The sequence below is a fragment of the Flavobacterium denitrificans DSM 15936 genome (assembly GCF_000425445.1).
Taxonomy (GTDB): domain Bacteria; phylum Bacteroidota; class Bacteroidia; order Flavobacteriales; family Flavobacteriaceae; genus Flavobacterium; species Flavobacterium denitrificans.
Map to the genome: position 1 here is coordinate 173,014 of NZ_AUDL01000011.1, position 162,882 is coordinate 335,895.

Here is a 162,882-nt window from a genome sequence, read left to right on the forward strand (position 1 = left end):
TTTGGGGCAGAACTTTGCAAAGGCATTTGATGTGAAGTTTGCTAATGCAGAAGGGAAACAAGAACACGTTTGGGGAACTTCTTGGGGGGTTTCTACTCGTTTGATGGGAGCTTTGATTATGACGCATTCTGATGACCAAGGATTGGTGTTGCCTCCAAACTTAGCACCTATTCAAGTTGTAATCGTTCCAATTCATAAAACAGATGAGCAATTAGGTCAAATTACTATTGCTGTTAATGAATTGACTGCAAAATTGAGAAAATTGAAGATTTCAGTTAAGTATGATGACAGAACGACGCAAAAACCAGGATTCAAATTTGCTGAATGGGAATTAAAAGGAGTTCCTGTTCGAATTGCTGTTGGTCCAAAAGATTTAGAAAATGGAACTTTTGAGGTGGCAAGACGTGATAATTTATCAAAAGTGGTTGTTGCTAGCGAAAAAATCGTTGATTATGTAAATGATTTATTAGAGCAGATTCAAAACGACTTGTTCGCAAAAGCATTAGACTATCGTAATGCACATGTTACAGAAGTGAATAATTTTGAGGAATTTAAGGAGGTTTTAGAAGGAAAAGGTGGTTTCTTATCTGCTCACTGGGATGGAACTGCAGAGACAGAAGAAAAGATAAAAGAATTGACAAAAGCGACCATTCGTTGTATTCCTTTGGATGCTGTTGAAGAGGCGGGAACCTGTGTGTTTACTGGTAATCCATCTTCTAAAAGAGTGCTTTTTGCGAAGGCATATTAAAAAAAAATATATTTTTTTGCCTCAGGTGTTGCGCAAATAAAAAATAGATGTATCTTTGCATCCGCAATACAGAAGCACGGTCCGTTCGTCTATCGGTTAGGACGCCAGGTTTTCATCCTGGTAAGGGGGGTTCGATTCCCCCACGGACTACAAGTTATATTACATATTGAAAAGTTTCCAAACTTAGGAGAATTATGGTCCGTTCGTCTAGGGGTTAGGACGCCAGGTTTTCATCCTGGTAACAGGGGTTCGATTCCCCTACGGACTACAAAATTAGTTGTAAATAAGTTTTGTAAAACAAAAATTGGTGTCTCGGTTTTTGTTTTATTAGTTAAAACCAAAGTGATTGTTTTGCAATTGTGGGAGGTTTTTCTTTTTTAACTAGTATTTATAATAATTATTACATCTAAAATTAAAAAGAAATGGCAAATCATAAGTCAGCTTTAAAAAGAATCAGAAGCAACGAAAAAAGAAGAGTTCTTAACAGATACCAACATAAAACTACTCGTAATGCTATCAAAGCATTAAGATTAGCTACTGATAAATCTGATGCTGCTGCAAAATTATCAACTGTAATCTCTATGATTGATAAATTAGCTAAAAAGAATATCATTCACGATAATAAAGCTTCTAACTTGAAGTCTAAATTAACGAAACATGTTGCTAAATTGTAAATAAAACAATTTATTTAGATATTGAAAAGTCCTCTAAAAGAGGACTTTTTTTGTTTATAACAAATCTCAAATTCCAATTGTCCTTCTAAGCGAAGTCGAATAATCAAATTCGTTTTGAAAAAAAAAATCCAAATTCCATTTTTAAATTGGAATTTGGATTTTTAATATAGTACTTCTTAAAGGTCTATTTTCTTTTTGAGATATTCCAGCATCGGTAATGTAATTGGTTTTGAGAGAAAATCTATTATTATTGGATACTTTTTCGCTTTGGCTAAATCTTCGGGGTCAATTGTTGAGGATAGTACAATGACATTTGCTGTGTTGAATTCTGCATAATCCGAAGAGGTGAAATGGTCTAAAAACTCCCAGCCTCCCATAACAGGCATGTTTAAATCTAGAAAAATAAGTTCTGGTTTTTTGCTGTCCTTGTTTTTGTTGGTGTATTTTAAAGTATTGAATTGATGAAGGGCTTCTTCGCCATTTTGAGCTGTGATAATTTCATGACAAATTTGTGACTTTGAAATTACTTTTTTGCATAGCATCAACGTGATTGGGTCGTCGTCAATGCATAAAATTTGCTCGAGCATGATTTTAGTTTTTAAATGTTATCGTAAAGGTCGTCCCTTTATTGACTTCGCTTTCAATGCTAATTGTGCCACCCATTGTTTCTACTTGCGACTTTACAAGGTATAAGCCAAGTCCTTTGCTGTCTGGATAATTATGAAACCTTTGATAAAGACCAAAAACCTTGTCCCGGTTTCTTTCTAAATCAATCCCAATTCCGTTGTCCTTAAATGTCAATATCGCTTTATTGTCTATTTGTTCGGCAATAATGGATATTTTTAGTTTCCTGTTTTCTGATTTGTATTTTATAGAATTGGTGAGCAAATTAAGCAAAATGCTTTCAATGTATGCTTTGTTTGTGTTCAATAAGGGGACACGGTCAAATTTAAGCTTTATAATTGGTTTGTGCAGTTCTATTTGAAAAGATAATTGACTGAAAACATTTTCAAAGACTTCTTTTAAAGAAACCTCTTCTTTTTGCATCGAAGGATTGTCTTTGATGATTATGACTTTTACTAAATCATTAATTGTTTCATTTAATAAATGAGTCGATTTGGTAAATCCCGCTAATATTTCTTCGAGTTCTGGATTTTCGATTGGAATATCTTCTATAAGATTCAGCAGTCCAATTAAATTAGATAACGGAGCTCTTAAGTTGTGCGAGGTGATGTATGAAAATTGCTTTAAGTCTTTATTGTTTTGTGTTAGTTCACGGATAAGGTGTTCTTTTTCGGTTTCGAGCTTTTTCTCTTCGGTAATATCTCGTTGGATTGAAATCCAGTGAGAGATCGATCCTTCATTGTTGAAAATTGGAATCATTGAAAAGCGAACCCAATATTCTTCTTTTTGCTTGGTATAACTAATGGTTTCGATCAAGCATTCTTCTTCATTTTTGATTGCTCGCAACAGTTTTTTCAATTCTTCAGAATCTGATTTTGGCCCTTTAAAGATGTTTGGAGATTTGCCTACGATTTCATTCGATAGATAGCCGGACATTTGCGAAAAAGCAGGGTTAACGTAAACAATTTTTGGAATTTTTCGAGCTTGTGAATTTGCTTCAGTAATTAAGATTGAATCTTTAGATTGTGTGATTACGGTTTCCAGAAGTTTAAGTCGTTGTTCTTCTTCTTTTTGTTTTGTTATATCTTGAATAGCTCCAATCATTCTGGTGGCTCTTCCGTTTTCATCTTTCAATAAAAAACCTCGGTCCAAAACATATTTATAACTACCGTCGGCGCATCTAAAACGGTATTGATCTTGCCATTTTTCGGTTTTTTGTTCAATAAAAGAATATAATTTTATAGACATTCGGATGCTGTCTTCGGGATGAATTTTATCAAACCACCATTTCGAAGTTTTGCCAACTTCTTCTGGGTTGTAGCCAAAAATCCCTTCAATGCCTTTGTTCCAATTTATGCTGTCTTCTTGAATTTTCCAGTCCCAAATTGTGTCGCTTGTTGCTTTTGCTACAATGTCGTATTTTTCGTTTGACTCTTTTATTTCTTCGTTAGTTTTTTTTAATTTTTTAAAAACAGTTACATTTCTTTTTTCGTTTTTTGAAACTATGTATTTGAAAAACAATGCAGTAGTTAAAATGAAAAAAATGTCTTTTAAGAAAAAAAGATAAAAATATTTAACGTCCGAAAAATAAGTGGTAAGTATTTTATGACAGAGTATTGCCATAAATAATGATACTAGAATGTAAACTAGAGTAATTTGGAGAGTTTTACTTTTCATTACTTCAAATATAGTTAAATTAACTATAATTAAACAATAAGTAAAGTTCAATTTAAGGTCTATATTTAGATGTTTTGTATTAACTAATTGATTGTATATACGCAAACTATGATAGAAACGTTTTTTTTTAGAAAATAAAGTGTACCTTTGCAGCCATTAAAAATCACAGATGGAATCTATTAGAAACATTGCAATTATTGCCCACGTCGATCACGGTAAAACCACTTTGGTTGATAAAATTATGTATCACTGTCAATTATTTCGTGAAAACGAAAATACAGGTGATTTAATTCTTGATAATAACGATTTAGAGCGTGAGAGAGGTATTACTATTACTTCTAAAAACGTATCAGTTCAATATAAAGGAACAAAAATCAATATTATTGACACTCCAGGCCACGCGGATTTTGGAGGTGAAGTTGAACGTGTATTGAACATGGCCGATGGTGTATGTTTGTTAGTGGATGCTTTTGAAGGGCCAATGCCACAAACGCGTTTCGTACTACAAAAAGCTATTGATTTAGGTTTGAAACCGTGTGTAGTTATCAACAAAGTTGATAAAGAAAACTGTACTCCTGAAGAAGTTCACGAAAAAGTTTTTGACTTAATGTTTGAATTGGGTGCTACTGAAGAGCAATTGGATTTTCCAACTGTTTACGGTTCAGCTAAAAACAACTGGATGTCTGATGATTGGAAAGTTCAAACACAAAACATTGAGCCATTATTAGATATGGTTATCAAAAATGTTCCTGCTCCAAAAGTTGCTGAAGGAACTCCACAAATGTTGATTACTTCTTTAGATTTCTCTTCTTTCACAGGTCGTATCGCTATTGGTCGTCTTGAAAGAGGTACTTTGAAAGAAGGTTCTCCAATTTCTTTGGTTAAAAGAGATGGAAAAGTTATCAAATCAAGAATTAAAGAATTGCATACTTTCGAAGGTTTAGGCCGTAGAAAAGTAGAAGAAGTTGTTGCTGGTGATATCTGTGCTGTTGTAGGTATTGAAGGTTTTGAAATTGGTGATACTATCGCTGACTTTGAAAACCCAGAAGCTTTACAGACAATTGCTATTGACGAGCCAACAATGTCTATGTTGTTTACAATTAACGATTCACCTTTCTTTGGTAAAGAAGGTAAATTTGTTACTTCTCGTCATATCCGTGAAAGATTGACAAAAGAGTTGGAGAAAAACTTAGCGATGAAAGTTGGAGAAACTGATTCTGCTGATAAATTCATGGTTTTTGGTCGTGGTGTACTTCACTTGTCAGTTCTTATCGAAACTATGAGAAGAGAAGGGTATGAGTTGCAAATTGGTCAGCCACAAGTTATTATCAAAGAAGTTGATGGTGTTAAATGTGAGCCAATTGAGGAATTAACTATCGACTTGCCAGAAAACCTTTCAGGTAGAGCGGTTGAATTTGTAACGATCCGTAAAGGTGAAATGCTTTCTATGGAAGGTAAAGGAGAGCGTATGATTATTAAATTCAACATTCCATCTCGTGGAATTATCGGTTTAAGAAATCAATTGCTTACTGCTACTGCTGGTGAAGCTATTATGGCACACCGTTTCATCGGATACGAACCATACAAAGGAGAAATTCCTGGACGTAACAACGGTTCATTAATTTCTATGGAAAATGGAAAAGCAATTCCTTACTCTATCGATAAATTACAAGATCGTGGTAAATTCTTCGTTGATCCTAACGAGGATATCTACGAAGGACAAGTAATTGGAGAAAATACTCGTAGTGACGATATGACTGTTAACGTTACTAAAACGAAAAAACTTTCTAACGTACGTTCTTCTGGAGCTGATGATAAAGCTAGAATTATTCCGGCTATCAAATTCTCTTTAGAAGAAGCTTTAGAGTACATTCAAAAAGATGAGTACGTTGAAGTTACTCCAAAATCTCTTCGTTTAAGAAAGATTTACTTGAGTGAAACTGATAGAAAAAGATATAAAATCTAATTGATTTTAAGTCTCAATATAAAAAATCCCAAATTCCTCCCGAAGTCTCGGTACTGGAGTTTGGGATTCTTTTTTTAGGAATATTTGGTTTTGGGTTTTAAAATTTGGAATTTTAAAAGGTTATCTTTTCAAACTAAAATGGCCTTTTGTTTCTCGGCCATCTTCTAGTTTTAAAGTGTACCAATAATCGTCGGCAGGCATTGGATTGCCAGTAAAAGTTCCGTCCCAACCATCACCTGAAGCTATTATTTGTTTGATTAATTTTCCATAGCGATCAAAAATATAGACTTTCGTTTTTGAATTAAAGGTAGCATTAGCACCGAGAATGTTCCAATAATCATTATAGCCGTCATTATTTGGAGTAAAGAATTGTGGTATGCCAAGTACAGCAACGGTTTTGCTTACCAAGCCGCAGTTCTTTTTGTCATTTATGTAAACCTCATAAATTCCTGCTTTTAAATTGTCAAATACATTTGAATCCTGAAATGGATTATTTGGATAGTCTAGACTGTATTCGTAATCTCCTTTTCCGGAAACATTGATGGTAATTTTATTAGAATTATCCATTTTTAAATCAACAATATCAAACCTTTCTATTGTTGCTTTGTTGGAAGCTGTTACCTCGATGGTTCTTGTTTTGTTGCAATTATTTTTATTGGTCACGGTCACTGTGTACGTTCCTGTGCTATTGACCTCTAGTGTATGGTTTTTTTTATTAGGTATTTCGTTCCCATCTTTTTCCCAGTTAAAAGAATAATCAGCTAATGTGCTGAGATCGTCGATTCCTGCATTTAGTTTTACAAAATAAGATGCATTATCATCGCAGATATTAGTTGTAGTATTTTCGGCAAGTTGTGGTAATTTAATGACATCAAGTTTTATTTTGCTGATACCAAAACATTGATTTCCTTCTTCTATTCGTGCAAAAGCAAAATCAGTATAGGGTACTCTATTTTTATATTTCGAAGGATCACTAATAGCATTTTGTTCCAATAATGCATCATTTTCAGACGAATAGTATTTTAATTCTTGATTGTTAGTAACAGGGATTCCTACTTCGTTTAAATTAAACAAATGTATGCCGTCTTCAGTTCCATCATCATCACATACGGAATTCAGTGTATAGATTTTTTCTGGAATCATATTCGCTTTTAAAACAAGGTTTGATACAATGCTGCATTTTGTTCTTGAATTAGTTACTCTTACAAATAAAGTTTGTGGATTGCTTGTATTAGTGTAGGCAAAAGGTAACGGATTGATGTTGTTTACGGCATCACTATTATTTATAAAAAAAGAAGTTTCTAGGTCAGTATTGTTATTAGTGAGCAGGCTATTAGCTTCGTTTAAGTTGAATAATACGTGTCCGTTTGCGTTTTCACCAACATCACATTGTGCAAGAGTGCTATTATTGAAGACTGGAGGGGGAACTACAATAATTTTGATTTCTCCAATTGCTGCACTAAGTGTGGCGTGTGAAGCCTTTATGAATATAGATTGTTCAAATAATGTAGTATTGCTAAAAGGGGTTGCCAGTTCATTGGTATTGTTTTCAGCGTCAATTTGAGTTGGATAATAATGAATTTCGAGAGATGAAATGTCATCATTACTAAAAATTAATTTTGTTAGTTGATCCAGATAGATATTGGTTTTTCCGTCAAGGGGATTTGAATCATTTCCATCGCAAACTTCAACCTGATTTTTAGGAATAATTATCTTATCGCTTATTTTTAGAGTGAAAGAACTAGTTGTAAAACATTGAGTGGCTAAATTAGTCACTCTTGCAAAAATTGTTTCTGGACTTGTTGTGATTTTATATTCCGTTGGATTTTCTATCGGATATGCATTGATGATGGCGTCATTTGCCGAATTGTGATACGTAATTTTTACATTGGTCTGTGTTCCTGCAATTTTTGGAGAATTTGTGGTTAGGTCAAAATTTATAGTTGAATTGCCGCCAGAACTATAATCTGATTTTAAAATATCTAATTCTGTCGTTGCTGATGTGCTTATAGTTGGAGCTTCGTCGAATGTCGCAGTTCCAATCCATTCCAAGGAAAAATTACTGACACCAATAGGCCTGTCTATAACAACAAAATAAGATTCACCTGCATTAGCATCTATCCATCTGATATAGCCGTCACCTTTGAACGATGGGCCTTCGGAAAAGTCTTCATAATCGCCAGTCATTCCGGTATGATTAGTCGTCAATTTTGCTGCGTTCGGATTTGTAGTGGAACATCTAATAGGTGAAATTAATGATGCGCAATTTGCATTTGGGCCAAACACGAAAAAGTCAAAATCTTCATTTAGATCATTGCTTTCGGGTTTGATTATAAAACCAAATGTGCCAGAAGTCTTTATGGAGATTTTAAGCCACAAACTATTATGTTCGAATGAATCGCAGCTAGTTTTCAAATCGATTTCTTGGATATTTCCAAATCCTTGAAGACTTAAATCTTTAAATCCAGAGTTCCCACAAACAGCAAGTGCATCACTGCAATCGTTTTGTGAATAAATATTGAAAGAAAATAAAAATAGAATTAGTAGAGTTTTACATAAGCTCATCTTAAATGGATTTTATGTAAATATAAGGTAAATTCTACAGAATTTTAACAGAAAATCTTATCTTTTCAAACTAAAATGACCTTTAACGTTTTTGCCATCAACAAAAAGAAGTGTAAACCAATAATCATCAGACGGAAGTTGTTCGCCATTGAAAATGCCATTCCAGCCTGTGCTGTTTTGGTTCATTTGTTTTAAAAATTTCCCATAACGGTCAAAAATGCGAATCGTATAATTTGGCATTTGGCTAATGTTTGTAATTGCCCATAAGTCATTATATCCATCGTCGTTAGGAGTAAAAAAACGTGGATAATCTAGAACATAAACTAACAATCTGTTAGAAAATCCACAGCCGTTTTTGTTTCTTGCAACGGCATAATAAACACCCGGTTGTACTCCAATAAATTCTGGGCTATCTTGAAAAAAGTTTCCATCTAACGAGAATTCATAATTTCCGGAGCCGGTATATTTTATCAAAACCGAATTTTCATTTGCAGAAAAATCTTTTACAATAGCCTCAGTCAGTGTAGCCGTTTCAGTTAAAATTACAGTGAATTTTTTTGTTTTCTGACATCCGTTTGCATCTGTTACGGTAACCGAGTAATCGCCAGGTGTACTAACGGTTATTGAATTTGAAGTGCTGTTTCCAGGATTCCATAAATAGCTGCTAAAACCTGTTGCGACTGTTAGTGTAACATCATCATCTTTACAAATGTATTTTGATTCATCTTCAAAATTTGGCGGATTAAAAGTATTTACAACAAGCGCAACTGGTGAAATATTGTAGCAATCAGCGCCATTTATAATTCGGGCATAAATTGTTTGATTGAGCGCAACTGTATTTTTGAAAATATTAGGCAATACATTTGTCTCGGTTACTGCATCGCTGCCACTTAAAAAATAATGCACTTCCATGCCAGCTGGCAAACCTGCTATTAATTGAGGCGTAGCTTGTGCATTAAGATCAAATTGATAAAGACCATCTTGTACGCCATCTGCATCACATGTTTCAATTGGGTTTTGAGAAGTAATTGTATTGTTTGAAATCTGAAGTTTTATTTCAGCAATTTTAAAACAGCCGTACTTATTTTCAATTCTTCCAAAAACAGTTTGATTGACAGTTTTATTCGAGTATTTTTCGGGATTCGCAATAGGGTTTGTTTCGGATTCAGCATCGGCTAAAGCTTCATAATAGCCATTATTTGTAATATCAGACGCATTATTTTTAATGATATTATCAGCTTTTTTTAAGTTGAAAATGCTTATTCCATCAACATTATCATCACATTGCAGCAAAGTTGTATTTGTCGAAAGAATTTCAGGAGCATAATCAATTTTTATTTCACCCGAAGCAACACAAAGTGTACCATTTACAGAAGCTTCCACTCTATAAGTACCAGCATCGGTAGCTTCAAAAGTAGGGTTTGTACTAAGGATTGTTGCTGGATTATCTTTTTTGTACCATTTGAATGTATAATTGGCATTACTTAGTTTGGGATCTAAATATACTCTTTCTCCAAAACAGGCTGGATTGTTTCCTGCAATAGTTCGGTCTTCCCCTAGAGAAATGCTAGAGGTAAAACTACCTGCTTCAAGAAAAATTGCTGATTCAAGATTTCTATTCCTATCATCTGCAATTACAATTTTTACATGGTATGTTTTTCCTGCAGTTACATTAGTTTGGGCAGTCATAACTTTTGTTTGACCGGCATAGTTTATAGCACTAGTGTTGTTGTTCAAGCCATTAAAATAACCTTCATTCGCGGCATCGCAACCGGTGTAGGTAATTCCACCCGGCCTTGTTCCAGCATTGATTTTAGGACGAATGTTTATAGATGAAACAGGAGTGTTAGTTTTTGGTATAATGGCTAAATTTTCATATGGATTTATTGTTCCCACTTCTTTTATTAAAAAAGCAAAACCATCAGAATATTGACATGGATAATCATACTGATATTCATTTGAAGCAAAAATATAATTGAAACTCAATGAATTTGCTGAAGCAACAAAATCAAATTCCAATACTGTTGCATTTATGGAATGAATGCCTAATGTTTGATCCAAATCTGTGTCTCCAAGCCAATTCGGACTATCATTGCTGACAAGTTCGCTAACAAAAGGCCCAATTGCACTTTGCGCGGTTGATGATGCCAAAACGATTCCTTCTGCAAAAGGGAAATTGCTTCCATTGCTGTTAAAATATGCAAAACTCTGTTTCCCAGCTCTGAATGTGTCTCCCTTTCCAGTAGAATTGGAAGCGGCTGCGCAAGCACTATTTACCAAAACATTTTCAATAAGTTGTTGAGGCGTACGTTGATCATCTACACTAATATATTGAGCGTTCATCTTGTACGATAAACAACAAATAAAAAAAACAGATAATAATTTTTTTAGATGACCCATAACCTAACAAATATATTACAAATCTCGCTTTTTTAATAATTTGTACGAGAGGAAAATGAACAAAAACGTCCAGATTAAAACGATAATGATAGAATAATAGTGTACGCCGTAGTCTTTTGTGTTTTCAACCCCAATTTGTGTCCCAATGTTTTTTACAACGGATAACCTGGTGAAAGGCTCAATTATTAAATTTGACATGGCTTCTAAAGGAAAAAATTTCATAATAGTAAAACCAACAGTGCTATCAGGAAAGAGTTTGAAAATCAATAAACCTTTTGCAATTCCTTCAAAAATATTCCATACTAAAAGAAATCCTAAGGCAAAAGCAGAACGTTTTACCAAAATTCCCAAGAACAAACAGAATGAAAAGAATCCTGTAAGTTTTACAAAAAAAGCTAAAAGATATTCTAAATCAGAAAAGATGATTCCGAATTCATTATAAGACGAAAAAGATAATCCAAGAATCAAGCTCATGATAAAAACGAAAACCGTTGAGGCAAATGCAAAAAGGACCACAGTAAGGAATTTTGACCAGATAAATTCTTTTTTGCTCAATCCGTCAATTAGATTTTGTTTTAATGTTCCATAGCTATATTCATTAGCCATCATCGAAACAATTACAATAGCAAGAAACAATTTTAGAATAGCTGCAATATAAGTATTAAAGTGCCATATAAAAGGGAAATTGAAAATCCCCATTTCGGCTAAATGAAATTTAAATGGCCCAATATCAAATTTTATGGAAGCAATTAATGCTATAAAAGAAAGCAGAATGAAATAAGCTAAAGTTAGTATTTTGCTGGCTTTGTTTTTCCAGATTTTTTGAAGTTCTATAGAGATAAGTCGGTTCATGGTTTAGTTTTTTTGAATGGTAGCGTTTTTGGTTAATTCTAAAAATTGAGCTTCTAGACTGTTTCTGCGTTTTATTAAATGATTTAAAACAATGTTTTTTGAGAATAAAAACTGATTTAAATCTGAAGCATCTAATTCGGATTTTAGGTAAACCAAAATTTTTCCTTCTTCTTCCTTGATATGATCCACATTCGGGTGATTGCTTAAAATAGATTTTAAAGCAAGATTGTCATTAGAAGAAATTTCAAAAAAGCCTTCATTTGCAGACATTTCATCAACTGAACCAGAATATAAAATTTCGCCTTTTCGCAAAACGACGACATGGGAGCATACTTTTTCGACTTCATCCAATAAATGTGATGCCAATAAAATGGTTGTTCCCTGCGATGCAATTTCTTTAATAATATCACGAATCTGATGAATTCCCTGCGGATCCAAACCATTAGTTGGCTCATCTAAAATCAGGATTTCAGGATCATTCAAAAGTGCCGATGCGATTGCCAAACGCTGTTTCATCCCTAAAGAAAAAGTGCTGAATTTGCTGTCTTTTCTTTCCGTCAAACCTACAAGATTCAGTTTTTCTTCTATTTTAGAATAATTGATGCTTTTAATTTTACAGACTAATTTTAGGTTTTCTTCAGCTGTCATATAAGGATAAAAGTTTGGACGCTCGATAATGGCTCCTACTTTTTTTAAGGCTTCATGCGTTTGCAGTTGCCCGTCAAACCATTTGTAATTGCCTGATGTTTCGTTTACAACATTCAAAACAATTCCTAAAGTAGTTGATTTTCCGCTTCCGTTAGGGCCAAGAATGCCATAAACGTGTCCTTTTTGAATGCTGAATGATACATTTTTGAGCGCTTGAATGCGCCCGTATCTTTTGCTGAGATTTTCGATTGTAAGAATGGTTTCCAAGTTTTTCGGTTTTAGTTTTTAGTAAGACGAATCAACTTTAATATTGTTACGCTAAATTTTATTTAATGTAAATTTGTACTAAAGATATTCAAAATGAGCGAGCCTTTAATGGTTTTAAAAAAACCTTCATACCCTTTAACACAACCACTTTTAAGTTATTTAGACAGATTCGAGCGTATTTCGAAAGTTTCTGTCTTTTATGATGACTTATTGCGATTTACCGGCTCAATCAATGTTTATGATAAAAATGAAACCGATACATTGTGGATTCGCGTGTATTATAACGAATTCGAAAGAAATGAAATTGATTTGAATCTGAAGAAAATTTATTCGCTTTTGCACTCTGATGGAAACAGCGAGATTATTCAGTTTCTAAATATTGATGCCATTGATTATTGTACTTTCGGAAATTCAAAACCTTTCCGGATTAAAGTTCGAAATATCCTTAATGACAATTACGTTCATTTTTACATCAAAAAAGCCGATGCCTCCAGAATTTACGGATTGGAACTGGAAGATATTCTTTCGCCAGATAAAATCAACTTTTTGGTTTACAATGACACTTTGATCGAAGAACATATTATCGGAATTCCCGGCGATGTTTTTATGGATACTTTATTAGACAAATGCACCGAAACAGAAAAAGCACAAATCGCAAAAGAATTTGTAAAGTTTAATGAACGTTGTATGATTAGGCTTTTAGGCGATATGCGCGCGTACAATTATGTAATTGTGCCAATTCATGATTTTGATCAGGTGGTTTATAAAATTCGTCCGATTGATTTTGATCAGCAATGTTATGAGGGAAATTTCAAAGTTTATCGTCCGCAGTTTTTCAAGGAAAATTATCCAATGATTCAACTTATAAAAGAGAAATTAGAAGAACGTTCGATTATTCAATATAAGGATGAAGAAAGAGCTATTTTGGCAAAACGTATACATTCGGCCGAAACCAGAATTAAAAAATTACTGAATATAATGTGCCATGATACCATTTCGACACCAGAACATTTGAATCAGCTCAAAATGGAATTGTATCGATATACCAATGATATGAAATTCAAAAATGCAAAATCAATGGGACATATCATGCACGCCGCGTTTGAGTTTATAACGCGTAATTTTAAAAACACTAACTTAGTTTAAAAGAATTTTATCATATAAGTCATATAAGTTCATAAAACAAAACTTAAATTTTCTTATATTACTTATATGGTAAAAAAATAAATCGATCTTATGAAAAAATCTTTTTTAGTAGCCGTTTCCATTGTTTTATTGGCTTGTCAGCAACAGACAAATAGTAATTTCAAAACGCTTTATTCGCTTCCGAAAAAATTGAAAGAAGTTTCGGGAATTACTTATTTTCCAGAGACAAATACGATTTATACTTTAGAAGATAGCGGAAACAAAAACGCTATTTATGCGATTGATTCTAAAGGGAAATTAGCCCAAGCGATAACAATTTCAAATGCGAAAAATGTTGATTGGGAAGATATTACAAAAGATAAATTGGGAAATATTTATATTGGTGATTTCGGAAATAACGACAATACACGAAGAGATTTATGCATTTATAAAGTGGCAAAAAATCAGCTGAATAAAGATGTGGCTTCCGCCGATTATAAAATCTCATTTTCATATCCAGAACAAACCGAATTTCCTCCAAAGAAAAAAGAGCTGTTTTATGATGTTGAAGGTTTTTTTGAGCAAAACGGCTATTTCTATCTTTTTACAAAAAATAGAAGTAAAGGTTTTGACGGAACGGCTTTTATCTACAAGATCAAAAATGCAAAAGGAACTCAAAAAGCAGTAAAAATAGGAGAGTTCAAAACCTGCAGCAATTATAATCATTGCGTGTTGACAAGTGCGACAATCAGCCCAGACGGAAAAAAAGTAGCTTTGCTAAGCCATGATAAAATTGTTTTGTTTAAAGATTTCAAAGGCGATTTATTCCATAAAGGAAAACAGACAGAAATAAGCCTAAATCACTTTTCGCAAAAAGAAGCAATAGTTTTCAAAAACAACAACACCCTATTAATCGCCGACGAAAAAGCCGATAAAATAGGAGGGAATGTTTATGAGTTTAAACTCTAAGTTTCTGAGATACTAAGATGCTAAGCTACTAAGATTAAAAAGTTAGCCACGAATTCGTGGCTAAAAAACTTAGAATCTTAGCAACTTAGAACCTTAGCATCTTTTTTTAAAAGCTATATGCCGCTCCAAAAATAATTCTTCCTTTTTCGTCAGGAGATTGGAAATACGAAATTCTGGCAGTTAAAAGATTAATCGCATTCAGCCATAATCCGCCACCATAATCCTGGTGCCATTTTCTTGAATTTTCGCCGTCAAGCCAGATTCTTCCGTAGTCAAAACCGCCCAGAATTCCGTAAGTTAGAGGAGCAACAGTTTTGTGGATTTTTCCAAGCGTAAAACGAAGATCAGAGCTTTGAGAGAAATAAGAGCTTCCTAAAAAGCGTTCGTTTCTATAACCACGCAAATCAGTGTCGCCACCTAAAGATGCACCATGATAAAAATCGAAATTATTATTCAAGATCGTTTTTCCTTTGAAAAATGTAGCCAAGACTAATTTTCCATTGTGATCAATTTTATGTGTAAAACCTAGAATACTTTCCAGTGTTGGGAAATTTTGTTTGGTATCACTCAAGTTTGTAGTCCACATTCCCGATAGCATAAAGTATATTCCTAAAGTTGGTTTGGCAACAAAATCAGAATTTTTGAATAAATATTTCACTTTCAAACCTCCGTATGTCTGACTATCAAAAACATTTGGGTTTACAATTCCCGGAATGTCAATAAAGCGGTTTTCAGTTTCTTCAACCGTTAATTTCTGAAGGATTGGCTGTATGCTGAATTCGCTTCCAAAACGGCCCACATGTCGAATTGCGCCTGCAGCAGTAAATTTGCGAATACGAACTCGGTTATAATCCATTCCAAATTCATCGTCGTTGTTTACTGTCTCATTTCCATATCCAAAATAGTTCATTGCAAAATTTGGTGTAGTCAGTTGTGAATCAACATCAATAACCCATTTTCCTAACAGTCCAGGAAAATGCGCTGCGTATGTCAACTCGAACCCTCCCGTCGCAAAATAATAGAAACCGTTTAAAATATGTTTTTGTGTATAAGGATTTTGTTTGAAATTATTTACAGTATAATTCAAATTAAAACCAATTTTTACGCCATCATCAGGATTATAGCCTATGTTTGGCAGACCTGCAATTACGTTATATTTAGGTTTTTCGTAATTATATAAATTCACATCATAATCATCTGTAAGCTGTGTTTTGGCTTTAGTCCCGAGGCCTCGGGATAAGTTGTATGTGTTTTCTTTTGATTTAAAATCATAAACAATCACTTTTCTGCCGTTTTCAATATTATAAGTATCGTTGTTTTGGCCACCAATCAAACGAATTTTAATATTTGATTTATGATTCCCTCTTACCTCAAAAGTATCATTATCGTCCAAACCATAAATCCATAAGTTTACTGTTTTATCATCGGTTACAGTTTTAGTGTAAACTAAATCATCACCCTCTTTTTTAACTCTATAAACCTGAATTTCGATGCTTTTCTTTGCGTTGTGATTGATTACAAATTTGTCTTTTTTATCCGTTCCTGCAATCATCACAGTACGGCTCAATACATCAAAATATTCCGCTGCATATTTTTGGAGATCTTTTTTTCTGCTTTTTAATTTTTGCTTGATTTCATCGACAGTTTCGTCCTGCACTTCTTTTGGCATATTTTTAAAAGCAGTATCAATATCAGCATCAGATAAATTCTCTTGAATATATTTCGCTTGTTCTATCCAATCTTTCTCTTCGGCTGTTCTTAAAAAAGCCAAATCTAATGGATAAGGTTCTCTTCCAAGCCATTTTACATTGATTCGGTCGCCTCTAAAATTACGCATATGACGAAGTGGAGGCATATTCATTATAAGCGAAAGTAAAGCGCCATCGTATTTTACAAAAGCTTGATCACGATCGCGTGGAATTGGTTTGTAAATAACTTTATCGCCTTGTTTGTATTCGCCCCAACGCCATTGATCGCTGTGTCTGTCCCAATCGCCAATCAATATGTCAAACAAACGCGCTTTTATATATTCTTTTTCATCAACAGCGTATTTTTCATCTTTATTAAGATTCAGCATCATATCATCTGTACTAATAATATTTGATGGGTGTCCAAAATTTTTAGCATCCAAATGATTATCAGCAGGACGTTCCTCAACCATATAAAGTTGATCTCCAAAACCTGCATTAAATTCCTTCAATCCATTTTGTTTTGGGATGTAGTATAAAATTGGATTTGTGTGTGCAAGTCCAATTTGGTCCGACATGCTTCCTGTTACAAACGAAGCATAAGGATGAGAGGTTGTATAGAAATCATATAAAAAGCTTTCTGTGTATGTTTTTTCGAAATCATTTACAATATACTGATCTTTAAAAGCTACTGATTGCAAAAACGTCGTTGCACTTTTTTTCATGGCGCGCATGATATATTCGCGGCCTTTTGGATCAGACATTCTTAATGAAATAGATTGGTGGCCACCGCCTTCGCGAATGGGTTTCAAACCGCCCATCAAGGTGTCAACTGTTGCAACTCTTGCTTCAATAGGTATGCTGTAATATTTTCTGTAATGTTGTCCGAACAAGAATTTATGAAAAGCACTTTTATCGGTCATGTCTTTCGTATAAATTGATGTTGTAATTTTTGAAGGGAAATTATTCGGAATATCAGAACCCCAGTTGATTTCTTTGGCTTTTATGATTTCACGTTCAAAAAGAAGTTTTTCTTTATTGTTTTCATTTCCAAAATACGAAACTTTAGCATCACCGCTTTTATATAAAGTCAATGTTGCATAACCATTTCCGCCGTATGAAAAATCATTTTCACTGATTGCTCGTGCGGCTTCAGATTTTGAGCCCGCGCCACTAATGATCTGTTGGATGTTTTCTTTGCTGATGTATTGCAAATTATGATCGTGCCCCGAAACTACAATTACATTTTTTTGTTTCTGTAAAAGTGTTTTTATTCTTTTAGCATAAATAGTATATTGTTTGTTTTGAATATCCTGAGGATTTGCGCCTGATGTTTTTCGTAACAAATTAATAAAAGAACCAATAACAGGAAGCGGAATTTTGTTCTCTAATGGGAATAATTGTTTTTCCATCGAAAATTGTCCTCCATGCGTTCCGTTGCTTAATAAAGGATGGTGGATTGCAATAATTACTGTTTTTTCCTGATTTTTATTTAAGATGCCTTCTAGAGCGTCAAAAAAATCTTCTCTGGTTTTTATCTCGCAATTATCATTTATGGTAGGGTGATTATTCCAGTCTTCTAGGAACCATTCGCTATCAATTGTGACTAACGTTGCAGTACTGTCAATTTTCACATCTTCGATCGGGCAGGCTTTTCTTGGCAAAAATGCTTTTTTGTCATTTAAATATTTGGTTACAAAATCAGCTTGACGTTCTAGGCCTTTGATACCGCTGTACCAGTCGTGATTTCCAGGAATAAAAATAGTTTTCCCTTTAAAACCTTCGGTTAATTTTAGTTGATTGGTCAGTTTTGTTTTAGCTAAAGATTCATCACCAGCATTTTTGTCACTCGGAAAACCTTTTGGGTAAATATTGTCACCTAAAAACAAGAGCGTTGATTTTTTGTTTGATTTCTTTAGTTTTTGATGCAAAAGTTCCAGTGTTTGTTGAGCTTGCGCTTCATCAGCATTTCCAGCATCGCCAACTAAATAAAAAGTATGTGCAATTTTTATAGTATCGGTCGCGTTTTCCGTTTCATTGGCACTTACGTTTTTTCCGTATTGCGCCTTGCGCGTTGCACAAGAATAGAATAGGGCTATGGCGATTATTGCCAAAGAAAAGTTTTTAATCTTGGCAATAAAATGATTATCCAAAAACAATTTCATAATTTAGTGGTATAAAAATATTCTTTATGAATTTAATAGAACAATCCGAAGATTTTGTCGGTAATTTACTCAAAGATAAACTTTCTAATTTATATTCTTACCATAATTTTAATCATACTTTTACCGTAGTAACAGCGGTAAAAGAACTGTGCAAAAAAGAAGATGTAGAAGGCGAAGATAAAGAAGCTCTTTTGGTTGCAGCTTGGTTTCATGATACTGGATATATTGAAGGATATGAAAATCACGAACAAAAAAGCACCGAAATCGCAGCCAACTTTTTACGCGAAAAAGGAAAATCGGAAGAGTTTATAGCACTTGTTTCAAGTCTGATTCTTGCTACAGTTAAAGAATATGAACCTAAAACGCATCTTGAAAAAATTATTAGAGATGCAGATTACGCGCATTTAATGGGAGCAGAATATGCTACAACTTGCGAATTATTGCGTTTGGAATTGAAAAATGCTGGAATTGTAAGTTTTTCTAATGCCGAATGGACAAGAGAAAACCTAAACTTTTTATTGAATAAACACAGATTTTACACAGACTACGCTTTAAGAAAATGGCAACCTCTGAAAGAAAAAAATCTATTAATGATTCAGAAAAAAATCAATAAACAGGAATTGAAAGCAGCTGCGGCACTTGAAGAAGAAAATAAAAAGAGAGAGAAAGCTGAAAAAGCTGAAAAGCCAGATCGCGGAATTGATACTCTTTTTCGTGTCACTCTCGGAAATCATACCCGTTTAAGTGGTATTGCAGATAGTAAAGCTAATATTTTATTGTCTGTAAATGCGATTATTATTTCGATTGCATTATCATCTATTATTCCGAAACTGGATAGTCCGAAAAACGCACATTTAGTAGTGCCAACTTTTATTATGCTGATGTCGAGTGTAATTACGATTATTTTTGCGATTCTTTCTACCCGCCCAAAAGTAACATCAGGGTTTTTTACGCGAGATGATGTTGAAGCTAAAAAAGTGAATTTGATGTTTTTCGGAAATTTCTACAAAATGCCTCTCGAAGATTATGACTGGGCAATGAACGAAATGATGAAAGACCGTGATTATTTGTATTCAACAATGATCAAAGATTTGTATTATCTCGGATTGGTTTTACAGCGAAAATATAACTTACTCCGAATAGCCTATAACTTTTTCATGTTCGGAATTATTATTACGGTAATTGCTTTTGTTATTGCCTTTAAAGAAGTAACTGTTTAAAAAAAAGCTCAACTAATTTTAGTTGAGCTCATCTAATAAATCTTGATAAGTGATTTTTTTTGCTGCCGGATTTGCAGCATTGTTGATTACTTTTACACGTATCGCTCTCAATCCCGAAACTCCCTGAAGGTCTTCAACCTCAAATTGTTCTATTGCTGGTTCCAGAACTTTTTTGTGCTGAAGGTATTTAATGTATTTTAAATATTCTGCTTCTTCGCTGTTTTGAGAATATACAATCGTAATTTTTTCTTTCTCGGTAATTCTTTCTTTTGTCCCTTTGATATTCGATTTGTCAATTCGTTTTTTGACCACTTCATATCTTGCATTATAGGTTCCGTCGACATCAAAACGTTTTTCATCCATTCTAAAGCGGATGGAAAGCGGAGAACTGAAAACTAAAATTAAAGAAGTCACGTCCAACTCATAAGGAAGTGATTCCTTAAGTTCATGATGTTCCAGTTCCATTTCGCATAAAGTCTGCAATTGCCATAATCTCAAATTATGCAAATACATCATATCAAATGGCTTTGTTGGCGAAATTGATGCACCAATATATAAATTGTGTTCAACACCATCCGTTTTAAAACGTTCGTAATAATGCGGATAAATTTGTTGTGCTTCTAATTGTTTTTTGTCTAAAACGGAAGCTAACTTTTTATTAATGATGGACATTGCATTATCAAACTTCTTTCTTTCCTGATAAAATAAACCGGACTTTTCATCAAGACTTGCAAAATAAGCTTCTTCCAGTTTTTCGCTCTGAAAAGAATCTTTACTTTTTTTAAGTATTGGATGAATTTCTTCTTCAATATATCTTTGAATATGCTGTTCAGTATCCGCTTTAAGCGGAAAATCTAATTCATTTCGAAGCGATTCCAGTTCAAATTTTCTTTGTTCCAGAAGTACCAGATTTGAATTTGGTTTTTGATTATCAAAAATTTCCAAAAGCGTTGTAAGCTGATTTTTCAAATCGGTTTTTACGGTTTCATTTCGGTGTTCCGAAGAACCTTTGATATCGATTTGTCCATATAACGGATATACATTTTTGAATACAATTTCCTTAAAAATATAATCTTTTGTGTGATTGATATTTTGAAAATAGTTCTGAGATTCTTTTCTAAACTTCCAGTAAACACTTGGGTGAATCGTAGTATATTCACGTTGAATAATAGCTTCGACCTGATGCTGCATATCCGTATTATAGCGGTCAATAGTGTCCGTTAAATACGGTAAAATCAATTCGAGTTTTGTAGCGTTGACACTATTCAAATCGCGGGGATTTTCAGAAACTAATTCGACAACACCCAACAATTGTTCGTCTTTGATGACCGGCGCAAACACACAACTTTGAATGCCTTGTTTTAGTAAATGTTCACCAAGTCTTTTATTTGAAGATTCTTCAATGAATTTCTCAACATTCGAAATCACAAAAGGTTCTTTTTTGTCTAAAAGATTTTCGAAAGAACAGCCAAAGAAAGCGTTTTTGCAGTCTACTTCCTGATCTGTTTTCAATAGAAAACTCTGCAGTTGGTTATCGAACTTAATTGGTCTAATGAATTTTTCTTCCTCGGGATTGTAAATAATAAATCCAACTTTCAAACTTGGAATTTTGAAGATTGATCTAAAAATATCCTCAATAATTTCAGTCGATTCGACACGAGTAGAATCAGGTTTTAATAAATTACTTTTCAGATTAGAAATAGCACTTTCTGTAGTAGCATCAAACAAAGAAACAATTCCGAAACCTTTTAAAATCCAGCTTCTTTCAGGGAATTTTGATTTCCATAATTCAAGATCGTTGTAATTATCAATTAAGAGATCAATATCGTCCTGAGTCAGTTCGACCGCTTCTGCTGTTGGAGTAATCTCCATGAAGTCAGCATTGTATAAAATTCGGTAATGTTTTTTTATACCTTCTTCATCTGGAATATCATAGAAAAAGGGTTTGTTAAAATCAATATTCTGATTGTAATAATACGCCAGAATCAAACAACAATTATTGATATAAAATTGATGCTCATCAAAATCGCGAATTTCCATATAAAATTCGTCACCTGCGTTTCTTAAAATCTTTTTGAAACGCTCTGTATAATTGAAAGATATGTTCTGAAAAGGAATTGTGATTGCCTTTATTTCGTTATTGGTCAGTGCTGTAGGGAATAAATCGGCAACCAGATTTTTTATTAATGCTTCATTATTCTTTATAATGTTGTAGTCACGAATTCCGTTTCTGAATTCCGGATAAGCTTCAACTTCTTTTAAAATAGCTTTGGCATAGTTAGATCGGTAATCAACATCTGATAAAGCAATTTCTTCAAATGATTCAATTAATTTATGAAATGAGATTACGGTTTCGAAAGGACTTTCGTAAGGTAAAAGACGATCCATCTGTTTTGTGTTTTAGGAATACAAATTTAAGCATAAATTAAGAATCACCGACATTTTGCAATTTGTTTCATTTATGGTTGAATAGTTTATTTCTTTATAAATAAAGGGATTGAAATGTGTTTTTGATATTTTAACTAAAAATTAACGATTTAAATAACGGAACGATCGTTCCGTTATTATATCTTTGTATCATAATAATTTAATAATCAATAACTTAAATAAAAAATAAAATGAAAAATTTAGAAAACAAAGTTGCAATCGTAACAGGTGGAAACAGTGGAATTGGATATGCAGCTGCAGCGGATTTAGTAGCAAAAGGTGCAAAAGTAATTGTAACAGGAAGAAACAAAGAAGCTTTGGCAAAAGCCGAAACAGACTTGAACGTTACAGGAATTGCAGCTGATCAATCTGACTTAAAATCAATTGACAATTTAGTCGAAGAAGTAAAATCAAAATTCGGTAAAGTGGATATTCTATTTCTAAACGCTGGAATGGCAGCTTTTGCACCAGTAGAATCAGCTTCAGAAGATCATTACGACAGTATTATGAATGTCAATGTAAAAGGAGTTTATTTTACAGTTCAAAAAGTGCTTCCAATTTTAAATGATGGCGGTTCAATTATCTTTAATACTTCTGTAAACGCTCATGTTGGAATGCCCAATTCTAGTGTCTATGCTGCAAGTAAAGCAGCTGTATTGTCTTTAAATAAAGTTTTTGCTGTAGAATTGGCTTCAAGAAAAATTAGAGTAAACGCCGTTTCGCCTGGTCCAATTGAAACACCATTGTACGGAAAAGTTGGTTTAGAAAAAGAAGAAGTAGAAGGATTAGGATCTGCTTTAGGTGAAAAGATTTTATTAAAACGTTTTGGACAAGCTGCTGAAGTTGCAAAAACAGTTAGTTTCTTAGCTTCAGACGATGCTTCATTTATTACTGGATCTGAGATTGTGGTTGACGGCGGACTTATCGTAAATACAGTACTATAATTTTTTTGACCAATTCAGGAACGATTGTTCCGTATTTTTGTATCTTTGTAAATGAATTTAATTTGAATGTCATGGCTAGAACGAAAGAGTTTAATGAAGATCATGCTTTAGATAAAGCGATTGAAATTTTTTGGCACAAAGGTTATAACGGAACTTCTGCCCAGGATTTGGTGACGCATTTAGGTTTGAGCCGTTCTAGTTTGTATGATACTTTTGGAGATAAGCAGCAATTGTTTATGAAGTCTTTACAGCGTTATCAGTTGCAAGCGCAAGAATCGGTAAAAGAGCTTTTAGAGAAGTCAGAGAATGTGGAAGAAACATTGAAGGCTATTTTTAAGCAAGCTGTGATCGAAAGTCTTGAAGATCGAATTACAAAAGGGTGTTTTATGGTTAATTCGTCTGTAGAATTGGCTATGCATGACGAAGAAATTGCTAAAATTGTAAAAAGCAATAGCCAAACGATGGAAGAAGTTTTTACAAATGCCGTGAAAAAAGGGCAGGAGGCTGGACATATTTCCAAACAGTTGGATGCAAAAGTTTTGGCTCGATTTATCTTTAATAATTATTGCGGAATTCGTGTCTTGGCCCGTGCTGGAGAAAGAAACAAACAAGTTTATGATGATATTGTAAAAGCCGTATTTTCGGTTTTATAAAATTTAAATTTATGACAATAAAAAAACGGCAGTTACATTTGTAACTGCCGTTTTCTGTTTTAAGTAAGTAATAGAAAATGAAAACTTCTTAGTTTTTTTCTTCTTTGTTGAAGTAAACTAAGTAGTAATACATTTGTTTTTCTTCATCCCAGCCTTTTTCAACAAATTTTTCTGCACTTTCAGGATTAATGAAATCCATTTTAATCTGGATGTGAGTATCCAAATTAATTACGTTTTTAATCGATTTTCTAGCGTCAGAAACTGCTGCGTTGGCAATTGGGAATGAGGTAACATCTTCGATGCTGTATTTTTCTCCTTTATCAACTTTATAGTTCTTAAATTCAGGAATCAAATCAGGATTGTCTAGTACTTCATTCAAGAAATTCTGCTCTTCAAACTGATCATTTTTAGCGAAATAATTCACAGATCGGTTCATAAACATTACTTCCTCTTTCTTGTCTTCTGCTGGCAAAACCACGTCTTTTGCGAAGTTTTGACAGAACTTTAAATATTTTTTAGTGATGAAATTTTCATCTTCAAAAGCATCAACAGATAAAAAGTGCTCTAACCAGTAACGTGCGTCGTAACGGTTGCTATCAACAGTCAAGATTTTGTATCCTTCTTCTTTTTTATAGTTGAAAATCAAACATCCTTTGTCCAATTTACTCAAGTTGATTCCTTGTTGCAAAATCATTTCAAGGTTGCTTCCGTTTTCTTCAAACTGTAAAAAGTCGGCTTGTAATTCGCTTTTGAAAATTCCGATTGCATCAACAACATTGTTATCAATACTTAGATTCGTCAAATACGTTACATAAACTTCTCCGTTTTTAATATGCGGGTGATTTGACTGCTCGTATAAATGCTTTGTGATTTTTTTAGAAACCTCATGAACACTCGCTGGATTAGCAAAAATCTCAGTTGCATATTTGAACATGTCGTTGTAATCCAAGTCCACTTCGTGTGCAAACTGATAGTAGTTTTCTTCTTTTTCTCTAAAAGGCTTAAAAAAGAACTCTTTTATCAAAGGCACAATTTCATCATTAAGATTAAATGGCTGCTCTGATAAAAAAATAGCTTCGTTACGGCTTTTGTTTCCTACGCGGTGTATGGACAGCGTGTCGATGTGGGTATTGAAAAGGTTTATCATTTTTTTTGAGTTGCTGAGATTCTAAGTTTCTAAGATACTAAGTTTTTAATTATTGTCTTTTAATTTTCTGATTAATGACGCTAACATTCTTTCGATCTCTCGACTATCCTCATATATAAGGTTAAATTCTTCTTCGTTTATGTAAATTATATTTTTTGCAATTTCAAGTTGGGTCTGCATTTCAAATAAAGAGCCGAGAGAAATATATAAAAATCGTAAAAAATCTTTATTACTTTCTCTTCCAGATCCTTCTGCAATGTTACTTGGAATTGATACTGAACTTCGACGTATTTGCGAAGTTAATCCAAAAGTTTCTTCTTTTGGGAAAGTTCTTGTTACTTTATAAATTTTTGTAACTAAGGAAATTGATTTCTGCCAGACTAAAATCTTTTTAAAATGACTCATTAACTTATTTTTTAAATTAAATTTAAAAATAAGAAAAATCCTTCAAAATTTAAAAAATCAGAATCTTAGAGTCTCAGCATCTTAGCAACTTAACGTTAGTTCCAATTCTCCTCAAATCCATAATCTTCAAAGCTGTCATCGCCTTCGAACATGTCAAGATCGTCTTCGTCTAGGTCATCTTCAAATTCTCCATAGATATCGTCGTGCATGTCATCAGCTTCGAAGTTTTTTTCGATGGCGTCTGCTGGCATTTCACCGTGAGAGAATAAAGTTTCTGGGTATGTAACTCCAACTTGTTCATCTTCGACAGCAGCCAATTCAACTAAGAAAGTCCACATGCTGATGAAATCATAAACGTAGATAATCTTTGTGTTTTCTTTGTCTAAAATACTAGATAACGGATAATCGTTCATGGTTCTTATTTCGCCAGGAACATCTCCTGTGTCGAAAAGCGGAATTTCATCTTCTTGGTTCCAAGTATCATCACAAGTATAAAATGAAGCCACTTCAGATCCGTCAAAGCCAAAAGAGTTGAAGATTGCATTGTGTAAATCTTCAAGAGTATCGTCTTCAAGAATTGCGATGTCTCTGAAAATATCTTCTTCGGCGTCTAGAATAACTCTAAATTTATAAACCATAATCTTTGTTTTTATTGAGAGGTCAAAGGTAAAATATAAAAAACGAAATACGAATTCTGAATTACGATTTGTTGAAAAGATTTTAATCTTTTGTTTTTCTGTAATTTAATTGTTTTGCAGTCCTACGAGGTTTTCAAAACCTCGTAGGTCTTATTAATACTGAAGTTTACACCTACAAGATTTTGAAAACCTTGCAGAAGGAGAAATATAATTATTTTCTCGCCAATCTTTTTCGAATCTTATGATAGTGTTTGTGATAAGTGCTATGGCTCGGATAACTTCTGCTTGATGTCATATTATTAAAAATCAAAGCCGTCAAAAGTAAAATCAGAACTCCTGTAAAAACCGGAGAAAGAACATACATATAACCTAAAGCTTTTACTTTTTCTGTTCCAATCACTGCAATTAGAGCTGTCGCTCCTCCTGGCGGATGAAGTGTTTTGGTAATCTGCATTAAAATAATTGCAAATGAAACTGCCAACGGCGCTGCAATCCACATAATGTCTGGAACCAGTTTATTGACTGTAACTCCGACAAGAGCAGAAATTACGTGTCCACCGACTAAATTTCGAGGCTGTGAAAATGGACTCTGAATAATTCCATAAACCAAAACACTCGATGCCCCAAAAGAACCAATTAAATAAACGGCATCAGAGCCAGAAAAATGTATAGATTGTACATAAGCCAAAACTCCGATTCCGACAAAAGATCCTAAAAATGACCAAAAGTGTTCTTTGTAATCTATTAAAGTTTCCTTGTAAAGAATGTAGCGTGTTTTGCGGTAGCTTCTTTTTATTTTTTCAGTTGGCATTGTGATATTATTTTGCGCGTTATGCTTTTAAATATATTTTGCTATATATTTTAATCTTTAATCTGCAGATTAACAGCCTGTAAATTATTTAATTAGACTTGGAGAATAACTGTAAACTGTATAAGGATAAATGGTTTTTGCAGTGTATTTTGAAATCAGGCAAACTACAAGAATTGGGAAAAACAAAGTGTAGTCATTTGTTAGTCCGCATACCAAGAATATCGCGGTGAAAGGTGCATGAATACTGGCACTTAAAACTGCTGCCATTCCGATAATCATAAAGTTGATCGGAAGTACATTTACATGGAAAAAGCTGTTTAAAACCGAAGCTAATAATAATCCTAAAAAGGCTCCAATAAATAAACTTGGTGCAAAAACACCCCCGTCACCACCAGAAGCCAATGTTATTGAGGTTACAATTGGTTTCAGAATCAAGATTGCGATAAAAGTCAATCCTAAAGTTACGGTCAATTGCGTTTGAGTTCCAAAAATTCCTTTAATCGCATGATAACCTTCACCATATAATTGTGGAAAAATGAATAACGAGACACTCAAGACAACTGAACCAATTAAAATTTTATAGTAATGTGTATCAATTTTTCCAAATTGAGATTTGAAGAATAATACACAACGTGTTAAATAAACAGAATTAATTCCAGCTAAAATTCCTAAAAGAATGAAGTATGGAATCGCTTTTAAATTCCATGTTTCGATTGAAACTGCAAATAATGGTTCTTCTTTTAAAATGGTTAACAAACAAAAAGCAATCGAAACTGCAATTACATTTGAAATAATAAATGCTTTGGTCACTTTTCGAGAAATCACTTCAAAAGCAAATAGGATCCCTGCAATCGGACTGCTGAAAAGTGCTGTAACACCTGCCGCAACACCTGCGCAAATTAATTCAGTTTTGTATTGACGGAAAATATTTTCTTTTTCGTGTGCGACAGATCCAATTGTCGCCGTAGCAACAACTGTAGAAACTTCGATTCCTGTCGAGCCTCCAAAAATAACTGTTAATAATCCGTTGATGAAGTGCGATGGAATTTTGTATGAAGGAAGATTTTTTGATTTTGATTCAGTACTTTCAAAAACTTCTTTGATTCCCTTATTTTCTTTTTTCTTGAAAAGGTATTGTCTCAAGAAATAAATTACTGATAATCCGAAAACTGGGAAAATGAGGTAAAATATTGGGTGAACTGAGACTTCGTGAAAGAAGATTTCTTCGTAATACTCCGTTATTTTTTTTAGAGAAATTCCGAGAAAAGCGGAAAGAAAGCCAATTAAAATAGAAACAATAACTAATTTTCGAAGTTTGATTAATTGATGATTTTTTTTGATTTGCGCCGTTTTGTTCATCACTATAAATTTGAAGATTCGCATTTTTTTATCTGCGGGTTACAAAATTAAGCATCAAAATCGGTTTTTTCTAGGAAATATTTATTTTAGTGTGTTAAAATGGATATAAACAGGAAAATTCTGACGTGTGTTTTGCTTGGCAAAGTGAAGAGAAATTGCTCGCAAAGTCGCAGAGTCGCAAAGTTTTTTAAGTAAATTCTTTGCGACTCTGCGACTTTGCGAGATTAAAAAATAACTTAATTTATCTTTCGTAAAACTCAATCGGCAATAAATCTGGATCAGCAATAAAAGTAAAACGTTTTTGTGTCGTTTCATCAATTCTTATCGGTTCTGATTCTATATTTTTTGAACTCAAAAAAGCAATGGTTTCTTCTAAATTAATTACTTCAAAAGCCAAATGACGCAAACCAACCGCTTCTGGTCTAGAAGGGCGTTGTGGCGGATTTGGAAATGAAAATAATTCGACAACATAAGAGCCATTCAAAGCCAAATCCAATTTATAAGATTGGCGTTCTTCACGATAGATTTCTCTAATAATCGTTAAACCTAAAATTTGAGTATAAAAGTGTTTCGATTTTTCATAATCGGAACATAAAATAGCAATATGGTGAACTTTATTAAGGGTAAGCATTATTTTTTTGATTCAGGTTCTTGATTTAATTTTCGAATAACTTTCGCTGGATTTCCAACTGCGAGTGAATTGTCCGGAATATCTTTGGTCACAACAGATCCGGCGCCAATAACACAGCCTTTTCCGATGGTGACGCCAGGGCAAATAACGGAATTCCCGCCAATCCAGCAATCGTCTCCAATTGTAACAGGATAAGCATTTTCGAGTGTTTTTCGCAATTCAGCGTCAAGCGGATGAGATGCAGTATAAATTTGAACATTTGGCGCAATGAATACATTTGAGCCAATAGTTACAGGCGCGCAATCTAGAACAACACAATTCACGTTGAAATAAACGTTCTCTCCACAGAAAATATTATAACCGTAATCGCAGTGAAATGGAGGTTCAATATATAAACCTGCTCCTGCATTCGGAATTAATTCTTTTAGAATCTCTTTTGCTTTTTTGGTAACTCTGTATTCTTTAACATTTAAGCTGTGCAAAAGATTTTTTGCCGCTCTTCGGCCTTTTAGTAACTCAGGATCAAAGGCATTGTAATATTCGCCAGAGATCATTTTTTCTTTTTCTGTTTTCATTATTTACATTTTCGTCTTGGCAATCTTTTCATGTATTTTCACTGTTTCCTGCAAAGCGGCTGTGCAATACCAGGGCGTTAATTCGGCTTCGAGCAAATTGGCCTTTATTGCCGGGTCAGTGGCAACTAGAGCTTTTGCTTCTTCTATGGTTTCAACATTGAAAATATAGATGCCTCGATAATTTCGATCGTTTTTCATGAAAGGGCCGGCTACAGCCAATTTTCCTTCTTTGGCCAATTTATTGATGTTTGCCATATGGCCTTCAAACAGCTTTTTGGTTTCTTCTTTTGAAGCTGTTGTATTGGTTCCGGATTTTAGAAGACAAAAAACATATTTTTTCATTCCGTATTCATCTGCATGAAGTGATTTTGCTAATGCTTCATCGTATTTTGCTTCGGTTTCTTGAGAAAAACCGATTGTACTGAATAGCATTATTGCCAGAATAATTAGTGAATTTTTCATAAAGCTGTTTTTCTATGTGTTTGAATTAAACTAAAGCAATTTCTTTAGTATAACAATCTGTCCTAAATGATAAACATCATGCTGAATAATTCCGTGTAGATGCTCATAATACGAATGGCCATTGTTGACATATATTTTTGCCAAATGCTCATCGTCAAAATTTTCAAAAAAAGCGTTCCAAGCTTCCTGTGATTTTGCCAAAGTTTGAAGCGATTGTTCCCATGCTGCTTCAGAAGGATCTAAAACAGGTACGAAATAATTATGATCAGGCGTTATGATGACTTCTCCGTTCATTCGGTCTAGAATATTTCGTCTCCATTGAATAAGATGATTCACAATTTCCCAAATCGTATTCAAGTTTGGATTTATCTTTTTATAAGCTTGTGCCGCTGTTACATTTTTTAAAGTTCCTGCTAGAGTAACCTCCAACCAAGGATTTCCATCATAAATGGATTGGTATAGATTTGAAATTCGTTTGCTTTCTGACATGATTTTTGGTTTTTCTATTCCTAGCTAAGATACAAATAAGTATTTTACAACTCATCCTTGAAATTCTACAATTGGGTTATTATATATTTTTTAACGCTAATTGTTAAAATACATTTGCTTCATCAAAAACCAAAGATGACATGAAAACCAAATTATTTTTTACAATAAGCTTTTTAATTTTTACAGCTTTAATTTTTGCTCAAAATACGATTTCGGGAAAAGTAGTAGATCAAAAAGGAAAACCAGTGGCAGGTGCAAATATTTATATTGATGGAACTTACGATGGAGCAACAAGTTCTGAAACGGGAGACTTTTCTTTTCAAACCAGTGAAACCGGAAACAAATTTATAATAGTTAGTTTTTTACTTTTTGAAACTTTCAAACAAGAAATTGACGTTGCAAATTATAAAGATCAAGTAATCAAATTAAGAGAAAATGTTAACGCTCTTGATGCGGTTGTTATTACGGCCGGAACATTAGAGTCTGGAGATAAAGCAAGAGTTTCGGTTTTAAAACCTTTAGATATTGTAACAACAGCTGGTTCAGCAGGAAATATTGTTGCCGCTTTGCAGACTTTGCCAGGAACGCAGAATGTGGGTGAGGATGGACGTTTGTTTGTTCGTGGAGGAGAAGCCAGCGAAACGCAGACTTTTGTCGACGGAATTCGCGTTGCACAACCATACGGAGCAACGACAAATAATTTGCCTACAAGAAGTAGATTTTCTCCTTTTTTATTTAGCGGAATCGCTTTTTCTACTGGAGGTTATTCGGCAGAATATGGTGAAGCTTTATCGAGTGTTTTGTTATTAAATACAAATGATGAGGAGGATCATGAAAAAACAGATATCGGATTTATGACGGTTGGTTTGAGTTTAGGAAATACTCAAAAATTCAAAAAAAGCTCTTTGAGTGTAAACATGATGTATGTGAATCTAGCGCCTTATCAAGCTGTAATTCCGCAAAATGTGGATTGGAATAATCCGTATCAATCACTTGGTGGAGAAACAGTTTACAGATATAATTTCACAAACGGAATCTTCAAATTATATGCTTCTTTCGACTCAGAAAAATTTGATTTGAATCAGAAGAATGTCAATTTCGAAAATCCGATCAGAACGGATATGAACAACAATAACTTCTACTTAAATTCTTCTTACAAAGGAACTTTTGGAACAGGTTGGCAATTGACTTCTGGAATTAGTTATGGTTACAGTAAAAACAAAGTGACTTACAATATCACTGACGTTGACAACAATGAAAATGCGGCGCAATTAAAATTGAAATTGCAGAAAAAAGTTTCTAACTATTTCAAATTGTCTTTTGGTACGGATTATTTCATTACCAAATTCAATGAAAATGTAAATGACAATGTTTCTGTTAATGTTGATAATGGCTACGATTCGAACATTTTTGCAGCGTACGCCGAAGGAGATATTTTGTTCTCTAAAAAATTAGCAATGAAAGTTGGTTTAAGGTATTCAAATAATAGTTTGCTGGATGAAAACAATTTTGCACCGAGAGCTTCATTGGCTTATAAAGTTTCAAAAAGCAGCCAATTCTCTTTTGCTTATGGGGATTTTTCGCAAACGCCTGTTGTTGATTATATTAAATATTCAAAATACCATCAGTTTGAGAGCGAAAAAGCAAGACATTACATTTTGAATTACCAATTTACAAAACCAGGACAAACTTTTAGAGCTGAAGCTTATTTCAAAGATTATAGCAATTTGGTTCAATACGATACAAGAGATTTACAATATAATTCGGTTTTCAATAATAACGGTTCAGGATATGCAAAAGGAATCGATTTGTTTTGGAGAGACAGCAATTTGTATAAAAATTTAGAATATTGGATTTCATATTCTTACATCGATTCTGAAAGACAATATAAAAACTTTCCAACAATGGCAACACCAAGTTTTATTGCCAATCACAGTTTGTCTGTTGTAACGAAATATTTCATTACAGACTGGAAATCGCAAGTTGGTTTTACAAACAGTTTCAGTTCAGGTCGTCCGTACAATGATCCAAATCAAACGCAATTCATGAACGGAAAAACAAAATCATACAATAGTTTGAGTTTCAATTGGGCATATCTATTGACAACACAAAAAATCCTTTATTTCTCTGTATCGAATATTTTAGGAACACAAAATGTTTTCGGATATGATTACGCTAGAAATCCAGATGCAAGTGGCGTTTATCAAAGACAAGCCGTTGTACCAACTGCTGATAGATTTTTCTTCATAGGTTTCTTTTGGACGATCAGCCAGAATAAAAATGAGAATCAGCTAAAAAATTTATAAGCAACAAAGTGACAAAGCAACAAAGTCACAAATTAACTGATGTAAAAAAGACTTTGACTCTTTGTCACTTTGTTGCTTTGTCACTTTAAAAAACAATTCAGTCACCAAATTCGACAACTCAGTACCATTTAATTTTAAAAGACTTAAAACCAGCATACTTTTGAAGTGTAAATTAAAAGGAACAAAGAAACAAAGAAACAAAGAGACAAAGGTTCAAAGTTTATTAAATAGGAAAATTAAACCTGTCACTTTGCAACTCTATACCTTTGAATCTAAAAAAATTGAATCTTAAAAAAAAGAGTTTTAATCATCAAAAAAAACTTAGAATCTCAGAACCTTAGTAACTTAAAAAAAAGAAATCATGACCAAAATTATCACAGTTATTACATTATTTATTTGCAGTTTATTATCTGCACAAACACAATTTGAACAAGGAATGGGAAAAGCTTTCGGGCTTTGGAAAGAAGGAAAAAATGCAGAAGCTTCTGCAATGTTTGAAAGAATCGCAACAGCGGAAAAAACAAGTTATCTTCCAAATTATTATGTTGCCTTGATTAATGCTACAGCAGTTTTTTCTGAAAAAGACAAAACAAAAATTGACTTGCTATTGACAAAAGCGCAAGATGCTCTGGATCAGGAAATGATTAAAGATCAAAACAATGCCGAGCTATATGTGATGCAAGCTTTGATTTACACAGGATATGTGGTAGCTGATCCAATGACAAACGGAATGAAATATTCTGGAAAAGTGATGGAAGCTTACGCAAAAGCAAAAGCGATAGATCCAAATAATCCGAGAGCCGTTTTTGGCGAAGCAGATTATCAATTAGGCGGAGCAAAATGGACAGGAGTTGATACAAAACCGCTTTGTGCACAAGTTGATAAAGCTATTGAACTTTTTGCTACATTTAAACCGGCAACGCCTTTTTCTCCAAAATGGGGATTGGAAAGAGCGGTAGAAGCACAAAAAAATTGTAAAAAATAAATTTAATTTAAGCTGATTTAGAATGAAAGACTATAGAAGTAGCTTTGCAGATGTAAGAAGTGGAACGATAACCTGTTTCAAGATTTCGATGGTCTTTGCAATTATATTTTCAGCATTTTTAGGAGACGATTTAAGTGTTAAAAATGTTCTAGTAACCTTTTTTGTAAGCTGTCTTTATTCTTTCGGACTCGGTTTCGGGAACGGATATATCAGTGTCTTTCTTGATAAAAAATGGGACTGGCTGGAGCACACAAATCTGAGGGTTTATTACGGAATTCTTTGCACGGTTCTTTATACAGTTCCCGTAGTTTTAGGAATAAATTATTTCATTTTTGTTGTTTTGCAGCATGTGACTTTAGATGTGTTTTTTAGTGCTAGAATGCTTTGGGTGCATCTTTTTTATATTGTAGTTTCTCTAGCAGTTTCAACTTTCCTTCAAGCCAGAAGTTTTATGGTAAAGTGGAAACAAGCTTCGAAATTTGAAATAACGCAACAAAAGATTATCGCTGGAACAGCAAATGCAAAATTCGAGAGTTTAAAAAACCAGATTGACCCGCATTTTCTTTTTAACAGCTTGAATGTATTAAGCTCTTTGATTGAAGAAAACCCAGATAATGCACAACGATTTACGACTTCTTTATCTAAGGTATATCGTTATGTTTTAGAACAGAAAGACAAAGAATTGGTTTCGGTTGAAGACGAATTGTCATTTGCAAAAACCTATATGAACCTTCTGAAAATGCGTTTCGAAAACAGTTTGTTTTACGAATTACCATCAGAAAACATCAATCCAGATGCAAAAGTGGTTCCGTTGTCCTTACAACTTTTGCTTGAAAATACGGTAAAACACAATATCGTAAGCGAGCAAAAACCATTGCACATTAGGATTTTTATTGACGGAGATTATCTTGCAATTCAAAATGATTTTCAAAAGAAAGAAGTTTTGCAGGACAGACAAGGAGTTGGATTGCAAAACATTGTAAGTCGATACGGAATTGTGACCAACAGAAAAGTTTTAGTAGAACAAAATGAACAGACATTCACAGTTAAGATTCCGATTTTAACTAAACAAATAACAGTTATGGAAACAAGTGCAGACTATAGCGATGAAAACAAAGCTTATTTCAGAGCTAAAAAAAGAGTAGAGGAATTAAAAGGTTTTTACGGAAATGTAATTTCGTATTGTTGCGTGATTCCGTTTTTAATTTTTATAAATTTGAGATATTCTCCTGGATTTCAATGGTTTTGGTTTTCGGCTTTGGGCTGGGGATTTGGAGTTGTAATGCACGCTTTTAAAGTTTTTGGTTACAGCTCAGATTGGGAAGAACGCAAAATCAGAGAGATCTTAGAAAAAGAAAACAACAAGCAAAACTGGAAATAATTATGGAACCAGATTATACTGAAGCAGAACGTTACTACGAAGCCCAAAAAAGAGTAAAAGAGATTAAAGAATTTTATCAGCATTTGACCGTGTTTCTTCTTTGCAATCCAATTGTAATAGTAGTCAATCTTATGACTTCTCCAGGTTATTTATGGTTTATTTGGTCTGTGTTGGGCTGGGGATTTGCAATTGTCATGCATGGAATGAAAGCTTTTAGAATTTCGCCTGCCTTTAGTAAAGAATGGGAAGAACGAAAAATTAAAGAGCTTCTAGAGAAAGAAAATAACAAAAAAATCTGGGAATAATCATGGAACCTGATCATACTCAAGCAAAACGTTATCAGAAAGCTCAAAAAAGAGTAAAAGAGATTAGAGGATTTTACGAGCATTTAACGGTTTTTATTCTAGTAACTGTAATCCTGATTGTTATAAACTTGATGACTTCGCCAGAATATTTATGGTTTATATGGTGTGTGTTTGGCTGGGGAATAGGAGTAGTGATACATGGTCTAAAAACTTTTGAAATTTCACCTGCCTTTAGTAAAGAATGGGAGGAACGAAAAATAAAAGAAATTTTAGAAAAGGAAAAAAATAAACAAACTTGAAAATAGTCATGGGAACAAATTGTAATAATGACCAAGAAAAATTTGAGTTTCAACCAATCTTTAGCAAAAAAACAATTAAACTTAAATCTTTATTCATACATACATTTATTTATGCAATTGGGCTTGTAATCTATATTTTAAAAGAATATTACGGAGTTTCGCTCAATTTCTTTCCTATACAATATTTAAACAGTGTTGTAATGGTAATTTGGACTAGTGTATTTTTAGTATCTGTAATCGATTTGTTTGCTTCGTACAAGATTTTTGATGAAGAATGGGAAGAGCGAAAAATGAAAAGCCTTTTAGATAATAAAAAAGTTAAAAAACAAAAATGGGAATAATCATGGAAGTAAATTTTAATGACGAGGATAAATATTACTTGGCTAAAAAGAAAGTCGAGAGTATTAAAGGGTTTTACGGAAACTTAACAGCCTATATTTTAGTAAACATAGTTTTGATTGTTATAAATTTAATGACTTCACCAAATCACCTTTGGTTTTATTGGCCTTTATTGTGGTGGGGCGTTGGAGTTGTTTTTCACGGATTGAAAGTCTTTGAAGTATTTCCGGTTCTTGGAAAAGATTGGGAAGAAAAAAAGATCAAAGAACTGATGGAAAAGGAAAAAGAGAACAAAAAGAAATGGCAATAATCATTAAATAATAACAAAATGGGACGCTATAGAAGACGCATGTGCGAAGAATACGGACATGAATTTAAAAATGATGAACACTTTGAAATAGCATATAAAAAAGTAAAAAGGATAAAAGGTTTTTACTCGCATTTAAAAGTTTATTTGATAGTGAACATAATCCTTATTGTTTCTAATATGAATAGAGATTTTCTAAGGATTAGATTTAATGAAAATGATTTGTTTGACTGGGAAACGTATTCAACTGCTATATTTTGGGGAATTGCCTTGTTGATCCATGCTTTCACAGTTTTTGGACCGGAGTTGTTTTTTGGATCAAACTGGGAGCAGAGAAAAATTCAGGAATACATGAATCAAGAATCACATAAGAGCAATAAATGGCAATAACTTTAAAAGAAATTTAAAATGAGACGTTTTGGAAGAAACATTTTTGAAGAATATGGCGAGGAAGAATATAGTAAAGATGAAAACTTTAATATCGCTTACAGAAAAGTCAAAAGAATAAAAGGCTTTTACTCGCATTTAAGAATTTACATTATCGTAAATGCCATCATTATAGTAACAAATTTGAACCGTGATATATTTGGAAAAGATATCATTTACAATGGTTTATCGGATTGGCATACCTATTCAACAGCGTTTTGGTGGGGAATTGCATTATTAATCCATGCTTTTACTGTTTTTGGTCCAGATGTTTTTTTTGGCAGAGAATGGGAAAAGAAAAAAATTCAGAAGTATATGGATAAAGAAGCTCAAAATACCAATAAATGGGAGTAAATTTACCAAAACCAAAACCAAATTTTTAATTTTTTTCAATTTAATAAATGACCACATTAATTATAGAAGACGAAAAACCGGCTGCAAGATTATTACAACGAAAATTAGAAAAATTAAATATTGCTGTCGAAACCATGCTGCATTCTGTCGAAGAATCTGTTGATTGGTTTGCTAATAATCAGCATCCTGATTTAATATTTTTGGATATTCAGCTTTCTGATGGTTTGTCGTTTGAAATTTTTGAAAAAATAGACATCAAAAGCGCTATCATTTTTACAACGGCTTACGATGAATATGCATTAAAAGCCTTTAAATTGAATAGCATCGATTATCTTTTAAAACCAATTGATGAAGATGATCTGGAAGTTGCGGTAACGAAATTCAAAACCCGACTTCCAAAACCCGAATCAGAAAGCAGTAATTTGCAGCTTGATTTTGAACAGATCCGAAAAATGTTGTCAAATCCGTTTGAGAAAACGTTCAAAAAACGTTTTACAGTCAAAATCGGACAGCATTTAAAAGTTATCACTACAGATGAAATCGAATGTTTTTTCAGTGAAAACAAAGGAACTTATATTCATACTTTTGACAATCGAAATTATTTGATTGATTCAACTCTGGAAATTCTGGAACAAGAATTAGATATGAAGGATTTCTTTCGCGTAAGCAGAAAATTTATTGTTCCGCTTCAGGCAATAAAAGAAATTCAGGTCTATACTAATTCCCGACTTAAAGTTATTTTGCCATCTTATAAAGAAGATGAGGTAATTGTAAGTCGCGAAAAAGTACAGGATTTTAAATCCTGGCTAGGATAAAAATCTAAATAAAAAGGCTATCTAAAAAGGATAGTTTTCTTGAAAGCTTCGGAGAAGCGAAATATTTATAGGAAAAAATAAATGTTTACAACCTAAAGCTCCGGAGGAGCGACATATATTAGCATAAAAAACATGTCGCTCCTCCGGAGCTTTTTTTATTTGTCTTATCGTAATTCTATAAATATTTTACCCCGCTGGGGTTTTTCATATAGAATAAATTTTATAAATATTCTGATCAGCAAAAAAGCTGTCCTAGTGTGACAGCTTTTTTTATTGTTTAATATATATCAATTTTATTTACTCAATCGATGCAAAGTATACGTCATCGCGCTCAAAAGGAAAAACGCCATAATTTGGTGAATTAATCCTAAAGCCAACGGCACGCTGTACAATAAAGTGAAAACGCCAAGCAAAAACTGAATGAAAACAAAAACTACAAGTGTTTTGATTCCATTTGATTGCGTATTTGTAAGCGTATATTTTTTACTTTTGAAGAAAAGAAAAAGAATAATAGCTACTACTACATAAGCGAAAGTTCTATGTACAAACTGAACACCGCTTTTTCCTTCGATTAAATTTTTAATCAAAGAAGATTGCTCAATAAAAACCGATTCGTGAATAAATTCGCCATCGCTCATTAAAGGCCAGTGATTGTGAATTAATCCGGCATTTAGTCCAGCTACAAATCCGCCATAAATAATTTGAATTAATAGCGCAGCTAAAGCATAACGCGCAATATTTCGAAGTGGTAAAATCTTGTTGATATTTCTTTCAGGATAAATCAAATCAAGCGCCACCCAAAGCGTGTAGGCAAAAGTGATAAAGGCAAAAGTCAAGTGTAATGAAAGGCGGAAGTGGCTAACATCTGGATTATCTATTAATCCACTACGAACCATGAACCATCCAAGGAAACCTTGAAAACCTCCCATTGCCAAAAGAACAATGCATTTTTTGATAGTATCAGTATCTAATTTCTTTTTGAATAAAAAGTAAACAAAAGGCACAAAGAAAACCAAACCAATAATACGTCCGATAAAACGGTGAAACCATTCCCAGAAATAAATGAATTTATAATCAGCTAATTGAAAATCGTTGTGAATATTGATTTTTTGATACTCAGGAAATTTCTTGTATTCGTCAAAAGCCGCTTGCCATTTGGCTTCTGTTAAAGGCGGGAAAGTGTCGGTTACCAAATGCCAGTCGGTCATAGATAAACCTGAATTGGTCAAACGCGTGATACCGCCAACAACGACCATTAAAAATAATAAAACACAACCCGATAGTAACCAAATGATTACTGATTTATTCTCTTTTTTCATTTTATTAAATACTTATTTCTCTATTTTTTTCAAGCCTAATTTTTCAGCTCTTTTAATCACAAAATCATAAGCGGCTTGATATTCATTTGGAATATCACCTTCCAAAATAGCTTCTTTTACTGCTTCTTTCAAAATACCAATTTCACGTGAGGGTTTCAAATCGAACATTTCCATAATTTCTTCACCGGAAATTGGCGGTTGGAAATTACGAACATGATCGCGTTCTTCAACTTCGACAATTTTCTTACGGACAAGCTCGAAGTTTTTATGGTATTTTTTAAATTTCGCAGGATTTTTGGTCGTGATGTCAGCTTCGCATAAAATCATTAAATTTTCTACATCTTCACCAGCGTCAAAAACCAAACGGCGAACCGCACTGTCAGTCACAATATCTTGCGCCAAAACAATTGGGCGTGAACTCATGATAACCATTTTCTGAACGAACTTCATTTTGTGGTTCAAAGGCATGTGTAAACGTTCGAAGATTTTCTTGGCCATTTTTCCACCAAGAAACTCATGTCCGTGAAAAGTCCAGCCTTGTTTTTTGTTGAAACGTTTTGTTGGTGCTTTCCCAATATCATGCAATAAAGCGGCCCAGCGCAACCAAACATCATCTGTATTTGGGCAAATGTTATCTACAACTTCAAGCGTGTGATAGAAATTGTTTTTATGCGTATGTCCTTCAATTTCTTCCACCTGATTTAAAGCTGTCAATTCAGGTAAAATAATATCTAAAAGTCCGGTTTTGTACAAAAGTAAAAATCCAGTTGAAGGTTGAGGTGTCGAAAGAATTTTATTCAACTCGTCAACTATTCTTTCGCCAGAAATGATTTTGATGCGATCTGCATTTTTTGTGATGGCATTCAGTGAATTTTCTTCGATTTCAAAATTCAATTGCGTTGCAAAACGAATTGCGCGAAGCATTCGCAAAGGATCATCAGAGTACGTAATGTCTGGATCCAAAGGCGTTTTGATCGTTTTGCTTTCTAAATGTGCCAAACCATTAAAAGGATCAAGAAGATCTCCGAAGTTTTTTTCATTTAAAGATAAAGCCAAAGCATTGATCGTAAAATCACGACGATTTTGGTCATCTTGTAAAGTTCCGTTTTCTACAATTGGGTTTCGGCTGTCACGGTTATACGATTCTTTTCGGGCACCCACAAATTCTATATCAGTATCTTCAAAACGAAGCATGGCTGTTCCGTAAGTTTTAAAAACTTGAACTTTTGGCTTGTTTGGAAGCAAATCAGAAACCTTTAAAGCTAATTCGATGCCACTTCCAACAGCCACAACGTCAATGTCTTTTTTAGAACCTCGGTTTAAAAGCAAATCACGAACAAATCCGCCGATCACGTAAGAGTCAACATTTAATTCCTGAGAAGCTTTCGAAATAATATCGAAGATTTTGTTTTGTAAAGCAGTTTTATAATTTGTTTGTATAGCCACGAATTCACTAATTTTTGAATAAAAGTCAATTTCAAATTTCTAAGAAATGAAATGCATGCAAATTTACAACATAGAAAATGCCTATTATAATCTAGAGCCCACTTTTTTGAACTATTTCACATTTTGAAGCATCAATTTTTATGAATCGAGAAAGGTTTGCCACAAATTGCACGAATTTCCACGAATTTATTTTTTTTGGCAACAGATTAATAAGGATTAAATAGATTTAAAAAATCTGTGTTAATTTTATTCTATGGTAGATAAATATGATTTACCACAAATTACACAAATTTTCACAAATTGATTTTCAATTCTGCTGTAGATTACATAATTAAATTGGTTGAAAAATCTATGTAGATCTTTTAATTTGTGGCAAAGAACCTCAAAGAATAATTTGTGGAAATTTGTGTAATTTGTGGTTAAAAAACATTTATGCAACAATAAAACAAATCAATTAAGATAATCAATTTTTAAAATTTCAATTTGTATTTTTGAATCATACAAAAAAACACAAATGAAAATTGTTATATCTCCGGCGAAATCATTGAATTTCGAAAAAGAATTACCAACATCTCAATATACTGAACCTTCATTTTTGAAAGAAGCACGTTTGGTTCACAAAGTAGTAAAAACAAAAAAGCCAGCTGAATTATCAGAATTAATGTCAATTTCAGACAAACTTGCCGATTTAAACTGGAAAAGAAATCAGGATTGGAAAACGCCTTTTTCTCCAGAAAATGCACGTCCAGCAGTTTACACTTTTGATGGTGACGTGTATACAGGTTTAGATGCCTATACGATTCCGCTAGAGAAATTAGAGGTTCTTCAAGATAAATTAAGAATTTTATCTGGACTTTACGGACTTTTAAAACCATTAGATTTAATGCAGGCTTATCGTCTGGAAATGGGAACAAAAATGCCAGTGGGAGAATCTAAAAATCTGCACGAATTTTGGAAACCGGTTGTTACAAAAGCTTTAAACAAAGAATTGAAAAAAGGTGAATTGTTTGTGAACTTAGCTAGTAACGAATATTTTTCTGCTGTTGATGTAAAAGCTTTAAAAGTGCCTGTAATTTCACCAGATTTTAAAGATTACAAAGACGGAAAACTTAAAATGATCAGTTTCTTTGCGAAAAAGGCGAGAGGGATGATGGTTCGTTATATTATCGATACAAATGCTGAAACAATTGATGACTTAAAAGGTTTCAATTACGAAGGATATCAGTTTGATGCAAATCTTTCAAAAGGAAATCATTTGGTTTTTACAAGATAGATTTTTTTAAAGATACTAAGGTTCTAAGTTGCTAGGATTCTAAGTTTTAGAACGTAGCTTATAAACTGAAAACTGCCACAGAAAACTGTGACTAAAAAATAAACGCCGAATTCTAAATGTTGAATTCGGCGTTTCTGCGTATTATAAAATTATTATTATTAATGCATTGCGTCGGCTGCACTAATCTTGTTCTTCCCTTTCTTGATGAAAAGGATAATCGGTATGCAACATAAAAACATTATTCCTAAATACATGAAGATGTCCATATACGACATTACAGTACTTTGTTTTAAAATTGAATATTCTAAAGCTTGATAAGCCTTTTTTAAAGCAACATCTGCACTGTAGCCTTTCGCCATAAATGCATGCTGCATTCCTGTAATTCGTTGCTGCACTTCAAATTTTGCAGGATCTAGATTGTTTATTAAATCTACTCTGTGTGACTGCGTGAAACGAGTAATAAAAGTGGTGATAATGGCAATACCAAATGAACCACCTAATTGCCTCATCATTCCGGTAAAAGCGGCGCCTTCACCAATTTGTTTTCCTTTTAACGTTGAAAGCGAAAGTGTTGTAATAGGCACAAAAAGTAATCCTAACCCAATTCCTCTTAAAATTAAAGGCCAATACATATGTTCTACACCAGTATCAGGAGTCATTCGCGTATACATCATAAAAGTGAAGAGGAAGAAAATTAAAAATCCAACTCCCACCATATATGCCTGTGGAACTCCTTTTTGAATCATATTACCCACAAAAGGCATCATTATTGCCGTTGTGATCGATCCCGGAATCAATAATAAACCTGCGTCAGTTGCTGTCCATCCTAAAATGGATTGCGTGTAAATTGGGATAATCAATGTTGATCCGTACAAACCAAAACCAAGAATGAAACATAAAATCGTTCCGATTCTTAAATTTCCATCTTTTAAAACACTTAAATTTACAATTGGATGTTTATAAGTTAGCTCTCTCCAAATAAACAATACCAATCCAAGAACGGTTACAACACTTAATGTCACAATCAGTCCATCGTTAAACCAATCGTCTTGCTGGCCGTGTTCTAATACGAATTGCAATGAACCAATAAAGGCACTCAATAATATGATTCCCCACCAGTCAACCTGATTTGCTTTTAGTTTTTCACCATATTTTGGGCTTCTTACAAAAGTAAGTGCTAAAATTGTAGCAATAATTCCCAATGGAATATTGATGTAAAATATATAAGGCCAAGAGTAATTATCTACCAAATATCCTCCTAACGGCGGACCAAGAGTCGGACCAACAATTACACCCATTCCGTAGATAGCTTGTGCCATTCCACGTTTTGCAACTGGGTAACTTTCAGTAATAATGGTTTGTGCAGTTACAAGTAATGCACCTCCACCCATTCCTTGGAAAAACCTAAAAGCTACAAGTTCCCATATATTGCTGGCGTTTCCACATAAAAAGGAACAGACTGTAAATAATATGATCGATGCCACAAAATAATTACGTCTTCCAAATTGCTGTGACAGCCAGCTCGTCATCGGAATTACAATTACATTCGCAATTGCGTATGCTGTAATAACCCATGCCACATCAGTCAAGGTAGCACCAAGACTTCCGCGCATGTCTGTAAGCGCTACGTTTACAATCGTTGTATCTACAATTTCCAGCAGTGCACAAAGTACCGCTGTTATCGTAATGATAACACGTCTGAAGCCGTATTCTACTAAATCGTCATCTGCTTGTACTGCTGTTGCCATTTATCTTATTTCAAATGTACGTCTACGTCAACATTCATTCCTGGACGTAATAATTTTACTTTTTCTGGATCGTTTGAAGGATCTAAACTAATTTTTACTGGTAATCTTTGAATTGTTTTTACAAAATTTCCTGTTGCATTGTCAGGAGGAAGTAAAGAAAAACGAGATCCCGTTGCAGGAGAAAACGAAGTTACAATTCCTTTGAATTCATAGTTTGGATATGCATCTACTTTTAAGCTTACTTTTTGTCCCACAACCATTTTGTTTAATTGTGTTTCTTTAAAGTTTGCTACAACCCAAGCTTCATTGTTGTTGATGATATAAAACAAAGATTGTCCTGGTTGCACTAATTGTCCTGGCTGAATATCAACTTTAGAAACTTGTCCGTCAATAGCTGCTGTTACTACAGTATAAGTAAGATTCAATTTTGCAACATCAAGCATTGTTTGTGCTTTTTTGATGTTAGCCGCCGCAACCTCAGTTTGTTTGTCTGAAACTTTAGATTTAGATTGAATTACTGATTTTTGGTATGACGTTGCTTTTTGTTGTTGTTCTAAAACACGTACTTGATTTTCAGCCTCTTCTTTAGCAGTCAAAGCTTGTTCATATTGTTGTTTTGTAATTGTATGTGTTTTGTACAAATTATTGTAACGGTTGTAATCGTTTGTAAGCTGTCTTAATCTAATTTTAGCACTTTCAATAGAACCGCTTGCAGATCTCATTTGAGCATCAGAAACATTAATGCTTGCGTACGCACTTCCAATATCAGCTTTTGCAGCTTCATATTGACTTTCAGCTCCTAATAATGCAGCGTTTGCTTCATCAATTTTTAATTGATAATCTCTTTTGTCGATTGTAAATAAAGTATCTCCTTTTTTTACAAAATCATTATCTTTCACATAAACTTTGCTGATATATCCTGATACTCTAGGAATAATCGGATTCATTTTTTTCTCGATTTGAGCATCATCCGTTTCTTCGTGAGCTTGAGAGTGCAAGTATTTAGATATCCCGTAAGTTCCGCCTCCTAAAATAAGAACTGCAAGTATGATGATGAATTTTTTATTTGTTTTTTTCTTTTCCATGAGAGCTATCGATTATATTTTAGAAAGATTGAATGATTGAGAAATTTGTCCTGTTGCCGTAAGCAATTCATAATATTTCTGAATGATATTGGCTTTTGATAATGCTTTGTTAATTTGAGTGCTTAATTGATCTACATCTGCTTCAAGTAAGTCATTTGTGTCTGATAAACCGTTATCGTATTTGTCTTTTACAATACGGTAATTTTCAGATGCTTGCGCTACAGCTTGTTCAAAAACTGCATCTTGGCTAATTGCCAAATCATAATCTTCAGCCGCTTTTTGTACTTGTACTTTAATATGATCAGTCAAGATTTCCTCAGAATGTTTTACTTCTTCAGATTTGCTTTGTGCTGCTTTAACATTATTGCCGTTTTTTATCAAACCAGACAAATCATAAGAAAGTCCAACTCCCACATTAGTTAAGTTGGTAGCATTTACAAAGTTTTTAACATCTAATAAAGCATAACCGCCTAAGACAACAATTGAAGGATAGTAGCTGCTTTTAGCAATCTTTACATTGTTTTCGCTAGCTTTACTTTGTAAGCGAACAGACTCCAAATCTTTTCTGTTTTCTAATGCAATTTGTGTATCAGATTCTAGAACACGAGGTTCAAACTTAACTAAATCTGCTTCATTAACAGCAATTTTAGTATTTGGATCCATTTTAAGAAGGGTAACCAAATAGTAATTGGTAATACTCACATTGTTTTTCGCTTCATCAACCAATAATTGAACTCTAGAAAGATTCAATTGTGCTTTTAAAAGATCATTTTTAGGGATGATTCCATTTTTCTCCAATTGAGTAAAATCAGTTACACGTTGTTCTGAACTTTTTTTGTTTTCTTCTAATAATTCAAGACTTTTTTGTGCTTTGTATAAGTTGGTATAATACTGTACGGTACGTAAAGCAACATCTTCTTTAGTTTTTACTGCATTAGCACTTTCGGCTAAGTACATGTTATTACGGAGGTCAACATTATTCTGGATTTTAAATCCAGAAAAAAGTGGCATTGTAACTCCCGCTTGCGCAAAAACAACTTGATTCATTTTTGGAGCAGGTCCCGCAGCAGGATCAGAAGAATTATCACTAGATTGTGATTCCATATGAATGTTTGCTGTTGGAAAGTATTGATATTGTGACGACAATTTAAGATCAGGATACTGACTGTCTTTTGCCGTTTGCAATTCATATTTTTTTGAGTTTACCTTAGAATTGGCAAGTGACGATTCACTACTTTTTTCCCAAGCCAGTTTTACGGCTTCGTCCAAGGTTAAACTTGTTTTTTCTTGTGCTTCTATTGAAGATATTCCGATAAAGAAAACTCCAAAGAGCATTAATTGACTAATTTTCATAAACAAGTAGCGCTTTTATAGTTTGTTGAATGTGCTTTGTAAGATTGTTTTTAATGTAATTGTTAAACATTTCTTCCGTTTTTAAATCCAGTAATTCTTCGAAGAAAGAGCGATTCATATGAAAGTGAAAAAAGGTTCCAATAATTGTTGGCGTAATCAATGGGATGTTTAGGTCTTTTCTAAAAACGCCTTGATCTTGTCCTTGTTTGATAATGCTTTCTACAGATTTTAAATTTCCTTTTTTAAGTTCGGTAAATGCGTTTAGGCTTTTTTCTCTTTTTTTATTGTTTAATTCAAAATGTAAAACCCTGTAAATGCCTTTGTTAAGACAGATTCTGTTAATGTAAATTTCGATTAATTTATTGACTTTTTCAAGTGGCTCAATATTTTCCTGCAGTAAATTTTCGAGTTGTAATTTTAAATCAGTGGTTTTATGGAGAATCAAAGCTTCAAGAAGCCGCTCTTTTGATCCAAAATAATAAGACACCATAGCAATATTGATTTTTGCCTCTTTTGAGATGTCCCGAATGGATGTCCCCTCAAATCCTTTCTCGGAAAATAACCTTTCCGCAACTTCCAGAATCTGAATTTTTTTATCGTTTAATTCGATGTTTGACATAATAGTATTTGTAATCGAGTACAAAATTAAACAGTTGTTTAATTTAAACACTTGTTTAATTTTGTTTTAACATAATATTAACATAAAACGGTGTAGTGATTTTATGTTAATTTATGCTTATGAAAGTTTTTTTAAGAATAAAAAAAGCTTAAAAACTGAATGTTTTTAGGCTTTTTCGCAATCTTGTCATTTCGACGAAAGAGAAATCCTCGCTAGTAACTCCGCAATCTAAAGTTTCAAACTTTGTCGAGCTACTTGCGAGGATTTCTCCTGCGTCGAAATGACAAACTAGACTTTTAATATCTATTTTATGTACCTGTAGGCTTTTTTATCTTTGCTATTTAATAATTCCATTTCTGAATTATTAAGTCTTAAAATTTTAAGATTGTATAGAATTTGATTTTTAAAAATTACGGTAATAACGTTGTTTTTTAAAGTATAATTGGCAACTTCTTTTTCAATTGTTTTTCCATTCGATAATAATTCAAAAATCAATAAATTATCTTTTGTAAAAGTCGTTCGATCTTCAATATTTTTACCAGTTGTATCTACTAGATCCTTCATTTTCCAACTTCCAATTAGTTTGTCTGTTTGAATTTCTTGACATGAACTTATTGAGATAAGTAAAATAATGATAGTTAAATATTTTACCATTTTCACCTTGATTTAAACTATCGAATCCCTCCAACAAACTCAGCAATTTTCCCGCTTCCGCTTTCACTCAAATGTTTAATAAAAGCACTTCCAATAATAGCGCCTTTTGCATATTTAGTAGCTTGGCTGAAAGTTTCTTTATTTGAAATTCCGAAACCAACAATTTGAGGATTTTTCAAATTCATGCTTCCAATTCTTTCGAAATAATCTTCCTGAACATTTCCAAAACCACTTTGAGAACCCGTAACACTTGCCGAACTTACCATATAAATAAATCCGTTTGAAACGCTGTCGATAAAACGAATTCTTTCGTCTGAAGTTTGAGGCGTAATCAAAAACACATTAATTAATCCATATTTTTCGAATATCGCTTTGTATTCATCCGCATAAACATCAACCGGAAGATCTGGAATAATTAAACCATCGATTCCAATTTCAGCACATTTTTGGCAAAAAGCCTCAACGCCGTATTGCAACATCGGATTAAAATATCCCATAATAATCAACGGAATTTTTACGCTTGCGCGAATGTTTTTCAGCTGATCGAAAAGAATTTGAGTTGTCATTCCGTTATGAAGCGCCTGCGTCGAGCTCGCCTGAATTGTTGGCCCATCTGCCAAAGGATCACTAAACGGAAGTCCAATTTCGATTAAATCAACGCCGTTTTTTTCTAAATCCTGAATAATCTGCACCGTATCGTTTAAGTTAGGATATCCTGCAGAAAAATAGATCGAAAGGATCTTTTTATCTTCTTGTAATTTTTGAGTTATTCTGTTCATTTTGATATGTTTTTCTCCTGCAAGGTTTTCAAAACCTTGTAGGTATATTAAGTTTATTTGAAAATTATTTCACGCAGATTTAAATTGATTTACGCTGATTTACGCAGATTATTTAATTTAAATCTGCTTTAATCTGCATAATCTGCGTGAAACAAATTTTTTAAAATTGTTTATTCAGTTATTCTTTTAAAATTTAATAATCTGGCTCTTCCAATCATCACCTTGTTTTTCAACTAATAATAATCCCGAATCTGAATCATTCATCTGGGCAATTAATTCGCCTTTGTTATTCCAAAAGGCACTTTGTCCCGCTGAGGGCGAACCCCAAGATTCTCCACTGAAATTCGACATCAATACATTCATTTGATGTTTTTCGGCATAATTTTGCAAATCCCTGTACGCATTCGGAATTCCATTTGGAGAAAAGAAAATACTCGCAATATAAATATCAGTTTCTTTGTTTTTGGCATTTTCTGGATGCTTCGGATTGTCAATATCGGCACAAATCGCAAATGAGATTTTCTTATTATCAATCGTAATCATTGGATTATAATTGAAAGACGACTGGAAAAATTCATCTTCACCTTCATGCAAAAACTGCTTCGTATAAATTGAAACTGTATTATCAGGAGAAATTACAAATTCACCAATAAATATTTCATTTTCAACTTGAATAGGAGCGCCGGCAATAATGATAATATTGTTTTTGAAAGCCAATTCTTTTAAATGATCAATTCTATAATCGTCTTTTGTAAAAGCTAGCGGTACCGCATTTTCTCTTTCATAACCTGTGATAGACATTTCAGGAAAAACAATCAAATTAGCGCCATTTTGTGCTGCCAATTCAATAAGCTGATAATGATTCAATAGATTGGAAGATATATCTCCGCGTTTTGGTTTTGTTTGTGCAGCTGCTAAAATCATTTTTTTCTTCTGAGATTTAACTTTCCATATAAATCCAGGCAGTTTCTCCAGATTGCAGTTTTACTTGAACTCTTTTGTAAGCATTGGATTCAAATAAATCTACTTTAGCTAAATCTGCAATTGAAACTTCGAAAACCACGCCATGAATAATGTCTGCAGGATTTTCGCTCGGAACTACAACAACATAGTCAGCCATTCCAAATTCTTCTTCTATTTGTAAACTTTTAAGTTTGTAGCCCAAAAGCTGATCTGCAGTACCAGTCAAGACTCTGTTAAAAACTTGTCTTTGGATTTCTTTTGATCTTAATGTTCCGTAAGAGAATAACTTTTCCATAAATTATTATTTTTATCGTTATTTGGTTTTATTGGCGAACGCCCAAATTACGATTTTTATTACAATTTAAAATAGTCAATATAATTATCTAAATCTTTATCACCACGTCCTGAAAGGCTAATTACGACAACATCAGTTGGTTTAAATTTCTTTTGATCTAAAACCGCAAATGCATGTGCACTTTCGATTGCCGGAATAATTCCTTCTAATTTTGTCAATTGCAAACCAGCATTCATGGCATCATCGTCGGTAACAGAGAAAAATTCGCCTCTTCCTGTTTGTGCCAAATGTGCGTGCAAAGGTCCAACTCCTGGATAATCTAATCCCGCAGAAATAGAATATGGTTCTGTAATTTGCCCGTCAAGAGTTTGCATTAATAAGGTTTTGCAACCATGAATAACGCCTACTTTACCTAATTTGCTTGTTGCAGCACTATGACCGCTATCCACACCTTTTCCTGCAGCTTCAACTGCAATAATTCCAACTTCTGGTTCGTGCAAAAAGTGATAATACGTTCCTGCGGCGTTACTTCCGCCACCAATACAAGCTACCACATAATCTGGATTTTCGCGTCCTTCTTTTTCTTTTAACTGCCATTTTATTTCTTCGGAAATAATACTCTGAAAACGCGTAACCATATCTGGATAAGGATGTGGCCCAATTGCTGATCCAATAATATAATGTGTATCTACAGGATTATTGATCCAGTCACGAATAGCCTCGTTTGTAGCGTCTTTTAAAGTTCGAGAACCTGAAAGAGCGGGACGAACTTCTGCGCCCAACATTTTCATACGAGCCACGTTTGGTGCCTGACGCGCAATGTCGATTTCGCCCATATAAACGATGCATTCAATTCCCATTAAAGCGCAAACCGTTGCTGTTGCCACACCATGCTGGCCAGCACCAGTTTCGGCAATAATTCTTTTTTTGCCTAAACGTTTAGCCAACAAAATTTGGCCGATTGTGTTGTTTACTTTGTGCGCTCCAGTATGGTTTAAGTCTTCTCTTTTTAGATAAACTTTGGTATTGTATTTCTCAGATAAACGTTTTGCGAAATACAGCGGACTAGGGCGTCCCACATAATCTTTTAATAATTGATTGAACTCTGCTTTAAAATCAGGCTCGTCCATTATGCTTAAATACTTTTGGCGTAATTCTTCTACATTTGGATACAGCATTTCAGGGATGTAAGCTCCACCAAATTCTCCGTAATATCCTTTTTCGTTGACGTTAAAACTCATTTTTTTTAAAGTTTAAATGTTTACAATTTCAAATTTTCGCTTAAAATTGCTTAATAGATTTTTATTTTTTAGCCCCGGTTCGATTTCAAATTTACTGTTTACATCAACAGCATAAATAGGTAATTTGGTTTTTGAAATTTCTTCAATGGCGTTTAATTCTTCCATTCCGATGCCTCCGCTTAAAAAGAAAGGTTTTTTCGAATTGTATTTTTTTAAGATGTTCCAGTCGAAAATTGTCCCGTTTCCGCCTGGAAGTTTTCCTTTTGTGTCAAACAGAAAATAGTCGCAGACATTTTCAAAAGGTTTAATGATTTCAAAATCAAAATTTTCATCAGCCGAAAATACTTTAATAATTTCGATTTCCTTCGAAAGTTTTTCTTTTAATTCTGAGCAAAATTCAACCGATTCTTCTCCGTGCAATTGAACGGCTTGTAAATTGAATTTTGCAACTTTTTCCAAAATTTCATCCTGACTTTGATTGACAAAAACACCCACTTTTTTGATTGTTTTTATCAATTCAGGAACAGTATCGTTGCAATATCTAGCGGACTTTTTCCAGAAAATAAATCCCATATAATCGGGCAGGAGCGCACCTACCTCGAGGATATTTTCTGGATATTTCATACCGCATATTTTGAGTTTCATTTCGTTGTGTTTTTTTTTAACGCAAAGCGCGCTAAGATTTTTTCTTTTGTTCTGTGTTTACAATGCGAAAAAGTTCGCAAAGCTTTGTGTTTGTCTTTTTGCCACGAATTGCACGAATTAACACGAATTTAATTTGTGGAAATTTGTGTAATTTGTGGCAACTTTTTAAAGCTGATTAATAAAATCCGTTGCGGCTTTTCCAGCATTTTCGGTTTTCATAAAGTTTTCTCCAATCAGGAAACCTTTGTAACCGTAAGGCTTTAGTTCCTGAATAGCTTCGATTGATGAGATACCGCTTTCAGAAACTTTTACAAAATCATCCGGGATTTGCGAAGCTAATTCTTTACTGAAATCTAAGCTTACTTCGAAAGTTTTCAAGTTTCTGTTGTTTACGCCAATCATGTCTAAAGTCGGCATAATTGATTTTTCTAATTCTTCCTGATTGTGAACTTCTAATAGAACTTCTAAACCTAAACTTTTTGCAAATTCAGATAATGACTTTATTTCGTCGCGCGTTAAAACTGCTGCGATTAACAAAATCAAATCTGCGCCGTGCGCTTTTGCTTCTAAAATTTGGTATTCATCAACTATAAATTCTTTTCGCAAAAGCGGAATATTTACTGAAGCTCTCGCCAAAAGCAAATCGTCTAAAGATCCGCCGAAATATTTTCCATCGGTTAAAACTGAAATTCCGCATGCGCCTGCAGTTTCATAACCTTTTACTACTTCTTCAACTGTAAAATTATTGTTGATGATTGATTTTGAAGGCGAACGGCGTTTGTGTTCGGCAATAATTCCGGAATTGCTTTCTTTTAATTTCTGACTAAGAGAAATAGTCTGTTTTCCAAAAAATGCCGAAGCTTCTAACTGAGAAATCGGAATGATGGATTTTTTGAGAATAACTTCTCTTTGTTTATCAAGTATTATTTTATCTAAAATGTTCATTGTCTTGATTTGTTTCAAGTTTCAAGTTTTTTTAGTTTCACGTTCCAACAACTTGAAACATGAAACATGAAACCTGAAACTAAATTTTACTTAATTCTTGTAATTTATTTAAAGCTTTCAATCCTTTTCCAGAGAATAAACTTTCTTTTGCCAGTTCAAATCCTTCTTGCGGAGTGCATTTATTGACTGTTGCAATTGCCATTGCTGCATTGGCTAAAACAACATTATTTTGTGCTTCGTTTCCTTTTCCGGAAATAATGTTTGTGAAAATTTCTGCCGATTCTTCTATGGTTTTTCCGCCTTCGATTTCAGTTTGAGATAAAAGACGAACGCCAAAATCTTCTGGTTTAATCATACCTTCCATGTGGCTGGTGATGATTTTTGTTGGTCCGGTCAAAGAAATTTCGTCATAACCGTCAAGCGAATGCAGGATGGTAAAATTCACATCAGTATTTTGATATAAATAAGCGTACATTCTAGCTAATTCTAAGTTGAAAACCCCAACTAATTGATTTTGTGGAAATGCTGGATTTACCATTGGTCCTAACATGTTGAAGAAGGTTTTTACCGCCAATTCTTTTCTGATTGGTCCAACATTTTTCATCGCTGGGTGAAATAGGGGAGCGTGTAAAACGCATATTCCCGCTTGGTCAATACATTTTTCTAAGAAATCTGGGTCGTTGCTGAATTTTATTCCCATTTGTTCCATTACGTTGCTTGATCCTGAAATCGATGAAACTCCGTAATTTCCGTGTTTGGCAACTTTTATTCCCGCTCCGGCAGCAACAAATGAAGCCAAAGTCGAAATGTTGAAAGTATCTTTTCCGTCACCGCCCGTTCCACATAAATCGATTGTGTTGTAAGCTGATAAATCAACACGAATGCATAAATCGAGTAAAGCTTCGCGAAAGCCAGAAAGCTCATCAATGGTAATGCTTCGCATCATATAAACAGTCAAAAATGCCGAAATTTGGCTTGGATTGTATTGACCGCTTGAAATATTAATCAATACGTTTTTTGCTTCTTCTTTTGTAAGCACTTCGTGATTGATTAATTTGTTTAATATAGTTTTCATTTTTTTGAGTCTTAAAGTCGAAAGTCAAAAGTCTGAAAGTCTTCTGTTTTTCGTACTTGTTTTAGTGTTGTGTTATTTATATTTTTTTAGTTCGTATTTGACTTTATGACTTTCGACATTAGACTTTACGACTAAATTTTTTAATGTTCATTTCCTTGATAAATCCACATAGGTTCTGTTTTTCCGGCACGTTCAAAACCATTTTTTTTATAAAAATCAACCGATTTTCCGTCAGCAGTCAACATTTGCATATGAAAGTGACTGTATTTCTCTTGCATTTTATCCATAATCAATTTCCCGATTCCTTTTCCTTGATAGTCCGGAAGAACCAATAAATGCGGATAATAAACTGTCAAATGTCCATCAGAAATTGCATTTCCAAGTCCGACTAGTTTTTTTCCTTCCCAAGCCGTTATTAATGTTTCCGAATTTAATAATCCGTTATAAAGTTCGTTTGGTTTGCTCGCCGAACTCCATTCGTTTGCTTTGTATAAAACTAAAATATCGTCTATGTTGATTTCTCTGGTTTCTGAAATAGTTATTTCCATAAGTCTTAAAGTCCAAAGTCGAAAGTCATAAAGTTTTCCAACTTTGATGTTTTTAGAGTTGATTTATATTTTTTTTGTTTTAATCAATAGAAAGTTTAATCGTTTGCTATTTGACTTTATGACTTTCGACTTTAAAACTTTCGACTAACTTTTAATCCAATTCTCTAAAATCCTTTTTCCGTTTGGAGTTAGAACGCTTTCTGGGTGAAATTGAACGCCTCTTACATCATAATTTTTGTGACGCAGTGACATAATTTGTCCGTTTTCATCTACTGAAGTAGCTTCTAAATCTTCTGGTAAATTGGCATCTACTACCCACGAATGGTATCTTCCCACTTCAAATTCGTTTCCTAAACCTTCAAACAAAATTTCATCTGAAACTACTGTTTTTACGTTTGTAGCAACGCCGTGATAAACTTTATCAAGGTTTGAAAGTGTTCCGCCAAAAACTTCTCCGATTGCTTGTTGACCTAAGCAAACGCCTAAAATACTTTTTGTTGGACTGTATTTTTCGATTACAGCTTTTAACAAACCAGCTTCATCTGGAATTCCAGGGCCTGGCGAAAGCAATATTTTTTCGAAAGATGCGATTTCGTCAATTTCGAATTCGTCGTTTCGGTAAACGGTTACTTCGCAATTCAAATCTTCTAAATAGTGCACTAAATTGTAAGTAAAACTATCGTAATTGTCTATAACTAATATTTTTTTCATTGTGTTGTTTGTTTCAAGTTTCAGGTTTCAAGTTTTAGGTTCCAACAACTTGAAACCTGAAACAAAGAAAACCTGAAACAAAATTTTCTTATTTTTCTCGAACGTATTTTTCTGTAATGATGCGATCGATTCCTAATTTTTCTACTTTTTCTACTCCTTTTTGAGTCAAGGTGTCGTTTTTGATTTTTACTACAAATTCAAATTTGCCATTTTCCCATTGACGGTTGTTGAAGTATTCTAAGTTTTCGGTGTAAACACTATCTTTTAAAGTGTACGTTCCGCCTCCGCCATGGAAAACTGCATTTATTGAATCTTTTCCGTTGTTTAAATCATGATTGAAAAAAGCGAAATGTGTTTCATTTATAATTTTAATCATTTTTGTTTTTGGATTGAAAGTCGAAAAAGTGGAATCTTTTTCTGTCGTTTCAGCTGATATCAGACGCCAGGTTCCTTCAATTGGATTGTGTTTTTTTTCAGAATTACAAGATGTGATCGTAATGATTAAAATTAAAATTGATACTGCTTTTTTCATAGTTTATGGTTTTTTGTGGTTTGTTTTTATTGTTTCAAGTTTCAAGTTTCAGGTTTCAGGTTTTGCCAATCTTTGTCTTCAGCGGTTGAAACCGCTGGCTATGTTTTATAGCATTTTTTTTAGATTCTTTTTTCAAACATTGCCCGAGGTTTCAACCCCAGGGACGTATGACTGAACACTAAAAATCTGAATACTGAATACTATATTTTCTCTGCCATTTCAAGTGCTGTATTTAATGCTCTTAATTTGTTATAAACTTCCTGCATTTCGCTTTCTTCGTCTGAACTTGCCACGATTCCGGCGCCGGCTTGGCAATGTAATTGGTGATTTTTAGAAAGGAAAGTTCGGATCATAATCGCGTGATTAAAGTTTCCGTCAAAATCCATAACTCCAATTGCCCCTCCGTAGAAATTACGATTTGTTTTTTCGTAATCTTCAATCAACTGCATGGCTCTGTGTTTTGGAGCACCGCTCAAAGTTCCTGCAGGAAAAGTATCGGCAACCACTTGCATTGTCGTGGCTTTATCATGTAAATGTCCGGTAACTTTTGAAACCAAGTGAATTACGTGAGAAAAAAACTGAACTTCTCTGTATTTTTCGACATTCACATCATGTCCGTTTCGGCTTAAATCATTTCTAGCCAAATCGACAAGCATTACGTGTTCGCTGTTTTCTTTTTTATCTTCAGAAAGCTCTTTTGCTAAAAGCGCATCACGTTCGTCGTTTCCAGTTCTTTTGAAAGTTCCGGCGATTGGGTGAATTTCGGCTTTTCTGTTTTTTACGATAATTTGTGCTTCTGGCGAAGAACCAAATATTTTGAAATCTCCATAATCAAAAAAGAATAAATATGGTGATGGATTAATGCTTCGTAAAGCTCTGTAAACATTGAACTCGTCTCCTTTAAAACCTTGGGTAAAACGACGAGATAAAACCAATTGGAAAACATCGCCTCTAAAACAGTGTTTTTTTGCCAAAGCCACATTGTGCTTAAATTCTTCATCAGTCAAGTTTGAAAAACCTTCTCCTTCTTTTGTGAATTTATATAAAGCAATATTTCTTGATTGTAATAATTGTTCGATTTCAGAAATATTATTTCTTCCGTCAACGCTGTGGCAGAAAATATACGCCTCATTTTTGAAGTGATTTATCGCAATGATATTTTGATAAACTGCATAAAATACATCGGGAATTGAAGTTGCGTCGTCTTTTTTTGCAATCGAAACTTTTTCAAAATAACGAACTGCATCATAAGAAATGTATCCAAACAATCCGTTGTTAATGAATTTAAAATCGTTTTTCTCCGATTTGAACTGGCTTGAAAAATCCTGAATTACTTCTGGAATATTTGTCTTAGAATCAATTTTAATTTGCTCCGAAGTTCCATCAGGAAATGTTTTTGTGATTACTTCGTTTTCGATTTTAATTGTCGCAATCGGGTTACAGCAGATGTAAGAAAAACTGTTGTCATTTCCGTGGTAATCACTACTTTCTAATAGCAAACTATTCGGAAATTTATCTCTGATTTTAAAGTATATGCTTACCGGCGTAATCGTGTCTGCCAGAATTTGCTTGTAATGTGTATTAAGAATAAACGGTTTCAAAGTATGTTGTTTTTTAGTTTTTAATATGTTTTTAGCTAGATTTTTGATCAAAAAAAAGGGCTTGTCGTGATGACAAGCCCTTTAAATTTATAGTTTTGAAAATACCATAGGAAGCTTAGTTCACGACGTTTGACGTAAATTCTTCCACCACCAAGTATTGTTCATTAATGTTTTCATTTCTTTATTTTGATATCGCAAAGATATAAATGTAATTTGAATTAAAAGACTTAAAATTTCAAAAAAAACTTTTCTAAAATTGAAATTTTGTTAAATTTTAAAATTTATAAATGTAATAAAGTCTTAGTTTCCAATAGCTAAGGTGTTGTTTACGTTTGCTCTGAAATCTGGGCTTCCTTTGATGTTTGGTGATGTAAATAACTCCGTATTTTTCATTTTTGTGTATTCTATACCGGAATTTTGTGCTGCATAAAAATTTTCAATTGCCGAATTACTTGCCGCTGATTCACTCGTAATGCCACCTTTGCAATTGTTCGCAATTATATTTTTGAACGTGATTTTTGAAAGATTTTCATTTCCGTTTCCAACATTTCCTTCTAATAAAACAAAAGGGCTAAAACCAGAAACAATACTGTTTGATAAATTGAAGAAAGTATTTTCGCGAACATAAAGTGATTCACGAACTAATCCTTGATTGTTTTCTTCCAAATTAATTAAAGTAATGTTTGAAGCATTTATTTTGGTTAGTTTTTTAGACATGTCCGTGCTCCCGATTTTGTCATATGAATCAACTTCAAAACATCTAGATCCTGAAATATCTGATGAAAATGGGTGACGAATAGCGATACTGTTGCTGATGTTGATTTGTGCGCCTTGCGTAAAATCAAAATCATCATCTGTTGTTCGGTATGAAATTAAATTATTCAAATTCAAATCGCCTCCATAACATTCAAAAGAATCATCATTTGAAAAACTAATTTGAATATTGCTTAAAACCGTTTTTCTTCCAACACCAGCCAATGAAAGTCCGTTTAATTCTTTTAATGAGCTTAGTTTTCTGCCAGCGTATTCAATTCTAACATATTTAAGAATTCCAGAATTGTCTTCAGCATCTTGTCCGCCATAGTGATTTAACATTGGTTCTAAATCAAAAGGCAAAGTATGAAGTCCGCCTAGCGTATTTATTGGAGCTTTTCCTAAAACGATAATGCCACCCCAATCGCCTGGTTTTCTTTCTGTTTTTTCTTTATTTGAAGTAAAAACAATAGGGTCGGTTTCTAGACCTTCGGCCATAATTTTTGCTCCATTTGTAATTACAAGCGTACCGCAAGTTTTGTCATCTCCGCGAATAACAGTTCCAGGTTCAATAGTTAAAGTTGCATTATTTGTAACATACACAACACCAACTAATTGGTAAGTATTGCGTTTTAATAATTTCATGTCTTTGTCGATATTTCCTGCAATTATATTGGTTGCTTCGTTGTATTCGTTTGCAGCAGGTTTAAAATTGGTCCAATTGTTCATCCAATTTGTTGTTCCAATAATTCCTTTTGTTGCTTGTTGTGCTTGTAGAAAAAAATTGCTCAAAAGGGCCATTGCGGCAATTTGTAGTTTTGTTTTCATAACTATAATTTTAATTTCTAGTTTTTGATTTTTAATTTGCTCAAAATTAGAGTCCGAATGTTAATCAATTCGGCTATAGTTATTATGAAAGCGTTATTTAAATATTAAGAACGTTATGTTTTTGAAAAGAAAACTGTTTTGTAAATTCGTTAGATTCAATTTAAAAATTAATTTTCAGGATCTATATCTTTGATAATATGGATGTCTTGTTGTGCAAATGGTATGACAATCTTGTTTTCTTTTAATGTTTTGTCAATGCTCATGATCAATTGGCTTTTAACAGCATAATCAAAGTCGAAATGCTTGATCCAATACATCACCACTAAATCAATCGAGTTATCTCCAAATTGGGTAAACCAAATTGCAGGTTTCGGTTTCATTAGAATATTTTTATTCTTTGCTAAGATTTCCAAAAGTAATTTTTTTGTCAAGTCTAAGTCAGTTCCATAAGCAACTCCAAATCTAATTTGTGATCTTCTATGATTGCTTCCCAAAGTCCAATTGGTTAAATTTTGGTTTAGCAAATCTCCATTTGGAATTACGACATCAGCTCCGTCGTATGTTGTGACAACGCTGCTTCGAATACCGATTGATTTCATTTTTCCTGATTGTGTTCCTACTTCGATAATATCGTTTAGATTTACCGGTTTTTCGAAGGCAATAATTAGTCCGCTTATTAGGTTATTGACAAGACTTTGCATGCCAAAACCTATACCGACTCCAAGTGCACTTATGATTAGTGTTATTCTGTCTAACGGAATTCCAGTCGAAGCAAATGCAATCAGAACGCCTACAGTAACAATTGTAATTCTTGATAAAAACATCCAGCTTCCAATGTTTTTAGCTTTGTCTTTGTTTTTAACAATTTGATTGTCAGATGCTAAAAATGATACGGCCTTTGAAATGAAACCAGAAAATAAAATAATAAGAATGAAGATGATAATATTTTCAAATGTAAAGGAGATATTTCCAATATTTCTTGTCTCGGAAATAGAGTTTCTGAAAGGATCAACGATACTTTGAAAAATATAGGTGTTTCTAATCATTAGTATAAAACAAGAAACAAAAAGTAGTAGATAAAAGCCAAAGTTAAACTTATGCGGAATACCTTTTATAGTTTTTTTAGCACTATCTTCATCGATTGTTTTTAAAATTTTGGAGACCAAATTAATTTCTTTAAGAGCAATTAAAGTATGATAAAGAGAAAAAATTACCACTATGGAATAAACTGCCTTTGTCATTAAAAATTTCCCTAAATTATAGTGGCCGTTTACCAGATAATAGAATGAAAAAATTTGAAGAATAGCTCCTATAATAATATACCATAAATAGATTTTTCTTTGAAATTGGGCTCTGTTTATGAATGAATAAATGCCTATTCCGATGCCAAGAGTGTTTATTGCTAAAATTAAAAAAGATTCTCCGACAAAATGAATTAGTATTATAAGATCAAAAAAAGCTAATAAATTAAGAACAAAAATGGAAATCAGGACTTTCCATACAAATGTTTTTATCGTATGTTGCATCATTATGGTCAATGAAATAATTGATATGGTCCAGAGAATTATTGAGAAAATAAGTGGAGGCATTGGAAGTACAAATTGATATAAATTGAATACAACCAAAAATGCAGCCGAAATAGGACTGTTTAAGATATTGATGTCAAGTAACATTTCTTTTTTATAGCCCAGATCAATAAATTTTCCTTTTTGCAATCTGAAATAAATTGCAGTTCCAAGTATCAAAAGAAACATCGTAAGGATTGAATTTTTATTGTTTATCAAATAAAAATACATCACAAGATAATTTGTTCTGATAGAAGTTGTAAAGGGATCTATATTGATAATTGGCCGTTCAAAAACAGGTACTTTTTTGGTGAACAATTGATCGAGTTCTAATTTTCTGAGCCTGTTATTTTCAATTATATCTGATTCAATTTTATATTTCAAACGGTCTCCCATTATTTCCAATGTTTGAATGCTGTCTATGGCATTTTTTAACCTTTTGGAAATCAGTGCAATATTTTTACTCGTCCTTTCTGATTGAAGTCGGTAAATTTCTCGTGAAACAGAATCACTTGGAACATAATAAAGGTTTTTTTGAGCAACTAGAGAATCTATTTTTTCTTGGGTTCGGCTTAGTTGTTGGTTTTCAAGACTGATTTTTTTTAAACGATCAGTGGAGCGGTTTAATAATTCATCCAGAAGTATAGAAGTCGAACTAAGATTCCGATCCGTTAAAACTCTAAATTTTTTTCCGACAATTCCCTTAACTGCAAATTCTTCCCAATCTTTTAATTGATGAATTTCTTCAGCAACGTCTTTGTAATTGAATCCTTTAGTTAAAAGAAATTTCGCATTCTGAATTTCGAATTCAATTAAATTAAAAAGCTTATTTTGTTTTTGAATATTTTGATAGTTTATGTATTTTTCCTCCCTTATTTTTTTTTCTGTTTCGGCTTTGCCTTTGAGTATAATGAGGGAAGCTTTATCTTTAATTCCTAATTCCTTAACAATCGAATCCAATTTTGTTTTTGTATTTTGAGAAATACCAGACATAGAGGAGAACAAGGTGAATGCAATTAAAAAAAGTTTGAAGCCAATACTTTTGTATTTCTTTGCGATGTTTAGAAGTAGAAATGCAAAATTTGACATTTGGTTATATTTATTTCATTATTTATTTGAAAATAGTTAATTATTGCATTTACCAAATTTAACAAAAAATTTTGTTTTTCAGTAATATATGTATTTAAAAAAGAGGTGGTTATGTTTTGTGTCGTTTTTAGGCATAAAAAAAAACCTGAACTTTCATTCAGGTTTTTGATTTTTTGTATATGAATTAGTAAGTCTTAAAATTAGAATTTTAAAGCTACAGTTAATTCAAATTCGTCATTGATAGTTTTATCTCCTAAACCTTCGAAGAAACTTCCTGATCCGTATTTAATGTCATATTTAGTTCTGTCAACTTTGAAAGCAGTTGTAGCGGTGTTTCCTTTTACTGTGATATCAAAAGTTACTGGTTTAGTGATTCCTTTGATAGTTAAATCAGCAGTTACAGTATAAACGTCAGTTGCTTTAGCACCAATAGTTTTGAAAACTAATTTTGAAGTTGGGAATTTATCAGTTCCGAAGAAATCGTCAGCTTTTAAGTGACCGTTTAATTTTCCTTGGTATTCTCCAGTTAAATCAGTAGAAGTTAAAGAAGTCATATCAACAGTGAAGCTTCCACCAACTAATTTTTTTCCTTTGAAAACTACAGCTCCTTCTTTGAAGTTTACAGTTCCAGAGTGCTCTCCAGTTACTTTTTTACCTACCCATTTGATAGTAGATGCTTTTACGTCGATTTTTTTAGTTTGAGCGTTTACTGAAATTCCAGCTGCTGCTACGAATAATGCAATTGCGATTGTTTTTAAATTTTTCATGTTGTTAAAATTGAATTTGGATTAATAATAATTAAAGAGTGATAAATAATTCTTCTTGAGATTTTCTAACTTTTTTGTAATGCTGAGCGTCGTCCTCATCATGTCTGTAGCCTACAGTTGCAATAACTGAAGCGTTTAAGCCTAATTTGTCGAAACCTAGGATTTCATTAAATTGTGCTGCATTGAAACCTTCCATCGGTGTAGCATCAATTTTTAATTCAGCTGCAGCCGCTAATAAAGTTCCTAAAGCAATATATGTTTGTTTTGAAGTCCAAATATTTTTAGCTTCTTGCGATAAGTTTGAAATTACGCCATTCATCATGTCAGCAAATCCTCCTAATGCTTCAGTAGGAACACCTCTTGTTTCACTAATGTTTTTGATGTAAGCGGCTACAGAAGTTGCGTCAAGATTTAAATCATTTGCAAAAATGAATAGGTGAGAAGCATCGGTAACTTGAGTTTGTCCCCACGCTGCTGCTTTTAATTTTTCTCTGATTTCTGGATTTTCAACGATCACAACTTTAAAAGGTTGTAGTCCGTATGATGAAGCAGCTAATCTAACAGCTTCCTTTAATGTATTGAAATCAGCATCAGAGATTTTTTTTGTTGCATCGAATTTTTTTGTTGCATATCTCCAATTTAGACTATCTAATAATGTGCTCATAATATTTAATTTTGTTGGGTTCGGTATTTTTCTAGTAAATTGTTTAATAATTCTAATTCTTCTGGGCTTATATTCTGGGCAAATAAGCGCTCGTGCTCATCTACTTTCGGGTCTAATTCTTTTAAAACATCTAATCCTTTTTGTGTAATCAAAACCTCAATTTTTCGTCGGTTGTCTGGACAGACGTTCCTTGTAACGAATTCTTTCAGCAATAATTTGTCCACTAATCGGGTAGTGTTGCTGGTTTTGGCCAACATGCGTTCTTGTATCACACACATATTAGCGGGATTTCCTTTTTGTCCTCTTAATATACGTAGTACATTGTATTGTTCTCCAGATAAATCATACGGTTTAATTAACTCGTTGAAATGATCCTGAATCACATTTTGGGTGTACATGATATTCAGAATAACTTTTTTCGCATTATCCATCTTAACTGTACTCTTAATAACCTCTTCAATTGTCATAGTCGTAAGTGTATAATTTGTATATACAAATGTATAACTTTTAATAGTTGTATATACAAATGTTGTGTTAATTTTTTGTTAATGTAAAAAAGAGCAGATTGAATAGTATAAAATAGTGCATTTTAGCAAGGTCAAAATTAAAAATATTTTTAAGATTAACTAGCTGATATTTTGATATTTAACTTAAAGTTAATTTCGACAGTATTTATCTCTGAAGTTTTTATTTGAATTTCATTTTTGTAAGATAAATTTTGAACTCAAATAGGAGCAGAACTTCAAAAAGATGTTGTTTTTGAATGGATTAAGAAGGTTGTCGGAATTCAGAGAGGAAAAATCCTTTAGAAGTCGCTTTAAAATCTGCAATCTCCTTAGAAATCCAGTTTTCGTCATGGCCTAATTCTTTTGCAATTATTCTTGCTGTTTTTTCGGAAACTTCAATTGCGGCTCTGGCATCCAGAAATAATAAACGCACACGTCTTGCTAAAACATCATCAATAGTTCTGGCCATTTCATAACGAATAGCCCAAACAACCTCAGCCATTGTAAATTCATGATCAGGATGGAGTTTTTCTTTTAATTTAGGTTCGTTTTCTTGCAATTCAAGAATTTTCGGAATATCAGAACCATATATATAGAGGTGATTCTCTCTGTCAAATGAATTAGTTGGTTGGTTTCCATGAATGGAAAGATGTTTTGTAGCGCATTCTTTATAAGGTAATTTTCCAGTCTTAATTGCTTTATCAATGATATCTTCAGCAATTTTTCTGTACGTTGTCCATTTTCCTCCTGTGATGGTTATCAAACCTGTTTCAGAAACTATGATTTTATGACTTCTAGAGACTTCTTTGGTGCTTTTGCCTTCTTCTTTTGGCGCTGCCAAAGGGCGCAATCCTGCAAAAACAGAAAGGACATCGGCTCTTGTTGGCTTTTTTGCCAAGAATCGTTGTGCTGTTTCTAGAACGAATTGAATTTCGCTTTCTAATGCAATAGGTTCTAAACTTTGTTTTTTGATTAAAGTGTCGGTTGTTCCCACCACAACGCGATTGTGCCACGGAACGGCAAATAAAACTCTTCCGTCTCTTGTCTTCGGAATCATCAAAGCATGTTCTCCGGGAAGAAAAGATTTGTCAAAAACCAAATGAATTCCCTGACTCGGAACGATGTATTTTTTATACACTTTATCGTTTAGTTTCATGATAGCATTTGTAAAAACTCCCGTTGCATTTATTACGACAGCGCTTTTAATATCGTAAACCGAACCAGTTTCTTGATCAATCGCATGAACACCGATGATTTGATTTTTATCGTCTTTTAATAAATTGACAACTTTTACATAATTTAAAATACAAGCTCCATTTTCGACAGCAGTTTGAGCCAGATTTATGGCTAAACGCGAATCGTCAAATTGTCCGTCATGATAAATAACGCCATTAACCAAACCATTTTCTTCTACGTTCGGAAGCATTTCGATGGTTTTCTTTTTTGAAAGATATTTTGAACTTCCTAAACTTAGACAACCCGAAAGCAAGTCGTAAATTTTTAATCCAATGGTATAAATATAACCGCTTAAATAATGGTAATTCGGAATGACAAAAGATTGATTTTTGACTAAGTGCCCCGCATTTTGAGCCAGCAATCCCCTTTCTTTTAATGCTTCTCTTACCAAATGCACATTTCCTTGTTCCAAATAACGTACGCCGCCATGAACCAATTTGGTGCTTCTGCTTGAAGTTCCTTTTGCAAAATCTACAGCTTCAAGTAGGATGGTTTTGTAACCACGGCTTGCCGCGTCAATGGCAGTTCCGAGTCCGCTTGCGCCACCGCCAATAATTATTACGTCCCATTTTTCGGTATTCTGCAATCTAGATAATTGTTCGGAGCGATTCATGCTGGCTTTTAGTATTTATTTTGCGGAAGTGCTGTTAAAAGCAAACTTAACGAAATGAAATTAAAAATCGATGAAGAAAAGTTTTTTGGTTTTGGTTTTGTTTCAGGTTTCGAGTTGCTACACGAAACTTGAAATAAAAGTAAACCCGACAGGTTTTAAAAACCTGTCGGGTTTGTATGGTTTCAACTTGAAACTTGAAACTTGAAACTTGAAACTTGAAACAAATTCTTAATGAGGCAATTTATCTTTAATCAAACCATAAACCCAAGTTCCAGCAATAGCACTTAGTAAAGTAACAACAATTACAGTCGCTCCAGTACCAATTTGTGCAAAAAGCGGCCCCGGACAAGCTCCTGTAATAGCCCATCCAAAACCAAACATAAGTCCGCCGTAGATTTGTCCTTTGCTGAAAGTTTTTGGCTGAATTTCGATTTTTTCGCCATCAAGCGTTTTGATGTTGAATTTTTTAATCAATTGAACTGATAGTAATCCAACAGCAACAGCGCATCCAATTACGCCATACATATGGAATGATTCAAGATGAAACATTTCCTGAATTCGAAACCAGCTGATGATTTCGGCTTTTACGAATACAATTCCGAAAAAGATTCCGACGATTAAATATTTAAGGTTCGCTAATGCGTTTTCTTTTTTCTGGCTAGCGTTGATTCCTTCGCCGTCGATATTTTTATTTTCTAAACTCATTTTCGAAATTTTAAAGTGAAAGAATATAAGGTAAAATCAAAAGCGACATAACAAAACCGCCAATCATAAAGCAGATTGTTGCTACTAATGATGGCCACTGCAAGTTTGATAATCCCATAATCGCGTGTCCGCTTGTGCATCCGCCGGCATATCGAGTTCCAAAACCAACCAAGAATCCGCCTACAACAATCATAATAAAGCCGCGAAGCGTCAATAAGCTTTCCCAAGAAAATAATTGTGCCGGAACTAAACCGCTATGATCTGTGATTCCGTAAGTAGCTAATTTCTCTGATAATTCAGGAGCAACTTCCATAGAATTTGGATTTGATAAGAAATAAGAAGCGATAAAACCGCCTAAAAATATTCCGAGAACGAAGAATAAATTCCAGCTTTCTTTTTTCCAATCGTATTTGAAAAATGAAATATTTGCAGGAATACAAGCCGCGCAAATATGACGAAGCGACGAACTAATCCCGAAAGATTTATTCCCGATAATTAATAAAATTGGAACAGTAAGTCCAATTAGTGGGCCTGCAATGTACCAAGGCCATGGTTCTTTAATGATTTCTAGTAAACTCATAAATAATTTAAAGATTAAGTATTTTTTCAACCATATAAGTTATATAAGAAATTATAAGCTGAAGTTTCTTATATAACTTAGAAAAGTTGAGTAAATATAAGAAGTGGGTTTAAAAATGCCCCAAACTAAAATGAACTTATAGAACTTATATGGTTAAACTTTATGTTCAATTTTTATGCTTTCAAAACCTTGCTTTGGCAAACAAAATCTGATTTTGGAACATTGGTTTTTGAAATTGCTCCAAAACCGCCTTCTACTTCAGAGAAATTTCTGAAACCTCTCGCTTGAAGGATTGAAGCTGCAATCATACTTCTGTAACCGCCAGCGCAATGTAAATAAAAATGTTCATTTGGGTTAATGTCTTTTACCCAGTCATTTATATATGCAAGAGGTTTGCTGTAAGCTTCGTCAATATGTTCTGCTTCATATTCCGTTTCTTTACGGATGTCTACAACTTTATCTTCGCCGAATTTAAATTCGTTCGCAAATTGTTCAGCAGTAATTCTATTTACAGAATCTGTTTCAAAACCTGCTTTTTGCCAAGCTTCAAAACCGCCTTCTAGATGGCCGATAATTGTGTCAAAACCAACACGACTCAAGCGTGTTACAGTTTCTTCTTCCATTCCAACAGTGGTAACCAATATAATTGGCTGTTTTACATCGGCAATTAAAGTTCCAACCCACGGAGCAAAATCCCCATTGATTCCAATATTAATTGATTGCGGAATAAATCCTTTGCTGAAATCAGCAGCACTTCTAGTATCTAAAATCAAGGCGCCAGTTTCTTCTGCAACTGCTTCAAATTCTTCTGCTTTTATGGTTTTCATTCCGTTGTGTAAAACAGTTTCAAAGCTTTCATAACCTTGTTTGTTCATGGCTACGTTCATGCTGAAATAGGCTGGAGGAGGCAATAATCCGTCAGTAACTTCTTTGATGAATTCAGCTTCGGTCATATTAGCGCGCAAAGCATAATTGGTGGCTTTTTGATTTCCGATAGTTGAGACTGTTTCTTTGCTCATATTTTTTCCGCAAGCGCTTCCCGCACCATGCGCTGGATAAACAATTACATCATCAGCCAAAGTCATAATTTTGTCTCTCAAAGAATGAAATAAAATTCCAGCCAATTGATCTTGTGTCATTCCCGCCGCTTTTTGAGCTAAATCAGGACGGCCAACATCTCCAATAAATAAAGTATCTCCAGAGAAAATCGCGTGATCTTTTCCGTTTTCGTCAATTAATAAAAAAGTACTGCTTTCCATAGTATGTCCTGGAGTGTGCAAAACTTTGATTGTCACTTTACCGATTTTGAATTCCTGTCCGTCTTTGGCAGAAATGCAGTCAAATTCGCAAGCAGCATTTGGTCCGTAAACAATTGGCGCTCCGGTTTCTTTGCTTAAATCAACGTGACCAGAAACGAAATCGGCATGGAAATGCGTTTCAAAAATGTATTTCAATTTAACCTCATCGCGTTCTAAACGATCTAAATAAGGCTGAATCTCTCTCAGCGGATCAATAATTGCCGCTTCTCCGTTTGAAGTTATATAGTATGCACCTTGCGCAAGGCATCCGGTGTAAATTTGTTCAATTTTCATGATTTGGAAATCTAAAATATGGAACACAAAGGTAAGTTTGTTTTTTCGTAAAATAGGTGACTAATGTTACAGAAATTTGATTTCTGCATAAAAAATGGGGTATTTACCATATAAGTCATATAAGTTAATTTAAGCAGGATGCTTTAGCGCAAAACTAAAATGAACTTATATTGCTTATATGGTGAGAAATAAAAACTGCGTAATTTTGCAACTCTATGAAAAGTATGGTTATGAACACAAAAGATTTATTAGATCAAATTGCTTTTATAAAAGAAATTGATAAAGTAAAATACATTCAGCGCAAAACAAAATTATTCAACAGCGACAGATGTGAAAATGATGCTGAACACAGTTGGCATTTGGCATTAATGGCAATTGTTTTGGCAGAACATTCCAATGAACCGATCGATGTTTTGAAAGTCGTAAAAATGGTTCTGATTCATGATATTGTCGAAATTGATGCAGGTGATGTGTTTATTTATGATACCGTAAAAAGTCATGATAATACTGATGAGGAACGTTTAGCAGCAAACAGAATTTTTGGTTTACTTCCAAAAAAGCAAGCCGAAGATTTTATTACCATTTGGGAAGAATTTGAAGCCGGCGAAACCAACGAAGCTAAATTTGCAAGATCGATGGATAGATTAGAACCGTTATTGCAAAACACCTCAAACAATGGCGGAACTTGGAAGGAGTTTGGAGTGAAATATGATAAGGTTTACGAGAAAAAGAGTGTAATTAAAAATGGCTCAACATCTTTATGGAATTACGCCGAAGGTTTGATTAATGAAAGTGTTGAAAAAGGGATTCTAAAAAAATAATCAAACATAGCCTGCGGTTTTAACCGCAGGGACTCATGCATAATCACTACACGTTTCCCGTGGTTGAAACCACGGGCTATGTTTTATCTCATAAATCTATACACAATCTCGTCATTCGACTGAAAGGAGAAATCACACAAGTAACTCCGCAACGAAAATCCAATCTTTGTCGAATTTCTAGTGTGATTTCTCTTTTCAGTCGAAATGACAAACTTTGCGCAATCTTCACAAAACATAAGTGTAATCGATACTCTTTAAATTGTTGAAAAGTTTCACAAATATCTAGCGATAAACTTTTTTTTAAGAGTGGCAATTCGGGTTCTAATGGTTAAATTTGTTGAACTTCATAAAACAAATACCACTTATGGAAGAAATGCTCTTTTATGACCGAATGCAATTTGCCTTCACGATTACTTTTCATTATCTTTTTCCACAACTTACAATGGGGCTTTCGCTCATCATAGTTTACTTCAAGTGGAAATATCTAAAAACTAAAGACGAACAATACAATCACGCCACCCATTTTTGGATGAAAATCTTTGCTCTCAATTTTGCAATGGGCGTAGTAACCGGAATCCCGATGGAATTCCAGTTTGGAACCAATTGGGCGAAGTTTTCCGAATTAACGGGAGGAATTATCGGGCAAACACTCGCCATGGAAGGAATGTTTTCTTTCTTTCTTGAATCTTCGTTTTTGGGAATCTTTTTATTTGGAGAAAAACTACTTGGACATAAATGGCATTTTGTAACCGGATTATTAATTATGATCGGTTCTTGGGCCAGCGGATTTTTAATCATTGCAACACATTCTTGGATGCAGAATCCTGTAGGTTATGAAATTTTGGAAAACGGAAAATTTGTACTCAATAATTTTCAGGCTTTGTTTTTAAATCCGTGGCTTTGGCCTTCTTACTTGCACAATCAGGCTGCTTCTTTGGTGACAAGTTCTTTTATTGTTGCCGGAATTGGAGCTTTCTATATTTTAAGCAAAAAAAACGTTTCTTTTGGGAAATTGTTCTTGAAAACAGGAGTGATTTTTGGATTGATTTCGAGTATAATTGTCGCTGTTCCAACTGGAGATTTAGCTGCAAAAAATGTAGTAAAATACCAGCCAGTAACTTTTGCGGCAATGGAAGGAATTTTTCATACTGAAGAAAAAGGTTCTGAAATTGTTTTAATCGGTCAACCCGATGTAAAAGACAAAAAACTGGATAATAAAATTGCGGTTCCAAATATTCTAAGTTTTTTGACTTACGGAAACTGGGATCAAGAAATAAAAGGTTTAGACCAGTTTGAAGAAGATCTGCATCCGACCAATATTTCAGGTTTGTATTATGCCTATCATATTATGGTTGGTCTCGGAACTGTTTTTATTGGTTTAATGGTACTTGCCCTTTTTCAATTGATAAGAGGGAAATTGTTCGAAACCAAATGGATTTTATGGTCGTTGATGTTCATGATGCCGTTTCCCTATATAGCCAATACTACAGGCTGGTACACTGCAGAGTTAGGAAGACAGCCGTGGCTGGTTTATAATTTGATGCGAACAGCAGCGGGCGCTTCGCCAACAGTTTCTTCAGGAAATACTTTGTTTACATTGCTGGGTTTTATCGGATTGTATCTTTTGCTCGGAATGCTGTTTTTGCTTTTGGTTGGAAAAATTATCAATAAAGGACCGCATCATGTGGAACTTTCAACAGAAAAAATATAAGTATGGAATTTTTTTGGTATGTAGTTTTAATGGGAATTTTGGCTGTTTATCTGGTTTTAGACGGCTATGATTTTGGCGCAGGAATTATTCATTTATTTTTTGCCGATACTGAAAGAGATAAAAAAGTAATCACCAATTCGATTGGCCCGTTTTGGGATGCCAATGAAGTTTGGCTCATTGCAGCGGGAGGTGTTTTGTTTTTTGCTTTTCCAACTTTATATGCATCGTCTTTCAGCGGCTTTTATCTGCCTTTGATTATGATTCTATGGCTTTTGATTTTTCGTGCCATCGGATTAGAGATGCGCGGGCAAGTACATAATCACATGTGGGAAGCGATTTGGGATAAGGCGTTCGGAATTGCGAGTTTGCTTTTGGCACTTTTCTTCGGAATTGCTTTAGGAAATATTGTTCGTGGTGTCAATCTCGGAATGGTTCAAAATGGCGTTTCAACACAAGAGCCGCATTTTTTCTTTCTGCCTTTGTGGAATCCAACTTTTAGTCCGCAGGCAGATGAATTGGGAATTATAGATTGGTTTACGCTTTTCTTAGGAATTGTGAGTGTTGTTGCTTTGACTATTCACGGCGCTAACTGGATTATTTATAAAACGAATTCTTCTTTGAATCCAAAACTGAAAAATGTGGTTTTTAAACTGAACTTTATTTTACTTATTTTGGTTTTTATCTCACTTGGAATCTGGCATTTTATTGAGCCGAAACCGTTTCACAATTTTGTTGAAAATCCAATTCTTTGGTTTTTTCCTTTAATGACTTTTGTTGGAATTGCTGGATTATTCAAAGTGCGTTCGTTTAAAAAAGACGGCCACGGGTTTGTATTTTCAACCTTGTTTTTAGTTGGAGGATTTGCTTCAACCGCCGTTTCAATTTTTCCGAATGTTTTGCCTTCGACTAATAATGTAAATCCGTCTTTGACGATTTATAATACTGCCGCCGGAGAATATGGTTTGAATGCCGGACTGAGCTGGTTTTTTGTTGCTTTGTTTTTAGTGATTGTTTATTTTATTATTCAATACAGGGTTTTTAGTGGGAAGATGGATGATGTTGGGTGTGGGGAGCATTGATGATTTTTTGCCACTAATTGCACTAATTTTCGAATTAATTATATTAATAGCCGTTGGTTTTAACCAACGGTTTTTTAGTTTTAAAGAACATGGCTTTAGCCAAAATTCTAAGTATATTTGGAATAGAATTTAATATCTTCTTGCTAAAAAAAACATATTTATTAGATTCTTTTATGAAAGTTTAAAGAGATTACTTATGGAAATAATTTTATCAATTGTTGGCGGTTTCTTAGTTGGATATTTTACATCATATTTCAATGAAAAAGGCAAGAACAGAGCCACTATTGAAGATACATCGCAATTAACAGAAGAAAGAGAAAAAATAACTTCAAAATATAGTTTGGACAGCACGCGTCGGAAAATTCAATATGAAACTAAAAGCAGCTCTTATATGAAATATTTCAATCTTCTAGATGAACAATCACAAAACGCAAATATAGATGCGCAAGAAGAATTTCTGCCAATCTTAGCTAAATTTAATTCTGATTATATTCCAAATGCAGATAACATACAAAAAGCATCAAAAGCTGCGGCAGAATTTTCTAACTCCATTCAAAAATTAATGCATAAATCTCAAGAAAAATATTTGAAATTTAAAAATGAGACAAATGCTTTAAAATTAATTGCTGGTGATGAAGTTTTAAATTTAATGAATGAAATAGATAAGATTTCTCAACTATCGTTTGATGTATCTGCACAAATGATGAAAGATTTAGCAAAAAATATTATTGAAAAAGATTTGACAACACTAGGTTCACAAAAAAAGTATCTGGAAGATTTAGCTAATCAGACGAATATTTTGAGGGAAAAACTTGTAAAAGAAATTAGATTAGAACTTTCTGAGATATAAGCATTTCTCATTTACCCAAGTGCGCGTTAGGGATAGAAGCGACATCCTTTTGTGACAAATGTTAGGCCTTGAATAACAATGATATTTTCTGGAACAAAAGATATAGTGGATAGCCCAGCCGAAGGCAACGCCCATAAAATACAAATCTGTCTATTCTACGAAAATGAATCTTTAGTTTCACCTTTGTCAAAGTTTTAAACTTTGACAAAGATTACTCTACAAGTGAACTAAATTGAAAATATTTAAAAATCTACACAAATTTGCCGAATTTATGTGATGTTGAATGCTCTAGAATAAAACCTCTTTCGTAATAATATAAAATCCCATTACGAGCACAAACCATCCAAAGAGTGGTTTTAGTTTTGCTCCGTCGATTTTTTTAGAAAGCTGACTTCCAATTAACATTCCGATTAAGGCCATAGCAGAAACGCTTAATAAGAAAGTATAATTAATTGGTGTTCCAATGTATAAATCGCCTGCAAAACCTATTGAGGAATTTATGGTGATAATTAATAATGAAGTTCCAACGGCTTGTTTCATTGGCAATTTGGCAAAAAACAAAAGAGCAGGAATGATTAAAAATCCTCCGCCGGCACCTAGAAATCCAGTCACAATTCCGACCAAAAACCCAATGATGCTTAATTGAATATAATTTGTTTCGGCATTTTTTATTTCGGGCTGCGGTTTCTGAATCATCGAAATGGCTGCTGTAATCATTAAAACCGAAAAGACAATCATAATTAAAAAATCTTTCGAAACCGAATAGGAAGCGATTGAAAATAGGGTAGAAGCAATTTGAGGAAAAATAACTTCGCGAATAATTAAAATGGAAATCACAGACGGAATCGCAAAATACAATGCCGATTTCAGTTTTAGATTTCCCATTTTATAATGACTGTAACTTCCGGAAAGGGCAGTCAAACCAACAATAAATAAAGAATAAGAAGTGGCTTGCTCCGGATTTACCTTAAATAAATACACCAAAATAGGAATCGTCAAAATAGAACCGCCGCCACCAATAAGCCCTAGCGAAATTCCGATAATGATTGAAGCAAAATAGCCTAAATATTCCATTGCATTTATTTTGATGCAAAGGTGCTTCGTAAATTAGAAATCTACAGTAACATTTATCACAGAAGGATTTTTTTGTTTTGCCACGGATTATATTGATTAGAATGATTTTTTTTTTGTGTGCTGATTTTTATTGTCCACGGATTTTACAGATGGAACAGGTTGCCACAGATTAATTACTAAAAGTGTGTCAGGCTGAGCGAAGTCGAAGCCCACAAAGTATTTCGACTTCGCTCAATGTGACAAAAAAATCTGTGAAAATCTGTTTAATCAGTATAATCTGTGGCCAATATCACTTCAATAACTCAATCTGGTTTCGGTTGAGTTTTACCAAACCACGTTGCTCCATTTTTTTTAATAATCGGGAAACAACTTCTCTAGATGTATTTAATTCGGTTGCAATTTCTTGATGCGAAAGTTTGACTTCAGAACAACCGCAAGCATCAGAATGTCTTTTCAAATAAAACTCCAAACGCTCATCCATAGAACGGAAAGCGATATTATCAACCACTTCCAGAACTTCTTCAAAACGGCTTCTGTAAGTTTCTATAACAAATTCGTACCAGGAACGGTGTTCCATCATCCATTTATCCATTAGTTGCAACGGAATCATCATGACCGTTACATCTTCGACAACTTTTGCCATGATTTGACTTTTTTCGCTTTTGGCAGTACAAATCATCGAAATGGCGCAAGCTTGTCCCGGCTGTAAATAATACATTAAAAACTCACCACCATCTTCGCCTTCGCGGTAAATTTTGATTTTTCCCTTTAGGATCAAAACCGTGTTTTTGATGTATTGTCCGGTACGCATTAAAATGGTTCCGGCTTCAAAACTTTGTTGGCTTCCGTTGTCTTCAATCGTAGCAATGAGTTCGTTTGAAAAATTTGGAAAAATGGTTTTTAATGGATTTTGCATTTTTTATAAATATTTTGTCGCATCGAGCGGAGTCGAGAACCTCAACATCTCGACTCCACTCGAACTGGCAGATGCAATTTTGATATCTTTATTTTATCAAAATCGAATTGAAAATTATAATTTTTTACAAAGATAATAGATTCATGTAGTATAAATTATCAGGAATTGGTATTTAAGTTGTATTTTATGCAAATGAATAAATCCTAATTTTCTATCGATTTTGTAGAGTGAATTTTTAAAAATAGTAACTAAATTTGTAATTCACTGATTATAATCCTTTCTCTAAAACGTTTTCTGAGAATAATAATCGAAATCGCATTTGGTACGTTTTTTATAAATAGAAACGTCGTAATTTTACAAAAACACATAATACTATGAATTTATCACAAGAAGATTGGGTTGCTCAGTTAAACGCTGACGAAAATGCAGTTATACTTGATGTAAGAACTGAGGACGAATTTAATGATGGCTATATTGAAAATGCTTTAAACATTGATATCAATAAAGGCCAGGCTTTTATTTATGAAATTGAAGAATTAGATAAAAACAAAAATTATTATGTGTACTGCCGTTCTGGTGCCAGAAGTGCCAAAGCATGTCAGATAATGAACGAATTAGGAATTGAAAACGCCTATAATCTACTTGGTGGTATACTGGACTGGGAAGGTGATACCGTTCAACCATAAAATAGAAGAAGAGGCGCGAAAAGCCTCTTTTTTCGTTTAAAATGCTATTAATAACCAAACTATAAATTACCAGATCATGAGTTTAATACCAGAAGAATATCAGATCAAAAGTCTGATAAATCAAGATACCTATCTTGTAAATGGAGAACTGAAACAATGGACAGGACAAACTACACCTGTGTTTTCTACTATTTCCTCTACAGAAAAATATACGCCGACTTTATTAGGATCAATTCCGTTTATGGCAGAAAAGGAAGCAGCCGAAGTTGTTGAAGCTGCAAATGCGGCTTATGACAAAGGACAAGGTTTATGGCCAACAATGAAAGTGGCTGACCGTATTAAATGCATGGAGAATTTCGTTAAACAAATGAAAGAAACTCGTGAGGAAGTGGTCAAACTTTTAATGTGGGAAATTGGCAAAAACCTTGGCGACTCTCAAAAAGAGTTCGACAGAACGGTTGAATATATTTACGATACCATTGCCAGCTACAAAGAGTTAAACGGGCGCAGTGCACATTTTGAGAAAGTACAAGGCGTAAATGCCATGATTCGTCGCGGGCCTTTGGGAGTTGTTTTATGTCTTGGACCGTATAACTATCCGTTAAACGAAACTTTTTCATTATTGATTCCGGCTTTAATTATGGGTAATGCTGTAATCTTTAAACCAGCAAAACATGGTGTTTTATGTATTTCGCCATTGTTGGAAGCTTTTAGAAGCAGTTTTCCAAAAGGCGTAATCAATATCGTTTACGGACGCGGAAGAGAAGTTGCTTCCCCAATTATGAAATCAGGGAAAATTGATGTTTTGGCATTAATCGGGAACAGCAAATCGGCGATTGCTTTGCAGGATCAGCATCCAAATAAAAACAGACTTCGTTTGATTTTAGGTTTAGAGGCAAAAAATCCGGCAATTATTCTTCCTGATGCCGATTTAGATTTGGCTATTCAAGAATGTATTACAGGATCATTATCTTTCAATGGCCAACGTTGTACAGCTTTAAAAGTATTGTACGTTCACGAATCAATCAGAGAAGAATTCAACAAACGTTTCGCTGAAAAAGTAGATGCTTTAGGATTTGGAAATCCTTGGGAAAAAGGAGTTTCTTTAACGCCGCTTCCAGAAACTGACAAGCCAGCTTATATTCAGGGATTAATTGATGATGCAAAACACAAAGGTGCAAGCATTATCAACGAAAAAGGAGGAAAACATACTGAAAACTTTATTTTTCCAGCTGTGTTATATCCAGTAAATAAAGAAATGAGAGTGTATCATGAAGAACAATTTGGTCCAGTAGTTCCAATTATTTCTTTCAAAGATATCAATGAACCGCTTGAAGATATGGCTGAATCAAATTATGGCCAGCAAGTGAGTTTGTTTGGAAAAGATATTAAAACTTTGGCACCGCTTATTGATGCTTTAGTAAATTTAGTTTGCAGAGTTAATTTAAACAGTTCATGTCAAAGAGGACCAGACGCGTTCCCTTTTACAGGAAGAAAAGATTCTGCAGTTGGAACATTAAGTATTCCAGATGCTTTGCGTTCTTTTTCAATACGTACGTTTGTAGCTTCAAAAGATATCGATTACAACAATGAAATTTTGCAGGAATTGCTAAACAGCAAAGAATCGAATTTCATTAATACCGATTATATTTTGTAGCCATCAGAGTTATATATTAATTGTAGGTCACCGTCTTTTTCTTTTTGAAAGAGACGGTTTTTTTTTTTTTTGAAAGGGACAAAGAGACAAAGATGCAAGGGACAAAGGTTTTAATTTTTTGCCTTCGCTTACCATGGCAAACCTGAAACCTGAAACCTGAAACTTGAAACTTTAAATTTTTATAACCCTATTGTAACAATAAGTTAAAAAAATCCACTAATATTATAACGAAATAAAATCATCAAAATCTTAAAACATTTATGAGAACAAAATCAATGCAATTTTTGCTAATTGCTTTGGCATTTTTTGCACAAAATAGCTTTGCGCAGGAACTTTATATGCCTCGAAATATAAAAGATGCTTACGCAAAAGGAACACGTTCAATGGACGGAAAACCAGGAAAAAACTATTGGCAGAATCACGGGAAATATACAATGGAAATTACTGTTGATGCCAAAACAAAAATAGTAAGCGGAACAGAAACTATTGAATACACAAACAACAGCAATGATACATTGAAAAACTTGCCTATTCGATTTGTAAATAATCTTCATAAACCATCTTCACCTCGAAGCGGCACTGTAAGTCAAGATTTTTTAAGTGACGGATTAACTATTACTTCATTAAAAATTGGTGGCGAAGTCTATAAAGAAGACGGCAGAAAATGGGGAACTGTTGGAGTTGTAAGAATGAAAAAACCTATTCCGCCGCATTCTAAAGCAACAATTAATATTGACTGGAATTATCCTTTGTCTAAAGAAAGTGGGAGAGAAGGACAAATCGACGAAACTACTTTTTTTGTAGCCTACAGTTATCCTCGTGTTTCAGTTTTTGATGACTATAACAAATGGGACAGATTGCCACATACAGATCGTCAGGAGTTTTATAATGATTTTAATGATTATACTTATTCTGTAAAAGCACCAAAAAATTATGTGGTTTATGCAACTGGAGATTTATTAAATCCAGATGAGGTTTTGCAACCCGAATTTTCAGCACGTTTAAAAAAATCTTACGTTACAGATGAAGTGTTGCATATTGCGAATGAACAAGAAATGAAAAACGGATTAGTAACTAAACAGAACGACTGGAATGTTTGGAAATTTGAAGCAAAGCATATTTCTGATGTTTGTTTTGGTTTGAGTGATCATTACTTATGGGATGCAAGCAGTGTTATAGTTGATAAAAAAACAAATAGACGTGCAAGTGTTCAAGCGGCATACGATGTAAAAGGGACAGATTTTGAGGTTTCTGTAAAAAATAATCAATATGCATTGGATTGGTTTTCGAATAACTGGCCAGGAATTCCATATCCGTTTTCTAAAATGACCGCTTTTCAAGGATTTGCTGATATGGAATATCCAATGATGTGCAACGACTCACAAATGGGGGATCCGGTTTTTGCACAATTGGTTCAGGATCATGAAGTAGCGCATACCTATTTTCCTTTTTATATGGGAATCAATGAAACACGATATGCTTTTATGGATGAAGGATGGGCTACAACTTTTGAATATTTAATTGGAATTGCCGAACATGGCAAAGAAGCAGCAGATAAATTTTATAAAGACTTTAGAGTTAAAGGTTATATTAATGATCCATCAACTGAGGAAGATCAACCGATTATCTCAATGTCGTCCCAGGTTTCTGATGCGGGCTACGGAAACAATTCTTACGGAAAAGCTTCACTTTCTTATATAGCTTTGAAGGATTTGCTGGGTGATGATTTATTCAAAAAAGCATTACATTCTTATATGGAGAATTGGAACGGAAAACACCCAATTCCTTGGGATTATTTCAATTCGTTTAATGCGGCAACAGGTAAAAATCTGAATTGGTTCTTTAATAATTGGTTTTTCACGAATAATTACATTGATCTTACAGTTAAGAATGTAGAAAAGAATAAAATTGCAATTGAAAATACAGGAGGTTTCGCAATTCCTTTTGATATAAAAGTTGTTTATGCGGATAATTCAACTGAAATAGTACATCAAACACCAGCAATTTGGGAAACAAACCAAAAATTGGCAACAATTAATTTGAAAAGCAAGAAGGAAATTAAGCTAATTACGATTGATGGCGGTATTTTTATGGATGCTACTCCTGCGAATAATATGTGGGTTAGCAAATAATTCTTAATAATAATAAATCAAGAAGCCGTCTTTTTTAATGAAAATGACGGTTTTTTTTATTTTTTAAGTAAAATAATACAAATGTGGAAAACCGTATTAAATTGTTCACAGAAAAAGTTACGTTTGCAAAAATATAAACAATTGAATTATTAATGAAAAAGTACCACATTCTTTTAGGTTTATTGCTTTCTTTTAAAAGTTTTGCGCAAAACGATTCGAAAACCGCATTTCAAAAGAGCAGATACGAATTAGCTGTTTCGTATTATAAAAAAGCAGATTTTAGAAAAGCATTAGACTTATTTTCTATTGCTTCAAAACTTAAACCAGAAAACGAATTAGGAAAAGAATCGACAAAGCAGGTAGATGCTTTAAAAACTATTCTTAGAAATGATGTTCTAAGTCGTGTTGTTGGAAAATGGAAATTGACGGGAGATAAACCTACTTGGGCACAAACCACAATTACAAGTCAGAATGATATTGAAGAAATTATTGAAATAAATCAGGATAAGATTTTATTTTTTGTAACAGATAAAAAAACGCTGATCAAAAAAATGGTAAAATCAGAGGATTTGAAATATTATAATAAAGATGTGACCGACGGTGTTTTTTCAGATATAATTCTTTCTGATGGGACAATTTGGAGTTGCTTATTGGATGAAGAAGCAAATGTGCTTCACGTTATAAATATTGCCAAACAAACTGAAAAAGGCATCGAAAATATAACCAGCAATAATGAAGAAGCTTATTTTGTAAGAATAAAATAATAAAAGGGGAATCAAATGATTCCCCTTTTTATGTTTGTGTATCGATTACAAAAATTTAAAACCTACTGAAAAATTAGAAATACCTGTTTTAATGCTTCTTCCAGATGGATCAAGATCGGTTACGCCTGCTAGATATCTGTAATCGACTGTAAATCGCCATAAATCTACTCCGGCACCACCAAGAAAACTGCTATTGTTTCGTTCAAAAGCAATAAAATTGAGATTATTGCTTGCATTAATATCAGAGTAGTTTTTCCAGTTGTATCCAAGAAATATTCTGACGTTTCCTAATTTTCCTAAAGGGAGAACTTTTAAACCAGCAATCAAAGTTGCGTCAGTACCGCCTAACTCATATTCTGTTTCCCCAATTCCGGTTTGCGAAACGCTAAATTTTGATTTAGCATATCCAAATTCACCCTGGCCATAAAAAAGCGCCAGATTTACTCGAACAAATCCAGCAAAACCATACTCGGTTCCTGAACTTTTAGAACTGAAATCATCAGTAATTACGGAAGTTATATTAGTAGAAAATTGAGGTCCAACTTGTATTAGCTGCGCAAATCCATTGACACAAATACATAATAATGTAGCGAGAAAGAACTTTTTCATAACTGGTTTTTATTTATTTTGATACTATAAAATTAATTATTAATAATTAAAATAGAATGATTTTTCTGGTTTATTTTTAGTTATCTTTTTGATAATGAGAAGGATGTTGTTTTTTGATTTCGAAATGTTTTTCATTTTTAAATGGCGTAAATTTGGCTTAAGACTAAATACCTTATTTGAAATGAAAATTACAGCAATTGAGCCTTCGCAAACTTGGAAAATCCGACACGAAGTAATGTGGCCCGATCAGCCTTTTGAATATGTTCAATTAAAAGAAGATAATCTAGGATTGCATTTTGGTGCTTTTGAAAATGAAGAACTAGTTTCAATTGTTTCCTGTTTTTTTTCTGAAAATGAAATGCAGTTCAGAAAATTGGCAACTCTGGAAAAATATCAAGGAAAAGGAATCGCTTCAAAACTGCTGCAGCATGTATTTGCGTTGGCTAAACAAAGAGATATCACTAAAATTTGGTGCAATGCGCGCGCCAATAAAAAGTCATTTTACGAAAAATTCGGAATGATTGATACACAAAAAACTTTCTCTAAAGAAGGCCAGGAATTTACCATTATGGAAATTTTATTGTAAAAATTTAAGATCAAATTGAGGAATAAAATAAAGAGTGCCAATTTTTTATGTTTATTATTTTTTTGAAAGTTGATTTTGTTTTTTTCAACAAAACTTCAGTTGCAAATTTTGCTCGACTGCATTTTTGATATAAAATCATTTGTATAATTGTGGAATAAATAGCGAAAAAAAAAGAAAACGTTTTCGCTTATTATCGACATGTTAAGACTTTCTTATTTTATTTTTTTTATTGTAATCTTTTAGTACTTTCGCACCGAAATGAGAAAGTTAATAGTATTTTTAGTATTCATGAATTTGCTTCTGTCAGGTGGAGGCCAATATCTTAATGCTAATACTATTGGAGCTTCTCAGCATCATTTGCTTGAAAAAAAGCACCGTGTAAAATTCACAAACCAAGAACGTGGCACTTCACTTATTGAAGATGCAGATGTGGATGTTGAAGAAGATTTGCTTGGAAATGATGATGCTAATGATGGACTTACAACGAAATTTGTTGCAGTTAATTACAGTTTACTTGATAACTGGTATTTGACTTTTTCGGAGCAATCTGCTACAAATGAATCTAATCGTTTTAAAATCTACGCGCCTTTTCTTGCGCACTCAAATCCTATTTACATTACGCAACGCGTATTAAGAATTTGATTTACCAATATACATCGGTTACCTGTTGTGTAATCCCGCTATCTTGTTGATGTATATTTTTCTACTTCTTCTTAAATGAAAGTGAGGTTATAACTTACTGGTGTCTGATGCATTTTTCCATCTAAGGGAATCACTGTATTCCAAGCATTCAATCGCTTAATTTCCAAACTAAATCATGAAAAGAATTATTTTGTTCACAGGCTTAATTGCCTTTGTGTGCCTAACTAGTTGTACAACTAAAAAAGAAGAAAAAGAAGAAGTTGAAGTATTTACGGTAACAAATCCGGTAAAAATCGATACTTCATTTACAAAAGAATATGTTTCGCAGATTAAATCTGTCCGAAATATCGAAATCCGTGCCCAAGAAAAAGGGTTTTTGCAAAACATTTATGTTGATGAAGGACAATTTGTGAAAGCTGGCCAATTGTTGTTCAGAATTATGCCAAATATGTATCAGGCAGAATTGCTAAAAGCACAAGCGGAACAAAAATCAACTGAAATCGAATTGCAGAATGCTAAACTTTTAGCAGATAAAAACATCGTTTCTAAAAACGAATTGAGCGTTGCTCAGGCTAAATTGCAATCAGCAAAAGCTGAGGTTTCATTGGCAAAACTTCATTTATCATTCACAGAAATCAGAGCTCCGTTTGACGGAACAATTGACCGTATTCCATTAAAACTTGGAAGTCTTATCGATGAAGGCGAATTATTGACAAGCCTTTCAGACAACAGTCAAATGTTTGCTTATTTCAATGTTACTGAGCCAGAGTATCTTCAATATCAGACAGATGTTCAAGATCGTGCTGAGACCAAAGTAAATTTGGTTTTGGCGAACGGCGAAACGTTCAAACATAAAGGAAACGTAGAAGTAATTGAAAGTGAATTTAATAATGAAACTGGAAATATCGCTTTTAGAGCAAGATTCCCTAATACCGAAAAATTACTTAGAAATGGCGAAACTGGACAAGTACAAATGTATTTGCCTCTTAAAAACGCTATTGTAATTCCGCAAAAAGCGACTTACGAAATTCAGGATAAAAAGTATGTTTTTATTGTTGATAAAAACAATAAAGTTACTTCAAGAGAAATTACTATTACAGGTGAAATCCCTGATTTGTACGTAATAAAAAGCGGTCTTTCTGAAAATGACAAAATCTTGCTTGAAGGTGTTCAGAAAGTAAAAGAAAACGACAAAATTAAATATGAATACCAAGCTCCTCAAGAGGTAATGAAACATTTGCGTGTAAAAGCAGAATAAGGATTTTGTTTAAAAGTTTCAAGTTTCAGGTTTTCGTGAAACTTGGAACCTGAAACCTTAAACAATTTTAAACTTTCATTTGGTTTAATCATTAAAAAAATATAAAATGTTTAATAAATTTATACAAAGACCGGTTCTGTCGATAGTTATATCGCTGATAATTGTCTTTTTGGGAGTATTGTCGGTATTGAATTTGCCAATTACACAGTTCCCTACGATTTCACCTCCAATGGTAAATATTACCGCAGATTATCCAGGATCGAACGGTGAATTGATGATTAAGGCAGTTGTTATTCCGTTGGAAAGAGCCTTAAATGGAGTTCCGGGAATGAAATATATGGCTTCTGATGCCGGTAACGATGGTGAAGCTACGATAAAAGTAGTTTTTAATTTAGGTACAGATCCTAATCAGGCCGCGATTAACGTTCAAAACCGTGTGGCTTCGGTAACAAATAAGCTTCCTCCATTAGTAATTAGAGAAGGTATCAAAATTACAAGAGAGGTACCAAGTATGTTGATGTACGTGAACCTTTACAGTACAGACAAAAATACCGACATGAAATTCTTGTACAACTACGCTGATATCAATGTACTTTCAGAATTAAAAAGGGTAAACGGTATTGGTTCTGGAGATATCTTAGGAACACGTGAATATGCAATGCGTATTTGGTTGAAACCAGATCGTATGCTTGCTTATAAAATCTCTGCCGATGAGGTAATGGAAGCATTATCAAGTCAGAGTTTAGAGGCTTCTCCAGGTAAAACAGGAGAAAGTTCTGGTAAACGTTCTCAAGCATTTGAATATGTATTGAAGTATTCAGGACGTTTTACAACAAAAGAACAATACGAGAATATTGTAGTAAAAGCAAATCCAAACGGAGAGCTTTTGCGTTTGAAAGATATTGCGAAAGTCGAATTCGGAAGCTCGATGTATGATATCTATTCGAATTTGAATGGAAGACCTTCAGCGGCAATTGTATTGAAACAATCTTTTGGAAGTAACGCGAATCAGGTTATTGAAGAGGTAAAAGCGAAATTGGAAAAAATCAAACAAAAATTCCCTAAAGGAATGGATTATGAGATTTCTTATGACGTTTCTAAGTTCCTTGATGCTTCTATCGAAAAAGTAATTCACACGCTTGTTGAAGCGTTTATTCTGGTAGGTTTGGTAGTATTCCTTTTCTTGGGTGACTGGCGATCTACAGTTATTCCGGCAATTGCAGTTCCGGTATCATTGGTTGGAACTTTTGTGTTCATGACTTTCTTCGATATTTCGTTGAACTTAATTACATTATTTGCTTTGGTATTGGCAATTGGGGTCGTGGTTGACGATGCGATTGTGGTTATCGAGGCCGTTCACGCCAAGATGGAAGAAGAGCATCTGTCGCCATTTAAGGCAACGAAAAAAGCAATGCATGAAATTGCTGGAGCAATTGTGGCAATTACATTCCTTATGGCAGCCGTATTTATTCCTGTTGCTTTTATGTCTGGTCCGGTTGGAGTATTTTACCGACAGTTCTCAGTAACAATGGCAACTGCGATTATACTGTCAGGTATTGTGGCATTGACCTTGACACCAGCGCTTTGTGCAATGATGTTGAAAAACAATCATGGACAGCCTAAAAAGAAAACTCCTGCAAACCGATTTATTGATGCTTTCAACGAAAAATTCAATTTAGCACAAGGCAGATATCAAAATGTGTTGGCAAAAATTGTTGACAGACGTGTTGTTACTTTTGTAGCTTTAATTGGCTTCTGTATCGGAACATGGGGGATTAGTAGCACTGTACCTTCTGGATTTATTCCGAATGAGGATCAGGGAATGTTTTATGCTGTTATTCAGACACCTCCGGGTTCATCATTAGAAAGAACAAATAATATTGCAGAAAGAGTTCAAAAAATTGCTGAGGAAATAGACGGAGTAAAATCAGTTTCTTCATTAGCGGGTTATGAAATTTTATCTGAAGGTACGGGTGCCAACTCAGGAACTTGTTTGGTTAACCTTAAAGATTGGAGCGACCGTAAAGAATCTGTTGTTGAGATCATGCATCAAATGGAAGAAAAATGTAAAGATATTGCAGGTGCAAATATCGAATTCTTCCAACCGCCAGCTGTACCTGGATATGGTGCTGCAGGTGGATTTGAGCTTCGTTTGTTGGATAAAACAGGTTCGGGAGATTATAAGAGAATGGAGAAGGTAAACAATGATTTTGTTGCCGAATTGAACAAACAACCAGAATTATCAAATGTATTCAGTTTTTATAGTTCAAGCTTCCCTCAGTATATGATGAAAGTCGACAATGATTTGGCACAACAAAAAGGAGTTTCTATCGAGAATGCCATGAATACTTTGTCAACTCTTGTGGGGAGTAACTACGAAATCAGTTTTATCAAATTCGGAATCAACTATAAAGTTATCGTTCAGGCTTCGCCGGAATATCGTGCACAGCCAGATGATATATTGAAATTGTATGTGAAAAACGACCGCGATGAAATGGTGCCTTATTCTGCTTTTATGAGATTAGAAAAAGTGTACGGACTTTCAGAAATCACGCGTCATAACATGTACACCTCAACACAAATCAGTGGTTCTCCGGCAGCAGGTTATAGTTCAGGAACAGCGATTAAGGTGATTCAACAAATAGCAGAGAAAAAACTGCCAAGAGGATACGACATTGACTGGGCAGGTATTTCTGCCGATGAGGTGGCTCAAGGGAATCAGGCAATTTGGGTATTCTTGATCTGTTTAGGATTTGTTTACTTGGTATTAGCGGCACAATATGAAAGTTTCATTTTGCCATTATCAGTAATTCTTTCATTGCCAGCGGGTATTTTTGGAGCTTTCCTTTTATTGAAATTCACAGGATTGGAAAATAACATTTATGCGCAGGTTGCTATGGTAATGCTTATTGGTTTATTAGGTAAAAATGCCGTATTGATTGTAGAGTTTGCGATTCAGCGACACGCTGCAGGAAAATCAGTTCTTGACGCCGCTATGGAAGGAGCAAAAGCAAGGTTCCGTCCTATCTTGATGACATCTTTTGCATTTATTGCCGGTTTGCTTCCGCTTGCTTTTGCTACTGGGCCGGGTAAAATTGGTAACCGAACTATTGGTACTGCCGCGGCAGGCGGTATGCTTATAGGGACTATTTGTGGGGTGTTTTTGATTCCGGGACTGTATTACATTTTTGGACGAATTGCCGAGAGATACAAACTGGTTAAACATGAAGAAGAAAATCCATTAACTGAAGAAATTGACAACAATCATGTATAATAAAGTGAAAATATATAAATATAGCGCCGCATTGGGTTTGTGTCTTGCTGTAGTGGGCTGTAAAGCTCCTGCGCCTGATACTGCAACTGCCAGTGCACCAGTTCCAGAATCATTTAGTACTGCTGCCAGTCGGGATACAACCAATACAGCAACTGTAAAATGGAATGAATTCTTTAAGGATCAAAATCTTGTCGATTTGATTGATGTAGCCCTGAAAAACAATCAGGAGTTAAACATGACGCTGCAGGAAATCGAAATTGCTAAGAATGATGTAAGAGTTCGTAAAGGTCTTTTACTGCCATCTGCTGGAGTACGTGCCGGAGCTGGAGTAGAAAAAGTAGGAAGGTATACCAGCCAAGGTGCTGGTGATGCCACTACTGAAATTAAACCTGGTGTAGAAACTCCAGATCCACTTGGAGATTTTACTATTGCGGCTTATGCAAACTGGGAAGTCGATATTTGGAAAAAACTTCGCAATTCTAAAAAAGCAGCTTTAAACAGATATTTAGCAACTGTTGAAGGGAAAAACTTTGTAGTGACAAACCTTATTGCTGAAATAGCAGATTCTTATTATGAATTATTAGCTCTAGACAATCAGCTGGATATTGTGAAGCAGACAATTACTTTACAATCTAATGCTTTAGAAATTGTGAAAATCCAAAAGCAAGCGGCGAGAGCTACAGAACTTGGGGTTAAGAAATTTGAAGCTGAAGTACTAACTTCAAAAAGTATGGAGTTTGATATTTTACAACAAATTAAAGAGACTGAAAACAAAATTAATTTCTTGCTAGGTCGTTATCCGCAGGAAATTAAAAGAACAAACAGTAGCTTCTTGAAGCTTTTGCCAGCTTCAGTAACTGCAGGAGTTCCGTCTCAATTATTGATGAATCGTCCTGATGTTAAACAGGCAGAATTAGAATTGGTTGCAGCCAAATTAGATGTAAAAGTAGCTCGTGCAGAATTTTATCCTTCTCTTGATATTACAGCTGCGTTTGGAGTTCAGGCATTCAAGCCATCGTATTTGTTTACACTTCCTGAATCACTTTTGTATTCATTGGCAGGAGATCTTGCTGCACCATTGATTAACAGAAATGCAATTAAAGCTGAGTTTTCGAGTGCAAATGCTAGACAACTTCAGGCACTATATAATTATGATAAAACGATTTTAAATGCTTATTTAGAAGTATCTAATCAGCTTTCTAAAATAGATAATCTGCAAAAAAGCTATGATTTGAAATCGCAGCAAGTTGATGCATTAAACAAGTCAATTGATGTTTCGAATGATTTATTTAAATCGGCAAGAGTAGATTATTTTGAGGTTTTAATGACGCAACGCGACGCATTAGAAGCAAATTTAGAATTGATTGATACTAAAAAAGAACAACTCAATGCTGCAGTTCATGTTTACAGAGACTTAGGCGGGGGTTGGAAGTAGAATAGAATGCCCATTTTAATTAGTTATTAGTAGAGGCCTCTCAGAAGTTGAATTCTGAGAGGTTTTTTTGTAGATCATAAATAAGAGTTCCAAAGGAACAATTTATATTGTAGGGCTGTCCCGAGGCCTCGGGATCAGTCCAGTTTAAACATAATAATGCAAAAAGCCTTTCAGCAAAATATTCTGAAAGGCTTTTTAAAATTTTATTTATTTAGGAATAACAATTTTCGCTCTAAAACCTTTGTCTGGTTCTGTTTCAAAATCTACGCTTCCTTTAACGGCCTGAATGCGGCTTTCCATATTTAGAAGACCGTTTTTTGTTATCATATCTTTTTCACAACCAACGCCATTATCAGTATAGTTGATAAAGATTGAGTTTTGATCGCTTGCAAATTTTATGGCAACAAGATTGGCTTTGCTGTGTTTTTTCATATTGACCAATAGCTCTTGTAAAATTCTATTAATGGTGATCTTTTTTATATCATCAAGAATTTCCCAGTTGATGTTTTCTAGATTGTTAAATAAGACATTTCGTTCACTGGTGTTGTAAGTCGAAAGCAATTCTTTTATGTTGCGGGTAAAATTTGCACCGGTATCAATTTTATTGTTTTCTTTTGAAATTCCTCTCACACGGCTGTAAATATCATCCAGTTTTTGAAGAAGATTTTCTTTTGTGTTTTCTACCGACAAAGGCTGAGATTCAGTAAAAGCAATTACGTTAAAGACATCGTTTGCCAACTCATCATGGATTTTTTTTGCAATTCTAGTCTCAGTTTCATACGAAGCTTTAATCCCGATTACCTTATTTTTGTTTTTATAATAGCGTATTAGAATGGCAATTAAAATAACTAAAAAAACAAATATGATGATAAATACAATTCGCAGAAATTTCTCTTTTTGAAGTGACAACTGATTCTCTGCTTTTTCTAAACGCAGTTTTTCGTTTTCGTCTTTTTCTTTTGTGGCATCGTATTTAATTTTGGCAAATTTATTTTTAAAGTTGTTTCTAACCTTGATAATACTATCATTTAGTGTAAAATACTTTTGAACATAATTTTGCTTTTTAGAGCTGTGATCATTTGAAATTAAAATTTGCAAAGCTTCTAATCTTTCATCAACACTATTTAGCTTTGTGGAAATATCGTATGCTTTCAGCGCATTTTCATCTGATTTTTGAACGTCTTTTTTAGAATAATAATCCGCTAAGTTCAGATAGCTTTGAATGCTTCCGTAGGTATCGTTAATTTCATTTCTTTTTTTGAGTGCATTATGCATTAAAGAAAACCCTTTTTCCTCCATTCCATTTTTAAAATAAGCATAACCCAAATTGTCTTGAATTCTCGCTTTAGAGGATGCTTGAGCTTCATTATTTAATAAATTTTTGTTTAAAATAGATTCTAAAAGAACAATTGCCTTATCATATTTTTTTTGCTTGATATAGATTGGTCCAATATTAGATAGAGGATCTAGTTTTGCAATAGGGTCCTTATATTCTTTTGCAGCTTCTTTATAATAAAAAATAGCATCATTATATAGAGAAAGTTCTTTATCGGCTATGCCTAATAGAGTATTTATAAAAGCTGTGTATACGCTCTTTTTTTTGAAATATGTTGAAGCTTCAGTAACAGTTTCTTTGCTGCCGTAATAATCTCCATTGACTTGCTGTATTCCTGCTATTTGTATAAGGATATATCCAATATTGGCACTGTCTTTTAAAGTTTGATAAAGTATTTTAGATTTATTAAAATCGTGAAAGGCCTCACTAAAGTTTTGTTTATTAAAATTTTCAACACCTATATTCCGTATGCGTAAAGCTTCTTTCTGTATAGCTTCTGTATTAGGAGTTGCGGTCTTTTTTTCTTTACATGAAAAGAGAGTGAGAATAATTATTAAATAAAAAAACGGGGACCGTAACATATAAATTTACTTTCCCCGAAAATAGTAATTAATTAGATACTAAAAACATATTTTATTCATCAGTTGGCGGCGGCGGCGGCGGTACTTTATCATCAGGGCCTCCAACATTTGGACTACCGGTACCAGACCCATCATCAGCAAATGTATCCTTTGCTAGATTAACTGTTTTTTTTGTTTCTTGTTTTGGCTTCGTTTCAATTTCATCCGGAGTACAAGAAAATATGCTGAATAATAACGCAATAGCGCTAAAAAATAATAGTTTTTTCATTTTGATTTAATTTAGAAATTAGACATGAGTATTGCTGTCCGGATTTTATCCAGAATTCATGATTGGCAATACCAATTGTTTTTTTTGGGAAGTAAAGCGCGTCGAACTGTAAGAGGTTGTTTGTACTTCCCGAACAAACTCGGTCTTACGGTTTTTCACGCAGTTAATTAAAATTAGTTTTGTTTTTTAGTTTAAGTCTGCAGACAAAACATGAACTAATTTCTTGATGCAAAGTAAAGACGTTTCTACGCCTTGACTGACAAGGAATTCCCGGAATTCCTGCCTTTCCTTAAGATTCCTGAAAATTCCCAACAAAATAAATTTGCAGAACTAGTTTGCGCTATTAAAAGTTATTTAAGTTTATAGAAAGGACTATAATTATAGATGCAAAAAGTCTGGCAAAAGTTGGATTTGAAAGATTAAAAAGCAAAGAAATTTAGCTTTGAAGCAAAAGTTGGAAATAGAAATAAGCACTTAATTGCAAAAGTTGAAAATAATGGCATATAAAAAATATTTAGGTGGATAATAAACATGAAAATTCTAAAGAGGTTCCTGAAAAGGAAATCTTTGTTGCATTTAAAAGACATATTTTCTAAAAAAAAGTATAGAAGATATCTCCTAGAAAAGTAATTATGATTGCAATTGAAATGATCGCATTTTCTGCGTGCTTAAACTTTGCGCAGAAAAAAGATTAGGAAGAATGATTTCTAAATGAAGGTGAAAAACATTTTGATAAGTAAAATGCAAAATGTTGGAAAAAGAATGATTTTTTGAAGTGTAATCGTGGCATTTAAAAAGTTTGTTTTTCGGCATATATTTACTGTTATTTACACTATAAAGATAAGAAAAAAATCCCGTTAAACCTAATAAAATCAGTAAAATAACGACTTTTTTTACCTTTTTTTTGAAACTTTTTCCCATGTTTTTTAACCTTTTTGCTAAATAAATTATGACAGTAGAACTTATTTTTAAGCAGGATTGAAATAAAATTATTTATATTTATAAAAGAGTAAAAATGAACTCATTTCGCCATCAATCAATTTAAAAATAGCAATTATGAAAAAGCTTTTAATACTATTACTTGTTTTATGCACTTTTGGCTGTAAAAAGTATGTAGTATCGTTTGAACAGCCAACAAATATGAAACTGGATAGCTTAAAATTGGAAGTGTTTCTGGACAAAAAGAAAATTAAGGATATCAAGTTAAAAGCAACAAACGAAATGCCGACTTATGAAACTGAAGAATTTTCGATATCAGATGAAGGAAAACATCTGCTTGAGTTTAAAACAAAAGATACAGTCTTTACGTATGAGGTAAAGTATCCCGATGAAAAATTTATCAAGGTAACCGCTCACTTAAAAGACAATAAGAAGATTTATATTGGAATTCTTAAGCAGAATTATAAATTTAGATTTCAGTAATAGAGAAGATCGTAATGAGATACAAAAGCAAAAGCCTTTCTTAAATCAGAAAGGCTTTTATTATTTTAGAGGAAGCTTTAAGATAAAAAATCTTTAAACCATAATCCAGAATTTTTTATGGTTCTTTTTTGCGTTTCAAAATCAATATGAATTAACCCGAATCGGGCGTTATATCCTTCTGCCCATTCAAAATTATCAGTTAAAGTCCAAACAAAATAGCCATCAACATTTAAGCCTTCTTCTTTGGCTTTAAGAATTTGTTCCAAATGATCTTGAATGAAATGTGTACGTTTTATGTCATGTACTTTTCCATTTGTAACGGTGTCAGGAAATGCGGCGCCATTTTCAGTAATTATGATTTTTTTGATGCCTTCGTAGCTGTTGAATCTTTTTAAAATATGATACAAAGCGGGAGGATAGACTTCCCAGCCCATTACGGTTGAAATTACATTTCTTTTTTCGGCACTAATTAATTCGGCACCAATATACGGAGTCAATAAAGATGCTTTTACAACTTCTCTGGTATAACATTGAAGACCAATAAAATCAAAATCAAATGCAAGATTGTTTCGGTCGTCTTCAAGCATATAATTAATTAGCTTTTTTAAAACTGGCAGATCGTCTTGAGGATATCCAAGCCCTAAAAGTGGTTCAATAAAGGTTCTGTTAAGCAAAGTATCGACACGTTTTGCAGCGTCAACATCTTTTTGATTTTGAGAAAATGGTTCGATATGCGTGCAGGAAAAAGTAGTTCCAATATTAGCATTAGGAATATTGCTTCGAAGTTTTTTTGCGCCAGCAACTGTTGCTAAAGTCACATGATGCATGGCTTTTATATAATTGGTTATGCCTTTTTTTCCGGGAGCGTGAATGCCTAAAAAATAGCCAGCTCCGGTAAAAACAGAAGGTTCGTTGATGACCATCCAATTCTTGACACGATCTCCAAAATGTTTTGCACAGGTCTCAACATAATCTGAAAACCAAGCTACTGATTCGCGATTGGTCCAACCGCCTTTTTCTTCAAGTGCATGTGGCAAATCCCAATGATAAAGCGTTACCCAAGGTTCGATCCCTTGTGCCAGTAATAAATCTATGATTTTATTGTAATAATCAATTCCCGCTTGGTTTACAGGATGAATTCCTGTGGGCATAATTCGAGTCCAAGAAATTGAAAATCGAAAATTAGGAATATTTAGCTCGCGAATTAATTCAATATCATATTGGTAAGAATTGTAGAAATCGCAAGCAGTTGCGGCATGATGACCATTTTTGATTTTTCCTTTCTGCGACGTAAAAACATCCCAGATAGAAGAACCTTTTCCATCGGCATCATGAGCGCCTTCAATTTGGAATGCGGCGGTAGAAACACCCCATAAGAAATCTTCACCAAATTGAGTTTTGTTTAGAAATGAGTTTTCAACTTTATTCATTCAACTATGTTCCTTGATTTTAAAATTTTTTTTAGTGAAGGAAGGAAGATTGCATGGCTCTTAAAAAAAGCCATTCTTTGAATGAAACTAGAAAATTTAGATTAAAGAATTTCATAACTTTTTGTTTTATTCAAATTAAAAAAACTAATGTGAATAAATTGTAAAGTCATTATTATCAAATAATTAAATACGATGAAAATGATAAAAAAAACCGATAAAAAGTTTCGGAAAAGAGCTTTTGAATGATATTGTTTAAATCAACTAAATAATCCCCATATCCTTAGCCATAAACACTAGCTGAACCGTATTGTTTGCCTTAAAAAAATCTTTCAGTTTTGATAATCTTTTTTCAATGGCACTTTTGCTGTTTGGTTTTATAGAAGCACTTTTGAAAATTTCGATTATGTCATCCTGCGATTCGCCTTCGGCTAAATATTTTAAAATGGTAATATCGATGTCGTCAATTTCAAAATTGTTTTTTTCTTGAAGCAAAGAAGCTATTTCGGGAGAAACGAATTTTTCATCAGAAGCCGAAATAATATTGATTGCTTTTTTAAGCTCTTCGATACTGTTTCTGCCTTTTAAAACAAAAGCATTTATCGCGGCATTTTCAAAAAGTGATTTTATGCGGTACTTCTTATCCTCTACTGAATAGGTGATAATTTTAATGTCTGGCTGAAATTCACGCGTTTTTTGGACTAGTTCGTCGCCACTGGCAAGGTTTATCTCGCGATGATCTGCCTTAAAAGATAAATCGCTTATAAGCAAATCATAAGGCTCATTGTCCTGAGCAGCTTTGCGAATTTTTAAAAACGCATCATCACAATACTTAGCGTAATGATAATTTTCGATTCCTAAGTCACTTAGGACTTTCTCTATTCCAAAATTGATGCTATCAAGATCTTCAGCGATTATTACTTTTTTAAACATATTGAGAATTATTTAGGCATGGATATTTTTTGTTTTACAACCTTTTACAGATTCAGTGTCAAAAATAATAGTTCCTTTTGTAGGCAAAATACGGTTTTCCATAATTTAGGAAAACATTTTAATAATTTATTTTTTTTCAGAAACATTTCCGTAGTCATTTTAGGTTATTACTATTTTATTTATACAGTCGAAAAAACAATAAATTGTCTGCTATAAGTGGTCATTGTTGCCATCAATTTTTGTGATGTTGACTGAATGGAGATTTTTTTGATAGCACGAAATTTAATACTTAAAAGTGAGAAAGCTCGCAATAAATATTTTTTCGGATTTTTTTTCGGATTTTAAAATTTGGCATACGCATTGCTGTTCACAAGTGTTCTGAATCGTTTTTTGTAATTTGGAAATCGGCAATTTAGTTTGCTCCGCTTTCCTAAAAATCCAAGTAGTAATCCTAAAAATCCTAAAAATCCTGAATGTATATGGACAACATTACACGATGCAATTATGAGAAAGCTTATAAAGAAGCTATAAGAAGAAAATATCAAATTGAAAAAGAAGTTGGGGACTATTCTAATTATCTAGAAACACCGTCTCAAGCTCATTTGCGAGATTTATGCTGGAAAATATTAAGCGTAAATCCAACTCCAGATGACTTAAAAGTGTATTGGGATTTTAAAGGTGTTCCATTTGATAAAAATGCAGAAGATACCTCTACATGTTACACAGATAAATACAAAAAAGTAGGTGCCTTTTTAAGGGGAGAGAAAGAACCTCAAAAAATTGATACTGTAGATATGGCGGCAATCTTGATTGATTTTGAGCCAAGGCCTTTCAGAAAATTTAAGGCGAAAGCAGTTTGCGAAGATCTTGAAGTTTACGGATGCAAAGAGGATCTTTCTGAAATGGAAAATGAGCAAATTTTGGAAGTTTCTAAAACGACCGGAATGCCAACATATAAAAGTGCGATTAATTGGTTAGTTGAGAAAAAATCAATTGAGAAAAAATTTGCCCTATTGAGAAATGTGGCGATAACGGCAGTTGTGTGCTTGATTGGAGTGGTCATTTACTTAGCGCTTCCTAACAAGCAATGTATGCAATGGTCGGGAGATCACTATGAAATTGTGACCTGTACCTTAAAAACAAATGGATTTAATTCAAATCCTGTAGAATTACTGGATGAGAGTTTGGTGAATCTAAAAAAAATAGACATTTCTGATAACACAATATGTTTTGATAAAAATGGAACAGCAACCATTTGGTATGGTAAAACGGCCGATGGTATTGATTTCTTTAATGGTCACGGCAGGCATCCTGAAAGTAACGATGCGCTTAAACCTGTGACATCCTATATTTTGAAAAAGTATGCACATAGAACGAGTGCTGAAAAATAAAAAACCTCCCAAAATTAGACCTTTCTTTGGGAGGTTTGCTTATTTTATTTTATTTTATTCTATTCCTGATCAGACTTATAAGCAATATCATTTGGGAATAACATTCCGTTTAAACGAGTATCTCTCTCATAAACATCTGGATAAAAATTCATATTTCCGTCTCGAGTTACCCAAGCTGTAAAATAGCCAATATATATCGGTACTTTTTTAGGCAGCATAAAAGGCGTTTCTTTTTTTCCGCTCATCGCTTCATTTATTTTGTCAAGTGTCCAATCTGGATAATCTTTTAACATTGAAATAGCCAAATCTTTTGCTTTTTCAACATTGATGCAACCATGGCTGAAAATACGTTTTTCAAATCCAAATAAACTTTTTGAAGGAGAATCGTGCATATAAATGTCATTCGGATTTGGGAACATAAATTTCACAAGTCCCAGAGCATTATCTGGTCCCGGTTTCTGTCTCACTTTTCCGCCATTCCATTCCATATTATGATCGGCAAGATAGTTTTTGTCTTCGGCCATTTTTAATTTTAATTCGTTTTGGATAATGCTCGAAGGAACATTCCAATACGGACTAAAAACAATTCGATCAATTTGACCACTAAAAATCACAGTTTTGGTTAATGGCGTACCAATGAAGACTTTTGAAACAATGTCAAAATTTTTATTTCGCACAAAATAGAGCATAAACGAAGGAATATTAACCATCACATATTGGTCTTGATCTTCTAATGAAGGCGGAATCCATCTGCAACGTTCCATATTAAGCATTATCGTTTTAATACGGTCGCTTATAGGTTCGTTCATTTGGTCAATATGTTCTTTTGAAAGGATATAATTTGGCGTCAATGCATGTCGGAGTTTGTATTTCATTACACCATCCATCAATTCTTGATCATAAAAATTGCTCTTTGAATCTGTTGCCAAGTCGCCAATTACAAACAAACGATGTCTTACATCAGCAATGGTTTGCGAAGTAGCATCGGGACGCAAATCTTTATACGGATTATCCATGTAAATTGGAGTCCATTGACCGCTTTTTTCTATTTCTCGATATTTTTTTAAAACCTCTTGAAGTTTGTAATATTGGCTAAAAAGTAAATGATTGTTTTGCTCCAATAAATTTGGATTGCTCACAATTGAATCCAATAACGTTTCATATGAAACCTTTTTCTTTGGCAAATACCATTCGATCTTATTTTGTGCCGCAGCATCAATTCCCTGATAAACATGTTTAGCATACAAAATGTACATGGAACTCAATAAAAGTTCGGTATCAGACTCTGAAAGTTTTGATTTTGACGTTGAATCCTCGTCAAAAACTTCGTCAAGTTTGCTTTTGTAAGGAATTTTAATTTGAACACCTTCTTCGTAAGTTGAATTTAATTTATGATACAAAAGATATCCAAACTCATTTATATCGTTGTTCTCATACCAAATTGGCTTATATGATCTGTCTTTGTACAACGTAGCAACATCGTTTTGATAGTCCTTTAAGTCGCTGTATTTTTTAAAAAAAGCGGTTATTGAAGCTGTTGTGATTGTTGGAGCAGGAGCAATAAAATGATTTTTTGATGAAAAATCAAATTCATTTTTTGAGTAAGCAAAGGAGGTAGAGAAGTACCCAAATAAAAGAATTACGACAAAAGTAAAGTTTTTCATTTTTTTTAATTTACGTTATCAATCCATTAAATAAACATTGGAAACAAAATTGTAAGTCGTGTAAAAAAATGATTTGGGGAAATCGTATTTGTATTCAAATTTATAAAAAATATCTTAATATTTTTTGACTTTATATTTTAATAATTGATTAAAAAATTCACCTTTTTTAAAGGCAAAAATCTAATGTCTTAATAGTGTGATTCGAGATGTTTTTTGGACAAAGAAAGTGCAGGATAGTTTTTTAAATTATCCTGCCTTTATTTGTTAAATAAAATTATTTTTTGAAAAAAGTGGAGTCAAAATTTTTTTCTTCACTAGTAATCCTATATTTTTACGCAACCGATTGCAATTGTTGTTTTATTTAGGATAATGTATTTTTTGGATTAAAATTTTATCAAATATATTTATACTGACAAAAAACATTGATTCTTTCAGAATTGATTTTTTAAAGAATAAATTAAAACCAAATGACCGCATTAAGATTTGTTTTGTTGTTTTTTCTGATTTCCTTTTCGGCTTCGGCACAAAAGGATTATAAATTGTGGCTTCAATATAATGAGGTAAACAACGCTGTATTGGTTTCAGAATATAGAAACAATCTTAAAGGAATTACTGTTTTAGGAAATTCAGAAACCATTAAAATTGCTGAGAAAGAACTTAAAGCAGGTTTTCAAGATATGCTGGGAATTGCTTCCGAAATCAAATCAGATATAAAAGAAGAAAATACTCTAATCATTGGTTCGCAATCCAATTTAAATGCTGAAATCAAAAAAGAACTACAATCTGATTTTGGTAAAATAAATGAAGAAGGTTTTATCATCAAATCGATTTCCTTTAAAAACAAAAAACAAATCATAATTTCAGGGAAAAATGATGTTGCCGTTTTATACGGAGTTTTTAATTTTCTAAGAATATTGCAAACAAATAAATCGGTTAAAAATTTAAATATTGCTGATTCTCCGAAAACAAATATCAGAATTCTGAATCATTGGGATAATTTAGATCGAACTGTCGAAAGAGGTTATGCCGGATTTTCGCTTTGGAACTGGCAAAAACTTCCTGATTTTATAGACCAGCGTTATATTGATTACGCTAGAGCAAATGCCTCAATTGGAATAAACGGAACGGTTTTGACTAATGTAAATGCCAATGCTTTGATTCTGACGCCACAATATTTGGAAAAAGTCGAAGCTTTGGCAAATGTTTTTAGACCTTATGGAATAAAGGTTTATTTAACGGCAAGATTTTCGGCACCAATGGAAATTGGAAATTTAAATACCGCTGATCCAAAAGATGCCCAAGTGATCAATTGGTGGAAAAATAAAGCTGCAGAAATCTACAAACGAATTCCAGATTTCGGTGGATTTTTGGTAAAAGCCAATTCTGAAGGTCAACCTGGCCCACAAAATTACGGACGAGATCATGTGGACGGAGCCAATATGCTTGCTGATGCTGTTGCGCCTTTTGGCGGTGTAATTATGTGGCGAGCGTTTGTATATTCAGAACATGATGCCAACGACCGCGCTAAACAAGCTTATGCTGAATTTCAGCCTTATGATGGAAAATTCAAAGAAAATGTAATTGTTCAGGTAAAAAACGGAGCAATCGATTTTCAGCCGAGAGAACCTTTTCATCCTTTATTTGGAGCAATGCCGAAAACACCTTTAATGATGGAATTTCAAATCACGCAGGAATATTTAGGTTTCAGCACGCATTTGGTTTTTCTTCCAAAATTATTTCAAGAAGTTTTAGAATCTGATACCTATCAAAAAGGAAAAGGTTCAACCGTTGCAAAAGTGGTTGATGGCACTTTATATCAAAATAAACTAACAGGAATTGCTGGAGTAGCTAATATTGGAAATGACTTAAACTGGACTGGACATCCTTTTGCGCAGGCGAATTGGTACGGTTTCGGAAGATTGGCGTGGAACCCTTATTTAGATTCCGAAACTATTGCTGATGAATGGTTGAGGTGTACTTTTTCAAATCATGAAAACGTCATTAAACCAGTTAAAAAAATGATGATAGATTCCCGTGAAGCAGTTGTGAATTATATGACGCCACTTGGATTGCATCATATTATGGATACGGGGCATCATTACGGACCAGGGCCGTGGGTTTCTAATTTGTCAAGACCAGAATGGAATCCGACGTATTATCACAAAGCAGATAAAAACGGGATTGGTTTTGATCGATCAAAAAAGGGAACTAATGCTACAGCTCAATATTCAGCTGAGGTTGAAAAACTTTTTGATAATGTAGAAACTTGTCCAGAGAAAGATCTTTTATGGTTTCATCATGTTTCATGGGATTATAAACTGAAAAACGGTCAGACGCTTTGGAATGGTTTGGCATTGAAATATCAGGAAGGTGTAAATCAGGTTGCAGAAATGCAAAATGTTTGGAAGAAAACCGAAAAATATATCGACAGTGAACGTTTTAACGAAGTCGAAATGTTATTGGAAATTCAGTACAAAGAAGCCAAATGGTGGCGTGATGCGTGTTTGTTGTATTTTCAGCAATTTTCAGGAAAAGAACTTCCAAAAGGAGTAGAAAAACCGACACAAACATTAGAGTATTTTAAATCATTAAAATTTCCTTTTGCACCGGGAAATGGATAAATAATAAAATTAACACATAGAAACATAGATTTATATTTGACTAAAAAAAATTAAAGAAAGAAACTAGTTTCTCACACATAGTCCCGATAGCTATCGGGATGCATTAATGCAAGTGAAACGCCTCTTTAGACAAAGAGAGACTATGTTTCTATGTGTTTAAAAAAATAGCAGTAAAAATATTTTTAAAATTATGAGCATAAAATCAGCAATTGTAACCGGAGGAAATTCGGGATTAGGTTTTGCAACGGCAAAAAAACTTTGTGACAACGGAATCACAACGCATATAATTGGAAGATCAAAAGATAAAACAGAAGAAGCTTGCAAAGAAATTGGAGAAAATGCGGTTCCAGTTATTTTTGATTTAAACGATTTGGCTGGAATTCCCGCTATGATTGAAAGCATTGCTAAAAATAATCCGATTGATATTTTGGTAAACAACGCCGGAATCAATCTGAAAAAAGAATTTTTAGATGTAACGGATGAAGATTTCTTTTCTATAATTCACACTAATCTTTTGAGTGTTTTTGCTGTGAGCAAAGCGGTTGTAAAAAACATGAAAGAAAACGGAGCGGGAAGCATTGTAAACATCAGTTCTATGGCTTCACAATACGGGATTCCGAAAGTAATCGCGTATTCCGCAAGTAAAGGTGCAATCGAATCGATGACGCGTGCCATGGCGGTAGAATTGGCGCCATTCGGAATTCGTGTAAACTGTGTCGCTCCTGGATTTATCAAAACAAAAATGTCGGCCAAAGCTCTAGACAGTGACCCAGAAAGAAAAAATAAAGTATTAGGAAGAACGCCAATGGGCTTTTTAGGCGAACCTTCAGACATTGCAGATGCCGTTTATTATTTCGCTTTAAACGAATCAAAATATACAACTGGAACTATTTTGCCTGTTGATGGCGGAAATAGCATTGGGTTTTAATAAGCGTTGAAAATTTCTCGCAAAGACGCAAAGGCGCAAAGTTTATTTAAAAAGCTTAAAAAACAACTTTGCGACTCTGCGACTTTGCGAGATTAAAAAACAAAGAATAGATAAAAAACTTTGCGCCTTTGCGCCTTAGCGGCATAAAAAAAGAAGTATGATAAAAATGCAACAAACCATGCGTTGGTTTGGACCTCAAGACAACGTAAAATTAATTGATATCAAACAAGCTGGAGCGACTGGAATTGTTACGGCTTTACATCATATTCCCGTTGGTGAAATTTGGACAATCGACGAGATTAAAGAAAGACAACAAATAGTAAAAAATGCAGGTTTAGAATGGACAGTTGTAGAAAGTCTTCCGGTTCATGAAGAAATCAAACGTGCATCTGGAAATTATCTGCAATACATTGAAAATTATAAAATAAGTTTAAAGAATCTGGCAGATTGCGGCATAAAAATCATTACCTATAATTTTATGCCAATTCTGGATTGGGTAAGAACGAATCACAATTTCATAAACGAAGATGGAAGCAAAGCTTTGTTATACAATCAAGATGCATTTACTTATTTTGATGTTTTTCTTTTAAAAAGACCAAATTCAGAAAATGATTATTCCGATGCTGAAAAAGAAAAAGCCTTGCAGTTTGGAAATCAATTGACTGAAGATGAAAAAGCCTTGTTGTTTAAAAATGTTTTATTGGGATTGCCAGGAAGCAAAATCAATTTTACCGCAGAGCAGATTTTGTCGCTTTTGGATAATTATGCTGCTATCAATAATGAAAAATTAAGAGAAAATCTGATTTACTTTTTGTCAGAAGTAACGCCAATTGCAGAGCAAAACGGACAAAAATTAGCGATCCATCCAGACGATCCACCGTTTTCGGTTTTGGGTCTTCCAAGAATTGTTTCAACAGAAGCTGATTTGAAAGCGATTTTCACCGCCGTTCCTTCAACAGCAAACGGATTATGTTATTGTACAGGCTCGCTAAGTGCCGATCCAAAGAATAATTTGGAAAAAATAATTGACGATCACGAAAACCGAATTCATTTTTTGCATCTTCGAAATACCATCCGCGAAAGCGAAACCATTTTCAGGGAGTCAGAACATTTGAATGGTGATGCAAATATGGGTGCAATTGTAGAAAAATTGTTGTTGATAATGAATAAAACAAAAGTAAGTCTCCCAATGCGTCCCGATCATGGATATTTGCATGCAGTTGATGAAAAAACAGAAACATATCCTGGTTATTCATTGACAGGAAGATTGAAAGGTCTTGCGGAGTTAAGAGGTTTGGAAATGGGAATTGCTTATAAATTGAATTTATAATTAAAGTTTTCTAAATCTAATACACTGAGAATTTCTCGCAATCCCGATAGCTATCGGGATTGCGAGATTAAATAAAAAAGTTTGTGACTTTATGTGTTCAAAAATTAAAACTTGTTGTATCATTTTATCGCTTTTCCTAATTGGATTAAGCACAGAATCATATGCCATAAATTCAGATAAATATATAGTTAATCAAGCTTCTGCAGAAAGTTTTCCTTTGGTTTCAAAAGGAAAAACGGCTTCGATTTTGGTGAGTAATAAAGATTATGCAGGAGTTTTAAAAGTGGCAGGACATTTAGAAAATGACATTTTTAAAGTTTCAGATTTACATCCAAGAAGAATCAAAAAGATTTCAGAAGTTGAAGATTTCGTTATTATAATCGGAACTTTAGGGAAAAGTGAAATCATAGATCAATTAGCCCAAAAAGGAAAAATTGATAAAAATGAGCTTCAAGGAAAATGGGAAAAATTTACCACGCAGATTGTCGAAAATCCGTTTAAAGGAATCAAAAAAGCTTTGGTGATTGCAGGTTCAGATAAACGAGGAACGATTTACGGAATATATGATTTGTCAAGCCAGATTGGAATTTCACCTTGGTATTTCTGGGCTGATGTTCCTGTGAAAAAGCAATCCGAATTGCATGTTTTACCTGGAGTTCATACACAAGGAGAACCGAAAGTAAAATATCGAGGTATTTTTATTAATGATGAAGCACCAGCTTTGACAGGTTGGGCTTTTGAGAAATACGGCGGATTCAATTCGAAATTTTATGATACGGTTTTTGAATTGATTCTGCGAATGAAAGGCAATTACTTATGGCCAGCAATGTGGGGCAGAATGTTTTATGTTGAAGATCCGCAGAATGCAGTCTTGGCCGATGAATATGGAATCGTGATGGGAACTTCGCATCATGAACCGTTAACGCGAGCGCATGCTGAATGGGGAAAAGCTAACGGGAAATGGGATTTTAGTGCCAATTCGGAAGCGTTGATTAAGTTCTGGAAAGACGGAATTAGAAGAATGGGGAATAAGGAAACCCTTGTCACAATTGGAATGCGTGGCGACGGTGACGAACCAATGACAGAAGGAACTGCAATTGATTTATTAGAAAATATTGTCAAAACCCAGCGAAATATTATTCAGGAAGTAACGAAGAAACCAATTGAAGAAACACCACAAATGTGGGCGCTCTACAAAGAAGTTCAAGATTATTACGATAAAGGAATGAGAGTTCCAGACGATGTAACGCTTTTATTGTGCGATGATAACTGGGGAAATATCCGCAAATTGCCAGAACTGAATGCCAAACCAAGAAAAGGCGGTTACGGAATTTATTATCATTATGATTACGTTGGCGGTCCGCGAAATTACAAATGGATCAATACGAACCAAATTGAGCGAACTTGGGAGCAAATGGATTTGGCGTATCAATACGGAGTTGATAAAATCTGGATTGTAAATGTAGGAGATATAAAACCAATGGAATTTCCGATTGAGTTCTTTTTGGATATGGCTTGGAATCCTGAAAAGTTTAATGCTGGAAATTTGCAGGATTATTATGTGAATTGGGCAAAAGAGAATTTCGGAAATCAGTTTGCTGAAGAAATAGCCGAGATTTTAAAATTATATACCAAATACAACGCGCGAAGAAAACCAGAATTATTAGATGCTAAAACGTACAGCATAATCAATTACAATGAAGCTGATCGAGTTGTTGCTGATTATCAGAAACTAGTTGAAAAAGCCAATTCGATAAACGAAAAATTACAACCAGAATATAAAGACGCTTTTTATCAGCTGGTATTGTTTCCCGTTTTGGCAAGTTCGAATTTAAATGAACTGTATGTCGCAACCGCTAAAAATCATTTGTATGCAGAAAAGGAGAATGTTATTGCAAATGAGTATGCTGAAAAAGTAAAAGCGTTATTTGAAAAAGACAGCCAGATTACGAATTATTATCATACGAAATTAGCAAATGGTAAGTGGAATCATATGATGTTGCAAACGCATATTGGTTATGATAATTGGCAACAGCCGGATAAAAATGTGATTCCGAAAACGAAAATAGTTGAAGTTTCAAATAAAACTCCAACGAAAATTTCTATTGAGAATTCTCCAGAGAATGAAAAATCGATTGGTAAATATTCAGATGACGTTCGAGGTTTTGTTCAAAGTGAAGGTTACATTTCTATAGAAAGTAAAAATTATTCTAAAGCCATAAATTCAGGTTCTGTAAAATGGACTATAATTCCGAATCTCGGTAAAACAGATTCTGGAATAACCATAAAACCTTCGAATATTCAGCCGTTTGAAATTTCAGAACAATCGCCAAGATTAGAATACGATGTTCATTTTTTCAATAAAGGGAAGGTAAAGGTAAAAGCGTATTTTTCGCCAACAATCAATTTTAAAATGGGTGATGGATTAAAATATGGAATTGCTTTTGATAACAAGAAACCGCAAATCATGAATCTCAATGCAGATTCTTCGGAAAAAGCTTGGGCAGAATCGGTTGCAAACAATATTAAAATTATTACTTCAACGCATCAAATAGAAAATTCAGGAAATCATGTTTTAAAAATTTATGCGGTTGATTCGGCCGTAGTGCTTCAGAAAATTGTAATCGAAACGGAAGAAGGAAAAGTTTTGGAGTCGTATTTAGGACCTCCAGAGAGTTTTAGGAAGGAATAATTATTATACATTCAGAAAAAACTATTAACTATTAAAACCACAAAATATGAAATTTATTAAACCTTACTTGTTTGCCGTCACAACGCTGTTAGTTGTGAGTTGTACAGGACAGAAAAAAAACGTCTCATTAAAAGATGCTTATAAAGATGATTTCTATATCGGAACGGCTTTAAGCGCCGGCCAAATCGAAGTCAAAAGCGCTAAAGAAGATTCGTTGATTCGTAAAGAATTCAATGCTATTACGGCTGAGAACATTATGAAATCGATGTACATTCATCCGCAAAAAGACAAATATGATTTTGCTTTAGCAGATAAATTTGTGGCGTATGGCGAAAAGAATAAAATGTTTGTTCACGGACATACTTTGATTTGGCACAGTCAATTAGCGCCTTGGATGGAGAAAATTGCTGATAGTACAGAAATGAAAGCTTTTATGGCAGATCATATCAATACAATCGTCTCGAAATACAAAGGAAAAATTGGTTCTTGGGATGTTGTAAACGAAGCCTTAAATGAGGATGGAACTTTGCGACAATCGGTTTTTTTGAAAACACTTGGAGAAAAATATCTTATTGATGCATTCAAATTAGCTGCAAAAGCAGATCCAAAAGCAGAGTTGTATTACAACGATTATAATATCGAAGAGCCAGCAAAAAGAGCCGGAGCAATTGCATTAATCAAAAAAATAAAAGCGGCAGGCGGAAAAGTAGATGGGGTTGGAATTCAAGGACATTGGAGATTAAATAGTCCATCTTTAGAAGAAATTGAACAAAGTATTCTGGAGTATTCGGCTTTAGGAATTAAAGTAGCGTTTACTGAATTGGATATTACTGTGTTGCCAAACCCGTGGGACCTAAAAGGAGCTGACATCAATCAGAAATTTGAAGGAAACGAAAAAATGAATCCGTACCCAAAAGCGTTGCCAGATTCTATTCAAAACAAGCTTGCAGAACGTTATGAAGGTATCTTTAAATTATTTTTGAAACACAAAGACAAAATCAGCAGAGTGACTTTTTGGGGTGTTCATGACGGACAATCGTGGTTAAATGATTGGCCAATAAAAGGAAGAACAAATTATCCGCTGCCATTTGATGCCGATTTAAAACACAAAAGAGCGTACAATAGCATTCTGCGACTTAAAGCGAAAAAAGAATAAAAATACTGCGAATTCTATTTATTGAGAATGCTAACCATCTGTTTTTGTGAAAATAATGCAATAACGCGTAGTAAATTTGCATGGTATATTTTTTTTGCTAATTTTACACAACCGATTGCTTAAGTGAAAAGCTTTTGAAATCAGTATAAGAGCTAACTGAAATAATCAATTTTTGGATAAGAATTGATTATAAAATTAACCAAAATAACCACGACCAATAATGAATTTTAATTCCCAAAAACTATCCATAAAAGAAAAAATTGGATACAGCTTAGGCGATTTGGCCGCTAATTTAGTCTTTCAAACTTTGATGACGTATCTGGCCTATTTTTACACCGATATTTACGGATTATCGCCTGCGCATTCTTCTATTATAATGTTGGTTGTCGGTTTGATTGCCGCATTCGTTTTTAACCCAATTATTGGTGTATTGGCAGATCGAACAAGTACCAAATGGGGGAAATTCAGGCCTTGGATTTTGTGGACAGCCGTTCCATTGGGGGTAATTGCATTATTAGCATTTACGACTCCTAATTTTTCTTACCAAGGTAAAGTAATTTATGCTGTGGTAACCTATACTTTGTTGCTTCTTTTTTATGCGAGCAATAATTTGCCTTATTCAGCTTTAAGTGGGGTAATTACTGGTGATATGGGCGAACGCAACAGTTTGTCGTCGTACCGATTTGTGGCTGTAATGTTTGCGCAGTTTTTTGTTCAAGTTTTTATGTTGGCTATTATCAAAAGTGCAGGAAATGGAGATAAAGCTGTTGGCATCGAAAAAGTAATGACTGTTTTGGCGATTATCGGAACTATAATGTTGCTGATTACTTTTTTTACTACAAAAGAGCGCATCGTTCCAAAACCTGAACAAAAATCAAGTGTCAAGGAAGATCTCTCCGATTTGATGAAAAACAGGCCTTGGTTGATTATGTTGGCCTTGACCACTTTGGTTTTCATTACTTTGGCGATGAAAGGTGGCGCTTATGTTTATTATTTTGAAAATTATGTAGATAAAGACCAGTTGGCAATTACTGTTCAGCCTATTTTGGATACACTGTCAACTATTGGTTTGAACCAATTTGGAAATGATCCTGTAGCTGCAGGATTCGGATTGTTTAATGCCGGGGGGATTATTTTCATGATCGTTGGCATTACCTTATCGAAAAGATTAGCAGATAAATATGGGAAACGTAACATATTTGGTTCCTTTTTATTCCTATCGACTTTATTCATTTTGGTCTTTTATTTCTTTTCATCTAAATCGGTTAGTTTGATTTTCATTTCTCAAATCTTGCACGGATTTTTCTACGGAATCACAATCCCGATTCTTTGGGCAATGATTGCCGATGTGGCTGATTATTCAGAATGGATGAATAACCGTCGTGCAACCGCAATTATTTTTTCTGCTATGATGGTCGGGTTAAAAGCGGGTTTGAGTATCGGTGGTGCTTTAACAACTTCGTTACTAGCACATTTTAATTATGTGCCAAATGCGGAAGCTCAAACAGATATCGCTATTAATGGAATAAAATTATTAGTCAGTGTTTTTCCTGCTATACCTTTTCTAATTGGTGTTGGATTATTGTTTTTCTACAAAATTGATAAGAAAATGGAAGTACAGATTGAATCTGACTTAAAAGAGAGAAGAGTTTAATGTATTTTAAAAATTATAAAAAAAGAGAACATGCCTGAAGATAGTATTGAAAACATAGACTTTGTGGAGTTGAATAAACGCGCAATTTCAAACCCTTTAGTAAATCATATTTATACTGCCGATCCATCGGCGCACGTTTTTAACGGCAAAATATATATTTATCCTTCGCATGATGTTGATGCAGGGATTCCATTTAATGATAATGGCGATCATTTCGGAATGGAAGATTACCATGTGATTTCAATGGAAAATGTTAATGCAGAAGCTGTAGATCATGGAGTTGCATTGCATGTTGATGAGGTGCCTTGGGCTGTAAGGCAAATGTGGGCGCCCGATGCGGCTTGCAAAAACGGAAAATATTTTTTGTATTTTCCAGCAAAGCGCGAAGATGGAATTTTCCAAATTGGTGTAGCCACAAGCGATTCGCCAACCGGACCTTTTCATCCAGAAGAAAACGCAATAAAAGGAAGCTACAGTATTGATCCGGCCGTTTTTGAAGACAATGATGGCAAGTATTATATTTATTTTGGTGGAATCTGGGGTGGTCAGCTTCAAAAATACCGAAACAATATTTACGATAAATCGAATGAAGAGCCTTTAGCGAATGAAGAAGCTTTAGGGCCAATTGTAGCTTTGCTTTCTGATGATATGAAAGAATTTGCTGAAGATCCAAAAGAGATTAAAATTTTGGATGAAAACGGAAAATCTTTATTAGCAGGAGACAATGATCGCCGCTTTTTTGAAGCTTCGTGGATTCACAAATACAACGGGAAATATTATTTCTCGTATTCAACTGGTGACACGCATTTTATATGTTATGCAATAGGCGATAATCCATATGGGCCGTTTGTTTATAAAGGACGTATTTTGAATCCTGTTGTAGGTTGGACTTCACATCATTCGATTTGTGAAATTGAAAATGAATGGTATTTGTTTTACCACGACTCGAGTTTGTCAAAAGGAGTGACGCATTTGAGATCTATAAAAGTGACTAAAATCGAATACAACGAAGATGGTTCGATTGTTACGATTGATCCTTACGAGAAAGAAGATTAAAATAATTTTGCGCAATGATTGATTTAAAAACAGCAGGTTTAAAAATAACAGTACTAACCTTTTCTATGGTTAGTGTAATGGCATGTAAAAAAAATTTCCAGAAGCCACAACCGGTTGCTTTTTCAAATGTTGCAGTTTTTGATTGGTTTGATTACCGAGGAAATGACGATGCGTATCAAAATTTATCCAAATCGGACGCTGATTATTTAAATCCAATTTTGGCTGGTTTTAATCCTGATCCCACGATTTGCAGGGTTGAAGATAAATTTTACCTAGTCAATTCTTCTTTTTGTTATTTTCCTGGATTACCAATTTTTGAAAGTTCCGATTTAGTCCATTGGAAACAAATCGGAAATATTATCAATCGTGCAGAACAAGCAGATTTTGGCAATTCGCGTTTGTCAGGCGGAATTTATGCGCCGACGATTCGTTATTATAAAGGAACATTTTATGTGATTTGTACCAATGTAAGCGGTGTCGGTAATTTTATTGTGACGGCAAAAAATCCTGCTGGACCTTGGTCAAATCCGATTGCGCTTCCTGAGGTTAACGGAATCGATCCTGACATCTTTTTTGATGAGGACGGAAAAGTTTATATTACGCATAACGGTCCTCCGCCCAATAATGTTTCGGTTCATGATGGCCATCGCGCTATTTATATGCTGGAATACGATTTGGAAAAACAAAAAACCACAACAGCTCCCAAATTGGTTATTAACGGCGGAACCGATATGTCTATACAACCCGTTTGGATTGAAGGTCCGCATGTTGTTAAACGAAACGGATTTTATTATTTAATCTGCGCTCAAGGGGGAACAGGTTTCAACCATTCAGAAGTTGTTTTTAGAAGTAAAAATATTTACGGGCCTTATGAAAGTTATGCTCAGAATCCGATTTTGACGCAGAAACATTTAGATCCGAATCGTAAAAATCAAGTTTCTACAGCCGGTCATGCTGATTTTGTAGAATTACCAAACGGCGATTGGTGGTCAGTATTTTTAGGATGCAGACCTTACGGACCAGATTTATACAATTTAGGCAGAGAAACATTTATGATGCCCGTGGAATGGAAAAACGATTGGCCTGAAATTGTTGGTGGAAACGAACCGATTCCGTTGATCCATAAACGTCCGAATTTGCCACTTTCGAAAGAAAAAACAGAACCATTAAATGGAAATTTTGTTTCAAAAGATAATTTCGATTCGAATGTATTGGATTTTAAATGGAGTTTTATCAGAACGCCAAAAGAAAAATGGTATGAACTGATTAACGGAAAATTATTAGTCAAACCGAGAAAAGAATCGATTCATACCGAAACTAATTTTTCTTTTATAGGAAGAAGACAACAGCATTTAAAATTTGAAGCTTCGGTAAAGTTTGAGTTTAATCCTGAAAATAATTTGACTGTTGCTGGTTTGACTGCTTTTCAAAATGAAAAACATTATTTGCTGATTGGGAAGCGCTTGAATGCTGATAACAAACTAGAAGTTTTTGTTGAAAGAACAGCCAGTAAAATCAATAATGGGAAATCTGAGATTCTTTCAAAAAAAGAACTTTTAGATGCTGATAAAGAATTGTTTGTAAAGATTGAAGGAAATGGAAGAAATTATAGTTTTTATTTTAAAACGGCTCAGAATTCAGATTGGGTTTTATTAATAAAAGATGTAGATGGATCAATTTTGAGTACAAAAGAAGCGGGCGGTTTTGTTGGGACGTATTTGGCGATGTACACGTCGAGTAAGCATTTTGAGAGATAGATTTTTAAATTTTTTGCGTAAAGTCCCGTAGAGACGAAATATTTATAGAATTTTTAGAATGTTCGATTGAAGAAGCCCCATCGGGGCGATATATAATTGGTGAGAACTGTGTCGCTCCGCTGGAGCTTTTAATCTGTGGTTATTCGATTTACTATAAATAGTACGCTCTTCCAGAGCTAAAAAAAAATAACATAATTAATGTAAAAAATAATTTTTTATAAAAGATTTTTATCTACTTTAGCATAACAGAACGGAACAGAACGGTATGCCAAAAGAAGAAGAAAAATTTGAGTTTATAATGAATCACGAAAGTGATATTCCGAAATACCAACAATTAGTTGACGGGATTACAAATGCTATTGCGGAGAATATTTTGCAAAAGGGAGATTTGCTTCCGTCTGTGAATGTGATTTGCAAAACGCATCAGCTTTCGAGAGACACGGTTTTTAAGGCGTATTCGATTTTGAAGGATCAAAAAGTAATAGATTCTGTGCCAAATAAAGGGTATTATGTAGCTGGTGAAACGAGAAAAGTGCTTTTGGTTTTAGATACATTTAAAGCTTATAAAGAGGTTTTGTACCATTCAGTTGTGAATAATTTGCCTGATAATGTGATTATTGATGTGCAGTTTCACCATTATAATATTGATGTTTTTAAAACGATCATTAATAACGGAATTGGAAAGTATTACAAATATGTGGTGATGAATTTTGACCACAAAGAGATTCCGCCAGCATTATCAGCAATTTCAAAAGAAAAATTGCTTTTGATTGACTGGAATATCAGAGCCGATAAAGCGAGTAATTATGTTTTTCAGGATTTCGGGAAAGCGTTTTATGATGCTTTAAAAGAAGCGGTTGATTTGTTTAAAAAGTATAAAAAAATAGATTTTGTATATCCGGATTTTACGAATCATCCGTGGGAAACGGTAGAATTTTTCAAGAAATTTTGTGCTGATTTCGGTTTTCAATACGACATTATCACAGATCCGAAAAAGTTTAATATCGAGAAAGGAATTGCTTATATCAGTGTAAGCGACAGGATTTTGGGATACTTTTTAGAGCAATGCAAAGAGAAGGATTTTGAACCCGGAAAAGACGTTGGTTTGCTTTCGTACAACGAAACGCCAATGAAGAAATTTATTTACAAAGGAATTTCAGTTGTTTCGACTGATTTTAATGAATTAGGAACCAAAGCAGCGGCATTTATTACGCATGACGAAGAAACGAAATGTTATGTGCCGACTAAATTAATAATAAGAGAATCATTGTAAGTTATGTATTATATCGGTTATGATATTGGAAGTTCTTCTGTCAAGGCAGCCTTAGTAGAAGCAGAAACAGGCAAAAAAATCATTGTGCTGAATGAGCCTCAAAATGAAATGGAAATCCTTTCGGTTCACCCAGATTGGGCAGAACAGGATCCAGAAATTTGGTGGCAATACATTTGTACAGCAACAAAAAGAGCAATAAAAGAAGCTAATATTGATGCTTCTAAAATTCAGGGAATTGGTATTTCGTACCAAATGCATGGATTGGTGATTGTAGATGAGGCAGGAAAAGCGCTTCGAAATTCAATTATTTGGTGTGACAGTCGTGCGGTTGAAATTGGGAACAAGGCTTTCGCCGAAATTGGAGAAGAAAAATGCATGTCGCATTTATTGAATTCGCCTGGAAATTTCACAGCTTCTAAACTGAAATGGGTTAAAGAAAACGAACCAGAAGTTTACAATAAAATCTCTAAATATATGCTTCCGGGAGATTATATCGCTTTGAAATTAACAGGCGAAGTAACGACAACCAAAAATGGTTTGTCTGAAGGAATGCTTTGGGATTATAAAGAAAATAAAGTAGCCGACTGGCTTTTGGATTATTACGGAATCGATCAATCGTTGACACCAAAAATTGTAGAGAATTTTACAAATCAGGGCGTTGTGACTAAAAATGCTGCTGCAGAATCTGGTCTTCCTGCGGGAATTCCGATTGTGTATAGAGCAGGAGATCAGCCGAATAATGCTTTGTCATTAAATGTGCTTCGTCCTGGAGAAGTAGCGGCAACAGGCGGTACATCGGGCGTTTTTTATGCAGTTACAGAAACTAATTCAGGAAAAAGTACTCGTGTAAACAACTTCGTTCATGTAAATTATACAGAAACAAACCCCAGAGTTGGGAAATTACTGAATATAAACGGAGCGGGAATTCAATACCGATGGATGCGAAACAATATCGGAAATGAATCCTATGAAGATATGAATGAAAAAGCATCTCAGATAAATGTAGGCTCACAAGGATTGGTTGTCATTCCGTTTGGAAATGGCGCTGAAAGAATGTTCAACAATAAAAACATTGGATCGCATATTTTAAATCTGAATTTTAATATTCATACCAACGCACATTTATTTAGAGCATCTTTGGAAGCAATTGCATTTTCTTTTGTTTATGGAATGGAATGCCTGAAAGATGATAATGCAACAATTAATGTAATCAGAGCTGGAAATGATAATTTATTCCGTTCTGAAATTTTCTCTAATACCGTTGCAACATTAATTGGTCACGAAATAGAAATCTATAATACAACCGGAGCAGTAGGAGCGGCAAGAGCAGTAGGCTTGACAGATGGTGATTTTGAAAAATTTGGTTCAGGAATTACTACCAACGATCACGTAATGACCTTTTTGCCTCTAAAAAATAAAGAGGAATATGAAACGGCTTATAAAAAATGGAAACAAGAATTAGAATTAATATTAACAACTAAATAAAAGGTAAAATGATAGTTTTAGGAGATAAAGAATACTATAAAGGTATTGGCCAAATTAAGTTTGAAGGAAAAGAATCTGACAATCCTTTGGCGTTTAAATATTACAATCCAGACCAAGTTGTAGCTGGAAAAACAATGCGTGAGCACTTTAAATTTGCTATCGCTTACTGGCATACTTTCTGCGGACAAGGTAGCGATCCATTCGGGCCTGGAACACAGCAATTTGCTTGGGATGCATCATCAGATCCGTATCAAGCGGCTAAAGATAAAGCAGATGCTGCTTTTGAATTCATCAGTAAAATGGGATTCGATTATTTCTGTTTCCACGATTACGATTTGATTAACGAAGGGCCAACTTTTGCAGAATCAGAAAAACGTTTGGCTTTCATCACTGAATATTTAAAACAGAAAAAAGCAGAATCTGGAATTAAATTGCTTTGGGGAACTTCAAACTGTTTCTCAAACCCAAGATTCATGAACGGAGCGGCTACAAATCCTGATTTTAATGTAGTAGCTAGAGCTGGGGGACAAGTAAAATTGGCTTTGGACGCAACAATCGCTTTAGGCGGAGAAAACTACGTATTCTGGGGTGGTAGAGAAGGTTATATGTCTTTGCTAAACACAGATATGGGAAGAGAATTAGATCACATGGCGCAATTCTTGACAATGTCTAGAGATTATGCAAGAGCGCAAGGTTTTAAAGGAACTTTCTTCATTGAGCCAAAACCAATGGAGCCATCAAAACACCAATACGATTTTGACTCTGCAACTGCAATTGGATTCTTGAAAGAATACGGTTTAGATAAAGATTTCAAAATCAATATTGAGGTAAACCATGCGACATTGGCACAGCATACTTTCCAACACGAATTAGAAGTTGCTGCAAAAGCAGGAATGTTAGGAAGTATCGACGCAAACAGAGGTGATTACCAAAACGGATGGGATACAGATCAGTTTCCAAATAACATTCAGGAAACAACAGAAGCGATGTTGGTTTTCTTAAAAGCTGGTGGATTGCAAGGTGGTGGAGTTAACTTTGATGCTAAAATCAGAAGAAATTCTACAGACTTAGAAGATGTTTTCTTAGCGCACATCGGTGGAGCTGATACTTTTGCAAGAGCTTTACTGACAGCTGATAAAATCATTTCTTCTTCTCCATACGAGAAATTAAGAAAAGAAAGATACAGTTCATTCGATTCTGGAAAAGGTAAAGATTTTGCTGATGGAAAATTAGGCTTAAAAGATCTTTACACTATCGCTCACGAAAATGGAGAATTGAATCTTCAAAGTGGTAAACAAGAATTGTTTGAAAACATTATCAATCAATATATTTAATTGATTAAAGTGCTGTAAAAGAGCATTGAATAAGAAAAATAATTTCCGGTTTTGAAGGAGTTTTTAAAACCGGAATCAAGATTGTTTTTTGTAGTTTTTCTTCTCTGGTGCATATTTGAAGGTTAGTTGATGCGCCAGAGAAAACTTTATTAATTAGTGATTATGGCCGTTGGAGGGTTGAGACGCTGACGGCCATATATTAATCTTAGATTCAAAATGATAGCTTTCTGCTGTCTTTCAAAAGCAATATTCTTTTTGCTTTTTTTTCAAATTAAAATATAAAACCATTTTTCTATATTGAAGATTCCTGGCGTGAATTGAAAATATGGAATTTCTTAATGAACTCTATTAACTTAAAACCAAAACAAATGAAATTTTTTATTGACACAGCAAATTTAAATGACATAAAAGAAGCGCAAGCTTTAGGTGTTTTAGATGGCGTAACTACAAATCCATCTTTAATGGCAAAAGAAGGAATTACAGGCAAAGCCAATATTTTAAAGCACTATTTGGACATTTGCAATATTGTAGATGGCGATGTTTCTGCTGAAGTAATTTCAACAGATTTTGACGGAATGATCAGAGAAGGCGAAGAACTTGCTGCTTTGCATCCGCAAATTGTGGTCAAATTACCAATGATTGCTGACGGAATTAAAGCCTGTAAATATTTTTCGGATAAAGGAATCAGAACAAATGTGACTCTTGTTTTTTCAGCAGGTCAAGCGCTTCTTGCCGCAAAAGCTGGTGCGACTTATGTTTCTCCATTTTTAGGAAGATTAGATGATATTTCAACTGATGGAATGCATCTTATTGCTGAAATCAGAGAGATTTATGATAATTATGCTTTCAATACACAAATCCTTTCGGCTTCTGTACGTCATACCATGCATGTAATCAATTGTGCCAAAGTAGGTTCTGATGTAATGACTGGGCCATTGTCAGCAATTAAAGGTTTGTTGAAACATCCGCTTACTGATATTGGTTTAAACCAATTTGTTGAAGATGCTAAAAAGATGAACTTATAAGGTCTTAGAAATCTATCAATTGCAAAATGGAAAAGCTAGAGGTAATTACAATTAAAAATAATGAAGCACTGGAAATGACAATTTCTAATTTTGGCGCTACCGTTATTGGGTTGAAAGTTAAAAATTCAATAGGCGAAATTTTTGATGTTGCGGCAGGTTTGAAAGAAGCTTCAAATTATCTTGAATCTCCATATTCTAATGTAAAACTGTTTTTAGGAAACAGTATTGGAAGATATGCAGGAAGAATTTCGAAAGGTGAATTTATGATTGATGATTCGGTTTACAAAATTGAGCATCAAGATGGAGTTCATTTGCACGGAGGTGAAAATGGTTTTTTTAACAGATTTTGGTCGGTTAAAGAGGTGAAAGAGAATAGTGCAGTTTTGACTTACCATAGCAAAAATCTTGAAGAGGGTTATCCGGGGAATTTAAATGTTGAAGCCATTTTTGAATTGACACCTAAAAATGAAGTGAAAATATCATATAAAGCCACAACAGATCAAGCTACTCCTGTAAATTTGACCAGTCATATTTATTTGAATTTGAATGGAAAAGGCTCAATTTTAGATCATGAACTGCAAATCAATAGCGATTTTTATTTAGATGTTGATTCACAATTGCTTCCAACGGGAAAATTGAATAAATCAGAAGGAACTTCTTTTGATCGAAATAAAAAAGCTAAAATAAAAAGAGAAGATTTTAAAGGTTTCGATGATACTTTTGTTTTTAATGATAAACAGTTAAAAGCTTCTTTGTCTTCTGCTGAAAGTGGTATTAATATGGATATTTATTCTAATCAGCCAGCAATGGTGGTTTATACTCCAGAAAAATTTCCAAATTTGCCTTTTTCAAATGATAATCAATTTGGAACTTTCCCTGCAATTTGTTTTGAACCTCAAAATTTTCCCGATGCTCCAAATAAAAAATATTTTCCCAATTCAATTTTGAAGCCTGGCGAAACTTATCTAAATGAAATGATTTTTGCTTTTACTTTTGGATAAATTCATTTTTTATCAATTTTAAACTTCTTTTGTGAAAAAAGGAGTTTTTTTTTATTCTTTATGCAAACGATTGTGTTGAAAATGTTTTCTTTTTAAAGCAAAAGATAAATTGGAAGCGGTTTTGTTTTGAATTTTTTCCAAATGAATATTTTCTTAATGTTTTGTGTTTTTTATTGGCTGAAACATAATTTGTTTTACGTAATAAAAAAATCCTATAATATGCTTTATTGTTGGGTTTTAGGGAATTGTTAGTCATTTTTTAAAAACTATAAATTTCATCTACTCGGGTTTGTTTAAAAAGCCAATTTGTTACGAATTACTTATTTTTTTGGCTGAAAAATTATTCAGCTACTATTTTTTATAACCTATTTTTTTCGACTAAATAAAAAAATATTAAACAACCGGTTGTGTGATTTGAAATTTTATATATATTTGTTAAACAAATGCAAAAATATTTGTTTTGGTCTTGCAAAAGCAGATGATTTTGCTTCATGAATTTCAACTAACTAAACTATTATATTAACTATCTAACTTAATTTTTATGACTGACTTTTTTACAATGAAAAGCAAATCAAAGCTCCTGAAATGTTTGGGGTTTTTATCCCTGATGTTTCTGTTTTCTGTGGGTGCAGTAGCACAGAATACAGTAACAGGAGTTGTTTCTGATGCAACTGGGCCAATTCCAGGAGCAAATGTGACTGTTAAAGGCACTAAAACTAGTGTTGCGACAGGTTTTGACGGAAATTATACTATTAATGTTCCAGCTAATGGAGTTTTAGTATTTAGTTTTTTAGGATTAAAAGACAAAGAAATTCCTGTTGCAGGAAAAACTAAGATAAATGCAGTTTTAGAAGAAAACTTAAATAATCTGCAAGAAGTAATTGTTGTTGGATATGGTACACAGCGTAAAGAAGCGGTAACAGGTTCTGTAGCATCAATTACAGGTGAAGATTTAAGGGAAATTCCAGCAGCAAATATTACACAAGCGCTTCAAGGAAGAATCGCTGGTGTCGACATGACACAGACATCTTCCAAACCTGGATCGACTATGCAAATCAGGATTCGTGGTACGCGTTCCTTAAATGCGAGTAACGATCCTCTTGTAGTTCTTGATGGAATTCCGTTTGCAGGTTCTTTAGCAGATATTAATCCAGCTGATATTAAAAGTGTCGATATTTTGAAAGACGCTTCGTCAACTGCGATTTATGGTTCTCGCGGTGCAAATGGAGTTATTTTAGTCACAACGAATAAAGGAAAAAAAGGACAAAAAGCAAGATTTACCTTTGATAATTATTATGGCTTAAAAAGCGTTTTTGCTAAATACCCAATGATGGACGGACCTGAATATGTAAAACTTCGCCAGACTGCGGGAATCTATACAAATGGTATTGACGAAGCAAATGATGTCAACACCGATTGGCAGGATTTGTTTTATGGAACGGGAATGGTAACTACAAATGATTTTGGTATTTCAGGCGGAACAGAAAATGGGTCTTATAATTTTGGATTAGGACATTATAAAGATGAAGCCGTTCTTCCAGGTCAGGACTATGAGCGTATTTCTTTGAGAGCGTCTGTGGATCAAGAAGTTGGGAAATCTTTCCGTTTCGGAATCACATCAAATAATAATTATTCGATTACAAACGGAAGTAATTTATCATTGTATGGCGTTTTAAATAGTACACCAATCGCAAATCCGTATAATCCTGATGGATCACTTAAAAGAATTATTCAAATGCCTTTAGACCAGCAATGGGTTTACACAAGAGAAAGTGTAGAGGATTTAGGTGATAAATGGATCAATCAAACAAGAGCTTTTGGATCTTACAACAACATATTTGGAGAAGTTAAGATTCCGGGTGTAGAAGGTTTGAAATATCGCCTAAACGTAGGTCTTAATTTCCGTATGACAGATATTGGAAGTTATACTGGAGAGGGTGTTTTCAGCACGACCCCAACGACACCTTCAACAGCTAATATTAGCCATTCGCTTACTACAAACTGGGTGCTCGAAAACTTGTTGACGTACGATCGTACTTTTGCACAAAAGCATAAAATTAATGTTGTTGGATTATATTCGTCAGAACAAACTTCTTTCAATAGTTCTTCAGTTTCAGCAAAAGGAATCCCTTCAGATGCTTTTCAATTTTACAATTTAGGAAATGCGACAGGCGAAATCACAATTAATCCAAATGATCAAAACTATTATAAAAGCGGTTTGATTTCTTGGATGGGACGTGCAATGTATTCTTACGATAATCGTTATATGTTGACAGCAACAGTACGTTCTGATGCTTCTTCAAGATTGGCAGAAGGACATAAGTGGCATACTTATCCTGCGATTTCTGTTGGTTGGAACATCAAAGGCGAGTCGTTCATGAAAAATGTAGATTTCATTGATGCATTAAAACTTCGTGTTGGATATGGAGAAACTTCTAATCAGTCTATCAATCCATACGCAACGCTTGGGCGTTTGAGCACAAGACCTTACAATTTCGGAACAGATTATGCAGTAGGATATTATGTGTCTGAGTTGCCAAACTCAAATTTAGGTTGGGAATATTCGACAACTTGGAATTACGGACTAGATTTTACAATTCTTAAAAACCGCTTATCTGCAACAGCAGAATATTATGTGACAGATACAAAAGATATTCTTTTAGGAGTAAATCTTCCAAGCACTTCTGGTGTAAGCAGCTATACAGGAAATATCGGGCAGTCTCAAAATAAAGGTATTGAGTTTTCATTAAATGGAGTAATTCTTGACAATGTAGGAGGTTGGACTTGGGAAGCAGGAGCCAACTTCTATTCAAATAAAAATGAATTGGTTGCATTGGCTTCAGGCCAACAAAGAGATGAAGCGAACTGGTGGTTTGTTGGTAAACCAATCAATGTAATTTATGATTATGAAAAAATCGGACTTTGGCAACAAGGCGATGCCAACTTAACGAAATATGAGCCAGGAGGAAATCCGGGAATGATCAAAGTAAAATACACAGGAACTTTTAATGCAGATGGAACTCCGACAAGACAAATTGGTCCAGACGATAGACAAATTTTAAAAGTAGATCCAAAGTTTCAAGGTGGATTCAATACGCGCGTTGCCTACAAAAATTTTGATTTGACTGCAGTAGGAGCTTTCCAAAGTGGTGGAATTTTAATCAGTACGCTATATTCTTCTTCAGGATATCTTAATATGTTAAGCGGCCGTCGTGGAAACGTGGATGTAGATTATTGGACACCAGAAAATACAGGTGCTAAATACCCAAAACCAGGTGGGCTTTCAGATGGAGATAATCCAAAATATGGTTCAACTTTAGGATATTTTGATGCTTCGTATTTAAAAATTCGTACTATTTCATTAGGTTATAATTTCAAAAACAAATTTTTGGAAGAAACAGGTTTAGATAAATTTAGAATTTATTGTACTGTACAAAATCCATTCGTTATGTTCTCGCCATATCATAAAGAGTCGGGTATGGATCCAGAAACAAATTCTTATGGTGATGAAAACGCAGCAGTAACAACTGCTTACAAAAGACGTTTGCTTACCCTTGGAACTAATACTCCAGCTACACGAAACTTCTTGATTGGATTTAACTTAACATTTTAAAAAAAAAAGAAAACGATGAAACGTATACAAATAAGAACTTTTATAACAGCACTATTTTTGATGCTGTTTCTAGGGTCATGCAGTGAAATTTTGGATGAAAAGCCACGAAGTATTTATGAGCCTGGTTTTTTTAAGACAGAAAAAGGTGTTTTTGGAGGATTGACTTCAATGTATGCACACTTGCGTTATATTTATGGTCCGGCTTATTATTACAACACATTAGTAACCGGAACTGATGAAGCGACTTATGCACAAAGTGCTGACAACAATTTTAAGGACATGGATCTTTCAGGTGTTGGTTCAATAACAGCTACAAGCAGCCGTTCTGACGGATTGTGGGGTACTGCATTTCCAAATATAAATACAGCGAGCGGTATCATTGAAAATGCAGCGGAAGTTGGAACTATTTCAAATGCATTAATTGCCGAAGCTAGATTTTTCCGCGCTTTTGATTATTTTCTTTTGGTTCAGACTTTTGGAGGCGTGCCATTAGATTTAGGTGCAGGAGAGTTGAAATTTAATACAAATCCAGTGAGAACTTCTAAACGCAACACGGTGACTGAAGTTTATACCAAAGCGATTTTCCCTGATTTATTGATTGCAGTAAATGATTTGCCAGTTGCAGGAAGAGTAAAAGGTGGAGTAACTAAAACGGTTGCTAGATTGTATTTAGCAAAAGCATATATAACCTATGCTTGGTGGCTTCAAAATCCAAATAATGTTCCAACTTATCCTGAAACAAATAGAACAGATCCTGACGGACACGACGCAAGCTGGTATTTTCAACAAGCTTATAATATAGCTGCGGACGGAATTGAAAATCCAGGATCGTTTAGTTTGCAAAACACATATTATGATGTGAATTTAGGAACGAATGACAGAAACAGTGAAATATTATTATATGCAGACCATACAGAGTCAAGCGAATTTTATAATGCAAGTAGTTTGACTTATTCAAATGGTGCAGCACCAGAAAACTTTGCAGGCTGGATGATGACATGGAATTATACGAACATCAGAAGTTCTGGAGTAAGTTCTGTACAACGTGAAGCTGTTCAATCTTTAGGACGTCCTTGGACACGTATGTGCCCTACAATCAATGTAATTAAAAACACTTTTGCTGATAAAACAAATGATTCTCGTTACGACGGAACTTTTACAACAGTATATAGAGGAAATTGGAACAAGGCAGGAAATACTTCTGCAACTTTAAATAATGCAAACGGATTGCCTGTAAGTCCAGGTGGGGCTATTTTATCATTTTTAACTCAAGATAATCCAGCTGTGGTTTATGCTGCATCAACAGGAAATATTGGTGCTGGCTTATTGCCAGGAAGAGCAGATTATGTTATTAATCCGAGCGGTATCAGCAGAATTGTTTATCCAGGACTTTGGAAATTGGGTGTTTATCGTACAGATAACGGAACAGGTTTAGGACAGCCAAACGCAGCTAGCACACGTCCTTTTAATATTGCAAAATTCTCTGAACTTTACTTTATTGCCGCTGAAGCTGCTGTAAAAGGCGCATCTCCAAGAGCTGGAAAAAGTGCTCGCGAATTAATAAACGTTATTCGCGCACGAGCAGGAAAATGGAGATGGGATAATGCTGGAAATACGGCAAAAGTGGCTGATAATAGTGCCGCTTTGACTGCAGCTACTCCAGCTGTGATCGATATCAATTATATTTTGGCAGAACGTTCTCGTGAATATTATGCAGAAGGATATCGCTGGTTTGATTTAGTTCGTACTCAAAAATGGGAAGAACTTGCTGGTTCATACCAAATTTGTGGTAATACATATGGCGATCATACACCTGTAACCGTTACAAGAACTATTGACAAGCATCATTATTTACGTCCAATTCCACAAGGGCAATTAGACGCTATGGTAATGACAGCAGCAGAAAAAGCAACATATCAAAATCCAGGTTACTAAGAAATAAAATCCTAATAACCGAAATCAAATTGATAAAACAATTAAAGCTGCCAATTAGGTTGGATAAAGTTGTAAGTAAGTGTTTATTTAAGAATTGGTTAGAACTGCATATAAAGTTGTTTTATAGAAAAGCCGAGAGTTGAGCCCTCTCGGCTTTTTGGCTTCAAATGTTCGAAGAGAATAATTATAGATTGCTGTTATTAATTTTAAAACATAGAAACATTCCTGATAGCTTCGGGATAGCATCCTTAAAAAAGGCGTTTCACTTACATTAACAAACATAGACTATGTGTTAGAAACTTGTTTCTTTCAGCTACCTTTTCCTAAAAAAAAAATCTATGTTTCTATGTGCTAGAATATTTTTTCGAATTACAGCAACGGGTTAACTATCTTTAAAAAAGATTTCAGTCCCGAAGTTTCGGGATTAGCAAAAAAATAAAATTTTGAAAATGAAAAAAACACTAATTTTTATCAGTGCGCTTATTTGCTCCACTCTTTATTCTCAAATAAAACTTCCGAGATTGATTAGTGACGGAATGGTTTTACAGCGCGATATCCCGGTGAAAATTTGGGGTTGGGCAACGCCAAATGAAAAGATTGAGGTTGATTTCAACAAAAAAAAGTTTCAAACGACAACTTCACAAAACGGAAACTGGGAAATTACATTGCCTTCACAAAAAGCAGGCGGGCCTTTTGAAATGACTTTGTCAGCGAGCAATACAATTGTTTTGAAAAATATTTTGTTTGGCGATGTTTGGCTTTGTTCTGGTCAATCTAATATGGAATTGCCTATGGAGCGTGTAAAAGATAAATACAGCGACATTATAGCAAAGGCAAATAATTCGGAAATCAGACAATTTCTAGTGCCTGATCAATATGATTTTGCAAAAGAAAATACAGATTTGTCGTCTGGCGAATGGAAAGAGGTAAATCCGTCCAATATTTTGAGTTTCTCTGCCGTAGCATATTTTTTTGCAAGCGAAATTTATGCAAAATATAAAGTTCCAATTGGATTGATCAATAGTGCTTTGGGCGGTTCTCCGGCAGAATCATGGCTTAGCGCTGATGCTGTGAAGCAATTTCCTGAATATGACACTGAGTATCAAAAATTCAAAGATGGAACTTTAGGCGCGCAGATTGAAGCTAATGACAAAAAAGTCAGCACCGATTGGTATTCCGAAGTAAATCGTCAAGATGAAGGTCTGAAAAAGCATTGGTCAAAAGCAGATTTAGATGATGTTGATTGGCCAGAAATGAATATTCCGGGATATTGGGGAGATTATGCTTTAGAGAAAACTAATGGCGCTGTTTGGTTTAGAAAAGAAGTTGATTTGCCGAATCTAAAAGCAACTTCGGCAAAATTGATTTTAGGCCGAATTGTAGATGCTGATTCGGTTTATGTAAACGGGAATTTTGTTGGGACAACTTCTTATTTATACCCGCCAAGAAAATATGCTTTTGATCCAAAGTTTTTAAAAGAAGGAAAAAATGAAATTGCCATTCGTGTAATTAATAATTCGGGAAAAGGTGGTTTTGTTGAAGACAAACCCTATCAGCTTATTTTAGATAAAGATTCTATCGATTTAAAAGGAGCTTGGAAATACAGGTTAGGTGTGAAAATGAATCCTCTTCCATCGCCAACTTTTATTAGATGGAAGCCTGTTGGATTATACAATTCGATGATTGCTCCTTTAAAGAATTACGCAATAAAAGGCGTGCTTTGGTACCAAGGCGAATCGAGCACCAAAAAACCTCAGGAATATGGAGCGTTGATGCAAACTTTAATTACAAGCTGGAGATCAGAGTGGAAGCAAGGGGATTTTCCGTTTTTGTTTGTACAGCTGACGAATTTTATGGTGCCAAAAACGGAACCTGCTGAAAGCAATTGGGCCGCTTTAAGGCAACAACAAAAAAATACTTTAGCAGTTCCAAATACAGGAATGGCGGTCACAATTGATTTGGGAGAATGGAATGATATTCATCCTCTCAATAAGTATGATGTTGGAAAAAGATTAGCATTGCAAGCTGAAAAGATTGCGTATGGAGAAAAAAATATTGTTTCATCTGGACCGCTTTTCAAATCGATGGAACGAAAAGGAAATCAGCTACTGTTGTCTTTTACAGATACGGGAAGCGGTTTGATGACTAAAAATAATATTGGCTTAAAGGGATTTGAAATTGCAGGAGATGATGGGAAATTTGTTTGGGCAAGCGCTATTTTTGAAGGAAATAAAATCAAGGTTTGGAATGAAAACATTTTAAAACCTCAAAAAGTTCGTTATGCTTGGGCAGATAATCCTGTAGAGGCAAATCTATATAATAAGGAAAATTTGCCTGCTTCGCCTTTTGAAGCAAAATTGAGTAAATAAAAATTTAAGATTTAAAGAAAAAAAACAGGATTTCAAATCAAGAAATCCTGTTTTTAATTTATGCTGGAATATAAATGTCAAAAGTGGCGCCTTTGTTTAATTCGCCAGTTGCCGTAATTATTCCGTTATGATTATCAACGATTTTTTTCACGATAGCGAGTCCAATTCCGGTTCCGGTATATTCCAGTTTTCCGTGAAGACGTTGAAAAACTTCGAAGATTTTGGAACTGTATTGTTGCTCGAAACCAATTCCGTTATCTTCAATTCTTATATGACAATACATGGCTTCTGGAGTTAATTTTTCACTTTTCAAATCAGAACCTTTTGCAATTTCACTGTTTATTTTTATAACAATTGGGGTTTCTGGATTAGAAAATTTAAGAGAATTGCTGACTAAATTATATAAAAGTTGCCTGAATTGAAACGGAATTATATTGGCTTTACAATTTTCTAGACTTTCGATCTTGGCATTTTTCTGTTCAATTTCTTCTTTCAAATCATCTCTTACTTCAGCTACAATTTTCCCTAAATCCATTTTTTCAAAAACTCTTTCTTGAACATTTGTTCTAGAATACGAAAGCAAATCGTTGATTAGTGTTTGCATTCGCTGAGCCGCATTTTGCATTCTTTTGAATTTATCTTTTCCATAATCAGATAAATTTTCAGATTCTTTTTCCATAATCTGCGTGGCAAAAGTTTGGATTTTTCGCAATGGTTCCTGCAAGTCATGACTTGAAATATAGGCAAAAGACTGAAGTTCTTGATTCATTTTTTCAAGTTCTGCATTTTTGTGTTCAAGCTCTAGGGCGTTCATTTTCAATTTGTCATCGGCACTTTTTTTCTCTGTAAGATCGTGCGTCATTTTTGAGAAACCAATAATCTGATTGTTTTTGTTATGAATTGCAGTCAACGTTACATTTGCCCAAAATAGCGTTTTGTCTTTGCGAACGCGCCATCCTTCGTGGCTTGATTTTCCTTTTTCAATGGCCAGATTCAATAACTTTTGAGGAAGATTGTTTTTTCGGTCAGATTCGGTGTAAAATTGAGAGAAACTTTTGCCAATAATTTCTTCGGCTTTATATCCTTTGATTTTTTGTGCGCCTAAATTCCAGTTTTCAACAATACCTTCGTGATTGAGGTACAAAATAGCATAATCTTGAACTTCTTCAACCATTAAATGATAACGTTCTTCACTTTTTTGAAGCGATTCATTCATCAGGCTAAGTTCTTTAGTTCTTGCGGTTACTTGTTGCTCAAGCTCATTTGTAAATGCCTTTTCAGTATGAATATCGGTAAAAGCACCAACCCATTTGATGATTTTATTTTGTTCATTAAAAACGGGTTCGCCTATTACGGTATGCCATCTGTAATTTCCATCATATCTTCGGATTCGAACATCACATCGGTATATTTCTCCGGTTGCCATGCTGTGCTTCCAAATTCGCGTGTTTTCTTCGTAGTCGTCAGGATGAATCATGTTTTCCCAAACGGATTCTCCTTCTGGATGAATTCCAGTATACTCAAACCATTTTCCAGAAGCAAAGAGGTAATTTCCTTTTTCATCTGTTTCCCAAATTAATTGCGGAATACTTTCAGTTAAGGAACGAAAACGCTTTTCGCTTTCTTCTAGTTCTTGTTGATGATTTTTTTCTTCAGTAATATCTCTTATTGTGCCCAGTAGTTTTTTGGGCTTATTTTCGGAATCAAAAAATACTTTTCCTTTTGCTTCAAGCCAGTGAATGGATTTGTCATGCCAAATTACTCTTAATTCATATGAAAGATGGCCTGAAACAAGCGCCTCAGTATAGGCTTGATTTCTCATCTGTAAATCATCCGGATGAATGTAGCTGAGGATATCGGTATGCTTTAATTCAATATTTTTTTTGTGTCCAGTAACAATTTCAACATATCTTGAAGAATAATGAATTTTATTTTCTTCTAAATTAAGTTCCCAAGTGCCAAGTTCACTGGCTTCAACTATAATTTTAAGTCTTTCTTCGTTGAGTTCGATTTTTTTTCTTGCTTCCACTTTTTCACTTACTTCCGTAACGGTAACAATAATTCCTGAGATTTCGCCATTTTCTTCTCGCAACGGATTGTAAAGAAAATCAAAATAAGAAATATCAAGTTTTCCATAACGATTTAAAGGAATTGGGACTTCGTATCCATGAAATGGAATCCCTGTCGTCAATACATCTGATAAAAGCTTGTCAACACTTTCTTTTACTTCTGGAAGCGACTCAAATAGTGGCTTCCCTACAAAAGCACTTTCTTCTCGATCAACAATTTTCAAATAAGCGTCATTGGCCATTTCAACCATAAAATCCCATCCGCGTAAAATAGTAATTCCTACTGGAGCCTGTTTTACAGTATCGCGAAAACGCTTGTCAGCTTCTTCAATTTTTTTTGTGGCAAGATGCAAATCGGTAATCTCTGCAGCGGTGTTCATTACGCCATAAATATTTCCGTTTGTATCATAAAGTGGCGTAAAACTGTAATTGAAATAAAAGGTCTCCAGTTTACCATTTATGGTTATGTCAATACGTGCATTTTTATTGTGAAATGCCTCGCCTGTTTCAAAAACACGGTTTACTTGTTCAAAAACCGATTGATTGTTGAGTTCTGGCAAGATCTCAGTATATAATTTTCCAACAACATCATTTCCTTTTCCCCAAACGTCCATAATGGATTGATTTGCAAGTTCAATGCGTTGTTCTTTTCCTACATAAACACCAATTGGGAACGGAGCATTTTCTACAATTTGTCTTATTTTTTGCTCACTTTCTTGAACTTTGGCTTTGCTTAAAAGTTGCTCCGTTTTTTCGGTAGTTTCAACAACGGTTACCAATATGCCACCAACATTCCCATCTTCAGTTTTAATCGGAGTATAAGAAAAGTTGAAATAACATTCTTCATCAAATCCATTTCGATTCAAAACAAGCTTTAGGTCAGAATAGCTAACAGCATTGCCCTTCATGACGTCTTCAAACATTATTCCAATAGTATCCCAAATTTCGGAAAATGTTTCTTTAGAACCAATTCCTAAAGCGTCAGGATGTTTTGTGGCACCTAGAATAGGGCGGAAGGCGTCATTGTAAAGCTGTGTGAAATTATCTCCCCAGGCAATGTACATTCCTATAGGATTATTTAGCATTACCGACACCATTGTCTTAAGGCTTTGTGGCCAAAATTCAGGATCGCCCAAAGAGGTTTTGCTCCAGTCTCTAGATCTGATTAGTTTGCCCATTTCACCGCCATCGGCTAGAAAATAATGTTCCTTATTAATATGGCTCATTCTTTACAAGATTTACGGCAGAAGAACAAATTGTTCTCTTACAGGCTGTTGCAGATTGTTTTGGACAGTGGCAGACAAAGCATTGCTGATTACGGTTTTTAATTTAGCAAATTCGCCAGGTTTGCGTATGTAATGTGTTGCTCCTTTTTGATACATCAAATCAACAATTTCAATATCTAAAGAAGTCGAAAAAATAATAACTGGAAGTGTTACATATTCTGAGATTTCCTTAATTTCTTTTAGGCATTCGTGACCATTTTTGCGAGGCATATTAAGATCAAGAAAAAGAATATCTGGCAAATTTGCAGTATTGGCTTTTAAGTAATCCATTAATTGCACGCCGTCATGTACAGTTACAAGAGTTACTGGAAGGTCTAATTCCTCAAGTGCTTCTTCAAAAAAAGAGCAGTCGTCTTCATCGTCATCTGCAAGTAAAATATTGTAATGTTCTTTATTCATTTTATTGATAGGGGTGTAATTAATTTCAAAACAAATTTTTTAAAAGAAAGCATCGAAATGTCGTAATAGTTTGACTAATTTGATATCCTTTTCTCTGCTAATATAGGGCTATTTTTTTTGACAAGAAATAAATAAGCTTGTTATAAGTTATAATTTGCCCGAACTAAAAAATCTAATTCATTTAAATGTAATAAAATGTTTTTTAAAATTTCAATTTGCTCCAATAATTTTTTATCCGAAATAACTTGATTTTATAATTTTTATAATTACTTTTAAGGTATAGTTTTAAATCCTTAAATATATGAAAAACAATCTCTTGAAAGGAATTTTATTGTTGGGTATTTTAACTTCTGTATTTGCCTGCAATACAAAAAAAGACGAACCTGTAGTGGTCGATAAAGAAGCGATAAAAAAGGAAATTCAGGCTAAGGAAAATGACTTTGCCAGAGTTTATAATTCGGGTGAGCTTACAAGTGTTGGCTATTATGCAGATGATGCAATTAGTTACTACCAAAACCATATTCCTTTGGTCGGAAAAGCTAATATTATAGAGTTCTTGAAAGATAATGTTGGCTCAAACTCTAATCAGATTGCGTTTAAAACTGGAGAAATTTTTGTGTCAGATGATGGAAATCAAGTTGTAGAAACAGGTGCTTTTGAAGTTACAGATTCTACAAAAACCATTATTAATACTGGAAACTATATGAGTTTGTTTGTAAAAAGAGACGGAAAATATGTATGTGTTAGAGATATGAGTGTTTCAGATCAATAGTATAACGATGAAATAAAAAAAGATCGGATGTGAAAATTTTCATATCCGATCTTTTTTTATGTTTGTTTTTTATTAACGTCTGCGTCCGCCTCCGCCTCCGCCAAAACCTCCGCCACCGCCACTACGAAAACCGCCGCCACCGCTGCTGAAATTTCCGCTACTGCTTGATCTAGTGCGTCCGCCTCCCGAATTGAAATTAGACGAACTGCGATTTGATGTCGATGGAGATGAGAAGCTTCTGTCTGAAGTTCCCGCTGAAGGACGATTTGCTGACGAACCTCTGTTTGAACTCCTATCTGAAGTTCCTGCAGACGGGCGATTAGCCGTTGCTCCATTGGATGCTCTATTTGATACACCAGAGTTTGCTCGGTTAGAAACTCCTGTATTTGTCGCACGGTTTGAAACGCTGTTTCCATAACGACCGCCAGAATTGTTTCTTGCCACAGTATTCGATCGCGATCTGTTGTTGTTGTAATGATTAATGCTGTTTCTGTTATTATTGTTGATCACGATATTATTGTGTCCGCCATAATGCCCTCCGTGATAACCATAGTGCCCTCCATGATACCAGTGATTGTGGCGATAAATTCCCACTGCCAATACCGTGAAAGCGGCAAAATAAGGAGGATAATAGCCATAATAATACGGTGGATAATAAGGAACATACGCCGGCGAATAAACATATTGAACAATTGGCGCCTGTTCTACGATCACAGTTGTGGCTGGAGTACTTGTAGTTACAGGATTATCCCCTTTATAAGCTGGATTAGCCGTTACGGCAGGTACATCTTTTTTGGGTTCAATTATATAATTCTTGCCATAAAGATCTTCATCTCCAACCATTTGAAGTGAGACTTTTCCGTTTTTATCTTTAGATACTAAGATGATCGCAACATCTTGAGTTTCATTTTTACTCACATTGACTTGAAGTATAAAAGTAAACGAATTGCCATCCTTTTTTGTTACTACTTTTATAAAATCTACTTTTTTGTCGAGATTAAGATCCAGATTGTTGATGCCTGTTTCTTTTAGATTTAATTTTTTCTCAAATTCTTCAATTGTTTTTGATTTTTGAAAAAGGCTTAAAACGGCATAAAGATCTAAATTGTCACCAGGTAGACCTAAGGCAGGTTCAGTATCTTCAGTTTGTGAAAAAATCGGCTGATACATTGTACTCATCACAACTACTAAAATCAATAATAGAACTTTTTTCATAATATGTAGATTTTTATTTGCTTCATGCAAGTTATATAATATTGTGCATATAAAAAAGCATAAATGTTAAAATTCTTACTTTAATTATCTTTAATTCAGTGTTTTAAATTCATAATGGATGCTGGATTTGAAAATGAAGACAAATTAAAATACATTTAAACCAAAGTAAATTTATTAAGCAATTGTTAATCAGTTGTTTGGGTTTGTTTGTTTTAAAGTGTTTAATAAAAATAAAATCTTATAGTGTTGTTTTTAAAGCGTTTATGGTATTATTCGGTTTTAAGAAGTATGATAAGTTTGTATCATAAAAAAAAATGTTTTGCAAGACGTTTTTTATGCAAATTTTAATACCACTTTTATGAGAATTTTCAATTTACTATTAATTTTTTCCTTGTCATTTTTTGCTTATCCCAAACCGATAATCGGTACAGAAAATTGGACTGAAACAGATATCGAACGATTCAATAGTAAGTTAGCGGATGTAAAAGAGAAAATCAAAACCAGCGATTCCTATAATGCTAAAATTGCCTTTTTTGTGGATATGAAAATCAAATCGGGAAAAAACCGATTCTTTGTTTATGACTTGGAAAATAATAAGATTTTAGACGAAGGTCTTGTTGCGCACGGTTGCGGATCAGAAACTGGAATTCCAGGAAATTTGAAATTCAGCAACGAGCCCAACTCAAATGCAACTTCTTTAGGGCGTTATACAATTGGGAAATCGTATAATGGAATGTTTGGAAAATCCTATAAATTATATGGTTTAGATGCAACAAATAATAATGCTTTAAAAAGAGCCGTGGTTTTACATTCTTATTCAGCAATTCCTGAAGAGGAACAAGATCATTATATTTCCCGAAGCCACGGATGCCCAATGGTCAACGAGATGTTTTTTAAAAGACTAGAAAAAATCATCGACAGTTCTAAATCTGCCATAATCTTAAATATCTATTACTAAACAGGATAGTACATGACGCAAACTTTATAGTGATTCAATAATTTTATTACGAACTAACTAACCGTAATAATTATGAAAATTCAAAAATGGTATTCTTTGAGTATTGCTCTTGCATTATTTTCTTTTGGAATATCAGCACAAATTATAGCCCAGAATCGTACCATTAAAAATGATGTTTTCTGGAATACCAAAGAAGGTCTTCCATTAAATAGCCAAGGAGGCGGTATATTTAAATTTCCAGATCCTAAAACAGGGAAGCAAAAATACTTTTGGTACGGCGTTCATTATGCCGAAGCCGATCTTTATCGTGCTGATCCTTCTGTAACGCATGAAAAAAATAATTTTGAAGCGGTGACCTGTTATAGTTCTACTGATTTAGTGAATTGGACTTTTGAGAAGAATGTTTTATCAAAAGAAGAAGCTAACAAAACCGGAAAAACCTGGGTTGGGCGTTTAGGCGTTTGCTTTATTAAGGAAATACATAAATATGCCATGTTTGTACAGCATGGAAGCGAAGTTTTAATCACGCTTTCTGATTCGCCAACAGGTGAATTTTTGTGGGATAAAAAGATAAACATGGAAAAAATGATTGGAACTAGCAATACTGGTGACCAAACTGTTTTTACCGATGAAGACACTGGAAAATCGTATTTGATTTATTCATACGGAAAAGGAAGAAATAAAATTTACGTTTCTGAAATTGGAATAAAAGACGGAAAAGTTAATCTTTTAGATTGCACCGAAATTTTTAAAGGAGAAAGCCGAGAAGGAAATTGCATGTTCAAATACAAAAACAAGTATTATATGTATGCTTCAAACATATACGGCTGGGATTCGTCATTTGCCTACTATTTAGTTGCCGATGATATTCGCGGACCTTATCGTCCAACAAATGACATGCTGATTACAAAAGGTGCAGAAGATGATTTTGCCCATGTTTCGCAAACTGGATTTTTCTTTTCTGTAAAAGGAACGCAACAAGAAACCATTGTATATTGTGGCGATCGTTGGGCTGATTTTGCAGGAAATGGATTAGGATATAATCAATGGTGTCCAATGTCGTTTGATGGTAGTGAACCGTATTTTAATTCGCTAAGCGCTTGGAATTTGGATGCTAAAACAGGGAAATGGAAAGTCGATGATGAAAACAATTATGTAAAAAATGGAAGTTTTGAAGCCGATCGTCGACATATTCCGAGTCCTGTAAAACCACTACAGATTCAGATGACGGGTTGGGCGACAGAAGTTATCGAGGGTAATAAAATAAGTTTAGACACAGTTACTTCGCCAGTTTTGAATCATTTTAATACACAATTGGAAAGAAAAACAGTTATTGGAGAAAAGAGTTTGAATATTAGCGACAAAATTGATTTCAAACGAAAAGTATTTCAGAAAATCGAATCATCTCCTTATGTGAAATTGGTAGATGGGCTTTATACATTGACTGCAAAAGTGAAAAACAGCAAAGGTTTTAATAATCTTGAAATTTATGCAGAAACGGGTGGACAGAAATTTCAATTTATTGTAAAAGAAGAAAATATTGATTGGAAAACAATTGTCATAAAAGATATTAAAGTGAAAGGAGGAAAGGCTGAGATTGGTTTTCTGGCAGATGGGAAAGCAAAATCTTTTTGCTTTATAGATGATGTTTCTTTAGTGAAAAGTGGGAAATAAAATTTAGATAAAAGAAGCAAGAAGCAAGATTATAGAGAAGATAATTTAATTTTATTTTATTTGTTTAGTGTTTTTAAGTCTGTAAGCGTTTGTTTGCAGACTTTTTTTATACGTTTTTATTTCGAACAAATTAGAGTTTTGCATTTTCCAAATCCTGCTTCTTGCTTCTTTTTTCTAAAAAAATAAAAAAACAATTAATAAAAAAGCGTTCATTCATTTATTATTTTATCTTTGTAAAAAAAAAGCTATGAGAGTTAGAGATATTGACAAAGAAAAACTGGTTATTGAAATGGCGATTGACCAGATTGTACAGGAAGGATTTCAAGGTTTCAGTATGAATAAATTGGCGAAAGCCTGTTCGATTTCTGTTGGTACGCTCTATATTTATTATGCTGACAAAGATGATTTGATTCAGAAAATAGGAGCAAAAATGGCATTGAAGTTTTTTAAAAGCACCATAAAAGACTTTTCGCCAGAGATGCCATTTGAAGAAGGTTTGTGGAAACAATGGGAAAACCGCGCCAACTTTGCAATGAAATATCCTAAAGAAGTTGCCTTTTTTGAAATCATCAAACATTCGCCACATGGAGAAATCATTTTGGATTCGATAAAAGAATTTTCCGATTTCAGAGCCATCATGACGCAGTTCATCAATAATTCGCTGCAAAATAAAGAACTTCTCCCAATGAATTTTGAAGCGTTTTGGAGTGTGGCGTACGGACCTCTTTATACGCTGCTGAACATGCACGCTGAGCGCAAAAGTATGGGAGGAAAACCTTTTGTACTTACTAAAGAAATTATGAAAGAAGCTTTTCAAGTTACCGTGAAAGGCCTTAAACCATGAAAAATTATGGAAACAGATTTAAATACAATACATGTTTTTAAAACTAACATTGGAACAATTGAACCTAATTCTATTGCATACCAGATACTTAACGGACATCCAGAGATTGTACAGTGGAGTATTGATTGCGAAGATGTTGACTGCGTTCTTCGTGTGGTTTCGGAAACATTGAAACCGGAAGAAATTATAAAATTAATTCGCGATTTTGGCCACGCGTGCCAAGAATTATCGTAAAAATACAAATTATTAAAGTGGAAAAAACTACTATAGAAAGCACGGCTTTCACCTTACATCAAAAAATTATTATCGCAATATTGGCGCTTTTGCAATTCACCGTAATATTAGACTTTGTTGTAATTTCTCCTCTTGGAGACATATTGATGAAAAAGTTAAGTATGACAACTTCCGATTTTGGTTTTGCGGTTTCTGCTTATGCTTTCAGCGCGGGAATTTCGGGACTTTTAGCGGCAGGTTTTGCAGATAAATTCGACCGAAAAAAGCTGTTGATTTTCTTCTACATCGGATTTATTATCGGAACTATTTTTTGTGCCTTTTCATCAAGTTATCATATGTTGCTGATGGCGCGAATTTTTACAGGACTTTTTGGTGGCGTAATAGGTTCTATTTCTTTAGCAATCGTAACCGATTTATTTGTCATTCAACAAAGAGGACGCGTAATGGGGTTTATTCAAATGGCATACGCATCGAGTCAAATTCTTGGTGTACCAGCTGGATTGTTTTTTGCTAACCATTGGGGCTGGCACTCCACTTTTATTATGATTGCAGTTTTGGCTTTGCTAATTCTTGTGGCAGTCTTAACACAATTGCCTGCAATTACAAAACATTTGGAACTTCAGTCAGAAAAAAGCCCATTTTTGCACTTGTGGCATACGTTAAGCAACAGACAATATCAAATTGGATTTATGGCAATTGCTTTTCTTTCAATTGGAGGTTTTATGTTACAGCCTTTTGGGAGCGCATTTTTAGTAAATAATATCCATATTAGCCAAGAAGAATTACCAATGGTATTTTTCTTTACAGGTCTTTCAGTACTCTTTATAATGCCGCTTATTGGAAAATTAAGTGACAAAATTAGCAAGTTCAAATTATTTGCGGCGGGCTCATTTTTGTCTATAATTATGATTTTGATTTATACCAATTTGAGTCCGATTCCGCTTTGGCAAATTGTAGTACTGAATATGATTTTATTTATGGGAATCATGAGCCGAATGATTCCTGCAACAACATTAAATACTGCAATCCCTGAGATGCAGGATCGTGGTGCCTATATGTCTATAACGTCATCATTACAGCAAATTGCAGGAGGAATTGGGGCAGTTTCTGCCGGATTTATAGTACATCAACAAACTAAAACTTCACCTTTAGAGAATTATCCTATTCTGGGTTATGTGGTTGCAGTTGTTACTTTGTTTAGTATATTTTTGATTTACAGAGTGAGCCAATTGGCAAAAGCAAAAGTTAAAGACGCTAATCTTTAATTTCAATTTTAATGTAAAGCAAAGAGGCCGTCCGAAGAATAGGACAGCCTCTTTGCTTTTTATATTTCTGTTTATTTTAAGCCCAGCGGGGCAGAATATTTATAGAAATCTAAAAACGCGAATGCAAAGGAGTTCCGGAGGAGCGAAATACGCCACAATTTATGAAAAAAAGATTTCGCTCCTCCGAAGCTTTTCTTCGATAATAAATGCAATTTCTATAAATATTTCGCTTCTCCGAAGCTGATCTTTGTTCATCCAATACTTTTTGGATTTGGTTTTTTTAATGCTTAGTGATTTACTTTTTTCTTCCAATAAAAATAAACTGAAAGCGCATTTATAAAAGCCAAAAGCCATAAAACTGGATTAATGAAAAAGCTGTAAAAACTTCTTCCGTTTGGTATTTCTACAAAAGGAACAGTGATGAAAATATCCAAAATTAAAGCCGTTGCCGACATTGCAATTCCGAGTAGCAATCCATTTGTTTGAGGAGTTTTTCTGAAATAAATTTTGGCACCCAAAATTCCAAAAAAGACTATACAAAACATCACAATCACTGATTGAAGCCAAAAATAATGCTGTACGAATGGAATTTTATCCAAAATATAAAATGAAATACTGACCAAAATCCAAACTACAAAACCGGAAAAAAAGCTCTGAAATAATTCATTTCTAAAGTTTTAAGAGTTCCAAATTCCGGTTTGGGCAGTTTCTTTCGCGTAAGCGATGAAATCTTTTGCTTTTCGGCCTAAGACTTTTTCAATGTCAGAAGTTACATTCGAATTTCTTCCGTCCAAAACTTGTTCAAAAAGATAATTCGCAAGCCAGATGTGATCTTCAGGAACTTGAAATTCGTGCAACATTTTTGAATATTCGTCTAATGATAAACCTTGAAAAGTGATATTTCGTCCACTTGCTTCGGCGATTGTATTTACGGCTTCTTTGAAAGTCAATAATCGAGGTCCGGTCAATTCGTAAGTTTCTCCGTTGTGTTTGTCGTTTAAAAGTGATTCTAAAACAACATCAGCAATATCGTCGGCGTCTGTGAAAGGCTCTAAAGCTTCGGCTCTTGGCAAAGCGACGATTCCGGCTAAAATGGGTTCCAAGAATATGCTTTCGCTAAAGTTTTGATTGAACCAGCTTGCGCGCACAATTGTCCAGTTTTTAGCATTTTCTTTTACGATTTCTTCGCAAAGTTGCGCTTCTTTTTCGCCTCTTCCAGATAATAAAACCATTTTTTGAACACCTAATTCTGTTGCCAAAACGGTAAATTTCTCAATTGTGTCAACTGCCGAAGGAATCGCTAAATCAGGCTGGAATGTAATGTAAACGGTTTCAATGTCTTTCAGTACATTTTTCCAAGTTTGTGGGTCTTCCCAATCAAAAGGAACTTTTTCAGTTCGAGAACCCAAACGGATTTCAATATCTGAGTAGTTTTTTAATCTTTCAATTACTCTGCGCCCTGTTTTTCCATTGGAACCCAAGACTAAAATTTTCTTTTTGCTCATATCAATATTCTTTAAGTGATTACTGATACAAAGTTGATTAGATTAAAAAACAATCATTTGTCGCAAAAGAATTATGATTTGTTTGAAAGGAATTGAAGCCTAACGTCATTTGGGCGCATTCCGAATTTTTTATGAAAAGCATTCGAAAACGAACTCAAACTTTCATAACCCACTTCCCAAGCCGCTTCCTGAACCGTTTTTTCGCTTTCGCGGAGTAATTCGTACGCTTTATGAAGGCGTTCTTCCTGAACATATTTGAAAACAGGAATGCCAAAAAGTTCTTTAAAATTCTTTTTGAGTTTATTGCTGTTCAAACCAACCATTTGTGATAATTGCGTAATGGATGGTGGTTTAGAATAATGTGTGGCAACAATTTCTTTCGCTTTATATAATTTGTTTTTATCGATTTCCGAAAAATCAATTTTGGAATCGGTAGTTAAAAGAGCAAAAAAATGTGCCAAAAGTTCGTTGACTTGGCTTCTTAAAAATAATAATCTCGTATTTCCGGTATAAGTTGTATTGAAGATTTTTTGAACTGCCAATTGCATTTCAAGCGTCATGTAATACGAAGGGCCTTCTACAAAATGCTCTTTAGGATGTAATAGTTCTGGAAGGTGTTTTTCAAAAATCTCTTTTTCGGCTTCAGGAAGTGCATTCAGATGTTTCGGTTTGGTGAAAATACTAATCGATTGCAACGGTTTATCGGGTTCGATTTTATGTGAGAATTCGACTTTCTGATTTCCGAAAAAACAAATCGCCAAACCGGTCGTATTTGTCAAATATTTGGTCTGATTATTATGTTTGATTTCCAATTCGACATTGCCAGAACCATAAAATGCAAAGCCAACCGCATCGCCGTCGATTTCGCATTTTTGAACTATGGTTTTTGCGGTGTTTGATTGTTCGATCAAAACAATAAAATCATTTAGTTCTATAATATCTGTTGTCATTTAGTGTCAGTGTATTTTGAGAATTGTTTAAGAGAAAAACTCATTTTTATTTCTTTGCCCAGATTCAGAAATTTGACTTTAAATAATTCTTAAATTTCGTAAAATGTTTAAAATTAAATAATTAGTTTTTGTTTTTTTAATTCTATTTTTTCAATTTCGAACTTTTTTAATCTTAAAATGAGACTTCAAATGCCTTTTTTTGTAACATTTTTTTGAGGAAATTTTGTTCTTTTTTGAGTTCGCTGTTGATAACTGTTTTTTTAAATCACCAAATAAAAGCATTTTTTTCTGTTGACAACTTTATTTAGATTCTTTTTAAATAACTGGTTTATTGAGCATTATGAGTTTAAAAAGCACTGTTGATAAATACTTTTTTAACAAATATAAAAGCACAATTTTCCCTGTTGATAATTGCTTTTATTTTTAACATCAAAACGAAAGTAAAACAAAAATTCGTGGCTTAAATTTGTAAGTAACGAGATGTAAAAATACCTCCCAAATCTGCATTTCGGTTACTCAAATATTCACCATTAATTACAATTTTATTATGTCTATTTTCGATAAAAGAATCAACTATAAGCCTTTTGAATACCCGGAGGTACTACAATTTACTGAAGCTATAAACAAAGCGTACTGGGTTCATACAGAGGTCGATTTTACTGCAGATACGCAGGATTTTCATTCGCATTTGTCACCAGCTGAAAAAACCGCAATCAAAAACAGTTTATTGGCAATTGCACAAATTGAAGTTGCCGTAAAAAGTTTTTGGGGAAATATTTATGAGCATTTCCCAAAACCAGAATTCAATGGACTAGGAACTACTTTTGCTGAGTGCGAATTCAGACATTCTGAAGCCTATTCGCGTTTGCTTGAAGTATTAGGCTATAATGACGAGTTCGAGAAATTATTAGACGTTCCTGTTATCAGAAAACGTGTTGATTATCTTTCAGATGTTTTAAAAGATACGCGTTCGCAGGACAATAAAAAATATATGGTGTCGCTGATTTTGTTCAGCATTCTTATCGAAAACGTGTCGCTTTTCAGTCAGTTTGCGATCTTGCTTTCGTTTACTAGATTCAAAGGTTACATGAAAAATGTAAGCAACATTATTGCCTGGACTTCAATCGATGAACAAATTCATGCCAATGGTGGTATTTTCATTATTAATAAAATCCGTGAAGAATTCCCAGATTATTTTGATGATGCAACTTTGCTGGCCATCAGGGATACAGTTAAATATTCTATAGATGTAGAATCTGATATTTTAGATTGGATTTTTGAAGATGGTGAAATTGAATCGATCAACAAAACCGATCTTGTGAATTTTATGAAATTCCGTTTGGATGAAAGTTTAAAACAAATTGGAATTCCAACTGTATTTGATGTTTCGGCAGAAGATTATAAAGCAATGCTTTGGTTTGAAGAAGAAGTTTTTGCGAACAGTCTTGATGATTTCTTTGCAAAAAGACCTGTAGAATATACAAAACATGATAAGAGTATAACGGCAAATGATTTGTTCTAAAAGTTTAAAATGATGAATATTATAGATATAAATGAAGCCAGTGCACCAATGAGTGATGCTGGAAATAAAATGTGGTGGAAAAACTCTGAAAGTGAACAAATCCTAAACCGAGGTTATCTTTTAAAAGGCGAAACGGTTGAGGGTGCAATTGACCGAATTTGTACAGCAGCAGCTCGCCGACTTTATAAACCAGAATTAAAAGAATCTTTTGTCGAAATGATCGAACGTGGCTGGATGAGCATCAGTTCGCCAGTTTGGGCGAATATGGGTACAGAGCGTGGTTTGCCAATTTCATGTTTCAATGTTCATATTCCGGATAAAATTGAAGGAATTACGCACAAGCTTGGAGAAGTTATTATGCAAACTAAAATTGGTGGTGGAACTTCGGGTTATTTTGGTGAAATGCGTGGAAGAGGAAGTGCCGTAACCGATAACGGAAAAAGCAGTGGCGCCGTAAGTTTTATGAAACTTTTCGACACTGCCATGGATACGATTTCTCAAGGTGGCGTTCGTCGTGGGGCTTTTGCAGCATACCTAGATGTCGATCATCCGGATATTGAAGAATTTTTGAAAATAAAAAGTATTGGAAATCCTATCCAGAATTTATTTACCGGAATTTGCGTTCCCGATTATTGGATGCAGGAAATGATTGATGGAGATGTTGAAAAACGCCAGGTTTGGGCAAAAGTTTTAGAAAGTCGTCAACAAAAAGGATTGCCATATATCTTTTTCAGTGACAACGTAAACAAAAATAAACCACAAGTTTATAAAGATAAAAATCTGCGCATTAACGCGAGTAATTTATGCAGTGAAATCATGCTTCCATCAGATTTTGACGAATCGTTTATTTGCTGTCTTTCGTCAATGAATTTAGAACTTTATGACGAATGGAAAGGTACTGAAGCAGTTAAATTGGCGATATTTTTCTTGGATGCCGTTCTACAGGAATTTATCGAAAAAACGGAAGGTAATTATTATCTTTCTGCTGCGAATAAATTTGCAAAAAGACATCGTGCTTTAGGCTTAGGCGTTTTAGGATGGCATTCCTATCTGCAAAAAAATATGATTCCGTTTGAAGGTTTAGAAGCCAAAATGAAAACGACGGAAATCTTCAAACACATCAGCGACAAAGCCGATAAAGCCACTCAGGATTTAGCCCGAATTTACGGCGAGCCTGAATTGCTGAAAGGTTACGGAAGAAGAAATACGACAACAATGGCAATTGCGCCAACAACATCTTCATCGGCAATTTTAGGACAAACTTCACCTGGAATTGAGCCTTTCAGCAGTAATTATTACAAAGCGGGTTTGAGCAAAGGGAATTTCATGCGTAAGAATAAATATCTGAAAAAACTGCTTGAAGACAAAGGCCTTGATAACGAAGAGGTTTGGCGTGGAATCATGCTGAATGGCGGAAGCGTACAACACATGAATGAATTGACGCAGACAGAAAAAGATGTTTTTAAAACGTTCAAAGAAATCAGTCAGTTAGAAATTGTACAGCAAGCAGCAATTCGTCAAAAGTTTGTAGATCAAGGACAAAGCTTAAACCTTAATATTCCGGCAGAATTGCCAATTAAAGAAGTAAATCGTTTAATGATAGAATCTTGGCAACTCGGAATAAAAAGTTTGTATTATCAACGAAGCCAAAGCGTTTCGAAAGAATTGGTAACAAGTTTGGTTACGTGTAGCAGTTGCGAATCATAAATTTAAAATCGGAAGTTATCTTCCGATTTTTTTTTGTCAAGATAAAATTTTAATTGATTGTCTTCGCAATATAGAATGAAACTTCTGCATATAATCCTGATATTGAGGATTATTTAGGTTGGTTGCAAAGCGGCATTTCTAATTTTAAAAATAGTTTTAATTAATTTTGATTTATTGTTATCCAAGGTTAAATTGAAAAAAGGGAATAGCAAAACTGCTGTTCCCTTTTTTGCAAATTTTAGTGCTTGTACAGGCTACAATAAGGTGTTACTTTTGCAAAAAAAATCAGTAAACCAAAAATGAAGAAAATCTATATTGCTGTCCTAGCAGTAATTTGCACCAATTTTTACGCACAGACCAAGAAGGATTCCATTAATCAAATGGATGAAGTTATAATTAATGAGAATCGTTTCAATACTCCAATTTCGAAACAAAATAGAAACGTTTACATTATTTCTAGTGAAACGATTAAAAAACTTCCGGGAAGAACACTTCAGGAAGTATTGCAATATGCTAATGGAGTTGATATTCGTCAAAGAGGTCCATTTGGGACTCAGGCCGATATTAGTGTCGATGGAGGAAGTTTTGAGCAAACTGTAGTTCTTTTAAACGGTGCAAAAGTGATTGATTCGCAAACGGCTCACAATATGCTTAATTTACCACTTCCAGTAGAAGTTATTGAAAGAATTGAAGTCGTTCGCGGGCCGGCAGCAAGAATTTATGGAATTAATAGTTTGACCGGAGCCATAAATATTATAACTAAAAAGCCAACAGATTCTGGATTTTTAGTGAGTACTTATGCAGGTTCAAATTTTGAGAAAGACACTCAAGATTCTGGAGATACTTTTTACGGAACTGGAATTCAGGCTGGAGCCGTTTTAGGAAAAGAAAAACAACAACATTTGATTTTTGCTTCTCACGATAAAAGCAACGGCTACCGATATAATACGGCATTCGAAAACAATAAAATTTTCTATCAAGGAAATATTCAGATTAATGATAAGAATCAAATTTTAGGTTCGGCAGGTTACATCAATAATGGATTTGGCGCAAACGGATTTTATGCCGCTCCTGGCGATAAAAATTCAACTGAAATTGTTCAGACAACATTTGCAAATATTCAGTCAACTCATCAAATTAAGGAGAGCTGGAAAATTATGCCGAGAGTTACGTATCGATACAATTATGATGATTACCGTTATTTAGGAAACGCTAATTTGGCAGTTGGAAGAAGTCAGCATTATACCAATTCAATTGCTGGGGAATTGAACTCGACGGTTAAATTGGCAAAAGGAGAAATTGGTTTTGGAGCTGAATTCAGAAATGAAAACATTCATTCTTCAAATATCGGAGATCATGATCGCGAAAATGTTGGGCTTTACGCCGAGTACAGAACGAGTTTTACAAATAAATTGGATATAAATATTGGAACATATTTAAATTACAATTCCGATTATAAATGGCAGATTTATCCAGGAATTGATGCCAGTTACGCCATTACAGATGCATTCAAAATAATTGGAAATGTTGGAACAAGCCAAAGAATTCCATCGTTTACCGATTTGTATTTGAAGCAAACGGGAAATATTGGAAATCCAGATTTAGATTCAGAAAATGCTTTTCAAAGTGAAATTGGTTTCAAATACAATAAAAAGGCCTTGAGTTTCAATGCTAATTATTTTTACAGAAAAATCGACAATTACATTGACTGGATGCGTAATGCGACAACAGTGCCTTGGCAAAGCCAAAACACAGGAGATTTGAATACAAACGGAATCAATTTGCGCGGTACTTACAGATTCGATTTTTCTAAAGATGCTAGATTGAATATTCTTTTAGCATACACTTATTTGGATTCAGAATTTAAAAGCTCGCGTACAGAAATTTATTCAAAATACTTGATTTCGTCACTAAAACATCAAATTACAAATACGATTGATTATCAGTTTAAAGATTTCTCTGTTTTGTTTGCAACAAGATTTAACGAAAGAATTACTGGGCCATCGTATTGGATTAACGATTTTAGAGTAAGTCAGTCGATACATAAATTCACTATTTTTTTAGACGCTCAAAATATATTTAATGCTAAGTATTATGAAGTAGGAGCGGTGCCTTTGCCATCAAGATGGTTTACATTGGGCGTGAAGCTTGTAACTTTTTAAAATTTGATTGAAAAAAATAATATAAAAAGGAATGGTGAATTTGCTATTCCTTTTTTTGTGCTTTTGATTCTGCAAAAAAGTTTTTCGATAAAAATTCAATAGTTTAAAAAATAGTGTGTTAATTTGACACTAATTCTTTTTTGTATGAAGCAAATTTTAATAGTTGATGATCATTTAGTAGTACGAAATGGCGTTTCGATGGTTTTGGAAAAACAAATCGAAAATGTTGAAATTTCGCATGCTGAAAATTTTTTTGAAGCGATTGCTCTTTTAAAAGAAAAACCAATCTGTTTAGTCCTTCTAGATATCAATATTCCGGGCGGGAAAAATACCGGAATGATCACTGATATCAAAGCCATTCAGCCAGGGGTTAAAATTTTGGTTTTTTCAGCGCATGAAGAAGATCAATATGCTTTGCAATATATTTCTGCTGGAGCAAACGGCTATTTGAATAAGCTTTGCAGCGAAGAAAAAATGATATTTGCAATCAATTCTGTTTTTGAAACTTCCACTTATGTTTCTCCAGAGCTTCTAAGTAAATTGCTTGCAACTAGAGTAAGCAAAAAAACTAAAAACCCATTAGAAAGCCTCTCTAAAAGAGAGCTTCAAATTGCCGAAATGCTGATAAACGGTAATGGAAATCTTGAAATTTCAAATATGCTCAACATTCATATGTCAACGGTGAGCACGTATAAAGCCCGACTTTTCGAAAAATTAAAAATCACAAATTTGGTTGAACTGATCAATCTTTTTAAAACCTATGACTATTAGTCGTATTCGACCATTATTTCAATAGCAGTTCCTTTGCCTTCTGTACTGGTAATATTGATATTTCCTTCAATAATTAAAAGAAGCTCAATAATCATGTGGAGTCCAAGGTGATAGTTTTTGACAATTGGATTTTTATAGAAATCAAGATAATAGTCAATAAGTTCCTTACTCATGCCTTTTCCATTATCAATTATGGTAAGCAAAAGTATATTGTCTTTTGTTCCTGAAAACAATTCTACGTGTCCGTTTTGCGTATTTTTTATGGCATTATCAACCAGATTATGGATAATAATAGACAATGCTTTTTTATTTGTTCTAATACGAAGCTTTTTATCGACACTATTGATCACCTCTATATTTTCGGCTTCAGCAATTTTTTCAAAAATGTCAATTTTTTCTTCAATCAAATCGTATAAAGAATAGCATTCATCTTCAAGTTTTTTTCCTTCAATAAAAATGGATGAATATTTAATAAGATTCTCAACATACTCATATAGTTGCGTGGTCGACATTCGTATTGTACCTACGTGTTTTTTTAATTTAGCATCATCCTGAATGATTTCATTTTCAAATAAATGACTTATTGAATTCGTCAAGAATTTTAAAGGACTTTTAATATCGTGGCTTATACTTTTTACTAATGTTTCTTGTTGTTTGATTTCTTGTTTCAGATTGTTTTTCGTTTTTTGCAGTTTTTTGACAGTCGCCGCTAGTTTTTTCGTTTTTTCGTCAATAACTTGTTCAAGTTTTATGTTTTTTCGTTTGATATAATACAAGCGTACATACCATATAAAAATCACGAAAGCAATAGATAAAACATACATCAAAATGGTAAACCACATTGTCTGATAAAATTTTGCAGGAACTATAAGCAAGATTCTTTTATATACATATTCAGAACCAAAACCAGACAAGCTTCTGATGTTCAGTTTATATTCGCCGGGAGGCAAAGTGGTAAACGAAATCGACCTTTCATTTTTTATTCTTTCCCAACGGCTATTTGCAGTTTTGTCAAGTTTTGCCTCGATATGCAAGTTGTCTGGATTGCCATAATAAGGATAGGCAATTAAAATGCTGACTCTTTGAAAATTGTTAGGTAGTACAATAGTGTCATTAGGATGAAGTGTTTTTTGATCAACAATTACGTTGTCTATAAAAATTTCTTTTCCAGGAAGGAGTGGCCTTACCTTATAGGGGTTAAAAAACACAAAGCCATTTATAGAAGGCAAAACAATATTGCCGTTTTTGAGGAAATTGCTGCTAGGTTGACAGCCTCCGTTGAATTCATTGGTCAAAAAACCATCGGTTTTGTTGTATTGATGATAATATATGGCTTCAGATTTATTTTTTAGATTTGCAAGTAAAGCTTTTCTTGATATTTGAAAAAGACCTTTATTTGTTGGAACCCAAAAGAAACCATTTTTATCTTCAGTAATTGAATGTGAAGAATTCAAATAATTGTCTTCGTCTTTTGGAAAAGAATGAAGATGATTACGCTCACTTGAATACAGGAAAAAGCCTTTTTCATAAGTAGTTAGCCATATTTTTTTTTCGTGGTCAATAAAAATGCTTCTGATGTTTATATTTTCAGTTCCCTTTACAAAATTAAGTTTTCGGGTATTTTTGTCGTATTTGAAAAGACCATTTTCGGTTCCAAAATAAAACGTTTGATTATCGTATTGGATTATATAATTGAGGTTGCTTTTAAAAATTGCAATTAGTGTAATTTTTCCGTTTTTAATGCAGTACAATTTTGAGTTATGAAATGCATTTTTCCCTAAGCTTAACCAGATCGTGTTATCGCGATCACTATATATTGTTTTTGGATTCTGATTGAATTTGTATGTGGAATAATTTTTATAACCTGATTTTTTGTAGTAACAAAGCACATTATAACGTCTTGCAAGCCATATATTTTGATCGTCATCTTTTGCTATAGTAATTTTTTCATCCAGCAAAGCAGACTTTTGGAAAGGAATACTGTCAACAAACTTTTTGTTGCTGAAAATTCGCCCATTTGGTGTTATGATGGTGCTGTCGTTAAATGATTGTGCCGCATAATAAACTTCAGATTTTTGAAGTTCTTTCTTAACAGTTGTAAAAGCAGGAAAGCTAATGATGCATAAGCCTTTTGTATCGCTTCCTAAATACAATTTTTTATTAGGAAGGTCATAGTATATAGAAACGATATTGCTTTTCTCAAATTCAGTAAATTCTTCAATATAAGTGGTAGAAAGCTTATTGTTATGATTGGAAAGCTGATAAATACCATTTTTAGCATAAATAAATACTTGCTTATTTGTAATGTTCCAAAAAAGTTTTTTGTTTGAATTGAAAATGGCTCCATCTAATATTCCAGAAGATTTTCCAGATTTTGAAAAACAGTCGTAGCTTCCGTCTTTTTTAAGATAAAAAAGCGAATTTCCTAGCATAAAAAAATTAAAAACAGAAGAGGTTTTATACGCAATTTTATAAATGCTTTTTAATTTAGAATTGCATAATTCAACATTTTCAGCATCAAAAAAGAAAATATTTCCGTTTGCTAATTTGAAGCAAAATCGTTGTGATGCATCTGCTGTTAGGTATGAAGGCAGTCCGTCATGAAGAAAATAATGCTTGCCGTCTTTTGTAATATTTGTAGTCGGATTGTTTCCTTTGAAGACTTTTATTTTTCTGCCATTAATTAGTGCCAACTCTTTTTTTCCTTCATTATAACACAGCAGACTATCTTTTTCAATACTTCCAAAAATATCTGTAAAACGGCTTTCTTGAAGATTTGTATTTGCAGAATTAAAGGCCAAAAATGCATTACCATCATAACGCACAATGCCATTTTCAGTTGTCATCCAAATAAAATTATATTTATCGGCAACAATTGCTTTTACACTGCTTTGTGGCAATTCATTATTATCTGCGGTATACCATCTGAAAGTCGAGTTTTTTTGGCAATGACCTTTGGCCACGGTCAGCAGCAGAAAAAAACAGCAATAACGAAAAGTAGATAATAACGTCATTTATTGATATTAGGTTAGTATTCACAAACTTAGCAAACATAATTTAGAATTTACGATTTGTAGTTTTAAATCTACAAAATGTAGGTTTATTGGTACGGGATTAAAAATCATACAATTAGCTATAATTCTATATTTGTAATACGAACCATTTTACTTGAAATTTTTTATAAAATCAGAGTAGATTTAAAAATATAAAAGTATGAAAATTGGATTTATAGGAGTTTGCAGAACCACGATGGAATTAGCTACAAGAGCGGCTAAATCAGGACATCAAGTATTAATTAGTCATACACGCAGCAACAGCCACATGCGGGATCTTGTTCAAATGATGGATGGAAAGGTAAAGTTGGTAAGCCGACGAGAAGCTGCAAAAGCTAAAATGGTAGTATTGTTTATTCCTCGGGAAGATATTCAGCTTTTTTTATCTGATTTGCCTGATATGACCGAAAAAATATTATTGCACGCTAATAATCCAATTTATAGTTTAGAATGCCTGACACCAAGCTTAAATATGAAATCGTCTGGCGAAATAATCGCTTCTCTTTTACCAGAAGCTCATGTAGTTAAAATTCATAATATTGTCGATTCTGAAATTCCAACAACGGTAAGCAAAAAACATAACGACAACGAATTATTTTATACTGGCGCTAATAAGCTAGCCAAAAATAAAGTGAAAAGCTTTTTAAAAACTTTAAATTTTTCTGGAATTGATTTTGAAGAAATGTATCTTGAAACTAAGTTTGCGTATTCGCCAAACTGAAAATAGATAAGTAAAAAAAAAAGGGAGAATTTTTTTATTATATTGTAAAACAAAGGTTAATTAGGATCGTTTTTTAAATCTAAAGTTTTTAAAACTGCTTTTTTTAAAGCAGTTTTTTTTATTTTTAAAACAGAATTTCTTTCACTCAAATTTCAAATTTGTGAAGAGAGAATTTTGATTCCTTTAAATTTATAATGTATGAAAGCAATTGTAATTGGGGCAACAGGCGCAACAGGAAAAGAACTTGTCGAATTGCTTCTAGAAGATAGTAGTTATACTTCTGTTTCAGTTTTTGTTCGACGTCCAATAGGAAAATCTCATAACAAACTCACTGAGCATATTGTCGATTTTTCAGAAATTAATCAGTTCGCCAATTTAATTACAGGGGATGTCTTTTTTTCTTGCCTCGGAACAACATTAAAAGTGGCTGGTTCCAAGGAAAATCAATGGAAAATTGATTTTGATATTCCCGCTTCATTTGCCGATGTCGCCCGAAAAAATGAGATAAAATCTTTGGTATTGGTCTCTTCTTATGGTGCTTCGGCCAAAAGCAGTGTTTTTTATTCTAAAATGAAAGGAGAGCTTGAAGATTATATAGCAAATCTTAATTTTGAGCAATATCTAGTTTTTAGACCAGGACCGCTTATTCGTGAAAATACAGATCGTTTGGGCGAAAAAATTTCAGTAAAAGTGATTTCGTTCTTTAATGCAATCGGACTTTTTAAAAACCTAAAACCAATTTCGACAGCATTTTTAGCTGAAAAATTGGCAATTGCGCCAAAAAAACTTCCAATAGGAATGGCTATTCTTGAGTTGGACGCAATTTTGTACTTGAATTAAAAGTATATTTTACAAATAATTTAAAAAGCCTTGAAGAACTTTCTTTAAGGCTTTTTAAATTTTGGAGAAAATATGATTTTGGATAATTGATTTAAGGTGCAGGAACATCAAAACCATTTAAGACTGTTGCAAGCAGTGTGTAAGCCCCTATTAAAAATATAAGTTCGGCAACACCATCTTTCCCTAATATTTCTGTTGCGAAATGGTACAATGAATCGGGCACGATTTTTCCTTTTGCTAAAACTGAAGCCATTTCATAAGCGATTTTTTCTTCTTGATTTAATTCAGAAGGAGAAATTCCCGAAGCTAATGATGCAACGGCTTCCGCAGAAAAACCAAAATGTTTGGCCATAATTTCATGTGCATAAAGCTTAAATCTTGCTCCAAACGGCGCACCGACAGTTAAAATGGCTACTTCTCTCACTTTTTTAGGAAGCGCTGCATGTTTTCGCAATTCATTCATAAAAGCAGATTTAATGAAACTTTTGCTTGGATTCCATTTTTTTTCTACTAAAACACATAAAAAAAACCGCAGTCATCAATTTTTAGATGATTGCGATTTTTATAAGTTATTTTGAATCAAAAATTAATTTGTTCCCGCTGCAGCTTTATCTACCAAAAACAATACTTCACCAGAAACGGGTTTGATTAATTGCATTGGATACAGCGTTGGATTGTATTCGCCTTTTGTAACTTCTTTTAAGGCGTGTGTTTTCTTTTCTCCAAAAGCTACTACAACAATTTTTTCTGCTTTGTTGATTAGTGGAGCAGTAAGAGTGATGCGATACATTTTCTGTGGAGCCAAATAATAAGCGTCAACCCATTTGATTTGCTCTTCCAAAACGGCTTCACCTGGGAAAAGAGAAGCTGTGTGCCCGTCGTCTCCCATGCCTAATAAGATAAGGTCGAATTTTCCTTCTTCGCCTAAAATTGTTCTTACTGATTGCTCGTATGTTGCAGCGTATTCTTCAGGAGTTACGCCATCTTTGTACATTTCAAAAATGTTTTCCTGCGGAATCGGAACGTGACTTAATAAGGTTGCATAGGACATTTTCGCATTACTCAAATCGTCATTTAATGGAACCCATCTTTCATCGCCCCAAAAAATATAAACTTTGCTCCAGTCAATTTTGTTTTTATAAGCATCAGAAGCTAATAATTTGTAAATCCCAGCAGGAGATGAACCCCCTGTAAGAACAGCTGTAAATTTGCCTTTTGCAGTAATTGCTTTTTCTGCAGAAGCTACAAAAAGGTCTGCCGCTGTAATATTAATTTCTTCTGTGTTATTGTAAATCTGTATCATTTAAAACTTCTTCTTTTGTTTGTGTATTCGGGATCCATTTGTGGCCTTGGCGTGCCAATAATTCATCGGCTTCTTCTGGTCCCCAGCTTCCAGCTTTGTAATTTGGAAAATTGGTTGGTGCGGTAGTTTTCCAAACTTGCTGAATCGTATCAATTGCGTCCCAAGCTTCTTCTACTTGATCCCAACGCATAAATAGGGTAGGATCTCCTGCCAAAGCATCTGCGATCAATGTTTCATAAGCTTCTGGCGACATTGTTGAGCAAGCGAAATAATCAAATACCATTTCTGCTGGTCGTAATGCAAGCGAAAGTCCAGGTTTTTTAGTCATAAACTGCAATTTAATATCCATTGCAGGCTGTATATTGATAATCAATCGGTTTGGTGTCATCCCTTCTTTTCCATAAGAAAATGAAGAATGCGGTACTGGTTTAAACTGAATAATGATTGAAGATTGTTTTTCTTCCATTCTTTTTCCTGAACGCAAATAGAACGGAATTCCTTGCCATCTCCAGTTGTCCAAATAAATCTTCATTGCTACATAGGTTTCTGTGAGAGAATCGGGAGCAATGCCTTTGTCTTGACGATAACCTGGAACGGGAACTCCTTTTATTTCGCCAGGACCATATTGGCCACGTACAATATAATGATCAACTTCTTCTGGTTTGATGCGACGAATTGATTTCAAAACGTCTGCTTTACGATTACGGATATCATCTGCATTTAATGATGCAGGCGCTTCCATAGCCGTCATACATAAAATCTGCAAAAGGTGATTCTGAATCATATCTTTTAAAGCTCCAACACCCTCGTAGAATCCGCCTCGTTCTTCAACGCCAACTTCTTCTGCAACGGTAATCTGCACAAAATCAATAAAATTACGGCTCCACAATGGCTCAAACATCGAGTTTCCAAAACGGAAAGCTAAAATATTCTGAACCGTTTCTTTTCCTAAATAGTGATCAATTCTATAAATCTGCTCTTCTTTGAAAGTCTGCGAAAGCATTTCATTAAGTGCAATTGCAGAAGTTTTATCGTAACCAAAAGGTTTCTCGATAATAATACGATCTTGTTTCGGATTTGCCGCAAGTCCGATTTTCTTGATATTGCTTGAAATCGTTGAAATGAAAGAAGGCGTAATCGAAAGATAAAAAAGACGATTAGCGCGTTCGCCAAAAGCCAGATCAAAATTGTTGATTTTCTCGTTCAATCCGATGTACGATTCTTCTTTGCCAATATCAAGACTGTGGTAAGTTATGTGCGAAAGAAATTTTTCTGTTTCTGCATCAGAAAGTCCTTTTTTTCTTGAGAAAAGATTCAGGTTTTCTAAAACATAAGTGCGAAAATCTTCATTGGTTTTTTCTGCTCTTCCAAGAGCGATAATCTGAAACTTTTCAGACATACGTCCGTCAAGGTACAGATTTTGAAATGCGGGAAAGAGCTTTCTCTTTGCCAAATCTCCGGTTCCTCCAAAAATGACAATGATTGTTGGATTCTTTAGTTTATTTTTAGTCATTGTGTAGTTGTGTTGCTTTAAGTTGCTTATTCAGCCCATTGTGTGTGGAAAACGCCTTCTTTGTCGATACGCTCGTAAGTATGCGCTCCAAAATAATCACGTTGTGCCTGAATTAAATTGGTTGGAAGATTTGCTGAACGGTAAGCATCAAAATACGCTAACGAGTTCATTAATCCTGAAACTGGTAATCCTTTTTGAACTGCAAACTGAATAACCGCTCTCATTCCTGATTGGTTTTCTACTAATTTTGAAGCAATTCCACCATCTAAAAGCAAGTTTGGCAAATCTGCTTTTGTAACGTACGCTTTTCTAAAATCTTCTAAAATGGTAGCACGAATGATACAACCGCCACGCCAGATTTTAGCAACAGTTTCTAGATTTAATCCGTAGTTATATTCTTTTGAAGCGGTGTGAAGTTGCGCTAAACCTTGAGCATAAGTCACAACGATAGAAAAATACATAGCCGATTTTAAAGCTGCAATGGCTTCGCTTTGATCAACATTTGTTTCGTTTGTGTTCCAAACTAATTTTTTAGCAGCTTCAATTCTTTCTGGTTTTGTTTTCGACATATCTCGCATGTTAACCGCGGCATCAATAGTCGGAACTGGAACTTGTAAATCCATTGCGTTTTGCGAAGTCCATTTTCCTGTACCTTTAGATCTTGCCCAATCCGAGATTTTGTTGATTAATTGTGTTCCGTCTTCATCTTTTTGTTTTAAGATGTTTCCAGTAATTTCAATTAAATAAGATCTTAAATCATCGGTTTGATTCCACTCAGCAAAAGTTTTCTGAATCGTTTCGTCATCCAAGTTATAACCTCTTTTCATTAAGTCATAAACCTCAGAAATCAACTGCATGATTCCGTATTCAATTCCGTTGTGAACCATTTTTACATAGTTGCCAGCAGAACCATTTCCTAAATATTCTACACAAGGCTCTCCGTCAACTTTTGCAGCAATTGCTTCAAAAATAGGACGAAGTCTTTCGTATGCTTTTTGATCACCTCCCGGCATCATAGCAGGACCTAAACGTGCTCCCTTTTCACCGCCAGAAATTCCCATTCCGAAAAAGTGAATTCCTTTTTCAGATAATTCTAAAAATCTTCTATCGGTATCTGTAAAGTAAGTGTTTCCACCATCGATGATGATATCTCCTTTATCTAAATGAGGAAGTAAGCTTGCAATTGCACTGTCAACTGGTTTTCCCGCAGGAACCAATAACATAATTGCTCTTGGTTGTTGAATAAGCTCCACAAAGTGTTTTACATCTGTAGTTGCTTCAATAGTTTGGTTTGCATCGGCTTCTTGCTGAAGAGAGTTGACTTTTTCTGTGTCTAAATCTAAACCTGCAGCCGCAAAATTATGACTGGCAATATTTAAAAGTAAGTTTCGGCCCATTACACCTAATCCTACAATTCCAAAATCAAATTTGTTCATAGTTTTCAATTAACTAAATTATTAGAAGAATGTTTGCTGCGAAAAATAAGAGAGAAATATTTAATACTCTTTTATTCAATGTTTTGCAGAAAAACAAAGTTTATTTTACATCACCTATTTTAAAATGATGAACGCAAAGTTAGAGAAAAATGCTGAAAAAGGAGGAGTAAAATCGTTCACATTTGGTCTTTATTGTGATACTTTTTATGTGTTAAAAACACGGTTATTATAACAAGGAATAACTATTTCGATTTCGGAACTTTTTTCTTTTAAAAGTGAAATAGGAAATTTAATCAAGCGTATTGTTTGATGCTTTCGTTTTAAGAAAATTCCGATATGAAGGGATTTTTTTTCATTTTATTAACTAGCTTGTTTTTAGTTAATTATGTGAAGGGGATTTTTTTAGTTAACATTTTTTTTGCAAAAAGAAGTCTTAAAATTTTTATGTTCAATATTTTAATTTACTTTTGTTCTATCAAATTAGTAGGGTTTAAAAATAAAACTACAAATTATTTGTCAGAGCGAGAGATTTCTAGCTATTTGAGTTTTTAAAATAGTCTTTGTGAAAATCTTCAACCTTAATTTATATAAAAATGGGATCAAAAAAATCTTTATGAGAGAGGATTTAATTTGATAGAAACCAAATAAATACTAACCCAAAATTTAAAAGAAATGAAAAAACGAATGTGTTGCAGATAAAAAGAAAAAACCATTTCTGTTGCAGCAGAAATGGTGAAGCTTAAAAGAAATTGTCATCTCTAGAAGGAAAGCGAAAATGGATTAAATCTGTTTTCGGCTCACCTTTTTATTAAACTAAAACAAAGTAATGAAAAAAAAATTAAACAGCTATATACTGTTGTGTATTTTATTGATTTCCATAGGAGTTAAAGCACAAGAAACAAAGCCATTAATCCAGTCAAAACTCGAAGGGACAGTAGTTGATGCTGTTACAAAAGAGCCAGTAATTGGCGCTTCGGTAAATATAAAAGGAACAACTCACGGAGTGGTAACCGATTTAGATGGTAAGTTTTTCTTCCAAACCGGACAGAAATTTCCATATACATTAATCATAAGTTATTTAGGCTATAAAAAAGCAGAAGTGGTTGTCCAAAAAAATGCTGTTGTTATAGATTTGGAACAAGAACAAAATGCTTTGTCAGAAGTTGTTGTGACAGCGCTAGGAATCACCAAAGAGAAAAAATCTTTAGGATATACTACTCAGTCACTAAAAGGCAAAGAATTAGCGAGTACAAAAGAAACCAACTTTTTAAATAGTCTTACGGGGAAATTAGCAGGAGTTCGTATTACGAATTCGCAAGGAGATATGGGATCTTCAAGGATTATTATTCGTGGAGAAACTTCGATCGCAGGAAACAACCAGCCATTATTTGTGGTAGATGGGGTTCCGGTAGATAATTCGCAATTGAATTTTGGTGGTGCGACTCGTGATTTCAGAAATGCAATTGCCGATTTAAATCCTCAAGATATTGAAACTTTAACGGTATTAAAAGGACCAAATGCAGCAGCACTTTACGGATCGCGCGCCGCTCACGGTGTTGTTTTGATTACCACAAAATCGGGTAAAAATCAAAAAGGATTAGGAATTAGCGTAAGTTCTGGAATTACAATTTCTCAAGTGAGTACTTTGCCAGCTTTTCAAAATTCATATGGACAAGGCTCAAACGGAAAATTCAGCTATGTTGATGGTAAAGGAGGCGGTGTGAACGATGGAGTTGATGAAAGCTGGGGACCGAGATTAGACGGACGTCTGATTCCGCAATTTTATTCAAATGGAGTTGCAGTGCCTTTTGAAGCACATCCGGATAACGTAAAAGACTTTTTTAATACAGGACTTACTTATGATAACAGTGTTTCTGTAGCGAAATCAGACGAAAAATCAGATTTTCGTTTAGGAGTAAACAATCAAAAACAATTGGGAACAGTACCTAATAGTGAAATCAACAAGACAAATTTCACCATTAATACCAATTACGAAATTTCTAAAAACATAAAAGTTGGAGTAAATGCCAATTATATTGTTACCGATGCTCCACAACTTCCAGGCGGACCATCAGGAGGACGTGCGGCAGGTGTAATGTTGCAATTCCTTTGGTTTGGTCGCCAAGTTGATATTAATGACCTTAATAATGATTGGACTAAAAACTGGAACAACAGTTATTACAGCAATCCGTATTGGAATGCCTATTATAATACTACAAGTCAGCAACGTAATCGCTTGATTGGAGATATTCATTTGGATGCAAAAATTATTGACGGACTTAATTTTAGATTCCGCACTGGAGTTGACTATTATAATGACAGAAGAAAATACACGATTAAATATGGTACAAACGGAACTCCATTTGGATCGTATGCCGAAGATGCTTATACAGTAGATGAAAGAAATACAGAAGGGATTTTTCAATATACAAAAAATCTGAATGATGATTTTAGTTTGGATGCGCTTGCAGGATTCAACGTTCGTAACCACAGTGATGCTAACAATTATCAAAAAGCACCACGTTTGGCTGTGCCGGATTTATATACGCTGACGAATTCACGTGATCCGTTGACTTCATCAAATTCGTATTCTCGTTTGAGAGTTTACAGTGCTTATGCTTCGGCGCAATTAGGTTTCAGAAATTATGCGTTTTTGAATGTTACCGCTCGTAACGATTGGTCGTCAACATTGCCAAGCAATAACCGTTCTTATTTCTATCCTTCTATTAATGGTAGCGTTGTGTTGACTGATGCTTTCAAAATTAAAAGCAATACGCTTGATTTCTTAAAAGTTCGTGGAGGTTGGTCTGAAGTAGGAAACGATGCAGATCCGTACCAACTGTCGACAGTTTACAACTTCCAGACCGCTTTTGACGGAAACCCGATTCAGACTTCTTCTCAGAAAAAATTGAATGAGAATTTGAAGCCAGAAACAACGCGTTCAAGCGAAGTTGGTTTAGAAGCCACTTTCTGGAAAAATAGATTGCGTTTTGATGCTGCGTATTATAATACAGATAGTTATGATCAGATTTTGGAAATCAAAACAACGGCTTCAAGCGGTTATAATTCGCAATTGATCAATGCTGGAAAAATCAATAATCACGGTATAGAACTTCAATTAGACGGAACGCCAATCCAAACGAAAGACTTTAAATGGAATATCGGTGTAAATTATTCTAAGAATACAAGCAAGGTCGAGATTCTGGATTACGATAAAAAAATCCAAAACTATACTATTGGTTCATCAGGAGGTGTTGATGTATTGGCATCTGTTGGACAAGCTTACGGTGCCCTTTACGGAACAGCATATGAGCGCGATGCAAATGGAAATATTGTAGTAGGAGCTAACGGATTGCCAAAAGCAGATCCAACAAAGAGAGTTTTAGGACATTATACTCCAGATTATTTGGCAGGTGCTACAAATACATTTACATACAAAAATCTTGAACTTTCGGTTCTTGTGGACGCAAGTGTAGGAGGGGAGCTTTTCTCAGGAACAAACAGAACAGGAAATTATACAGGTGTATTGGCTCAAACGCTTCCGGGCCGTGGTGCTGAGAATGGCGGATTAAGTTATTATTACCCAGGAAACAATACTTCGAATCCAAAAACATTAGTAACTGGAGGCGTGGCTCCAGGCGGTGCAACAGTGTATGATGACGGAATGATTTTTAGTGGTGTATATGCAGATGGAACGCCAAACAATAAAGTAATCAGTGCTCAGGAATATTACAAAGCGTCATATAATATTAGTGAAGCTTACATCTACAGTTCAACTTATGTAAAACTTAGAGAGATTAGATTGACTTATAATGTAGATAAAAAATTGGTTAAGAAACTAGGATTAGACGGAGCAAGTATTACTGCTGCAGGCCGTAACTTATTGTTTATTTACAAAGAAGTGCCAAACATTGATCCAGAAACGGCTTTCAATACTGGAAATGTACAAGGACTAGAAAGTTTAGCCTTGCCTACAACCAGAAATTTTAGCCTTAACGTTAATCTTAAATTTTAAAAACTCGGAATCATGCTGAAAAAACTATTATATACAACACTATTTGCATTGACACTGAGTTCTTGCAATGATGATACTTTGGATGATGTTAATAAAAATCCAAATGCAACTGAAACGCCATTAGCGCCTTATTTATTGACAGGAACGTTAAAACAAGGAGCCGATTTGTATTGGGGAGATGGAAATAACTTTAACTCGTCTTTATTGTTTGTGCAACATTGGGCAAAAATTCAATATACAGAGCCAGATCGATATGATGTTTCAAATACATCTTTCACTTCTTTGTGGAACACGGGATATGCGACATTGGTAACAGATTTAAATACAATTATCAATTTCCCAGCAGATCAGGCAAATTCAAATTATAAAGGAATTGCGTTGACATTGCGTTCATGGACATTTTTGTTATTGACAGATGCTTATGGAAATATTCCTTATAAAGAAGCAGGCTTAAAGGTAACTCCAGCTTATAATACACAAAAAGAAGTTTATACGGGATTGCTTGAAGATTTGAAACAAGCACAATCGTTGTTAAGTTCAGCAAACGGAACTGTAACAGGTGATTTGGTTTACAAAGGAGATATTGCAAAATGGAAAAAATTTGTGAATTCACTTCGTTTGAGAATTGCATTGAGAATTTCTGACAGAGAACCAGCTTTGGCAAAACAAGCGGCAATTGATGCAACAAGCGATGCGGGAGGATTAATTAGTAGTAATGCTGAGACTTTCAAGTTCACTTATATTACTTCGCCACAACAAAATCCAGCTTCGGCTTGGTTTGAAACGCGTGATGATTTCCGAATTTCGAAAACAATGGTAGATAAATTATACGAATTGTCAGATCCGCGTTTGCCAGTTTATGCGCAATTGCCATCAGATGCGAGCGTAGGCAAATACGTTGGAGGAGCAAACGGATTATCAAACAGTGATGCCAATAGCCAAGGTTTTGCCAAAACATCAAAACCGGGAACTTACTTTTTGACTTCATCGTCACCAGCGGTAATTGCTTCTTATTCTGAAACTTTATTCAATCTTGCAGAAGCTGTAGCTCGTGGCTATATTTCTGGTGATGCTGAGCAGTATTATAAAAATGCGATCACGGCTTCATTTATTCAATTCGGAATTACAGATGCAACTGCGATTTCAAATTATCTAAATCAAGCAACTGTAAAATACGATGCTTCAAATTATGCCAAATCAATTGGTACACAAAAATGGATTGCTTTTTACGGGCAAGGTCTTGACGCTTTTACAGAGTGGAGAAGATTGGATTATCCAGTTTTGAAAGCGGGCCCAGCGACCGTTTTGGATGGCCAAATTCCGTCACGTTTCTTTTACCCTGGAACAGAACAATCTTTAAACAGAGACAGTTATCAAGCTGCAGTAGCAAATCAAGGGAAAGATTTGTTGACAACGAAGCTTTGGTTTGATATAAAGTAATTTTTACCCGCCGATGAATTTCAAATGTAGCAATTGAAATTATATATTTTGAAAGTAAAAAGCCTGGAAAATTTTGATTTTTCAGGCTTTTTTATTGGATATAAAGAGGTAATCGTGTTTTCGATTTTGAAATTATTTTGTTTTGAAAAGTAGCGCCATAATCAAAAACTTTCGGGTTTGAGCAAAAGTTTAAAAGGAAAAATTTGAAAAGTTGGACGCTTTTTGAGGAAGTACTTTGTCATGGAATAGCATCAAACTTAAGGCGTTTCATTTTAATAACTTTGTTTCATTTTATAATCTGAAACATTATAAAGTTGATGATGTGATAGATTTCGATATCAAGGCTTTAATTTTATGAGTTTACTAATCTAAAAATCATAAATTATGAAAAAAAATGCCTTTTTAGTAATTTTAATTAGTTTGATCTTATCTGTATTTGTCAATGCGGAGGCTCAAACCAAAAAGAAACCAAACATCATCATGGTTATCTCTGATGATACTGGTTGGGGGGATTTAGGAGTGTATGGTGGAGGAGTTGGTCGAGGGATGCCCACACCCAATCTTGATAAAATGGCAAAAGAAGGTATGCAGTTCTGGTCATTTTACGGACAACCGAGTTGTACACCTGGAAGGGCTGCAATGTTAACTGGACGTATTCCAAACCGTAGTGGTATGACCACAGTTGCTTTTCAAGGTCAAGGAGGTGGACTGCCAAAAGAAGAATGGACATTGGCATCAGTCCTTAAAAAGGCTAATTATAAAACATATTTTTCAGGAAAATGGCATTTAGGCGAAGCCGATTATTCGATGCCTATTGCACATGGTTTCGATAAAATGCAGAATGTGGTGTTGTACCATCTAAATGCATATACCTATGCTTTTGAATCGTGGAACCCAGAAATGTCTCCTGAAATGCTGGCGCTCTTCAAAAAAGTAACCATTGGTGTACTTGAAGGCGAGGCAGGAGGAAAAGCTCGTGAAGTAAGCAAAGTTACAGAGGAGAACATAGCCGAGCTGGACATGATGATGGTCGAAAACAACTTGAAACAGTTAGATGAATATGGTAAAAGCAAAGATCCATTTTTTATGTGCATCAACTTTGCAAAAAATCATCAGCCTAACCTTCCTTCTAAACAATTTGTGGGTAAATCTCCTGGAAAAAGCAAATATTCAGATGCTGTTGTAGAAATGGATTATAACGTTGGACGCATCATGGATAAGATACGCTCTCTAGGAATTGCTGACAATACAATTGTTATTTACACTGTTGATAATGGAGCTTGGCAGGACGTGCATCCTGATTCCGGATATACCCCATTCAGAGGTACTAAAGGTACTGACAGAGAAGGTGGAAGCCGTGTACCGGCTATTGCTTGGTGGCCAGGACAAATTGAAGCAGGAAGTGAGAGCCACGATATTGTTGGGGGACTAGATCTTATGGCAACTTTTGCCAGTCTTGCAGGTGTAACTTTGCCTAAACAAGACAGAGCAGGAGCTGAAATGGTTTTTGACAGTTATGATATGTCTAATGTTTTATTTAAAAAAGGTGCCCCACTTCGTGATCGATGGTTTTATTTTACCGAAGCAGAATTGTCTCCAGGTGCGGTACGTATAGGGAAATTTAAAGCAGTATTTAATACTAGAGGAGATAATGGTGCGATTGCGGGAAGTGATGCGCCGGGACAACAGCTGGGCTGGAGAGGCGATGAGACTTATGTAGCAACGGTACCAGCTATTTATAATCTGTGGCAGGATCCGCAGGAACGTTACGACCTATTTATGAATAGCTGGACAGAAAAGACCTGGACGGCTATAATTTTCAACCAGGCTATTGCCGATTTGATGAAAACATATGCCAAAGTGCCACCAAGAGCTCCTCAGAGCGAAACTTTTACAGGAGAAATGCAGATAGAGCGATTTAGAACTATCGAGCAGATTAAAAAAATGATGAATGAGAAAAAAACTTCACTTCCTCCTTTAAGTGTAGACAGTAAATAATATTGGAAACTGACAGTCAATAGTTGTCTCATTTCTGTAAACAAAAAAAGCTTTAGAGGGATCTAAAGCTTTTTTTGTTGCATTGTTTTTGGTAATGATTGACTTTTGCTTTGCTTTAAATAATTTATTTAACAAGCCAATATAAGAAATTACAGCGCAATCCCGCAAGTAAAATTGGTCAGCCTAGATTCTCGACTACATTTTTAATAAAGTAAATTTGCTCTTAATCAAAAATAAGTGTATGTTTAACACTTTAGTTTGTGTTGTAAATAGAAATAATAAATCCAAAATAAAAAATGAAGCAGATTATAAAAAGAAAAATATTCAGAAAATCCATGCTAACTTTTTTGATTGCAATGGTTTGTATCGAGGCAAATGCTCAAAAGTTTGAAAAGTACTTTCCCAAAAAAGATCTGACTACCGTAGGAGTTTATTATTATCCCGAACATTGGGATGAAAGCCAATGGGATAGAGATTTGAAAAAAATTGCAGAAATGGGTTTTGAGTTTACTCATTTTGGAGAATTTGCTTGGGCACAACTAGAACCACAAGAAGGAGTTTATGATTTTAAATGGCTTGATAAAGCAGTAGCAATTGCAGCAAAATACAAACTAAAAATTGTCATGTGCACTTCTACAGCAACACCTCCCGTATGGCTGGTGCGCAAGCATCCTGATGTACTCGTTACGTATGAGGATGGGAACAAAAGTGATCACGGTTCTAGACAACACGCCTCATTTTCGAGCAATTACTATAGAAGTTATTCTTTAAAAATGGTCGAGCAATTGGCAAAAAAATATGGGAATAACAAAAATATCATTGGTTGGCAAATAGATAATGAACCAGCACGTTTTCTGGATTATGGAGCAGATGCACAACAACGTTACCGCAATTGGCTAAAGGAAAAATATCAGAATATCGACACTCTTAATAAAGCTTGGGGCAATAGTTTTTGGAGTGGTATTTATTCTGATTTCAGTGAAATAAATATTCCTTTGCATAAAGAATGGGGAATGAATTTGCATTCGCAATTGGATCATTACAGATTTGCCGATGAGGAAACTGCTACCTTTCTGGATTCTCAAGCGGCAGTCATTCGAAAATATGTAAGCAAGGATCAATGGATTACGTCTAATTACAGACCCGCTTATGATGAGAGTTTTATCGGTATGAGCAAAGAATTTGATTTTGATTGCTACACTCGTTATATGGTTTATGGTGGAAGTTTTGGGATAGGGAAAAATGGATATCGTTTGGGAGATTATGCCGCTATCGGAATGGCAAATGATTTTTTCAGACCTCTTAAAGGAATGTATGGTTGTATGGAATTACAGCCGGGTCAAGTAAACTGGGGAAGCATTAATCCGCAACCTTTGCCAGGCAGTGTTCGAATGTGGCTGTGGCATGTTTTTGCAGGAGGCAGTAAATTCGAATGTACTTATCGTTTCCGTGCTCCTTTGTATGGTTATGAGCAATATCACTATGGTATCGTTGGTACGGATGGCGTAACGCCAACACCGGGCGGACTGGAATTTAGCCAATTTATAAAAGAAATAGAAACACTTCGAAAAAACTATAACGCAAAGGCAGAATTGCCAGACTACTATCTAAAACGCAAAACCGGAATTTTGTTCAATCCGGATAATGTGATGGGGATTGATTTAAATAAGCAAACCAAAGAATGGAATACTATTAATCACTTTTTAAAGTATTATAAAGCTTCAAAGTCAATGGGTGCGCCAGTTGATTTTGTTAGAGACACAACAGATTTTTCAAGATATCCTTTCTTGATCGTACCGGCTTATCAAATGATCGATCAAAAATTGATTGATAAATTAACCTTGTACGCAAAAAATGGTGGAAATTTAATCATGAGTTGCCGATCTGGAATCCAAAACCGTCAAGGACATCTTTGGGAGGCAAAATTTTATGAGCCCATTTGGAGTTTGATAGGATCTCAAATAGAATCGTATGATTTATTAATGCCTCATTCTCCTGGTGCTATTAAATTTGAAAATCAAGAATTTGTCTGGACAAGTTGGGGCGATTTACTAAAACCAGATAAAGAAACAGAAATCTGGGCAACTTATCAAGGTGATTTTTATGCAGGTACAGCAGCTGTCGTTTCGCATCAATTGGGAAAAGGAACCGTGACATACGTTGGTACAGATTCGAAAAATGGCGATCTGGAAAAACAAGTAATCAGAAAATTATACAAACAGCAAAACGCACCTATAGAAGATTATCCAGAAGGAGTAATGGTCGATTATCGCGATGGTTTCGGAATAGCAGTTAATTATTCTGATAAGCCTTATAACTTCAATTTGCCAAAAGGCTCGAAAATTATCTTTGGAACTCAGTCTATAAAAACGGCTGATGTTTTGGTGTGGAAATATTAAAATTGAATTGTTGCGCAAAGTCAGCTCCGAAAGTCTTCGAGTCAGACGTTGCGCAATTTTTTTATTATAGTAAAATCTAAAAACATTAAGCGTCTTGTAACGTTTTTTAAATTCATGCTTAAAGTTTGTATTTTTGCCGTTATGAATGATAATTTTATAAATGAGTATTTCGGAATAGGAATACAAAATGGTAAAACACCTGAAAATTTAGGAGTTTTATGGCGATCAGCTCAAAATCTAGGTGCTACTTTTATATTTACGATTGGCAATCGATATGCCAAACAAGCTTGCGATACTCATGATGCGGTAAAGGCAATCCCTTATTTTCATTACGAAACTTTTGAAGCTTTCTTCGAAAATTTGCCTAAAGGAGCGCGATTGGTAGGTGTTGAGCTATCTGAAAAGGCATCAGATCTAGAAACGTTTGAACATCCAAGACGTTGCGTTTATTTATTAGGTGCAGAAGATCATGGCTTGTCTCATAAAGCAATGGAGAAATGCCATCACTTAGTAAAATTCAAATCAGAAAAAAGTTTAAATGTGGCTGTGGCAGGAACTATTGTGATGTATGATAGGAATTTGGGGAAACCACGGTCATAAGGAAGAAGTTTATTTGCAATTTGAAATTATTTGAAAGTAGATAGCTTTTCGAGATTTTTGCGGTAATTTAGATATATTTAAATAACGCAAATCCGTGCTAACGGATATTTTGGTCAAAAAAAATATAAATCCCCCGCTCTCCGAAGAGTTCCTAATGAAAAGCTGCGCAAATGTCTCTGACTTTGTGCAATTTTTTTGTAGTTATTAGAAATTTGATCCATCACAAAAGTCTCCCGACTTTTTCTTTTCATAATATCAATATAAGTAAGTTAAATCTTATATTTTTGTCTAAAAAAGAAAATGAAAGAAGGCTACATAATCAGAGACCAGACGCTCCCGCATTTTATAACACCAACAGTTGTAGATTGGATAGATATTTTTACACGCCAGAGTTATCGAGATATTGTAATTGAATGTTTAGATTACTGCATTAAAAACAAAGGAATGATTTTATATGGTTATGTTATAATGAGCAATCATATGCATATGATCGTACAGTCTGAAGATGGAAAATTATCAGATTTGATAAGAGATTTTAAAAAGTTTACAGCAAAACGCATTCTAGAAACAATACAAGCCAGTCCTGAAAGCAGAAGAGAATGGATGCTGGCAAGATTTAATTTAGCGACTCAAAATCATACTAGAAATAAAGTTTATCAGTTCTGGCAGTATGGCAATCATGCAGAAGAAATTTACAGTAATAAATTTATGTGGTCTAAACTAGATTATATACATTTAAATCCTGTAAGAGCAGGCTTGGTGTTTAAAGCTTCTGAATATATTTATAGCAGTGCAGATGCTTATGTAAATGATACTGGGTTATTAAAAATAGAAAAAGCAGATAATCCAATCATAAATGTGCTGGACTCCAGTGCGATTAATAAATATAATAGTTATTGATTTTTTGGAAAAAAAGTCAGAGACTTTTGAGCTCTTTTCGTTCAGGTTATTTTTTAAATTGGCGCAAAGTCGGAGACATTTGCGCAGCATTGCGAGTAAGACTTTGCGGAGCAGGTAACGTTCTCGCGCCACAAGCAGTTTGCAACTTATGAAAGAGAGTATTTTCGGCTAAACGAAAATACAAATTAAAACGATAATTCCACTAAAATT

131 protein-coding genes and 2 tRNA genes (1 of these 133 only partly in view) are annotated in these 162,882 nt (G+C 34.1%); 70 read left to right on the top strand and 63 right to left on the bottom strand.

The annotated features are described in order from the left end of the window. From proS to rpsT, 4 genes are all read left to right on the top strand, one after another. On the top strand, positions 1–748 hold the 3' portion of the coding sequence (gene proS / locus H600_RS0106760) for a proline--tRNA ligase (RefSeq protein WP_026728068.1). The gene continues 731 nt to the left of window position 1, outside the view; the window shows 748 of its 1,479 coding nt (coding positions 732–1,479); the start codon falls outside the window, past its left edge; it ends in the stop codon at positions 746–748. A 78-nt stretch (positions 749–826) separates the two neighbouring features. After that, positions 827–898: transfer RNA gene (locus H600_RS0106765), tRNA-Glu, on the top strand. A gap of 46 nt (positions 899–944) precedes the next feature. Next, positions 945–1,016, top strand: a tRNA-Glu gene (locus H600_RS0106770). Between the two features lie 154 nt (positions 1,017–1,170). After that, the gene (gene rpsT, locus H600_RS0106775; protein WP_012026903.1) at positions 1,171–1,422 is read left to right on the top strand and encodes a 30S ribosomal protein S20; all 252 of its coding nucleotides are present in this window, start codon (positions 1,171–1,173) and stop codon (positions 1,420–1,422) included. 176 nt (positions 1,423–1,598) lie between these two features. Here the strand turns inward: rpsT and H600_RS0106780 are convergent, their stop codons facing one another. Further along, a complete protein-coding gene (locus tag H600_RS0106780) occupies positions 1,599–2,009 on the bottom strand; it encodes a response regulator (RefSeq protein ID WP_026728069.1) in 411 nt (136 codons plus the stop codon). A gap of 4 nt (positions 2,010–2,013) precedes the next feature. After that, positions 2,014–3,723, bottom strand: a complete 1,710-nt coding sequence (locus H600_RS0106785; protein WP_026728070.1) for a PAS domain-containing sensor histidine kinase — start codon at positions 3,721–3,723, stop codon at positions 2,014–2,016. Positions 3,724–3,892: 169 nt separating this feature from the next. Between H600_RS0106785 and typA the strand changes: the two genes are divergently transcribed. Beyond that, positions 3,893–5,689 carry a translational GTPase TypA gene (gene typA, locus H600_RS0106790; RefSeq protein WP_026728071.1) on the top strand — a complete coding sequence of 599 codons (1,797 nt, stop codon included), beginning with the start codon at positions 3,893–3,895 and terminating at the stop codon, positions 5,687–5,689. Between the two features lie 120 nt (positions 5,690–5,809). Here the strand turns inward: typA and H600_RS0106795 are convergent, their stop codons facing one another. The 4 genes from H600_RS0106795 to H600_RS0106810 form a co-directional block, all read right to left on the bottom strand. Beyond that, complete coding sequence (locus H600_RS0106795; protein ID WP_026728072.1) at positions 5,810–8,254, bottom strand: T9SS type B sorting domain-containing protein; 2,445 nt, start codon at positions 8,252–8,254, stop codon at positions 5,810–5,812. A 57-nt stretch (positions 8,255–8,311) separates the two neighbouring features. Further along, the gene (locus tag H600_RS0106800; RefSeq protein ID WP_245176545.1) at positions 8,312–10,597 is read right to left on the bottom strand and encodes a choice-of-anchor L domain-containing protein; all 2,286 of its coding nucleotides are present in this window, start codon (positions 10,595–10,597) and stop codon (positions 8,312–8,314) included. Positions 10,598–10,669: 72 nt separating this feature from the next. Next, entirely contained in the window at positions 10,670–11,506 is an 837-nt protein-coding gene (locus tag H600_RS0106805) for an ABC transporter permease (RefSeq protein ID WP_026728074.1), read from the bottom strand. Positions 11,507–11,509: 3 nt separating this feature from the next. Further along, complete coding sequence (locus H600_RS0106810; protein WP_026728075.1) at positions 11,510–12,421, bottom strand: ABC transporter ATP-binding protein; 912 nt, start codon at positions 12,419–12,421, stop codon at positions 11,510–11,512. 93 nt (positions 12,422–12,514) lie between these two features. On the opposite strand from H600_RS0106810, the gene H600_RS0106815 reads away from it, so the two are divergent. Both H600_RS0106815 and H600_RS0106820 read left to right on the top strand, forming a co-directional pair. After that, entirely contained in the window at positions 12,515–13,567 is a 1,053-nt protein-coding gene (locus H600_RS0106815) for a hypothetical protein (RefSeq protein ID WP_026728076.1), read from the top strand. A gap of 90 nt (positions 13,568–13,657) precedes the next feature. Beyond that, positions 13,658–14,515 carry an SdiA-regulated/phytase-like domain-containing protein gene (locus tag H600_RS0106820; protein ID WP_026728077.1) on the top strand — a complete coding sequence of 286 codons (858 nt, stop codon included), beginning with the start codon at positions 13,658–13,660 and terminating at the stop codon, positions 14,513–14,515. Positions 14,516–14,621: 106 nt separating this feature from the next. On the opposite strand, the gene H600_RS0106825 is transcribed toward H600_RS0106820, so the two are convergent. Beyond that, the gene (locus tag H600_RS0106825) at positions 14,622–18,368 is read right to left on the bottom strand and encodes a metallophosphoesterase (RefSeq protein ID WP_026728078.1); all 3,747 of its coding nucleotides are present in this window, start codon (positions 18,366–18,368) and stop codon (positions 14,622–14,624) included. Positions 18,369–18,394: 26 nt separating this feature from the next. On the opposite strand from H600_RS0106825, the gene H600_RS0106830 reads away from it, so the two are divergent. Then, positions 18,395–19,588: a Pycsar system effector family protein gene (locus H600_RS0106830; protein ID WP_026728079.1), complete on the top strand. Its 1,194-nt coding sequence runs from the start codon at positions 18,395–18,397 to the stop codon at positions 19,586–19,588. A gap of 18 nt (positions 19,589–19,606) precedes the next feature. Here H600_RS0106830 and H600_RS0106835 read toward each other — a convergent pair whose 3' ends face one another. Next, complete coding sequence (locus H600_RS0106835; RefSeq protein WP_026728080.1) at positions 19,607–21,976, bottom strand: GAF domain-containing protein; 2,370 nt, start codon at positions 21,974–21,976, stop codon at positions 19,607–19,609. 230 nt (positions 21,977–22,206) lie between these two features. On the opposite strand from H600_RS0106835, the gene H600_RS0106840 reads away from it, so the two are divergent. Both H600_RS0106840 and H600_RS0106845 read left to right on the top strand, forming a co-directional pair. After that, positions 22,207–22,959 carry a glucose 1-dehydrogenase gene (locus H600_RS0106840; protein ID WP_026728081.1) on the top strand — a complete coding sequence of 251 codons (753 nt, stop codon included), beginning with the start codon at positions 22,207–22,209 and terminating at the stop codon, positions 22,957–22,959. Positions 22,960–23,030: 71 nt separating this feature from the next. Next, positions 23,031–23,612 (top strand): TetR/AcrR family transcriptional regulator, encoded by a 582-nt coding sequence (locus H600_RS0106845; RefSeq protein ID WP_026728082.1) that lies wholly within the window; start codon positions 23,031–23,033, stop codon positions 23,610–23,612. Between the two features lie 88 nt (positions 23,613–23,700). Here H600_RS0106845 and H600_RS0106850 read toward each other — a convergent pair whose 3' ends face one another. The 9 genes from H600_RS0106850 to H600_RS0106890 all read right to left on the bottom strand — a co-directional run bounded on the left by H600_RS0106850 (position 23,701) and on the right by H600_RS0106890 (position 30,129). Further along, positions 23,701–24,759, bottom strand: coding sequence for a nucleoid-associated protein (locus H600_RS0106850; RefSeq protein ID WP_026728083.1), 1,059 nt, complete (start codon positions 24,757–24,759; stop codon positions 23,701–23,703). A gap of 45 nt (positions 24,760–24,804) precedes the next feature. Beyond that, the gene (locus H600_RS0106855; protein WP_026728084.1) at positions 24,805–25,164 is read right to left on the bottom strand and encodes a four helix bundle protein; all 360 of its coding nucleotides are present in this window, start codon (positions 25,162–25,164) and stop codon (positions 24,805–24,807) included. A gap of 95 nt (positions 25,165–25,259) precedes the next feature. Continuing rightward, the gene (locus tag H600_RS0106860; protein WP_026728085.1) at positions 25,260–25,802 is read right to left on the bottom strand and encodes an IS1096 element passenger TnpR family protein; all 543 of its coding nucleotides are present in this window, start codon (positions 25,800–25,802) and stop codon (positions 25,260–25,262) included. A 211-nt stretch (positions 25,803–26,013) separates the two neighbouring features. Then, positions 26,014–26,613: an HPP family protein gene (locus H600_RS0106865; RefSeq protein WP_026728086.1), complete on the bottom strand. Its 600-nt coding sequence runs from the start codon at positions 26,611–26,613 to the stop codon at positions 26,014–26,016. A gap of 84 nt (positions 26,614–26,697) precedes the next feature. Next, the gene (locus H600_RS0106870) at positions 26,698–27,996 is read right to left on the bottom strand and encodes a chloride channel protein (RefSeq protein ID WP_026728087.1); all 1,299 of its coding nucleotides are present in this window, start codon (positions 27,994–27,996) and stop codon (positions 26,698–26,700) included. 217 nt (positions 27,997–28,213) lie between these two features. After that, the gene (gene gloA2, locus H600_RS0106875; protein WP_026728088.1) at positions 28,214–28,603 is read right to left on the bottom strand and encodes an SMU1112c/YaeR family gloxylase I-like metalloprotein; all 390 of its coding nucleotides are present in this window, start codon (positions 28,601–28,603) and stop codon (positions 28,214–28,216) included. Beyond that, complete coding sequence (locus H600_RS0106880) at positions 28,603–29,178, bottom strand: sugar O-acetyltransferase (protein ID WP_026728089.1); 576 nt, start codon at positions 29,176–29,178, stop codon at positions 28,603–28,605. Before H600_RS0106880 ends, gloA2 begins: the two co-directional genes overlap by 1 nt. A gap of 3 nt (positions 29,179–29,181) precedes the next feature. Beyond that, positions 29,182–29,640 carry a YciI family protein gene (locus H600_RS0106885; RefSeq protein WP_026728090.1) on the bottom strand — a complete coding sequence of 153 codons (459 nt, stop codon included), beginning with the start codon at positions 29,638–29,640 and terminating at the stop codon, positions 29,182–29,184. A 30-nt stretch (positions 29,641–29,670) separates the two neighbouring features. Then, positions 29,671–30,129 (bottom strand): DinB family protein, encoded by a 459-nt coding sequence (locus H600_RS0106890; protein ID WP_026728091.1) that lies wholly within the window; start codon positions 30,127–30,129, stop codon positions 29,671–29,673. Between the two features lie 140 nt (positions 30,130–30,269). Between H600_RS0106890 and H600_RS0106895 the strand changes: the two genes are divergently transcribed. From H600_RS0106895 to H600_RS0106945, 10 genes are all read left to right on the top strand, one after another. Next, positions 30,270–32,435, top strand: a complete 2,166-nt coding sequence (locus H600_RS0106895; RefSeq protein ID WP_026728092.1) for a TonB-dependent receptor — start codon at positions 30,270–30,272, stop codon at positions 32,433–32,435. A 361-nt stretch (positions 32,436–32,796) separates the two neighbouring features. Continuing rightward, a complete protein-coding gene (locus H600_RS0106905; RefSeq protein ID WP_026728093.1) occupies positions 32,797–33,420 on the top strand; it encodes a tetratricopeptide repeat protein in 624 nt (207 codons plus the stop codon). Positions 33,421–33,442: 22 nt separating this feature from the next. Beyond that, positions 33,443–34,801 carry a 2TM domain-containing protein gene (locus H600_RS0106910; RefSeq protein ID WP_026728094.1) on the top strand — a complete coding sequence of 453 codons (1,359 nt, stop codon included), beginning with the start codon at positions 33,443–33,445 and terminating at the stop codon, positions 34,799–34,801. 2 nt (positions 34,802–34,803) lie between these two features. Beyond that, positions 34,804–35,106, top strand: coding sequence for a 2TM domain-containing protein (locus tag H600_RS0106915; RefSeq protein WP_026728095.1), 303 nt, complete (start codon positions 34,804–34,806; stop codon positions 35,104–35,106). 2 nt (positions 35,107–35,108) lie between these two features. Next, positions 35,109–35,405, top strand: a complete 297-nt coding sequence (locus H600_RS0106920; RefSeq protein ID WP_035108448.1) for a 2TM domain-containing protein — start codon at positions 35,109–35,111, stop codon at positions 35,403–35,405. Between the two features lie 8 nt (positions 35,406–35,413). Next, complete coding sequence (locus H600_RS0106925) at positions 35,414–35,746, top strand: 2TM domain-containing protein (RefSeq protein WP_026728097.1); 333 nt, start codon at positions 35,414–35,416, stop codon at positions 35,744–35,746. A 2-nt stretch (positions 35,747–35,748) separates the two neighbouring features. After that, entirely contained in the window at positions 35,749–36,054 is a 306-nt protein-coding gene (locus H600_RS0106930) for a 2TM domain-containing protein (RefSeq protein ID WP_245176546.1), read from the top strand. A gap of 18 nt (positions 36,055–36,072) precedes the next feature. Further along, a complete protein-coding gene (locus H600_RS0106935) occupies positions 36,073–36,441 on the top strand; it encodes a 2TM domain-containing protein (RefSeq protein WP_026728099.1) in 369 nt (122 codons plus the stop codon). Positions 36,442–36,459: 18 nt separating this feature from the next. Next, positions 36,460–36,831: a 2TM domain-containing protein gene (locus H600_RS0106940; RefSeq protein ID WP_026728100.1), complete on the top strand. Its 372-nt coding sequence runs from the start codon at positions 36,460–36,462 to the stop codon at positions 36,829–36,831. 47 nt (positions 36,832–36,878) lie between these two features. Beyond that, positions 36,879–37,646 (top strand): LytR/AlgR family response regulator transcription factor, encoded by a 768-nt coding sequence (locus H600_RS0106945; protein ID WP_026728101.1) that lies wholly within the window; start codon positions 36,879–36,881, stop codon positions 37,644–37,646. 293 nt (positions 37,647–37,939) lie between these two features. Here the strand turns inward: H600_RS0106945 and H600_RS0106950 are convergent, their stop codons facing one another. Both H600_RS0106950 and H600_RS0106955 read right to left on the bottom strand, forming a co-directional pair. Further along, positions 37,940–38,965 (bottom strand): COX15/CtaA family protein, encoded by a 1,026-nt coding sequence (locus H600_RS0106950; RefSeq protein WP_026728102.1) that lies wholly within the window; start codon positions 38,963–38,965, stop codon positions 37,940–37,942. Between the two features lie 12 nt (positions 38,966–38,977). After that, a complete protein-coding gene (locus tag H600_RS0106955; protein WP_026728103.1) occupies positions 38,978–40,411 on the bottom strand; it encodes a CCA tRNA nucleotidyltransferase in 1,434 nt (477 codons plus the stop codon). Between the two features lie 514 nt (positions 40,412–40,925). Between H600_RS0106955 and yaaA the strand changes: the two genes are divergently transcribed. After that, complete coding sequence (gene yaaA, locus H600_RS0106960) at positions 40,926–41,684, top strand: peroxide stress protein YaaA (RefSeq protein ID WP_026728104.1); 759 nt, start codon at positions 40,926–40,928, stop codon at positions 41,682–41,684. 158 nt (positions 41,685–41,842) lie between these two features. Here the strand turns inward: yaaA and H600_RS0106965 are convergent, their stop codons facing one another. The 25 genes from H600_RS0106965 to H600_RS0107095 all read right to left on the bottom strand — a co-directional run bounded on the left by H600_RS0106965 (position 41,843) and on the right by H600_RS0107095 (position 67,376). Further along, positions 41,843–43,432: an MDR family MFS transporter gene (locus H600_RS0106965; protein ID WP_026728105.1), complete on the bottom strand. Its 1,590-nt coding sequence runs from the start codon at positions 43,430–43,432 to the stop codon at positions 41,843–41,845. Positions 43,433–43,437: 5 nt separating this feature from the next. Beyond that, complete coding sequence (locus H600_RS0106970; RefSeq protein WP_026728106.1) at positions 43,438–44,517, bottom strand: HlyD family secretion protein; 1,080 nt, start codon at positions 44,515–44,517, stop codon at positions 43,438–43,440. Between the two features lie 12 nt (positions 44,518–44,529). Next, on the bottom strand, positions 44,530–45,870 hold the full coding sequence (locus H600_RS0106975) for a TolC family protein (protein ID WP_026728107.1): 1,341 nt from the start codon (positions 45,868–45,870) through the stop codon (positions 44,530–44,532). Beyond that, a complete protein-coding gene (locus tag H600_RS0106980) occupies positions 45,860–46,489 on the bottom strand; it encodes a TetR/AcrR family transcriptional regulator (protein ID WP_026728108.1) in 630 nt (209 codons plus the stop codon). Before H600_RS0106980 ends, H600_RS0106975 begins: the two co-directional genes overlap by 11 nt. A gap of 303 nt (positions 46,490–46,792) precedes the next feature. Next, a complete protein-coding gene (locus tag H600_RS0106985) occupies positions 46,793–47,143 on the bottom strand; it encodes a lipocalin family protein (protein WP_026728109.1) in 351 nt (116 codons plus the stop codon). Positions 47,144–47,160: 17 nt separating this feature from the next. After that, positions 47,161–47,922, bottom strand: coding sequence for a tryptophan synthase subunit alpha (gene trpA / locus H600_RS0106990; protein ID WP_026728110.1), 762 nt, complete (start codon positions 47,920–47,922; stop codon positions 47,161–47,163). Positions 47,923–48,108: 186 nt separating this feature from the next. After that, positions 48,109–48,846, bottom strand: a complete 738-nt coding sequence (locus H600_RS0106995; protein ID WP_026728111.1) for a carbon-nitrogen hydrolase family protein — start codon at positions 48,844–48,846, stop codon at positions 48,109–48,111. Between the two features lie 16 nt (positions 48,847–48,862). After that, a complete protein-coding gene (locus H600_RS0107000) occupies positions 48,863–49,180 on the bottom strand; it encodes a gamma-glutamylcyclotransferase family protein (RefSeq protein ID WP_026728112.1) in 318 nt (105 codons plus the stop codon). A 59-nt stretch (positions 49,181–49,239) separates the two neighbouring features. Continuing rightward, positions 49,240–50,421: a tryptophan synthase subunit beta gene (gene trpB, locus H600_RS0107005; RefSeq protein ID WP_026728113.1), complete on the bottom strand. Its 1,182-nt coding sequence runs from the start codon at positions 50,419–50,421 to the stop codon at positions 49,240–49,242. 12 nt (positions 50,422–50,433) lie between these two features. Next, positions 50,434–51,066: a phosphoribosylanthranilate isomerase gene (locus H600_RS0107010; protein WP_026728114.1), complete on the bottom strand. Its 633-nt coding sequence runs from the start codon at positions 51,064–51,066 to the stop codon at positions 50,434–50,436. Positions 51,067–51,231: 165 nt separating this feature from the next. Then, on the bottom strand, positions 51,232–52,011 hold the full coding sequence (trpC, locus tag H600_RS0107015; protein ID WP_026728115.1) for an indole-3-glycerol phosphate synthase TrpC: 780 nt from the start codon (positions 52,009–52,011) through the stop codon (positions 51,232–51,234). Positions 52,012–52,090: 79 nt separating this feature from the next. Next, complete coding sequence (gene trpD, locus H600_RS0107020; RefSeq protein WP_026728116.1) at positions 52,091–53,086, bottom strand: anthranilate phosphoribosyltransferase; 996 nt, start codon at positions 53,084–53,086, stop codon at positions 52,091–52,093. A 140-nt stretch (positions 53,087–53,226) separates the two neighbouring features. Beyond that, entirely contained in the window at positions 53,227–53,634 is a 408-nt protein-coding gene (locus H600_RS0107025) for a GNAT family N-acetyltransferase (protein WP_026728117.1), read from the bottom strand. 144 nt (positions 53,635–53,778) lie between these two features. Beyond that, positions 53,779–54,345: an anthranilate synthase component II gene (locus H600_RS0107030; RefSeq protein ID WP_026728118.1), complete on the bottom strand. Its 567-nt coding sequence runs from the start codon at positions 54,343–54,345 to the stop codon at positions 53,779–53,781. An 88-nt stretch (positions 54,346–54,433) separates the two neighbouring features. After that, the gene (locus H600_RS0107035) at positions 54,434–54,877 is read right to left on the bottom strand and encodes a hypothetical protein (protein WP_026728119.1); all 444 of its coding nucleotides are present in this window, start codon (positions 54,875–54,877) and stop codon (positions 54,434–54,436) included. Between the two features lie 200 nt (positions 54,878–55,077). Beyond that, positions 55,078–56,478 carry an anthranilate synthase component I family protein gene (locus H600_RS0107045; protein WP_026728121.1) on the bottom strand — a complete coding sequence of 467 codons (1,401 nt, stop codon included), beginning with the start codon at positions 56,476–56,478 and terminating at the stop codon, positions 55,078–55,080. Positions 56,479–56,778: 300 nt separating this feature from the next. Further along, complete coding sequence (locus H600_RS0107050; protein WP_026728122.1) at positions 56,779–58,059, bottom strand: hypothetical protein; 1,281 nt, start codon at positions 58,057–58,059, stop codon at positions 56,779–56,781. A 167-nt stretch (positions 58,060–58,226) separates the two neighbouring features. Beyond that, positions 58,227–60,713 (bottom strand): mechanosensitive ion channel family protein, encoded by a 2,487-nt coding sequence (locus H600_RS0107055; RefSeq protein ID WP_084157362.1) that lies wholly within the window; start codon positions 60,711–60,713, stop codon positions 58,227–58,229. Positions 60,714–60,913: 200 nt separating this feature from the next. Further along, complete coding sequence (locus tag H600_RS0107060; protein ID WP_026728124.1) at positions 60,914–61,480, bottom strand: YceI family protein; 567 nt, start codon at positions 61,478–61,480, stop codon at positions 60,914–60,916. 31 nt (positions 61,481–61,511) lie between these two features. After that, positions 61,512–62,144: an NAD(P)H-dependent oxidoreductase gene (locus H600_RS0107065; protein ID WP_026728125.1), complete on the bottom strand. Its 633-nt coding sequence runs from the start codon at positions 62,142–62,144 to the stop codon at positions 61,512–61,514. Between the two features lie 5 nt (positions 62,145–62,149). Beyond that, positions 62,150–62,611: a MarR family winged helix-turn-helix transcriptional regulator gene (locus H600_RS0107070; protein ID WP_026728126.1), complete on the bottom strand. Its 462-nt coding sequence runs from the start codon at positions 62,609–62,611 to the stop codon at positions 62,150–62,152. A 301-nt stretch (positions 62,612–62,912) separates the two neighbouring features. Further along, on the bottom strand, positions 62,913–64,499 hold the full coding sequence (locus H600_RS0107075) for a glycerol-3-phosphate dehydrogenase/oxidase (RefSeq protein ID WP_026728127.1): 1,587 nt from the start codon (positions 64,497–64,499) through the stop codon (positions 62,913–62,915). Between the two features lie 228 nt (positions 64,500–64,727). Further along, a complete protein-coding gene (locus H600_RS0107085) occupies positions 64,728–65,204 on the bottom strand; it encodes a DUF6691 family protein (protein WP_026728128.1) in 477 nt (158 codons plus the stop codon). A gap of 10 nt (positions 65,205–65,214) precedes the next feature. Next, positions 65,215–65,784: a YeeE/YedE family protein gene (locus H600_RS0107090; RefSeq protein ID WP_026728129.1), complete on the bottom strand. Its 570-nt coding sequence runs from the start codon at positions 65,782–65,784 to the stop codon at positions 65,215–65,217. Between the two features lie 173 nt (positions 65,785–65,957). Then, entirely contained in the window at positions 65,958–67,376 is a 1,419-nt protein-coding gene (locus H600_RS0107095; RefSeq protein WP_026728130.1) for an MBL fold metallo-hydrolase, read from the bottom strand. A 230-nt stretch (positions 67,377–67,606) separates the two neighbouring features. On the opposite strand from H600_RS0107095, the gene H600_RS0107100 reads away from it, so the two are divergent. From H600_RS0107100 to H600_RS0107115, 4 genes are all read left to right on the top strand, one after another. Beyond that, positions 67,607–68,197, top strand: coding sequence for an HD domain-containing protein (locus H600_RS0107100; RefSeq protein WP_026728131.1), 591 nt, complete (start codon positions 67,607–67,609; stop codon positions 68,195–68,197). A 364-nt stretch (positions 68,198–68,561) separates the two neighbouring features. After that, positions 68,562–69,908: a cytochrome ubiquinol oxidase subunit I gene (locus H600_RS0107105; RefSeq protein WP_026728132.1), complete on the top strand. Its 1,347-nt coding sequence runs from the start codon at positions 68,562–68,564 to the stop codon at positions 69,906–69,908. 2 nt (positions 69,909–69,910) lie between these two features. Then, positions 69,911–70,987: a cytochrome d ubiquinol oxidase subunit II gene (gene cydB, locus H600_RS0107110; RefSeq protein ID WP_026728133.1), complete on the top strand. Its 1,077-nt coding sequence runs from the start codon at positions 69,911–69,913 to the stop codon at positions 70,985–70,987. Between the two features lie 196 nt (positions 70,988–71,183). Next, positions 71,184–71,837: a hypothetical protein gene (locus H600_RS0107115; protein ID WP_026728134.1), complete on the top strand. Its 654-nt coding sequence runs from the start codon at positions 71,184–71,186 to the stop codon at positions 71,835–71,837. Between the two features lie 288 nt (positions 71,838–72,125). Here H600_RS0107115 and H600_RS0107120 read toward each other — a convergent pair whose 3' ends face one another. Together H600_RS0107120 and H600_RS0107125 are read right to left on the bottom strand one after the other, a co-directional pair. Next, positions 72,126–72,911: a sulfite exporter TauE/SafE family protein gene (locus H600_RS0107120; protein ID WP_026728135.1), complete on the bottom strand. Its 786-nt coding sequence runs from the start codon at positions 72,909–72,911 to the stop codon at positions 72,126–72,128. 289 nt (positions 72,912–73,200) lie between these two features. Next, on the bottom strand, positions 73,201–73,827 hold the full coding sequence (locus H600_RS0107125) for a Crp/Fnr family transcriptional regulator (RefSeq protein WP_026728136.1): 627 nt from the start codon (positions 73,825–73,827) through the stop codon (positions 73,201–73,203). 374 nt (positions 73,828–74,201) lie between these two features. Between H600_RS0107125 and H600_RS0107135 the strand changes: the two genes are divergently transcribed. The 4 genes from H600_RS0107135 to H600_RS0107150 all read left to right on the top strand — a co-directional run bounded on the left by H600_RS0107135 (position 74,202) and on the right by H600_RS0107150 (position 79,066). Beyond that, entirely contained in the window at positions 74,202–74,513 is a 312-nt protein-coding gene (locus H600_RS0107135) for a rhodanese-like domain-containing protein (RefSeq protein WP_026728137.1), read from the top strand. Between the two features lie 76 nt (positions 74,514–74,589). Beyond that, positions 74,590–76,170, top strand: a complete 1,581-nt coding sequence (locus tag H600_RS0107140) for an NADP-dependent glyceraldehyde-3-phosphate dehydrogenase (protein ID WP_026728138.1) — start codon at positions 74,590–74,592, stop codon at positions 76,168–76,170. 260 nt (positions 76,171–76,430) lie between these two features. Then, positions 76,431–78,302 (top strand): M1 family metallopeptidase, encoded by a 1,872-nt coding sequence (locus H600_RS0107145; RefSeq protein WP_026728139.1) that lies wholly within the window; start codon positions 76,431–76,433, stop codon positions 78,300–78,302. Between the two features lie 152 nt (positions 78,303–78,454). Next, on the top strand, positions 78,455–79,066 hold the full coding sequence (locus H600_RS0107150) for a hypothetical protein (RefSeq protein ID WP_026728140.1): 612 nt from the start codon (positions 78,455–78,457) through the stop codon (positions 79,064–79,066). A 45-nt stretch (positions 79,067–79,111) separates the two neighbouring features. Here the strand turns inward: H600_RS0107150 and H600_RS0107155 are convergent, their stop codons facing one another. Further along, positions 79,112–79,675 carry a hypothetical protein gene (locus tag H600_RS0107155; RefSeq protein ID WP_026728141.1) on the bottom strand — a complete coding sequence of 188 codons (564 nt, stop codon included), beginning with the start codon at positions 79,673–79,675 and terminating at the stop codon, positions 79,112–79,114. Positions 79,676–79,856: 181 nt separating this feature from the next. Between H600_RS0107155 and H600_RS0107160 the strand changes: the two genes are divergently transcribed. From H600_RS0107160 to H600_RS0107185, 5 genes are all read left to right on the top strand, one after another. Next, a complete protein-coding gene (locus H600_RS0107160; protein WP_026728142.1) occupies positions 79,857–80,261 on the top strand; it encodes a GNAT family N-acetyltransferase in 405 nt (134 codons plus the stop codon). 258 nt (positions 80,262–80,519) lie between these two features. Continuing rightward, positions 80,520–80,903 (top strand): hypothetical protein, encoded by a 384-nt coding sequence (locus H600_RS0107170; RefSeq protein WP_026728143.1) that lies wholly within the window; start codon positions 80,520–80,522, stop codon positions 80,901–80,903. A 175-nt stretch (positions 80,904–81,078) separates the two neighbouring features. Then, positions 81,079–82,161, top strand: a complete 1,083-nt coding sequence (locus H600_RS0107175; RefSeq protein WP_026728144.1) for an efflux RND transporter periplasmic adaptor subunit — start codon at positions 81,079–81,081, stop codon at positions 82,159–82,161. A gap of 106 nt (positions 82,162–82,267) precedes the next feature. Further along, on the top strand, positions 82,268–85,435 hold the full coding sequence (locus H600_RS0107180; RefSeq protein WP_026728145.1) for an efflux RND transporter permease subunit: 3,168 nt from the start codon (positions 82,268–82,270) through the stop codon (positions 85,433–85,435). Next, the gene (locus tag H600_RS0107185) at positions 85,428–86,870 is read left to right on the top strand and encodes a TolC family protein (RefSeq protein ID WP_026728146.1); all 1,443 of its coding nucleotides are present in this window, start codon (positions 85,428–85,430) and stop codon (positions 86,868–86,870) included. The genes H600_RS0107180 and H600_RS0107185 overlap by 8 nt, the downstream gene beginning before the upstream one ends. 207 nt (positions 86,871–87,077) lie before the next feature. Here H600_RS0107185 and H600_RS0107190 read toward each other — a convergent pair whose 3' ends face one another. Both H600_RS0107190 and H600_RS21940 read right to left on the bottom strand, forming a co-directional pair. Then, complete coding sequence (locus H600_RS0107190; protein ID WP_026728147.1) at positions 87,078–88,787, bottom strand: ATP-binding protein; 1,710 nt, start codon at positions 88,785–88,787, stop codon at positions 87,078–87,080. 52 nt (positions 88,788–88,839) lie between these two features. Continuing rightward, a complete protein-coding gene (locus tag H600_RS21940) occupies positions 88,840–89,055 on the bottom strand; it encodes a hypothetical protein (protein WP_035108450.1) in 216 nt (71 codons plus the stop codon). Positions 89,056–90,111: 1,056 nt separating this feature from the next. Here H600_RS21940 and H600_RS0107205 point away from each other — a divergent pair. Further along, positions 90,112–90,477 (top strand): hypothetical protein, encoded by a 366-nt coding sequence (locus H600_RS0107205; RefSeq protein WP_026728149.1) that lies wholly within the window; start codon positions 90,112–90,114, stop codon positions 90,475–90,477. A 77-nt stretch (positions 90,478–90,554) separates the two neighbouring features. On the opposite strand, the gene H600_RS0107210 is transcribed toward H600_RS0107205, so the two are convergent. Beyond that, positions 90,555–91,907 carry a GH1 family beta-glucosidase gene (locus H600_RS0107210; RefSeq protein ID WP_026728150.1) on the bottom strand — a complete coding sequence of 451 codons (1,353 nt, stop codon included), beginning with the start codon at positions 91,905–91,907 and terminating at the stop codon, positions 90,555–90,557. Positions 91,908–92,168: 261 nt separating this feature from the next. Next, positions 92,169–92,837 (bottom strand): response regulator transcription factor, encoded by a 669-nt coding sequence (locus H600_RS0107215; RefSeq protein WP_026728151.1) that lies wholly within the window; start codon positions 92,835–92,837, stop codon positions 92,169–92,171. A gap of 479 nt (positions 92,838–93,316) precedes the next feature. On the opposite strand from H600_RS0107215, the gene H600_RS22510 reads away from it, so the two are divergent. Then, positions 93,317–94,228 carry a hypothetical protein gene (locus H600_RS22510; protein WP_051234388.1) on the top strand — a complete coding sequence of 304 codons (912 nt, stop codon included), beginning with the start codon at positions 93,317–93,319 and terminating at the stop codon, positions 94,226–94,228. Between the two features lie 59 nt (positions 94,229–94,287). Here H600_RS22510 and H600_RS0107230 read toward each other — a convergent pair whose 3' ends face one another. Next, positions 94,288–95,892: a L,D-transpeptidase family protein gene (locus H600_RS0107230; protein WP_026728152.1), complete on the bottom strand. Its 1,605-nt coding sequence runs from the start codon at positions 95,890–95,892 to the stop codon at positions 94,288–94,290. A 467-nt stretch (positions 95,893–96,359) separates the two neighbouring features. Here H600_RS0107230 and H600_RS0107235 point away from each other — a divergent pair, with 467 nt between their 5' ends. The 16 genes from H600_RS0107235 to H600_RS0107315 all read left to right on the top strand — a co-directional run bounded on the left by H600_RS0107235 (position 96,360) and on the right by H600_RS0107315 (position 123,121). Further along, a complete protein-coding gene (locus H600_RS0107235; protein WP_026728153.1) occupies positions 96,360–98,513 on the top strand; it encodes an alpha-glucuronidase family glycosyl hydrolase in 2,154 nt (717 codons plus the stop codon). Between the two features lie 190 nt (positions 98,514–98,703). Continuing rightward, entirely contained in the window at positions 98,704–99,441 is a 738-nt protein-coding gene (locus H600_RS0107240; protein ID WP_026728154.1) for an SDR family NAD(P)-dependent oxidoreductase, read from the top strand. Positions 99,442–99,607: 166 nt separating this feature from the next. Then, positions 99,608–100,771 (top strand): mannonate dehydratase, encoded by a 1,164-nt coding sequence (gene uxuA / locus H600_RS0107245; protein WP_157509885.1) that lies wholly within the window; start codon positions 99,608–99,610, stop codon positions 100,769–100,771. Between the two features lie 91 nt (positions 100,772–100,862). After that, positions 100,863–103,463 carry a glycosyl hydrolase 115 family protein gene (locus H600_RS0107250; RefSeq protein ID WP_051234389.1) on the top strand — a complete coding sequence of 867 codons (2,601 nt, stop codon included), beginning with the start codon at positions 100,863–100,865 and terminating at the stop codon, positions 103,461–103,463. A gap of 46 nt (positions 103,464–103,509) precedes the next feature. Beyond that, on the top strand, positions 103,510–104,619 hold the full coding sequence (locus H600_RS0107255) for an endo-1,4-beta-xylanase (protein ID WP_026728157.1): 1,110 nt from the start codon (positions 103,510–103,512) through the stop codon (positions 104,617–104,619). Positions 104,620–104,839: 220 nt separating this feature from the next. After that, the gene (locus H600_RS0107260; RefSeq protein ID WP_026728158.1) at positions 104,840–106,273 is read left to right on the top strand and encodes an MFS transporter; all 1,434 of its coding nucleotides are present in this window, start codon (positions 104,840–104,842) and stop codon (positions 106,271–106,273) included. A 30-nt stretch (positions 106,274–106,303) separates the two neighbouring features. Next, complete coding sequence (locus H600_RS0107265) at positions 106,304–107,329, top strand: glycoside hydrolase family 43 protein (RefSeq protein ID WP_026728159.1); 1,026 nt, start codon at positions 106,304–106,306, stop codon at positions 107,327–107,329. Positions 107,330–107,343: 14 nt separating this feature from the next. Then, positions 107,344–109,086, top strand: a complete 1,743-nt coding sequence (locus H600_RS21950) for a glycoside hydrolase family 43 protein (protein ID WP_051234390.1) — start codon at positions 107,344–107,346, stop codon at positions 109,084–109,086. Between the two features lie 265 nt (positions 109,087–109,351). After that, positions 109,352–110,359 carry a GntR family transcriptional regulator gene (locus H600_RS0107275; protein WP_026728160.1) on the top strand — a complete coding sequence of 336 codons (1,008 nt, stop codon included), beginning with the start codon at positions 109,352–109,354 and terminating at the stop codon, positions 110,357–110,359. 3 nt (positions 110,360–110,362) lie between these two features. Next, entirely contained in the window at positions 110,363–111,844 is a 1,482-nt protein-coding gene (locus H600_RS0107280) for a xylulokinase (RefSeq protein ID WP_026728161.1), read from the top strand. 8 nt (positions 111,845–111,852) lie between these two features. Beyond that, positions 111,853–113,178, top strand: a complete 1,326-nt coding sequence (xylA, locus tag H600_RS0107285) for a xylose isomerase (RefSeq protein WP_026728162.1) — start codon at positions 111,853–111,855, stop codon at positions 113,176–113,178. Positions 113,179–113,546: 368 nt separating this feature from the next. Beyond that, positions 113,547–114,203: a fructose-6-phosphate aldolase gene (gene fsa, locus H600_RS0107295; RefSeq protein ID WP_026728163.1), complete on the top strand. Its 657-nt coding sequence runs from the start codon at positions 113,547–113,549 to the stop codon at positions 114,201–114,203. 26 nt (positions 114,204–114,229) lie between these two features. Then, a complete protein-coding gene (locus H600_RS0107300) occupies positions 114,230–115,204 on the top strand; it encodes an aldose epimerase family protein (RefSeq protein WP_026728164.1) in 975 nt (324 codons plus the stop codon). A gap of 541 nt (positions 115,205–115,745) precedes the next feature. After that, positions 115,746–118,817 (top strand): SusC/RagA family TonB-linked outer membrane protein, encoded by a 3,072-nt coding sequence (locus tag H600_RS0107305; RefSeq protein WP_026728165.1) that lies wholly within the window; start codon positions 115,746–115,748, stop codon positions 118,815–118,817. Between the two features lie 15 nt (positions 118,818–118,832). Then, positions 118,833–120,752 (top strand): RagB/SusD family nutrient uptake outer membrane protein, encoded by a 1,920-nt coding sequence (locus H600_RS0107310; RefSeq protein WP_026728166.1) that lies wholly within the window; start codon positions 118,833–118,835, stop codon positions 120,750–120,752. 449 nt (positions 120,753–121,201) lie between these two features. Further along, complete coding sequence (locus H600_RS0107315) at positions 121,202–123,121, top strand: sialate O-acetylesterase (protein WP_026728167.1); 1,920 nt, start codon at positions 121,202–121,204, stop codon at positions 123,119–123,121. A gap of 58 nt (positions 123,122–123,179) precedes the next feature. On the opposite strand, the gene H600_RS0107320 is transcribed toward H600_RS0107315, so the two are convergent. Together H600_RS0107320 and H600_RS0107325 are read right to left on the bottom strand one after the other, a co-directional pair. Further along, the gene (locus H600_RS0107320; protein ID WP_026728168.1) at positions 123,180–126,416 is read right to left on the bottom strand and encodes a PAS domain S-box protein; all 3,237 of its coding nucleotides are present in this window, start codon (positions 126,414–126,416) and stop codon (positions 123,180–123,182) included. Between the two features lie 12 nt (positions 126,417–126,428). After that, on the bottom strand, positions 126,429–126,875 hold the full coding sequence (locus H600_RS0107325) for a response regulator (RefSeq protein ID WP_026728169.1): 447 nt from the start codon (positions 126,873–126,875) through the stop codon (positions 126,429–126,431). Between the two features lie 301 nt (positions 126,876–127,176). Between H600_RS0107325 and H600_RS0107330 the strand changes: the two genes are divergently transcribed. After that, entirely contained in the window at positions 127,177–127,647 is a 471-nt protein-coding gene (locus tag H600_RS0107330; protein ID WP_026728170.1) for a YybH family protein, read from the top strand. Positions 127,648–127,719: 72 nt separating this feature from the next. Here H600_RS0107330 and H600_RS0107335 read toward each other — a convergent pair whose 3' ends face one another. After that, entirely contained in the window at positions 127,720–128,862 is a 1,143-nt protein-coding gene (locus tag H600_RS0107335) for a hypothetical protein (protein ID WP_026728171.1), read from the bottom strand. Positions 128,863–129,220: 358 nt separating this feature from the next. Between H600_RS0107335 and H600_RS0107340 the strand changes: the two genes are divergently transcribed. The 5 genes from H600_RS0107340 to H600_RS0107360 all read left to right on the top strand — a co-directional run bounded on the left by H600_RS0107340 (position 129,221) and on the right by H600_RS0107360 (position 133,837). After that, on the top strand, positions 129,221–129,820 hold the full coding sequence (locus tag H600_RS0107340; protein ID WP_026728172.1) for a murein L,D-transpeptidase catalytic domain-containing protein: 600 nt from the start codon (positions 129,221–129,223) through the stop codon (positions 129,818–129,820). A 72-nt stretch (positions 129,821–129,892) separates the two neighbouring features. Beyond that, positions 129,893–131,494 (top strand): family 43 glycosylhydrolase, encoded by a 1,602-nt coding sequence (locus tag H600_RS0107345; protein WP_026728173.1) that lies wholly within the window; start codon positions 129,893–129,895, stop codon positions 131,492–131,494. Between the two features lie 247 nt (positions 131,495–131,741). Continuing rightward, positions 131,742–132,338, top strand: coding sequence for a TetR/AcrR family transcriptional regulator (locus tag H600_RS0107350; protein ID WP_026728174.1), 597 nt, complete (start codon positions 131,742–131,744; stop codon positions 132,336–132,338). 6 nt (positions 132,339–132,344) lie between these two features. Continuing rightward, the gene (locus tag H600_RS0107355) at positions 132,345–132,572 is read left to right on the top strand and encodes a hypothetical protein (RefSeq protein WP_026728175.1); all 228 of its coding nucleotides are present in this window, start codon (positions 132,345–132,347) and stop codon (positions 132,570–132,572) included. A 17-nt stretch (positions 132,573–132,589) separates the two neighbouring features. Beyond that, complete coding sequence (locus H600_RS0107360; protein WP_157509880.1) at positions 132,590–133,837, top strand: MFS transporter; 1,248 nt, start codon at positions 132,590–132,592, stop codon at positions 133,835–133,837. A 287-nt stretch (positions 133,838–134,124) separates the two neighbouring features. Here H600_RS0107360 and H600_RS0107365 read toward each other — a convergent pair whose 3' ends face one another. The 3 genes from H600_RS0107365 to H600_RS0107375 all read right to left on the bottom strand — a co-directional run bounded on the left by H600_RS0107365 (position 134,125) and on the right by H600_RS0107375 (position 136,292). After that, a complete protein-coding gene (locus H600_RS0107365) occupies positions 134,125–134,382 on the bottom strand; it encodes a DUF5367 family protein (protein WP_157509881.1) in 258 nt (85 codons plus the stop codon). Between the two features lie 132 nt (positions 134,383–134,514). Beyond that, the gene (locus H600_RS0107370) at positions 134,515–135,342 is read right to left on the bottom strand and encodes a Rossmann-fold NAD(P)-binding domain-containing protein (RefSeq protein ID WP_026728178.1); all 828 of its coding nucleotides are present in this window, start codon (positions 135,340–135,342) and stop codon (positions 134,515–134,517) included. A gap of 71 nt (positions 135,343–135,413) precedes the next feature. Next, the gene (locus H600_RS0107375; RefSeq protein ID WP_026728179.1) at positions 135,414–136,292 is read right to left on the bottom strand and encodes a helix-turn-helix domain-containing protein; all 879 of its coding nucleotides are present in this window, start codon (positions 136,290–136,292) and stop codon (positions 135,414–135,416) included. A 547-nt stretch (positions 136,293–136,839) separates the two neighbouring features. Between H600_RS0107375 and H600_RS0107380 the strand changes: the two genes are divergently transcribed. The 4 genes from H600_RS0107380 to H600_RS0107405 all read left to right on the top strand — a co-directional run bounded on the left by H600_RS0107380 (position 136,840) and on the right by H600_RS0107405 (position 142,454). After that, on the top strand, positions 136,840–137,814 hold the full coding sequence (locus tag H600_RS0107380; RefSeq protein ID WP_026728180.1) for a ribonucleotide-diphosphate reductase subunit beta: 975 nt from the start codon (positions 136,840–136,842) through the stop codon (positions 137,812–137,814). A gap of 12 nt (positions 137,815–137,826) precedes the next feature. Further along, on the top strand, positions 137,827–139,521 hold the full coding sequence (locus H600_RS0107385; RefSeq protein WP_026728181.1) for a ribonucleoside-diphosphate reductase subunit alpha: 1,695 nt from the start codon (positions 137,827–137,829) through the stop codon (positions 139,519–139,521). A 299-nt stretch (positions 139,522–139,820) separates the two neighbouring features. Continuing rightward, a complete protein-coding gene (locus H600_RS0107395) occupies positions 139,821–141,683 on the top strand; it encodes a TonB-dependent receptor plug domain-containing protein (protein WP_026728182.1) in 1,863 nt (620 codons plus the stop codon). 144 nt (positions 141,684–141,827) lie between these two features. Beyond that, positions 141,828–142,454, top strand: a complete 627-nt coding sequence (locus H600_RS0107405; RefSeq protein ID WP_026728183.1) for a response regulator — start codon at positions 141,828–141,830, stop codon at positions 142,452–142,454. On the opposite strand, the gene H600_RS0107410 is transcribed toward H600_RS0107405, so the two are convergent. Further along, positions 142,451–145,468, bottom strand: coding sequence for a sensor histidine kinase (locus H600_RS0107410; protein WP_026728184.1), 3,018 nt, complete (start codon positions 145,466–145,468; stop codon positions 142,451–142,453). The genes H600_RS0107405 and H600_RS0107410 overlap by 4 nt on opposite strands. Positions 145,469–145,667: 199 nt before the next feature. On the opposite strand from H600_RS0107410, the gene H600_RS0107415 reads away from it, so the two are divergent. Both H600_RS0107415 and H600_RS0107425 read left to right on the top strand, forming a co-directional pair. Next, positions 145,668–146,228 (top strand): NAD(P)-binding domain-containing protein, encoded by a 561-nt coding sequence (locus H600_RS0107415; RefSeq protein ID WP_035108452.1) that lies wholly within the window; start codon positions 145,668–145,670, stop codon positions 146,226–146,228. 198 nt (positions 146,229–146,426) lie between these two features. Further along, entirely contained in the window at positions 146,427–147,068 is a 642-nt protein-coding gene (locus tag H600_RS0107425) for an NAD(P)H-binding protein (RefSeq protein ID WP_026728186.1), read from the top strand. Positions 147,069–147,159: 91 nt separating this feature from the next. Here the strand turns inward: H600_RS0107425 and H600_RS0107430 are convergent, their stop codons facing one another. The 4 genes from H600_RS0107430 to gndA form a co-directional block, all read right to left on the bottom strand. Next, positions 147,160–147,531: a carboxymuconolactone decarboxylase family protein gene (locus H600_RS0107430; protein WP_051234391.1), complete on the bottom strand. Its 372-nt coding sequence runs from the start codon at positions 147,529–147,531 to the stop codon at positions 147,160–147,162. A 123-nt stretch (positions 147,532–147,654) separates the two neighbouring features. Beyond that, positions 147,655–148,371 (bottom strand): 6-phosphogluconolactonase, encoded by a 717-nt coding sequence (gene pgl, locus H600_RS0107435; RefSeq protein WP_026728188.1) that lies wholly within the window; start codon positions 148,369–148,371, stop codon positions 147,655–147,657. Then, a complete protein-coding gene (gene zwf, locus H600_RS0107440; protein ID WP_026728189.1) occupies positions 148,352–149,884 on the bottom strand; it encodes a glucose-6-phosphate dehydrogenase in 1,533 nt (510 codons plus the stop codon). The genes pgl and zwf overlap by 20 nt, the downstream gene beginning before the upstream one ends. 26 nt (positions 149,885–149,910) lie before the next feature. Then, on the bottom strand, positions 149,911–151,320 hold the full coding sequence (gndA, locus tag H600_RS0107445) for an NADP-dependent phosphogluconate dehydrogenase (RefSeq protein ID WP_026728190.1): 1,410 nt from the start codon (positions 151,318–151,320) through the stop codon (positions 149,911–149,913). An 826-nt stretch (positions 151,321–152,146) separates the two neighbouring features. On the opposite strand from gndA, the gene H600_RS0107460 reads away from it, so the two are divergent. The 6 genes from H600_RS0107460 to H600_RS0107490 all read left to right on the top strand — a co-directional run bounded on the left by H600_RS0107460 (position 152,147) and on the right by H600_RS0107490 (position 162,672). Further along, on the top strand, positions 152,147–155,335 hold the full coding sequence (locus H600_RS0107460) for a SusC/RagA family TonB-linked outer membrane protein (RefSeq protein ID WP_026728191.1): 3,189 nt from the start codon (positions 152,147–152,149) through the stop codon (positions 155,333–155,335). A 12-nt stretch (positions 155,336–155,347) separates the two neighbouring features. Next, positions 155,348–156,775 (top strand): SusD/RagB family nutrient-binding outer membrane lipoprotein, encoded by a 1,428-nt coding sequence (locus H600_RS0107465; RefSeq protein ID WP_026728192.1) that lies wholly within the window; start codon positions 155,348–155,350, stop codon positions 156,773–156,775. A 384-nt stretch (positions 156,776–157,159) separates the two neighbouring features. Continuing rightward, the gene (locus H600_RS0107470) at positions 157,160–158,773 is read left to right on the top strand and encodes an arylsulfatase (protein ID WP_026728193.1); all 1,614 of its coding nucleotides are present in this window, start codon (positions 157,160–157,162) and stop codon (positions 158,771–158,773) included. Between the two features lie 296 nt (positions 158,774–159,069). Next, entirely contained in the window at positions 159,070–161,172 is a 2,103-nt protein-coding gene (locus H600_RS0107480) for a beta-galactosidase (protein ID WP_026728194.1), read from the top strand. 141 nt (positions 161,173–161,313) lie between these two features. Then, positions 161,314–161,772: an RNA methyltransferase gene (locus tag H600_RS0107485; RefSeq protein ID WP_026728195.1), complete on the top strand. Its 459-nt coding sequence runs from the start codon at positions 161,314–161,316 to the stop codon at positions 161,770–161,772. A gap of 300 nt (positions 161,773–162,072) precedes the next feature. Further along, entirely contained in the window at positions 162,073–162,672 is a 600-nt protein-coding gene (locus H600_RS0107490; protein ID WP_026728196.1) for an REP-associated tyrosine transposase, read from the top strand. The last annotated feature ends 210 nt before the right edge of the window (positions 162,673–162,882 follow it).

What these genes read in the sequence shown, in the direction of transcription:
- H600_RS0106865 (WP_026728086.1), bottom strand. Translation starts at nt 26,613, where the DNA reads ATGCCAACTGAAAAAATAAAAAGAAGCTACCGCAAAACACGCTACATT.
- H600_RS0107235 (WP_026728153.1), top strand. Translation starts at nt 96,360, where the DNA reads ATGACCGCATTAAGATTTGTTTTGTTGTTTTTTCTGATTTCCTTTTCG.
- H600_RS0106860 (WP_026728085.1), bottom strand. Translation starts at nt 25,802, where the DNA reads ATGGTTTATAAATTTAGAGTTATTCTAGACGCCGAAGAAGATATTTTC.
- H600_RS0106785 (WP_026728070.1), bottom strand. Translation starts at nt 3,723, where the DNA reads ATGAAAAGTAAAACTCTCCAAATTACTCTAGTTTACATTCTAGTATCA.
- H600_RS0107175 (WP_026728144.1), top strand. Translation starts at nt 81,079, where the DNA reads ATGAAAAGAATTATTTTGTTCACAGGCTTAATTGCCTTTGTGTGCCTA.
- H600_RS0107115 (WP_026728134.1), top strand. Translation starts at nt 71,184, where the DNA reads ATGGAAATAATTTTATCAATTGTTGGCGGTTTCTTAGTTGGATATTTT.
- H600_RS0107375 (WP_026728179.1), bottom strand. Translation starts at nt 136,292, where the DNA reads ATGACAACAGATATTATAGAACTAAATGATTTTATTGTTTTGATCGAA.
- H600_RS0107250 (WP_051234389.1), top strand. Translation starts at nt 100,863, where the DNA reads ATGTGTTCAAAAATTAAAACTTGTTGTATCATTTTATCGCTTTTCCTA.
- H600_RS0107370 (WP_026728178.1), bottom strand. Translation starts at nt 135,342, where the DNA reads ATGAGCAAAAAGAAAATTTTAGTCTTGGGTTCCAATGGAAAAACAGGG.
- fsa (WP_026728163.1), top strand. Translation starts at nt 113,547, where the DNA reads ATGAAATTTTTTATTGACACAGCAAATTTAAATGACATAAAAGAAGCG.
- H600_RS21940 (WP_035108450.1), bottom strand. Translation starts at nt 89,055, where the DNA reads ATGAAAAAACTATTATTTTTTAGCGCTATTGCGTTATTATTCAGCATA.
- H600_RS0107460 (WP_026728191.1), top strand. Translation starts at nt 152,147, where the DNA reads ATGAAAAAAAAATTAAACAGCTATATACTGTTGTGTATTTTATTGATT.
- typA (WP_026728071.1), top strand. Translation starts at nt 3,893, where the DNA reads ATGGAATCTATTAGAAACATTGCAATTATTGCCCACGTCGATCACGGT.
- H600_RS0107145 (WP_026728139.1), top strand. Translation starts at nt 76,431, where the DNA reads ATGAGAACAAAATCAATGCAATTTTTGCTAATTGCTTTGGCATTTTTT.
- H600_RS0107070 (WP_026728126.1), bottom strand. Translation starts at nt 62,611, where the DNA reads ATGACAATTGAAGAGGTTATTAAGAGTACAGTTAAGATGGATAATGCG.
- H600_RS0107180 (WP_026728145.1), top strand. Translation starts at nt 82,268, where the DNA reads ATGTTTAATAAATTTATACAAAGACCGGTTCTGTCGATAGTTATATCG.
- H600_RS0107000 (WP_026728112.1), bottom strand. Translation starts at nt 49,180, where the DNA reads ATGGAAAAGTTATTCTCTTACGGAACATTAAGATCAAAAGAAATCCAA.
- gndA (WP_026728190.1), bottom strand. Translation starts at nt 151,320, where the DNA reads ATGAACAAATTTGATTTTGGAATTGTAGGATTAGGTGTAATGGGCCGA.
- H600_RS0106980 (WP_026728108.1), bottom strand. Translation starts at nt 46,489, where the DNA reads ATGTCAAACATCGAATTAAACGATAAAAAAATTCAGATTCTGGAAGTT.
- gloA2 (WP_026728088.1), bottom strand. Translation starts at nt 28,603, where the DNA reads ATGCTTACCCTTAATAAAGTTCACCATATTGCTATTTTATGTTCCGAT.
- H600_RS0107340 (WP_026728172.1), top strand. Translation starts at nt 129,221, where the DNA reads ATGAGAATTTTCAATTTACTATTAATTTTTTCCTTGTCATTTTTTGCT.
- H600_RS0106805 (WP_026728074.1), bottom strand. Translation starts at nt 11,506, where the DNA reads ATGAACCGACTTATCTCTATAGAACTTCAAAAAATCTGGAAAAACAAA.
- H600_RS0107155 (WP_026728141.1), bottom strand. Translation starts at nt 79,675, where the DNA reads ATGAAAAAGTTCTTTCTCGCTACATTATTATGTATTTGTGTCAATGGA.
- H600_RS0106915 (WP_026728095.1), top strand. Translation starts at nt 34,804, where the DNA reads ATGGAACCAGATTATACTGAAGCAGAACGTTACTACGAAGCCCAAAAA.
- H600_RS0107240 (WP_026728154.1), top strand. Translation starts at nt 98,704, where the DNA reads ATGAGCATAAAATCAGCAATTGTAACCGGAGGAAATTCGGGATTAGGT.
- H600_RS0106840 (WP_026728081.1), top strand. Translation starts at nt 22,207, where the DNA reads ATGAAAAATTTAGAAAACAAAGTTGCAATCGTAACAGGTGGAAACAGT.
- H600_RS0107485 (WP_026728195.1), top strand. Translation starts at nt 161,314, where the DNA reads ATGAATGATAATTTTATAAATGAGTATTTCGGAATAGGAATACAAAAT.
- H600_RS0107415 (WP_035108452.1), top strand. Translation starts at nt 145,668, where the DNA reads ATGAAAATTGGATTTATAGGAGTTTGCAGAACCACGATGGAATTAGCT.
- H600_RS0107330 (WP_026728170.1), top strand. Translation starts at nt 127,177, where the DNA reads ATGAAAAACAATCTCTTGAAAGGAATTTTATTGTTGGGTATTTTAACT.
- H600_RS0107305 (WP_026728165.1), top strand. Translation starts at nt 115,746, where the DNA reads ATGACTGACTTTTTTACAATGAAAAGCAAATCAAAGCTCCTGAAATGT.
- H600_RS0107185 (WP_026728146.1), top strand. Translation starts at nt 85,428, where the DNA reads ATGTATAATAAAGTGAAAATATATAAATATAGCGCCGCATTGGGTTTG.
- H600_RS0107470 (WP_026728193.1), top strand. Translation starts at nt 157,160, where the DNA reads ATGAAAAAAAATGCCTTTTTAGTAATTTTAATTAGTTTGATCTTATCT.
- uxuA (WP_157509885.1), top strand. Translation starts at nt 99,608, where the DNA reads ATGCAACAAACCATGCGTTGGTTTGGACCTCAAGACAACGTAAAATTA.
- H600_RS0107160 (WP_026728142.1), top strand. Translation starts at nt 79,857, where the DNA reads ATGAAAATTACAGCAATTGAGCCTTCGCAAACTTGGAAAATCCGACAC.
- H600_RS0107120 (WP_026728135.1), bottom strand. Translation starts at nt 72,911, where the DNA reads ATGGAATATTTAGGCTATTTTGCTTCAATCATTATCGGAATTTCGCTA.
- H600_RS0107090 (WP_026728129.1), bottom strand. Translation starts at nt 65,784, where the DNA reads ATGAGTTTACTAGAAATCATTAAAGAACCATGGCCTTGGTACATTGCA.
- H600_RS0106825 (WP_026728078.1), bottom strand. Translation starts at nt 18,368, where the DNA reads ATGAAATTGTTTTTGGATAATCATTTTATTGCCAAGATTAAAAACTTT.
- H600_RS0106895 (WP_026728092.1), top strand. Translation starts at nt 30,270, where the DNA reads ATGAAAACCAAATTATTTTTTACAATAAGCTTTTTAATTTTTACAGCT.
- zwf (WP_026728189.1), bottom strand. Translation starts at nt 149,884, where the DNA reads ATGACTAAAAATAAACTAAAGAATCCAACAATCATTGTCATTTTTGGA.
- H600_RS0107060 (WP_026728124.1), bottom strand. Translation starts at nt 61,480, where the DNA reads ATGAAAAATTTAAAAACAATCGCAATTGCATTATTCGTAGCAGCAGCT.
- H600_RS0107315 (WP_026728167.1), top strand. Translation starts at nt 121,202, where the DNA reads ATGAAAAAAACACTAATTTTTATCAGTGCGCTTATTTGCTCCACTCTT.
- H600_RS0106820 (WP_026728077.1), top strand. Translation starts at nt 13,658, where the DNA reads ATGAAAAAATCTTTTTTAGTAGCCGTTTCCATTGTTTTATTGGCTTGT.
- H600_RS0107190 (WP_026728147.1), bottom strand. Translation starts at nt 88,787, where the DNA reads ATGTTACGGTCCCCGTTTTTTTATTTAATAATTATTCTCACTCTCTTT.
- H600_RS0107140 (WP_026728138.1), top strand. Translation starts at nt 74,590, where the DNA reads ATGAGTTTAATACCAGAAGAATATCAGATCAAAAGTCTGATAAATCAA.
- H600_RS0107205 (WP_026728149.1), top strand. Translation starts at nt 90,112, where the DNA reads ATGAAAAAGCTTTTAATACTATTACTTGTTTTATGCACTTTTGGCTGT.
- H600_RS0107320 (WP_026728168.1), bottom strand. Translation starts at nt 126,416, where the DNA reads ATGAGCCATATTAATAAGGAACATTATTTTCTAGCCGATGGCGGTGAA.
- H600_RS0107395 (WP_026728182.1), top strand. Translation starts at nt 139,821, where the DNA reads ATGAAGAAAATCTATATTGCTGTCCTAGCAGTAATTTGCACCAATTTT.
- H600_RS0107095 (WP_026728130.1), bottom strand. Translation starts at nt 67,376, where the DNA reads ATGAAAATTGAACAAATTTACACCGGATGCCTTGCGCAAGGTGCATAC.
- H600_RS0107465 (WP_026728192.1), top strand. Translation starts at nt 155,348, where the DNA reads ATGCTGAAAAAACTATTATATACAACACTATTTGCATTGACACTGAGT.
- trpA (WP_026728110.1), bottom strand. Translation starts at nt 47,922, where the DNA reads ATGAACAGAATAACTCAAAAATTACAAGAAGATAAAAAGATCCTTTCG.
- H600_RS0107405 (WP_026728183.1), top strand. Translation starts at nt 141,828, where the DNA reads ATGAAGCAAATTTTAATAGTTGATGATCATTTAGTAGTACGAAATGGC.
- H600_RS0107325 (WP_026728169.1), bottom strand. Translation starts at nt 126,875, where the DNA reads ATGAATAAAGAACATTACAATATTTTACTTGCAGATGACGATGAAGAC.
- H600_RS0107055 (WP_084157362.1), bottom strand. Translation starts at nt 60,713, where the DNA reads ATGTCAAATTTTGCATTTCTACTTCTAAACATCGCAAAGAAATACAAA.
- trpB (WP_026728113.1), bottom strand. Translation starts at nt 50,421, where the DNA reads ATGAGTTTTAACGTCAACGAAAAAGGATATTACGGAGAATTTGGTGGA.
- H600_RS0106800 (WP_245176545.1), bottom strand. Translation starts at nt 10,597, where the DNA reads ATGAACGCTCAATATATTAGTGTAGATGATCAACGTACGCCTCAACAA.
- H600_RS0107065 (WP_026728125.1), bottom strand. Translation starts at nt 62,144, where the DNA reads ATGAGCACATTATTAGATAGTCTAAATTGGAGATATGCAACAAAAAAA.
- H600_RS0106795 (WP_026728072.1), bottom strand. Translation starts at nt 8,254, where the DNA reads ATGAGCTTATGTAAAACTCTACTAATTCTATTTTTATTTTCTTTCAAT.
- trpD (WP_026728116.1), bottom strand. Translation starts at nt 53,086, where the DNA reads ATGAAAACTATATTAAACAAATTAATCAATCACGAAGTGCTTACAAAA.
- H600_RS21950 (WP_051234390.1), top strand. Translation starts at nt 107,344, where the DNA reads ATGATTGATTTAAAAACAGCAGGTTTAAAAATAACAGTACTAACCTTT.
- pgl (WP_026728188.1), bottom strand. Translation starts at nt 148,371, where the DNA reads ATGATACAGATTTACAATAACACAGAAGAAATTAATATTACAGCGGCA.
- H600_RS0106970 (WP_026728106.1), bottom strand. Translation starts at nt 44,517, where the DNA reads ATGGAAAAGAAAAAAACAAATAAAAAATTCATCATCATACTTGCAGTT.
- H600_RS0107170 (WP_026728143.1), top strand. Translation starts at nt 80,520, where the DNA reads ATGAGAAAGTTAATAGTATTTTTAGTATTCATGAATTTGCTTCTGTCA.
- H600_RS0107490 (WP_026728196.1), top strand. Translation starts at nt 162,073, where the DNA reads ATGAAAGAAGGCTACATAATCAGAGACCAGACGCTCCCGCATTTTATA.
- H600_RS0107430 (WP_051234391.1), bottom strand. Translation starts at nt 147,531, where the DNA reads ATGAATGAATTGCGAAAACATGCAGCGCTTCCTAAAAAAGTGAGAGAA.
- H600_RS0107150 (WP_026728140.1), top strand. Translation starts at nt 78,455, where the DNA reads ATGAAAAAGTACCACATTCTTTTAGGTTTATTGCTTTCTTTTAAAAGT.
- H600_RS0106890 (WP_026728091.1), bottom strand. Translation starts at nt 30,129, where the DNA reads ATGTCAGAAAGCAAACGAATTTCAAATCTATACCAATCCATTTATGAT.
- H600_RS0107215 (WP_026728151.1), bottom strand. Translation starts at nt 92,837, where the DNA reads ATGTTTAAAAAAGTAATAATCGCTGAAGATCTTGATAGCATCAATTTT.
- H600_RS0106920 (WP_035108448.1), top strand. Translation starts at nt 35,109, where the DNA reads ATGGAACCTGATCATACTCAAGCAAAACGTTATCAGAAAGCTCAAAAA.
- H600_RS0107255 (WP_026728157.1), top strand. Translation starts at nt 103,510, where the DNA reads ATGAAATTTATTAAACCTTACTTGTTTGCCGTCACAACGCTGTTAGTT.
- H600_RS0106935 (WP_026728099.1), top strand. Translation starts at nt 36,073, where the DNA reads ATGGGACGCTATAGAAGACGCATGTGCGAAGAATACGGACATGAATTT.
- H600_RS0106870 (WP_026728087.1), bottom strand. Translation starts at nt 27,996, where the DNA reads ATGCGAATCTTCAAATTTATAGTGATGAACAAAACGGCGCAAATCAAA.
- H600_RS0107265 (WP_026728159.1), top strand. Translation starts at nt 106,304, where the DNA reads ATGCCTGAAGATAGTATTGAAAACATAGACTTTGTGGAGTTGAATAAA.
- H600_RS0107210 (WP_026728150.1), bottom strand. Translation starts at nt 91,907, where the DNA reads ATGAATAAAGTTGAAAACTCATTTCTAAACAAAACTCAATTTGGTGAA.
- xylA (WP_026728162.1), top strand. Translation starts at nt 111,853, where the DNA reads ATGATAGTTTTAGGAGATAAAGAATACTATAAAGGTATTGGCCAAATT.
- H600_RS0106780 (WP_026728069.1), bottom strand. Translation starts at nt 2,009, where the DNA reads ATGCTCGAGCAAATTTTATGCATTGACGACGACCCAATCACGTTGATG.
- H600_RS0106845 (WP_026728082.1), top strand. Translation starts at nt 23,031, where the DNA reads ATGGCTAGAACGAAAGAGTTTAATGAAGATCATGCTTTAGATAAAGCG.
- H600_RS0107050 (WP_026728122.1), bottom strand. Translation starts at nt 58,059, where the DNA reads ATGAAAACAAAACTACAAATTGCCGCAATGGCCCTTTTGAGCAATTTT.
- H600_RS0106835 (WP_026728080.1), bottom strand. Translation starts at nt 21,976, where the DNA reads ATGGATCGTCTTTTACCTTACGAAAGTCCTTTCGAAACCGTAATCTCA.
- H600_RS0107275 (WP_026728160.1), top strand. Translation starts at nt 109,352, where the DNA reads ATGCCAAAAGAAGAAGAAAAATTTGAGTTTATAATGAATCACGAAAGT.
- H600_RS0107030 (WP_026728118.1), bottom strand. Translation starts at nt 54,345, where the DNA reads ATGAAAAAAATATTAGTTATAGACAATTACGATAGTTTTACTTACAAT.
- H600_RS0107105 (WP_026728132.1), top strand. Translation starts at nt 68,562, where the DNA reads ATGGAAGAAATGCTCTTTTATGACCGAATGCAATTTGCCTTCACGATT.
- H600_RS0106880 (WP_026728089.1), bottom strand. Translation starts at nt 29,178, where the DNA reads ATGAAAACAGAAAAAGAAAAAATGATCTCTGGCGAATATTACAATGCC.
- H600_RS0107100 (WP_026728131.1), top strand. Translation starts at nt 67,607, where the DNA reads ATGAACACAAAAGATTTATTAGATCAAATTGCTTTTATAAAAGAAATT.
- H600_RS0106925 (WP_026728097.1), top strand. Translation starts at nt 35,414, where the DNA reads ATGGGAACAAATTGTAATAATGACCAAGAAAAATTTGAGTTTCAACCA.
- trpC (WP_026728115.1), bottom strand. Translation starts at nt 52,011, where the DNA reads ATGAACATTTTAGATAAAATAATACTTGATAAACAAAGAGAAGTTATT.
- H600_RS0107085 (WP_026728128.1), bottom strand. Translation starts at nt 65,204, where the DNA reads ATGAGTTTAGAAAATAAAAATATCGACGGCGAAGGAATCAACGCTAGC.
- H600_RS0106975 (WP_026728107.1), bottom strand. Translation starts at nt 45,870, where the DNA reads ATGAAAATTAGTCAATTAATGCTCTTTGGAGTTTTCTTTATCGGAATA.
- H600_RS0106950 (WP_026728102.1), bottom strand. Translation starts at nt 38,965, where the DNA reads ATGAAAAAAGAGAATAAATCAGTAATCATTTGGTTACTATCGGGTTGT.
- H600_RS0107425 (WP_026728186.1), top strand. Translation starts at nt 146,427, where the DNA reads ATGAAAGCAATTGTAATTGGGGCAACAGGCGCAACAGGAAAAGAACTT.
- H600_RS0106945 (WP_026728101.1), top strand. Translation starts at nt 36,879, where the DNA reads ATGACCACATTAATTATAGAAGACGAAAAACCGGCTGCAAGATTATTA.
- H600_RS0106995 (WP_026728111.1), bottom strand. Translation starts at nt 48,846, where the DNA reads ATGATTTTAGCAGCTGCACAAACAAAACCAAAACGCGGAGATATATCT.
- H600_RS0107410 (WP_026728184.1), bottom strand. Translation starts at nt 145,468, where the DNA reads ATGACGTTATTATCTACTTTTCGTTATTGCTGTTTTTTTCTGCTGCTG.
- H600_RS0106905 (WP_026728093.1), top strand. Translation starts at nt 32,797, where the DNA reads ATGACCAAAATTATCACAGTTATTACATTATTTATTTGCAGTTTATTA.
- H600_RS0107230 (WP_026728152.1), bottom strand. Translation starts at nt 95,892, where the DNA reads ATGAAAAACTTTACTTTTGTCGTAATTCTTTTATTTGGGTACTTCTCT.
- H600_RS0107035 (WP_026728119.1), bottom strand. Translation starts at nt 54,877, where the DNA reads ATGAAAAAAGCAGTATCAATTTTAATTTTAATCATTACGATCACATCT.
- H600_RS0107280 (WP_026728161.1), top strand. Translation starts at nt 110,363, where the DNA reads ATGTATTATATCGGTTATGATATTGGAAGTTCTTCTGTCAAGGCAGCC.
- H600_RS0106985 (WP_026728109.1), bottom strand. Translation starts at nt 47,143, where the DNA reads ATGGTAAAATATTTAACTATCATTATTTTACTTATCTCAATAAGTTCA.
- H600_RS0107380 (WP_026728180.1), top strand. Translation starts at nt 136,840, where the DNA reads ATGTCTATTTTCGATAAAAGAATCAACTATAAGCCTTTTGAATACCCG.
- H600_RS0106830 (WP_026728079.1), top strand. Translation starts at nt 18,395, where the DNA reads ATGAATTTAATAGAACAATCCGAAGATTTTGTCGGTAATTTACTCAAA.
- H600_RS0106940 (WP_026728100.1), top strand. Translation starts at nt 36,460, where the DNA reads ATGAGACGTTTTGGAAGAAACATTTTTGAAGAATATGGCGAGGAAGAA.
- H600_RS0107075 (WP_026728127.1), bottom strand. Translation starts at nt 64,499, where the DNA reads ATGAATCGCTCCGAACAATTATCTAGATTGCAGAATACCGAAAAATGG.
- H600_RS0107025 (WP_026728117.1), bottom strand. Translation starts at nt 53,634, where the DNA reads ATGGAAATAACTATTTCAGAAACCAGAGAAATCAACATAGACGATATT.
- H600_RS0107310 (WP_026728166.1), top strand. Translation starts at nt 118,833, where the DNA reads ATGAAACGTATACAAATAAGAACTTTTATAACAGCACTATTTTTGATG.
- H600_RS0107365 (WP_157509881.1), bottom strand. Translation starts at nt 134,382, where the DNA reads ATGTTTTGTATAGTCTTTTTTGGAATTTTGGGTGCCAAAATTTATTTC.
- H600_RS0106930 (WP_245176546.1), top strand. Translation starts at nt 35,749, where the DNA reads ATGGAAGTAAATTTTAATGACGAGGATAAATATTACTTGGCTAAAAAG.
- H600_RS0106910 (WP_026728094.1), top strand. Translation starts at nt 33,443, where the DNA reads ATGAAAGACTATAGAAGTAGCTTTGCAGATGTAAGAAGTGGAACGATA.
- H600_RS0107335 (WP_026728171.1), bottom strand. Translation starts at nt 128,862, where the DNA reads ATGAAAAAAGTTCTATTATTGATTTTAGTAGTTGTGATGAGTACAATG.
- H600_RS0106885 (WP_026728090.1), bottom strand. Translation starts at nt 29,640, where the DNA reads ATGAAAAATTCACTAATTATTCTGGCAATAATGCTATTCAGTACAATC.
- H600_RS0107300 (WP_026728164.1), top strand. Translation starts at nt 114,230, where the DNA reads ATGGAAAAGCTAGAGGTAATTACAATTAAAAATAATGAAGCACTGGAA.
- H600_RS0107135 (WP_026728137.1), top strand. Translation starts at nt 74,202, where the DNA reads ATGAATTTATCACAAGAAGATTGGGTTGCTCAGTTAAACGCTGACGAA.
- H600_RS0106965 (WP_026728105.1), bottom strand. Translation starts at nt 43,432, where the DNA reads ATGGCAACAGCAGTACAAGCAGATGACGATTTAGTAGAATACGGCTTC.
- H600_RS0107480 (WP_026728194.1), top strand. Translation starts at nt 159,070, where the DNA reads ATGAAGCAGATTATAAAAAGAAAAATATTCAGAAAATCCATGCTAACT.
- H600_RS0106815 (WP_026728076.1), top strand. Translation starts at nt 12,515, where the DNA reads ATGAGCGAGCCTTTAATGGTTTTAAAAAAACCTTCATACCCTTTAACA.
- H600_RS22510 (WP_051234388.1), top strand. Translation starts at nt 93,317, where the DNA reads ATGGACAACATTACACGATGCAATTATGAGAAAGCTTATAAAGAAGCT.
- H600_RS0107125 (WP_026728136.1), bottom strand. Translation starts at nt 73,827, where the DNA reads ATGCAAAATCCATTAAAAACCATTTTTCCAAATTTTTCAAACGAACTC.
- H600_RS0107260 (WP_026728158.1), top strand. Translation starts at nt 104,840, where the DNA reads ATGAATTTTAATTCCCAAAAACTATCCATAAAAGAAAAAATTGGATAC.
- yaaA (WP_026728104.1), top strand. Translation starts at nt 40,926, where the DNA reads ATGAAAATTGTTATATCTCCGGCGAAATCATTGAATTTCGAAAAAGAA.
- H600_RS0106850 (WP_026728083.1), bottom strand. Translation starts at nt 24,759, where the DNA reads ATGATAAACCTTTTCAATACCCACATCGACACGCTGTCCATACACCGC.
- H600_RS0107355 (WP_026728175.1), top strand. Translation starts at nt 132,345, where the DNA reads ATGGAAACAGATTTAAATACAATACATGTTTTTAAAACTAACATTGGA.
- H600_RS0107010 (WP_026728114.1), bottom strand. Translation starts at nt 51,066, where the DNA reads ATGAAACTCAAAATATGCGGTATGAAATATCCAGAAAATATCCTCGAG.
- H600_RS0107385 (WP_026728181.1), top strand. Translation starts at nt 137,827, where the DNA reads ATGAATATTATAGATATAAATGAAGCCAGTGCACCAATGAGTGATGCT.
- H600_RS0107350 (WP_026728174.1), top strand. Translation starts at nt 131,742, where the DNA reads ATGAGAGTTAGAGATATTGACAAAGAAAAACTGGTTATTGAAATGGCG.
- cydB (WP_026728133.1), top strand. Translation starts at nt 69,911, where the DNA reads ATGGAATTTTTTTGGTATGTAGTTTTAATGGGAATTTTGGCTGTTTAT.
- H600_RS0106855 (WP_026728084.1), bottom strand. Translation starts at nt 25,164, where the DNA reads ATGAGTCATTTTAAAAAGATTTTAGTCTGGCAGAAATCAATTTCCTTA.
- rpsT (WP_012026903.1), top strand. Translation starts at nt 1,171, where the DNA reads ATGGCAAATCATAAGTCAGCTTTAAAAAGAATCAGAAGCAACGAAAAA.
- H600_RS0107345 (WP_026728173.1), top strand. Translation starts at nt 129,893, where the DNA reads ATGAAAATTCAAAAATGGTATTCTTTGAGTATTGCTCTTGCATTATTT.